Here is a 230,686-nt window from a genome sequence, read left to right on the forward strand (position 1 = left end):
ATAACCCTTACGCGGCCTTGTTAAGAGGGCATAAAAACTCTTCGGAGTCGCGTATGTCGGCACAGCTGGAGCTGAACCAAAACCTCGAATTTATAACCGATGGCTTAAAGTTCAGGGGGATATTTAACACCAACAGGTATTCATACTTTACATCGCAACTGGCTTACAATCCATTCTACTACAATGTGGGCAGTTATGATAAAGTTGCCAATCAGTATACTTTACAATGGCTTAACCCGCAGCCAACTGGTAATAACGTAGCTACCGAATACCTTAATTATTCGCGCAGTGAGCCGGAAGCCAATACATTCGTGTACCTGCAAACTGCTATAGACTACAATAAAACCATCGCTAAAGATCACACCATTAGCTCAACGGTGATCGGTACCATGCAGTCAACAGTTTATTCCAGCGCTAAAGATCCAAGGTTGGGCTATACTACCTTGCCTTATTCGTTGCCTTTCCGCAATTTGGGTTTGGCTGGTCGAGCTACATACTCATACAAAAACAAGTATTACGCCGAGTTCAACTTTGGCTATAACGGATCTGAAAGGTTCTCTAAAGAGCACCGTTACGGTTTCTTCCCAACCATCGGCTTATCATATGTGGTATCAAACGAAGATTTCTGGAAAACCGATTTCTTTATCAATCGTTTAAAGATACGTGCCAGCCACGGTTTGGTAGGTAACGATGCTATTGGTAACCAAAGGTTCTTCTACCTGTCGGATGTTAACCTGGCTACAGGGCCTAACTATTCGCAATTTGGTTTCAATAACCAGTACGAGCGTAAAGGGGTATACATCAACAGTTACGCCAATCCTAATATTACCTGGGAAACTTCAAGGCAAACCAACCTTGCCATGGAAGTTACGCTGATAAAAAACCTGAACATCATCGCCGAAATTTATAAGAACCACCGTTACGATATCCTGCGCGAGCGTAACATACCAACCAGCGAAGGTTTGGAGTCATCAGTTAGTACCAACTTAGGTGTGGTTGATTCAAAGGGACTTGATCTCTCTGCCGATTACAAGCAAAACTTTAGCAATGGCTTATGGGCATCGTTCCGTGGTAACTTTACTTATTCAACCAATAAATACACCTACATAGAAGAGCCTAACTATGCCGAATCATGGCGCCATTTCATCGGGCAGCCTATCAGCAGGGGATACGGTTACATAGCCGAACGTTTATTTGTTGACGACGAGGAAGCTAAAAACTCGCCAACTCAAATATTTGGAGGTAACGGCAAGCTACCCCAGGGAGGCGATATCAAATACCGCGATGTAAACCAGGATGGTAAGATCGATAACCTCGACCTGGTGTTTTTGGGCTATCCTCAAACGCCTGAAATTGTATACGGTTTTGGTTTTTCAACCGGTTATAAAGGCTTTGACCTTTCGGCTTTCTTCCAGGGGCAGTCAAGGGTATCGTTCTTTGTTGACCCAACAAGGGTAAGCCCGTTCATCCCAAGTCCCGATCCTTATATCTACGGTAACACACAGGTATTACAAGCATTTGCCGATAGTCACTGGAGCGAAGAAAACCAGGATCTATACGCACAATATCCACGTTTGGGTGTAAACAGTACTGTGATTGCCAATAACCTGCAACCAAGTTCGTGGTGGCTGCGCGATGCCAGTTTTATCAGGCTTAAATCGTTAGAAATTGGCTACACGCTGCCTGTAAACGTATCGAAAAGAATGAAGCTGACCAATTGCCGTATCTACTTCAACGGGCTTAACCTGTATACCTGGAGCCCTTTCAAATTGTGGGATCCGGAGCAGGCTGGTAACGGCTTCGCTTATCCTATACAAAAAGTATTCAATGTGGGCTTAAACGTGAATTTATAACCGATCAAAACAGACGACATGAAATTATATCATAAACTAATTTGCCTGACACTGCTTTGTTCCATGAGCGTATCATGTAAAAAATATCTGGACATAGTGCCTGATAACGTGGGCACACTTGATTATGCCTTCAGAAACCGTAACGAAGCCGAAAACTACCTGTTTGGCTGCTACTCAACCATGCAGCAACTGGCCGAAGTTACACGCAACGCCGGTTTTACCACTTCATCTGAAATTGTATACCCCATATTGCAGGCGCATTTCTTTGATGAATCGGGCTTTAACCTGATAAGGGGCGTGCAAAGCAGCGGTAACCCGATACTGAATTATTGGGGCGGCACTAACAACGGCTTATCCATGTATAAGGCTATTCGCCGGTGCAATATTATGCTCGAAAATATCGACAAGCCTATCGACCTTGGTGAACCCGAGAAAAAACGCTGGTTAGCCGAAGTGAAATTCCTGAAAGCATATTATCACTATTACCTCATCAGGATGTATGGCCCGGTGATATTAATAAAAGAGAACAACCCGGTAGATGTTGACATTGAAGCCACCAAACGTAAAAGGGCTACGCTCGATGAATCGTTCGCTTATGTGTTATCATTGATTAACGAGGCTATTCCTGACCTGCCGGCACGAATCGAGAATCGTACCACAGAGTTTGGCCGTATCACCAAATTTATGGCTATGTCGGTAAAAGCGGAGATGCTGATCACCCAGGCAAGTCCGTTATTTAATGGCAACCCCGACTATACCAATTTTAAAGATAAAGATGGACGGAGCCTTTTCCCGGCGACTTATGATGCGCAAAAATGGCGCATAGCTGCCGATGCCTGTAAAGAGGCTATTACCGAGTGCGAAGCGCAAAGCCTTAAACTATCAACACTTGTACCATCAAATGGTATTGGCAATGTATCTGATGAGTTAAAGAGCATCCTGAGTCTGCAAGCTATAGTTACCCAACGGTGGGAGGATAATCCCGAACTGATATGGGCCTTGAACTATGGTTTTGGTTACCAGGGATATACCATACCTAAGCTTACCAGTAAATCGGTAAGTATGGCTAATACCTATCCGTCAAACTGGGCAGTGCCTATTTCAACAACCGATTTATTTTATACTGATAAAGGGGTGCCGATCACTGAAGATAAAACCTGGGATTATGCTAACCGTTTTACACCGCAAATTGGCGACGACGCGCATAAGCATTACATAAAACAAGGTTATGAAACAGCTAAAACAAACTTCCATCGCGAGAAAAGGTATTATGCCGATTTAGGTTTTGACGGCGGGATATGGTTTGGCAATGGCATAGTTGACGAGGATAAAGCCTACTATGTACAATCGCGCAGCCAGTTTGCCATAGGCGGGCCCAAAAGCCTTAACTCAACCAACGTAACCGGTTACTGGCCTAAAAAGATAGCCAACTATCTGTCAACCATGGACGAAAATTTTACCGCGGTTGATTTTAAACTGCCATTGATACGTTTGGGAGGCTTATATCTTTTGTATGCCGAAGCACTTAACGAAGCCGATGGTCCATCGGCCGAAGCGTATGATTACATTGACAAAGTAAGAACACGCGCCGGTTTACAGGGATTGGTGGCCGCGTGGCAGGCGTATTCTAAAAATCCGTCGAAGCCGTCAACCAAAGAGGGTTTGCGCCAGATCATTCACCAGGAAAGAAGAATTGAACTGTGTTTTGAAGGCCAAAGCGGCTGGGATCTTCGCCGCTGGAAGGAGCTGCAAGATGTATTGAGCCGCCCGATGCAAGGCTGGAGCATTTACGAAGCTAACGCGGTTAACTACTATCGCCCGCAAACAGTGGTGATACCGGTATTCGGCTTGAGGGATTATCTGTGGCCGTTTAGCAGTACAGATGTAGTTGTAAACGAAAACCTCACTCAAAACCCTTACTGGTAGGAGTTTAAGAAAGTATCAAGGTTAAATATTTAATGAATAATATTAATATAAACGATATGAAAAGGATGAATAGCCGCAGAAGATTAACATTACTGATGTTAGCTCCGGTGCTTATAATAATGCTTTGGGCGTCCTGTAAAAAAAGCGAATCGCCTGTTGAGGTGGTGTCTGACGATACTACTAAGCCGGGTATTGTTACCGATGTAAAGGTGGAAAACCTGAATGGTTCGGCCAAAATAACATATAAGCTTCCCAACTCAAAAAACTTGCTATATATTTTGGCCCGCTATAATATTAACGATAACCGGGTTCGCGAATCAAAAACGAGTTATTATAAAGATACCATATTGGTTGATGGCTTTGCACGGGCACAGGAATATGAGGTTACGCTTTACGCGGTGAGCAGGGCCAATGTAATGTCTGATCCGGTTACGGTAAAGGTTGAGCCAAAAACGCCTAACTATATACTGATCAACGAGGGTCTTGATATAAAGCCTGATTTTGGCGGTGCAAACTTTTTTGGTTTCAACATCAATAAAGCGCCTATATCTGTCCACATGATTACCTTTAACAGTGCCACCAACGCTTACGAAGAGCAGGAGCCTGAGTACATCAGCGGCGATACGGTGGATGTTTCGGTACGTGGTTTTGATGCTACTGAGCACAAATTCGGCGTGTATACTACCGATAGGTTCGGCAACGCGTCTGAAATACGCTATGTAACCTTAACCCCATTATTTGAAACCCTGCTTGATAAAAGCAAGTTTTCGGTATATCATTTAGCCAGCGATGCTACCATTGGCTTCGGCTGGGACACGCGCTTCTTCTTTGATGGCAACCTTGGCGACCCGGGATGGCATACCGTGAGTTCACCTACCAAGCAATGTACATTCAGTTTGGGAGTAAATGCTAAAATTAGCCGTTTTGTATTGTGGAACAGGCTGCCGGATATGTACGGCTTTCAAAACCCACGGAAGATCACTATTTGGGGTACAGATAAAGATAATCCGCAGGATTCAACGCTGCCTATAAACTCGGCACCAGGTACCGTTGCAGGCGATTGGTTTAACATGGGCAACTTTGTTTACCCTAACCCGCCATCGGGCTTACCGGCCAACCAGGCTAACGCGGCCGATATCGCTTTTGCCGCGGCAGGTGTCAATTTTAAAATGCCCAGCGCAGCGCCGCCAACCAAATTCATCCGCTTTGAATGCACGCAAACATGGGGTGGTTTAGATTATATTAACGCCAAAGAGATTTCGCTTTACGGCAGTCCGTTGTAGGCATTGTATTGATATATTAAAAAATTAAAGAAATGAAAATCACATATAACGTTGCTGTTTTCTTTTTGATATGCTTTGTAATGTTTGGTTGCAAAAAGTACGATGATGACTATAAAAAGTATCTCGATAACAGGGAAGTAACTTATCCGGGTTTGGCAACCAACCTGCATTACAATACAGGTAATCTGCGCGTTCAACTGATATGGCGCCCGAGTCCGGATCCAAGTATTAAAAGATATGTAGTGATCTGGAACAATGGTGCCGATTCGTTGAATGTTGACGCTACCACTACAGATCCGGCCGATTCGATCACCGTAATAGTTCCCGGCTTAAAGGAGTATGTTTACAGCTTCAAGCTTAAGGCTTATGATGCCGAAGGCCGTGTATCTGTAGGGCAGGAGCTTAATAACGTAAGGGTATACGGCAGCGCCTTTACAGCCACCTTGTTAAACCGTGGTTATAAAGTAGCCGGGCCGTACACGGTAAATAACGACGGAACGATCAGCTTAAATTTTAATAAGCCCGATACCGGTAACGTATACACTACCATTAAGTATACCAACACCTTAAACCTTCCCGAAGAGAGGCGGCTGAACGTTAACCAAAGTTCAATAGTGATACCTAATTATAAAAAAGGTACAGCTGTACAATACAGATCGGCATATGTACCGTTGCAGGCTTCAATTGATACCTTTAATGTAGCTACTTATGAAGATTTTCCGGAGATCAAGATATATACGCCATTAGATAAATCGCTGTTTAAAACCTTTAACCTGCCTAATGATATAGGTTCGGCCTATGGTTGGGAGGTTTATTACTTATGGAACGGTAAAACAGACGAAAGCCAGGGACAAGGCTTCCATACCGGTAATGCGCCTGTGCCATTCTGGTATACATTTGATATGGGGCAAACCACCAGCTTAACCAAAATTCAAATATGGCAGCGCATGTCGGGCTTGTTCAATTACGGCAATGTAAAACGCTTTGAGATATGGGGCAGTAACAACCCCGATCCAAATGGCGATTACAATAACTGGACAATGCTTGGTTCTTTTACTTCTGTAAAACCATCGGACTTACCGGTGGGGCAAAACACCGATGCCGACAGGGATTATGCCGCCGCCGGCGAATCATTCTTATTTCCGGATAACGTGCCCGAAGTTAGATATATCAGGTTTAAGATACTCGAAACATGGGGCAATACCAATTATTATCACATGATGGAACTTTCGTTGTTTAAATAAATGATAGTATACAACAAATTATAATACGACACCCCGGCGCTGTACATTATCATGTATAGCGCCGGGGCGTTTAATACCTATATTTTTGTGCTTTTTTAATGGATTATTCTTATTAGGAAATTTGATAAAATAATCCATGTTTTATAGTATTATATCCATTGCCCGGGCAACGGTAAAATTCCACCTTTAAAAACCGATTAAAACCATTAATTTTTGAAATGAACGATACTAAAGAAACATTTAATAACACCTATATCATAGGCATTTCATTCATATCGGCCCTTGGCGGATACCTTTTTGGGTTCGACTTTGCCGTTATAGCAGGCGCGTTGCCTTTCCTGCGCACCGAGTTCGCGCTTACTTCGGTGATGGAGGGCTTTTTAACGGGATCGCTGGCGTTGGGTTGTATAGTTGGCTGTCTGCTGGCAGGCGGCGTGGCCGAAAAGTATGGCCGCAAACCCGGACTGATATTGGCCGCGGCTATTTTCGCGGTATCATCAGTTGGTATCGCTTTATCGCAGGGCCTTAACTACTTTTTGGTAATGCGCTTTGCGGCAGGTATCGGCGTGGGCATGGCATCCATGCTTTGCCCCATGTACATTGCCGAAGTATCGCCCGCGGCAGTGCGTGGTCGTAACGTGGCCATTAACCAGCTTACCGTAGTTTTGGGGATACTGTTCACCAACCTTATTAATTACTTCCTGGCAGATCTTGGCCCTGATGCATGGCGCTGGATGTTTGGTTTGGGTACCGTACCATCGCTTGTGTTTTTAATAGGGGTAATGTGGCTGCCCGAAAGCCCTCGCTGGTTGGTAAAGGCCGGTAAGGATGCAAAAGCGAAGATCGTGCTGAATAAAATTGGCTCACCAAAATTTGTTGACGATACCTTAACCGCTATAGAACGTTCACTTGCCGGTGCTAATAAACAATCCATTTGGGCGGTATTTGATAAAGCCGTAAGACCGGCGGTATTGGTAGGCGTTACGCTGGCAGTGTTCCAGCAGTTTTGCGGAAGTAATGTGTTGTTCAATTACGCTTCCACCATATTTAAATCTGCCGGATCGAGCCTGAACGAGCAACTGCTCGAAACCATTTCCATAGGAGGGGTGAACCTGATATTTACCTTATTGGCCATGTGGCAGGTTGATAAATTAGGCCGCCGCCCGTTGATGCTGATTGGCGCGTTGGGCTTATCTATCTCGTTTATAGTACTGGCCATATTGTTGCAAATGCATGCGCCGGTAATATTGATATCAACCTTTGTGTTGCTGGCTATCAGCGTTTATTCTTTTTCGCTGGCGCCAGTTACCTGGGTGCTTATTTCGGAGATCTTCCCTAACAAAGTACGTGGTACGGCATCAACCTTGGCTGTGGTATCATTATGGGGTGCCTTTTTTATACTGGTGTTCACCTTCCCTATACTGGCCGAAAAGATTGGTACTTACGGGCCTTTTTATCTCTACGCCGTCATCTGCTTTTTAGGCTTCCTTTTTGTGAAGTATAAAGTGAAGGAAACCAAAGGCCAAACGCTTGAAGGCCTGGAAGATAATTTAATAAGACATTAACAAGAACAGGCACGTGTGCTGCACCAACTGTTTTATCAGCTAATAAGAAAACAATAATTGTACATGAAAACATCTTACGTAAATGTTTGGGAAGAAAAGGTAACTATACCTACCTATGGCATTGGCAAACCCGATAAAAACCCAATGTTTTTTGAAAAACGGGTTTACCAGGGTAGCAGCGGCGTAGTGTACCCTAACCCGGTGATTGAAAAAATATACGACGAAAAGCAGGATAAAGAATACAACGGCCTGTTCCTCGAAAATGAATATTTGAAGATAATGATACTGCCCGAACTGGGCGGCCGTATACAAATGGCTTACGATAAGATAAAGGAGCGTCATTTTATATATTATAACCAGGTGATCAAACCGGCATTGGTAGGCTTAACCGGTCCGTGGATTTCGGGTGGTATCGAGTTTAACTGGCCGCAACACCATCGCCCAAGTACATTTGACCCTATCGACTTTAAAATAGAAGAAAATGCCGACGGCAGTAAAACCGTTTGGGTGAACGAAATTGAGCAGATGTTCCATACCAAAGGGATGGCAGGCTTCACCCTTTATCCCGATAGGGCTTATATTGAAATAAAGGCCAAGCTATTAAACCGTTCAAGCTTGCCGCAAACCTTTTTATGGTGGGCAAACCCTGCCGTAAAGGTGAATGATGATTACCAATCTGTATTCCCGCCGGATGTAAACGCGGTTTTTGACCACGGTAAGCGTGATGTATCTACCTTCCCGATTGCTATCGGTACGTATTATAAGGTTGATTACTCGCCTGGTACAGATATCTCCATGTATAAGAACATCCCGGTACCCACATCGTACATGGCCATCAATTCCGATTATGATTTTGTAGGCGGATATGAACACGATAGCCAGGGCGGGTTATTGCACGTGGCCAATCACCACGTATCGCCCGGTAAAAAACAGTGGACATGGGGCCACAGCGATTTTGGGCAGGCATGGGACAGGAACTTAACTGATGAAGATGGTCCGTATATTGAGCTGATGACCGGTATGTTCACCGATAACCAGCCCGATTTTACCTGGCTGATGCCGAACGAGGAAAAATCTTTCACGCAATACTTTTTACCTTACAAAGAACTTGGCGTAGTTAAAAACGCTACCAAGGATATTCTACTGACTATCAACAAATCAGGAGATAAGGCTGTACTGAAAGTTTATGTAACATCACCACAGGCCGACCTGAATATTAATCTTAGCCATAATGGTAAAACTTTGTTTACCGACAACGTAAGCATCGATCCACGTGAGGTTTATGTAAAAGAGATGGCTGTTGATGCTGCTATTGACGAAGACAAACTATTGCTGGTTATTTCGGCAGCGTCGGGTAAAGAATTGATCAGGTATGAGCCTGCAGCTAACCGTAAAAACGATATCCCAAAAGCGGCAAAACCGGCCGTTCATCCTGATGAGGTGGAGAACAATGAACAGTTGTTCCTGACCGGTCAGCATCTTGAACAATATCGCCACGCTACTTATAGCCCGGTGCCGTATTATCAAAAGGCATTGGAGCGCGATCCGAAAGATATTCGTAACAATAACGCCTTGGGTTTGTGGTATTTGCGCAGGGGGCAGTTCGCTAAAAGTGAAAGTTATTTCCGCAAAGCGATAGAAACCATTACACAACGCAACCCAAACCCTTATGATACCGAACCTTATTACAACCTTGGTTTATGCCTGAAATTTTCAGATCAGCCTGATGAAGCCTATAAATCATTTTACAAAGCCACCTGGGGCAATGGTTGGAAGGATAGCGGTTACTTTGCTGTAGCACAGATCGATCTTTCGCGCGGCGATTACGAACTGGCTTTGGGGCATATTTCATCGGCAATTGATAATAATGCCAACAATAGTAAAGCCTATGTATTAAAATCAGCTGCATACCGTAAACTGAATAATTATGAAGCGGCTATCGGTATATCAAGTCAATCGCTTGAGAGAGATGGTTTTAATCTGGGTGCCCTATACGAAAAATCATTAGCGTACAAAGCTTTAGATAAGTTTACCGAAAGTGATGAAGCGCTTAGTACGCTCATTAAACTATCAAGAGGCTTTGAGCAAAACTATATTGAATACGCTATAGATTATGCCGCCGCCGGCTTATATACCGAGGCTGTCAATTTGTTAAGCTATGCTATTAAACCTGCGGATACCAATCCATTAGTTTTCTATTACTTAGGGTATTTCAATTACCATTTGGGCAAACAGGATGTAGCGCTTAACTGGTTCAAAAAAGCCGCATCGGCAAACCCGTATCTGTGTTTCCCTAACCGTTTGGAGGAAGTAAAAGTGCTGCAATTGGCACTTGAACTAAACCCTACCGATGCCAAGGCCGCTTATTATTTAGGCAACCTGTTTTATGATAAACGACAATACGACGATGCCATTGCCAACTGGGAAATTTCGGCAAAACTGGATGATACTTTCCCTACGGTTTTGCGTAACCTGGGTATAGCGTATTTTAACAAGCTAAACAAAGCCGATAAAGCGCTGGAGTACTTCGAGAAGGCCTTTGCTTTAGATAAAACCGACGCGCGCATATTGATGGAATTAGATCAATTGTACAAACGCCTAAACCGTACCCCGGCACAACGCAGCGTATTTATTGAAGAAAATGTTGCCACGGTAAAGGAGCGTGACGATATGTACCTGGAACGTGTAGCTGTAATTAATTTTATGGGCGAATACGAAAAAGCTTTTGAATTGATCAGTAAACGCCAATTTCACCCGTGGGAGGGTGGTGAAGGTAAAGCATCGGGCCAATATGTTTATAGTTTGGTGCAGATGGCTAAACAATTCATCGGTTCCGGGCAGTATAATGAGGCTATTGACTTGCTGGATAAAGCGCAGTTTTACCCACATAATTTAGGTGAGGGCAAACTGTTCGGCACGCAGGAGAACGATATTTTCTATTGGTTAGGTTGCGCTTACGAAGGCTTAAAGGATACCGCCAAGGCTGATATCTATTTCCATAAGGCTACAGTCGGTTTAGATGAACCATCGGCAGCGATGTTCTATAACGATCAGCAACCTGATAAGATCTTTTACCAGGGCCTCGCATGGAAAAAATTGGGCGATGATGCTAAAGCAACGCAAATATTCAATAAGCTGGTAAACTATTGCGACCAACACCTTAACGATGATGTTAAGCTTGATTACTTCGCGGTATCATTACCCAACCTGCTGATCTTTGAGGATGATCTTAACGTGCGCAACCAAGCTCACTGCTATTTTATAAAAGCCTTGGGTAAGCTGGGCTTAGGCAATATCGCTGAAGCTAAAGACGCATTTTTACAAGTGCTTTCCATTGATGCCGAACACATGGGCGCTAAAACGCATTTGGATATGGCTATGAAACCGGCCGAAATTGTGCAGCAAACCGCATAATATTTAACCAAACTTTACACCTAACCAAAAAGGGCAGGGCGATCTTAAATGATCAGCCTGCCCTTTGTTTTTAAAACATTGCTATTTTTGCACATGCAAAATCAGGTAAATAACCCGCTTCATGGTAAAACGTTAGAGAGTATTCTCAATGCGCTCGTAGCTCATTTTGGCTGGAAGGAGCTGGGTGACCGCATCCGCATTAATTGCTTTAACGATAATCCGAGCATACAATCGAGCCTGAAATTTCTGCGTAAAACCGACTGGGCACGCAAAAAAGTGGAAGATCTCTACGTTGAACACTGCGCCGCTTAGTGCTTACGCTTGTTGTTCATTTTGGCTTTAGTGCCCGAACTGTAATTATATGTTTTTGAGTTAGCCGCTTTTTTCTCGTGGAAGGCAGCGCCTGTAACAGGTGCATCGGTTTTAGCCGGTTCTTTTTCTTCCTTCTTTTTGGTTTTTATTTCCTTTTCAATTACCAGTTCTTCGGGTAAATCAGCAACGGTTATTTTTTGACCGATAGATTGCTCTATCTTTTTAACATCGCTCAATTCCAAATCGGTAGTGAAAGTAAGGGCGAGGGTTTCATTCTCCACATCCGGGAAATGATTGGTAACACGGCTAATGTAAGTTTCTTTCTCCGCAGGTACATCAAAGTGTATCAGGAAGGGGATATCATCCAGGTCTAAATCACCGGCATTGTCGTTGCTTACCAGTAATATACGGGCGCTTTCATCGGCTTTAAAAGCTTCAATATCTTTATATCCTTTCAAATCAATAAACGGCGCGTTTAAAAACGCCACTGCTTCTTTTATTTTACGATGCAGATTGTTATAAATGGTTTCGGCAGTTGAGCGGCTGTTAACGAATACCACTACCTTGGTGAACACCTCGTCGTCTGTAATAAACAAATTGAGCAGGTTAAGCTTGGTACCGAAGTTCGGCACATGATATAGCAGCTGCGAAAAGGTTTGTATGCCCTGTTCTTCCAGCTCATCAACCTCCACAATAGCCGGACTGATCATAAACGGTTCTATCACCCTCTCCAGCCTGCTGTGCAGTACATCTGTAAATAGTAAACGCTGACATTTGGTTACGCTATTAGCCAGTTCGGCTAAAGGTAATTGCATGCCTTTTTTAATCATCTGGTCGCCCTCGTCAATAATAAAGAGTTCTATTTTATTGAGATTAAGGCCAAGTTTCAGGTAAATAGCCCGTGCACGGTCGGGAGTGGCAACAACAATATCGGCACCATCTGCAAGCTCATCCATTTGCCCTTCTATGCCTGGTGTAACGTACAGGCCAACTATTTTTATTGATTGGTTTTTGTTAAAGCGGTTAAACATTTCTAACACAGCCAATACCTGATCTTTATCAGGCACCAGTATCAATACTGATGGTACACCTTCGGGCGCGTGATTGAAACGGTTGAGGGTGCCCAAAACGTAAGCGGTTGTTTTGCCTGCACCTTCCGGAGCTATGGCAACAACATCCTGCCCGCCGTTTATCCGCGAGAGCGTTCTTAGCTGTATCTCTTTAGGGCTTGTATAGCCAGCTTCATTTACAGATCTTACCAGCTGTTTTTTCAGCTTTAACTTATCAAACCACACCATCAAAATTGTATTTTATTTATAAAAGGCAAAAATACCATTTTAACCGCGCATATTATAGCTGTTTGCTAAGGTTATGTGCAATGTATATTATTACGATGCTATTTCACCCTGGCCATCGGGAATTTAACCGACCGTGGCTGGCCTTTACTTGTGCCCGAAATTTCGGCGACAAGGCTGTCGCGGGTTATTTGGGTATAGGTTATTTTCTGCGGAAAATCATGTTCCGGGTTCTCAAAAATCATTTGTGTTGGTGTAATCGCCGTTGCTGCAAATTTAACCGGTAATCCGCCGTTTTGATTATTCACCGTTGGCACGTAATACAGTTTAGCGTTCCGTTGCTCCAAGCGGATAGTTTCTGTTGATAGGGTATCCGCCCCGCGTAAAAAATAACTCTTGCCTGTAAATGTGGAGTCGTTTACCTTTAACCATGTTTCAGATACAGTCCCGCGGGTAGTTTTATTTTGCCATTTGCCAATGAGCCATTCTGCCGGGCTAAGCTGATTTTGCTTTTTAGTTTGGGCCATTGCCGGTTTATAACCAACAAATATCACGAACATAAGCAGGCTGGAAATTTTTATATAATGAATGCTTCCTTTTGTAACAGTTATGTTCATAAATAGCAATTAGGATGGTAATACTAATATAATGCTTTAGTTTTATACATGCATGGGTTTAACCACATTCATTTAATTGTTAAAATACGTTAAAGCAGGTTACACCTTAATATATTTGTTTTGCTAAAGCTATATTAGCACACGTTTACGTTACTTCATTTGATGAGAGCTTTAAGACCACTACTGTTTGCCCTGATTTTTTCGGCATTACCATTTTGCACTTTACTTGCACAGGATACCGTTAGTTTAACCAATATTATTGCCAAAACAGGTAAGTATTATAATGATTACCCGGTTGAAAAGGTATACCTGCATTTTGATAAACCTTATTATGCCGTTAGTGATACCGTATGGTTTAAAGCCTATGTAACTATCGACGAAAACCAGTTTTCGGGCCTTAGTAAAATAGTACATATTGAAGTGCTCAACCAGGATGATAAGCTGATGCAAGCGGTTAACCTGCCGCTCAAGAACGGTGTGGCCAGTGGGAATGTAGTACTAAGTACCGATTTTTATAAAAAAGGCAACTACCGCTTTGTAGCGCATACCAACTACATGAACAACAGCGATGCCGGTTACTTCTTTAATAAAATTGTAGCGGTAGGTAACGCTATTGATAACCAGGTATCCACCAATATTAACCTGAAAAGTACGGTTGTAAATAAAGTAGCCAAAATAGACGCGGGTATATATTTTAAGGATGACCAGGGCAACCCGTTAAGCAACCGCAAGGTGAACTGGATGGTTGATTCCGATCCTGATGTGCTGGCGAAAGGGAAGGGTACTACCGATGCCAATGGAATGTTGCAGATCAATTTTACCAATACCAAAAACATTCCTTTAGATACCACGCACATTGCCACCACTATTGAAATGGCCGATAGGAAAGAGGTCCGCCATGTGTTCCCGTTGAAAACGGTAGCCAAATCACCGGTTATTCAGTTCTTTCCGGAGGGTGGCGATCTCATTAGCGGGCTTAACATTCGCGTAGCGTTTAAGGCTTTACGTGCCGATGGCTTGGGTATTGATGCCAAGGGAACCATTGTTGACAATACCGGTAAGGTAGTGGCCAATTTTAATACCACACATGCAGGTATGGGCTTTTTTGAGCTTAATGCCGAAGAAGATAAAACCTACAAAGCCAATGTGACTTTTAGCGACGGCAACGCCGCCGAGGTCGACCTACCGACTGCCTTGCGTTCGGGTATCAGTTTGGTTGTTGATAATAATGACCCTAATTTGCTTTTATTCAAGATCCAATCGTCTCCGGCTTATTTGGAGCGTAATAAGAATAAGATATTTTACGTAGTAGGCCAAACCCGCGGTATCATTAACTACGGCGCGCAAACCCGTTTAGAAAACCCGGTGTATAATGCCCGTGTGGCTAAAACCAAGTTCCCGGCGGGAGTATTGCAGTTAACGCTAATGTCGTCAACAGGCAGGCCTTTGAGCGAACGTTTGGTATATATCAATCATCCGGATAGCCTTAAACTATCCTTAAAAACGGATAAACCTACGTATACAAAACGCCAAAAAGTACACCTTACCGTTGCCGCCAACGAGGGTGGCAAACCTGTAGACGGCGAGTTTTCGTTAACGGTAGTTGATGAAAGCAAAGTGCCATACACCGAAGATAAAGAGATCACCATACAAACTTATCTGCTGCTAACATCAGATATTGCCGGGTATATTGAAAAACCCAATTATTACTTTAACGCTACCGACGATAAAAAAACAAAAGACCTTGATGTATTGATGATGACCCAGGGCTATCGCCGGTTTGAATACCGTGGTTTGCTGCGCGATAATAAACCCACCATCAACTTTTATCCCGAGCAGGGACTTGATATAACGGGTATTTTGCGTAGCGGTACAGGCATACCGGTTAATAAGGGTAATGTACGCCTGCTTATTCCCGACAAAAGTTATTCGGCCAATGCTATCACAGATGCCGAAGGACGTTTCAGGTTTGCTAATCTTAACTTTTCTGATTCAACCAAGGTTATCCTGAGCGCGCGTAACAATTATCAGTCGGCAAATATGGTGCTGTCTGTTGACGGGCAGTTCGGTATCCGTATCCCGATCAACATTTATGCTGCTGATGAGATGACGAATATTGATAGCACCATAACCCCATATTTAAAGAACAGTAAAGTACAATACAGTAATTCGCACACGCTTAAAGAGGTAACCATTACTCAAAAGAAAATTGTAAAGGTGATAAGTCACCGCGATTACCCGGGCTTATCTGGTTTAAGCGAGGCTGATCACATGATCAGGGGCGACCAATTGAGTGCCTGTCAAAACCTGTACGATTGCCTTAGAGGTATGGTAGTAGGTATGACGTTTGACCAGGATAAGTTTTACGTGAGCCGCTCATATAATCAAGGGCAACGTGTGCCTGCGCAGGTATTCCTGAGAGGGATGCCTATTGATGTTAATGATTTGCGCGGTATCGACCCTAAAGACGTAGAATCGATAGAGGTATTTGTGAAGGATGACCTGGGTACGGTTAACCGCGCTTACCAAAGTAATGGTGCCATCGTGATCAACACAAAAGAGAAACCTAAAGGACAAAAGATAAGCCTGGCGCAATTGCAGGAAATGCTGCCAAAAACAAACGAGATCACCTTTATGCCGCAAGGATTTGGCATTCAGCGCACTTTTTATTCGCCGCAATATTTGGTAGCCAAAACGCTGCAAAATACCGGTTTTGATGCCCGCAGTACCATCTTCTGGAAACCGGATGTTACCATTAATAAAACAGGTGTTGCCGCTTTCGATTTTTTTAATGCCGATAGCAAAGGCACCTACCGGGTAATTGTTGAAGGCCTTAGCAACGGCGGTAATATTGGCAGAAAAGTATACCGCTTTAAAGTAGAATAAATGACTTGCGGATACTGCCTTGTTTGTATTTCGTAATCATTGTAAATAGCATGTCATTGTTTAGCCCAACCTTAATCCGGTTGGGCTTCTTTATGCTTTTTGGTATAATAAGTGTTGTTAAAATAACACTCCGTTAACAGGGAGTATTTACCAGGAAACACAACAAAAACATGACAACAATTAATCAATCATTAACTTTTAAAATTGCCGGCGAGCGCGAGATCAATCGTGTTGGATACGGCGCTATGCAATTAACCGGTAATGGCGTATTCGGCGAAGTGGCCGACCGCGAGAATGCCAAAAAAGTACTACAGGAAGCTATAACATTGGGCGTGAACTTTATAGATACTGCCGATGCTTACGGCCCACATTTTAACGAAAGCTTAATAGCTGATGCTTTACACGCTTACAGAGCAGACTTACTAATTGCTACCAAAGGTGGTTTTGAACGTCCCGGCCCAAATCAATGGGTGCCAAATGGTAATCCCGAATTTATCAGCAAAAACATTGAAGGCAGTTTAGAGCGTTTAAAGGTTGACTCAATAGACCTTTGGCAACTACACCGCATTGACCCTAAAGTACCTGTTGAAGACACCCTTGCACCCGTACTTGAAGCCGTTAAGGCCGGTAAGATCAAACATTTTGGTTTATCAGAGGTAAGCATTGCCGAGGTTGAACGTGTACAGAAAACCATACCGGTTGTTTCAGTACAAAACCTGTATAACTTGGGTGAGCGTAAATGGGAAGACCTGATAGATTATACCAATGAAAATGGTATAACATTTATTCCGTGGTTCCCGCTGGCTTCAGGTCCGCAAAAATTGGCCGATAAAATTGAGGCTATTGCGCATAAGCATAATGCAACTACAGCACAAATTGCTTTGGCATGGCTATTAAAACGTTCACCTAATATTTTGCTTATACCGGGCACCAAATCAATAGGGCACCTGTATGAAAACACAAAGGCAGGTGAAATTGAGTTAACGCAGGAAGAATACGATCAACTGGATAAATAATTTTTCCTAACGGTACAGTTATTGTATTAAAAACAGGGATGAAGGTTAAGTACTTCATCCCTGTTTTTATTTTTTACCTATAGAACTAACGTTAAGAAAAATCAACAAAACGCGGGCAATCTGCAAGGAAGCTCCACAGCCGACAGGGCATTTTTTGATCAGAAAGAAGCCGTTAAACAAAAAGGAATAAGTAACGGCGGCGGGCAACGGTCCGACCAAACATCGAACAAGGATAATACTCGCAAACACGAAAACAAGAAACACTAACAGTGTTATCAATACAAAAAGCAGGCCTCATAAAAGCCTGCTTTTTTGTTGATGAAGAAGAAACGAATTACAATTGTGGTTCAAGACCTGTGGCTATGCCTATGCGGTTCCATGCGTTGATGGTTACAATGGCCATAATTACCTGGCCTAAATAAGCTTTATCAAACAAAGCGGCGGCAGCATTATAAGTAGCGTCTGATACCTTATTGGTAATTAAAGTTACCTCTTCGGTAAGGGCCAGTATTGCTCGTTCCTGCTCGTCGAAAAACGGTGTTTCTCTCCAGGCGTTCAACGCGTAGATCCTTTGTTCGGTTTCGCCGGCTTTACGGGCATCTTTGGTGTGCATATCAATACAGTATGAACACCCGTTTATTTGTGATGCACGAATCTTGATCAGTTCTTTGTGTGTTTTGGTTAACGCAGTGCTGTTAATGTAGGTTTCTAAAGCTATCAGTGCTTTGTATGCTTCAGGATCTGCTTGCGGAATTTTTACTCGGTTACTCATTGTCTTATTGTTTTTGATAAAACAAAGTTGGGCATTTAGGTGCCTCCAAAAAATGAATCGAGTTTAAGAAAATGCTAAACTTTCTTAGCTCTGAGCCTGCTCATGAACTGCGGAGTAAAGCCTAAATAGGAGGCCAGCATGTATTGGGGCACACGCTGTAAAAAAGCAGGAAACAGTTTTGAGAAGTGCCTGTAACGTTCCTCATCCGTCATGTTAAACATATAGCCAATGCGGCGTTGTGCTGCCACGAATGATTTTTGCATCATGATCCTGAAATAACTTTCAAGTAATGGAATTTCTCTGAAAAGTTCTTCGCGGTGTTTTTCACTCAGCAGCAAAACTTCTGACGCTTCAACGGTTTGTATAAATGTGGTTGATGGTTGCTTGTTCAGCAAACTATCCTGATCTGCTATCCACCAGTTCTCTATCCCGAATTGTATTACCTGCTCATTTAGCTTGGTATTTACAAAATATTGCCTGATACAACCTTTAAGCACAAAGTAATTGCCCTGGCATAATTTACCGGCTTCAAGCAGGTATTCTTTCTTTTTAAAGGATTTAAATTCAAGTTTACGGCAGAGCAGTTCCTGTTCATCTGTCGATAGTTTTACATACCGGCCAATATGATCTAACAGTTGCGGATACATTAATGCAAGCCTTTACGTTTTAAAAGCCCTCCGGTTGTATCGTCAATACTTTGTTGTACAATAAACGCGCGCGGGTCAATTTCAAGCACTATTTGTTTGATGGAAGGAATCTCTAAACGGGTGGCAACGGTAAATATAATATCGCGCGGATCATTAATCTGCCCGTCTTTACCGTAACCACTTTTACCCTGGTAAATGGTAACACCACGCCCCAGGTTTTCGGTAATGATCTTGCGGATCTCTTCGCTTTTGATAGATACCACCGTTATACCTGTATATTGCTCAATACCGTTTAATATAAAATCGATCATTTTAGAAGCTGCGAGGTAGGTGAGGATGGAGTACAAGGCGGATTCAACCCCAAGAAAGAAAGCTGCTGCCCCGAAGATCACCACGTTTAAGATCAAGATCACGTCGCTCACTTTAAGCAACTTCATACTTTTGCTTACCAGCAAAGCGGCTATCTCGGTACCATCAAGCACCGCGCCGCCACGGATGGCTAAACCAATACCCACGCCAATAAACAAACCACCGAATACTGCGGTAAGCAATTTATCCGAAGTAATATCGGGCACGTGCATAAAAGCCAGGCATAACGAAAGTCCGGCTATACCCAATGTACTCCTGATGGCGAAAGATCGTCCTAACTTATTATAGCCCAGTAACAAAAATGGCAGGTTGATTACGAAGATAAGTACAGATATAGGGATAGCGAAAATATCAGACAACAGCATAGAGATACCGGTTACCCCGCCATCAATAAAGTGACTTGATAACAGGAAGCCTTTTAAACCTACAACCGCGCATAAAATCCCAATAATAATTAGTACCGAATCCCGTAATATTGAAGTATTGTGTGCCATATTCCCAAATATAACCTATCTCGGCTAAAATGGCGAATTTTTAGGCCGCCAAATGTCTGCAAACTTGCCCGATAACGCCTATAAGTAGTTTACACACAGCAAGCTTGCTAATGATATTTTTATTATTTTTGCATGCAATTACAATTAACTATGAAACTTATGAAATACATTGTTTTACTATTGGTCGGTATGTTTTTTACCACGCTAAGCTTCGCGCAGGATGATATTACACCTGCTGCTCCCGGTGTTACTTATGGCAATAAAATTACCGCCGCGAAAGCTATTAAGGTAGCCGAATTAAACAAAAGCCTTAATGCCGATTCAGTTTACAAAGGAAAGGTTACCGGCAAGGTAGTAGAAGTATGTAAAAAGAAAGGTTGTTTCATGACACTTGCCCAGCCCAATGGCGAAACCATTATGGTGAGGTTTACTGATTACGCATATTTTATGCCGCAAAATATTGTAGGCAAAATAGTTGTAGTTGATGGCACGGCTAAATTAAAAACTATCCCGGTTGAGCGTTTACAACATTACGCTGCCGATGCAGGTAAAAGCAAAGAAGAGATAGCTAAAATAACCCAGCCTAAAAAAGATATCCAGATAATGGCCGATGGCGTTTTGGTGATGGACTAAAACAGATCATTTCCGCATAACAAAAAATGCCCTTGCAAATAGCAAGGGCATTTTTTGTTATATCCAGATTATAATGCTTATCGCACAACCATTTGCGCGGTATTACGGCTCAATTGCTCCAGCAGTATTTGTTTGCCCGCGGTAATCTCTTTTAAAGCATCTTCGCGGTAATGCCTTACGGTGTAAAGGGTAAGGCTGTCATTATATTTCACTTTAAAATTCTGCTTCAGGCTGCTTAGTAATTTGCTGAAACGCTCTTCATTAAAATCGATACAAGTAGTAAAGCTCAATGCCGAAGTTTGCATTACGTTGATCTTTACCTGGTTTTTAGCGAAGAGTTTGAAAATGTCGCTCAAATGATCTTCGGTAATAAAAGAATAATCATTGGCAGATATGGATAGCAATACCTGGTTTTGCTTAACAATGATCACCGGTTTTTCAAAAACGGTTTTGCCATCCTCCTTAATTACCGTACCCGGCGCCACAGGATCAATAAATGGCTTTACCAATAATGGGATATTAGCATTTTGCAGCGGCTTTATTGTTTTGGGGTGAATAACGGTTGCGCCGTAATAGGTCATTTCAATGGCCTCGTTGTAGCTTAGCTCATCAAACTTCACTGTGCCGTCAAACAGTTTTGGGTCGGCATTCAATACGCCCGGTACATCCTTCCATGTAGTTACCGATTCAGCCTTCAAACATGCCGCGAATATGGACGCGGTATAATCCGATCCTTCACGACCTAAAGTAGTTGTAAAGTTTTCAGAGGTACCACCTAAAAAGCCCTGCGCTACCACAACACCTTTTTGTAACAGGGCCGGAATATCTTTTTGTATGCTTTCGGTAGTTTTAACCCAGTCAACCACACCTTCGCGGTAAGTGTTATCGGTATGTATATAACCACGTACATCAAGCCATTGGCTTTTAATGCCTGTGTGGTTCAAATAAGCACTAACGATACGTGTAGATACCAGTTCGCCGATCGAAACCAGTTGATCATAAATAAAGTCGAAGTCGTCGTGCGGTTCGTCTTCAATCATCCAGTCTATCTCCACAAAGGTATTTTGTATCTCATCAAAAACCGGGTGCGATGCTTCAAACAATTGCGCTACAATATCAAAATGATAGGCCTTTATCTCATCGTAAATCTCGTGCACATCATCGGCCTGGCTAACGTACGCTTTAGTCAGTTTTTCGAGCGCGTTAGTGGTTTTACCCATGGCCGATACCACGATCAGCAGTTCATTGCCCGCGTAGCTGTTAACCACACGCGATAAATTTATTATTCCTTCGGCATCTTTAACTGATGCCCCTCCGAATTTAAAAACAAGCATTATTTATTTTTAACATATTGTGATACAACCGAATTAGGCTGCAATAATGATTTGATATCGCCGTAAGGCACCAGCAGCTCGGTTTGGCCGGCAGCATAAGGCTTTATCTCGTACTGATTGTAAAGAAACTTGATACCCAGCGGCGTAAGCGAAAAGTTATTGTTCAATGCGAATTTATTATCCTTAAAAAAGTAATCGTTAGCCAATGACGCCGTATCGCTTAGTTTTTCGTTTTTACGGAAAATCCCTTCAGCAATTTTGGTCAGCTTGTCGTTATAACCCGCAACTAAAATATCGCTCAGTGTAACGCTCTTATCCTTTTTAATATCCCAATTAATATAGCCGGTATATGAACCGCCGTGCGCGCCTCCCTGGTAAGTATAACCGCCAACTTCCAACGCTACCAGTGCCGAATCCTGGGCTATCAGTTTCGCGTGGCTGTCTAAAGTATAAAACATTTGCGTTCTCGGGTCATCCTTTTTAGCATCAAGGTAGCTTTTAATAAAGTGGGCCGCCATGCTTTTCAGGCTGGTATCCGGTTTTTCAGATAGCATGAACATGGTAAGCAGGTTGCGTTTAATACTATCGTTCAGCGCTTTTTTACCTGCAAATTCAGGATAGTTTAGCGTTACTACGGTACAGGCACTATCGGGCTTGTTACCGCAATCCGGCGCACGCTCTTTAAGCGTTTGGTACTGGTAGGTAAGGGTGTCTTTTAATATCCCATCTGTTTGCGTAGGCGTATTACCCCATTGGCACGATCCCAGCGCCAGCAGCGATACTATTGTAGCATAATTAATTAATTTCATAGGTATTGGTAGATTTTAATAATTAAGTAGTTGTTCTTTTGATAACGATGCATTGAGCCAACCTGCATCGATACCGGCATTGTACTTTTTGTAAAAATTTATAGCCGGATCATTCCAATCCAGCACCTGCCAGCTCATGCCGTTAAAGCCTAATTCAACGGCTTCCTGTATTAGTCGGTCAAATAATAGCTTGCCAATGTTGCGGCCGCGCATGGTTTCGGTAACCAGCAGGTCTTCTAAATACAACCTGTTGCCTTTCCATGTAGAAAAACGGATATAGTATAAAGCGAAGCCAACTATCAGCCCGTCTATTTGTGCAACAAACGCTTTCCAAACAGGTTTTGGCCCAAAGCCGGCTTCTTCAAACTCGGCCAGGGTTACAGTCACTTCTTCGGGGGCACGCTCATAAAGCGCCAGTTCGTTCACCAGTTCAAGCAGGCGAATACAATCTTCTTTAACGGCTACTCTTAAATGTACCTGCATGTTAATTATTTTTCCAGTGTTTAATTACGCGGCTGCCAAATATGGTACTGCCCAGGCGAACCATATTACTGCCTTGCTCAATAGCTATCTTGTAATCTGACGACATACCCATCGACAGGGTATCAAAGCTATCCTCCTTACGGAAGAAGCTCAGTTTTATACCATCGAAAAAGGTTTGCAGCTCATAATACTCTTCTTTTATCTGTTTTTCGTTATCGGTATTGGTAGCAATTCCCATCAATCCGCGTATGCGGATGTTGGTCAAGGCCGTAAACTCTTCGGAACGTAACAGCTCAATTGCTTCATCAAAACCCAAACCAAACTTGGTATCCTCATCGGCAATATATATCTGCAACAGGCAGTCGATCACACGCTTATTTTTAAGTGCATGTTTATCTATCTCTTGCAATAGTTTTATACTATCAACAGATTGTATCATGCTCACAAAAGGGGCAATGTATTTCACCTTGTTACTTTGCAGGTGACCAATCAGGTGCCATTCAATATCTTTAGGCAGTTGTTCGTACTTTTCAACCATCTCCTGCACGTTGTTTTCACCAAACAGGCGCTGCCCGGCATCGTACGCTTCCTGCAAGTCTTCAACAGGTTTTGTTTTGGATACAGCCAGTAGTTTTACTTTAATTGTGTCAGTTTCTTTTTTCAGGCTGATGATATTATCTGCAATGCTCATTTATACGTATTTTTGGCAAAATTAAACCGCTAAATTACAGAATGCGTAAATATATAAGCTTGTTTTTTTCTGCATTACTTTTTTTGTGTGCCTGTGGTGACAGTGATTCATCGGGAGTTATTGAAAAGGATAAAATGGTAAACCTGCTCGTTGATATCCATATTGTTGACGGCAGTATTTCAGAGCTGATACAAATGCCTGATACCCTGTATAAATATGGCACGGCTAAGTACCTTGATCTGTTTAAACGATACGATACCGATTCTGCCCAGTTCAATAAAAGCTTCAGATATTACAGCTCAAACCCTAAAGAGTTTGCTGTAATGTACGATACCATTGTTAACAGATTGAAAGTGCAAACGGATGTGCTTACCAAAAAGTTTGAAAAGCAAAGGGCTGCCGAACAAAAGAAAATGCTTGAAGAGCAAAAGAAATCAAATGCAAAAAAAGCCGGGCCAACATCCGTTCAATTGGATAGTATAAAGAAAGCCGATAGCACCAAAGCCGCGGCCTTAAAAGGTCGCCCCACCAGTATATTGCTGTTGAAAGAACGATTAAAAAAACTAAAGGCAGCCAAAGCCGCCAAAAAAATTAAAGACTCTACAAAGAAAAATGCTTTACCCCGATAACAGTGCAGATAAACTTGGGTTTACCGAGGTAAAGGAATTGATAAAAGCGCATTGCCTCAGTATTATGGGCCAGCAAATGGTTGATAAGATACAGGTAATGAACAATTACGATAACATCCGTAAATTCCTTAACCAGGCAAACGAGTTTAAAAATATATTGCAGAATGATGCCGCCTTGCCCATTCAGCATTTTTACGATATTAAATCGCTGGCCAACAAGGCCCGTATAGAAGGCGCTTTCCTTTCCGAAGAAGAATTTTACCAGGTACAAGCTTCGCTTACAACGGTATTTGCTGTAATTGCTTATTTCAATGAGCGCGAAGGGCAATACCCTAACCTCGAAGCCCTGTTTGAGCACTTGCCTATTGAAAAGGCGATACTGAAAAAGATAGACCAGGTAATTGATAACAAAGGTAAAATTCGCCCTAACGCGTCGCGCGATTTGTTAGATATTACTACAGGTATAGCCAAAGCTGAACAGGATGCCCGTAAAAAGATAGACCAGATATTTAAAAACGCCAGTGCCAATAACTGGACAGCCGATGGTTCACTAACCATTCGCGATGGCAGGTTGTGTATTCCTTTATTGGCCGAAAACAAACGTAAGTTAAAGGGTTTTGTGCACGACGAATCAGCATCGGGCCAAACCGTTTATCTGGAACCCGAAGAGGTGTTCACACTCAATAACCGCATCCGCGACTTGGAGTTTGAGCGCCGCCGCGAAATTGTGCGCATACTTACCGGTTTAACGGATGAGCTGCGCCCTTATGTGCCTTTGCTGCTGTCGTATCATGGCTTGCTTACCAAACTCGATTTTGTACGTGCAAAAGCGCTTTTTGCTATAGAAGTAGAAGGAGAGATGCCCGAGGTAGTGAACGATGCGCATATAAAACTGGTGAACGCGCGTCACCCTTTGCTGTATCTTAACTTTAAAAAAGAGCAAAAAACGGTAGTGCCGCTCAATGTACAAATTGACGACGGTACGCGGGTGGTAGTCGTATCCGGCCCGAACGCGGGTGGTAAATCCGTGTGTATGAAAACCGTTGGCCTGCTACAGATGATGGTACAGGCAGGTTTGCTTATCCCGGCATCTGAAACCAGTGTTGTTGGGGTATTTAAGCAGCTTTTTGTAGATATCGGAGATGATCAGTCTATTGAAAGCGATTTGAGTACTTACAGCGCGCATCTATCTAAAATGAAACATTTTGTAGAGAACGCTAACGGTAAAACGCTGATATTGATAGATGAGTTTGGTACAGGTACCGATCCACAATTTGGCGGCCCTATAGCAGAAGCCGTGCTGGAAGCCCTGAACCATAAAAAGGTACGCGGTATGATTACTACACACTACTCTAACCTTAAAATATTTGCCAGTAATACTGACGGTTTGGAAAACGCATCGATGTTGTTTAACAATGTGGAGATGAAACCGCTGTATATGCTGGAAGTGGGCAAGCCGGGTAGTTCGTACGCGTTTGAAATAGCGCAAAAGATCGGTCTGCCGCAAAACGTGCTTAACCTGGCTAAAAATAAGATCAGCGTAGGGCAAAAGAAGGTTGACACGTTATTGGTTGACCTGGAACGGGAGAAGAAAGAAATTTACGATACCCGCATCAAGCTTGAAAAACAACAGCGGCAGGTTACCAATCTGCTTGCCGAAAACGAGACTTTGAAAAGCTATCTCGAAGAAAATAAAAAAGCCCTGATGCGCGATGCCAAGCAACAGGCGCAAAGCATTATACTGAATGCCAATAAATTGGTGGAGAACACCATTGCCGAAATTAAAAGCAGTAATGCCGATAAGGAAACCACCCGTAACCTGCGTGAGAACCTCAATGTAGAACTAAAAAAGAATACGGTTAAAACTGAACCGGTTAAAGCCGCCGTGGTTGATGAAGAGTTGAAACCGGGCGACTGGGTAAAGCTGACCGATTCTGAAACTACGGGACAGGTTATTGAGCTGATAAAGGATAATGTGGTGATTGCCATTGGCGATCTGCGTACGGTGGCCAAGAAGAAAAGGGTGCAAAAGGTATCCCGATCATCGGTACCTAAGGATATCCGGAAGAGTTTGACATCGAATACCAACGACTACGCCAATTTTAGTCCGGAGATGGATGTGCGGGGCATGCGTACTGATGAAGCACTGCAATCAATAGAGAAAGTGCTCGATCGTGCCCTGATGATGAGTGTTAACAGCATCAAAATAATACACGGTAAGGGTGACGGTATTTTACGTAAAATGATCCGTGATTACCTGAAAAAGTATGACCAGGTTGGCCGTATGGAAGATGAGCATCCCGACAGGGGAGGAAACGGTATTACTTATGTGTATTTGAAATAGAATTTTTAAATAAGCTTATGATAAAGTTTCGGTTAAGTATTGTTTCGTTTGCTTTGGTGGTGTTTTTAAATGCCTGCCAGGCACAGCAGTTTAACCTGCTAAAGAGCAGCGATAAGCGGATACATTACACCGGCAGAGTAGCGCTAACAGATACAGCCGCGGTACTTTCATGGACAGGTAATTCGGCCACTATCAGTTTTAACGGCACAAGCGCTAAAGCTATTTTAAAGGATGAAACCGGAGAAAATAACTTCAATGTAATCATAGACAACAAAGTAACTGATGTAATACATCCCGACAAAGAACAGAAGGAGTACACACTTGCTTCAAACCTTAAGCCCGGCAAACATACGCTTCAGTTATTTAAGCGCACCGAATGGGCCATGGGCAAAACATGGTTTTACGGTTTTAAGCTCGATGGCGATAAGGTTTATACTACACCGCCTAAAAAACGTAAGATAGAGTTTTTCGGAAATTCAATTACCTGCGGTTATGCTGTTGAAGATTCAACCGGACAGGATAGGGGCACGGCACAATTTGAGAACGGTTATATCAGCTACGCAGCCATCACCGCGCGCCATTTTGATGCCGAATATTATTGCACCGCCAAAAGCGGGATAGGTATTACCATCAGCTGGTTCCCGCTGGTTATGCCCGAAATGTACGACAGATTAGATGCCACCAACCCTAACAGCAAATGGGATTTCAATAAGTACATACCCGATCTGGTAGTGATCAACCTACTCCAAAACGATTCATGGCTTACGCTGAATACCCAGCATCCCGAATACAAAAAAAGGTTCGGCGACAAAGCGCCAACACCTGAATTTATCATCAGTGCCTATCGCGATTTTGTAAAGTCGGTTAGAAGTAAATACCCCAAAGCACAGATCATCTGCGCATTGGGTAATATGGATGCCACCAAAACAGGCTCACCATGGCCGGGGTATATTGAAAAGGCTGTGGCAAGTTTAAATGATAAAGCGATATATATGCACTTCTTCCCCTACAAAAATACTTCCGGTCACCCTAACCCTAAAGAGCAGCAGGTAATGGCTGATGATTTGATCAGGTTTATTGATGAGAAGGTGAAGTGGTAGGGGATTTACACCTGACATTCTGAGGAACGAAGAATCTTCTTCGCTATGCTTGTCTGCGATATATGCTTCGTTCCTCAGCATGACAATGGAGAGGGAATGTGAGACACCGTCATTTTACCTCCAAAGTCAAAAAGGATTAAGTTTCTCAGAATAACAGGAACGTTCTTTTTACTTATTCACCATTATTCCCAACAGTCCCTTCCTGATAATCATCCTTATCATCAGCTTTAAAATTATTATTCTCCGGATGCTCATCAGATGGCTCGGTACGCGCGAAGTAGCCGTTGGAGTAACCCGCGTTTCTCGATGGATTATTTTTATCGTCGCCGGATGGCGTGTTGTTTATTTCGCCAAATTTATGACCTCCTGCACCTTCGCCCTCCATGCCCGGGGCATTGGAATCTTTCATTTCACCACCTAATATTCCTTTAAGATCTTTCTCTTCCATTGCATTTTCGTCTTCTACACGATAGGCGTTAGGCTTGGCTTCTGTATTGTCTTCGGCTGACTGATTTAGGTTATCGTTCAGCTCTTCATCTTTATATGCAGTCATGATTTCATTATAATTAGTGTATTAACTATAATGAAATTATCGTGCCAAGTATTTTTAAATTATTGACGCGCAATAAATACATCCACAAAAGCAGACATATTTAAAACCAAGAAAGAGGGGCTAATTACAATACCTTTTCGCGCAGTTCCTTAGCGATAGCCTCTGTTACACAAATAATATCTTCGGCAACGTGCGAGTTGTTGGTGATCACTTTATGGCTCTCACCTTTATATGGTAACAGGTATTCTTTATATGCCGGTACTACGTGGTTTACCCATTTGTAATGTACGTCATCGTTAGAGTAACCACGTTCGGTAAGGTCGCGCTTTAAACGGCGTTGCAGGGCAATATCTTCGTCCGCGTCAATAAATACCTTCATGTCCAACATGTCGGCAATTTTACGGAAGTGAAGGATAAACAAACCCTCCACTATAAGTATAGGGGCAGGTTTTATTTCCAGCGTTTTGGGTATCGCGTTGGGGTTATTAAAGGTGTATTCCTGTTTGTAAATAGGCTGATAGCTTACCAACTTTTCAATGTCCTCCTCGAAATGAGTATGGTCAATGGTATCGGGCAGGTCAAAGTTATATAACTTGTTTTCTTCGGCCGTCATGGTATGCGCTACCGGGAAATAGTAATCATCCTGCGATACCAAACACACTTCTTCATGTGTGAAGTGTTGTAAAAAGCATTTTAAAAAAAAGGTCTTGCCAGATCCGCTGCCACCGGCAATACCAATAATATAGGGTTTATTCATTCGGGCTACCGTAGCTGATGTTTACATGAAAACGTTTGTCAATGGCGCCTAATGATTCGGCCACATTTTTAGTCATCACAATAATTACGTCTTTTGTACTCTCGTTATCAGTAAAGCGGCCAACTACCTTAGCAAAGGTAGTGCGATTGGTCATCGGGTTAACAATTTTGATAACCGTACCAATAGGCGCTGTACGGTGCAAAACTAACTTTTTATTTGCATCTAAACCAGCTTCCTCCATCCAGGTGGCTACACCTTTTTCATTTTTTTCGTACAAACCAAAGCGGTTGCCGTTAATGCCGCGCGAAGCACTGTCAACAATATTAGGTGTGGTTGAGTCGCGCTGGGCAACAATACGGTCGTTATTGGTTGTATTAGCAGGCGCTTGCGTTGTGGTTGCCGGAGGAGTAACAGGCACAGTTGTAGCCGGTGTATTGGCCCGCACTTTAATTATCTGGCCCGGAGTAAGACTTGTAGATGTTAATTTGTTAATGGTAGTAATATCTTCAACATTGGTATTAAAACGCCTTGCTATAGCATACAAAGTTTCCCCTGCCGATACCTTGTAATCCTGAAACACGGGCACGTTAGCATCGGTATTGGTAGCAGGTTGCTGTTGTACAGGCTGCTGAACAACTGCCGGTTTTTCTGTTACAACAGGTGTAGGAGTTGTTTTGGTAGGAGTATTAACCGGTGCGCTTGTTGTAGTAGGGGCGGTAGTAACGGTTTGCTCTTCAAAAGGAAGATCGGTTGGTACTTTAATAATAGAGCCTATACGTAAAGGGGCATTGTTGTTAAATTTTATAATAACGCCGGGTTTGATATTATAACGGCGGCCAATAGAGTAATAATTATCTTTCGGATCGAGTTTATGCAATACTACTTTTTTTCCGTTTTGGTTTTCAACGCCAACAGAATCTAACAGGGGGGTAGCAAGAACAGGTACTGAAAGGGCAAAGAACGATATAAACAATAATGTTAGTTTAAATTTCATAATAAATTATTATACAGTAACTTATAATTCCAAAACTTGTAACTCAGTTTTGTTTTTAAGGCAGATCAACCAATTTTTATGTAATACAAACGCCTCGGGTTGTAGTTTTTGTATACCGGCGTTTAATAAATCTTGATAAACGATACCCGTATCATCCACAATAAACAACCATTGCGACAAAACATCTCCCGAAAGAGTGTGCAAAGATATAATTCTGAAATTATTATATTCAAGATAATGTATGTTACCATAAGGTTTAACAGGTAACAAATCTGTATTAATAAATTCAGCAGGTAATAGCTGCGGGGCTAATATATCAGTTTCAACACTTAAATCAATCACCGTATTAAACGCCCTCACCTGGCTACCTGTATGTATATCAGCCAATAGCAGTTTTTTCGGCAATATTGGGGTGTTATAAACTACAGGACCATTAGTGCTTAAATGGTTGAAAGCTAAAACATAATTGCTCCACAGCGTTTCGCCGGTTTCGGCATTTACGGCAATCAACGCTTTATGCGCCGGGCCGCTTTCCGATTGATAATTATGCAGCAGCAGCACACCATCATGCACGGTTTCAATACCGGTAAGCCATCTTTCGTCGGTAGTTAAATCTTTAAAATTAACCTTACCACTTTGCAGGTTTATTGATGTAAAGCTTACCTGTTTTTCGCTGTCGTTCCTTATTTCAAGTACAATAGTTTCGGTAATTCCGTCTATTTCAAGCCGCCATATTACACCGTTTAGTTTTTCGCTTATTTGTGGCTTTAGCATTACAATAGTTTAGTAAATGTTGACAAATATGGGCATTGTAAATTAAAAACAGTTGTTAGCTTTGAAAACATTGACACGGCAACGGTGTTAAAGAATCACAAGAAAATTTAAACTTTATGGACGCAAAAGAAATAAGCCTTGAAGAAGGCAAAGTAAGACCTGTAGTTGATCATTTGAACGATCTGCTTGCTAACTATCACATCCACTATCAAAAATTAAGAGGCTGCCACTGGAACGTTAAAGGCAATAACTTTTTCACCCTACACCTTAAATTTGAGGAATTATATACTGATGCCTTAACCACTATTGATGAACTGGCCGAGAGGGTTTTAACCCTTGGCAAACCACCATACAGCACTTTTGCCGACTATATAAAAACATCGAAATTAAAAGAAGTGAATAACATAGGTATGAAAGATACTGACATGGTACGCGCTATCATCGCTGATATGGCTACCCTGATTGAGCTGGAGCGTGAGTTGCTTGACGTAACTGCCGATGCGGGTGACGACGGTACCAATGATATGGTGAACAGGTTTATGCAATTCAAAGAAAAAACTACCTGGATGCTGCGTTCTTTCGTAAACGAAGATTAATAATCGATTGATAAAAAAGAAACCCTGCTTAGTCATTTAAGCAGGGTTTCTTTTTTTACGCCGGTTTGTTGAGTTCGTTATACCGGTAAAGTGCAACGTCACTAAACGAATAAGTATCGCTTGCCCAATGATCAATATGGTAAAACTTTTTGCTGATGTACGAATTAATCACTTTAGTTGGTTTATTCCAACCGCAATTATAAGCTGCCGCGATGAATCGCAGCTTTTCATCTGCGGATGCGGTATTTAAAATTGAATGTTTAAGTTCAATACATTTTAGCATAGCTACCAGGTATTTTATTTGCCACTCGGTATTGTTCAGCCTATCCACCCGGGCCATGCGGCTTTCGTAATCGGCCTTTACAGATAACTTGTCGAACCCCAGTTCTTTTACCCAAGGCAGGTCTTTATGTTTTAGCAGATATTGTTCTATTGATAAGGCGAATGTGGGTTTCATTTGCAACAAACCGATTGAAAAATCGGAATACACGGATCCGAAACGGCTGTACAAACTAATCAATGAACCGGTTTCAATGGCATTGTATAGTTTGTTGTAGCGCATTACCTCGGGGAATATTACGGCTTCCATCAAAACAGCGTCTTCTTTATATTGGCCGGCATACTTTTGCAATATGGGGCGCAGCTTTTCGGTATTACGCTCGGCTTTAATATAGGTGTATCCGAATAGTTCACGGTAATCTAAAGCAAAGCTTTGGCTACTGACGAACAGTAGCCAAAGCATGCAAATAGTACTACAGCTCTTTTTTGCAGATGTATACATTTTTCTTTTCTAAGCTTACCCAATAAAGCATTTGTTTGCCACCCTCTACCGCTATGGCCGGTTGCAGGGCATTGTTCTTGATCCGGGTACCGTCGGAAAAATAGAGGTCACCCTGATCAAACCATGCACCTGATGTAGCCTTGGCATTCAGGAATAACACGCCCGATCCGGTATGATCGTCGGGAGTGAAGGTGATCATCGGTTTGCCATTTACATAAACCGCATTTTTTGATGATGATGCTTCCTGCACGTAATTGGCATTGTTATCCAAATAAGTACTGCTTGATTCGGCATACTTGAATGGACCAACCGTGTTACCGTTCGATAGTACGATATATACATCATCGTTCATTACAAAATTATAGGCATCGGCCTCTGTTTTGGCATTGTATTGCGTTGCCGGAATTACTACACCGCCCAATTCACCATTAGGTGATACCAATATGTTTGAGCCCGCGCTGTTTATTTTACGCGATGTTTTTTCGGTAACAAAATAGTAGGCCATTTTATTTTGCTCCATTTTAACCAGTATGGCGTAAAACTTTTTGGCCTTTTTATTATGATACATAGAGCCTACGGTTAATACCTTGCCATAGCTTTTGCCATCTACCTCAAACACACCGGCAGATACATACGACGTAGCGTTGGTTTGTTCGTAATCCTGGTTAGCGATGGGGTTATCGTAGCTGCGCTTATAATCGTCTAACAAATGAACAGGGGCTTTATCAAAAGGGCCGCTTTTGGTGTTGTTATCGTACAGGTAAAACTTGCCATTATTACGGGTAACTACTTTTGCGTGCGAGCCATCAGCTTTAATGCTCAGGCTGATCTCGCCGTAAACGATGTATTCTGACTTTTCGAGGGTGAATAACGACTGACCGTATTTTGACGCTGCCGCTGATACCGGGGCAGCACCTCCGCCATCACCGTTTACGGCACCGCCTTCGCTGTTGTCGTTAGTTGAAGCATTGCTATCACTATTGTTTGATGATGAACCGCCGGTTACGGCTTTGCCTACAGCCGCTTCGGCTTTTTTTCGCAGTTTATTTAAAAATTGTGCTTCTGATGATTGTGCGCATACCAATAACGCGGCAGCACATAGTAAAGTAATGGGTTTCATTGTGATGATTCTTTTTTAAAGTTTGGTTTGGTGATTGACTGGATTATATTTTGGTGAACTCAACCCTGCGGTTTTGAGCTTTCCCGGTTTCTGTTTTATTGCTGGCTACAGGTACGGTGGCGCCTTTACCTGCTATTTTTAAACGCGCCTCGTCTATACCATAGGTGCTGACAAAGGTGTTCTTCACGCTTTCGGCACGGCTCAGGCTTAGCTTTTGGTTAGCAGCCGCGTTGCCGTCACTATCGGTATGGCCGGTAATGGTGATGTTTATGGTAGGATTATCTTTTAATACCTGTGCTATCTCTTGCAGCGTGCCGCTTGATTCTGGCTTAATGGTTGCCGCGTTTACATCGAATAAGATACCGGTAGTAGAAAAATGCCCCTCGTTGATCAGTTTATTACGAAGATCGGCCGCCCCCTGGGCTACCTTTATGTTGCCCACGTAAATGCCTAATTGTGAGTTAGTATAGTTACTGCTGCCTACTACAAAAAATAGTTGGTTAAGTATATCGCCGGCCGGGATAGCCTTTGGTACATCGATGATCTTGTCGCCGTTTACCCAAAGTCTTAGGCGTTCTTTTTGCCCCTGCACAGCCACATGGCTTACTTTGCCGTAAAAGCTTGAAAAATTCTCTAATGATTTTACCGGGCTGCGAAAATAGGAGGTTCGCCCCTTATCGCTCGTAAAACGTAATTGCGAAGTGCTGCTGTTGGTACTCGGGCTGATCTCAACCTCAAAAGATTTAGCGCCTTTTTGATCGCTCAACAACGAGTTATCGCCCACCGGCACTTTCCCCGTTGATATCATACCAAAACGAAACTCGGGGAAACCATATCCGTTCGATTTAAGATCGAGCACAAGGTCAAACTCCAGCGTAAAGTTATCGGTTGATGCCAGCTCTTTACCTGGCAGGTAAGTCGCCTGCTGATCCATACGCATCCAGTTGCCCTCAAAGCTGTTGAGCCTGGTAATGGCCCCGTTTCCGTTAGAGTTCCATCCGGCAGGTAATTCCCCGGCGGCATCCGTAGCAAAGTTGTCGCTGTAAATAACGGTTTGGCCCGGTACAAAATCGTATTTAGTGTACGATGTGAGGGCAGGAGCAGCTGGTGTTGTTGCTTCGGTATTGGCTTGCGGCGCTGCCTGTTGTGTTGGTTGCGGAGTTGTATTTTGAGCAGGTTGTTTGGTGGCAACTTTTGGTGTGTTTACCGGCTTGCCGTCAATAGCGTCGTTTACAGCCGCCTCGGCTTTTTTCTTCAGTTTATTAAAAAACTGGGCGTTTGATGCCTGCGAAATAGTAAGCATCAGCGCTGTGCAAAGTATCAGGTTGTATTTCATATTAATTGTTTAAGGCTTCGCAGCTTTGTGATTAATATGATGACGGATAAATTTTTCCGAACGTTACACCACCCGATAAAAAAATGTAAGTGACTATTAAATAGCCTGTTCCGAAGCGGTCGTTTCTTCGGTTACCACATTGGCTTCAGAAACGGCGTTGCGGTTACGGTGCATATTGCCCCAGTCGGACATGGCTGTCAGCATCGGTTTCATGCTGCGACCAAGATCGGTCAGCTCGTATTCAACCCTCGGCGGAACTTCCGGGTAAACAATGCGGCGGATCACTTCGGCCTGCTCTAATTCGCGCAATTGGGCAACCAGCATCCGCTCGGAAATATTGGGGATAATGTTTTTTAGATGGCTATAACGCATGGTACCGTGCGACAAATTGCACAATATCGCAGGTTTCCAGCGACCGCCTAAAACAGACAACGCGTACGACATGCCGCAGCTATCGATCATTTGCTTTTCGTTAAAAAAGTTGGTTGAAGCTTCTTTTCTCATTTCTTACTTTTTTGTTAGTACCTAACAATTTGAAGTGTACTTACAAATATAAGTACTACCACCTACTTTTGATCAAAATTTAAGAAAACAACCATGGAGCGTTTAAAAAATAAAGTAGCATTAATAACCGGCGGTGCACGTGGCATAGGCGCTGCAATTACTAAAAGACTGGCAGCCGAAGGCGCTAAAGTGGTGCTTACTTATTCAAAATCTGCCGAAAAAGCGGAGGCCATAGCGGCCGAAATTATCGCCAATGGCGGACAAGCATTGGCTATAGCCGCAGATAGTATAGATGCGCAGGCGGTAACCAACGCGGTTAACAAAACTGTAGCCGAATTTGGCGGTTTAGATATTTTAGTGAACAACGCTGGCATCTACATAGGTAAAGCTTTTGAAGAACATACGCTGGAAGATTACGATCAGATAATGGGTGTTAATGTTCGGGCCCTGTTCGTGGCAGCATCGGCAGCTGTAAAACACATCCCGGCAGGTGGGCGAATCATTAATATTGGCAGCAATATGGCCGAAAATGCCCTTGGCCCGCAAACCACCCTGTATACCATGAGCAAAGCGGCACTTAGTGGTTTTACCCGCGGACTGGCGAGGGACCTGGGTAAAAATAACATTACCGTTAACTTGGTACAACCCGGCCCGATAGACACTGATATGAACCCGGCACAAGGTGAACTGGCCGACTTTTTACGGAGCCGCATGGCACTTCCGGAATATGGTAAAGGCGAAGATGTAGCGGGCCTCGTAGCATTTTTAGCAAGCGAAGAGGGTAAATATATTACCGGTACGGCACTTACTATTGATGGCGGTTTGAACGCTTAACCCAAAAACTTACAGCATTATTACGGCAGGGACGGTGTTCTCTGCCGTTTTTGTTTATGGGTATTTATTACATTTGCTATCCAAGCTTACAGCAGCGGTTATCGTACCAATGGATATAGAACTACAGTTACAGCAAATATTACCCGCGGCCCGCATAAAAACCAGGCTGATCGATTTGTTATCGTACGCGGCAGATGCCGGTTTTTACAGCCTTACCCCCAAAGCCGTGGTTCAGCCTGTAACCGAAAGTGAAATTGTAGCGCTGTTTCAATTTTCTGCAAAGCATAATATTCCCATTGTTTTCAGGGCCGGGGGAACGAGTCTTTCAGGACAATCCATTACAGATGGTATTTTGGTTGATTTGAGCCAATATTGGGATGCTTTAAAAATTGAAGATAATGGCGCGCTTGTGCGTGTACAGCCCGGTATAACGGGGGGCATGGTAAATAATTATCTAAAAAAATATAAAAGAAAGATAGGCCCCGACCCAGCGAGTATCAACTCGGCAATGATGGGTGGTATATTATCAAACAATTCCAGCGGGATGTGCTGCGGGGTTAAACTCAACTCGTACCATACTGTAAAACACATCCGCTTTATACTGCCCGATGGCAAAACCTTCACTACAGAAAATCCATCCGATTATACCCGCTTTGAAACTGAATGTAATGGCTTATACCAGCTTTTAGCGCAAATGCGCGAGAGCTTGTTAGCTAATGCCGAACTAAAAGATAAGATTCGTAATAAGTACCGGATAAAGAATACGGTTGGCTATTCGGTAAACGCGCTGATAGATTTTGAGCACCCGATGGATATTTTGGCGCACCTGCTTGTAGGAGCCGAAGGCACGCTTGCCTTTATCGCCGAAACGGTAATGAATACTGTGCCCGATTACAGCTTTAAATCGGCTTCACTGTTATTCTTCCCTGATATTTATACCGCCTGCCAGGCATTGGTGCCGCTAAATGAAGCAGGGGCAAGAGCTGTAGAATTGATGGACAGGGCATCGTTACGTGCCATTGAAAATATGCCCAACCTGCCTGCTGCCGTGCGCGAAGCTGGCGAACATGCAGCTGCATTATTAGTTGAATTCCAGGAAGATAATTACGCTGATTTAGAGTTAAACGTAAATCAATTTTTACAGGCTGTACCGCAATTGGCCTTATTATATGCCCCTGTATTTACCACCGATGCTAAAGAGCAGGAGTACTTTTGGAAGGTGCGTAAAGGCCTGTTTCCATCAGTTGGCGCGGTGCGGGTGAGTGGTTCCACGGTGATACTGGAGGATGTGGCATTCCCGGTTGAAAAGCTGGGCGACGCGATTCTTGATCTGCATGCTTTATTTAAGCAATACGAATACAATAATGCCATCATCTTCGGCCATGCCCGCGATGGTAACATCCACTTTTTGATAACGCCGGAGTTTAATTCGCCCGAAGAAGTTGTTAGATATGACCGCTTTATGCAGGATGTGGTGGAGCTGGTAGTAAAAAAATACGATGGCGCCTTAAAGGCCGAACATGGCACCGGCCGTAACATGGCTCCCTTTGTTGAAACCGAATGGGGTGGCGACATATATAACCTGATGAAGCAGCTGAAGCAGGCGATCGACCCAAACAACCTGCTCAACCCGGGAGTAATTATTAATGAAGATAAAAACGTCCACATCAAGAATATAAAGCCCCTGCCAACGGTAGAGCATGAAGTAGATAAATGTATTGAATGCGGTTATTGCGAACATAAATGCCCCAGCCGAAACCTAACCACTACGCCACGTCGCCGAATTGTGATTCGACGTGAGTTAAAAAAGATGGAATTGAAGGGGGATAAGCTCAATCACAAGATCCTGCTCGATCAGTTTCAGTATGATGGTATGGATACCTGCGCAGTTGATGGTCTTTGCGCAACCGCTTGTCCGGTTGATATTAATACGGGTGAACTGATCAAAAGATTAAGGCGTGAAAACCATTCGCCGTTTGCTAATAAAGCAGCATTATTGGTAGCCAAAAACTTTGGCGCAATGGTTTGGGGAGCGAGGTTCGCTTTAAAATCGGGCTCTGTAATTAATAAGATATTTGGCAAAAAGGCAATGCAAGGTATCACGGGGGCAGTAAAGAAACTGATCCCGGCTATGCCTTTGTGGACAGATCAAATCATGCCACCGCCTGACTTATCGGCCCTGAAAACTATCAATAAATCATCTACAGGCGAAAAGATACTATACTATCCCAGCTGCATCTCACGTATGTTGGGCAGCAGTGCCGATGGTAAAAAAAACCTGATGGAAACCTTTATCAGCGTATCTGCAAAAGCGGGTATTACAGTTGAGGTACCAGGTAATGTTTTCGGAAGCTGCTGCAGCCAGATCTTCTCATCAAAAGGATACAATGATGCCAATAAGTACATGGCCAATGTGTTTATTGAACAAATGTGGCAAGCGAGCAATAACGGCGAGCTAACTATAGTGATCGATGTGAGTTCATGTGCTTATGCGATTAAAAGCATGCGTGCCCATCTTACCGAAGATAACAAAGTACGTTACGATAAGCTCAATATTTTAGACTGTGTTGATTACCTGCACGATGTAGTAATGCCAAAGCAGCAGGTAGTGAATAAAAGGCAATCGGTAGTGGTGCACCCGGTATGTTCCTTACATAAAATGCATACGCACGATAAATTTGTACAACTGGCTAATCATTACGCTGAAAAGGTAACTGTGCCGCTGCACGCGGGCTGTTGCGGCATGGCCGGCGACAGGGGCTTTTTAATTCCTGAACTAACAGCATCAGCCACTATGCCCGAAGCATTAGAAGTTAGCTGTAATAAATACGATGGCTATTATTCATCTACCAAAACCTGCGAAATGGCGATGTCGCACGCGGTAAATGAAAATTATGAGTCTATTTTATACTTGCTGGACGAATCAATTTAATACCAATTAAACCATCCGGATCTTACACAGTCAATAAGTAAAATACAAACAATGAAAAAATTACTTTTAATTATAGCATTTGTAGGTGGTTTAGGCACCCTTGCCAATGCACAAACTAAAGTGGAAAAAACTCCTGGTCAAAAAGCGCAACACTTAACCGCTAAGCTGCAAAAAGAGTTGAAGTTAAACGTCACACAAGCCAAGCAGGTGAATGCCATTTTACTTACCCAGGTCACTAAGGTTGATAGCGTAAAAGCCAATAAAACACAAGGCGATAAAAAGCAACATAAGGCAGCCCGCAAAGAAATTTTAGCCAATACAGATCAGCAAATCAGCGCCATACTTACCGCCGACCAAAAGAAAGCTTACATAGCGCTAAAAGCTGCCCAAAAAGAAAAGCACAAAGGCCATAAAGAAGCGGCCGAAAAAGAATAATTTAACCATGATTTAAAGGATTTTGTGGATTACCTTGATATATCTTAAAATCTAATGATTTGGTGAATTTGCTATTCAGGCTTAATCCCTAAAATCAAATCAAGGTAATCCACAAAATCCTTTAAATCATGGTTAAATCAACGTCGTATAGTTATACCCCAGCACATCATCCACATAAATACTCCCTACAACTTTCCACTCCAGCAGTTCATCAATAAATTCCGGGATTTCCAATCCGGATGCTTCGGCGGCGCGGGTATAATAATCAGCTTTTTCGGGGTGTGATGGTGAGCATGCGTTGAAGGTATAGCCAAATGCCTGTTCGTCTATAATTGCGTGGCTGATACCTATGCAATCGTCCAGATGAATAAGGTTTACAGGCGCTTTGCCATTCGGTATATTTTTTTTTCCGGCAAAGAAACGCCCCGGATCACGCCCCGGACCGATCAATCCGGCGAAGCGGATAATAGTACTCGTAAATTCAGCCTGGGCCCTTACCAAGTCTTCGGCCCGTAATAACACCTTGCCCGATTCTGTAACAGGGTTAGGCGCGGTAATTTCATCCACCTCCTGGTTATGATCGCCATAAACGCCGGAAGAACTAATAAGCACTACCTGCTGTACTTTATGCAGCACGGCCAATTCTATAATACGTTCTATTTTATGCACATAACTATCACCTTCACCAGAGCGTGTTTTAGGCGGAATTGCTATCCATAATATATCGCATTTAAAAAAATCGGCATCATCGGTAGCTTCATCAGCATTAACCTTGATCACGTAGGGGAGAATGCCTTTTGCCTTAAGTTCTTTTTGCTTTTGAGGAGAAGTTGTAGAACCTTTAACTGTTATGCCTTTTGCCACTAATGATTCGGCAAAACTTAAACCATACCATCCGCACCCCAAAATACTTACTGTTAACTTATCCGGCATCATATATTATAATAAGCCGCTAAAGTAATAACAATAGTATTTGCAGGGGTAATTGTAATGTATAAATAGTGTTTAAGCGGCCAATTGGCGTTCTATGCTTTGCAGCAGATCGGCTATATCAAATGGTTTTAATACAAAATCGTTGGGTGCGCCGGGCTCATGTAATATGTCGGGATTAAGTCCGTAACCGGAGATAAGAATGATAGGAATATCCTGTATCCGATTCACTGATTTAATCGCTTTACACAACATGCGGCCATCCATGCCTGACAGGCGAACGTCCATCAATATCAGGTCGGGTTCAAACTCGCCGATGGTTTCAAACACCTTTTCACCACGCCATACGGTTTTTACATCGTAGCCATAATAATCGAGCATCGCACTTACCGCTTCCAATATCAGGCGGTCATCATCCACTAACAATATTTTCTTGCTCATAACCATTTGTGTATAAACTATTAATAGCAAATAGTATTCCATATTTTTCGCTACGATTAATATATTTTATAAATAATTTATCAGCGGTGGTTTTTCAAACATATAAGGAGTAAAACAAATATTGCTAAAAGATATTAAATACTAATAATATTAGTATTTTTGATTGATATGAATGCGGAACGGATAACGGAAAAACTAAACATTTTGGCAGATGCGGCTAAATATGATGTATCATGTGCATCGAGCGGCAGTAAACGCAAAAATGAGAACAAGGGGCTGGGTAATGCCAGTAACGGTATTTGTCATTCATATACTGAAGATGGGCGATGCGTGTCGTTACTGAAAATATTGCTCACTAACCACTGCATATTTGATTGCGCCTACTGTGTATCGCGCAAGAGTAACGATATTAAACGTGCAGCATTTACAGTACAGGAAGTGGTAGACCTGACCATTAATTTCTACCGCCGTAATTATATTGAAGGATTATTTCTGAGTTCGGGCATTTTTAAAAATGCTGATTATACGATGGAACGGCTGGTGCAAATAGCCAAGAAGCTCCGTACCGAACATAATTTTAACGGCTATATCCATCTAAAATCAATCCCCGGCGCAAGCGACGAACTGATGCATGAAGCCGGTTTATATGCCGACAGGTTAAGTGTAAATCTGGAAATGCCTACCGAAGAAGGTTTAAAACTATTGGCACCGGATAAAAACCGGCAGGATATGATACAGCCTATGGATTTCCTGAAACGGGGCATTATTCAAAATACCGAAGAAAAGAAGCTGTTTAAAAAAGCGCCCATGTTTGCACCCGCCGGGCAAAGCACCCAGGTAATTATAGGCGCTACGCCCGAAAATGATCAACAGATTTTAGGTGCGGCAAATTACTTCTATAAAAATTTCAACCTGCGCAGGGTTTATTATTCGGGCTATGTGCCGGTATTGGCCGATAACCGTTTGCCCGCGTTAAATACTGCCGTGCCTATGGTGCGCGAAAACCGGCTTTACCAGGCCGATTGGCTGATGCGCTTTTACGGTTTTAAGGTGAACGAAATTGTAAGCAACACGCAACAGCATCTCGACTTAGACATCGACCCAAAACTGGGCTGGGCTATCCGTAATATGCAGGTATTTCCGGTTGATATTAATAAGGCCGATTTGCTGATGATATTACGCGTGCCGGGGATAGGGGTACAGTCAGCGCAAAAAATTGTGAGCGCCCGCAAGTTTGGTAAGCTTAACTGGGAGCAGATCAAAAAGATGGGCGTAACCATTAATCGTGCCCGCTATTTTATTACCTGCAACAGCAACAGTTTCGAGCGACGTGATCTTACCGGTAATAATATAAAGCAGTTCATTTTGGCCGAGTCGCATAGTAAATACCTTAAAAATAAACCCGATCAACTTAGCCTCTTTTAATTATGACAACCACGCTTTTATACGACGGCACTTTTGAAGGCCTGCTGACTGCCATTTTTGAAATATACGAGCGTAAGCTGATCTATGTAAAACTACAACAAGGCGAGTGGCATAATACCGCTTTGTTTAACGAGGTGCTGCCGGTAATAACGGATAGTACCCGGGCCAACAGGGTATTAAAAGCGCTGCATCAAAAACTATCATCGGATGGGTTGCAGCGTCTGTACATAGCGCACACCGCCGATATAAAAAATGAGGATGATATATTGGTGGGTTATATACGCCATGTTTTCGATACATCGCAAAACATTGAAGAGGATTATGGCAATAAGTATATGATGCGAGTTTCGGAGATAGTACGTATGATGCGCCGCGAAAAGCATAGAATGGAGGCATTCGTACGTTTTCAGAAATTGCAGGATGGCACTTTTTACGCCGCTATTGAGCCCGATTTTAATGTACTGCCATTATTACGCCGCCATTTTAAAAGCCGCTATGCCGATCAGAAATGGATGATATATGATACCAAACGTAACTATGCTCTGTATTACGATCTACATGATGCCGAATTTGTCTCCATCGATTTTACAGATAATACAAAGGCCGGTAATACAATAGCTGCCTATACCGAAGATGAAGAAGTTTATCAGCACTTATGGAAGAATTATTTTAAGAGTGTAAACATCGCATCACGCAAAAATACTAAGCTACATGTGCGCCATATACCCAAAAGGTATTGGAAGCATTTAACAGAAAAAATATAAATATTACATAATCAGGAATTTATACGACGGTATAAATTGGCCATTTGAACTGAAATTGTTTAAAAGTGCATTGTTAATAAAGCGTCTTGTTTGCGTTTAGATAAGTTTAAAGCATTAATAATCAGCAATAAATACATGTGGATGAATTTGTGTATAACCTGTTAATAAAAAACACAAAATAACACTTGACAAATGTTACCAGCCTCACTATCTTAGTATTATCAAGAACGACGTACTTTGACAGCCTTACAGAATAACAGAAATTGAATCGGGCGAGCCTTCGGGGGAGCTAAAGATCAAAGGAGTTATCTGAGTTACAATGAAAATGACAATAACGAAAGTATTTGAAAAAAGAAATGTAGCTAACGGGGTGTTGCAGAAAGCGTGGAGCTCTACGGGGCGAAAACGTTAAGAAGCGATGATGAGGAAGTAGCCGGGTGCTCGTGAGAGTAAGAGGCGAGGTCAGCATCGGTCATGGATACACAAAACTTGATGCTTTATGGAAGGCCACGGCCCGAGATAGAGTTTAAAACGGAAGTCAAATCGAACAGAGGAGGCTTCCGTTTTGCTTTTTATAGCATTTTTGAAGTAGAAATTTAGAACTGATAAAAAGTTCGAGTTTATATAATAAGAAACCCCGAATACATAAATATGTATTCGGGGTTTCTTATTGTTTGTATTTCGATATTAAGCTTTCTTAAACTTATCTGCCAGTAATTTCAGCATATCTTCATTAACCGGCTTAGCAGGCTCTTCTTTCTTTTTGTAAGGCTGCTGTGGCTGCTTATCATAAGGCTTTTTAAAATCTTTTTGTGCGCCCTCAGCTGGTTGCTGTGGTTTTGGAGCCGCAGGTTTAGCCGCTTGCCTCTCAGCATTTTTCTTTGCGCTCCAGCGTTTATGTATCTCTTCGAGTTTGCGTTTGGTATAAAGCGGGAAATCACCTTGCATCATCCAGGCAAAATAGCTTGGCTCAGTATTAAATACCTCTTCAACGCGTTTGCCTTTGTGCTTACCAAAATTGATCAGCTCTTCACCGGCTTCGTTATAAACCAAACGGCCTGCAAAATCAACAGGTTTGCTCAGGTTGGTAAACTTATGCAGGGCTTCTACATCACCAACAACCGGGATGCTTTTCACACCTTTTTTATCCTCAAACTCGGCATTTTCATAACGCTCAATCTGCGCAAGCAAAACCTCCATTGTAGCGCGGGTATCGGCTTCGGCACTGTGCGCGTTGATGATATCTTTATTACAATAAAACTGGTAAGCGGCTTTCAATGTACGCTGCTCCATCTGGTGAAATATATTCTGTACGTCAACAAAATGGCGACTGTCCAAATCAAAATCTACACCGGCGCGTAAAAACTCTTCCATCAGCATGGGTATATCAAACTTGTTCGAGTTATAACCGGCCAGGTCGCTGTCGTGTATGAAATCGGCTACGTCTTGTGCTATGGCTTTAAAAACAGGTTCGTTAACAATGTGCTCGTCGTAAATACCATGTACCAACGATGTTTCCAGTGGGATGGGCATTTCCGGGTTGGCACGCCAGGTCTTCACCTGTTCGCTACCATCAGGAAATAGCTTAATAACAGAAAGTTCCAATATGCGGTCGGCCCCAATATTGGTACCGGTTGATTCAATATCAAAAAATGCGAGCGGACGTTTTAAAATGAGTTTCATAAGTAAATATTGCTGCAAAGGTCGCAAAAGTATGCCAACTTTATACTATATAAATTTATTTGTGCAGGTTTCAAATTTGTTATAATTTAATACACGCTAAACTTTATTACGGGCACATGAAAAAAACTGTACTGTTTTCTTTTTTATTCTTTTCATTACTAAGTATTTGCAGGGCGCAGGACTTTAAATACGGTACTTTCTCGCATGATGATCTCGGCATGAAATCATACAAGAATGATACTTCCGCGCACGCTTTAGTACTTAACGAGTACGGTAACGCCTGGATAAGCAGTAACGACATGATAGCGCTTGAGATGGATTATCATGTAAAGATCAAGATCTTTGATAGCAAGGGCTTTAAAGAGGGGCAAATTGAATTGCCTTTTTATATTTGGGAAGACGGCGATACAGAAACTTATACCGATATAAAAGCCGTAACCTTTTATCATGACGAAAACGGAGATGTAAAACAGGCCGAGTTAAATCCTAAACAAGTTTATACTACCAAAGAGAACAAACACTGGGGCACTGTGAAATTTGCTATGCCCAATGTGCGTAATGGCAGCGTGATTGAATATAGTTATCACCTTAAATCGTTTTCGCTTAACAGGTTCAAGGAGTGGGCTTTCCAGTCGGATATTCCAAAATTAAGCTCTGAGTACCAGGTAAGTATACCTGCTATATATAACTATAATATTTCTTTGCGTGGAGTTTTAAAGCTACTTGAGGGCGACAAATATAAAGGCAAAGTGGATAAAGATTGTTTTTCTGTAGCGGGAACAAAATGCGATTGTTCTAAACTCATATTCGGCATGAAAGATATTCCTGCATTGGTGGAGGAAGATTACATGACATCGCCAAAAAACTACCTTTCTGCCATATATTTTGAACTGTCGGACTATATTAACCTGCGTACTGGTGCAAAAGTTAAGGTAAGCCAGGAATGGCAGGACGTTGACCGCCAACTTAAACTGGAAGATGCTTTTGGCGGACAGATGAAGAAAAAGAATGCGTTTAAAGATGTATTAGTTCCGGTACTTGCAGGCAAAACAGATGAGCTGGAAAAAGCCAAAGCAGTATACGCTTTTATTCAAAAAAGCTTTAAATGGAATCGGTTTATAGGTATTTACAGTGGCGATGGTGTACGCAAGGCCTTTGAAAAACACACAGGTAGTATAGCCGATATTAACCTGGCCCTCGTAGCCGCTTTAAGCTCGGCCGGCATCAATAGTGAAGCGGTGATACTATCAACCCGTGAGAATGGTGTTGTTAACCGTCTTTATCCTGTAATAACTGAATTTAATTACGTGGTAGCTAAAGCTAATATTGGTGACAAAAGCTATCTGCTCGACGCATCTGACCCAATGTTGTCATTTAGTCTGTTACCTATGAAATGCCTGAATGACCAGGGTAGGGTATTGAGTTTAGATAAACCATCGTACTGGACAGACCTTAACGCTAACCAAAATAAACGCAGCACTTACGCGCTTGATCTTACTTTACAGGAAAATGGTAAACTAAAGGGCTCTATCACTAATTACTCTTTCGGATACGATGCTTATGTAAAGCGCAGCGCTATCAAAAAATTTAATACCGTTGATGAGTATGTAGAAAATTTGGACGAAAGACAACCAAAGCTGAAGATATTGAATTCGGAAATAATCAATCTTGATGACTTTGATAAACCTTTGTCCGAAAAATATGAGGTAGAAATAGATGTATATGACAATCTTGATAATAACAAGTTTTTGTTCAATCCATTTATGCTGCATAAAATAACCGTTAACCCGTTCAAGCTTAATGAACGCACTTACCCGGTTGATTGGGGAATGCCTTCATCTGAACGGGTAATATTAACTGTGCACCTGCCCGAAAAATATAAAATTGAAAGCACCCCCGAGCTGGTATCGGTATCGTTACCTAATGATGGAGGCAAGTTTGTCACAAGCGTTGAGACGGGTAATAATCAGTTTACATTTTCACATGTTGTACAATTCAACAGAGGCCTCTACTCGTCGGCAGAATATCCGTATTTAAAGGAGTTATATAATAAGATCATCGTTTCGGAAAAGGCTGATATCGTTTTCAAGAAGAATTAATGAAAGTATTTGTAATTGCAGCATTATTGCTGATTGGGGGATTAAAGGGGATTGCACAGCCTTACATTGCAAGCGATATACCAAAAGCACTGTTGCCTTATGCAAGCGCGGTGGTGCGAAATAATGAGGTAAGTATTGAAGTAAAAGATCTTAATAACACTATTTACCATTTTAAAACCGCGGTAACCGTGCTTAATAAAAATGGCGACGGTATGGCCCATATTGTAGTGTGGCACAATAAGAGTAATTTGATAAGATATATTAAAGGTATGGTATACGATGAGTATGGTAAACCTGCCGGTAAAATATCCGAAAGTAGTTTTGAGGATGCAAATGCAGGTAACGATTTCTCGCTGTTTGAGGATTCAAGGGTGAAGCATTTTCGTCCGTCGGTTGTTAATTACCCTTACACTATTGAATATGAATTTGAAGTGCGTTCAAAACAATCGCTAAATTTTAACGACTGGCAGCCAACCGGTGAACCGGGCGTAGCCATAGAAAAAAGCAGTTTCAAATTTATTTGCAAGCCCGACTTTAATATCCGTTATAAGGAAACCAACCTGCCATCAGCCGTAAGTGTTGCTACTAACAAAGATGGGCTTAAAGTATATAGCTGGAACGCGGATAATATTAAGGCGTTTAAACCCGAGCCTTACAGTCCTAATGAAGAGGATTATCTTGGCACTGTGCATATAGCGCCCGAAAAATTTAGTTATGGCGGCCTTTATGGTACTTTCACCAATTGGAAGGAGCTTGGAAAATGGAGTTATGACAATCTTTTGCTTAACCGGGACGCGTTGCCAACTGCTACTATTGAACAGGTAAAAAAAATGGTTGCAGGTATAACCAATCCGAAAGAAAAAGCTAAGAAGATATATGAATACATGCAGCGCAAAACCCGTTACGTTAGTGTGCAGATAGGTATAGGCGGTTACCAACCTATGCTGGCTGCAGATGTTGACCGGCTTAATTATGGTGATTGCAAGGCATTAGTAAATTATACACAGGCTTTATATAAGGCCGTAGGGATTGAATCATATTATTGTATAGTTGAGGCCGGCGAAAGCAAAGTGAGTTTATTAACAGATTTTTCGAGTATGACACAAGCCAATCACGCTATTTTATGCTTGCCATTTAAAAACGATACAACATTTGTAGAATGTACCAGCCAAAAAATGCCTTTTGGGTTTTTAGGTGATTTTACTGATGATAGGGTAGTGCTGGCCTGTACACCAAACGGTGGCCAGCTCATGCATACAACCAGTTATTCGCCTCAAACTAATTTACAAACCCGTAAAGGTATATTCGCTATAAACCCCGAGGGCGAACTTAGCGGCAACATGGAAACGGTGTTTAAGGGTACGCAGTACGAAAACCGGGAATATATAATAGAAGAACAGCAAGCCGAACGAATTAAAAATCTGAAGAAGATATACGATATCAATAACTTCGAGATAGAAAGTCTTAAGCTTGATCAAAACAAGGCCATATTGCCTGTTACCACCGAAAGTATAAAGCTCAACGCCCGCGACTATGCCACAATAACAGGCAGCCAGTTTTACTTTTTACCCAATATAGCCAACCGAAGAACTTCTGTACCGCGAGAGGTGCGTAATCGCCAGAACAAGGTATACATCAATAGCGGTTACACTGATGATGACGAAATAACATACACCGTGCCGTCAGGTTATAAATTATCGAGCAAGCCATTAAATGTAAATGTAGATAAGCCGTTCGGTAAATTTACTTCGACAATTACCGTTAAGGATAATCAGATCACTTATAAACGCCACATACAGGTAATAAACGGCACTTATGATAAAGAGCAATATGCCGATCTGGTTAGTTTTTATCAAACTGTGGCCGATGCCGATAGTTACAATGCCATGTTGGTGAAAGATAAATAACAGGAACAAAGTACGATAATAAAAGAGGCCATCATTTAATTTGATGGCCTCTTTTGTATTACTCTAACAGGTAATCTTCCTCATCATCTGTTAAACTCAGGTGTATTACATCGTTACCGGCAATACCTTCGATAGAACCTTTAATATGTGAGGCGTTGAGCAGTACTTTTTCCAATTGCTTTTCCCGCGCTTTCCAAAGTCGTTCCATGGCATCGCGTTCTTTTTGTATGCTGAGGCGCATGCTCATAAACCCTTCGCGAATGGCTTTCCACTGTTCGCCAAACTCGTTGCTGGTAAGGTAATCGTACAGCAGGTGCATTTTATCACCCTTATTATCCTGCGATTTAACGAGGTTGTACAGCTTCAATATCCCATCGCGCAGTATGTATGATACCGCCTTTACCTCATCAAAAGAACATATCCACACGCCATCTTTTTCGCCGAAGCAATCCATCCCTTTGGGGTAGCATTGGGTAACAATTACGGCCACATCAACGCCTATACCGCGCATATCCTTTTTCAATTTCTCTATCCAATCCATCGAGAAATCTTTGGTGCGCTTGCTTTCATAAATAATACGTCCGCATTCCTGCCCAAACTGGTTACGTACTGTTTGCACACAATCTGCACCGCGCACGCCTTTGCCTACCTCTTCAATCACATCGAACGGAAAATTAACCCGCAGCAAGTCTTCCAATATCAGCTCCTGTACTTCGCCCTGTAACTGCATCGACCCTTGTTCTGATTTACGCTTCATCTCGTCAACCAGCTTTTTCTGGTCTTCCAGTTGCTTTTCAAGCTCTTTTTGCTTTAACTGATGCTCTACATCTTTCAGGTTAAAGCGTTCGGCCTCCTGCTTGCGGATTTGCTCGCTCAATTCGTTTCGCTGTTCCTGCAACTTGCGTTGCATGGCCAGTTCCATTTCTTCTTCTTTTTGTTTAAGCTGATGTTCGCGTTGTAAAAACTCCAGTTCTTTCTGGCGCGATAGCTTGAGCTTTTCCTCGGTATCCTTTACATTATTTTGCAGCAGTACTACCCGGTTCTCAAAATCGGTAGCTATCGATTTGCGCAGGTCTTCTTCCAGCTTTTGCTGCAATTCTTGCTTCTCGGTATTTAAACGTGCCTCAAACTGCTGTTGCTGCTGGCGCTGTTTGGCATTAAATTCTTCGTCTTTTTTACGATACTCATCTTCTTTTTGCCGGGTGTATTCCTGCATCTTAATGCGCAGTTCCTTCTTATACTCCTCAGCCATAACCTCTTCAATAGGGAACGCGTAACCGCAGCTCGGACAATTTACCTCAGTAGACATATCATTTTAACTTTGATTAAAGATATTCACAAATTTGAAAATGTAAACACCTTAAAATAACTAAATCGCCGGACGTAGCCTATACTACCATATTGTAAATCTCATACATTTGTTATATATGCAAAAGATACTGGTAGCCAACCGTGGCGAAATTGCTTTACGGGTAATGCGTTCGGCCCGCGAAATGGGGATCAAAACAGTGGCGGTATATTCCGCTGCCGACCGCGACGCCCTGCACGTACGCTATGCCGATGAAGCCGTATTTATCGGCGAAGCCCCGTCAAGCCAATCGTATTTGGTAGGCGATAAAATCATAGCCGCCTGTAAGCAAACGGGAGCGGAAGCCATACATCCGGGTTATGGTTTCGTGTCGGAGAATGCCGCTTTTGCAAGGCAGGTGCGCGATGCAGGCTTGATCCTCATCGGCCCATCGCCCGAAGCGATGGAAGTAATGGGCAACAAGCTATCCGCCAAAGCAGCTGCATTAAAATATAACATCCCCATGGTACCCGGTACCGAAGAAGCCATTACCGATGTTGCAGAAGCTAAACTGCGGGCTATTGAAGTGGGTTTCCCGATATTGATTAAAGCCGCGGCGGGCGGTGGCGGCAAGGGGATGCGTATTGTTGATAGCGCTGCCGATTTTGAAGAACAAATGCAATTGGCCGTATCCGAAGCTACATCGGCCTTTGGAGATGGTTCGGTATTTATTGAGCGTTATGTATCATCGCCAAAGCACATTGACATACAGGTTTTGGGCGATACACATGGCAATATCGTACATCTTTTCGAGCGGGATTGCTCGGTACAGCGCCGCCATCAAAAGGTGATAGAAGAAGCGCCATCATCCATACTTACAGCCGAAATACGCGCCCAAATGGGTAAATGCGCGGTAGATGTAGCCCGCTCGGTGAATTACACAGGGGCCGGTACCGTGGAGTTTATTATGGATGAGCAGCTAAACTTTTACTTTTTAGAGATGAATACCTGCTTACAGGTAGAGCATCCCGTAACGGAACTTATCACCGGTGTCGACCTGGTGAAAGAGCAAATACGAATTGCCAGGGGCGAAGCCATCAATTTCAAACAGGAAGATCTGGAAATTAACGGCCATGCGGTTGAACTGCGCGTTTACGCTGAAGACCCGGCCAATAGCTTCTTACCCGACATCGGCACACTACAAACCTACATAACACCGAAAGGCCCCGGCGTGCGTGTTGATGATGGCTTTGAGCAAGGCATGGAAATTCCTATTTACTACGACCCGATGATAGCTAAACTGATTACCTACGGTAAAGACAGGACAGAGGCCATTGGACGCATGGTGAGGGCGATTGAGGAGTACCAGATTACCGGCATTACAACCACGTTGGGTTTCGGCAGGTATGTAATGAAGCACGAAGCTTTCAGATCAGGGCATTTCGATACTCATTTTGTAAACAAGTATTTTAAGCCGGATGTATTACAGGATGATAATAAGGAGGAAGCCATAATAGCGACCTTGGTTATGGAAAAGCTGTTGAGCTCAAATAAAACCGCGAAAACCCAGACTGCTGTTGTTACTGAAACATCAAATTGGGTAAAAAACCGCAGGGGATTTTTATGATAACCTGCCGGATAATATTTGAAGCAAATTATCAATCAACGCTATTTGCCCGGGATTGAGTTTTAATTTGGCGGTATCAGCATCAAACCAATCGCCTTTATCTACCTCGGGTATCATTATTGTTTTGCCCGATCTTGGTGGCCATTCAAATGGGAAAGTATTGCTGATCACTTTACTTTCATCTACCTCACCTTCAACTGCAAAGGCATATATCTTTTTGCCGCTTTTTAGTTTTACAGGTTCGAGTGCTGTAAATTCACCATTGATGGCTTGGCCTGTTTCTTCAGTAAACTCACGCTCGGCGGCTGCTAAAATATCTTCGCCGTTTTCAAATTCCCCTTTGGGGATTGACCATACGCCCGCGTCCTTATTTTTAAAGAACGGCCCACCGGGATGCACTATAAAGAACTGCGGTTGATGATCTTTAATACGATACAATAAAATTCCGGCGCTTTGTTTGGGCATATATAAATATATAATGGTGATAGCAAAACCGAAATAATTATAATTAGTTTTAATGTATTATTCCTGTCACTTAACTATTACGCCATGACTGACCAAAGGTGGACCAAATTCAGTATTACAGCCGATTTTACAACCGACGTACGCACCATTTACAATGCCTGGACAACTCAGGCCGGCCTCGAACACTGGTTTTTACGAAAGGCCGAATTTTATGCCATCGCAGGCCGCACCCGCGAAGCCGACGAACATATAAAAAAAGAAGACTCTTACTTTTGGCAATGGCATGGCTACACGGATGATGTTAACGAAAAAGGAGAGATACTGGAAGCTAACGACAGTGATCTTATCAAATTTACCTTTACCAAAGGTAGTGTTGTAACCATTGACCTGCAGCGCCGCAATGGTTTAACCCTGCTCGAACTTACGCACGAGAATATCCCGATAGAGGAAGACCCGCTGAAGAACCTGTATGTGCAATGCCAGGTAGGGTGGACGTTCTACCTCGCTAACCTCAAATCCATTATCGCTGGTGGCCCCGATCTGCGAAACCGGCGTTACGATATCCCCAGCATATTTAAATAGATTTTTGGCTGACAATAAACTCCCCGTAATGTGTTAATTTTGCCGCATGTTTACAGGTATTATTGAAACTTTAGGCAGGGTGGTTGATCTGCAACGCGATCAAAGCAATCTGCATATCACGGTTGAATCAACTATAGCAGCCGAATTAAAGATAGACCAGTCGGTGGCGCATAATGGCGTATGCCTTACGGTAGTTGCCGTTGCCGATGGCATACACACCGTTACCGCCATTGAAGAAACCCTGAACAAGAGCAGCATCGGTCACCTTAAAATTGGCGACCCTGTAAACCTGGAACGCTGCATGCAAATGAATGCCCGTTTGGATGGCCATATTGTGCAGGGCCATGTTGACCAAACCGCCGTTTGTACTCACTTTAAAACACTCGACGGTAGTTGGGAGTATACTTTTGAGTACGACGCTTCATTAGGTAATGTAACTGTTGAAAAAGGTTCCATTTGTGTAAATGGCATTAGCCTTACGGTTGTTAACTCACACGCTAACAGCTTTTCGGTAGCCATTATTCCTTACACTTACGAGCATACCAACCTGCATAATGTACAGGAGGGATCTGTAGTTAACCTCGAATTTGACATCATAGGCAAATACGTAGCCCGTTTAATGCAACGTTAACGGGCCAGGCGTGTAACCCTGTCTTTAACAAATTCGGTATAGCTTTTTTGCTTTTCGGTGGGGTTGGCTTGCAGGTATAGCTTATAATATTTTAAGGCCGTTGTCCTATCTTTCAATTTATCATCGTATAACGAGGCAAGCGCGTAGTAGGTCATCGGTTTTTGATCGAACTGTAATGCTTTCTTGTAGGCGTTAACCGCGCTTTTAAGCCTGCCCGACTTATCGAAACTATCGGCCATCTCGCTGTAATAAGTATCAACGTTGGCAGATATGGCTTGTTTTATAGATTCCTGTAAACAGGCTATCGCCTTAGTTTGGTTTCCCAGTGCCTTGTAACTCACCGCTACATAATACCACGAAGCCTCGCTTTGAGTGTGGGTAGCATCTAACGCGCTAAACGTTTCAATACACTCATTGTACTTTTTGGTATTGTAGTAAGAGATAGCCAGCATGCTTATTACGTTGTAAGATACATCGCCGGTTTCGCGCAGTTTTTTGCATAGTTCAATGGTTTCGGGATACTTGTTTAGCTGGTATACTATCTTCGCTTTTCCCTGCAATAGCTGCATATCGGCAGAATCCGCTTCAAGCGCGGTACTGATCACCTTATCAGCCTGGGCAATTTGCTTTAGCCCGATATAGAATGTCGCCAGGTCAAAAGCTACGTCGGCCTCTGTCGGGTTGATGGTGTTAGCCTTTTGCAGATAATATATACATGAGCCAAAATCACCCGTATTTTGCGACAGAGTGGCCAGTTGCTTATACACTTTGAAATTGGTGCTATCCCTGCTAAGTATACTCTTATAATAGTTTAGCGCCTTAATATTGTTGCCACGGCGTATGTTAATGTTCCCTAAGTTGAACAGTACCGGTATGTTGGTTGAATCGGTAGCTAAAATGCGCAGGTAATAACTTTCGGCATCTGATAATTTGCCTGCCATTTGAAAGGTATAAGCCAAACTTGCCAATGCCTTTAAATCGGTAACAGGTTCAGCATAAGTTGTTTTCAAGTATTGTGCCGCTTCAGCAAAACGTTGGTTTTGATAATATTCCAGCAGTAGGGCATCATTAAGTTTGTCTGTTTGCTGCGCATATAGACCTGCAAAAATAAACAATGATAAGATGGTGAATAGGGTTGCTTTCATATCAACTAAGTTATTAGTTGATATTGATAATTCCAAATCTTGGCAGCATTATTGTTTTACAGGGGTACATCATAATTAAAATACTATGGATAAGTTAAAGAAATTTGCACTGATGGAGAAGATAGTCCATGAGTTGGAAGATTTAAAAAATAGTCAGCAAGCCATTATACAAAAACTCGCCAAAATAGAAGTAGATAATATTGACCTTGGCGATAAACGACTTGAAAAAGATTTGCCCGACATGCACCAGCGTGTAGCTGATAACCTGGACACCATCGCGGCAATCCTCGAAGATTTTGCCAATCAAACCAGCGATTACAGCAGCAGCAACAATATTGAAGCCCTGAAAGAACAGGAAGCGATCAACAATTTATAATGAGAAGCCCCGTATACCGGGGCTTTTTTGTTATACAATTTATGGCACACTTTTATAGCGGAACTACGCTTACAATAATCATTAACAATAGTTTATATCTTTTCACTTAATGTTTTTATAACATTATACTATTTGCATAAACTGTAGAAATAATTATTTTAGCCCAACATTTATTTAAAAAACACTATGAAAAAAATTACCTTAATCGCATTAGCTGCGGCTTCGTTGTTGATCTATTCCTGCAAACCTAAAGCGGGCAGTACAGAATCGGATAAAAAAGATAGCTTAGCCGCCGCCGAACAAACATCGCCAACAACGGCTGCACCTGCCGAGCAGGCAACCAACACACCAAAAACGTACACCGTTACATTTACACCGGATACAGCAACACTTGGTAAAAAGAAAGAAGCTGCGGTGAAAATTATACCGGTAAGTGCAACCGACCTGAGCGATCCGGATGGAAAATCGCAGGGAATTGAGCTGGTATTTAAACTTAGCCTTACCAATAAAGAAAAAATAGGAGGCAACTCAATCGGTATTAGTCCATCTGATTTCAGGTTGGTGTTAGATAACAACACTTCTATTTCACAAACCGACGGCGGTTATTTTTCGGCCCAGCCGGAATCTACCAAAGAATCGGAAAGTAACATTACCTACCGTATTCCGGCAAGTGCAAAACCAAAAGCATTAAACTTGTTCTACGACGAAACGCGCGCCTCAGTACAAGTAGAACTGAAGTAATATCCGTTAGATAAAAACAAGAAAAGCTCCATAATTATGGAGCTTTTCTTGTTTTTATTGTGAGCAATACTTTATGAATGATCCGGATATAATGCTTTAACTGCTTTTACGGAAGCGGATATGATATCTTTAAACACTTCTGTATCTACGTCATCAAGTTTTTTGATATAGATGCACCCTTTGGCTGCTTTGTATTTACCAAACCGGGCAAGCAACTCGTCTTTACCTTCAAAACCAACCATCATATATAAGGATATAGAAGGTTTCCGCGGCGCAAAACCCGTTAAAGGGGCATCACCCTCATGGCCACTGGCGTATTTGTAATGATAACTGCCGAAACCGATAATACTTGGTCCCCACATTTTGGCCTTAAATCCGGTTTGCTCCTCAAATATTTTCACTAAACGGAAACTATCCTTACGTTTTTGTTCATCGGCAACGTTATTGATAAAATCAGTTACGCTGACTTCTGTTTCGGTGGTTTTTTGCTTTGCCATAGTGCTTGTTCGTTACTTAAAACACAAGCACTAATATACTTTAGTATTAGCAATTATTCAATAGCCTTACCCTTCATCGCATGACTGATCGCCTGGTCCATCAAGCGCTCGGCAAAGGGACGGGTAAATTCATTGATCTCATCTATTTTTTTGTGGATCAGGTCCTTATCGCCACTGGTTAAAGCCGTTTTAAGCGCGGTAAGATATTCATGGGTTTTGGAGGCTTCTTCAATGGTAACTGCCTGGCCATGCTTTTGTATAAAACGCTCTACGGTGTAAATCATTTGCTCGCCTTCGGTACGGGCTTCTATCAGCATCCGCTGATTTACGTCGTCCTGCGCATGGGTAATGCTGTCCATCAACATTTGTTCAACCTGCTCATCTGTAATGCCATAAGTAGGCTTCACTTCAACTTCTTGTTTAACTCCCGAACGCAGTTCAATAGCCTGTACGGTAAGTATACCATCAGCATTCAGCAAAAAGTTAATATCCACTTTAGGGAAACCCGCGGGCATTGCCGGGATACCTTTCAGATCGAACTCGGCCAGTTTGCGGTTTTCTTTGATCAGGTCGCGTTCGCCCTGGTAAACGGCTATCTTCATGTTCACCTGTCCGTCGATAGAAGTTGTGTACTGACGGCCTGCCTTGGTAGGTACTTTGGCATTCCGCGGGATGATCACATCCATCAGGCCACCCATGGTTTCAATCCCTAACGAAAGCGGCGTAACATCCAGCAATAAAATATCACGACGGTTACCCGCCAGTATATCTGCCTGAATAGCGGCACCTAAAGCCACCACTTCATCAGGGTTAATATCGTTATGTACATCGCGACCAAAAAATTCAGAAACAATTTTCTTAACCAAACCTGTACGGGTTGATCCGCCAACCATAATTACTTCGTCAATCTGGCTTACATCCAGCTTGGCGTCTTTCAACGCGTTTTGGCAGCAGGTAATGGTTTGTTGTACTTTGGCGAGTATCAGGTTTTCAAACTCCTGCTTGTCTAAAGTGCACCATATCTCACCAATCTTTTCGTTAAACAAGCTTTGGTGACTAAACGATTTTTTGGCTTCTTCGGCCTTTAAACGCAATTGCTGTGATAGCTCGGCGTTGCCTGCAAATTCGGCCCTGTCTATGTTATTCTTTTCAATCCAGTAATCAACAATGGCACGGTCGAAATCGTCACCACCCAAAAAGGTATCGCCATTAGTTGATAACACTTCGAAGATGCCGTTCTGTATTTGCAGGATAGATACATCAAATGTACCGCCGCCCAAATCGTAAACAGCTATGGTTTTAGTTTCTTCCGGATTTAAACCGATACCATAAGCTAAGCTGGCGGCTGTAGGCTCATTCACAATACGCAATACATCCAAGCCGGCAAGTTTACCGGCATCACGCGTAGCCTGGCGCTGAGAATCGTTAAAGTAGGCCGGAACCGTGATCACCGCACGGTTAACCGGGGTTTTAAGCGCATGCTCTGCACGTTCTTTTAGTTCTTTTAATATCAGGCCCGAAAGCTCAATAGGGGTGTAGAATTTATCGCCAACCTTTATTTTCACGAGGCTTTCGGTGTTATCGTCGATAACCTTGTACGAGAAAAAATCTTTATAATTCGCTATATCATGGTACGAGCGGCCCAACAGGCGTTTTACAGAGAAAACGGTATTCTGCGGATCGGTAATTAAGTACTCCTTAGCTTCGTTACCCACAGTAATATCGCCGGTTTCGCCAAAATGCACTACAGATGGCACCAGCACGCCCTTGCCTGCATCATTAATTACATGCGGTTGTTTTTCGGGGTTAATAAATGCCACCAACGAGTTGGTAGTCCCCAAATCAATCCCTACAATAATTTCTTCTTTTTGTATTGAGCCTGTTGCCAGGTTAATAGAAACTTTAGCCATGATATATGTATAACGAATGGGCAAAGTTAGCAAGTTTTGGCAGGCGATATGTCTTTTGAATATCGAATTTGAATTTTACCCAAACCGCTCAATAATTTTGAATTTGTTTATTTACTTTCACAGGTAAAATGTTAAAGCTATCATATACCTGTTTGTTCAGCAAAAATGCACCTGGGGCACTGTTACTGACCTGCATTTTAATAAGCCTTTCGACACAAAGCCGGGCACAGCAATTTGGCGGCAATCCGCCTTCAGTAGAATGGAAACAGGTTGATAGTAAAGCTGCCCGCGTTATTTTCCCGGCCGGTATGGATAGTGTAGGGTTGAGAGTGGCCAACATCATCAATCAAATGGATAAGGTGATAGAACCAACCATTGGCAACAAACACAGGCAGGTAAGCATTTTATTGCAAAACCAAACCACTACCACAAACGGTTATGTGGGTTTGGCCCCGTTCCGTAGCGAATTTTATTTAACACCGCAGCAAAACAGCTTTGAACTGGGCAGCATCCACTGGCCCGAACTGCTTTCGATACACGAGTTCAGGCATGTGCAGCAGTATAACAACTTTAACGTTGGTCTGTCAAGGGTGCTGCGTATATTTTTTGGCGATGGCGGACAGGCGCTTGGCAATGAGTTAAGCGTGCCCAATTGGTTTTACGAGGGCGATGCCGTGTTCAACGAAACCCATGTAAGCAGCCAGGGCAGGGGGCGGTTACCTTACTTTTTCAACAGCTACCGTGCGTTGTGGCAAGCCGACAGAAACTACAGCTGGATGAAGCTGCGCAACGGATCGTACATTGATTATATACCCGACCATTACCCCATGGGTTACATGCTGGTAGCTTACGGTCGCGAAAAGTATGGTGCCGATTTTTGGCGTAAAGTAACTCACGATGCGGCCGCTTATAAAGGGCTTTTTTACCCGTTTCAAAAAGCGGTTAAAAGGTATTCGGGTGTTAGTTACGCGCAATTCCGGACGGATGCTTTAAATTATTTCAAACAGCAATTTCCGGCGCAAACTATTGCACCGTTGGCTAAAGGGCATTTTGTGGCCAACCAGGAGTTCCCGGTTTATGCGGATGATAGTACATTGATCTATCTGAAAAGCAGTTACGATCATATCCCGGCTTTTGTGATTAAAAAAGGAGAGCAGGAGAAAAAGATCACTTCACGCGGATTGGTAGCCGATGATTATTTTGATTACAGCAACGGCAAAATAGTTTATTCAGGCTATCGCCCGGATGCACGCTGGGGATACCGTAATTATAGCGAGATCAGGGTGCTTGATATTGCTACAGGGAAAGAAAAGAACATTACATCGCGCAGCAAATACTTTTCGCCCTCGTTTAGTGCCGATGGCAGCAAAATAGTGGCGGTTGATGTGGCAACTTCGGGCAAAAGTGAACTGCATATTGTAAATACAGCTGATGGCAAGCGTATTGCAAACATCCCCAACAGTAAAAACCTGTTCTACACTTACCCTAAGTTTTATAAAGAGAGCAGCATTATTACCGCCGTCCGCACTCCCGAAGGCAAAATGACCATAGCACAGGTAGATGTTAAAACCGGTGAAAGTAAATACCTCTTATCGCTTAGCTACCAGCCTATAGGTTACCTCACTATACGAGGCGATACCGTTTATTTTTCGGCTACAACGGGCAGCAATGATAACCTGTACGCGCTGAGCATCTCCGACCAAAAACTTTTCAGCGTTAAGCTACCGGGAGGCGATACTAACATCGGCCATTACCAGGCGGCCGTTTCTAACAACAAAATCACCTGGGTTCACTTTACCGTGAACGGTTTCCGCTTAAATGAAACGGATAAGGGAAACACTAAGCTTACCGAACTTGCAGATAAAGCCTTGCCCGTAGGTTTATCAAACTTCAATATCAGTGCTCTGCAAAAGGATAGCGCTACCAATTTGCTGGCTTCGGTAGCAGATAAGCCTTTGCCTGTTAAAAATTACAACAAGGCTTATAACCTGTTTAATTTCCATAGCCTGATCCCCGACATTAGCGACCCTAACTACCGAATCGCTTTACGGGGCGAGAACGTGCTGAATACTTTTCAATCCGAACTATCATTCAACTACAACAATAACGAAGGGTACAAGCAATTCGGTTTTGACGCGGTATACGGCGCTTTATACCCGTACATATCAGCCGGTGCCGATTATATTATCGACCGTCGCCGTTATTACAGGGGTAACAATGTGTACTGGACAGAAACCGACCTGCATGGCGGCTTACAAATACCTTTCAACTTTAGCGGAGGCAAGCAAATTACTGGTCTAAGTATTGGCAGTGATATTTACTTTACCAATACCAGTTACCGCAATGGCTATGGAAACCTTGATCGCAGATATGCTTATTTAAATAATTACATTAACTTTTCTACCCATATTCAGCAGGCGAGGAAGAATTTGTTCCCAAGATTTGGGCAGAGCTTTTCTTTCATTTATAAATCGGCCATTAACCTTAACGCTAACCAATTTTTAGCATTGGGCACATTCTACTTCCCGGGTTTGAGCGCCAATCATAACCTGATTGTTACCGCGGCACACCAGGAAAAGGGGCAGAACAACGTGATCGGTTTTTCTAACAACTTTGCTTTTTCGCGCGGTTACGAAGCCGAAAACCTTTACAAGATGAATAAGGTAGGAGTGAACTATCATTTCCCGATAGCCTATCCCGATGCCGGAGTGGCTAACACGGTGTACCTGTTGCGCTTAAGGGGCAACGTGTTTTATGAGTATACGCATGCATCTGACTTTTATGTAGATGGCAGCAAGTTTAAGGCTAATTTCCGCTCGGTTGGCGGCGCGGTATTTTTTGATACCAAGTTCTTTAACCAGGAATCTATCTCCTTCGGTATTCGCTACAGCCATTTATTGGATAGGGACTTGTTTGGCGGCAGCGGCAGTAATCGTATTGAGTTGGTATTGCCGGTAAGTATCTTTTAAAATACAAAAGCCATCATAAAATATTCGTTATGATGGCTTTTGTGTAGATCTACTTTATTTAAAACTTCAATTTATTCAGCAGACCTTTTAGTTTTAAATGTTTAACGATGCCCCTGATCTTACGTTCGTTTCTGCTGCCCGCGTCGAGCGCGTCAAATGCCAATCCGGCTGCGGTGGCGTATATGGCATGGTGAAAAGCGTCGATAGCAATAGCTTTGGGTTCTTCTTCATTAATAGGCGGGGCGGCTTTGTATTTAGGCAGTACAACCAGTGCTGTACCCCATATAGCTGCAAAATGTACCAGTGTTGCCGGCAATCCTTTTAAGCCGGTAAGTGATATTAAACCACGGGTAACACCCCAGGCAGTGCCATAAGCCCAGTGGATTTCCTGCGATACCTTTTCTTTTTGCTCTTCGCTAACAGGTTTTACATCTACCGTTTCTGATACTACTTTTACCGTGGCATCACTTGGTTCGCGTTTGGTTATTTTCATTTCTATTATTTGCGATAGGGTGATGGCTGCCGTACCGGCAAGTCCGGCTAATAAACCTTTGCCAATGGCGCTCCCTAATTCGCCAAGTACATTGTTTTGATGAATTTTCATATTCAATTTATAAGTTGATGTACCTGAATAACAATAGCTGTTAATTATTGATTTATATTTTTACTAAACATAAAACAGCAGCGGAATAATTTGCCATTGCAGAGACTTGTTTATTAAAGCTTCAGCAATTACCTTTGCCGCCAATATGTTTCGCAGCTTTATAGCCATAACTTTAATTACCGCATTGCTGATAAGCAACTTCACCAGGTTGTTTGTGTATGCGGGTTATGAGCTAAACAAAAAGTACATAGCTGCCACGCTGTGCGAAAACCGCGATAAACCTCAGATGCATTGTAATGGCCGCTGTTACCTGGCCAAAAAAATCAAACAAGCAGAAGAGAAAGAAAAAAGCCAGGAGCGCGAATCGCAAAAGAATCATTTTCAGGAAGCTTTTGTGAACACCGGCACCCGGTTCAATTTCACTGCAAAACTATTGCAGGAAATTAATTCGCCTTACCTATCCGTTGCACTTCCGCAGCATGCAGCTACTATCTTTCAGCCTCCGCGGGCTTAATCAGTTTCTCCCCATTATTTTTTGTTGATGCCGCATTAATTGCAGGCATTGCTATGTGTTGAAATTTACCATGCTGTGGTAATTCTCTGCACTCGTCTTTTATTATTCCTTATTAAAAAATCATGAAACTGAATAAATACATCTTATTGGTAATTACCGCTATTACATCTGTTATATATACCTCTTGCAGCAAAAGCAACGATGCCGAACCAACCGTAAGCGGTACGGGTAAAGTACAGCTGGAGTTTGAGAATTTGGTAGGCGAGGAGCCATTGGTATTAAATACCGAAACCTATAAAAATGCCCACGGCGATAGCTATAACATCACCACATTTAAATATTACGTAAGCAATATTTCGCTGGTAAAGGAAGATGGTTCATCTTACAAAGTACCTGAAAGCTACCTGTTAATGGACGCTTCAGAACCGCAAAGCCGTTTTCAAACTTTAGAGGGTATCCCTGCGGGCGATTATAAAGCCATTAATTTTACAATAGGTGTGGATAGCGCGCGCAACTTTGCAGGCGCGCAAACCAACGCATTAGATCCCGCCCATGGCATGTTTTGGGCATGGAGCAGCGGTTATATTTTTGTAAAGTTTGAGGGCACTTCGCCACAGTCGACAGCTAAAGGTAATACGTTAACTTTCCATATTGGCGGTGCAAAATCACCCACCAATACTATACGTACCGCTACCCAAACATTTGGCGGCAACTTGTTACGTGTACGTGATAACAGCAAGCCCGAAGTGCATTTTGCGGTTAACGCGGCCACTATGTTCACCGGTAAGGCCAATGTTGATTTTGCAGCTTTAAACTTCACTATGGGTGGGGTTAATTCGGTAATAGTGGCCGATAATTACGCGAGTAGTTTTATTACTGTAGAACATATTCATAATTAGGCCGATGAACAGTAAATCAACAGTTATCATTATACTGCTTGTTTTAATTGCTGTTATCGCCTGCCGAAAAGGAAGTAATGATGCACCACAGCCTGACGATGTCAGGTTTGTGGCGCCATCAAATTTTCCACAACCGGTTTACTCTTTTGAGAACAATGCCGTAACAAAAAACGGTTTTGAACTGGGGCGTAAACTCTTTTTCGACAGTGGTTTATCTATCGATGGTTCGGTATCATGCGGCAGTTGCCACCAACCTTTCGCGGCGTTTGCCAATCTTGATCATTCGGTTAGTCACGGTGTAGATAATTGCCTGGGCACACGCAATACGCCGCCGCTGTTTAACCTGGTTTGGCAACAGGAGTTTATGTGGGATGGCGGTGTGCGCAACATCGAGGTATCGCCGCTTAACGCCCTCACCAACCCTTGCGAAATGGCTAATACGCTAACCAATGTGGTTGATGTATTGAATAAAAGCAATCAATACCCGGCGCTGTTCAATAAGGCATTCGGTACATCTACAGTTACGTCGCAATTAATGTTCAGGGCATTAACTCAATTCATGTCGATGCTGGTTTCGGCTAATTCAAAGTACGATAAGCATATTCGTAAAGAAACAGGCGGCGACTTCAGCATAGATGAGGAAGCGGGTTACCAATTGTTCATTCAAAAATGTTCGGTTTGCCACAAGGAGCCTTTGTTTACCGATCTGTCGTACCGGTCTAATGGTCTTGATCTGTACAGTGAAGATCGTGGCCGCGACAGCATTACACAAAACGAGGCGGACAGAGGCAAGTTCCGTGTACCAACTTTAAGGAATATTGAAGTAACCATGCCATATATGCACGACGGCCGCTTTAATACGCTTAAAAGGGTGCTCGAACATTACAATTCGGGCGTAAAGAATAATCCGAACCTGGATGCCGAATTAAAGAAGAATGGCGTATCGGGCATCCCGCTTACCCAAACCGAACAAACACAGATCATCGCATTTTTAAAAACATTAACAGATAATGATTTCATACACGACAAAAGGTTTGCCGAGCAATAAATTTCGCTTTGCATTGCTGCTTTGCGCAAGCTTATTTTTAAACAGCATAACCGCAAAGGCCTGTGATATATGCGGTTGCTTTATGGGGATAACTCCTTATGATAACCAAAGCAGTATATCACTGATACACCGTTACCGCTCATTCAACGGTTACCTGGGGCAAAAGCACGCGTTTTTTCCGGCGGGTGCAAGTTTCTTTCCGGCAGGTGCTAACCGTAACGGGGTGATTACTAACCACGCGGGTAACCCAAGCGACTACGAAGTATACCGTGCTACCGAAATACGTGCCCGTTATTTTGCAGCCCGCAGGTTGGAGATCAACGCTATTGTGCCTTATGTATCTAATACAGAAAAATATAACGGCAATACCAGTACCCTTGCAGGTTTGGGCGACATTAATATTTACGCAGGCTATCATTTATTAAGAAAGCTGGACAGGAAGGTAATTAACCAGCGATTGATAGTAGGCTTGGGTATTAAATTGCCTACGGGTAAATACAATGCCGAAAACTTTGAGGGTATTAAATATAACACGCTTAGCCAAACCGGCACAGGCAGCACCGATGGCTTCGTGTATTTTAACTACATGGCCGGATACAAAAAAGCGGGTGTAAGCTTAAGTGGCACCTATAAAGTAAACGGCGAAAACGCCGACCGGGTAAGTATAGCCAACAGCACTACAGGTTACCTCAACCTGTTTTATAATGTAGGCATTACCAATACTGTAAAAATGGTGCCATCGGCGCAGCTGGCTTACGAATATTCGGGGGGTGAAAAATACCGTGGCGTACGTACCGGCGAACACGTAATGAACAACCTGATGAGTGGTGTAGGGGTGGATGTATTTGTGAAGAATATCACTTTCAACCTCGCCGTGCAAACTAAAGCCTGGGCCGCGGCCGATGATCATCCGCAGCCATCGGGCAGGGTGGTGATTGGTGTTACCTATAATTTTAACCAGTTGTATTATTTGCTGAATTAAGGCAGATAGCCAGCTTTCGATACATCATGAATAATACCTGAAGCCATGTACAAATAGTACATGGCTTCATTTTTAAACATTGATCTTTTTGACAAAAAAGTCAGCTTTTGACGGTTAAACATCTATATTTATATATCTTATCATATTAATTATAAATGAATACAGTTATAGATCAGCAGGATACGAAAAAAGAAAAGATACTTGAGGCCGCGCACAGCCGGTTTCTACACTACGGATATTCGAAAACTACGATGAATGAAATAGCCGGCGACCTTGCCATGTCAAAGGCTTTGTTGTACTATTATTTCCCGGATAAAAGCCAGTTATACGTGGAGGTAATGCGCAAACTGGCTAATGATTATATTTATTTGCTCGAAAAACGTTCAGGTACTTTTGTAAACTTGCAGGAGGCCTTCTTCTACCAGATCAATACCAAGCACAACTTTGTAGCCAGGAACTATAACTTCTTCGATTTTTTCAGGATCAACGAGCAGAACCTGCCCGACATGATTTGGGATATATTAGCGCTCATTCATAAAAAGGAAGTAGAAATGCTGATGCTCAGTTTACAACAGGAAACAGACAGCGGCTCTATAAAACTCACCAAACACCCCGAAAACCTGATAGAGCTATTGCTTGATGCCCTGCACGGGGTACGCATGTGCGCGTCTTCGCATAAAAAAGTGGCCTTTCCTGATAAGGAACACCTCGAAGATATTCATCAGAAAAGATTATTGCTTGCCGAAATATTTATTAAAGGCTTAAGATAATTTATCATCGCAATGTCAGTTATAGGTAATATAATTGTTGTTTAAACAACTAAAATATTTTTTTTGTATATTTGACCATCATATTTAAATAGTCAGTAATTATAATTCAACATATAATTACTTTAAAGATACTTCTTTTGGTTAGAGGTGATTGTTTTAGAGTGATTGGCTCAGGCCGGGGTGGTTCCCGGCCTGAATTTTTTATACCCATCTCAAATAACCGAAGTATCAATCTTAATATTTCCTTCCAGTATTTTATGAATAGGGCATTTATCGGCAATATCAACCAGGCGGTCAATCTGCTCCTGTTTTAATTCGCCCTTAAACTGTAGTTTACGTTCTATCAGCGTGCCATTGCCGGTTTTAAACATTTCCAGGTCAACGGTTATTTCATCAACCACCCACATTTTGCGTTCAATATACATGCGCAGCGTAATAGCGGTACAACTGCCCAGGCTGGCCAACAGTAACGAAAACGGATCCATGCCGGTATCGGTACCGCCTTTGTCAGCAGGCTCATCAACTAATATGGTATGGTTAAGGCCGCTAACTGTAGTTTGGTATTGCGTACGGCCCATAACGGCTTTTGAGGTAAGTATCGATTCTTTGAATTCGTCCATTTTGTAAACTGTTAATTACGCTCAACACATAGTAATTGCTTTTGTGTGATGAGCCCGGCTTTTGATCTATAAACTATCCAAAGAATAAATAAGCAACAAAAATGGCGGTAATTACACCGGCCAGATCGGCCAGTAAACCGGCAGGAATAGCATAGCGTGATTTTTTGATGCCCACAGTACCGAAGTACAAAGCGACAATGTAAAATGTGGTATCGGCAGAGCCGTTGAAAATACTGCCTAACTGCCCGGCAAACTTATCAACGCCGAAGTTTTTCATTACATCTATCATCATCGCTTTTGAACCCGAACCACTTAGGGGTTTCATGTAGGCTACAGGCATGGCATCTACAAACCTTGTATCAAAGCCAAACTGTACGCAAACCCAACGTAAGCCATCGTTCATGTAGTCAAGCGCACCGCAAGTTCGAAAAACGCTGATTGCAACCAGCATGGCTACTAAGTAAGGAATAATTTTTATTGACGTTTCAAATCCTCCCTTAGCACCTTCAATAAAGGTTTCAAATACATTTACTTTTTTGCGTACACCACCCAATATAAAAGCGATAGGAATACTGAACAGAATCAGGTTACTGGCAACCGATGATACCAGGCTGATTTGATCTTTACTTAAATAGTAATGAAAATATAAAACAAGCAATGTAATAAATGTGGTAACGCCACCGAGCCAGGCAATTATTACCCTATCAAACAAATTGATACGTTGTTTAATAGCCACAGCTATCATACCCGCCACTGTAGCCACGTATGTTGCAATAATGCAAGGAATAAGAATTTCGGCAGGATTGGTAGAACCCATTATAGCACGCTGGGCGATAATAGTAACAGGTAATATCTGCAAACCAGACGTATGTAGCACCAAAAACATGATCTGCGCGTTTGACGCAGTTTCTTTATCGGGATTAATTTCTTGCAGGCTTCCCATTGCTTTTAATCCCAGTGGAGTAGCTGCGTTGTCGAGTCCCAATAAGTTAGCCGAAAAGTTCATCATCATTTGCCCGGTAGCGGGGTGATTTTTAGGTACATCAGGAAATAAGCGTTGAAAAAATGGACCAACTATGCGTGAAAGAAAATTAATGGCACCAGCCTTTTCACCAATATTCATTATACCCAGCCAAAAAGCCATATTGCCCAACAGAGGCAAGGCGATATCCATCACCGATGCTTTTGACGAATTGAACATTCCCTCAACCATCTGCTGAAAAATAAGAGTATCGCCTAAAAAAATGAGTTTAATAAGCCCTACCACAAAGGCTATAACAAAAAACGCGATCCAGATGTAATTGAGGGCCATATTTGAGAGTTGTTCAGGATTTGAAGATAATTGTTTTTTACTGATAAATCATAATCATAACTTCAAAGTGCCTAAAGCACACGCGCATTAATTCAGGATAACATCATTTTTAATACCTACCTGCACGGCAATGCAAGGCAAATTCATAACTTAGCTTTATATATAATACTACTATGCCTAAAATAGAACTTTCACGTGTACATGGCGATTTCGGTTTTGAAGCACGTGACGAATACGGACACTCCGTAAACATGGATAGCAGCCCCGAAAGCGGCGGCGAAAATTTTGGTGTACGCCCTATGCAAATGCTTTTAATGGGTATTGGCGGTTGCTCGGCTATTGATGTGATCAGCATATTGAAGAAACAACGCCAGGATGTTAAAGACTATAAAATGGTTATCAATGGCAACCGTGAAGCGGGCAAAGAGCCTTCGTTATGGCAAAATGTTGATATCGAGTTTCATTTATATGGCGATATCGACGAGGACAAAGCCAAACGTGCCGCCGAATTATCTATAAATAAATACTGTTCGGTAGCGGCTACCTTAGAAAAAGCCGGTGCCGAAATTAAATGGCAGGTATTTATCCACCCGGCCGAATAATTCTTTACTACCAAAAAAAGAATTTCATCAATGAGCAATCATGTCCCTATACCTACGCTGTATTTGTTCCCGGTATTGGATGGATTGCTCATTGATCTTTTAAAATCATTAACCGACGAAGAATGGCGCAAACCTACCATCGCCAAATTATGGACGGTAAAGGACATCGCCGCCCACTTGCTCGACGGTAACCTGCGTGTAATATCATCGGCACATCACTACAGCGGCAAACCTCCGCAAAATATCAATTCGTACCGCGACCTCGTAAATTACCTTAACCACCTGAACGCTGTTTTTGTAGAAGCGATGGATAGGGTAAGTCCGCAACAGTTAATAAGCATGCTGGCTGATACCGGCGAACAGTATACAGCTTACTTTTCATCGCTTGATCCTTTCGCGCCCGCACAATACGCGGTGAGCTGGGCAGGAGAGGAGCAATCGGTTAACTGGTTCCATACAGCACGTGAGTATACCGAAAAGTGGCACCATCAGCAACAGATTCGCCATGCGGTAAATAAACCCGGCATTATTACTCCGGAACTATTTTACCCTTGCATGGATACCTTTATGCGCGGCATCCCGTACAATTACCGTGAGGTTGAGGCCGATGCCGGAACCACCGTAGCCATTACCATAAGTACCGAAGCAGGCGGAACATGGTATCTTCAAAAGGCAAGCAACAATTGGCAACTCATCAAACAAACTGCAACCACGCACGATGCATCGGTTACTATTGACCCGGATACTGCCTGGCAGTTCTTCACCAAAGGCATCACACCTGTAGCAGCGGAGGGGAAGGCCATAGTTACGGGAGATTTTTCGCTTACAAAAAACATCTTTAGTACGCTTTCGGTAATGGCTTAACTTCACGGTTCTGTGAAAAAGTGTAACCAAATCTCGCATAAATGATACAAACTGTATATTATTAAGTCCATAATTATGCATGCGTTTGACTATTGGATGCGTTTGTTCAAATTAATATTAACAATCTTGTAATTGCCATACTTACATGCTGCAATACAGTGCATTAATGTTAAATTATGTTAAACTGTAGGAGTTGGAGTTAACTGTAAACTCATCTATAGTAAAATTCAATTAGGGTTACGTGGCATTAATGTTGCCTTTGGCTGTATAGCTTTCACTATATACGAAAGCATATATCAAACATTAATAATATGAAACCAAATTTTAAAAAAGCCTCGTTAATGCTCACCGGCATTTTGATAGGTGGTAAACTTTTCGCGCAAACAGCCGATACAACAAATAATTCTTCAAACTATGTTCAGCCATTCTCGGGCGGCGGTTCTTTTCGTACATGGTCGATAGGTGTACACGGTGGTATGTTGTCACCTTATACTATTTTCGGCAACATGAATAACCAGGATTTTAAAAGTCCGCACGAGCAAATTGGCTATGGTGCTTATGTAAAAAAACAAATACTTCATTCATTCGGTATACAGGCCGATTTCTTCAGGGGTAAATTAGAAGGTGCCGTTGGTCAAACTAATCCATCAGGCAATACCCCTACAAGCTTTAAAACAGATCTTAACTGGTCGGCAGCATTGAGTGCTAACTTTACGTTAGCAAATATCAACTGGAGACACAAACAAGGCTTTATACAACCTTACCTGAGTTTAGGTGGTGGTGTATTAGCATACAGACCATCAGTAACCCTTGCCGATGGTACTACAGAAAGAGCAGGATCAGATCTTCGTGAGTTCTTCATCCCGGTAGGTGCCGGTTTTAAAATCAACCTGGGTTCGGCAGTTAACCTTGATTTAGGTTACCAGGTAAATTTTGTTAACGCCAACAATGTTGACGGTTACAAATACGGCCTTACTAACGATAAATTCTCTTACGCTCACGTAGGTTTAGAATTTGCCCTGGGTAAATCATCAAAACCACAATTAGCAACACATAACCCGGTAAACTCAATGCGTACCGAGTACCTGTGGGAAGCACAAAGGTTACAATCACAAGTTGACGCGCAGAAAGCAGAAAATCAAAAATTACGTTCTGATTTAGATGCTACCAACGCCAACCTGTCAAAACTGACTACCGATAGCGATGGCGACGGTGTGGTTGATGTAAACGATAAATGCCCTAACACACCAGCCGGCACCAAGGTTGATGGTTCAGGTTGCCAATTAGCTAAACCAGAAGTGAAGGTTTATGTAACTGAAGAAGACAAACGTGTAGTAAAAGAGGCTATCAAAAACCTGGAATTTGATTTAGGTAAAGCGACTATACGCCCTACATCATTCCCAAGTTTAGATAAAGTAGCTCAATTATTGGTTGACAAAAACTTTAGTCTGAAACTTGCAGGTCACACTGATAACACCGGTTCAGCAGATTTGAACTTAAGGTTATCAAAAGACCGTGCCGAATCAATTAAATCTTACTTAGTAAGCAAAGGTGCAAATGCATCACGTATAGAAGCTACAGGTTATGGTAAAACCCAACCGATAGCAACTAACAAAACAGCTGCCGGTCGTCAGCAAAACCGCCGTGTAGAGTTTACTCTATATTAATAGCCGAAACAGTTTAGATAAACAATCAGGAAACGATCTGCTCCATGCCGGGAGCGGATCGTTTCTGTTTTATGGGGTGGGAAGGCGACTTATATTAAATTTATTGTATCATCATTAACCATTTCAACGTCTTGTTATATTAGGATCGCAAAATTTGATCTTTCAACTTAACAACATGAACAATTTATTGAATATAGGTGCCGAAGCATTACGAAAAGCCGCATTAAACCAGGAGGCAAAGGATTTTTTATTAGGTAACGAATTGCTTTTCAAAACAGTTAAAAAAGCTGCCAACCGTTACATAGGCGGCGAAACCTTAGACGAAACCATTGCAAAAGTAATTGCGGAGAATAAAAATGGTTTTAAATGCTCCATGGAATACATGGGTGAAAATATAAAAACTGAAGTTGAGGCTAATGAAGCAACAATCGAATTTATTAGGATATGTCACCAAATTATCAATCAAAACCTGTTCAGTACGGTATCGCTCGATCTGTCGCATATAGGTTTAGGTATTTCACGCGATTTGTGCTTACATAATTTAAATCAAATATGCGAGGCAGCCGCGGCCGGAAATATTGAAGTAATTATTAGTGCCGAAAGTACCAACCAAACAGATAACATTATAAGCGTATATCAGCAAGCCGCAAAACAACACACCAATTTATCAATGACCTTACAAGCCTACTTATATCGGTCGGTTGATGATTTTGAAGCGTTGCTAAACATCCCAGGCAGAATAAGAATTGTTAAGGGGGCTTTTGAAACTGAAAAAGGCCTATCAATACCAAGAGGAGCGGAGTTAGATAAGGTTTATTTAGGATATGTTGACAGGTTACTGGCTGCCAAGCATAAATGTTCGATAGCTACACATCATCACGAAATTCAACAGGAAGCAAAAAAACTGATCAGCGCCTACCAGACAGATAAAAACCTGTACGAATTTGAGAGCCTTTACGGTATACAAACACCACAGTTAGGCGTATTAAAAAATGAAGGCCATCCCACTAAAATGTATTTTGTTTATGGGAAAGAATGGTATCTATATCTATGCAACCGCATTGCAGAATATCCTATGAATTTATTTCAGGCATTGGCAGATATTGTTGAATAACATGCCAACGGCTTTTCGTAAGAAGTTATCTCGCAATTTGAGATAGCTTCTTTTCGTTTATATACCAATGAGTTCGCTCTGCTCATTTGGCATAATTCAGGTTAATTGTTTTAGCAGCCATAAATATTGACAATATTATGACCAATTGTGCGTTTTAGCACGTGTAAACTCGTTTACCCATTGTTATTTTTGCCCAACGCATGAGACTTATCATCATATTCTTACTATCACTGTGCCAGCTATCGCTAAACGCGCATGATATTCACCATAAGGTTGCCAGCAGCCAAAGGGTAAGTCGCGTTCAGGCAAATAGCAAAAATAATAATGCTACCTACAACAGTGTTGGCAATTTAAGTGAGCAAAACGAATACGTTATCGATATTGAAGATGATGATAATAACGATAACGCTTCGCTCAGAAAATACCCGGTACCGGGTAAATCTCCTTTCGTATTTTTTCAATCGCTGCTCTTTTTAAGTGAAGATCAGTTTGTATATAACAACCCGTTATATCATAGCAAGTCATCAACCCCCACCTCATACAGGTATATTACCCTACGGTCTTTAAGAATCTGAGCATAATACTGCATCAGTTTTCACATGTTGTACGGTCATCGTACTACTTTTGTGTGTACACGCAATATCTTTTACAATTAGCAATCCGGGTTATCTGGTGCTGCAACTGATGCTTTTTTAACAATCCCCACTGGCCCGTAGCGGCCCGCTATCTAATCAAATTAATATTTTTTATAATACAATGAAGAGGAATGTAATGTTCGTTGCCTTGTGTGTTTTGTTATACAACATCACAGGCTGTGCGTCAAACCAAGAAGAAAAAACCGAAGAAACCAGTACGTACACTGCAACAAGTCCGTTAAAAATTGATACCTCTTTTACTAAAGAGTACGTGTCGCAGATAAAATCGGTACGCAATATTGAAGTGCGTGCGCAAGAAAAAGGTTATCTGCAAAAAATTTATGTAGACGAAGGTCAGGTTGTAAAAGCCGGTCAGCCGCTTTTCCGGATCATGCCGCAGGCTTTCGAGGCCGAGCTGCAAAAGGCCGAAGCCGAAACCCGCTCGGCACAAATAGAAGTACAAAATACCAAAACCCTGCTCGATAAAAATATCGTGTCAAAAAACGAATACCTGTTGGCCGAGGCTAAACTTGACCAGGCCAAAGCCGAAACCAAACTCGCTAAAATGCACCTGGCATTCACCGAGATAAAAGCGCCGTTTGATGGTATGATTGACCGTATTCCTTTAAAATTAGGAAGCCTGATAGATGAAGGCGAACTGCTTACCAGCCTTTCGGATAACAGCCAGATGTTCGCGTACTTCAACGTCTCCGAACCTGAATATTTGAACTACGAAACCAATGTTAAAGACCGTGGCGACAAAAAAGTAGGCCTGCTTTTGGCTAACGGCGAACCTTTTAAATATAAAGGCGATGTAGAAACCGTTGAAAGCGAATTTGATAACGAAACCGGAAATATCGCCTTCAGGGCACGATTCAATAACCCTGATAAACTGTTAAGAAACGGCGAAACCGGTAAGGTATTAATGACCGTTCCGCTTAAAAACGCGCTGATCATTCCGCAAAAGGCCACTTATGAGGTGCAGGATAAGATGTACGTATTTGTGGTTGATCATAACAGTGTAGTGAGATCGACCATGATTGAGATTGCCGCACGCATGCCAGATTTGTTCGTGGTGAGATCCGGTATTTCGGCCAATGACAAGATTTTGCTTGAAGGGGTACAAAAGGTACGTGATAATGATAAGATCAAGTATGAATTTAAGAAACCGCAGGAGGTTATCTCTCAGTTAAAGTTAAAAGCGGAATAATCATTCATTCTAATAAACACTAATTCAATGTTTAATAAATTTATTCAAAGGCCGGTCCTGTCGATTGTAATATCGCTCATGATCGTCTTTTTGGGTGTGCTGGCAATAACAACATTGCCTGTAACCCAGTTTCCATCCATTTCGCCGCCAAAGGTGAACGTAACAGCAGATTATCCGGGTGCGAATGGCGAGTTGATGATCAAAGCTGTAGTTATTCCGCTGGAAAGGGCCTTAAACGGTGTTCCGGGGATGAAGTACATGACATCAGATGCCGGTAACGATGGTGAAGCTTCTATACAGGTTATTTTTAACCTCGGTACCGATCCTAACCAGGCAGCGCTAAACGTACAAAACCGTGTGGCCTCCGTAGTAAACAAACTGCCGCCTTTGGTAGTGCGTGAGGGTGTAAAGATCACCCGTGAAGAATCGAACATGTTGATGTACGTGAACTTGTACAGTAAAGACCCGAACATGGATCAGAAGTTCCTGTACAACTTTGCGGATATCAATATCCTGTCGGAGTTAAAAAGGGTGAACGGTGTGGGTTTCGCGGATATTTTAGGTAACCGCGATTATGCCATGCGGATCTGGTTAAAACCCGATCGTATGCTGGCCTACAAGATCTCTGCTGATGAGGTGATGGAGGCATTAGCTTCGCAAAGTTTGGAGGCTTCTCCGGGCAAAACAGGTGAAAGTTCGGGTAAAAGATCACAGGCTTTCGAGTATGTGTTAAAATATTCGGGCAGGTTCACTACCAAAGAGCAATACGAGAACGTGGCTTTAAGGGCCAATGCCAATGGCGAAATACTGCGATTAAAGGATGTGGCCGATGTAGAATTTGGTAGCTCGATGTACGATATCTATTCAAACCTGAATGGTAAGGCATCTGCAGCGATAGTATTAAAACAATCGTACGGTAGTAACGCGAGCCAGGTTATTAAGGATGTAAAAGCGAAGATGGAAGAGATCAAGAAAAATTCTTTTCCAAAGGGGATTGACTATGAGATCAGCTACGACGTTTCTAAATTCCTGGATGCCTCTATAGAAAAGGTAATTCACACCCTGGTAGAAGCCTTTATATTGGTGGGCCTGGTGGTATTCCTTTTCCTGGGCGACTGGCGATCTACCATAATACCGGCAATGGCCGTGCCTGTATCCCTGATAGGTACATTCGTGTTCATGCAGTTCTTCGGTATTACGTTGAACCTGATTACCCTCTTCGCATTAGTACTCGCGATAGGTGTGGTAGTGGATGATGCTATTGTGGTAATTGAGGCGGTGCATGCCAAAATGGAAGAAGAGCATCTTTCTCCGTTAAAGGCAACGCAAAAAGCCATGCACGAAATTGCAGGGGCTATTATCGCTATTACCTTTTTAATGGCGGCGGTGTTTGTTCCGGTGGCGTTCATGTCGGGGCCGGTGGGTATTTTCTACAGGCAGTTCTCTATCACCATGGCAACAGCCATTGTGCTTTCGGGTATAGTAGCTTTAACGCTTACGCCTGCTTTGTGCGCCATGATATTGAAAAACACGCATGGTAAGCCGAAGAAGAAAACCCCTGTAAACCGCTTTTTAGATGGTTTCAACAATAAGTTCAATAAAACACAAGGTAAATACCAAAGTGTGCTTGGGCGTATTGTAAGCCGCAGAGCAGTAACGTTTATTACGCTCATCGCTTTCTGTGCCGGGATCTATGTGCTCAACAACACTGTTCCGTCGGGCTTTATCCCGAATGAGGATCAGGGGATGTTTTACGCTATTATTCAAACGCCTCCGGGTTCATCTTTAGAGCGTACCAATGATATTGCCGAAAAATTGCAAAAGATTGCAGAAAAGGTTGACGGTGTTCAATCAGTATCAGCATTGGCCGGTTACGAAATTCTTACGGAAGGTACGGGTTCAAACTCCGGAACATGTTTGATCAACCTTAAAGACTGGAGCGACCGTAAACATTCTGTTCAGGAAATTATTACGGAGCTTGAAGAGAAATCAAAAAACATTCCGGGAGCTAATATTGAATTCTTCCAGCCGCCGGCAGTACCGGGTTACGGTGCCGCGGGTGGTTTCGAGCTGCGTTTACTGGATAAATCGGGCTCGGGCGATTACAAGAAAATGGAAGCCGTGAATAACGATTTTGTGAAGGAACTAAATAAACGCAAGGAGCTTTCATCGGTATTCAGTTTCTACAGCGCCAGTTTCCCGCAGTTTATGCTCAAGGTAGATAACGATCTGGCGCAACAGAAAGGTATCACCATTGATAATGCCATGAATACGCTATCCACCTTAGTGGGTAGTAACTACGAGATCAGCTTTATCAAGTTCGGTATCAACTACAAGGTAATTGTACAGGCGGGGCCGCAATACCGCGCGCAACCCGATGATATTTTGAAGCTGTATGTGAAGAACAACCGCGACGAAATGGTGCCATATTCCGACTTTATGAAGCTGGAAAAAGTATACGGTTTGTCCGAAATTACGCGGCATAACATGTACAACTCATCCGAGATCAGCGGTTCATCCGCGCCGGGTTACAGTAGTGGTACAGCCATTAAGGTAATACAGGAAGTGGCTGATAAGACCCTGCCGAGAGGATTTGGTATTGGCTGGGCGGGTATCTCTGCCGATGAGGTTGCACAAGGTAACCAGGCCGTTTATATCTTCCTCATCTGTTTAGGGTTTGTTTACCTCATCCTTGCCGCGCAATACGAAAGCTTTATCCTGCCGCTATCGGTGATCCTGTCATTGCCCGCGGGTATTTTCGGTGCCTTTTTGTTATTAAAAATAACAGGCCTGGAAAATAACATTTACGCGCAGGTGGCCATGGTAATGCTCATTGGTTTGCTGGGTAAAAACGCGGTGCTGATAGTAGAGTTTGCCGTGCAAAGGCATGCCGCCGGTAAATCGGTACTGGAAGCCGCGATGGAAGGTTCAAAAGCAAGGTTCAGACCTATTTTGATGACATCGTTCGCGTTCATTGCCGGTTTGATACCACTGGTATTCGCATCCGGACCGGGTAAAGTTGGTAACCGAACTATTGGTACAGCCGCCGCCGGTGGTATGCTTTTAGGAACCATTTGCGGTGTATTTGTTATACCCGGTTTATACTACATATTCGGCCGTATTGCAGAACGACGCAAACTTGTGAAAGATGAAGATGAAAATCCTTTAACCGAAGAAATTGATAACAACAATGTATAAGTTAAATAGATATAAAGGTATTGCTGTGGCCGGTGTTTTCCTGGCCATAGCAAGCTGTAAGGTTCCGGCTATATCGCAACTGCCCGAAAGCAAGCCTTTGCCGGGAGCATACAACGCCAATAGTACCGATACCACCAATACAGGGGCAGTACAATGGCGCAGTTTTTTTACTGATAATAACCTGATCAGCCTGATAGATACCGCGCTGAAAAACAACCAAGAGTTGCTGACCACCTTGCAGGAAATACAAATTGCCAGGAACGATATAGGTTTAAGGCAGGGACAGTTATTACCAAAGGTTGGCTTAAGGGCAGGAGCAGGGCTTGAAAAAGCGGGTCGCTACACCAGCCAGGGTGCTGGTGATGCTTCTACTGATATTACACCGGGCAGAGAAGTGCCTGATCCGCTGCCGGATTATACCCTGGGCGCTTACGCCGATTGGGAGGTAGATATTTGGAAGAAACTGCGTAACGCTAAAAAAGCGGCAGTTACCCGGTACTTATCAAGTGTGGAAGGCAAAAACTTTGTGCTCACCAACCTGATAGCCGAAATTGCCAATGCTTATTATGAGCTGCAATCGTTAGATAGTCAGCTGGCTATTGTAAGGCAAAGTATTGCAGTGCAAAAGAACGCGCTGGAGATTGTGAAGGTACAAAAGGATGCAGCACGCGTAACCGAATTGGCGGTGCAGAAATTCCAGGCAGAAGTATTAAGCTCTGAAGGGCTGGAGTTTGAAACCTTGCAAAAGATCAGGGAAACAGAGAATGACTTAAACCTTCTTTTAGGCCGTTATCCGCAGGAAATAGTACGCACTAAAGATGCTTTCCTTAACTTGACACCGGCAACTGTGCATTCGGGTATCCCATCGCAACTATTGGCTAACCGCCCGGACGTTAAACAGGCCGAGCTTGATTTGGTAGCTGCTAAGCTGGATGTAAAAGTTGCCCGCGCCGAGTTTTACCCGTCGTTCAGTATATCGGCAGCATTAGGTTTTCAGGCTTTTAAACCGAGTTATTTGTTTAGGTATCCTGAATCACTGATCTATTCGCTGGCAGGTGATATTGCCGGTCCGCTGATTAACAAAGCGGCCATTAAAGCCGAGTTTAATAGCGCCAATGCAAGGCAGTTACAAGCTATGTATAACTATCAAAGGGTGATATTGAATGCCTATATCGAAGTAAATACACAGCTCTATGCAATCGACAACCTGGAGAAACGCTACAGCCTGAAATCGCAGGAAGCCGACGCGCTTACCAGGTCGGTAGATATTGCGAACGCGTTATTTAAATCGGCCCGTGCCGATTACTTTGAGGTATTGATGACCCAAAGGGACGCGTTGGCTACAAAGCTGGAATTGGTAGAAACCAAAAAAGCGCAGCTTACAGCGGTAACCAGTGTGTACCGCAATTTAGGCGGTGGCTGGAGATAAATAGTAATAAATACCCCTATTAATAATAAGAGGTTGCCCCTGAAAAGGCAGCCTTTTTCTGTTTTTACAAATGATGAAATTTGTATATAGTTCACATTAGCAGGTGCTTATGCGCTCAATGTTTATTTACAATGTTTAACTATCACGTAAATGCGCGCTCTTGAATCACGATTGATTTAACTAAAAAGATATTAAATATTTTTTTCATAGGGTTTATATAGTAATTACATAACTTATAAAACTTTACTGTATCACACCGTAATCATGACCAATAAAAAACCTTCTGTATCAATTATTTACAATGCGATTTATAGCACTGCCGGAAGTAGTTTTACGCTATTGGTTATTGGAATTTCAACGTGCATTTTACTGCTGGGTGTTACTACTGTTAAAGCCCAAACCGATGCCGATTTCAATTTTAAACCGGCAGCCCCAACAAATATTGCTGCTTATAAGGCAGATGAAGCATTGCGTTTAAAGAACGAATACGAAGCACTGCTTGGCGAAAATGAATCACTCAACCAGCAAATAGAGAAACTTAATGGTATAATTAAAGAGCAGGAGTTAGAAATTAAACTGATGTACCTGAGGGAGCAAATTGAATTAAAGCGTTTCGGTTTTTTTCAAGATGGAAAAGTACTTGAGCCTTATCAGGATTTGGCCGAGGTGAAAACTGATGGTGCCGGAAAGATCAATAAGATCATCATAACTGTTAACTATAACAGAAGTGCAGATGAAAAGATCAAGATTTTTTTGGCCGATACAACATTCATAAAAAACTATCCCGTTACCTACAGCTTTTTTGAAAGTGGCTTTTTAGAGTATCATGATGAATCTTCCAGTATTACGGCACTCTCCATAAAACCGGTTAAATTCCCTTTCCTTATAACCGCTAAAGGCACACTTGAACAACGTAAGCGATACAATGAAAGCCTGTTCTATTTTTTATTAGCCGCTGATAAAGAAATAAAACCGGGTATGCTCTCCAGTTATATGACGGTAGAAAAGCAACGTGTGCCATCAGGTAACGTGGAGGAAACTATTGCATTAAGAGAAAAATTTATAATTCAATTTAAGGCCTGGTATGATAAGCAAAAGAAAGATTAAATACACACTTTTCGCGTGGATAGCAGCGATGTTATTCACCTTAATGAACGTGCCGCAAGCCGTTGCGCAAAAGGCTGATAGCGCCAAGGCCCTTGTAGACGATATAATGGGCAAAATAGATCAGGAAAAGGATAGTAGCCTGGTATCGATGCCCGAATTAACGCATAATGCCCATAGCGATTCCATTTTGCTTGATCAATATGTTAGGGTGCGCGTTTACCACATGAAACATGAGATGAGCGCGTATCATTTACAATATATTACCAGCATCGCTATTTTCATAATGGTGATCGTTATTGTTGTGTTGGGGTTAATCCTGTCGTACAAGCAGTTTACGCTCACCGAGCGAATGATGACCAAATCGATAAAGATCCATAAACAAACTGTTGGTGAAACCGCCCAGCAACCCGGCTTTTCCGATTCTACTTTTGAAGTAAGCAAGGATGGACTCAAGATAAACACCGCTGTAATCGGCCTTATGATCTTGGTATTGTCGCTGGTGTTCTTTTTTCTGTACCTTAAATTTGTATACCCGATAGATATTCATCAGTGATAATTATAAAATAGCTGATTGTATTCAGGCATTCCCAATAAAAGCGATTGTTTCCGTATAAAATACAAAGCCGCCTTACAAGTAATTATAAGGCGGCTTTGTATTTATTATGGATGATCACCCCTGAAACTATTTCGCGATAGCCGCTGATCTGTCCATCCTGATTTTTAAATATTTGCGTATCGGGATATCCAAAAATATCATCACCACATAAGCTAAGCCGATCAGTAATATTGTACCAATAGCCATAACGTATATCATTTCGTTTAGGGTAGGTTTTAGCTTTTCTACATAGCTCATAAACAGCCATATAAAAGGGTAATGCACCATATAAAGCGGGTAGGAGATATCTCCCGAAAACTTACAAAGTTTTACCAGTTTTGGTGCTAAATATGCTCCTGCGCCAAGCGCGATCAGGAAAGGGAAATAAAATATGATAACAGCAGAATCAACTATAAAATTAAACTTATCATTAAAAGGAATAAGAAATGCAGCCAGCAACATAATGCTTATGGTTATAAACCCGATACGCGATTTAATGATCCAGTTTGAACGGTATACCAGTATGCCCGCAGTAAACGAGTAAAGTACCCGTATAGCTCCGCCCGAAATATTATCACCACCCCAGCCTACGCTCAGATTTTTTGATACAACGGCCTCGTAACACAAGGCTATCGCGGCAATAAATAATACAACCCAGGTAATCTTATTACGCATCCGCACCAATACTAACGCATATACCACGTTCGCTACATATTCCCAAAATAACGACCATGTAGGGGGATTGAGGTGAAACAGGTTAAAATAACGCTCATGCACAAGCGGATAAGGCACCATTAAACACGAAGCAACAAACATTAAAAAAGTCTTGTCGGAATAGGTATTGTAGAGGTTACTAAGCGGATCAAAAACAAAGGCAACCAAACCGATTATCGATCCAATAATTACCAATGGATGTAAACGGATCAATCGTAGTTTCAGAAAGGTAGCCAATCCGATACTTTTCAATTTTTGATCGTAAGCATAGGCAATTACAAAGCCCGACAGGCAAAAGAAAAAGTCGACCGCAAGGTAAGCATGGGCGATAAAGCTTTTGGTATAATCGGGTACGGCTATTTCCATAAAGTGGAAGATCACCACGGCTATGGCCGCTACTCCTCTCAGGCCATCTAAAATTTCGAAATGTTGTTTTGTTTTAAGAAGGGGAGATTGAATTGTTGTTTCGTGCATTGTTGTATAATTGGTTTTAAATAGCTGTACAGCAAGGCATGTCATATACAGCGCTCCAAAGATGCTTTTTAAAATTTAGTTTAATCAATCATAACGTATCATTATTTCGAGCATTTCTCTCAAATAGTTAAATGCAGCTGCTTAATCTTCAAATAAATAACCACTATAGGCCAGGCCTGTAGCCACACTTTTAAAGTTATCGCCCGAATTAAGGTTAACATGCGGGAACCTGGTTTTGAAAAGTTTTTGAATGCTGCCCACCATTGAAGTACCACCCGTTAAAAACAGGCTATCAATATTTTGTGGTTCGATATTGTTTTGCACCATAAACTCTTCCAGGCAATTCGCAATCCTGTCTACATCTTTTGCAATTACCTGCCCGTAATCTGTCAAAGATATTTCCTCATCAATAGCTATATCCATTTTATAGTAACTGAATTGGGCCGCTTCCGCGCTTGTGAGGGTGATCTTTGTTTTTTCGATAGATTGGAATACCGAATAACCCAGGTTGTTTTCAATAAGGGTGATCAGGTTCTTAAACAATCTGTCTTTACCCGAAAAATAATAGTAATCTTCAATGTCCTTTTGGATACGCAGTCCGTTGAAAAAGTTCATCCGTTCCCAGGAGCAGATGTTTGCGAACAGCGATTTCGGTACGGTCAATACCTTGCCGGGAGTGGCTTCGTATTGGGTATATTTACCAAAGTAGGGCGTTCCTTTCTCCCACATAAACGCGGAATCAAAACTGTCGCCGCCTACGTAAATCCCGCTGTTGGCCATCATATCATTCTTCCGGTCTTTACTGCCAACCTTTTCAGGATCGAGCACTAAATAAGTGAAATCGGTAGTACCTCCGCCCAAATCGGCAACCAGTACATTTTCTTTTTTCACCAAGCTCTTTTCATAAGCGAAGGCCGCGCCTATAGGTTCAAACTGAAAGCGAACAGCTGCAAAACCGGCAAGCTCGGCCGCTTTGCGTAAACGGGTTTGGGCCAGTGTGTCTTTTTGTACATCATTGTCGTCGAAAAAAACGGGGCGACCGATGATCGCTTTTTGGCAATCCTGACTAATCAATTTATCAGCACGGGTTTTCAGTTCCTTTAAAATGATAGCCACGAGGTCCGACGCGTTGTAGCGTTTATTATGGATACGGGTTTCGGTAAAGCTGCTTCTTGACAGTACTTGCTTAACCGATTTGATGAAGCGCCCTTTCATATCGTCGTTCAGATAAGCTGTTATCGCTTCTTCGCCTACAACATAACCCGCGCCTTGTTGATGATAGAAATAAATAAGCGACGGAATAATAATGGTGCTATGTATCTCTTTTGTGTCTTCATTATAAATAGCCAGGGCCGAATTGGTTGTTCCAAAATCAATTCCGTATAAAAAGTTATTCATAGCAGGGATTAAAACAGTAAAAAAATTAAAAGGGCGACGAAAATATGGAAAAATTGCCTGTGAACGAAACGATAATTAACTTTTAGCGAAAATTGCATCCACTTAATATTACTAAATATTATATTAGGAAGTATATTGCTAAATTTGCAGGAATGACAGACCTTAACGAGTATGAATGCGAAATGCTTGACACCCTGCTGGAAGCCTTCGGGATTCCGGACAGCCTGACGCGTTTACAATTACTTGAACTTTTTGATCAGGACGAGGCCGCGGCCTTTGCCATGGTTAAGGCGCTAACCAGGGAAGGGTTTATAGCCGAATCGGGCAAGCATGGCGATTATGAACTGCCTGAAAAACTCATTCTGAAACCCAAAGGTGAAAAATTTCTTAAAGAAGGCGGCTTCACCAAATGGTACCAGTTAGAGCAGCAAAAGGGTGTTGAGGTTGGCGGCACACTGGCCAAACTACAGCAGCAAAACATGAAGCTGCAAAACGAAAAACTATCCAATCAAACACAGATAGGTAACCTTGAAAAAATGGTTAATACATTAAAAGTACGCCAGTACATATTATGTATATTAATAGTTGTAGCGCTGATAGTTGGATACTTTATAGGTTCATTCAGTAAAGGCTAAAGCCAAAATACATGCTATATGCTGCTCATTAATAGCAATATATGTAATAAATAAGCATGAAAAAACCCTTGAGTTTGTTTATAGAATTTATTAAAGTGAAATAAATTCTATAATTTCTATAGATATTATAGTTTATATCATATATTTGCATCAGATAACACGTTCTTTATAGTACTTATCCAGAAAGACAGAGGGAAAGGCCCTATGATGTCTTAGCAACCTGTACATCCTAATACATGTAAAAGGTGCTAACTCCTGCTTCGCGATATGCGGAGATAGATAAGATGAAAAGATTTCCAGATACATAGCTGTCTCTTTTTGCCTCTCAGGATAAGTCAAATACCAGGAACATTAATTTGACATACAAAACAGCTATACAAGCATGAAAAAAATATACTTATTATCATTTATACTCCTACTAAGCTTTGGCGCTTACAGCCAGATACAGGAACCTGTTAAATGGGCTTACGCTGCTAAAAAAACGGGCAATAACGAGGCAGTAATATTTGTTAAGGCTACCATTGATAAAGGCTGGCACATTTACTCGCAAAACATTGCCGAAGGCGGGCCAACCAAAACAGAACTAAAGTTTGCCGCGTCGGAAGATATTTCGCTGTTAGGCAAACCATCCGAACCCAGACCCATTAAAAAGTTTGAAAAGTACTTTGGGGTGAACGTTGCCTATTTTGAAAAACAGGTAATATTTCAGCAAAAAATAAAGCTTAATAAAAACAACCCGGTAGTAAAAGGCACTATCACTTTTTTAGCGTGCAGCAACAAAGAGTGCCTGCCGCCCGAGGATATTGAATTTACCGTAGCGGTAAAATAATATACCCGTAATAATAAAAAATACTGCTATAATAATTATAGCTAAACCTTACACATATATCAATATACCACCGATTGATTTATAAATAGGAGGGAACAGTGCAATACCCGTGAAGCTGACCGATTAGGAAAGGCAGTGGGTTTAAATCTGATCCTGACAAACTGAAATTAAATTTATAAACAAATGAAGAACGGTATTTTTGATGATCAAACCGCATTGCGCTATTTAAACAGCTATTGCTTAGCAGTTTTACCCGGTTGCTGCTGTTGTAATTAAAGTTTTTACCTGTCTGTTAACCCGGATACCGCCTTGAAAAACAAGTCCGGCATCCTGGCTGTAAAGAGGTATTGCTTTATGCAATGGTGGTAATTTCATTCAGCTTGCTTTTCCGAACAGTCCAGGATGTTGGTCATCCATATTTAAACAATATATCAAACTAAATAAAAATAAATACTACTAATTCTATAGATAAACTTGTATTATTGATTTTTATTGTTACCTTTACGCCATCTAATTAACCCCACCATTAATTAGTTGATTTATAAAGAAGAAGGGAGAGGAAGTCTCGATGATCTTCTAGCAACTTTTCATTCAGTAATGAAATAAGTGCTTTACTTTTTTCCGAAGGGATGTTCCTCCGGAAATATAAATTAACTAGTGTTATGCAAAATTTGAATTATCTCTTTTTAGCCAAACAATCAAGCGCAACCACCGTGCGATGTTGTTGTATGTGCATGTAGTTCCCCGGGGTTTCTCCGCATAAAATTTATCGGAATTATTTACCGTGAGCTGTAGCTGTTTAGCTGCGGGTAAGGGACTGCTTATGCCTCAAATTTAAGCACACTACTTAATGTTCAATTAAGCAGTAAACAAAATTTAACAACTATAAATCACACAAAAAATGAACTTCAAAAATTATCTATCTAAAGCAAAATACCTTTCATTGGGATTGTTGCTAAGTGGTACAGCGTTAGCCGGCGATAAAAACCCGCCTGCAAAATTTATTAAAGAAGGTGTTTGGCGCGGTGTATTCACCGTAAGCGAATCGCAAGTGCCGTTCAACTTCGAGCTGAAAGGTAAAGATGCCGAGCATGCCGTATTTACCCTGTTAAACGGTTCACGCCGCGATAACTTCCACGTACAGCTGCTGGGTAAAGATTCGGTATTTATCAAAATGAATACTTATGACGCGGCCCTCGTTGCCAAAATAAACGATGACGGAACCCTAAGCGGCGAATATCGCAGCCTGGTGCCCAACTTCCGTGGTAACGCGTTGCCATTTACAGCTGAGCATGGTAAAACTTATCGCTTTGTTGAGCCTGGTAAAGATGTTGCTCCTACAGCAGATCTTACCGGTAAATGGGAGCTTAAATTATACAGCAAAGAGGCTGTGCCAGCTTCAATAGCCCTGTTAAAACAAAAAGGCAACAAACTTACCGGCGTGGTAATGACGGTGGTAGGCGATAGCCGCGAAATTGAAGGTACTATACAAGGCAACGAGTTCGCGCTATCGGGCTTTACCGGCCCAAGCCCTTTTATTATTAAAGGAAAAATAAACGATGACGGTACACTATCTGGCGAAGAAGGCTTCGGCATATACAAAAACCTGAAGTTTGACGCTACCAAAAACAACGATGTTGAACTCCCCGATCCTTATAAACTCACCTTTTTAAAAGAAGGCTACAAAAAGCTTGATTTTACCTTCCCCGATCTGAATGGCAAGCAGGTATCGTTAAGCGATAGTAAATACAAAGGCAAGGTAGTAATTGTTGAAATTATTGGTACCTGGTGCCCTAACTGTACAGACCAAACCGTGTTTTTATCGCCATGGTTCAACAAAAATAAAAAACGTGGTGTAGAGGCTATCGCTATCGGCTTTGAGCAAAAAGACAGCCTGGAGTATGCTAAATACACTTTAGGTAAACTGCGCGATAAGTACAATATCGGTTACGATATTCTGTTCGGTGGCCTGGCCGATAAAAAACTGGTAGCTCAAAAACTGCCTGCGATTAACAAGTTCATCGCTTTCCCTACCACAATAATTATTGACCGTAAGGGCGATGTACGTGAAATATACACTGGCTACACCGGCACGGTTACAGGCAAATATTTTGACGATTACGAAAAGAAATTCAACAAAGTACTGGATGCCTTAATAGCCGAACCGGCACCGGAAAGCGCGGCTAACACGCAGGATGCAGGTAATACAGTACAAGGTAAATAACAAACCGACCTCATATAAACAACCATTATGAAAACAATTAAATTTTTAAAAGGCACCGCGCTGCTGTCGGCAGGTTTACTGTTCAGCGGGGCTGTACTGGCCGGCGACAAGGAACCGGCTGCAAAAGTGATTAAGGAAGGTGTATGGCGGGGCGTATTTAACGTGAGCGAAACACAGGTACCTTTCAACTTTGAGTTTAAGGGGAAAGATCTGGAGCACGGCACTTTCACGTTGCTGAACGGTACCCGTCGTGATGATTTCCATGTGCAGCGCCTGGGTAAAGATTCGGTATTCATCAAAATGAATACTTATGATGCCGCCCTGGTAGCTAAAATTGAAGACAATGGTACCCTGAACGGTGAATACCGCAGCTTAGTACCCGGCAAACGCGGCAATGCCTTGCCTTTTACAGCCGAGTATGGTAAAAAATACCGCTTTGTTGAACCGGGTAAAGATGTTGCCCCGGCTGCCAATTTAAGCGGTAAATGGGAGCTTAAGTTTTACTCAAAAGAGCAGGTGCCTAACAAGGTAGCTATCCTTAAACAGAACGGTAACAAACTAACCGGCGTAATTATGCAGGTAACAGGCGATAGCCGCGAACTGGAAGGTACCGTGCAGGGAGATGAATTTGTGCTGTCGGGCTTTACCGGCCCAAGCCCTAAGATCTACAAAGGAAAGATCAATGCCGACGGTACTTTAAGCGGCGTAACCTCACAAGGTATTTATGATAATACCAAGTTTGATGGCGTAAAAGATGACAAAGCCGAACTGCCCGATCCCTACAAGCTTACCTATTTAAAAGAAGGCTACAAAAAGCTCGACTTTACTTTTCCTGACCTTACCGGCAAAGCGGTATCGTTAAGCGATGACAAGTACAAAGGCAAGGTAGTAATTATTGAAATTGTAGGTACCTGGTGCCCTAACTGTACAGATCAAACCGTATTTCTGTCGCCATGGTTCAATAAAAACCAAAAGCGTGGTGTTGAAGCCATTGCCATTGGTTTTGAGCAAAAGGATAGCTTGGCTTACGCCCAATACACTTTAGGCAAGCTGCGCGATAAATACAATATCAAATACGATATACTGTTTGGTGGCCTAGCCGATAAAAAACTGGTATCGCAAAAGCTTCCGGCCTTAAACAAGTTTGTGGCTTTCCCTACCACCATTATTATTGACCGTAAAGGTGATGTACGCGAAATATACACCGGCTACACCGGCACCGTAACAGGTAAATACTACAAAGACTACGAAAAGAAATTTAATACCCTGCTCGATCAGCTTTTGGCTGAAGAAGCGCCTTCAACCGCGGCTGTAAAAACAGATGAGCCTGCGCAAAAAGGCAAATAAATAATAAACTAAACCAACTCATTCCGGTGCGGGCTAAGGTTCGTGCCGGAAATTTTAACCACAAAAAAACAAACCACGATCATGAAATTCACATTAGCGCTTTCAGTTATTACAGTAGCATCATTAGCGGCATTTACAGGCCCTCTAACCATTCCGAAACCACACGCTAAAAAAGCCGACGTAGCCAAAGCGGCATCAAACTACACCGGTGTATCAAAACCGCAGGTATTTAAGGTTGATAACGAGGGCAGCAAGCTAACATGGCTGGCTAAAAAAGCGACGGGCGAGCACAGCGGAAATGTTAAGGTAAGCGACGGTAACTTTACTGTTGACAACAACACACTTAAGGCCGGTTCATTTGATATTGATACCCGCACCATTACCGATGTTGATATTACCGACGAAGCTTCAAACGCCAAACTGGTAGGTCACCTTAAAAGCGACGACTTTTTCAGCTCGGAGAAATTTCCGAAAGCGAACTTTGTGATCACATCGGCCACAAAAGCTACCGGCAACCAGTACAATGTAAAAGGCAAGCTTACCATTAAAGGCATTACCAACCAGGTTGAGTTTCCGGCTACCGTAGCGGTAAGCGGCAAAAAATTGACAGCAAACGCCAAAATCACTATCGACCGTACAAAATACGATATCAAATTCCGCTCGAAAAATTTCTTTGAAAATCTGGGCGATAAGGTGATATACGATGATTTTGACATTAACGTAGCCCTGGTAGCCAACGCTCAATAAGCGCGAAAAAAGAAAAAAGTTTTAGTAGGTGTAATCAATATAACTGTCCCTGTTCGGGGGCGGACAGGGCAGTTATTATCTTTTTTATCGCCCCTGATACTAACAGAACAGCAGTGTTAATAGCTTGATAGCTGCATGGATATGGTCATGAAAAAAAGCAACGTTATAATTGTACTTACAGGTTTAATTGCCTTATTGGTAACCCAGCAAAGCTTTGTTGGCGGTAGCGATGAGGTACAAACCAAAGAGCAGCTGGGTAGTAAACTGTTTTTCGATAATATTTTATCAAAAGACCGCACTATCAATTGCTCATCATGCCACAAGCCCGAATTTGCCTTTGCCGATACAGCAACATTCAGTAAAGGAATTGATAACAAACTTACCGCGCGTAACTCGCCGGGCCTCACCAATCTATCCGGCCGAACCCACTTTTTTTGGGATGGCCGTGCCGCCTCACTGGAGGAACAGGCCCTTGGGCCAATCACATCGCCTGATGAAATGGGCCTAACCATTGAAGAGGCGGTTAAACGACTTAACGACGATGAATTTTATGCAAACGCTTTTAAAAAAATATATAAAACAGCGCCGAATAAAGATAATTTGTTGAAAGCACTCGCGGCTTTTGAACGGACGCTTGAAACCAATAACAGCCCTTACGACCGTTATATTAACGGAGATGATAACGCGCTTTCGGCAGCGGCCGCGCGCGGCAGGTTGTTATTTATAGGCCGTGGTAATTGTAATAATTGCCACTCCGGAGAGGATTTTACGGCAGACAGGTTCAAGAGCATTGGCCTTTATAACGGTAAAAACCTTAACGACCAGGGCCGTTTCAAAATAACAAAGGACAGTACCGTACTCGGCGAATTTAAAATACCCGGTTTGCGCAACGTGGCTGTAACAGCGCCATACATGCACAACGGGCAATTTAAAACGTTACGCCAGGTGGTTGAGTATTACAACAACCCATCGGCAGTGGTAAGTGATGGCATTAACCGCGACCTGTCATTAGATAAGCCGCTGAATTTATCAACCCAGGATATTGACGATATAGTGGCCTTTTTAAAAGCGCTCACCGATGATCGTTTTGCCGGTAACATACCTAAAAACTGATCCTTTAATTAAATAATCCTTTACAGCATTTTATACTACGTGGTGCAGGCCGTTTTGGCCCGCAGGCAATCCCCTTGTGTTTAAACTAAACTCGACAACAATGAAAAAAATTATACAATTAGTACTATTGCTGAGCCTCTTTCTGGGGCAAAGCCTTTATGCCCAAAAGCGGGTAATAACGGGCGTGGTCACGTCGGCAGATGATAACCAGCCTGTGCCGGGCGTATCGGTACGCGTAAAAGGCCTTAACGAAGGCGCGGTTACCAAAAGCGACGGCTCTTATGAAATCAGCATCCGCAACGGTAAATACCTTGTTTTCTCTTTTGTAGGTTACGAAAACCAGGAAGAATTTGTTGATGGCAAAACCAAGATCAACGTAAGCCTTAAACCTTCAACCGGTTTATTGAATGAAGTGAGCATAGTAGGTTCGCACAATGCCAACCGTACGAAGCTAAACTCGGCCAACCCGGTAGATATCATCGATATTAAAGCCTTGCAGGAAACTACTCCGCAGGTGAGCGTTACCCAGTTATTGCAATATGTATCACCATCATTTCACTCCTCTGTATCAGGTGGTGGTGATGCGGCTTCGGCTACGTCAACAGCGCAACTGCGTGGTTTAGGGGTCGATCAGTTGCTGGTGCTCATCAACGGTAAACGCAGGCACAAAAGCTCCAACATCAGTTGGGGCGGTTTGGGTAACGGCGCTACCGGGTACGATCTGAACTCCATCCCGACAGGATCAATTGAACGTATCGAGATACTGCGTGACGGCGCGGCAGCTCAATATGGCTCGGACGCGATAGCGGGTGTGATCAACATCGTACTAAAGAAAAATACCGACCAATTATCACTTACCTCAACAGCCAGTACCCGGAGGCGCGGCGATGGTTTAACTACCCGTACCAGCAGCAACTACGGTGTTAAACTGGGCGAAAAAGGCGGTTATTTAAACGTAACCGGTGAATTTGCCACACAGGCGGTATCGTTGCCAACAGGTAATGATGATGCCGGTTTATACATTGGTCCGGCTTATGGCGGCGGTGCCAATACCCGTGGGTTCGACCAGATCTACACCAAAGAAATTGACGATGCCATTATCAAAAGCCGTGGCATTGATCGCCATTATTTTGATCAGCGTGGCAGTACCAATAAGGCTATCGATGGTTTGCTGTTCTTTAACGCCGGTGTACCGTTAAAGCAGGATGTTGAACTGTATGCCTTTGGTGGTATCAGTCACCGTAACTCACAGTTTACCGCGGTATACCGTTTACCGGGGTGGACAGAGCGTAATAACACCTTCATTTATCCTGACGGCTTTTTACCTGCCATGGATAATATCATCACTGATAAATCATTCGCGGTGGGGTTAAAAGCCAAAGTGAAAAACTGGAACGTTGATATATCAAACGTGTACGGTACCAATGGTTTCGGTAACGAGATCAGTAATTCACTTAATGCCAGCTATGGCCAGCGTACCCCACGTAAGTTTAACGCCGGTAGCTACAATGCAAGCCAAAACACCGGGAGTATAGATTTTAGCCGTTATTTTGATAAAGTACTTAAAGGTATCAACGTAGCCTTTGGTGGTCAGTACCGTGTAGAAACCTACCAGATAATAGCAGGAGAGGAGGCATCTTATGCCAAGGCAGATCTGCGGGCTATTTACGGGGTAGATACTACATCGGGCGGTATACCTTATACCACTTCACTGGGTTACACGCCGCTTAATGGTTTATCGCCGGGTTCGCAAATCCACGCGGGTTTCAGGCCATCTAACGAGGTTGATGTAAACAGGGCAATCTCTGCCGCTTATGCCGATGTGGAGTTGAACGTAACGTCAAAATGGTTATTATCAGGTGCGTTGAGGGTAGAGCATTATTCTGATTTTGGAAGTGTGTTCACCTACAAAGGCGCTACACGATACAGCTTTGCCGATTGGCTGGGTGTAAGGGGATCTATCAATACCGGTTTCCGCGCGCCCGATCTGGCACAGTTCTATTATACCGAAACTTCAACAACCTTTCAAAACGGTGTAGCTATTGACCAGGTAACGGCCAATAACGTAAACCCGGCTACCAAAGCGCTGGGCATACCAAGCTTAACACCTGAGCGGTCAAAAGGATACACTGCTGGTTTAACTTCATCGCCAATACCTAACGTGGAGTTTACGGTAGATGCTTACCAGATTGATATTAAGGATAGGGTAGGCAATACAGGTCGTTTTTCGGCTACGGATACCAACCTGCCGGCAGACGTAAGAGCTTTGTTTGTGCAAACCGGGACAGTACAGGCAAAGTTCTTTTACAACTCTTTTAGCACCACTACAAAAGGTATAGAGTTTACGGGCAGCTACAGGTTCTTGTTCGAGAATGGCGCTAACGCTACATTCCTGGCAGGCGGTAATTTCTTAGAAACCAAGCTGACCAAAGTAAACACCCCGAAAGGTTTGGAAGCGTATCGTTACATCATCTTTGATGAGTCGGAGAAAACAAGGGTGACCAGCAACATCCCGTCAAAAAAGATCACCTTGCAGGGTACTTACAACATCAACAAGTTCAACTTTTTACTGCGCACGGTATACTTTGGTTCGGTTACGCTGGCTACACAGCTGAATGCCACCTTCCCAAAACCCGATTATTACTATCAAACATTTAGCCCTATCTGGGTAACTGATATAGCCGCGGGTTATAAAATAACGCCAAACATACAGGCTACAGTAGGTGCCAACAACCTGTTTAATGTATTGGGCGATTATACCGTACCTGCGCCGGGCAGCAACATTACACGTAACCCGGGACCGGGCGCAACACAGGCAGGTACAACAACAGGTGTACAGCCATTTGTAAGATTTACAGCTAAGTTTTAATGTTAAAAAATAAAAAGATCATGAAAATATTCTATCATAAAACCACGCAGCTTATTTTTAACACAAAGCTATCGCGGTATCAATACTTACTATTCGCAGTTTTACTGGCTATTGGCTTCACTTCCTGCAAAAAGACCGACTATTTAGACACCGACAATGCCGACCGTCCTCCACTAAGCGCGAAGGTGAAACTGGTGAACGCGTTATCAATAACAGCCCCTGTAAACTTTTTAGATTTTACCCGGCAAATAAACGCCGCTACTGTAACCCATAACGTAGCTACCGATTACCTGGATACGCAATATGGCAAAGTACAGTACAATACTACCGAGGGTAGTAACACCAGCTACAAATCATCTTATGTATTTGGCGGCAGCGCCACCTTTGCTCAGGAAAATGATAAAGCATCATTCGCGGGGCCAAACGGACCGATAGCAAGTTATTACCATACCTTATTTACAGTGGCCAAACGCAAGCCGAGCAAAGCAAACCCCGGTAACAGAGACAGTCTGATATTGGTGTATGATGATTTGGAAGCGCCTGCGGCAGGCAAAGCCAAAGTAAGGTTCGCTAATTTTTCGCCCGATGCACCTGACTTGAGTTTTGGATTGGCAGGCGGCGCAGATGTATTCACCAATGTGGCTTATGGCAACTTTGCAGGTCAAACCGTTATCACTTACGATGCCAACGGCAAAGCACCTGCCACCATTGAAGGCTTAACCTGGAAAACATTAGGCCCGTTCAAAGAAATTGATGCCGCAAGCGCAAAAGATTTTACTATACGCAACGCGGCAACCAATACCGTTATCCCGGTAAACGGCTTAAGCAATATCAGCTTTGAGGCCGGTAAAATATATACCGTATTTATAAACGGTACAGTAAGTGGCTCAACCATCACTGCAACAGTGATTAGTCACGCTAAATAATATAAGTACGAATGGTGGTTATTTGTGCTTTAAGGAGCCAACCCGGTTTAGGCCGGGTGGCTTCTTTTTTTTTAACTTTTTTTCCGCCCAATACCTCACACTTTACAATGACAACTATAAAGCATCAGCCATTTACCAAATGGAAGCCTTATGAAAAGATAGCGTTACGCACATTTTTTATATACGCCGCCATTACAATTATTCCTTTAACAGTTTCTTTTTACAAGCAAGATTTTGATGCCGGGTTCTCGGTTAAAAATTACCCCTTCCGCTGGCTGGATGTGGTGAGCCAAAACAATCCATGGTTTTTTAGCAGCCAGGGCGGTAAAAATTACCTGGGTTGGGCAATTACCTTGCTGGCAAGTTTTGTGGCAGGCCTTGTATGGACTTTAATAGCCGCGCAAATAAACAAGAACAAAAATATACTGGAAGAAAACGGCGAAGCCGACAACAAACTCTATAACTGGTTCTTCATATTGGTGAGGTACCAGGTAGCCTTGCGGATGTCGTGGTTTGCCATTGCCAAGGTATTTCCGGTGCAGATGCCTTTCCCTACCATCAGCCAGTTAAATACCAACCTGGGCGATTTTACTCCCGGAAAATTGTATTGGTTAACAACGGGAGTATCGCCATTCTTTGAAGTATTCGCCGGGATATTTGAGCTGGTGGCAACTATCCTCATTTTATTCAGGCGTACTGCTACGCTTGGCGCGTTGATGATGATCGCTATTTTGCTGCCCATTTGGTTTGTAAATATAGGGTACGATGCCGGGGTAGAACTGGCCAGTTTACATTTACTATTGCTGTCGTTACTGTTATTAGCCAGGGATGCCGGTAAGTTTTACGATATCCTCATTAAACACCAGCAGGCGGCCATCAGTTATATAGCCGCTCCGGTTTTTAAGCAAGGCTGGCAACGTATAGCGCGTTTGGCATTAAAGGTTGCATTTATATTCCTGTTTTTGCTATACCGCGGATACCAATACGGGCAGCTTTATGCCAATGGCAAAACATTTAAACTGCCGTTAGACAATGGGATACAAAGCTTTGCCGGTTTTTATAATGTAGAAGAGTTTAGGCTCAACAACAAAGCTATTCCGTACTCGCCTACAGATACCCTGCGCTGGCAAAATGTGGTGTTCGAAAAATTTAATACCATCAGTATCCGGGTGGCAAAGCCATTTGTAGCCAACACCAAAAACAACATTCGCACTACCGAATATTATGGTAACATAGGCAGGTTATTTTATGGCTATGAGGCAGATACGATAAAGCACCGGTTCAATTTAGCTAACCGTGCAGATACATCGGCCAAAATAATACTCAACTATAGCCGCCCTAACGATTCTACCTTTATTGTAACCGGCATTAATGAGCATAAAGATTCGGTTTATGCCGTATTAACTAAAATAAACAAGAAATATCCGCTCGAACAGAAACGGAAAAGCAGTGCAGCTTCAGAGTAGTTTCACTGTAAAGCAAATCAGAACTCAATACTTTAATACTCTTATGTTTTGATAATATCAGGTTAATCTTCGGGATAATAGAGACATTAAAAAAATCCGGCAAAAGTTCAGTTGGAAATCACAACCTAATAACTGATTAAATAAAATACAATTATTTTTTATTTTCTTGTAACGTTTCTTAAGGTGCTACTGTCTTATAGGTATAAATTAAATAATTAAAAATTTCACATACCACCTTAAATATCAATATCATGAAAACTCTCAAATCAATTTTATTAGGCTTAGCCTTAATCATAGTAACCAACGTAGTTAAAGCTGATGACGTTGCAAAATTAACCAAAGATCACGCGGTATCTACTTACGTAGATGCACTTGCTCATGGCAAAATTGAGGGTCTTACCGAAGTGTTAGATAGCAACGCAAAATTTAGTATTATGCGTGGCAACAAAGTAATTTCATACGGCAAAAATGAAATGCTTAACTTCTACCAAACAACTGCTGATACAGAGCAAAATTGCACTGTAAATTCATCTACTGTAGAAAATAACGGTGAAGTAGCCATAGTAAAAATAGATATGCACTACAATGGTTTTACACGCAGCAACTTAGTTACTGTTGCCAATACAGGTGACGGCTGGAAAATAACTAACGTACACTCTGTATTTAAATAAGCTCCGGCTTCTTTATAACAACAAAAGTCTCTAAAAAGGGACTTTTGTTGTTATAAAGCATTTAATTGACCTTTACAGGTCGCTTTGTATTTATTAGCTTATTATAAATTTCCTATACCTTAACCGTAAAAATACTGTTCAAGTGTTTTCTCGTGTAATTCTCCTTTTTATAATTTATCACCACATTTTTCTGAAATTAAAAATTCTTTAAAAAATTTCTTATTTAGTAGACATCAATGGGGATTTTCTTAGTTGTAGATAAATAAATTTTAGATTTCGATAAAGACTAAAATCAAATCTGACCGTATAATTTAAAAATACAGGGATAAAGAAATAAAACTTTCTAAAGTACTTTACGTTTTACTATCGTTTTGGCAATCATCTGGAACGCCTAAATAGCCCTTATATAATTTAATACGTATGTTACTCGCCAAACAAATTTCTATTGTCTATTTTTTGAAGCTAATCAAATGGGATGTAATGGCCGTTTTTTTATATGCTTGTTTAGTTGGGGCAATGGATTACCTTACATTTTTTAAAGAACTCACTATACCACTGAGCGTATCTGCAATGATTGGTACACTTTTATCTTTGCTGTTGGCTTTTCGCACTTCTCAATCGTACGAACGTTGGTGGGAAGCGAGAGTGATATGGGGAGCTATAGTTAATGATAGTCGTACATTGATCAGGCAGTTGATACAATTTATTCCAAATGACAGTCAAAAAACAGATTACGTTAAACAATTTGCCATACGCCAATCCATTTGGTGCTATGCGCTGGCAGAGGGTTTAAGAAAGTGCCCGCCTACACAAAAGGTTGAACAATACATGCAACAATTGGGTGCTGATAGTGATAACCGACCTAATTTATTATTATCAAAACATGCGGAACAACTGGCCTTATTGAGTGATCAATATGATATTAATGCCAACAAACAGGTGCAGTTGGATAGTACTATCCAAAGATTAACTGATGCTATGGGCAGATGCGAACGTATTAAAAACACGGTATTTCCGCGTTCTTACAGTGTTTTAATTCATTTTTTAATATACGTACTTACCACTATTTTTCCTTTTGGTCTTGATGATCATCATTGGGCAATTGAAATTTGTTTAGCCACAATGGTGCCCGTTTTATTTATAGCAATTGAGCGTACTGCTATTTTAATGCAGGATCCTTTCGAAAACAAGCCAACCGATACACCAATGACTGCTCTTTCAAAAACAATTGAGCGCAATTTGATGGAGATGGCTCAAATGCCGGCACCGGAACAGGCAAGCCCTATTGCTACATTTTACCTTATGTAGGCCGGTGAAGTTTTATTATATTTTGTCGTAAACTTCCGGGTTCAGTATTTGTGGCATTTTACGTTTTTCAACGGCTGCAATTATATTTTCTGCTGCCATTATCGCCATCTTATCCCTTGTTTCAACCGTTGCGGAGCCTATATGTGGCAACACACAAACATTCATCATATTCAGTAAAGGATTATCCGGTGCCATCGGTTCCGGATTGGTAACATCGAGTCCGGCACCCCAAATTAACTGCTGTTGCAAAGCAGCTGTAAGGTCTGCCTCATCATGTAAGCCGCCACGTGCCGTATTTACAAAAATAGAAGAAGGCTTCATTCGCTTAAATGCCGCCATGTTAAAAATTCTTTTAGTTTCGGGAGATAATCCTGCATGAACCGATAAAACATCGCTCTGCTGTAACAGCGTTTCAAAAGATACATACCGTGCGCCGAGTATTTGTTCTGCCTCTTTGTTTGGCTTTCTGTTATGGTAAATGATGTCCATTTGGTAAACGGCCTTGCATTTTGCCGCCAAATCTGATCCTATCCTGCCCAAACCGAATACGCCCAGCGTTTTGCCGTAAAGCTCCCGCCCGAGATTGGCTGTTGGTTCATTAAATCCCCAATCACCTCGTTTAATGCTTTCATTCATGTAAAAGGCATTGCGCGATACAGCCAGCATCAGTAAAAAAGCGGTATCGGCTGTTGCCTGCGTCAATACATCGGGTGTATTGCTTACAGGTATACCAAAGCGGGTAGCTGCTTCCAAATCAACATTATCATGGCCAACGCTCAAAAGCGCTATACCTTTTAGGCGCCTGCACGTTTGCAAAAAATGAGCATCTATCACGTTAGGCCCCGAACTTAATAACACATCCTGATTGCGACACTGTTCAATTAACTCTTCCGGCGATAATTCGCGCTGCTCGGTATGTTGTTTTACCGTGCAACCGGCAGCCTTTAACAGTTCCAATCCTTTTTGCGGAATAACCCTTGTTATAAAAACATTCATTTTTCAAAATTACTTTTTTAGCGATTAAGCCTGTAAGCGGCAACTAAATTAGGTACTGTGGTACCCCAGTTGGCAAGACTAAACTTTATTAATTAAATTTCTTTTATTGTAACTAACTATTTATAAACTTTAGCACTTTAAATAAAATAGGCACAATCAACCTATAAAAACCAAACTGATTTATTTATACCATGAAATTGAGCAGCTACTATTAGCGTATGTTAAAAAAATTGAATAAGGTTTGGTTTAAGCTAATAGGTAACTCTTCGGATTTTTCTTTAGAAAGCAGGATTTTTCATTCCATTAGTATTGGCTTAATTGTATTGGCTGTTTTTTATGTACCCTACAATTTTTTTGCCGGGCTTTACGTGGCTTGTGTATCCAGCTTTTTGCTGAGTTTGTTTTTCTTATACGAGTATTATAATTCGCGCTTTAATAATAAACCGCATAGCACGGTTTTATTTGGAGTAATAGGGTTGGTTATTTTTTCGGTTAACTATTTTGCCAATTCGGGTATCAATGGTTCAACTGATATTATATGGCCTGCTTATTTGTTATTGGTATTCGCTATTTCGCCGTACCGGCAGCACCTTGCCTGGTTAATAGTTTATGTAATATGTTTTTGGGTTTTGCACCTGGTGGCCTATTACCATCCCGGCTTGGTAAAGCACCCGTTTGAGGCAGGCGAGGGGGAACTAATAGACAGGATAACGGCGTTCCCGTTGCCGGTGATCGCGATTTACATCGTTATTAAATACATCCGCAAAAATTACGACAAAGAACGTGTAGCCGTAGAAGAAAAAGCTAAGGCCATTGAAGAGCAAAACAGGCACATACTACTTCAAAAACAACAGCTCGAAAAAAGCGATACTGAAAAGAATAAACTCATGTCTATCATATCGCATGATATGCGCACGCCATTAATTAATATACAAGGTTACTTGCAGTTACTAAACGAAAATGAGTTGGAGGGCCCCACGCGTACAGTTATAGAGCAGGAATTACTTACGGCAACTAATAGCACAATGGATATGCTTACCAATTTGTTGCAATGGTCTAAATCGCAAATGGAAGGGCCTGTAGTAAGTTTGATGCAGGCAAACCTGCTTGACATATTGAAAAGCACATTAGATATGGGCAAAACGCAGGCAGCTAAAAAGGAAATCGCCTTAAATTACAAAATAAGCCCTGTGCTGGTGGTAATTGCAGATGTAAACATGCTGCAACTTGTAGTGCGTAACCTTATTAGCAATGCTGTTAAATTTACTCCTAATGGCGGCATTATTAATATCGATGCGCAATTAACTGAAAATGAGTGCAAGGTAATGGTAAGCGATAATGGCAAAGGGATAGAGCATAGCAAACAGGAAAAAATATTTTCAATTAACACCGAACCGGGTTTTGGTACAAATAATGAAAAAGGTGTTGGCCTGGGTTTACTATTGTGTAAAGAGTTTATTGAGCGCCAGGGCGGCAGAATAGGCTTTGAAAGTGTTTTTGGCCGGGGGTCTAATTTTTTTATTTTTATACCAAGAAATACCAGTATCTACTGATAGATAATATATTGGCTCATAATTGGTGGATATTTTTTCTAAGCAACTTCTGTCATCAGGCTATCGCTGGTACCGGTTCTGGCTGCAATCTCTATCGGAAATTTGATCATGATTGTTACCCCGATGCGATAATGGATATCAAATGTTCCTTTCAACTGGTCGGTTAGTCCTTTAATAAGGGTAACGCCCAGTGAATCTGCCTTAAATAAATTGAAACCTGCCGGCAGGCCTATGCCATTATCACGAACGCTCATTTCTATTTGCTTCCCAACTTGTTTAACGGACACCATGATCTCTCCGGTTCTGTCACCCGGAAACGCGTATTTCAGGGCATTGGTTACAGACTCATTTAGTATAATACCCAAAGGTATCGCCTGTGAAACATCCAGCAAGATATCATCAACATCGCAATTGATCACAACCTTATGTTTCCCTTTGTTAATGGAATCATCAAGGGATTGTATCAAATCGGTAATGTAGGATGCCAATGCTATCTCAGCAATCTTATCCGTATTGTACAGTGTATCATGAATAAGCGCTATGGCTTGAACCCGGTTCTGACTTTCCAGTATGGCTTCTTGTGCTTTTTTATTTTGCATATAGCCCGACTGCGATGCAAGCAGGCTCATAACAATTTGAAGATTGTTTTTAACCCTGTGATTTACTTCTTTCAGCAGCAGGTCCTTTTCATACAAAAGTTCATCTTTTTCGCCAATGAGCTGGTTCTTGTCATACACCAGGTGCTGAAGAGAAATATTCTGCTGATCGATCTCAGCTTTTTGCAGCATGAGCAGGGCGGTACTACGTTGTTTAAGACGGTAGCGGCTGTAAATTAACCCGGTAATGATCAATAACACGGCAGAGCCTGCAATGATCAGTCTTTGTATGAAATGATTACGTTTTAACTGATCGTCTTTTACCTGGCTTTGTTTAGTGAGGGCTTCTATATCGCTATTTTTCTTTTCGGTTTCATTTTCTATTTGTAATAATGAAATTTGGTAGGCTTTGGTTACATTATCAATAGAATCTTTTATCCGCTGCGCCACAAGGTAATGGTCAATGGCCGATTTAAAGTTTCCCTTCATCGAATCGAGCTTAAAATAGCGACTTTCCGCTGTTTTGATCCCTCCCTGAAAATTCATCTTATGTACAATTTCGGCATACAAATCTGAATAAAAAGAAGCAAGTTCACTCTGGCTGGTTTCTACATAATAATAGGAGAGGGAATTGTAGCCGCCCATAACTTCTTCGAAATTGTGTTTCGGCACTTTTGCCAATAATTCTTTTACTTCCTGCACGTAGGGTACTGCTTTTTTGAATTGTTTGGCATAAGTGAGGTTATTAAGGAAAACTGCCGCAACACTCAACTTATCCGGATCGGTATCGGAATAACTTTTAACCTCTTCGAGTAGCGCTAAAGCCTGGGCAAGCCTATTTGTGCGGGTATATTCGGTGGCCAGTGTAATAGCAACTGTAGCGATATAATCTTTATTATGATAATGCCGTGCTATTTTCAAGGCATTTAACGAATATGGTAGAGCCCGGTTATAATCCTGTATTTTTACATAAGTAACAGCCATGGTATGGTAAATGCTGCATAACAGCAGGGTGGTATCCTGCACCTCCTTCGCGGTTTTGATTGCTAACAGGTTATATTTTAAAGCATTAGGATAATCACTTAACTCCGTTGATGTTCTGCCGATGAGCCAATAAATTCCTTCTACTGTTCTACGGCTAACGGCATCGCCAATATTTAAAATTTCAAATAACAATTTAATGGCATCTGTTCTTTGCCCGGCCAAAAAAAGTAATTCCGCGTTAGTTGTTAGTGTATTGGCCAACCAGCGCAGGCTTCGTTCCTTTCTGAAAATGGCAATAGCCTTGTTATTGTAGTCCATGCGGGTACGAAGCCCCATTGGGTCAGAAACCTGGTAATGCTGGCCAATAATCAGATAGGATTTTGCTATACCATCCATATTGTTAACCTTTTTAGAAAAGGCAAGCGCCTGCTGTGCTATCTTAAAACCTCTTTCCGGGTCGGGTTTCTTGTTAAAACTCTCTGCTGAAAGCAACATAGCATTGAAAATGCCATCATTATAATTGAGCTGGCGGCTTAGTTTTACAGCCTGGTTTGCAAAAGAGAGCGCCGAGTCAATTTCTTTCTGTCCACCGCCCGATTTAAAAAGTATTAAGTGGCCCTGCGCCAGTTGGAGTTTAACCCTTGTGGTATCGTTTTTACTTGCTGCTAATTTTTGTTTTAAAACAGGTAATGGAAATTCGTCAAGATTACTGGTTTGTGCCAGCAACCGCGTTGCGGTAAGCAACACGACGAGGAACAGGTAAACTTTTTTCATTTTAAATTAGGGCTGTAGGTTAACGAACTACGTACGAGCCATCTAATTTACATTAAATTCTTATTAAATAATCGCCGTCATAATATAGCAATCCAAATCGTACATCAGGATGTATCCTTAAGCATCATTGCCGTGAGGACTATTGTTATGTTATATTGTACAAAACGGATTATGGAGACTGCCACTTGATATCATCTTAATTTGTCTAAAAAAACACATATAAGTTCCGCAACCTCTTTACCATATTCCTCCAATAAAAAGTGTCCGCCATCAAACAGGTGCAATTCAGCTGTTGGTAACGCGTTTTTATAAGCCAGTGCACCTGAACCCGGGAATATTTTATCATTCTTGCCCCATGTTATTAGCACAGGCGGCTGATGGGCGTGGAGATATTGCTGCCACTCGGGATATTTTGGAAAGTTGCTGCCATAGTTTTGGAAAAGGATCTTTTGTATCTGCTTTCTGCCGGGTTGCTCAAAGAACAGGTGGTCCATATAATAACTGTCGGGACTGATCAATTCGGGATGAAGTGTGCCGTGTGTATATTCTTCCTTGATCCCCTCCAGCGACATCATATAATCGATCACTGCTTCCAATGCTTTAAAATCGCCTGCTTCCGTTAACGCTCCAATTTTTTGTACATCGGGGCCAAGGCCTTCCATAAATATATTGGCGTTTTGAATGATGAGGCTTTTAACTAATTCAGGTCTTTTTTTGATGATCCTGAAACCAATAGGGCCGCCATAATCCTGCATATAAATATTAATGTCCCGAAGATTCAACGCATCGATAAATCCCTCCATCACCAGGGCAAGATGATCGAACGAATAATCAAAATCAGATGGGGCAGGGGCGCTGCTATATCCAAAACCGGGATAATCGGGCGCTATCAGGTGAAAATCGTTTGACAGCCATTCGATCAGGTTTCTGAACATGTGCGATGAAGAGGGGGAAACCATGTAACAATAACAGCGTTGGTTTTTGCGCATCGCCGGCCTCACGGTAAAATATCTCCACATTTTCAATTTCAACTTTTCGGTAGTAAGTCCGCTGAACAGGGGGAATATATGGTGTCTGCATAATTTCAGGTATAATTTTATCATTTGGTACACGGCTTTTGTTATAAGCAAAGCGTAAGCTACTCCATTTTTAAACTGGCGCAGCTTTTGGGCATCACAAAGCTAAGCGGTTAATCTTCTCCCGGTATTGATCTATCTATCACTTAAATTGTAATACTTATTGTTTTTATGATATACAGGGTGTGCAGAGAGCTATTGTGTTCTGGTATCTTGATAAATTAGTTTCAGCCGATTGTTATCAGTCCGGAAAATAAATACCTTTATCATGGAAAGATAAAAAAGTATTAAATTGCTGAACAGTCAAAAACAGATGGCGCAAAACCAGAGCGACAGCGTCTTGAAAAAGCAAAATTCGCAACACTGACCTAAAGGATGGCGCCGCTAAACAACTGGCTGTTAATAACAACTTTCGCCGCATGCAGGCGATGTCATTGATGTTATCAAAAGCTTTACCAGGATCAAAAACACATTGATGATTGCTATGCTTGGGCCGGGTACGTTACTTGGACGTAAGTTTTGATACAATAACAAGATAATTTTGAGCAGGATATTGATGGGTTAAACCTTGAGATGTAGCAGCTATCCCGCTGGGATTAATTGTAATGCCATTAAGTATGCCTTTTAAAATGGGCAAAAGAATATTATTAAACTGTATTGATATTGAAACCAATAATGGTTTTCATATAACGCTTAAATTAAATATTAAAATAGCTGAGGGTTTAACAAATAGCCTGTATAAACCGGTAAGGAAAATTTAACATGAGTAGTAAAATATTGATTGTTGAAGATGAATTTGTAGTAGCCAATGCCTTGCGTATGGTAATCAAGCAGGCAGGCTATACAGTTTGCGCTATTGTAACATCGGCGGAAGAAGCTGAACCCGCCATTCAAAAATATAAACCGGATATCGTGCTGCTGGATATCCATTTAAGCGGTAAACGAACCGGTATCGATCTGGCTCAAATACTTAAAGCGGACAATATCCCTTTTATTTACCTTTCAGCCAACTCAAGTCAAAAGATACTTGAAGAAGCGAAAGCTACCGAACCATACGGTTTTTTAGTTAAGCCTTTCCGCGAGAAAGATGTACTGGTAGCGCTGGATATAGCATCGTACCGTTGTAAGAACAGCCTGGAATCAAAACTGCGGCGGGAGCAATTTTTGCAGGACAAGTTGATCGATATCAGCAATGAGGTTACAGATCCGGTACAGGGCGTTTTAAAGATCACCCATTTACTGCAACCCTATGTGCCGAATGATCTGATTATATCAGGGCGCAAGCCTCTTCAAGGTGAAAACTGCACCGGCTTTGGATTTTTACGCACGGGGCTCGAAGAATATCAGGTGATAGGAAATGATGAGCTGATTGCAATTGCAGGCTTAACTCCGAGCTGTTTTTTCGAAAATGAAACGCTAAATAATAGTCCTAATTCCCTGGTTTATAATACCGGCATTTTCAACGATGTGGGTAAGCTAAATGAAATGCAGAAGAAATTATTCGAGCATTTCAAGATAGAATCTAATCTCATTTTTACAGTGTTGCTTAATAACGGCACAAGGGTCAACTATTTCTTTTACAGCCGTCAACGCGGCATTTATACCCAGGAGCATATCGCTTTATTAAATAGGCTGAAAATGCATCTGAAAGAAATTTCGGAAAAATTATTTGGTGAAAAAGCTAAACCGATGGTTCGGCCTCCGGCACAGGAAGTTCCGATCATTCTTCCGGCATCGCAGATTCCGGAATTTGATTGTATCGTAGGAAATCACCCTCTTTTAGTAGCCACACTTGACCTGGTAAAACAAGTAGCACCCTACAACTCTTCTGTTTTGATACTTGGCGAAAGCGGTACCGGAAAAGAGCGGATAGCGGAGTGTATCCACTTGCTTTCCGGGCGAAAACAGGCGCCGTTTATAACGGTAAACTGTGCCACAATTCCGGCAACTTTGGTAGAGTCGGAACTTTTTGGGCATGAAAAGGGCGCATTTACAGGCGCTACAGAAAAAAGAAAGGGTAAATTTGAACAGGCGGCAGGAGGGACCATATTTTTAGATGAGATTGGCGAATTGCCGCTGGATATGCAGGTAAAATTACTGCGTGTTTTGCAGGAAAAAGAGATTGCCTACGTTGGCGGCAACGTTACCAAAAAAATAGATGTGAGGATTGTAGCGGCAACCAACCGAAACCTTGAAAAAGAAATTGCTGCCGGGAATTTCCGGCTCGATTTGTATTACCGCTTGAATATATTTCCGATAACTTTACCGCCACTGCGGGAACGAAAGAGCGACATTAAGGCATTAGCCACATATTTCGCCAATAAATATTGTAACGAGTTCAACAAAAAATTTACCGGGATTTCACAGGTGATGCTATCAGAAATGCAAGCCTATAACTGGCCGGGCAATATTCGCGAACTGGAAAATGTGCTTGAACGTTCCGTTATTCTTAATGATGGCAGGGCTGAACTGAACCTAAAACAAAGCCTAACAGGTAACCCGGTTGAGGGCAATGTGCCGGTAAAGTTAACCACGTATGACGACGTAAAATATGTTCAACGGGAAACGGAACGGGATTATATTATTTCTATTCTGAAAAAAACCGAAGGCCGTATCCGGGGAACCAGTGGGGCAGCGGAATTATTGGATATCAAACCTACAACCTTGGAATCTAAAATAGCCAGGCTTGGCATCAGGCGAGACGATTTTATGCATTTATAAAGTAGTTCCAATATCAAATATCTGAACTAATTGGAGAATAAAACTGTTAACTCCGATATTTTCGGAGTCGTCGTAAAAAGAGTAACCTTTTGCTATAAAAGTAAATTTATAAATAGTTGATATTTAATATTTTATGAATAAATAATTGCGTTTTTTGTTTTTATGATCAGATGGCATGCTTTTGATATAGTCATATGCATGCATCCTACAGAAAAACAACGAACATCTACCTTCACCAGCCTTAATGGCGAGAAGATCTTTTTCAGGAACTGGGCAACGAGTACTAAGCCCAAAAGTATCATGGTTATTGTACATGGACTGAACTCACATAGCGCGTATTACCATAATTTCGCGCTTCAACTTAATGAAAACGGTCATGAAGTATATGCTTTAGACCTGCCAGGCAGGGGGCGGTCAGACGGTGAACGTTATTATATTTCCGATTATAAGCATATCGTAGCGGTAATTGATCAACTGATCGGCATTGCTCAAGCCGCACACCCAACTACCCCTGTCATCCTGTTTGGTCATAGCGCTGGTGGTGTTTTCGCTTCGGTTTACACCTTGTTCCACCAAGGTAAATTAAATGGTCTTATCTGCGAAAGTTTTGCATTTCAAATTCCTGCACCCGGTTTCGCGCTGGCTGCTATCAAACTGCTTGCCCATATTATTCCACATACCCGGCTAATCAAATTAAATAACAGTGATTTTTCGCGCGACGCGGCTTTCGTTTATAAATTGAATCATGATCCATTGTTGGAAAATGAAAAACAACCGGCTAAAACCATGCAGCAACTATTACTTGCAGGTGAGTTGTTAAAAAGGAAAATGCCGGATATAACATTACCGCTTTTCATACTGCATGGCACGGCAGACAAGGCCACTATGCCCAAAGGAAGCCGGTATTTTATGGAGCATGTATCTTCAGCAGATAAGCAACTTAAACTATACGAAGGTCATTATCATGATTTGCTAAACGATAAATACAACGAAATTATCGTCGGCGATATTCTAACCTGGCTTAACGAAAGGTTTTGAGAATAGGGCATCTGCCTGAAATTATAAAATACTCAACATACCTATATACATGAAAATACAATTTACTATCTGCTACCCGGTAAACTACTTTACTCTTCCCCCGGCAAGCGAATGCAACAAGGCTCATAAAGCCAATACTAATGATAAACTGAAAAATGTAGACCTTAATTAAACGGCGATGTTAAATTTAGAATGGTTCAGAACTTTTAAAGTAATTTACGAAGCAGGTACATTATCTGCCGCTGCACAGGCATTATTCATTTCGCAGCCAGGGGTGAGCCTGCATTTAAGCTCGCTTGAATCTTATACCGGATATCGCCTGTTCGACCGTGATACACGCAAAATGCTGGCTACAGAAAAAGGCACCATCCTCTATAATTTCATAATTGAGCACATGAATAAGCTCGAAGAAGCGGAAAATATATTTCACAGGAAGTGTAAGCTTGAAAAACCTACCGTTAGTATTGGTATGTCGATGGAGGTATTTCAGTATATGCTTGAATCTCATGTTTCAGCGTTACCGTTCAACCTGATCACCAGGTTTGGCGATCATCCTCAAATGTTGCAGGAACTGAACAATGGCACGTTAGACCTGATTCTCACACCGCAAAAAGGAACACAGCATAACCTCGATTATACGCCCTTTACCAAAGAACGAACCATCCTCATCTGCGGGGGGAAAACGGACACGAGAGAACTGGAGGAATTGCTTTTGCAGGATAATCGCAATGCGGTAAAAGAATGGCTGTCTACCCAAATATGGTACACTACAGCCGCTGATATGGGGCACCTGAAAAGATTTTGGTCTGCCTGTTTCAATGCCTTACCGGGTTTCCGCCCCAATTATGTGGTGCCTTATTATGGTTCTATATTACGATGCCTGTCAAATAACAGGGGTTTCGCGGTAGTTCCGGATTTTTTATGCAGGCAGGAAATCCTTGATAATGTGATCAAACTGGTTTGGGAAGGCAGCCCGCCTGTTGTGGATACCCTTTATTTTGGCAAAAGAAAATCTAATGCTTATCCCGAAGAGATCAAACAACTGGAAACCATTTTGTCAAAAAACTGGCCCGTATATGACGACAATGTTTTAGTCTGAAGATGTTATTATAGGCCAATAGTTAACAGGCTTTGAACCAGGCACTAACACACATATATATATAAGAACCCTTTGTGCTATATTACGGCAAAAGCTTACTTTGGTCAGGATCGAAGTCATAACGGTCGCAGCGATCTTCGTACCAACCCTGTACCAGTTGTTCCATGCTTTCCATGTACGCTTCGATGGCCGCTACGCCTTCAGCCTGTTTTTCGTCGTCGGTAAGGCGGGGTTGGGTAATATCAGGCTCTTCAATCAGCTGGTATTTTAGAAAAATGTTATCGAGGCGGTCTTTCCATCCGCTAATCTCTTTGCTATCAGCAGGAAAATATATAGTTATCATTTTGATGTTTTCTTTAAGTTTTCGAGTTCGGTCTTCAACCGAATGTTTTCGGCTTCCAGTTCGCTAATATGAACGCGTTGCGATGCATAAGCCTGATTGATCTCGTCGGTGGTATAACGCGGAGTGATGTGTTGCGGGCAGTTCCAGTCATACGCTATAATATCCAATACGAACATACGCTCGGGCCGGTGCTTGTAATCCGCAGGATCTATCCGCGCGAAAAGTTCAGGATCGTCTTGTAAGGTCAATACCCTGGCTTTGGCGTAAAGCTTTAACCGTGCCCGATGCGGATAGGAGATCATGATGATGGATACGTGAGAATCGGTTTCAATATTACCGGCCGTGATGTACTGCTTATTGCCGGAAAAATCAACAAACGCCAGTGTATGATCATCCAATATCTTCACAAAGCCCTCCGGCCCGCCACGATGCTGAATATATGGATAACCGTTTTCACCAATGCTGGCCATGTAAAAATGATCCTGATGTGCAATGAAAAGCTTTTCATTATCAGTTAACCCGTCTACTATATTTTGTTTTTCTACCTGCTCATAAATACGACGGCTGCCATATTGTACTTGCAATGCCTTGGCAGCGTCAGAAAACGCGAGTTCACTATAATTCATGACTGTAAATATTATATGCTTCAAATATACGGATGACTATACCCCTTAATATGGCATTTGCCGGTGCATTTGTGGTACTTTTCAACGATTCGTAGCTTTTAGTAAATTTTGGACCTTTGCCATTTTCGCAGAAGCATATAGTGCCTTTTATGCAATTCCGGGATGTTCCATATGCGGCGGGAAAGTGTAGCCATAATAAGTATCAGTAGTACCAGGAATACTATAGGAACAGCTTTGTTAGTGGCAAGCAACATAGTCATCAGCAGCGGACCAGTGCCATATCCGGCAAAAAGTATCCCGCTACCTATAGCTATTAGCCTGCCTGCATAAACGCCAGCCAGCGGTAGTTTGAGTATCCCGATGAACAAAGGCTGCGAGAAACAATAGCCGACAGACATGATGGCCAATAACCATTCGGCCATCCAGAGCGGCAGATTTGCAGTCATCACAAAAAGCCCGGCTATAGTTAAAATAAATCCGGAATAAAGAATTTTGATCACTTTACCATCAAGATGATAGCGGAACATCAGCATCGTTATTGTTAAACCAGGAAACCCGAAAATGAGCAATGGGGGAGCTATCTGAAATTCATCCAATTGGTATTGTGTACTGAAATAATAGATGATCCATACAAACACACCGGAGTGGAACACACCCGACAGATATACAAAGGTATAAATACCCCTGCCCGCCCAAATAATGTGCAAGCCTGATGTTGTTTTAACTATGGGTTGCTGCTGGTGCAGTGCTTGCTGATTCTTATTATTAATGAAAAGGTACGATAACCAAAGCAGCATGGCGATAATACCAATGCCCTGATATAAAAAACGCCAACCCAAAACATCGTTTAACCAGCCGCCGGTGCTCGGCGCAAAGGTCATGCCCGTTGCCAAAAAGAAAATGATCACCGCCAGGTTAGTGAACGACGCCCTTTTACCTACCGATCTTGTCGCGATGATAAGTGCAGCAGGCAGGAGAACGCCTGTCGCTAATCTGGTAAGTGCCCTGGTGAGCAGGAAAACCTCTGCGGATTGCACCGTACTCAGCAAAAACGATCCTATGCTCATTACCGCCAGCGAGAACGCGAACCATTTGCCGGGCTTTATGATAGCCGACGGAAAAAATGCCATTGCTGCAGCTGCTATGGAAAATGGAATAGCAAATGCCGGGATAGCCAGGCCCATCAGCGAAGAGTTAAATGTTATGGCATATCCCGGAATTAGCGGCGCGATAAGATAGAGGTGAAACATGAGCAATGTGCATGATGTACCCAGTATGATATTGAGGGCATACGGATAGTTTTGCACACGCGGCACATAAACCTAAGTTTCCAACGGGTAAATGTCCGGATGTTTGTTTGCTTCCTGCATCGCGATAAGGGAGTTCGGCTTTAAAGGATAATTTTGCTTGTTTTGTTACTTAGGGCACTTGCTGATCACTTATTTACCTGTCTTCCTGTCTAAAAAATCTCTGATAATTGCCGCGATTTCAATACCATGGCTTTCAAGGGCAAAGTGACCGGCATCGAACAAATGATATTCGAGGTTCTTTACATCTTTTTTGTAGGCCTCGGCACCAGCTATAGGAAAAATGTAGTCGTTTTTACCGTAAACAATCAGCATTTCAGGATTATGGTCCCGTAAATATTGCTGCCATTCAGGATATTTAGGCGGATTTGTGCGGTAATCGTAAAACATATCCAATTGTATTTGCCCGTTTTCCAGTCTTTCCAAATGGCGCAGATCGATCTCCCAGTTATCCGGACTGATCACGGAAGTATCACCAACACCATGGGTGTATTGCCATTTTAGCCCCTCAGGGTTATGAAAGGTTCGTAAGGTGTCTTCGGCTTGTTTGTCATTCCGGTCTTTCCAATAAGCCTTTATCGGGTCCCAAAAGGTTTCAAGCCCTTCTTCATAAGCGCAACCGTTTTGAACAATTAGCGTCTCAATCCTTTCCGGGTACTTTGAGGCAAGTCGCCAGCCAACAGGGGCGCCATAATCCATCAGGTAAAGGCTGTATTTAGCAATGTTCAGCTTAGCCAGCAGCTCTTCAATAATAGCCGCGTAATTATCAAATGTGTAGGCGAAATCTGCAATGGGAGGCTGCTCGCTTCTGCCATAACCCGGGTAGTCGGCGGCAATGAGGTGGTATTTATCAGACAGGTCCGCGATCAGGTTTCTGAACATGTGCGAAGATGCCGGGTAACCGTGCAAAAGTACCAGCGTAGGCGCGTCTTTCGGCCCCGCTTCACGGTAGAAAATATTACTTCCGTTGATGTCGATAAAATGATAGGTTGTTTGATTTTTCATGTTTTTTTAAATTATGCAGAGAAGAGATACAGCCTTGTTTTAGCAGGTGCTGTGTAATTATAGTTTAGTTATAAATAGAATGCTGCCCGGCTTTGGATTGATGCTCCTGTGGTAAAATTGCAGTAAACCAACCTTAAAAAGTGAGTGGGGTAGTAACATTTATTTCGCGCGATTCCAGCAGGGGGATTATTTTTCCTATCACTATTGCCTGAAAATGTTCAGAATTACGATGTTCGGCAGCGGCGGCTTCATCCCGGTATCCTTCAAACAACAGCAAAATGTTCTGATCGGTGTTATCCTGCTGTATTTTGTAGAACAGATTGCCCTCTTCAGCTTTGCTTGCCTTAACAACCTCGGGTAACCAGACGAGAACGTTTGTCAACTCGCCCGGTTTAACCTTCCATTTTGCTATAACGTGAATTGGTGAATTTTCCATTTGATATGGTTAAGCCTTTTATTTACTTGTTCCTTCCAGTATGGCCACAACTTTTTCACCAACGCCTGTTCCTGATGCAGGGTTTTGCCCGGTTACCAGGTTACCGTCTGTAATGCTGAAGGGTTGCCATGGATCAACCGTATGGTAAATTGCACCTTGTGCGGTCAGCGCTGTTTGCAGATCGAACGGCACATCTGCCTTTGCGTAGTTGTCTTCTTCCGCAGTGGTGAAGGAAGATATATTTTTACCGTTCACCAGGTATGAGCCATCGCTCAGCTTAACATTCAGCAGCGATACAGGTCCGTGGCATACAGCGCTTACAACAGCTCCGCGTTCGTAAGTTTCTTTAACTATTTTTTTGAGTAAAGGAGCCTCCGGTAAATCTACCATCGGTGCCAGTCCGCCGGGAACAAAGATGGCATCATAGGTACTTACGTCAACTGTTTCCAACTTAACTGCTTTTTGCATATCTGCCCAACCCTTGCCGGTAAGAAATTTAAGGTTACCCGGATCAGCGGCCAGGTTAAGCGCGTCCAGATAGGGGGTATCACCCGTTAAACTCGCGAAATCGATCTGATAGCCTGCTTTTTCCCATACTTCATAAGGGTGTGCAACCTCAGGCAAAAAGTTACCGGTCCTTCTGTTATGCGGACCTATTGCGTTAGCGTTGGATACGATGATCAGGATTTTATTTTTCATGACTTTTTGATTTAAATGGTAATGATGAGTTGCTTTTTCTTCGATTGTACAATTACCGATGTGGCTGATCAGCAAGCACTGCAACACGGAGCTATGCCACAACTAAAATGAAGTACATTTTATACGCATTCAGCTTTATCCGGCTATTAAGTATGATGAGGATTACAGTGCCGTATTCCTGGCTATTTATTTTACGACCGCTGCCTGAAGTATAAGGTCTGCTATTTTTTGAGGCTGGGCAAGCATGGCCACATGGCTGCTCGGAACCGATATGGTGGTAGAGCCTATCTTTTTTGCCGCCTGGCGCTCTATCTCCGGTGCAATGATGTGATCGTTCTCTGCCACCGCGAAATAACTTGGTTTATTTTTCCATGCTGGGTTGGTTACCTTTGTTTGAATACAACTAATGTGGAACCTGCCCTGGCCGGCGGCGATGAGGCGAGCTTCCTGTTCAGGAAGATCCTGAGCAAAATACTTGACCACCGCATCATCCTTTAAGCGGATAAAACCGTCGGCAATTATAGGGTCGGCAAGGCCGGGAACGGCCGGTATCTTTTTAACGTCATGTGCGTCTTTTTCAATATCTTCAATACTTTGGCCTTCATCAGGTGCATAAGCAGCAACATAAACTAAAGCGGCCACTTTTTCATTATTGCCCGCCTGGGTAATTACAACACCGCCATAGGAGTGCCCAACCAAAATTACTTTTCCGGTAACTTCAGCAATGGCCCTTTCTGTAAAGGCTACATCATCTTTTAAAGAAGTAAGCGGGTTTTGAACAGCAATTGTTTTATAACCTTTTTTTTGCAGTATCGGAATTACTTTGTTCCACGATGAGCCATCGGCAAACGCGCCATGGACCAGCACGATGGTCGGCTTTTCTGCATCATGTACAACACGGGCTTTCTCAATATCGTTTTTGGCTGAAAGCAATGACAGGCAAATGATAGAAGCGATGCCGGTAATTGAAACAGCGCTCGTAATGTTAGTTTTCATACGTATCGGTTTTAAATTTTAACAGTAGTGGTGACCGCCAAATCCGGGATACTCTGCATCCGTAAAGCGGCGTTTTGCTATGACAAATTTCGCGACAGGCATCATACAGCGTATATCAGCAGAATGATATGAGTTATCAAATCACTTATATGTATCATGCATGTAGAGAGTTAAGAAATCCATCGCAGGGTCATAGAATACCTCAAACGCGTCCGGCCTTATTGTATCTACTGTTGTTTAGCTATATAACTGAAAGAAGTCAAAAAATATCCTAAAAAGATTTTTTGACTTCTTTTTTTGATTTTACTGAACACTGTTCAGTATATTTGCCGCAGTAGATAATTACAATGGGAGTACCGGAAAGAAAAGAGCGCGAAAAAATGGAAATGAAGGAGCTGATCAAATCAGCTGCCTTAAAGTGTTTCCTGGAGGATGGCGTTGCTAAAACTTCTATCCGCAATATTGCCGACGAGATTGAATACAGCCCCGGTACTATCTACCTGTATTATAAAGACAAAGATGAGTTGCTATATGATGTGCAAAGCGATGCTTTCGGCAAGCTTTGGCAGGCATTTACAGAAAATGTAACAAGCAATAACACGGTAGAACGCCTGCAACAGCTTGGGAAAACTTATATCACCTTCGGCCTTCAAAACCCGGAATTGTACGATCTGATGTTTATCATCCGCGCGCCCATGAATGTTGACGAGGAGATACATAAAGCTAACGGAGGTAACTGTCTTGATTTTTTAAGCGAGTGCCTGGCAGCCTGCATAGCCGAAGGCTCACTTATTGTTACCGACCTGAATGCCGCCGTTTTGCAGATATGGGCTACAGCGCATGGTTTGGTGTCGCTTAATTTACGTTGCCGTTTAAAGGTGATGCAAACTAAAGAAGAGGAAGTTCCGGATACATTGCTGGCAACTATGGAAAATTATATCCGATCTGTAACAAAATAATATTTTTTTGCACTAATACTAAACACTGTTCATTTTTTAAACAATTATTAAAATATAATCGTCGGTTATTCGTCTACACAATAACACGTTGATTTAACGCATATTTTTTACTTCATTACTAAACACTGTTCATTATGTATACACTATTTATTAAGCGTTTGCTTTTGCTGGTCTTTATCGCCGGCATTTGGTATAGCGGGGCCAGGGCTCAAACCGCGCGACTCGACGGTTACATTGCCGATGCCTTTGACCGCAACGAGGGTTTAAAGGAACAACAGATAGATCTGAACAGGGCGCTTTACGCTTTAAAAGAAGCACAGGCCATGTACCTGCCCACGGTAAGTGTATTAGGCAGCTACACCAAATCATCAGGCGGGCGAACCATTGATGTACCGGTAGGTGATCTTATCAACCCTGTTTACGCCGCGCTCAATGAGCTTACTAACTCCAACAAGTATCCGCAGTTAGGCAATCAATCGTTCCTGCTTAACCCCAATAATTTTTACGATGCCAAAGTGCGTACCAGTCTGCCACTCATTAACGCCGAGATCTGGTATAACAAACAGATGAAACAGCAGCTCATCAATAGCCAACAGGCGGCGGTAAATGTTTATAAGAGAGCCCTGGTAAAAGATATAAAAACAGCTTATTACCGCTATTACCAGGCTTTGCAGGGTGTGGCCACTTATAACAGCGCCATGCTGCTCATCAAAGAGAATATCCGCGAAAACGAAAGCCTGCTGCGCAATGGTGTACGTAACGGAACCGCCCTGCTGCGTGCCCAAACAGAACAACAAAAAACCACGGCGGCATTGATACAGGCGCAACATGCGGTTACAAACGCGCGCTCATACTTTAACTTTTTACTCAACCGTCCGCTTAGCGATTCGATAATTGTTGATACTGATGCCCTTACCGCTGCACATGTTACAGCTGATACTACAGCAGGCACAGCAAAGCGCGAAGAACTGAGCCAACTGCGCACCTTGCAGCAGGTATATAAGCTTGATTATAAACTTCAAAAGTCGGGTTTCATCCCGAAGGTGAATACTTTTATCGATTTGGGTTCGCAGGGTTTTGATTTTAAGGTGAACGATAAAACCCGTTATTACCTGTGGGGCGTAAACCTGCAATGGGATATATTTACCGGAGGGCAGCGTAAGTACCGTGCCGCGCAATCACAAGCCAAAATACAGGCGGCAACCGCCCAGCTCGATCAAACTACACAGCAGCTGAATCTTCAGCTCGATCAGGCTTATAATAATTATCAATCGGCAAAGGCGGCTTACCAAAGTTCGGTCGCGCAGGTATCATTCGCGGGCAAATATTATACAGATCAGCTAAAAGCTTACCGTGCCGGGCAACTCCTGTACCTTGAACTGGTTGATGCGCAAAACCAGCTGACCAATGCCCGCCTCCAAATTGCCGATAGCCAGGCCGGCTTGCAAATCGCCCTCGCCGAACTGGAACGCGACCAGGCTACTTATCCTATTAACAACCTCAACTCAAAATAAAACGCTCATGAAAACTTTAAAATATACCGGTTTATTATTGTGCCTGCCGTTTTTACAGGCCTGCGGCCCAAAGCCCAAAGCAGTTACATCAAACATTAATAACGATACCATCCCCGTACAGGTGATGGCTTTGCAGCAGCAAAATGCAAGCGCGCCAATTACGGTATCGGGCAAGTTCACTACTGATGATGAAGTGATGCTCTCTTTTAAAACAGGAGGCATCATCAGCACCGTTAACGTAAGTGAGGGCGATGCTGTAAAAAGGGGGCAGTTGCTGGCGACCTTAAACCCAACCGATATTAATGCCCAGCTGCAACAGGCACAACTGGCCAACGAAAAGGCAGAACGCGATTACCAGCGTGTGCAAAACCTGTATAAGGACAGTGTAGCCACTTTAGAGCAATTGCAGAACGGTAAAACCGCCATGCAGCAGGCCCGTCAGCAATTGAATATGGCAGCCTTTAACCAGCAATACTCACAGATCCGTGCGCCTAAGGATGGTTATATCCTGAAGAAACTGGCCAATGTAAGGCAGCAGGTTACCGCGGGTACTGCTGTGCTGCAAACCAATGGCGCCGGTGCAGGTAAATGGATGCTGCGTGTAAGCATTAGCGACCATGAGTGGGCCATGCTGCAAGTGAATGATGAGGCAAGCATCGAAACCACCGCGTTGCCCGGCCAAACTTTGCAGGGCAAAGTAACCCGGCGTTCTGAAGGGGTAGATGCCGCTACCGGTACCTTCAGTGCTGATATTACGATTACGGCCAATAAACCACAAGCCATTGCGGCGGGTATGTTCGGCAAGGCTATCATCAGCGTAAAGCATGATAAAGTTAAAGGTAGCCAAACCTGGCAAATACCATACGAAGCCCTTTTAGATGGAGACGGCGCCAACGGCTATGTTTTTGTGACCGATGATAACAAAACTGCTCGTAAACTAAAAGTTAGCGTGGCCGGTATCGAAAAAAATACGGTTACCATTAGCGGTGGTCTGGCTGGCGCACGTTCGCTCATTATTTCGGGTTCGGCTTATTTAACTGATAACAGTCCCATTATTGTTCAACCATCTAAAACAGCTGCCAAATGAAAATATCTGAGTATGCTGTGAAGAACAGCCAGTTTACGCTGGTCATCTTTTTGATGATCATCGTATTGGGTATCACCACAATGCTGAACATGCCAAGGTCGGAAGACCCGGAGATGCATGCGCCCTCTTACCTCGTTATTGTGAATTACCCGGGTACGAGTCCGCGGGATATTGAGGACAGGGTGGTAACCCCGCTGGAAAAGGTGATTTCCGGATTGGATGATATTAAGCGGGTGCGTACCAGTATTTCGAATGGTGTAGCCGTAATCAGGGTAGAGTATAAATACAGCTCCAACATCGATTCAAAATACCAGGAGATAGTACGTGAGGTAAATAACAAGCGTGCCGAACTGCCTGCCGAAATAACCAATATTGATATCCAAAAGCAACAACCTTCGGATGTGAACGTGTTACAGGCCGCGCTGGTATCGGAGAATGCGCCGCGCAGCAAACTGCAATACTATGCAGAAAAACTACAGGATGAACTGGAAAAGGTATCGGCATTGAAACAGGTTAATATCTATGGCTTACCCGGCCAGCAGGTACGTGTTGAGCTGAACCTCGAAAAAATGTCGCAGATGCACCTGCCGGTAAGCGCGGTGGTAAATAGCCTGCACAGCGAAATGGCCAGCATTCCCGGTGGCAGTGTTGATGCATCTAAATTAACGTTCAACATAAAAACCAATGATTACAGTACGCTTGATGCCGTAAACAATACCATTGTGTATACCGCAGGCGGCAAAAACATAGCGCTTAAAGATATCGCCCGTGTATACTATGGCTACGGCGAAGAAAAGCACATTGCAAGGCTTAATGGCCACCGTTGCGTATTTGTAGTGGCTGCGCAAAAGGAGGGGGAAAACATTAACAATACCCAGGGACGGTACATAGAGGTGCTTACTGATTTTAAAAAGATACTGCCTACAAATATTGACCTGGTGCAAAATTTCGACCAGGCAGATAACGTGAACCGCAGGCTTACCGGCTTAAGCCACGATTTTATTATCGCTATTTTACTGGTAGCGGTTACTTTGCTGCCTTTGGGTATCCGTCCGGCGGTTATCGTGATGATCTCTATACCGCTTTCGCTGGCTATAGGTATTGTATTGCTGCAATTGTTCGGCTTTAACCTTAACCAGTTGAGTATTGTGGGTTTGGTGGTCGCGCTGGGGTTATTAGTGGATGACAGTATTGTGGTGGTAGAAAATATTGAGCGCTGGATGCTGGAAGGCCATTCGCGGATGGAGGCTACCCTGAAGGCTACCAAGCAGATCGGTATGGCGGTTGTTGGCTGTACCGTGATCCTGATCATCGCTTTTATGCCTTTGGTATTTTTACCCGAGGGCTCGGGCGATTTTATTCGCTGTTTACCGCTTGCCGTTATATTTTGTGTACTGGCCTCTATGGCGGTTTCGTTAACCATTATTCCTTTCTTATCAAGCCGTTTGCTAAAGAACCATACCGGCAACCCGGAAGGTAACCTGCTGATGCGCGGACTTAAAAGGATGATACATGGCAGCTATGCGCGTTTGTTGGATAAAGCGCTGCAAAGGCCTTTCATCACCATAGGTATTGCCTTAGTTATATTTGTGGCATCGCTGAAATTATTCGGGATGATTGGTTTCAGCTTGTTCCCGTCGTCTGAGAAACCACAGTTTCTGATCAATATTACTACCCCTAATCAATCTAACCTGCCTTACACCGATTCGATAACGCAGGCTATTGAAAGTCAGCTAAAGGAAGAGCCGCTAATTAAATATTATGCCACCAACGTAGGGCACGGTAACCCACGGATCTATTACAACGTGATCGCCGAAAATAACCGCAGTGATTTCGCACAGCTGTTTATTCAACTGAATGAAGATACCCGACCGGACGTTAAGTTGGCGCTTATTCAAAAATTACAGAACCGTTGGGCACATTATCCCGGCGCTAAGGTTGAAGTGAAGAATTTTGAACAGGGGCCGCCCGTTGTTGCCCCGGTAGAGGTGCGTCTGTTTGGTGAAAACCTCGACACCTTACGCGCGCTATCGTTCAAAATAGAAAAAATGCTGCACGCAACGCCCGGAACCATGTACATCAATAATCCGGTGAGCTTGCTCAAAAGCGATATCAGGGTGGCGGTTAATAAAGAAAAGGCACAGCAACTGGGCGTTTCATCGCTTGCTGTAGACCAGATTGCCCGCCTTGCTGTAACCGGGCTGGATATGGGCACCTACTATAATAACGACAATAAATATGGCTACGCTGTATTGCTGACCAGGATGAAAGAAGGCCGCCCCAACCTGGATGCCTTCAGTAACCTGTATGTGAACAACGCGGAGGGGAACGCTTTACCGCTAAACCAGATTGCTAACCTTAAACTTGAAGCATCGCCGGCGATAATCAACCACCAGGAAAAGAAACGGGTGGTATCTATACAAGCTAACGTGCAGAAGAACTACCTGGTAAGCCGGGTGCTTGAAGATGTGCAGCAAAAAATGGATAACATGAAGTTGCCCGTTGGTTACAGCTATGAAATGGGTGGCGAGGTTGAATCGCGCAATAACTCATTCGGTGGTTTCCTGAGCATTATTGTGGTTACCATATTTATGTTTGTTGCCGTATTGGTATTGCTGTTTAAAACATTCAAGAGCATGCTCATTATACTTTCGGTAATTCCGTTGGGGGTAGTGGGCGCGGCGGTAGCGCTTTGGGTAACCGGTAATTCGCTGTCATTTGTGGCAATTATCGGGTTGATCGCATTGGCGGGTATTGAGGTAAAGAATACCATTTTGCTGGTTGATTTTACCAACCAGTTAAGACGGCAGGGGAAAGGTCTTCAGGAAGCGATTCGTGAAGCAGGAGAGGTGCGTTTTTTACCTATTGTGCTTACCTCCTTAACAGCCATTGGTGGTTTGATCCCTATTGCTATCTCCACCAATCCGCTTATTTCGCCTTTAGCCATCGTGCTTATCGGCGGATTGATCAGCTCAACACTGTTATCGCGTATTGTAACGCCGATCGTTTATGAATTAATCCCTCCCGCGATAGAACCCGTAGAAACGGAATAAAATTAACAGACGAGAATAACAACACCAACCAATTGGTGATGTAGCGTTATAAAGTAAAGCAACAAAAGCCCGGCGTAATGTCGGGCTTTTGTTTTTCGTGTTGACGAAGTGATTAAAAGGTGCATCTGTTAAACATGTCTAACTTCCCTTGCAGATGTTGTCGCCCAGTCGTTAATTGACAACTTTATTTTATTGCCGCTTTCATTACAAAGCAATACTATCTATACCTTTTTGTAAAGCCGCATCTGCTTGCCCCGGATAGGCGACACCTTCAGCGCGGAAAACACTAAGATCGGTCATGCCTAAAAAGCCAAGCAAACCAGTCAGGTAACTGGAAACGAAATCCATGGCCTGGTAAGGTCCGCTTGAATACACAGCACCGGAGGCCATCGCCACGTAAACCTTTTTACCTTTGATCAACCCTTCCGCGCCCGTTTCGTCATATTTGAAAGTGACACCGGCCCGAGCGATGTGATCTATCCATGCCTTCAAAACCGAAGGTATACTAAAGTTCCACAGCGGTGCGCCGATGACCACAATGTCTGCCGCCCGAATCTCCGCGATAGCATCGTCGGAATGTTTAAGCGCTTTTTTGTTTTCGGCTGTATGGTTTTCGGCAGGTGTATAAAAAGCTGCCAGTGTGGCTTCTTCCAAATGAGGGAAGGGATTTTTGGTATGGTCGTGTACCTTAACGGTGCTGCCCGGATTAGCCGCCGTAATCTTCTCTACTATAGCGTTACCCAGTTTAGTGCTAAACGATTTTTCGCCATTAGGGCTGGAAATAATATGCAGTATCTTTTTCATTTTGTTTGTGTTTTTAACATTAGCAAAACTATCTGTACCAAGTATCAAAAAGATATGAGTTTCCCAAAGGATACCGGTATCGTTTGGGATACTGCTTATCTTCAGCGCATGAAAACGGATCTGACGAATGGCTTAGGGAGTAAACATCCCTGCGCCCATAATGCTTGTGCCGAAGGTGTTACCGGCATTAGGGATGCCCTGTATGTATTGAATGGCAAATGGAAACTGCCGTTGGTTTTCGCGCTCACCGAAGGCCCTATGCGCTTCAAGGATATCCAGCGATCGGTAGGTGATATTACGGCCAAGGTACTATCTAAAGAACTAAAGGAACTGGAGTTGAACGAATTTGTGGTGCGAACCGTGCTGCCTACCGTACCCGTGAGCGTAAGCTACGAACTGACGTCCTACAGCTGTTCACTGGAGAGTGTGCTTATGGCGTTGAAAGATTGGGGCATCCGGCACCGCCGACGGATAATAGCCAGCAGGAAAACAGGGCTGAGCGATTGAGTGTGGACATCAACTTTTATAATGACTCGCCATAGATACCAATACTTACAATACATGACTTTTCGCTGATACTCAAGTTGACCTACTATTCCTTAATTTTGTAACTACATGAAAAAAATTGGCTTTTTATCGTTTGGCCATTGGTCTAACCATCCTGCCTATAAAACCCGTACAGCAGGCGATACCTTGCTTCAATCCATTGATCTGGCTGTTGCAGCTGAGGAGATAGGTTTGGATGGTGCGTATTTCCGCGTTCATCATTTCGCGGCTCAGTTGGCTTCGCCATTCCCATTGCTTTCGGCAATAGGCGCTAAAACAAATAAAATCGAAATTGGAACCGGCGTGATCGATATGCGGTACGAAAATCCACTTTATATGGTGGAAGATGCCGGCGCTGCTGACCTGATATCAGGAGGGCGTTTACAATTGGGGATAAGCAGAGGTTCGCCAGAGCAGGTGATAGACGGCTGGCGTCATTTTGGTTATGAACCTGCAGAAGGGGAAAACGATGCTGATATGGGGCGAAAAAAAGCACTTGAGTTTTTGGCTCAACTAAATGGAGAGGGGTTCGCTGAACCTAACCCGTACCCGATGTTTCCGAATCCGCCGGGTTTGTTACGCCTGGAACCATACGCTGAAGGATTGCGGGAACGAGTTTGGTGGGGAGCTGCATCTAATGCAACGGCTGTTTGGGCCGCCGAAAATGGTATGAACCTGCAAAGTTCTACCTTGAAATTTGATGAAAGTGGTAAGCCGTTCCACGTACAGCAGGCCGAGCAGATCCGCCTGTACAAAGAAGCCTGGAAAAAAGCCGGACACGAACGCGAGCCAAGAGTTTCGGTAAGTCGTTCCATTTTTGCATTAGTAACAGAGCAAGACAGATATTACTTTGGCCAACAAGCTAAAGGAAGCGATAGCTTTGGTTACATAGAAGCTGATAAGCGGGCTGTATTTGGAAAAAGTTATGCAGCCGAACCGGATAAACTCATCGAAGAATTAGCGAAAGATGAAGCTATCCAAGAAGCAGATACAGTACTGTTGACCATACCCAATACATTAGGGGTTGATTACAATGTGCATGTACTGTCTTCAATCCTTGAACATGTGGCTCCAGGATTGGGCTGGCGTTAAAAGTTGATTCCGTTTATATAGAATATAAACGGAATCAATTATAGTAATGGCAAGTAAATGAAAATAAGATTTTTTATTATTTACCGTGATTAGGGAGTCTGCTTTTTAATTCTGATATCGGCATAGTAACAAAACGCCCAACCGGTGTTTTACCACGATATGCGATCACGCGCAATTGCGTAGCATCAATAGGCACAGTTAATATTCCTGTGTACTTTGGATAAAACCTGTCGGGATAGGAATTATCAAAACTATAATATAGATCAAGGCCCGGTACTTCCGAACTGAGCGTTACATTTATCGTGCTATCGGCATTTCTGCCTGCCTTAAAATCGGGCTCATACGCGCTGGGCGCATACTTAATTTCCGCTTCGTCAAAACGCGCGAAGTGCTTTTCAACCTTAGCGAAAAACGTGGTAAAGTTTTTCTTGGCAGGCGGCGACCATACACTTTCTGCCAGTGCAAATCCGCGTGGCCATGTCATATATTCGGCCTGGCGTATGTTGTACACCTGTTCTGTCCATAAATTGGCCTGCCCACCTTTTATCAGTTTGGCATCAACGCCGGCCGGTACTGGTTCAAATTCGTACGTTTTGCTCAGGCGTAGGCTGGCGTACACATGCGGCTCCATCACGCGGTCGCCCTGCATATAATCTATGTATACAAAAGTGGTAGGGCTCATTACTACTTCGTGTCCCAGTTTTGCCGCTTCAATACCACCCGCTATACCTCGCCAGCTCATCACGGCTGCATTAGGGCCTATGCCACCTTCGAGTATTTCATCCCAGCCCATAAACTTTTTGCCCTTTGATTCTACTATCTTCTCCAAACGTTTCTCAAAATAGCTTTGTACTTCTTCCTGCGATTTCAGGTTTTCTTTCTTCATCAGCTCCATTACCGCGTCGCTTTGTTCCCAAAAGTTTTTGGCACATTCATCGCCCCCTAAATGGATATACCCGAAAGGGAACAATTCGGCTATCTCACCAACCACCTTATCTAAAAACTGGTAGGTAAACTCGCCGGCAGGGTTCAAAGTATTGTCTACCAATGCAGGGTGACCGGGTTTTGACCAGTCCATTATTTTTTCACCCGAACGTACCGCGTATTTGTTTGCGCCGGGCGTGGCCGATAGTTCAGGATAAGCTGCCACTGCTGCCAGGCTATGGCCGGGTACATCCACTTCCGGCAAAATGTTCACAAATCTTTCCTGAGCATATTTGATCACTTCAAGAATATCGTCCTGAGTATAAAAGCCACCGTAATTGCGAGGTTCATCAGGCTTCGGCGGAATAAAATCTCCAAAAGTTCCTTCCCTTTTCGCGTTGAAAGCGCCCACGGTTGTTAGTTTGGGGAAGCTTTTTATTTCGATACGCCAGCCCTCATCATCTGTTAAGTGCCAGTGAAAAAGATTCAGCTTATACCTGGCCATATTATCAATATAGCTCATCACTTCTTTTTTAGTAAAGAAATGCCTCGAAACATCAAACATCAATCCTCGCCACGCAAAGCGCGGATAATCTATGATTTCCACCGCAGGGATAAGCCATTGTACGTTTTTGGCAACTTCTTTACCTTCAATCTCTTTTGGTAAAAGCTGAAATAAGGTTTGTAAACCGTAAAATAAACCGGCTTCGGTGTTCGCCTTTATGGTTACGCCCTTTAAGGTAGATGACAGGTAATATCCTTCGTCGCCAATAACCTTATCGGTAACCTTGTTCAGGATCAGTTTAATGGGTGCTGCCGGCGCGCTTACCTTAATATGCACCAATTTGCCGGTAGCGGTAGAGAATTTATTTTTGATGAGATCAAGTACCGGTGTCATTTTAGTGCTCAGTGGTGCTTGTACCGTTAGTTCCCGGGGTAAAACAAAAGCCCCGGTATGCGGGGTGATTTTTACAGGTTCGGGAATAATGGCTATGGCGCTATTTGTTTGCGCAAAAGCGACAGGTGCCAGCAGGCAGGCAAAAACCAGTAATGATAATTTCTTCATACGTTATGAGTGATTCAACCAAGGTAGCATTTTGGCATATATCCTGCAAACTTCATTGCCTTATGGCCTAAATAGAGGATGCCATTATTTCTTTTTTAAAAGTTTTCTATAGTAACCAAATTAATAAATTGGTATTAGAATGCAGTAAAAATGATATTGGCAGTTGGCGGTTTGGTGAGTAAGTTTGCAAAGCGAGAAGAAACGATATTTGTTTTCATTACACGAAAACTTATTCGGTAAAATTTCATTGTACTACAAGTAGTCCATTCAATAAGGAAAGTACTTAAAATCACCAACCATGAACCTATTTACAGATCCCTTGGTTACAGCGCTTTTGGCGACACCGGTGCCTACGCTTATCCTTGCTAATGATGCGCCGGATTTTACAGTGATTACCTACAACAAAGCATACGAAGAAGCTACCTATATAAAAAACAGGAGCATCAGGGGGATGAGTTATTGGGCTGCCTTTGATCCTGAAAAAGCCGGGAGTTACGGGCCAACTTTGCTTATCGAAGCCTTTCATGAAGCCATTTATGCTGGGAATACTGTGCAGATGAAACCGCTGCATTACAATATTCCGTCGGCCATTGTCAGTGTCGGTGAGTTGTGCTGGTGGGATATCAAAATAGTACCTATCGTTTACAATGGCGAAGTCACCTATTTACTGCTGAATGTATATAACATTACCGATAAGGTAGTGCACCAGGATGCTATTGAAAAAGCCATAATTAAAGAACTTACTTTGGCAGAAGACCTTGCCAGCTCAAATGTTAAACTGCATACCGCGGTTGAAAAACTGGCTCTTGTTAATTATGAGTTGAGCCTTACAAAAAGTCAGCTGGAGGAACTGAACCAACACCTGGAGAACCGCGTGTTTGAACGCTCCAAAAAATTATTTGAAAGCGAAGCCAAGCAAAGGCAGTTGATTGATAATGCCCCTGTAGCGATAGCCGTACTAAGAGGGCCCAATCATATAGTAGAAATGGCGAACAAAAAGATTGTGGAGTATTGGGGCAAAACGAACGGCGTGGTCAATAAACCTTTATCAGTTGCCCTGCCCGAGTTGGAAGGACAGCCGTTTATCAACATCCTTGATTCGGTACGTGAATCGGGTGTGCCATACATCAACCCAGAACTATGCGCTTTCCTGAATTTTAACGGCGTGTACCAGCCACGTTATTACGACATGATCTATCAGCCTGTACAATATACGCCGGGCTTAACAGATAGTATTTTTATAGTGGCGGTTGATATTACCGATCATGTTAATGCCAGGAAGAAGTTAGAACAATCCGAATCTATGCTTCGGCTGGCCATTGAGGCCGCCAATATTGGTACATGGTCAGTCTCCACTGAAGAAAAGATCCTGAAATATAACCCTATCCTCGCCCGCATAGTAGGATGGGAGCATGAACGGAGCATGACCTACGAAGAAGCCATTGGCCAGGTAACAGATGAATACCGCGATACCATTATAAAAGTTATTGAACAAGCCATAGCTGATGGCAGCGACTACGAATTTACTTACACCCAAAAAAGATTTAACGATGGCCGCATCATCCGCCTGAAAGCAAAAGGCCGGGTTTTATCAGGCGGAACTGATGGAGAAAGGTTGTTTTCAGGAGTTGTTATCGAAATAAAGGAAGATCAATAATGATATACTTGCGGGTGTTAAATTCAGTTTAATTGATTCAAAAGCCATAACTTCAATTAAGATATTGCCCTATCCCTTATAGATTGTACATAATCAGATAGAAGGAAATCTCAAAACCTTCAACCAGTTGAACTTTTTTCCGGTGACAGGCGGCGACCTTTGTGCTATGGAAAACATCAAAAACATGGAAGAAACCATGCTCACCTACACAAGTGCATGGAACGAAACAGAACGCGAAGCCATAATGGCAAAGATCAAAGCATGCTGGGCTCCGGAGGGTACTTATACCGATAAACTTACGGATACCATCATCGGTCAGGACGCGATCATTGACCTGATCATTAGCTCTTACGGGCAGATGGGGCCAAGAACGTTCAAGGTATTAAGTCAGCCAGAAACACATCACCGTAGCGGTCGCTTTAGCTGGCTGGCCATCCGCCCGGAGGGCTATCCTGTTCAGGGTATGGATTATTTTGAATTTGACGAGCAGAACCGCATCACCCGAATAGTCGGCTTTTTTTAACCCATAATTTTATAGTAATGATCTCATTTCCGGATATTGAAGAGGGTAAAGGCCCCGTGCTGATGCTGAACATGTTAAAATTTAGAGACAGACAGCTGTATTTTGAAGAGTATATCCCTGCCTTTAACAAGGTTGTAAGCCAATTAGGGATAGAAGGCGTTAAGGTAGCTTTGGTAACAGAAGTGCTGGGCAATATCATAGCCACCGAAGGCGAAGTTTGGGATGCCATTGTTATGGTAGAATACCCCAATGCCGAAACATTTAAAACCATAGCCATGAGTGCCGCTTATCATGACATAGCCGAACCATTACGTGTGGCCGCGTTAGATGAGCTGAAGTTGTTCATGACCCGCAAGACAGACTTTTAATTATTATCTTGGTGCATGTCTGAACTGATCTTGTCAAATTTCGCGATGCATATTGCGCTTGCTCCTGAAGAACAGGAGCAGGCGCTTGCTTTACTACAGCATAAAACAATTGCCAAACGTACCTTTTTGCTGCAACCGGGCGATATTGATAAGAACATCTATTTCGTAGTGAAGGGTTGCCTGCGGATGTTCCATACGGATAAGAATGGGCAGGAGAACACCATTTGCTTTTATCCCGAAAATTGGTGGGCTTGCGATATCGTAAGCTTTTTCAAGGTAAAACCGGCAATGAACAGCATCCAGGCATTGGAAGATACGGCGGTGTACTACTTTACCCTGCCGCGGCTGGAAGAGCTTTTCTTAAAGGTGCCTAAATTTGAACGCTTTTTTCGCATCCTTACTCAAAACGGCTTTGAGATGTACCAAAGGCGTATCATTTCCAATTTATCAAAAACTGCCGAAGAACGCTACCTGCTATTTCGTAAACACTACCCCGGCCTTGAGCAGCGGATAGCTCAAAAGCATATAGCCGGTTACCTGGGTATTACTCCTGCTTTTTTAAGCATGATGCGAAAAGATAAAAATCTGTAGGTTTCTTGTCTTGCCGATTTCGCGGCCGTAGATTACAACACAACAAGCGTAGATTTGGTTATTAATGCTTTTGCTTTGTTGCAGACTTTTGATTCATAAAATTTAATTTATGAAAATCATCGTAACAGGTTCATTGGGGCACATCAGTAAACCGCTCACACAGGAGTTACTTCAAAAAGGCCATGCGGTAACCGTTATCAGCAGCAATGCTGAAAAACAACACGCTATTGAAGAATTAGGAGCTGCAGCAGCTATTGGTTCTGTAGAGAACGCGGATTTTTTGGCACAAGTCTTTTCCAGTGCAGACGCTGTGTATACCATGGTGCCGCCGGTAAGTTACCTGGATCCCGGCCTCGATCCGGTGAAACATTTCAGCCGTATTGGCAATAATTATGCATCGGCTATAACGCAAGCAGGCGTTGGCAAAGTAGTAAACCTGAGTAGCTGGGGAGCGCATAGGGATAATGGCACCGGCGGAATTGTTGGCACATATTACCTGGAGCAGGTAATGAACGGGCTGCCGGGCGGGATAAGCGTTAGCCACATTCGTCCGGCTTCTTTCTACTACAATCTTTTCAACTTTATACCGGCTATCAAATATACCGGCAAAATAGCCGCCAATTATGGTGGGGATGACCGCACCGTACTTGTGGCACCTGTTGACATTGCTGCGGCAGTAGCCGAAGAACTGGAAAATACTACAGCAGGCCGACGTATACGTTATGTAGCAAGTGATGAACTGACCTGTAATGAAGTCGCCCGTATTTTAGGCGAAGCTATCGGCAAACCGGATCTTCAGTGGGATTTAATTTCTGATGAACAGGCACAGCAAACCCTGGAGGCAGCGGGTTTACCTGCAAGTTCAGCAGCCTTATTAGTTGAACTACAGGCGGGGCATCATAAAGGCCTGATTGCGGAAGATTATTATAAGCACCGGCCTGCATTAGGTAAAGTAAAATTAACGGATTTTGCTGCCGATTTTGCAAAGGCCTTTCAAAAACAGGTATCTTAGTATATGACAGATCACCGGCCTGAACATATTAAAACCATTGCGGAGTTTCACCGGTTTCGGGGTTTGCCCGGCCCAGTGCATCCTTTAGTTAGTGTGGTACGCTTTGAAGATATGCGGCAGGCAACAAATAATCCGCAAAGCTGGGTGCTCGATTTTTATGCCATCGCGCTGAAAAAGAATTTTCACGCGAAGCTTAAATACGGCCAGCAGGTATATGATTTCGATGAAGGTATCATGACCTTTATGGCACCGGGACAGAAGATCGGTATAGAATCTGACGCGGACGAACTTGCGGAACATTCAGGTTGGTTGCTGATCTTCCATCCTGATTTTTTGTGGAACACGCCTATGGCCAAAACCATCAGGCAATATGAATACTTTGACTATTCCGTTAACGAAGCGCTTTTCCTTTCTGAACAGGAAGAAACAATACTTAATGGTATTATGCTGAACATACAAATGGAATATGTACGGGGTATCGACCAGTTCACGCAAAATATTATTATAGGCCAGTTAGAAGTTTTGCTGGCTTACGCGCAGCGTTTTTATCAACGTCAGTTTATTACACGCAAAATAAGCAGCCATGATGTGCTTACACGTTTGGAAGATGTTCTGAGTAAATCTTTTCTTAATTTAAGCGATGAGGGGCTGCCAACTGTGTTGTCTGTTGCCGAGGGGCTTCATGTTTCCCCCAATTATCTGAGCAGCTTATTGAAAACACTAACCGGTAAAAGCACGCAGCAGCATATACACGATAAACTGATTGGCCTGGCTAAGGAAATGTTGTCAACCACCGGTATGTCTGTAAGTGAAGTGGCTTATGCGCTGGGCTTTGATTATCCGCAATCATTCAGTAAATTATTCAAGAGCAAAACCAAGCTTTCCCCGGCAGAGTTCAGGCAGTCTTTCAATTAACCAAAGCAACTAATCACCATCTTTTCATTTTGGTTACAAATGTCCTTGATTTGGTTATGACGGCCATGTATTGATTGCTCAAATTTGCTTTGTTCATTTATTAATTATCATTCTAATGGAAAATCAAATTGAGTCATCAACAAATAACCAGCTTATTGCGCTGGTAACCGGTGCCAACCAGGGTGTGGGCTTTCAAATAGCAAAAGAGCTTGCAGCTAACGGGTACATTGTATATGTAGGATCACGTAACCTAAGCAATGGCGAAAAAGCCGCTGCTGAAATTGGTACTAACGCGCATGCCATCCAATTGGATGTTACCCAGCAGGCAACCATTAGCTCTGCGGTAGAACGTATTGAGAAAGAAGCCGGCCGCCTGGATCTGCTGGTAAATAATGCTGGTATTTCACATGCCGGTAAACCGGGCCGCACTGTGGAGGAAGTAATGGAATCGGGCAGAGCCGTCAATGTATCTTTAGACGAGGTGCGCACTGTGTGGGAAACCAACGTGTTCGGCGTTATTGCCGTTACGCAGGCAGCCTTGCCTTTGCTGCGAAAATCATCGGCAGCCCGTATTGTCAATGTATCCAGCGGACTGGGCTCACTTACCTGGGTCTCTGACCCTGAGTGCTGGGCAAGAGAACACTTTGGTATTGTTTACGCTGCCTCAAAAACGGCCCTTAACGCGGTTACCCTGGCCTTTGCTTTGGAGCTGGAGAAGGAAAACATCAAGGTTAATGCAACCAGTCCGGGTTATACGGCTACGGCACTGAACAATTTTCAGGGTACAGATAGCCTCGAAGTTGGATCGCGCGAACCTGTTCGCGTAGCGCTGGAAACCGATGGCTCTACAGGTGGCTTTACCGGTCCGGACGGACCGCTGCCTTGGTAAGCAGGCAGTTTTAACCGAAAATAGTTGTAATGTAATTTATAACCGGCGGCATAATGGTCGCCGGTTATACTTATTATCTTTAAAAAATGAAAAACGAGTCTTCAAAAATAAGTAAGGTAGAAACTATCACAGAGATCCACCGCATGCTGGGTGTTCCCGGCCCCGGTCACCCGTTGATCAGTTTGCTGGATGCATCGCAACTAATCAATCTGTGCAGACTGCCAACCAGTTATATTATTGGTTTCTACAAAATCACCTTCGTTACCAAATTAGGCGGAAAATTCCGATATGGCCAGGGTTATTACGATTTTGATGAAGGCAGCTTGCTGTTTACAGCACCCAATCAGGTGGTAGGCCATATAGGCTCTTACCAGGATAACGAAGGCATGTCGCTGTTCATCCACCCGGATTTTTTGCAGGGGTATCCATTGGCCGCGAAGATCAAACAGTTCGGTTTTTTCTCGTATGCTGCAAATGAGGCGTTGCACCTCTCCGAGCAGGAAAGGGCAAGCATGCTGGCTATTTACAACATCATCCGCGAGGAACTTAACAGCCGCATAGATGATTTTAGCCACGAAGTGATCATCGCCCAGATAGAATTGCTGCTAAGTTATGCCAAACGTTTTTACAAGCGCCAGTTTCTTACAAGGCAGGTGGTTAATAATGAGCTGCTTCAACAAGTGGAAGAGTTGTTGAATACTTATTTTAATGAAGAGAAGCCGGTTGGCAACGGTATACCTACCGTTCAATACCTGGCAGAACGATTGAATTATACCCCTAATTATTTAAGTGATATGCTGCGTTCGCTTACCGGTTTAAACGCCCAGCAGCACATCCATCAAATACTGATAGAAAGATCGAAAGAATTGCTGTCTACCACAACTCTCACCATTAGCGAAGTGGCCTATCAATTAGGTTTTGAGCATCCGCAATCTTTCAGCAGGCTGTTCAAAATGAAAACAAGGACATCTCCCGTACAATTCAGGTCAGCTTTTAATTGATCAGTTAAGCTGATTTAAGAATAAGCCTGGCCTTTTAAACAGAACCGGGTACTTCCTAAATGGTATTGCTACTCTTATTCGTTATACTAGCAATACGGAAATCATCACATTAATAATTTTAAATTAACGTATCCATCTAATGAACATTTTGATGGCCAAAATAATAGCGACAGGCACGTAAGTTCAGATACTACGAATCATTCACTATGCTCGATAACTTTTCCGACTGATTTTAACAAATATTGGAGATATATTAAAAAACGAAAAAGCCCTTAAATTTGATATTAAGGGCTTTTTCAATTTAGAAAATTCTTTTTGGCGGAGAGTTAGGATTATAGACCTTAACTCTTGTATGCTGAACCAGTAATTTACATTTTAAAAAGTCTTTTACTCTACGAATAGCGCAATAGCAAATGACTCTAATTGTTAATTCTAATATAGAAAACCAATTATTGATTAAAGTCTTTTTTATGCTCCTTAAGGTGATTTTCTATTTCCGCTTGGCATTCAGGTGATATCAACTCTGATTTTTTTCATCAAGGTTGGTTTTTAGAAACTGCCGCCAGTAGTAGGGGAAAAGATATATTCTGTAATTCCGTGACGCCATTAGGCAGGTTTCAAAATAAAAAAAGACGCTGGAGGTATAACTGATTTGAAATTCTCCAAAAAGGTTGATTTCGGTGCGGTGGGCGGTATTGGCTATCAATCTAAAATAGGATTAGGAATAGATGCGCGGTACTATTATGGTATACAAAAAGTATCTGAAACACCATCCGCAAGCCTTGGCGACTTTAAAAACAATACTATACAGGCCAGTATCTTTTACATTTTCTAATTTAGATGTTTTTTTCTTTTTTTATCCCGGTTCGTTCAACCGGGATTTACTTTTTTTGGTTATGATTGAAATATTAAAAACCATAGGGTGTTAACCTGTATACTTCATGATGATAGCACAATTATCAGATACGCTCAAGGACATTTTACATTCAAGTCGTTTTAAATGATGGAGAATTTTACCTGTAAGGAATATTAAACTTGATCGTCGTACCTAAACCTAAATCACTGTTCAAATTAATCTCACCACCCTGCTGACGGATCAGTTCACGGCATAGGTACAAGCCAAGACCCGTACCGGGCTGCTGACACCCAGCCTGGTAATAAGGAGAAAATAACTTTAACTGCATGTTTTTTGCAATTCCGGCACCGGTATCACTTACCTCCACATCAAGCAGTTGTCCTTCGTTTTGAGGTAATAATTTGGCATGGATATTCACACCGCCCGTTTTCGTGTACTTGATAGCGTTACTTAACAAGTTAAGTAAAACTTGTTTGAGGCGAAAACTATCCCCGTTGACGGTTGTGTCTGCGTTCGCAGCTAATTGCAGCGTAATGTTCAGCCCTTTGTTTTCTGCCATAAAACGCATGGCTTCTACCGCTTCTGTGATAGCCTCAGTTGGGTTGAAAGGTCCGCTTTTTCGGGTTTCGGCATAGCCCTGCTCAAGTTTGCTGGCATCCAGTACATTATTTACGGTTTCCAATACCAATCCGGAAGCAAGATTGATAGCGCTAACTTTTTGTTCCTGTTGTGGCGAGAGCGGCGACTTTTTCAGGGTAAATACAGCGCCGTTGATCGCCATTAGCTTGTTACGGATCTCATGACTCATAATAGCCAGGATCTCTGATTTTTGTACCGCCAGTTTAATAGCACGGCTGCTTTCTACACGTAAGCGCCGTTCTGCCCAGCCGGCTCTGCGTACATAAAGCAATAATAAAATGATAAAGATGAGCACGGCCACCAATGCAACACCGGTGAAAGTATTGAGGTCACGTGTGGCAGAAGCATAGGCTTTTAAAGTGGCTTCCCTGCTGCGCTCATAGGCAATGTGATCAATGTCTTGTAACTGCCGGGTGATCTGGCGGAGTTGCGTCAGCAGATTCAGGTTGGCCAAAACCAAAGCCTGGCCCGATACGGCCATACGGCCGTACTCGGAACTAAGCCGGGCAAGCAGCCGTTTGGCATCATTGCCGGTGAGGCCGGGTTTGATGCTGTTCTGCTGGCGAACGGTGACAACTTTGACAGACTGCGTGGCGCGAAGTGCCTCTCTCAGCCTGTGCAATATACCAGACTTATTGGTTTCTTTACGCGTAGATACGATCGTATCTACCCTGAATTTAGGTATCTCCCTTAAATCTTTCTGATCAACAGGCCGGTGGATACTTTCAAACGTAGTTATGCGCAGAAGGGAATCAAAGTTTTTGCGAAGGCTGAACAGTTGTTGCGATAATTTCAGTTTCTCCTGTAAACCTTTTTCAAGTTGACTGCGACTCTCTGGTAATAACGTATCTCCGCCTTTTTGATAATGAACAAGGATCGCTGTCATCCCCCGGAAGATCGTGTCCAGACGATGCTGATAAGCAGTCAGGTCAGTTGGTTTACCATCAGCACTGGCTTTTTGAAAACTATTTTCTGCCAGATCAAGCTCTACCAGCAAGGCGCTGATATCTTGCTGATAAGAAGGGGCCTCCAATTGTTCACTTAGTTTATCCAGCTTAACACTGATGCTATTACGCAATATGAAAGATCCTGCCGTCACTATTAAAGTGAACGACAGGAATATGATAAACATCCGGTTGAGGATGCCGGTAAAATTGCCTGATTTTGTTGTCATGGATCGTTCGACCTAAAACGCAGGTACAGGTTAAAAGTTTTACACCTCCTGCTGTTGCAGTTTTTCTATCTTTTCCCGGGTTTTGTCAATGTCCTTGTTCAGGTCTTTTATCTTTTCCTGGTCTTTCTCCACCTTTTCGGTTGCATCCTCCGCGTCATTGGTTTCATTGGCTGCCTTCTTAGCTGCTTTAGCAGCCTTGCGGGTATCTCCACCGTCGCCGCCTACTGCGGATGCAGCTTGTTTACGGCTTTTCTCCTGTGCTTTGTTAGAGTCCTCCGCAGCTTCCTCCGCTGCCTTTTGTTCATCAGGTAAACGGTTCTGAACTTTGGTTAGTTCCGCTTGCAAGTCATTCAACTTTTCATTTAGCTTACGTACTTGTTTATTGATTTTGGCAGTATCCCTTTTGGTTGAATCGTTCTGATCTGCAGCCGAGCATACAGTATGTAAACCGAACATCAGGGCAATAAATAGTATCTTTTTCATGGTCGTTCATTTTAATTTTGATCAAATGAACACTTTGAGAAGGATGTTGACAAAGCGGTTCGACTGAAACTGTACGCGAACCGACGAAAAGCCGTTGCGATCCGTTAAAGCCAATCGCGAAATGCTGCGCGGAATGCGTCCCTGTACTGCTCGGTTACGGGGATAATTGTATTGCCGAACCGGACAGTGAGGTGCTGAATGGTTTCTATTTTGTCGAGATTAACAATAAAAGAACGGTGAATTCTCATGAACCGATGACCTGCCAGGCGCTCTTCCATCGCTTTGAGTGTAGACAGCGCAGTGATCACCTTATCACCTGTAAATACCTTTACATAGTCTTTAAAACTTTCGAGGTAACTGATATCACTGATATTTACCCGTACCAGGTCATGCTCCACTTTTAGAAATAAGTAATCTGCAGCGGGTTCTGTTTTAGGTGTAACCATCAGGCCACGTGCTTTCGCGGCTGCACGGTAAAAGTCTTCGTAAGCAAATGGCTTAACGAGATAGTCTACCGCATCTACCTTATAACCGTCAACCGCGTATTCCCTGGAACCGCTGATCAGGATTACACGGGGGGCCGGCAGACCGGGGGCAGCCTTTAAGGTACCGGCAAAAGTTACGCCATCTATACCGGGTAAATTAATATCAAGTACCAGCAAATCAATAGCTTCGTGCTCCAGTTTGTAGAGCGCAGCGGGCGCGTTATTATAGCTGCCAGCCAGCCGTAGGAAGGGTGTTTGATCAACCATCTCGCAGACATAGGCGTTCACTTCAGGATCGTCGTCTATCACCAGGCAATTAAGCACTTGTTCCATATCAGCTAATGTAAATAATCCCCCTAAGTTTTCCGAAACTTAAGGGGATTAATTTGAATCGCCGAAGGCTATTACAAAATAGTAACATTAAATGTAAAGGTGGCCTGCGCGCTTTTATTGTTTGCTGTGGTGTATACGAAGGCTTGCTTTAGTATAAATTTATCACCGGCCTTCACGTGTCCTGGATATTGGCCCAAAGTAAAATTAAAGTTCTTCTCATCGTATTCAGACCAAACCGTTGCACCCGTGCCCCAGCTGATCACGTTACCGGAGGCATCAAACCAATGACCAAATCCGTTAGCTGTGGTGGTGGCATTCAGTTTTCCGTTGCTTTCAATAGCATAAAATTTAATGCCCGACCCCATCAGGCTGGTCAGTTGATCAGGTTGCAACAAAAACGCACTGATCAGTTTTGAAACATCAACACTTACCTGCGCCGAGGCATAGTTAATATTATCGTGGGTTATAGATACATCATAAGAGAAAGATACATCTTTAGGCGATGCAGCCGTTCCCGGATTTACGTAGCCTAAAAGGTTGGTATTGGCAAACTTTATCTTGTAGGGCCATTGCTCATCGTTGCTGTTATTATCGTCCCAGGCATGTCGCGAATAGGTTTTAGGTGCTCCCGTGACCACAAACCACAAACGGTCGGAGTTAGCCGGTACCGCAAAAGTTGCTTTACCCTCTTTTGCACTGAACATGCTGCTGTATACCCGGGTTCCGTCTTTCATCAATGCCACAAAACCATATCGCCAACCAGCGTTGGAAGCATTGGTGACCTGATTAAACCCGGCAGCATTCACCATACCCGCAAAATCAGCAGTTACTGTCGCGCTTCCGTCGGGTACATTGAGTGGGAGCACATTAAACCCGGTTGTTTGCGGGCAAAAACTGTAATCGGGCTGAAACCATCCGTCGTTCAGCGCGGTCATCTTATAATCCATTTTCCCTATATATGATTTGCCATAGCTTCTCAAAACATCCAAGTCCCAGGTAACTACTTTGCTGGCCTGATCGTAAACTTCATCATTAAATTTCTCGTTATCAATTCCTGTTAATCTTTGGTAGGCCTGGATCGGATCTTCGGGCTTAACCGATTGCCGCCATATTTTGGCGACGATATCTATACCGTGTTTCTGCGCCCAAAAGGTATTGAGGATATAACTGGCATAACGATAATCTTCATGAATAACATGTTTATTGTAGTTCTTGAAATATCCTGCAAATTGCCAGTTAGTAAATATTTCTGCCGGATAAGCCTGGTAGGCCTGCCATTGCGCGGTTTGTTCCCAATACCCGTTGCCGCCGGAAGCATCCGTTCCGTATCCATATCTGAAACCATGTGTCAAACCCAGGTCGCATGACACCTGGTATTGAAAGCTATGGCCTATCTCATGAGCGATGACCGAACTTACGGGCTGGCAGGTTGACGGACTCACCCATAACGCGCCAATGGTATCATCGTATCCCGCGCCTGTTGCCAGCCAGGTATCCTGATGGTAAAGAAATATCATCATTTTGTATTTACCCAGGTTGGAAGTTCCGCTGCTGATGTCGGCAAATTTGAGCTTATTCACGTTCAGGTCGTAAAAGATTTCCGCTTTACTTAAAAGGTCTTCAATGTCTACCCTGTAGGCATCGGGTACTGTACTTGCAGAGGGGAGGTCTTTTCCGTATTCTTTAGACCAAAAGAGAATAAAGTGATCTGATTGTTTTGAACGAGCATAGCAGAACTTGCTGGTGTCCGAATCCCAGTTCATATTCTGCATCTCTTTCGGTTTATATATTTTAAGTGACTCAGGTTCGGGCTTTACAACGGGTGTTTCGGGATTGTTTGGTTTGGTGGCTTGTTTTTTGCAGCCGTTAACGGACACTAATACTGTTAGAAACAATATACAGAAAAGTGCTTTTACAGTTGCAGTGATAGAGAGTTTGTACATATTTATTTGGTTTATAATTGTTCAGGAATTTGATAGAGCAGATTAAACGCGTACACCAAAGCCATACTATCTTCGGTTATTGCTTTTTAAGGCCGCTTAAATACCAAAGCAATTTTCTTAAATAATTGATTATTACTTTTTACGGAAATTATCTGCTATGCATTAGTTATTACCCTTTTATAGGTTTAGGTACTAATTGGGTAATTAAAAATGGTATCTGCTGCATACGGAATTGTATGCGCAAAAAAGTGGTTAAACAGGGGCGTAATTGCCATTTGTGTGTTTTATCATTTACAATGCTGTACGCAATTGTGCAAATGGTACAAAGCTAAATCCCGCCAACCGGCATACATACCGCTACCGAAGATCGTTTACGATAACTTAGTTTTTTTAAAGGGATGATATTGATTGCATTGCTGCCTTCTGTTATGTGCAAAAATTGATTCGGTGTGATGTTTTTAAAACGTTGCAGCGTTTGGCTACCGGCCCATTTTATCTCTATTTCAGTTATCATAGATGCTTTACCAATGCCGATTTCCTGCCGCAATGGTAATGAGCCGAAACTGCCACCCGAATTAACATCTTTATAAACTGTTCTGTTTATTCCGTTTTCGGTAAATGATATTTTTATATGACTGCCAATGGCCGCTTTGTTTGCTTTTACACCTTCGAGCTTCATACTTATCCAATTATTACCGTATCCGGGGTTTTCATATAATGAACTGGTGTACGAATCGCCTCTGAACGCGCCGCCCATTTCAATAAAAATATCCTGTACGCCGATGTTCCTGAAATCGGCAAATGCCACACCATGGCCTTTTTGCAGGTTACCGGTTCGAGAGGAAAGGGTAACGTCGGCAAATCTTTTTCCGTCGATATTTTTAAATAACTTATTGGGCACCAGCGAGCCGAAGTCTGGGTTCCCCGTACCAAAATACATATCAGGAAAACCGTCATTGTCAATGTCGCCAAAATTTGATCCCATGCTGTACACAACCTTATCAAGACCTGTCTCTTTCGTTACATCGGTGAAAGTACCATTGTGTTCGTTTCTGTATAAAAAAATATTTCCGGCTCCCGCAACAGTTTTGCCCAATGCTTCGGCTGCTGCGTAATAACCCAATGCTTTATCAAATTGATAATCGCCAATGAGCAGATCGGGCCAGCCATCATTATTATAATCGTAAAACCAGGTTATAAAAGTCCGGTTGGTGTTTTTGTCAATACCTGATGCAACAGTCACATCTTCAAAAACAGGGACGTTACCTGCTTTACCGCTATTTTTTAACAGGTATTTTTTACCGTTGAGGGTAGATATAAAGAGATCATTCCACCCATCATTGTTATAGTCGGCAGATGTAACCCCTTTTACAAAAGCGGTGATATCACAATGGGCTTCTTTAGCCACATTTGTAAAAGTGCCGTCGTGGTTATTGATGTATAACATAGATACATGCGTACCACCTGCATCCATTCTGCCCGAATTTTCTGTGCCAATGAATACGTCGAGCCAGCCATCATTATTCAGGTCGGCCCATACGGCTGCTTGCGTAGGATGAAAAAATAGCAGGCCGCTGGGTATAGTAACATCGGTAAAAGATCCGTCGCCATTGTTACGTAATAACGAAGCCGGTTGGTTACCAAATCCCTGAACACTCCAGGCACCCCGCAAAACAAAAATATCCGGGTTACCATCATTATTATAGTCTGTTTGTTGGATGTTTAACCCACCGGTCAGTCCAGTTAATCCACTTTTCTTGGTTTGGTCGCTAAATGTGCCATTTTTGTTATTTTCATAATAATGCATGGGATCATCAATTCCCAACCCCGATGTAACAATATCCAGGTAGCCGTCATTATTAAAATCATCGGTAATTGTACCACCTGCACGTCCGTTTATATTAATTCCAACGTCGGCAGCCACATCAGTAAAGGATTTTATTTTAAAACCGGTATCTGTAGCTAACCCGGGGATCAAGTATTCGGCGGGTACATTCGGATACCGGCCAAGCGACATGTAAGCGATATTAAGCAACCAGCGCGATTCAAGATCATCCGGGTTTTTGCGGAGTATGCCCTCGTAAATTGCTATTGCTTTTGACGAACCTGTTTGGAGTTGATGTATCCCGCCATCTTTAATGGGGAATATGCAAGATGAGCCGTTGTGCACACGCCTGCAATTACCGCGTTCGCCCAAACCGCATGTAAGCTAAGGCCATCGACGGCATGAATTTGTTATAATATAAGCTTTGTTGGTCTTTGATCAGACCCTCGTAGATGGCTACGGATTGTTCTTCATTACCCGTTTTAAGTAAAAGTGAGGCTTTTTCTGCAAGCAGTTCAAAATTATGCTCATTCCCCGGTGTATCAATCATGCTGTTGCATTGGCTTAACTTAGTTTCGGGGCTAAATATGTTCGATACGTTATAATTCTTTTTGGTAAGATCATGCAGTATGCTGATCATCTGTTGATGCGATGATTGCTGACATGAAAACACTACAGAAATAATGAATAATAGAATACCGGTATATAAAAATTTCTTTCAGGCATGGTTTATTAACAAATGTTCAGGCAACTCACAGCCTTCGTTCACAATTGAATATTCAAATTTATATTTCTGAAAATCAGTGTTTTAATAATTTTTTATCAATAGGTGATATTATTTATGCAAATCAGCGCTTTTTCAGGATAGGGGAGTAAACAAGAAGTAATTAGTTAACATTCCATAGTTTTAGGCATACTTATGCAACCCTGCAACTTGAATTTGGAACGGATGTATATTCAGTTTCAAAAATGCTCGGCCTTAAACGTATTAAAACTACCTTGGTTTACGAAAGGATTGTTGATCTAAAGAAAAATCAAACTGTAAACAAAATCAAGGTGAATATTAGCAGCCTGAAACGATTACTAAAACCAGTTCTTTATTTTCACTTTGTTATGATGGCGTAAATATCGGCTGTTGATATACTGAATAGTTTTACTCAAAGGTTCAAGATGACTTTATATAAAAGTCCACTTCGAGATCTCTAATTATACCTGCAGTCTCCATAAATTGGAGTAGCGGTCAGAAAAAAGAAAAGTCCTTTAAACCTTGGTGTAAAAGGTGGATAGATTTTGTGCAGATTTATTAATTTAGGGCACCTCTTATATGATCTGCCCAAAATGACACTATTCCATTTTAACTTTAACCTGATTAAATCTTCGCCAATCAAAATCTCAGCATGCCTGGTAATTGGTGTATTGCTTTGTTTTGTTAACCCGGCGAAAAGCCAGGATCTTGCCCAGCAGGATGAGATTTTTTGGCACACCAATGCCGGTAACGGAATAACCTGGAGCATCTTAAATGAGAAGCGATTACCCCACGACGATAATATGGAGATGTCGGGTTTGCTGGTATCGGGAATTGTGAAATATAAAGTTGATCAGGCTAAACAAGTACAAATTATAAGAGATGTGATCTTTCCGCAGCTGCGGAAATACAGCAAATCCAATGAGTCGATGTACAGGGCTTATTTGCGGTCTGAATACAGCGACGATATATTGCCGGTGATCACCCTTGAAAAAAAGAAATTGGAAACCGGTGTATTGGATTCGGTATGTATTAATGGTAAAATCGCGTTTTATTTTAAAGCAAGGGATGGGGTTAGGGTAGTAAGATCTTTCTTCCCATCTATGGATAAGCGGTGTTTTGTAGAGAAATGGACGCTGATCAATACCAGTTCAGACTCACAAACGCTGGAGATTGGCGTTACAGAACTGAATCAGGAAGAAGCAGGCTGGCATGGCCGCTATCACAGAAAGATAACTACCGATGCACAGCGCGAGGTTACTATTGCGCCCGGTAAAAAATACGAATTTGGTATTTACTTCACGGCCACATTAAACGATGAGCCGGAGCCGGCAAGGTCTTTCACCGACATAGAGCATAACCGGGATTTATTTTTAGACAGTGTTTCCAACAACCTCGTTTTAAAATCACCTGATGATGTAATAAATACCTTGTTTTATTTTTCAAAGATCAGGGCGGCAGAGAGTATTTTCAAGTCGCGGCTTGGCTTGATTCATTCACCGGGCGGTGGCAATTACTACGTAGGTATCTGGGCTAATGATCAGGCTGAATATAGCGGCCCGTTTTTTCCTTATCTCGGTTATCAGAAAAGTATACAGGCAGCCATGAATGCCTACCGGATATTCCAACAAAATATACCTAAAGACGGGAGTAAAATATGGGCCTCATTTGAATTAGATGTAACCTTCCCCTTTGGAGCAAATGACCGTGGCGACGCTGCGATGATTGCTTACGGAGCAACCCATTATTTATTGGCGCAGGGTGATAGGGCAAAAGCTGAGGAAATATGGCCACTGATTAACTGGTGTTTGGAATACACTAAAAAACGGGTTACTCCCGACGGAATTGTAGCTTCAGAAAGTGATGAACTGGAGGGGCGGTTTCAAACGGGCTCGGCCAATCTGTCAACATCATCACTGTATTACGGCGCATTAGTTCAGGCCGGGCGGTTAGCCAAAGCAATGGCTAAGCCGACTTCTTTAGTTGCCGATTACGAAGCTCGTGCAAAAAAACTATCGCAGGCTATCGAAAAATATTTCGGTGCAAAAATGGATGGGCTCGATACCTACAAATATTATAAGGAAAATACTACGTTAAGAAGCTGGATATGCCTCCCTTTGGTAGTAGGTTTAAATGAACGAAAAAATGGCACCCTGGATGCCTTGTTTAATAAATTATGGTCGGCGAATGGTGTACTTACCGAATTAAACCTCAATGAAAGTGACGCGAAGGTGTTTTGGGACCGGGGGACGCTTTACGCGTTTAGAGGTGCTTTTAAGGCGGGAGCGGCTGATAGAGCTTTGGAGCGGCTTGCCTCGTATTCAACTACCCGTTTAACCGGCTTCCGTGTACCCTATGTGGTGGAAGCCTGGCCCGAGAACGGGATGGCTCACCTCTCTGCCGAAAGCGCTTTGTATTGCCGCGTGTTTACTGAGGGCTTGTTAGGTATTGAACCTACAAGTTTCAATACTTTTCTTTTGCGCCCCAATTTGCCAGCGAAGTGGACTCATTTAGAATTAAATAACATCCGCGCCTTTAATGCTAATGTAAACATTAGCTTAAAACGTCAAAAAGATAAACTCAGATTGAGGGTTCTTCAGGATGGAAAAAGTATTGTTGACCAATTAATTAAGAACGATACCCAGGTAGCGGTAAAGATTAAATAGGTATTCACCATTCGGGCGGTAATTTAGTAGGGCATTGTTTCGTTGAAATTTTGGTTTATAAAAGTTTTGCAACAAAAAAATTACAAAAAGTTTCAGATTACATTTTAATTTTTTAGATTGCTAAACCAATTTAATAACCAACAATCCATGACTCCCAAGGATTATCAGTTGAACGATCTGTTGCGTAATGTTGCAGTTTTTAAAAACGAGCAAGATTACCGTCGGTTATTTAATGCGCTTTTTCCGTGCCTTAAGGGGTTTGCATTTACCCTGCTGAAATCGGAAGATCTGGCGGAAGAAGTAGCCAGCGACGTGATGATCACCATTTGGCGTAAAAAGGAGTTGTTAACCGAGGTGCAAAATATAAAGGTATACGCCTTTGTTATCGCCAAAAATCTGTCGTTAAATGTGTTAAAACAGCAGGCTCGTCATAAACTGATCAGTCTGGATGATATTGACGTTAACCTGGCCATGTTTGAGCGCTCGCCCGAAGAAATTTTGATGTACACCGAGCTTAAAGAAAAAATAAAGGAAGTAACCGAAGGCTTGCCTGCCAAGTGTAAGCTGGTTTTTAAACTGGTGCGCGAGGATGGCTTTTCGTACAAGGAGGCCGGCGAGATCCTGAATATCTCTGTAAAAACGGTAGACGCGCATTTGGTAGCCGCTGTACGCAAAATAACAGCCGCTTTAAAGCAGGAATTTAACCTGTCAAAATATTAATCAAATTTATTTTCAGGCGGAATAGGGAATAGGGTGAATTTTTTTGTCCTTGTTGTAGTTACCCAATTATAACAGCCTGTATGTACGAAGAACGAATCACTTTATTACTCACCCGTAAAATTGCCGGCGAAGCCACTGCCGACGAATTAAGGGAATTAAATGATCTTCTTCATAAGCATCATGACGCTGTTTACTACGAAGAATTTTTAAAGGAACTATGGCATCCATCGGCCGATACTGCACAACAAGCCGATAAAATTAATTCGCAATACGAAAAGCATATTGCCCGGTTTAAAGACGAATTAGACTTTACCTCACCCGAAAATGATGGTTTAATATCTCCGCCGGATAGGGGCAGCCTAAGGCTCAAATTAGTGCTGCTTATTTTGCCGCTTTTGTTAGTAATAGGTTTAATGCTGCAAAAGGTTTACCGGGCACCGTCAAATAAAGCTTTTACAACCATTATGGCAGGTAAAGGCATGCGTAAACAGTTTCAGCTGCCCGATGGTACCAGGGTTTGGCTAAATTCCGAAAGCCAGTTATCGTACGAAGGGGACATGCTGAATAAGGAAACCCGTACCGTTAAACTTGTCGGAGAAGCCTATTTTGATGTTACCCATAATAAACAGCACCCCTTTATTGTAAATACCGACAAAATATCTATCAAAGTATTAGGTACAGCTTTTAACGTGGAGGCTTACCCTAATGCCGAAAAATCAACAACAACGCTTATTCGTGGTTCTATCGAACTTTCGGTAAATAATGTAAACTACTCCAAAATAAAATTAAAACCTTCAGAGAAATTTGACCTTATTGAACAGAAGGTTCCGGCCAAGCAAGCCGCGGCCGATCCTGATCCTGTGCGTAACCTCACCATCAGGCTGGGCAATATTACGCCATTACAGGTAGGCGATGAACAATATACTACCGAAACATCGTGGAAAGAGAACAGGCTGATCATTCAGGATGAGACTTTTGAAGAACTGGTACCAAGGCTTGAAAAGTGGTATGGTATTCAAATTAAGGTAAGCGATAGCAAAGTGCTTGCTTACAGGTTTACCGGTGTATTTACCAATGAAAAGCTTGGCGAAGCCTTAAAAGCAATGCAAACAATCAAACAGTTTAACTTTAAAATAGATAACAATGACGTAACCATTTACTGAAAAAAGAAAAGACAGGAATGCTTCCAACATCCCTGCCTTTCATCTTCATGAGCAGTATAACTGCTAAATCCAATTTTTAACCGTAAAATCCAAAATTATGAAAAAAACGGAACTATTAAAAAAAGTTCTATTTGCTGTCCTATGCCCCAATAAATTCGTCTTAATGTTGAAGTGGACCCTATTCTTAACCTTTGCAATTTGCATTAAGGTGTCAGCAAACAGTTACTCTCAAAAACTGAAAATCAGTGTAGATTTAAAGAACGCGTCGCTTAAAGAGGTGTTTTCTGTATTGGAGAAAAAGGGGAGTATCCGCATTTTATACAGTGAACAGGATATTCCTAAAAAGCAGATCACGCTAAAAGCCGATAGCATAGCAGTAATTGAGGTGCTTGAAAAAGCGATAGCAAATTCAAACCTTAAAATTAACGTTCAGGAAAACGGACTTATTACCGTAGCTCCTTTACTTGTTGCCGCCCCCATAGTGGTAAAAGGGGTAATATCCGACTCGCAGGGCCCGCTACCCGGGGTGAGTATCACCGTAAAAGGAACCAAGGAGGCAACGGTGAGTGATATTAACGGTAAGTTTTCTATCACGGTAGAAAGTAATGCCGTGCTGGTATTCACCAGCGTGGGTTATGATACGCAGGAAATACCGGTAGATGGTAAAACCGCGCTAACCGTAACCCTGCTGTCATCTAACAAAAACCTGAACGAAGTGGTGGTGATTGGTTATGGTACAGCCAGAAAGGTATCGCTAACCGGCGCTGTAGATCGTGTATCGGGCTCGCAGGCTGTTGATGGTCGCCCTGTTACAGGTGCTATACAGGCGCTTCAGGGCGAATCGCCTAACTTAACCATTCAGCAAAAAGGCTGGAATCCCGGTGGCGGCTCGTTCAATATCAACATACGTGGTACGGGTACTACCGGTAACAACGATCCGCTGATTGTAATAGACGGTATTATAGGTGGCGATATCAATACCCTCAACCCAAGCGATATTGATAATATATCTGTACTGAAAGATGCCGGTTCGGCAGCCATATATGGTTCACGTTCGGCCAACGGCGTTATATTGGTTACCACTAAAAAGGGTAAGCTGGGCACTAAACCTACCGTTACTTACAATGGTATTTATGGTACGCAGGTACCTCATTTTACCTTTCACCCGGTAAGCGCTTATGATAACGCCCTTGATAAGAATTTATCACTGGCTAATTCGGGCAAGCCTGCTCAGTATTCAGATGATCAGCTTGCCGCTATAAAAGCCAAAGGCGACGGCGATTGGCGACTGGAAACCATTATGCACAACGCGCCGCAAAACAACCAGAATGTGAGTATCAGCGGTGGTTCGCCAACCAGTACCTACTTAATGTCGTTCGGTTATTTTGATCAGCGCAGCTATTTTGAAAAAAGCGAGCTGAACGGCACTTATGGTTTGCGCCGTTTTAACTTCCGCCTTAATCAAACGGCAACACTGGGTAAATTCAGTACCGGGTGGAATCTTACCTACGCCAAAATACAATTTAACGAACCGTTTAATGATGTGGTAGGCGATGTGATACGTGCACCTTTAACCGATAGCTTTCAGGATGCGCAGGGGCGTTATGTTACAGGTTTCGTAACATCAAACCCGCTTGCGTTGCTGCGCCAGGGTGGGTACAGGTATACCAATAACGATGAAATAAACGGAGCCTTTAACGTAGGTTATTCTATAACGCCTGATTTAAAGATCCGCGCGGTATTTGGTGGTACGGTAAAGGCCGGTTCGCAATTGCAGCGGCAGGTAGATCTGAAGTATTTCCCTACGGGCGAATCAAACTCAAGCAGGCAAACAGCCAATTATAATGCTAAATCGCTTGCTACCAATACCAACCTCATAGCCGAATATACCAAAACCATAGGTAATCATTATATCAATGTTTTGGCTGGTGTGGCTAATGAGTCTTTTACATCTGAAGGTAATGGTGTGCGTAAATCACTGACCGATTCACTTTTAGGTGTGCCTACAAGCGGAACCATCATCGATCCGGGTAACCCGAACGATGGCTCGTACAACTCGCTGAGCAATACTAACGAAAGCAGCCTTAACTCGTATTTTGGCCGTGTTTCCTACTCATTCTCCAATAAATATTTTATCGACGGAACTTTCAGGGCTGATGCCTCATCAAACTTTCCGAAAAATAAACGCTGGGGATATTTCCCATCTATAGGTGGTTCGTGGCGCTTAACTGAAGAAAACTTTATGCGCCATTTTAAGGATAAGGTTGGCGATATCCGCATACGAGCAAACTATGGTATACTGGGCAGCCAAAACGTTAACCCATACCAGTTTGTATCTTCATATAATACCAATGCCAACGTTTATACCTTTAACAATGTAGCAACAGCCGGTTCCACTCAAAATTTGGCCAATCGCGATCTTACATGGGAGAAAGCTGCGACCTTTGATATTGGCGCTGATGGTATTTTCTTTAACGGAAAGCTAACTGTAGGGCTCGATTACTTTAACAAAGTAACACGCGATATATTGGCATCGAGGCAGGATGTGCCTACCATTTTTGGTTCAGGCTTCCCGTCTTACAATGTTTCAAAGGTGCAAAACCGCGGTTGGGAGGCTAAAATTACCTATTCAACCCGTGGCGCTTATTCGCAAAACATTACGTTTAGTATTGCTGATGCAAAAAGCAAGTTGCTGGCTTTCAGTTTTGGTCAAACCGAAAACGTGTTTCAACGTGAAGAGTTTGAGTTTGTGCGCAGGGTAGGCTACCCGATCACTGTTTACCAGGGTTACAAAACCAATGGCTTATATCAAACACAGGCCGAGGTTGACAGCTACCCAAGGTTTGCAAATTACACAACAGGCCTTGGCCCCGGCGATTGGAAATTTGTTGACAAGAATGGCGATGGAAAAATTGACGCGCAGGATAAATTTGTGCTTGGCGACCCGTTCCCCCGATACAACTTTGGCTTTAATTACAACGCGAACTATAAAGGCTTTGACATTACCATATTTATACAAGGTGTGCTTAAGCGTGATGCCTTTATACGTGGCGAGCTGATAGAGCCATATCACTTTAGCAATTACGGCGGAACGATATATGACAGTTCAAGCGATTTCTGGACACCGCAAAATACCGATGCCAAATATCCGCGCCTGGCCGAAAACGGAACGGTTTCAAACAACAATAACTACCGTACCGGTTCAGATATGTACTTGTTTAATGCCGCTTATGGCAGGCTTAAAAATTTGCAGGTAGGCTATAGCTTCCCTAAAAAATGGCTGTCAAAAGCAGGTTTACAACGGGCTCGCGTATATTTCACAGCGCAAAACATAATTACTGTTTCACCATTAAAGTTTACCGATCCGGAAGGGACCGAATTTGGCAACAACCTGGATAATACCGTGGGTGCCAATAGCCCAAGGGGATATCCTGTGCCGGTTTTTTACGGTATGGGCTTAGACTTAACTTTTTAACAATTAATTATCAATCATTATGCGTTTAAGATATTTAAATAAAACAACCATCATCATATTAGTTACGGCCGCATTGTTTGGCTGTAAAAAATTAGACGTGAGCAGGAAAGATGTGTACACCGATGATAACTTTTGGCAGGTAAATGCCAATGCTTTTAATGCCCTGTCTACCTGTTACAGCCAGCAGATCAGCGGTGGCTATGGAGGCTCAAGCAGCGCGTCGCAGGCGTATTTTTATAATGAAGCACTTTCAGATAACGCGTTTTGCCCGCTGGATGTGAACGTGGGTACGCCTACACAAATATCAAGCGGCAGCGATGCCAACTTTAACCCCGGCATTAACCGTGTTAAGTATGAGTGGGCAAGCTATTACACCAATATCAGGTCGTGTAACTTGTTTTTAGAGAATGTAGACAAGAACACCACTCTTGGTACCGCGTTAATAACCCGCATGAAAGCCGAGGCCCGTTACCTGCGTGCCCACGCGTATTTCAGGCTGACCAACTTTTTTGGAGACGTGCCTTTGATTACCAAAGTGCAAACACCTGAAGAAGCAAAAGTAACCCCCAAAACGCCAAAAGCTGAGGTGGTAACTTTTATACTAACTGAACTGGACGCTGCCGCTGCCGATCTGCCAAAAAAGGAAGACTTTGCTGCCGCGGATAAAGGTCGTATCACCAAAGGCGCTGCCAAGGCCATGAAGGCAAGGGTATTATTATACAATGCCCGCTGGGCAGAGTGCTCGGCAGTTTGCGAGGATTTAATGAACAACCAATCCGTCAACGGTAATTATTCGTTACAGGCCTCTTTTCCTGATATATTTTCGGCAACCAATAAATATAATTCTGAGATCATATCAGATCTTGGTTACCAGCCGAAAGATCGCAGGTGGACCGACTGGGCCGATTTTGGACCGTTTTATACCGGGCCAAATGCTACCGCCGCTACAAACAACAACCTGGTGCCAACGCAGGACCTGGTAGAGAGCTTTCTTACTTTAGATGGTAAGAACATATTTGAAGCCGGTTCAGGGTATGATGTTGATAATGCCCCGTATGCCAACCGCGACCCGCGTTTGGGTTATACCGTAGTATATGATAAATATGTTTGGGTAAACAACCTGGGCAACTCGCAAATTATTTATATTAAACCGGGCACAGCGCCCGATGCTTCTAATAAAAAGAATGAAGCAGGCCCTACAGCTACCACTTCGGGTTATTACTGGCGCAAATATTTTGACCCTACTGCCGATAACGGCACCTTCAACTACGGCGAAAACATCATTATACAAAGATGGGCCGAAGTATTATTGATGGAGGCTGAAGCGAAAGCCATGCAGGGCCAAATGGACGCGACCGTTTGGGATAATACCATTAAAAAATTACGTGAGCGTGCAGGGTTCACCAAAAGTGTTGCCTTAAATTATCCGGGTAATACCACCATGACTATGATTGACCAGGTGAGAAACGAAAGAAGGAGCGAGCTGGCATTCGAATCGTTACGTTACGACGATATTAAACGTTGGAAAATTGCCGAAACCGTGCTGAACCATCCGCCGGGCAACGAGGTACGTGGCGCTAAGTTCGCGGCCGGTAATACCGCGTTTTTGAAACTGGTAGTGCGCACTTTTAATCCTGCCAAGCATTACTTGTGGCCTATACCAACAGAGAGTTTACAAACCGACCCAAATCTTACCCAAAACCCCGGCTGGTAATAAAGGATAACCGTTAAAAGTTACTTATTATTATCCGCTCGTGATGAAGATAAAGTGAGCTGTTTAGCTCACTTTATCTTACTTTATCAAATCATCTTCTGAAATTACCTACTATGAAAAAAGGCGCAATATTTACCGTTTTGTTTTTATTGGCATTAACTGTGCATGCACAAAAGCCGTTGGTGGATTATGTAAATCCGCTATTGGGCACGGCTACATTATGGGATGCCAAGGATGCCGGGTTTACACCTACACGCCGGGTTTGGGGAGCCGAAGTTTTTCCGGGTTCGTCAGTACCGAACGCTATGGTGCAGTTGAGCCCGGTAACTAAATTTCACAGCGGCTCGGGCTACCAGTATGAAGATACCGTTATCTATGGGTTTATCCATACCAGCAAAGGGCACTGGAACTTATGTAATGTGCCCTTAATGCCTGCCAATGGCGCGTTCACTGCCGATGATTATAAATCGGCCTATAGCCACAAAAATGAATCGGCCCATCCCGGTTATTACCAGGTTTACCTTGAACGTTATCATATTAATGCCGAGTTGACCTCTACACTACGTTGTGCCTTTCATAAGTATACATTTAAACAAAACAAGGGTAAAAAGCTTATCGCTGATCTGGCAATGGCTAACGAGCGTGTAAGGGCATGGGATATTAAACAGGAGGGGGCAAACGTATTTACAGGTTTTCAGCAAGGCGGCGAGAAGATCTATTTTTATGCCGTTGCCAACCATCAGATAAAAAGTATCGATTCGATTAAGCAGGAGACGAAGGTTGTACCGGTGCTTAGTTTTGTTGATGCTGATAAGCCACTCGAACTTCAAATTGGCTTCTCCTACGTAAGTGTAAAAAATGCGAAAGCAAATCTCGAAAAAGAGATGTTGGGTAAAAATTTTGCCCAGGTGCGTAAAGAAGCGAGTGCGGCATGGACTGATCTGCTCAGCAAAATCACCGTGAGCGGCGGTACCGAAAGGCAAAAAGGTATATTTTACTCCTGCCTGTACCGCTCGTTTTTATGGCCCGCCTTGCGTAGCGACGCCAACGGCGATTTTACCGACATGAGCGGCAAGGTGGTTAACAAAGGCTTTAATTATTATACCGAGCCATCTTTATGGGATGATTACCGCAATAAGTTAGTCCTTTTAGGTTTGCTTTCACCAAAGGTGACCAATGACGTTATCAAATCGCTGATTGATAAGGGCGAGAAAAAGGGTTTTATGCCTACCTATTTCCATGGCGATCACGCGTCGGCTTTTATTGCCGGGTCGTATTTAAGGGGCTTGAAAGATTATGACGTAAAAAGCGCCTATAATTTATTGCTGAGAAATGCCACCGTAGAGGGCGGAACCAGGCCCTTCATCACCGAATTTAATACCAAAGGCTACATCGCCGAACTTGATGTGCCCAATCCGGTTACCAATACCGTAACTAAAGCCGCGGTGACCAAAACTTTAGAATATGCTTATGATGATTACGCGGTAGCCCTTTTGGCCAAAGCGCTGAACGATACGGCCAATTATACAATGCTGATGAGCAAAACCGGCAATTATAAAAACGTGTTCGACCCATCAACAGGTTTTATGCGTGGCCGTTTGGCAAATGGTGATTGGGTAAAGAACTTTAAACCCGATTATCCTTATTTTGAATACATGTACCGGGAGGCGAACGCCTGGCAATCATCGTTCTTCGCTCCGCATGATCCTAATGGTTTAATAGGCCTTTATCCCAATAAAGCTGCCTTTGAGCAAAAGCTCGATTCATTGTTCTCGGTACCATGGAAAGGTTACGAGGCCGAAAATATATCAGGCTTTATTGGCCAGTACTGCCATGGTAACCAACCCGATCATAGCTTTCCGTTCATGTATTATTTTGTGAATAAACAGCAGAAATCGCAGGTGGTGCTGGATAGCATCATGAACCATTTTTACGATATGGGTAAAGAAAAGCTGGCCTATGCCGGTATGGATGACGCGGGTGAAATGTCGTCGTGGTATGTTTTTAATGCTATGGGTTTCTATCCTTTCTCACCCGCCGACCCCAAATACATTGTTTCGGTACCCCTTTTTAACCGGATAGATATTAAGCTGCCGTCAACAAATACCACTTTTTCTATAACTAAAAAAGGCGCAGGGAATAAGATCAGCAGCATTAAAAGCGGCAGCAAAACCGTAAATGATTACTTTGTTGCCGACGAAGATTTGAAAAATGGAAAACAGTTAATTATAGAAACCCAATAATTTTTTCGATATAAAGTTGGTCGTGCTACCTTCAAAAATAAAATCTCTTGTAATGTAATGCACAGCGTCAAGCCCATGCAAAATCAAATTATTGTAAGTGCAATTGTTTTAAACCACGAATGCCCCAAGCGCATTTTGAGAATGACGAAAATTAAAAAAGCCCTTAAATATCATATTTAAGGGTCTTTTTGATTTAGAACACCCTCGACAGGCCGGATTATAAGGCCATAGAAGCCATTATAAAGCAACATAAGCGCAGTGTCAGATACCTGATCATATTAGATCACGACCGTTTTAGCCGGAATTTGCCGGAGGCGCTGATGAAGATCGATCAGTTGGAAAGCAAGTTTGGTTTAAAAGTAGTAGCAACTAATGAGTCGTTGAATATTGATCCGTCAGATCCATCCGTTTTTATGCAACGCGCATTTAAGTACCTTGTAGCTAATCAAGAGTTATTTTAAATAATACGTAGGACGCGTATGGGTATTCGTCAAGCTCAAGGGTCGGGGCAATTTGTCAATCATGCTCCTTATGGTTACGAGAATGCGAAAGAAAGTGGTTACGACGGTTCATATTGTGTTAGATAAATGTTAATGTTGTTGTGATGGCTTTGCAGGTGCGCCGGCCATTTTAACCGGTCTGATTAATGTGGAAAAAGTAAGTGAGCCCATTTTCCATTTACCATCTTCTTTAAGATAAACCTCTGTTACCATAAAAGCATGAACCACTTCGTTGCCGCCAACTACAGCCAGCAGGTCGATATCATTTAAAAGTATGGCCGTATTACCAAAAATATTTACCGATGCGCCATATACTTCCGCTTTCTTATACCAGATAAAACCACCTTTGATCGTGTTAAGCTCCTGATCTTTGCCCCAGCTTCCACCCATATGAACAAAAACGCATTTTTCGGTAAACAGATCTTTGAGCTCATCTACCTTTTTATCTGTCATCCATGCCCACTTCGTTTTAGAGAGGTAGAGTAATTCCTGTTCTTCCTTTGTCGGAGTTTTGGGCACGCTCGGCAGATTGGCCTGTGCCTGGCATAATTTTATGCCTGAGGTTAGCAAGATCAAAGCAAAGAATAATTTTTTCATGTGTCTCATTTTTTAGTTTGTCAATTGGAGTTAATTACCGCTTTTCGGTTTTATTTTATAAAGATAGGTGGAGCCGTTAGCTTCACCCATCTCTTGATTACTTACGTCCCAGTAGTTTTTGTGCATCGGCGGAGTAACGATGACCTTGAACCTCGATATCATCCAATGCACCTTTTATAATATTCAGGTCAGCATCAGTAAGCGCTATATCTGCACCACCAAGATTTTCTTCCAAACGATGAAGCTTAGTCGTGCCAGGAATAGGGACTATCCATGGTTGCTGTGCCAGCAACCATGCCAAGGCGATTTGAGCTGGAGTTACATTTTTATCATTGGCAATTTGCGTGATCTTATGGACCAAGACTTGATTCGCCTTACGGTTTTCTTCTGAAAAACGAGGTACGGTATTGCGAAAATCCGTTTTATCAAAGTTTGTATTTCCGTTGATTGCCCCTGTTAAAAAACCCTTACCCAGTGGACTGAACGGAACGAAACCAATGCCAAGTTCTTCAAGCAAGGGCAGGATTTCTTCTTCAGGTTCCCTCCACCATAATGAATATTCACTTTGCAAAGCAGTAACTGGCTGTACGGCGTGTGCCTGGCGGATTGATTCAACACCAGCCTCAGAAAGGCCGAAGTGCTTTACTTTACCCTCGGTGATCAAATCTTTTACTGTTCCGGCCACATCTTCCATAGGTATGTTGGGGTCGACACGATGCTGGTATAGCAAATCGATGCGATCTGTCCGCAAGCGCTTTAAAGCAAACTCCGTTACTTCCCGGATACGCTCCGGCCGGCTGTCAGTACCCAAACCCGGCTTGCCTTCTTTAAAACCAAATTTAGTTGCAATGACCAGTTTGTCGCGGTATGGTGCTAAAGCTTCTCCTAATAATTCTTCATTCTCAAATGGCCCGTAAGCTTCCGCCGTATCAAAAAAGGTTACACCGCGTTCTACCGCAGCATGTAATAATTTGACAGCTTCTTTATGATCTGTAGCGGGACCGTAGCCGAAACTTAAACCCATACATCCAAAGCCAAGGGCTGAAACTTCTAAACCGCTGTTTCCTAATTTTCTTGTTTTCATTTTGGTAGATTGTTTAATATTTAATCTTTCAGTTCACGCTCGCCCAACCATTTTACCATTTTGGGATCACGATGATTAAAGAACAGACTGGCGTTAGTATCAAGCGTTTTGATCTTTTCCATTTCATCTGCGGTTAATTTAAAATCAAGGCTGTTGAGATTTTCGGCCATACGTTCTTTTTTAACCGATTTCGGAATAGCAACAACGCCTCTTTGGGTAAGCCAACGAAGGATCACCTGGGCAATTGATTTATCGTATTTTTTACCGATGTCCTTCAAAAGCTCATTCTTGAAAATATCATTCTTGCCTTCCGCAAAAGGTCCCCAGCTCTCTATTTGTACATGGTTGTCGATCATGAACTGCTGGGTATCGATCTGCTGGTGAAACGGGTGCGTTTCAACCTGGTTAATAGCCGGTACGATTTCGTTATGGATGATCAGGTCGATCAGTCTGTCGGGTTGAAAGTTACTTACACCGATTGCTCTTACTTTGCCTTCTTTATACAACTCTTCCATGGCGCGCCATTCGCCGTAAACATCACCGTAAGGCTGATGGATCAGATAAAGATCGAGATAATCGAGCTGAAGCTTTTTAAGCGATTTTTCGAATGACTTTTTAGCTTCCTGGTAACCGTTGGATTTTATAAACAATTTGGTCGTTATAAAAAGTTCTTCTCGTGCCACACCGCTTACTTTAATCGCATTGCCAACAGCCTGTTCATTCACATACGACTCGGCGGTATCGATTAAACGATAGCCGGTTTCTATAGCATCAATAACACTTCTTTCACATTCCGCCAGATCTGTTACCTGGAAAACGCCGAATCCCAGGATTGGCATTTCGACGCCATTATTCAATTTTACTGTTTGCATAATTTTTTCTTTTCTAAATCAATACAAAGGTCATACCCCATATCTAAAAAAATAGGATATAAATTACGGGGATGTCTACCATTATCACTGATTAATGCAGGTTGCCCGAGGTAACAGCTTTTTCGATCAGATCCAATTTTGCTTTTTTAGGATCGGGTTTACCCACAGCTGTTCCTTCTGATTGAAATTCAATCAACTCATTCCGGTTGGGGTCATAAACAGGCCATTTTGGACTGTTTCCGCCATTGGGGTTCCCTATTTTTGCAAAATTTGTCCAGTAGGGTATTCATGGTTTTGGCAACCTCTTTGTCTTTCGGCGCTATAGTCGCGCCATTCCTGCTAACCAAGTTATCAAATCCGTAAGCGATCTATGAAGCATGCGCTGCGCCATAACGCATCCACTGCTCAGCACTGTTAGATCTGATCATTAGCGGCATTTTGGGTGCCCGGCCTGCCTTGTAAGCACTTTCGGTAGTCTCCGTAACCAGCTTGCCGTCAAGTATAGGGCCGGAATAGATTGATGCTCCACCCTGACCATCAGTTTCCTGCGCGCCATCAACGATCTCTGATACGCTTAACGAGCGCAATTTTTCTAATGCGGCTGCATCCGTTCCCTGGATGTGATGCTTTTTTGCAAAGTTGATACCTATTGCTTCTGCAGGCACAGGATAATAAGTATCAGAGTTTTCCTTATTAATGGGCCGGCCTGTTAATACCCCGTCTCGGCCACCCCCCGGATTCTACAATTGCTTTTTGAAACAGGCCTCTTGCCGCAGGGATAGTTAAGAGCGACTGAACTGATACTCCTCCGGCGGATTCACCGAATATCGTAACATTTTTAGGGTCGCCTCCGAATGCATCAATGTTTTGTTTGATCCATTTAAGTGCTGCGATTTGATCCATATAAGCATAATTGCCTTTGGATTCCTCCGGATGCTCTTTACTCAAAGCAGGGAATGCGAAGAAGCCAAGCCGCCCCAAGCGGTAATTGATAGTTACCAGCAATACACATTTATCGGTAAAGGATGCGCCATTAAAATCGCCTTGATTTCCGCTGCCTGCAACAAAGCCACCGCCATGTATTCAGACCATTACCGCAAGCTTTGCGCCGGCTTTCGCACTTGACGGTTTCCAGACATTCAGGAAAAGACGATCTTCAGAAGAGGTTTTTGAGATCTCCGTGTCGTCACGCGGCCAGCCCATTTGGGCGCAATCCGCTCCATATGTAGTGGCTTTGCGTTCGCCTTGCCAGGCTGGAAATGGTTGCGGGGCACGCCAGCGTAAAGGGTCGGCAGGGGCAGCCGCAAAAGAATGACTTTAAAACTGGAAACTTTTCCTTCTGTTATACCTTTTAACGTACCTGAAGCAATCTAAACCAAAGGCCCGGATGTTGGACTTGTATTATTTTGCGCCCGGGCAGAAAAGGCAATCAGGAAAGTAAACCCTAATAAAATTCTATTCATGGTGATCGGTTTTATAACGTGAAAGTGTTTGATGGGTTTCAAACACCGGTTCGAGAGACTAAACCTATACAAAATTGTAACCTTTTATAGGTGTTGATATGATACATATTACGGATGTTTCTACCATTATCACTGATTTTGAGTGATTGAACATCATCGCGTTAATAATTACTGTAAATTCGGATATAAAGAAATAGCTATGGAAATGATGCGCCGCTTTGATTCAATTTACGATTACAACGTGTTTAATAATAATGAAACGAAACACCCATTGGTTACTGTAGTCGATCTATCCAAGGCTGACCCAAGAAGTTTATCCAAAATGTATTTTGGCTTTTACATCGTTTTTCTAAAAGAGGTAAAATGCGGAGACCTGGTATACGGCCGTGATACCTATGATTACCAGGAGGGTACTTTAGTATTCCTTGCGCCGGGACAAGTAGCGGGATCTAACGATAATGAAGATGTTTATCAACCTAAGGGCCACGCGCTCGCATTTCACGCCAACCTTGTACATGGAACATTACTGGGCAAACGTATTCATGAATATACCTTTTTCGGTTATCAGTCCAACGAGGCTCTTCATCTCTCTGAACGGGAACGAAGCCTAGTTTTGGATTGTTTTTCAAAAATAGATTATGAACTGGAGCGTGGCGTTGATAAGCATAGCAAAAGGCTGATCGTTTCCAATATTGAATTGTTCCTGGATTACAGCGTACGGTTTTACGAGCGCCAGTTCCTGACCCGCGAAAATGTACACCAAGGTTTATTGGAACGTTTTGAAAACCTGTTAAACGAATATTTTGAATCAGATAAACCGGAAATCATAGGTCTTCCCCAAGTCACCTGGTGCGCAGAACAGTTAAATCTATCTCCAAACTATTTCGGTGACTTGATAAAGAAAGAAACTGGCCACACAGCCCAGGATTATATACAGGCCAAATTGATTGATGTAGCCAAAGAAAAGATCTTTGATGGGAATAAAACGATCAATCAGATCGCCGGCGAATTAGGATTTAAGTATCCGCAACATTTCGCAAGGGTTTTTAAAAAACGGGTTGGCCAAAGCCCCGTGGAATACAGATCAATGAATTGATAGCTATCAAACAATTGATTAGTTATCTGCTTATTAAAGGAGCCGCTAATTTATATCAACATATAAATCTATGATCAATATTAATGTAAACGGAAAAGCCCATCAAATAGATGCCGACCCCAATATGCCGCTGCTTTGGGTGATCAGGGATATTATCGGGCTTACAGGAACGAAGTTTGGCTGTGGAGTAGCACAATGCGGAGCTTGTACTGTGCATTTGAATGGCGATGCCGTTCGATCCTGTGTAACTAAGGTAAGCCGCGCCGAAGGCCAGAAAGTGGTAACCATCGAAGGGCTCTCGCAGCATAATGATCATCCGGCGCAACTGGCCTGGAACAAGGAGAATGTACCGCAGTGTGGTTATTGTCATTCCGGCCAGATCATGTCGGCGGCTGTATTACTACGTGAAAACCCACACCCGAACGACACAGAGATTGATTCGGCCATGGCGGGAAATATCTGCCGTTGCGGCACTTACCAGCGCATTCGTAAGGCGATTCATTTAGCTGCTGAATTGCAGAGAAAGGAAAGTACAAGCAAATGAAAGAACAGGTAAATAGTAACCGGAATTATAAAAGTTCTCTAAGAGCATTTACTGTGATCGGCGTGATCTCGATCATGATCGGTATTATGGCGTTTACGATGACCAATTCCAGTGAATCGAAGAAATTGGCTGTGCCAATTATCAAGAAAGACAGCATTGCATCGGTTAAGGCTTTTAAACAAGTTTATACGGTATTAATGAGCTCACGTTGTATGAATTGCCACCCATCCGGGGATATTCCATTACAGGGCGACGATAGCCACTTGCATACCATGTCACCGCGAAGGGGTATCGATGGCAAGGGTGTTTATGCGATGAAATGCTCCAACTGTCATCAGCCCACCAATACTCCCGGGCTGCATACTCCGCCGGGCAACCCTAACTGGCATTTACCACCGGCTGATATGAAAATGATTTTTCAGGGAAGAACTCCCCGTCAGTTAGCACAGCAGTTGGTTGATCCTAAACGTAACGGGCATAAGGATATGAAAAAGCTGATCGCACATGCGGATGATGGCCTGGTGTTATCGGGCTGGAATCCGGGTGAAGGCCGCACGTTACCACCGATGAGCCATGCGGCGTTCAAAAAAGCGTGGTTGACCTGGTTAAACACTGGCGCTTATGCGCCGAAGAAGTAATCCTAAACGCTATCAATATGTCAGTACAGGAGAAACAAAATTTATCAAGAAGAGGCTTTCTTAAAATAGCTGGTATCAGTGGTACCGCCCTTTGTTTGGGATTATATATGTCTGCAGAGGCTGAGGCAAAAGTGGTTAATCCAGCACAAGTACCCGCAGAGGGAGATATCGAGTTGGCCGTCTGGATCATCATTAATACAGATGGTAAGGTGACGCTGATTTGCCACCGCGCTGAAATGGGACAAGGAGTGTATCATTCAATAGCCCAGATCATTGCGGAGGAACTGGAGGTGGATCTTTACGGAGTAGATATTCAATTGACGCAAGGCGATGAAAAAAAATATGGCAGCCAGCTGACCGGTGGTAGTTCCACCATTAGAGGTAGTTATAAAAACTTATTAAAACTCAGTGCGACCGCCCGGGAAGTCTTGATCATGGCAGCTACTGCACGTTGGACTGTACCTGTTACGGAGTGTTATGCTGAATTAGGCCATGTAATCCACAAACCATCCGGCAAGAAATTCCATTATGGTGAGCTGGTAGCCGAAGCAGCTAAACTAACCGCCCCAAAAGATGTTAAACTTAAAGCCCGCGCCGACTATAAACTCATCGGCAAGCCATCGCAGCGCCGGGATTCACCTTTGAAAACTAATGGCGAGGCTATTTTCGGCATTGATAAAAGAATTCCTGGCTTGCAATTCGCTGCCGTAGAGCGCAATCCCCGGTTACGTGGCAAAGTTAAAAGCTTTGATGCTTCAGCTGCTTTAAAAGTACCGGGTGTAACACGCGTTTTTAAAGTCGTGATGGGTATATGGGATACTGATCGCGAAGGCGTGGCCGTAGTGGCTAACTCTACCTGGGCGGCTATGCAGGGGAAAAAGGCCTTGAAAGTAGACTGGGATGACAACGGTTTTGAGCACGTTAGTTCACCGGAGATATTTAAACATCAGCGTGAATTATTGCAAACCAGCGAAGGATTGTCAGTGAAAACACAAGGTGATCCTAACGGCATCATTAGTTCGGCAAAAGATAAACTGGATGTATTTTATGAAACTCCTTACCAGTCACATAGCTGTATGGAGCCTGTCAACTGTATTGCGCATTGGCAAGGTGATAAGGTAGAGATATGGGGGCCGGTGCAAGCGCCAAACTGGATACAGGATTATATCAGCAAAAAAATGGGGTTAGCCCGAGAAAAAGTAATTGTTAACATGACCTTTTTGGGCGGCGGGTTTGGACGTAAAGCGATGCCGGATTATCCGCATGAAGCCTGTGTGATCTCTAAAGAGATGGGGGCTCCGGTGCAAGTAGTATGGTCACGGGAAGATGATGCTACGCAAGGGCCGTACCGTCCGGGTATTTCCTATCGCGGTGAAGGTGTAGTTGAAAACGGCACGATCAGCGCAATCAAATTTCGCATGGCCGGCCAAAATAATGATCATTGGCGCAGTGGCGATAGTGGCCGGCCAAACCGCAGCACAACCGAAGGCTTTTTAGCATCTTATTTCGCAAGTATCAAAAATATCAGTTTTGCAGATGTGCCTTTCAAAACACCTGTACCAACCAGCTTCTGGCGTTCGGTATATGCCTCCACCAATGGCTTCGCTTACGAAAGCTTTATGGATGAGCTGGCTCATAAAGCCATGAAAGATCCGCTGGATTTTAGGCGGGAATACCTGAAGGATGAGCGGAGCCAAAAGCTGATTGATAAAATGGAAGAAGTATCCGGCTGGAAAAGCAAAACAAAGAACCAGGGGTATGGCGTAGCGATCACGGAATGTTTTAGCAGCACTGTGGGCCATATCGTTAAAGTATCTAAGAAAAACGCAGGCGGCATACATATCGACAAAGTTTGGGTAGTAGTGGATTGCGGCTGGTATGTAAATCCTGATATTATTAAAGCCCAAGTGGAAGGAAGTGTAGTAATGGCGCTGGGAGCGGCAACTATTCACGAGATTACATTTAAAGATGGCAGGGTAGAACAAAGTAACTTCTATGATTATAAAATGCCGCGTATCAATGATATCCCACCAACAGAGGTTTATATCATGGAAAATGATGCCAATGCCGGTGGAATGGGGGAGCCTGGTTTGCCCGCGTTTGCGCCTGCGTTAACAAATGCCATTTTTGACCTGACAGGCAAACGTATTAGGAAACTACCATTTAGTTTGAATATGGTTTAAATAACTCGAATTGTTTCGATAGCGGCTATTAATTACGATGAAGGAAATCATAGACATTGTATCAGCCTATGAAAAGGCCACAAAGGCTAACATTAAAACTGCTTTGGCCACAGTTGTCTTGGTTGAAGGTTCTACTTACCGTAGAGCCGGAGCTCGGATGTTGATCACCGAAGACGGGCAATTAACAGGCGCAATCAGCGGAGGGTGTTTGGAAGGCGATGCTTTGCGTAAAGCCCGGATGGTCATTCTTCAGCAGGAACCATTATTGGTTACTTATGATACGATGGATGATGATGATGCTAAGCTCGGCGTTGGTCTCGGCTGTAATGGAATCATTCATATTTTAATAGAGCCCATTAACGACAGTCAAACCAATCCAATTACATTATTGAAAGCAATAATTGAATCACGTGGCTACTCGGTTTTTGTAACACTGTTTAATATCGAGAATCGTAAAGCACCGCAACCCGGCTCATGCTTATGCCTCGCAGATGACCGATTGATAGTAAATGGCTCAGCTACGTTACCTTATAAAAGTGAGCTGCTGGAAGATATCAATAATGTACTGGATACAAAGCGGTCAGCTATTACGGCTTATGAAGGTTACACTGCATTTATTGAAAGTTTAAAGCCATTAATTTCATTGATTATTGTCGGGGCCGGAAATGACGCGATTCCATTAACCAAAATTGCATCAGTGTTAGGCTGGAATATAACCGTAGTTGATGGCAGGCCGAACTATGTTACAGCTGAGCGGTTTACATCAGCTGACACCTTATTGATATCAAAGCCAGAGAAAGTTTTAGAAAGTATTGAAGTGAATGAGTGGACTGCATTTGTGCTGATGACGCATAACTACAATTATGAGTTCGTTCTTTTAAAAGAACTGCTGCCATTACATCCATCTTATATTGGATTATTAGGGCCGAAAAAGAAAATGGAACGCATTTTGGACGAGCTTGAAGAAAGCGGAACAACTATCACCGAGCGAAATCTCGAAACAATACATGGCCCCGTTGGCTTGGACATAGGTTCAGAAACTGCTGAAGAAATCGGGTTATCTATTGTAGCTGAAATCAAAGCGGTGTTTTCTGAAAGAAACGGATACTCATTGAAATTTAAAACATCGGTTATTCACAGTGCTAAATGACAGAAGTTATCATACTTGCGGCGGGTGAATCAAGCCGCTTAGGCTTTCCCAAACAAACGCTTTTATATAGAGGCAAAACTTTGCTTGAACTGGCTGTAGAAGCAGGAATTAAATCAAAATGCTCTGAAGTAATGGTTGTACTTGGCGCAAGCGCAAAGACCATTGAAATGGGAATTCAGCATTATGGAGTAAATATTTTGGTTAATCCGAATTGGACAGATGGTATGGCATCATCAATAATTTGGGGACTAAACTCCTTTAAAGATAAAACGGGGATTGATAATGCAGTGATTATGTTGTGCGACCAGCCATTTGTTTCATCTTTCATCATTGATAAATTGATTGATAAACATCAGGAAACCAATAAAAAGATCATTGCATGTGAGTACGACAAAACTATTGGCGTACCGGCGTTGTTTGATCGTTCGGTTTTCCCTGAGCTTCTGTTACTGAAGGGACAGGAAGGAGCAAAAAAGATCTTAGCTAAATATCCTGACGATGTTGCTACAATACCGTTTGAAACTGGGAGTGTCGATATAGATACGATTTCAGACTACCAAGCTTTTCTCAATACATTTAAGTAAAAAATTGTTGTCTTTAATTATCTCGCCTTCCATCCAGATCTACCTGCTAGGGTCTAATGATCAAGCACAAAATTGGGAAAAATAACAGGAAAGTCAGATGTTTTATACGATGCTTTTTAGTCAAAAAATACATTTGGTGAGTCATTTTTCCGATCAAAAACGCTCCCAAAGACGCTTATGAATTTTGGGATTCAATACGAGTTTTGATATTTACCTACAAATCCCCCAAACAAAAACCCTCTAATTAGCAAAATTAGAGGGTTTTTGTTTTTTAAAAGTTAGGTTCGATATCAACGCATGTAATTAAAAAATCCCTGTAAATATTTTATTTACAGGGATTTATATTATCAGCGGAGAGTTAGGGATTCGAACCCCAGGACCTGTTACAGTCAACAGTTTTCAAGACTGCCGCAATCGACCACTCTGCCAACTCTCCGGGGACAAAAGTACAAATCCGGGCGGAATTGGCAAATTTGAATTTCACTTCTTTGCTCAGGAACCGGCTTTTTACAATCACTACGGCATTTAATTGCAACAATATTAATGTGTTATAAAATATATTATTTTTGAAAAATAATATAAAAACCTGCAAAAAGCCGTTTAAACAGGCATTTTAAATACTGTATAATTAGATTTTGAAGGGACAATTATTGAAAAAATATGCCTGTGATAGTCAATGTATAAGCGATTATCTACAAAAGTTATTTAAAAATATGTAATTATTGCATACCATAAACGTTAGAGAGAACACTATCTTTACCGCCGATATGGGACTGCCGCTTAGGATCACTTATAATAATAACGATATTAAATTTACCTTGTTAACCGAAAAACCATCTACAGGCGTTGGCGATCTCGAAATACTGATCGATGGCAATACGCACAGATTGCGTAGGTTTGGTAATGATTGGGCTGAGGCGGGGGAGACTACGCTGTTAGATTCGGGGTTGGTAAAGGCGATTGGTAAAGCGATAGCTTTAAGATACCGACTATGATTTTCATCATATTTAATGTAAATTAGCAAGTATATAATTAAAAAAATGGCCAAGGTTTTTATAGGCGGCTTTCCGCTTGATGCTAACGAACTGCAAATTGTTCAACTGGTTAGCTTACATGGACAGGTTGATACCATTAAAATAGTACGCGATAAAAAGACGCGTATCTGCAAAGGCTATGCTTTCCTTGAAATGAAGGATAAGGCTGCCGCCGACGCGGTTATTGATGCGCTTGATGGTACCATGATGGGAGACAGGGTATTAAGCGTAGCTATTGCACCTGATGTCCCCCCTGCAAAACCTTCCCGTCCGTCAAATAACGGCTCATTCCGGAAGCCTTTTAATAAATCTGCTGCTCCGTATGGCAATAGTTCTTCAACTGGTGATCGCCCGAGGCGTCCGCGTAAATAAATATCATTTTTTATACTATTAATATCAGTTTGTTATACCCTTAAATATTAACCGGCGGTTTCAGAGCGTACCAGCTTTCCAGCTTGTTTATCAATTCATCTATTCGTACCGGCTTGCTTATATAATCGTTCATCCCGGCTTCAATACATTCTTCGCGATGGCCGGTTAACGTGTTCGCCGTTAAAGCTATGATTATTGGTTGTTTAATATGATCATACAACCTGATATGCTGTGTAGCTTCTAAACCATCCATTACCGGCATTTGCATATCCATCAACACGAGGTCGTAATCGTTTTCAATTACTTCTTTTATTGCCTGCGCACCATCTTCCACTACAGCGGCTTCGTAACCCATCTTCATCAGCATGTGCATAATCACCTTTTGATTGATCTTGTTATCTTCGGCAATCAAGATCTTCATTGGGCATTTAATACCCAAATCAGCAGGTATTTTAGGCTGGGTGGTACGTGTAGTATTAGACGTCTGCGGCTCAACTTGTAAGCTGCTTAATATATATTTGCTTAAAGCATGTTGTTTGATAGGCTTAGTGAGTATATGGCTGAATAGTTTAGAATTTTCGCCCCTGCGTTCGTCGCCAATTGAACTGAGCAAAATGATAGGGATATGCGGCAACTTATTTTTGATGAGGCGTGCAAGTTCCATACCATCCATGTTAGGCATTTGCGCATCGGTAATAATAAGGTCGAACCGGGCATCGGCATCCAGTAAATATAAAGCTTCCTGACCTGATGATACGGTTATAGGCTCCAGTTTCCAGTTGCGTAACTGAATGTTCAGTATGTTACGGTTGGTTAGGTTATCATCCACCACCAATACACGTTTACCTTCGTGCTCGCTCATATCATACTGCACGTAGGGCTGCAATTCTTTTGTGCCTGCACTTGTGATAATGGTAAAAGAAAATACCGAGCCTGCGCCTGCCGTACTGCTGACACTTATCTGTCCGTCCATTAGGTTTACCAGTTTTTCTGATATAACCAATCCTAAACCTGTACCGCCATATTTACGGGTGGTTGATGAGTCAACCTGGCTAAATGCCTTAAATAAACGTTCACGTTTCTCTTCAGGGATCCCAATACCTGTATCGCGCACTTCAAATTGAATCTTGAGCGCATCCTTATCAGTGCTATCCAGCGTTTTTACCTGCACAATAACTTCACCCTGAAAAGTGAATTTTATCGCATTGCCCACTAGGTTGGTGAGCACTTGCTGCAAGCGTACCTTATCACCGATGATCTGCTGTGGCACATCTTCATCAATAACATAAGCTATCTCAATGCCGCTGTTTGCCACCTTAGTGCTGAATATATCCAATACCTCTTCGATACAACTGCGCAGGTGCAGATCTTCCTGCTCCAACTCCATACTACCGGCTTCAATCTTCGAAAAATCGAGGATGTTATTGATCACCGTAAGCAAACTTTCACCGCAATTGGTAATGGTTTCGGTATACATACGCTGCTGATCGGTGAGCGCCGTTTCGGCCAGTAGGGTAGACATGCCGATAACGCCGTTCATCGGCGTACGGATCTCATGGCTCATGGTAGCTAAAAACACGCTTTTGGCTTGATTAGCCTCTTCAGCTTCCCTGCGCGAATGATCGAGCTGCTGGTTAGATAGCATTAACTCACGATTGAGTTTTTCCAGTTTTTCCTGGTTTTCTTTTCTTTCTTCGGCAAGGGCTACTTCCTGTTGCAGCTCCGTCATTTGAATAGTTTGTATTATCTGCCGTTCGCTTGCACGGTTAAACTGGTAAGCCCATAAGCCGCAAACAAAAAATATAACCGTAGTTAATAATATGTGTATTACAAAGGTTTGAAAATCGAAATAATTGAGCTGGGTAAAGTAGATGTCCTTAACACCTGAATTTTGCAGGTAGCTGAATAAAGCGTGATGCAGGCCAACCACCAAAAGTATAGGTAATTGAAGTTTCCAGTTTTGATAAGTAATAAGGATCGCGCTGCCTATAAATGCAAAAAAATGCATTTCAAACATGCCATGCATCTGGTAAATGAACTGAGCCATAAAAACACCCATAACAGCACTCAATACATACTGATACAGGGTTGATTTCGGCAGCAAAAACTTTACGCCATAATAAGCTATTAAACACAATGTGCTTATACTGATGGCAATTGTCCAGGTATCGTAAAAGCCGGCAATTACAAGGCCTAATATAAAATAGCCCGCCAAAAAGTAATCCATCAGCGTGTCTGATCGTTTTTTTACTTCGGCTTTTAATAAGTTACCGTACACACTATGCTCGGCAGTAGGGGTATGCTCTAACATATTCTTTTATTGACGACAATTTGGCAAACTACAGCCGTAAGCCGTAACCGCCAAAGGGTTGAATTTTACAGGTTGGGCATTATTTAATAAAGCGCTTAATGCCATACGCGCGTATTCTGTTTTGGTATCACTACAATACCGGCTGCTATTGTAATTTCCCCGGTAATAAAGGTTATGCTTATTATTTAATATTGCTGCCTGGGGTGTTGAGTATACACCACAAGCTACGGCTAATGCGGGATCTACAAAAACGGGAACATCCAGATCGAACTTCTTTTTTACTTCGGCAGGGGTGTAGTATTTATCAGTCATTAAAATCACGGCAAAGTTGGTTTGGTTACCATATTGCTTTACCAGTGTTTTAAAATGTTTGATATTGAATTTTGAGCAGGGGCAGTCGGGATTGAAGAAGTGCAGGAACAGCGGCTTTTTATTATCAAAGCTAAGCGCGTTACTTACATTGATATGCTTGCCATTATTTACGTGAAGATAATTTGCAGGGATAGGAGTGGGCAAATTATACACGTAATCGTTATACCAAAATATACCAGCTATGGCGCCCGATATTACTAAAAGCAATGAAACGGCTAATATTTTCCTTACACGGGTACTAATTGTCAACACTTAAATTATGAATAGGGGGTAATATGGGTGTATTACGTACAATCATATATATAAGTTTACAAACAAAGTATTATTTTGACTTATTACAACCTTTCTGTTTAAGATTATCTTGTCACTAAAATCATTTACAAATCAAGCTATGTGCGTATAACTAATGGTTAATCGCAGCAATGCAAACAACTTGAAAACCTGACTTATATTTATTTGGTGGCTACAATGAATAAGCGTGGAAATGCAATAATACGGCTCCGCTTTTTAACTGCGGATAGGCGTCGGCAACGGCGCTTTCGTAATCGGCTAAAAATCCCTTTTGCTCTGTTTTATCTAAAGCATCAAGATAAGGCCTTAAGCCTGTCCCTTTAAACCACTCAACTATGGAGTGCGCTCCGCCTTCAAGCAAATGAAAGTAAGTGGTTCGCCATATATCAATATTTGATACCTGGCTATGCAATAGTTCATAATACCATTGGGGCGATTGCCTTGCTATACGGTTAGTGGCGTCAGTCAACTTTTCAACCCACGGACCGGATGCAGCAACTTCGCGCATCAGGCGATGTGCGGGCTCATCAAAATTATCGGGCATTTGCACCGCCAGGCTACCGCCGGGTGTAAGTTTATTTAACAAGGACGGGAAAAGCAAATCATGATCGGGCACCCATTGCAATGATGCATTAGCCAAAATAACATAAAAACGATCATTTGTTTCCGAATGGTTTATATCTGCTATTTCGAAATTTACGTCAGGAAAACGCTTACGGGCAGCGGCTATCATATCCGCCGAACTATCTATACCTGTAACATCTGCATCCGGGTATTTCGCTTTTAAAAGCGCGGTAGAATTACCCGGGCCACAACCAATGTCAGCTGCTGTTTTTATTGTTGTATTTGGTATACGGTTAAGCAGATCATAAATGGGGCGATTGCGTTCTGCCTCGAATTTGGTGTATTGCGTGGCAGACCATGTATCGATTTTTGAAGATGATGTCATAGAGATGAGGTATTATAGACATAAAACCTGCAAATTTTACAAATATTGCCTATGAATATTGTGTTTTAAATCTGTGCAGTAAATGACTTTTATTATATTCAGCAAATGAAAAACCTTGCCTGTCTTTGCCTCTTAATTGCATTTTTTTCTGTTGGTTGTAGTAATGCTATAACATATCACAATACAAGCATCACAACGAATGGCAGCAAAGCTAAGAAACGCATTCTCGCTGTAAATGCCGATCAATTCACGACCGCGGCATATAAAGATATTCATTATCGTTTGCTTAGCCCGGCAAATACCATATCAGCCGCAAAATATCCTTTAGTTTTAGTTCTACATGGTTCCGGCGCCATTGGTACTGATAACCAGGCACAATTAACTTTATTAGCAAAGTACTGGGCGCAGCCTAACATACAACAAAAATATCCTGCATATATTTTAGTACCTCAATTTCCTGTCCGGTCGTCTAACTATACGAATGATGTTACACGTAATACACTGGTTTCTGAGCCTGATAATTGCCTTAACAGCGCTTTGGAACTTATTGATTCTTTGAAAAAAGCATTACCCATAAATCCTGATAAAATTTATATAATGGGCTTTTCTATGGGCGCTTCATCCACAGTCAATGCCATTGGCATTCGGCCGGATCTTTTTGCCGCGGGTATCTCAGTGTCGGGCATCCCCGATTTTAACCATATTAATGAACTTAAAAACATCCCACTTTGGGTGATACATGGTAATGCTGATACCGAAAATCCAGGCAGAACAGATTCATTTCTTTACCATCAACTAAAGGCAGCCCGTGGCAAACTGAAATATACAATAATTGAGGGTTTAGCACATGAAGTATGGCCCCGCCTATATACCGGTGAGGCCATGCCTAAATGGCTTTGGAGTAAACAAAGAAATCTGAATTAACTTTAAAACGCCTCGTTCAACCCAAGGAATAGCCCTTTTGAGCCATACTTACCAAAGGCGTAATCAATACAAAGGTTGGTGCGAGTGGCTTTGTTAAACAATACACGTAAGCCCGCGCCACCGCCCGGCTGCCATTGATTGAATATCTTTGTACCCAAATCGTCGTTAGCCGTTTGGATGTTAAAGAAAGTAACCCCGCTAATAAACTTATTTTTCATGATCGGGAAACGGTATTCCATCTCCGAATAGAAATACTGGGTACCCTTAAAATAAGTCACCGTATACCCGCGGCCGCTCCTGAAAGCCGGATCGCGACCGGTTCCCGGTAATTCCAAATAGGGTAACGCGCCGCTTAACAAGTACGATCCCCAATTCCAAAAGGCGATAACGTGTTCGGGATTACGTTCCGATAAACTCCAGTATTTTCTAAAATCGGTAGTTAGTTGCACCGCGTTCTTTGAGCTACCTATCCACGTTTGGTTAACACGAATACCGGCATCGGCATAAATACCCTTGTAAGCACGGTTTTGGTTATCGCGGGTAGTATATTGAGCGTTAAATAAAAATCCGTTCGACATGTAGTTATCCCTATCAAATCCATTACGGTCGCTGTAAATATTGTATGGCGTTAATTGCCCCGCGGGTGTTTTACGATCTTCAATCTTCTGCCTGATATCGAAGGATACACCGGCTCCCAGGAATACACTTTTATGCACCTGCTTGTAAACCTTCTCGCGCAGGTTATAATACATGGAGTGCAGTACATAAGGCTTTCTCGATGGATTGCTTAATACCTGGTCCTCCTCGCTTCCGGTAGAGCCGCGGCCAATACCGATACCAAAATCGGGCGTAAGCGTTTTGGCAGCTACCAAACTTCCCTGAAAGTTCCAGCGGTTGCCTGGCGTATATACGTTATGGCTCAGATAAAAATAGATGATACCTTTAGTGGTGATGGAAGCCGAGGTTGCCGCAACCGACATCAATGTATTAGGCTCACTACCCAATACACGGCCCGCTACTGCCTTAATACCTATTTGAAAGCCGATACTTGGGTTGGATGCTACGTTTGGCATCACCGTAATACCCGATTTCTTTTTAAGCGTGTCCGCTTCTTTACCCGGATGAAAAATATCACGGATAGCATCGGCAATATCATATTGCTTATTGATGTTGTCTGCCGGTTTTGCTATTTTTTTAGCATTGGCATCCAGCGAGTCGGCCTTTACTGAATCAACGGGAGATATCTGCGCGTAAGCACTGCTGTATATCACCGTAAAAACAGTGATGATAGTGATCTTCAACAACAAGGCAAAGCTTTTGCCGCCTTTAAAATAACCGGTATGTAAACGATAATGGCTCAAACCTGAAATATTTAATGTGTAAAGTAGCAACCTTAGCTACAAGTGTTTAAACTTCAAAAGCCCTGAAATGTTTTTGAACTATACGTGTTGCTCTCGCTAATCTGAGTTTTGATAAATTATAATCGTTATTTGTTATGGTTTGATGTATTGCAAAATATTGTATTTTAGGGCATGCACCACATCCTCATCCAATACACCTGCCTGCTTATCATTATCCTGTTTTTGGTAATGCTGGCGCAAAAAATGAAGATCGCTTATCCTATTGTACTGGTACTCGCGGGCTTGCCTTTAGGTTTTGTGCCTTTTTTAAAAGGGATTGATATTAAACCCGAACTCATCTTTGTAATATTTCTGCCGCCGCTGCTGTACGAATCGGCATGGAATACCTCGTGGAAAGAGTTTTGGAAATGGCGGCGGGTAATATCCAGCTTCGCGTTCCCGGTGGTTATTATTACCTCGTGCGTGGTGGCATTCGTATCCTGGGCGGTTATACCGGGTTTTACTTTGGCCACAGGTTTTCTTTTAGGCGGCATCGTGTCTCCGCCGGATGCGGTATCGGCCAGTGCTATACTCAAAAATGTAAAAGTGCCTAAGCGCTTTGTAGCTATAGTAGAAGGGGAGAGCCTGTTAAATGACGCTTCGAGTTTGGTAGTATTCCGCTTTGCCTTGGCGGCTATATTAACCGGTCATTTTGTTTTTGGGGAGGCTGCTTTGAGTTTTGTATTGGTGATAGTGATGGGCATTGCCTGCGGATTGGCAGTGGCCCTGATATTTTATGCCATACAGCGATGGCTGCCAACATCAGCAAATATGGATGTAATATTGGGTTTAATTACGCCTTATGCCATGTATATGGTGGCAGAAGAATTTCATTTTTCGGGTGTATTAGCGGTAGTTTCGGGTGGGTTATTCCTATCCGCAAGGCGGCAAACCTATTTAAGTCACCGAAGCCGCTTACAGGGTATCAACGTGTGGGAAGCCGTAGCTTTTGTACTCAATGGTTTTGTATTTATACTGATAGGCTTGGAGTTTCCGGTGCTGATTAAAAACCTTGGTCCCGATGGTTTGCCTATCGCCATAAAATACAGTTTGATTATTACCGGCGTACTCATCTTTACACGCTTTGCCAGCACATACGGCGCTATTGTAGTCACTATAATTATGGCAAACTTTATTACCGTTGCCGATCGCAACCCGGGCTGGCGCGCGCCTATTTTATTGGGGTGGACAGGTATGCGAGGTGTGGTTTCATTAGCTGCTGCGTTGAGCATCCCGGTGGTTATTAAAACCGGCGAAGCCTTCCCTAACCGGGATATGATATTGTTTATCACCTTTGCCGTGATACTTGTTACACTGGTTTTACAGGGCTTAACACTGCCGGCTTTAGTGAAATGGGTAAATATGCCCGATCCTGATTATACCGTTTCATTCGGGCAGCAACAGCAAATGGTACGCAAAAAGTTATCGCATGTGGCACTGCAATTATTACAAAACGAATATGCCGATCAATTGGAACATAACGATTTGTTAGTATCTCTGAAGATAAGACTGGAGGCCGACCGAGAGATACTCAAAGACTGGGAAAACGACAACAACCAGGAACGTGTTGACAGCTTTTATAAAGATTACCGTTTGGTAATGGCCCGGGTAATGAGCGAACAACGCAAGTTTTTACTCACCCTCAACAAAAAAGAAAACATTAACGACGAAATAATACATCAGCAGCTCGATCTGCTTGATTTGGAAGAAGAGAAACTTCGCCAGCATTTCAGTCATTTTGAAGATTAATTGTTTATTGCCGTATATCTGCTATATTTGAACCATAGCATATTTTACATGAAGCTGTACCCAAACAACAATATCGTTAATACCACCGCGCTACCTCCGCCAGTAGTAGTTTATAGCTCAATTTAGGGTTATAAATAAACTGGTTCATACAATCATACTGGCCCCAAACCAGTGTGGTGATTGTTTATTTATATCCCTCTCCATCCAACAATTATTTATTTACATCCATTTGTGCACCTGCATAAGCATGTTGTGCAATTACTAATTGCTATAAAATGAAAAAGGCATATATTAAACTTCATATCGCGTTATTACTCGCCGGGTTTACCGGTATATTCGGAAGATTGATCACATTAAACGAAGGACTATTAAGCTGGTACCGCCTGCTTATTTCGGCCATCGGCATGTTTTTGTTTTTAGTTGTTATAGGGCGAATGTCGGCAGTCAACAATAAAGGGAAACTGCATATTGCTGGAGCCGGGGCACTGCTCGGTTTTCATTGGTTATTCTTTTATGGCAGTATTAAATACACCAATATCTCTGTTGGGGTAGTGTGTTTTGCGCCTACCAGTTTCTTTAACGCGGTAATGGCGCCGCTCATTAATAAAAAGAAGTTTTCGGCCGCCGAACTTTTATTAAGCAGCCTCACGCTTTTTGGTATCAGCCTCATATTTGGGTTAGATGCAGGTTACCGCAACGGTATCATTCTCGGAATCATCTCTTCAACATTCGGCGCTTTGTACACCATATATAATGAGCGACTTGTACAAAAGTTCACCAGTGAAATGATCATTTTGTACCAAATGTTTGGCGGACTGGCGGCACTTACATTGGTAATGCCCTTGTTTTTAACGATCTCACCGGCAAAATCATTGCTACCTTCAATTACCGATTTGGTTGGTTGCTGGTGCTCTCCCTGCTATGTACACTGTTATTGTATTTTCTAATTACGGGAGCTTTAAGGCATATATCATCCTTTACAGTGAGTTTAACTTTTAATCTCGAACCCTTGTATACCATATTGGTGGCCATACTGATCTATAAAGAGAACAAAGTGTTATCAACAGGTTTTTATGCCGGGCTTATGCTGATCGTAATTTCGGTGATACTGCAAATGTACCGCGTGGCATTTCGACTTAAAGCGATGCCGACCACTGTTAATTAAACCGAATAATCTCAAAGAGCCGGACAAATTGCCCGGCTCTTTTGGGGTTTAGTATTATGATACTAAAGCCTTGAATGGGTTAAAACCTTTACTTTATATGCCGTTAGTAGCAATAACGATAGTGAAATAAAGGCTGAAATATATTGCCTTTCAAACAGATATGTAAAAAGCAATACCGCAAAGAACAATAACAGGCTGATTTGGAAGATAGAGCCTAAGTAATTCTTTTCGCACTTTTTAAGGGCGGCTTCGGGTTGATTGTAACGCATGCTGATGATGGCGCCTTTGAGCATAACCAGCGCGGCAAGCAGTGTATATGAGAATATTTTGGGGAAGAAATGCCAGATGAGTAAATTATACAGAATTATATATATACCAATAAAAATATAGATCATTAACGCTGCTGCCAGTATACTTTTCACTTTTTCCATGTCACTTTTTTTGTTTGACAACTATTAGGGGATTTACCCCCACAACATAGTCATTCTTTTATCTTTTGCATAATAAAAACGTTGATATATATTACACCGCAACAGTGATGCCGTAAAAAACATATAACCACGAAAAATTTGCTTTAACCGATTAAATTTTTTACCCTTGAAGCATAATTTATTGTTTATACAAACGAAAAATTCGCTATAAATGATACACTTCAAGAGCGTTTAATGATAGCCAATATCCGTTAAACCTTTAGCATAATTATTATCAGGCCGTTAATTTATAAACCTTACAATGCACAAAAGCTTATGAAAAAACTGTTATTGCTTGTCACAGTTATGTTGTGCGTACTATCAGCTACCGCGCAAAAATTGGGCGTACAATATGATCCCACTATTCAAGTCACCAAAAACCTCCAGTATTTCAGGCCGAAAGGAAATTTATTTGTGGGCGATTGCATGCCATTTGAACATAAGGGGACTTATTATTTCTACTGGTTGTTAGATTCGGCCCACCATGCGAGCCTGAATGGCTTGGGTGGTCATCAGTGGGGGCTAAGCACATCAACCGATCTGAAAACCTGGAAACAGTACCCCATTGTATTGGGTATTGATGAGCCCTGGGAGAAATCGATCTGTACAGGTTCAATAGTGTATTATAAAAATAAGTTTTATGCCTTTTACGCTACACGCCTGATCAATGCCGAAGGTAATGTAAATGAGCAGTTGAGTTATGCCATTAGTAAGGATGGTATACATTTCGATAAGCAAAAACCTAATCCCTTTTATACATCGGCACCGGGTTACAGCAAACGTGATTTCAGGGACCCGAAAGTTTTTGTGGATGAAAAAACAGGGGAGTTCCACCTGTTTGTATCCAGTTGGCAGGAAAATTCGGTATTGCAGCACGCGGGCGGAGCGTTGGTACACCTCACCTCAAAAGACCTTAAAAATTGGAAAGTACTCGACCCGATCCTGACCGGGCAGCCATCGGTACCTGAATGTCCTGATTATTTTGAGTGGAATGGCTGGCACTACCTGGTTTACAGCGATAACAGTGATACCTATTACGTAAAATCAAAAAGCCCTTACGGACCATGGGAAGAGCCACGCTACCAGGCACTGAATGAATCATGGGCAAACGTAGTAAAAACGGCTGCATTTAAAGATAATCGCCGCATAGCGGCAGCCTGGGTACCATCGCGAAGGGACAATAAAGACAACAACGGGGAGATATTTGGCGGCAACGCTATTTTCAGGGAAGTTACTCAACAGGCCGACGGCACACTGGATACCAAGTTCCCTGCCGAAATGATACCCGCCAGCGGTGCCGCTATGGATGCAAAAATTGTCACTAAACTTTTTGCTACGCTTACCGATACTGATAACTTAACTATTGATGCCCCCAATGGCGTTGGCTCGGCATTCATAAACAACATACCTGCCAGATGCCGCATCACTATGGAAATTGAACCAGGTAACTCGTTCGACGAATATGGTTTCTACCTGCGCTCGGACGACCGGGCAGATGGGGGATACCGCGTTAACTTTTCAGCCAATAACAGGATAGTATCATTAGGCAATACTGAAATAAAAGCGGTTGCCGGTTTAGATAAAGTCATTAAGATAGACCTGATACTAAACGATGATATTATTGATATCTGTATTGATAATAAGCGTTGTATAGTTAACCGCACGGTTGAGCAAAAAGGCTCGTTTATGTGGTTTTATGCCAAACATGGCAATGTGAAGTTTAGGTCGGTGAAAGTTAGCCCGTTAGAATAAACCTTTATAAAATATAAAAACTCCCTTTGCTACACCCTTTTAAGGTTTCGCAAAGTGGAGTTTTTCTATTAACTACCCCAGTTATTTATCGGCTTAGGCCTGATTTAAAATGTTTAATACTTAGTGTCTTTTGCTGATTACCAAAAGCAAAGGTCGCCAGCTCATCATCTTCTTTGAATATGCGTGTGCCGCTCACGTTAATAAGTATATTAGTAGGGTCGGCATCCTTTTCGGTAATACGCAGGCAATCAGTCCAGTTAGTTATCCCTTCGGCGGTTTTGGTACCCGATATAATAGTTAACGATTTATAGTTTATTCCCCTTGCTATGCCTTTGGTTACAAAAAATGCGCTGAACTTGTTGCCATTGCCCGAGATAAAAGAACCTACACCATTAGCCACATCTGTTCTTCCATCTATCTCATAATCAATATCAATGGTAAGATCCTCATTTTTTTGGTTATAGAATTTGTAAGTATAATTACCACGCCATTTGCCTATTTTAACAAAATTTGAGTTATCGAAAAAGCAGTTACTATCATTTGTATAATATGAACCTTCAAGATTTGGCGGGGTTGTACCTTCGTTAATTACCATACCAAAGCTGCGCAAACTATCAATGGTATGCTTTGGTATAATGTTCAGAATTTCTTTTGTAAATTCTTCTGCCGGTTCATCGGGCTTAGGATCGGCTTTTTTGTCTTTTTTACACCCGGACAATAGCATCGGGACAAGGCAAACAGCTATGACTGTTTTAGTAAGTAAGTTTAAAATTTTCATGGTGTTTTATTTAATAGCGTAATTGTTTATAGCTCAAATTTGAGCTTTTAAACAGCGCAGGTAAATAACCCATTGGGTGATTTTGTTGCCTTATTGTTAAGTGATTTAGCGCTTTCAGTTGTATAATAACTTATAACATGGCATCCCACAATTAAATGCTAAAAATTGAATGGTCAGTAAGATAATAGTTGTATTAGATCAATCCCTGCTGGCGGGCTTTCAGTATAGCCTCGGAACGGCATACTACGTGTAGCTTTTTGTAGATGTGCTTAACATGTGTGCGTACGGTTTCGTAACTGATAAAGGCCTTATCGGCAATGCCGCGATAGTTATAGCCTTCAATCATAAAGGAGAGGATCTCTTTTTCGCGGTCACTCAAATCATAGTCAGCGGTTGTGGGCTCTACCAATATTACGTTTTGCCGTACAAAAAACTGAAATACCTTTTGCGCTATAGCTGCCGACATAGGGCCGCCGCCACTATAAACCTCCTGCAAGGAACGTATAATTTTTTCGGGCGAATCGGTTTTTAGTATATAACCTGATGCCCCGGCACATAGTGCGTTGAAAATCTTCTCGTTATCGTTAAAAACCGTTTGGATCAGTACCTTAATATGCGGAAAGCGTTCTTTGATGATCTTGGTTGCTTCAATGCCAGTTCGGCCGGGCATTTCAATATCCATCAGTACCACATCGGGCCGGTTAAATTCTATATCGGCTTCAACCTGGTTCACGTTAGTAAATGTGCCGGTGCAAATTAAATCGGTTGTGGCATTTATAATAGTTTGTAAAGCCTCGCGGATAAGCTTGTTGTCTTCAAATATGGCAACCTTTATTTTCATTGTATGTGACACCTCCAAATATTATTTATTTGCACCCTCCGTACAATACCTCATCAGGTGATTTTGCATTGAAGTCTTACCTTGGTACCGTTGCCAATTTCGCTGTTTATCTTCAAATCCGCCCTTATCTCGTTTGCCCTGGCTGCCATATTATTTAATCCATTGCCTTTGTTTATTAAAGCAGGTGCAAAGCCTTTACCATTATCTTCAATAAATACGCTTAAATTTCTGTTTACCACTGATATATCAATTTTAAGTAAAGTACATTCACTGTATTTCACAGCGTTGTTTATGGCTTCTTTGCAAATAAGATAAATGTTCTTGCGTTTTTCCATTGGCAACTTCAACGTGGCTAATGGATTATTAGCTGTAAAGTCCAGCTTTATACCTTTTACAGAAGTAAGCTGTGCTGCAAACTCTTTCAATCGTTCGGCAATGGTGTAGGCATTATCCTGTACCGGGTTTACGGCCCAAACAATATCATTCAGTTTGGCCACCATTTCACCGGCATTATCTTTAATAATATCCAGCGAGTTATTAACCGATTCATGTTCCTGGTTTTTGATCTGCTCTTTAGTAATATAACTATACATGGATATCCCACTCAGGGTAGCGCCCACTTCATCGTGCAGGTCCTGGCTTATTTTGCTGCGCATATTGGCCAATTTAAGGCGCTGTTTAGTATAATACCGATACGCGATAAAAGCGATACCCAACAACAGGAACATCAGCAATAAAATATACAAACGTGTATTGGCAAGGTTTTTCTTATTATCAGCTTCGGCAAGTTCCAGGTTGAAGATGGTTTTCTCGTTACGTAAGCTTGTGAGCAGTATGGTTTGTATCTGCGTGTTGTTGCGTTCGTATACTGCTGTTTGTATGGCTGTTTTAAGTTCAAGTGTTTTTAATAGTAAAGCCTGTTCATTATATCTGCGGTATATCTTGATAGCTATCTCTAAGAACATGGACGAATAAAAGTCGTTCAATTGCGGGTACTCCTTCATCAGCGCGAAACCCGTGGCAAGATGTTTTAACGCGGCGGCTTTGTTTCCTGTACGTTCTGCACATTCGGCTAAACCACTATAGCTGTTCAGTTCTACATCAAAATCATCGCTTTTAATGGATAACAGGCGGGTAAGCTCAAAATATTTAAGCGCACTATCGGTTTTTTGCTTCAGCAGATAAGCACTGGCCAAATTAAGGTTTGCAGTAGCAGTTCCTCTTTCCGATTTTATCTCTTCAGCTTTCCTTAAGGATAGTCGCGCATAGAAAACGGCACTATCTGGCATTTTTAACTTTTCGTAAGCTTCGGCCAGATTGCCAAAAATATGGTGCGGTTTCGATAGCTCGATGTAAGGCCGACTGTATGGCGGCTGACGGGTATAACGTAATCCCTTTTTGTAATATTTAACCGCTTCGGGCAAACGGTTATTATTCATGTAGAATAATCCGATGAAATTGCAGGCATCTGATATCAGCAGACTATCCTTCAATACACCCGCTATATTTTCGGCTTTAAATGCTTCCTGTAAACCTAACTCATGCAGGTTGTTATAATAATAAACTTCGGCTTGTCGCGAGGTGAGAAAATAAGAGAACAGTGAGGGTTTACGGTAGCTTACCTTGGCATATATTTTATTTAACCATAGCTGCGCCGAATCGTAATGATCGGTGTTCATGTATTCATCAGCTCGGTTAAAGGCATTTAAGATGAAGATGCTATCTGCATTGCCGTTTTTTTTAGCCGGGGTGCCTGTTTGCCAACCCGATGCAATAAGCGGGATTAATAAAACAATAAAAAGCAGCCGTTGCATCATATACGCTAAAGATATATAATACAATTGATGATGTTAAATTTTGAACATCACAGCATTACATCCATTCCAATAAAGTTGTATTAAATCCTAAACCGGCAGCTTTTTCCAGGAAATGTTCTTTGATTTCATCAGGAATAGTAGTTTCCCTGGATAGTATCCACAAATGATCCATACTATTACCTGCTACCAACGCGTATTGATAACCGGCATCCACATCGAGTATGTTATAGTTGAGATAAATGGGTAAATGATAAGCTACTTTAAGGCGCCCTTTATTGTGGGCCCCGGCTAACTTCATTTTCCCTGTAGCTTCAACAGGTTTATTCTTTTCAAAGTTGTAGGCACGGGTAACTACATTTATGGTACCGTCGGCGTTTAAGGTATAGTTTTCGGTAACGTCTTTTAAGTTTCTTTCAATATGATTGGGCAGGCGGGCTATTTCGTGCCATAGGCCAAGGTATTTATTTTTATCAAAGGGTTGTACTATGGCGTTACCTGGTATTTTATTTTTCGGCCAAAATGCATAAATAAGTCCTGCAGTGCCTACCCCGGCTGCAAGTGCTATGAGCCATTTATCTTTCTTCATAAATTTAATAAGGTGTAGTGGTTTTGCTTGTTATAAAGATAACAGAATTAGCCTTTTGAGTTATACGCTACATGCTTGAAATTATTGCAGGCGAGAGAAATATTAGCAGAAGATTTAAAAATAGAAAGCCCCTTGCACTCGCTGCCGGGGCCTTCCAACCTAAACCTTATCACATAAGCAGGCAGGATGCCTGCGTTGATACAAATGTAATAACAGAAAGCATATACCGTATATATTTTAATAAATTCTAATGCTATTTTAATACGATAATGACAGGCCGAAAACAAAAGCCTCAAAATGTGATTTATACGAGGATTTATCCGAACATTTGAAGCTATATTCAGCTAATTGTATTACGGCATAAACAGATCAATTACCGATTTTTAACAATTAATAATTGGCTGACATCTATTAAAAACAAATATTAAATGGAAATTATAACCCACGAAATAAACAATACCAAAATAGCCGAAGTAACCTCAAGCGATATGATCATTAAAAAAACCGACGATGGTTTAGACTTACTCGGCAACTTATACTACCAAGGCTTCGATAAGATCATTGTTCATGAAAGCAACATTACCCCTGATTTTTTCGACCTGAAAACAGGCATTGCAGGCGAGATACTGCAAAAGTTTTCGAACTACCGCGTTCGTTTATCCATAGTAGGCGATTTTGCCAAATACCCGGGCAAAAGCATAAGAGACTTTATTTTTGAGACCAACAAAGGCGCCCATATCAACTTTGTGCCTTCGGTTGCCGAGGCATTAAGTAAATTTTCAAAATAAGCAACAGTGTTTTATATTAATCAAGGCAACACAACCCGGTATAAACGAAGATGATCTCCTTCAGTTGTTGTGATATTTTCCTGGTATATAAAGCCGCATTTTTCTAATAGGGACTGTGAACGGATGTTAGCATCGGTAGTAGTAGCGAAAATACTATTGAGCGCGAATTTTTTCCGCAACGTGCCAAGCACGGCTGTGCAACTTTCATAGGCCAGCCCCTTGCCTGCAAACTCGGGCAAAAAAGCGAAACCTATATCGGGCAGCTCAAGGTAATCACGTTTAAAAAGACCGCACATGCCAATGGGTTTGTTCCCTTCTTTTAGCATTACCAGCCATGGCCCGTAACCATATTTATCGTAATAATTGGCAAGTACGTTATTAATGTAATTTACGGCATCCTGCAAAGTATTAATGTTACGCTCGCCAATGAACTGTTTCCAGGTAGGGGTATTTAGCAATTCAAAAATAAAAGCGGCATCATCAACCGTGAAGCGGCGCAATATCAGGTTGGGCGTTTCAAGCATTCGGCTAAACTAATAAACGGGGTATCAAAAAAACTCACCGAAATGCCACAATATCCCCGATGGATCGTGTAAGAAACATTCCTTGCCCCACTGCTCGGTACGGATAGGAGATAGCCTTACACCGACGTATTTATCGGTTAATTTTAATGCGGAAAGTTCAGCGAAATAACTGTCAACGCTATTCACCTCTAAAAATATCATGGTATTATCCACCCAATCCTGCACGTAAGCGTTTTGCAGGTAAAAAGCGATTTCCTCGGTTTTAAAAACGGATAGCTGCGGCGACAAAACGACTTCCTGAAAACCCAGGTCGCGGTAAAAGCTCCGGGATAATTCAAAATCCTTTGCACCGATAAATGGTCTGATCGATTTAGTTTTATGTTCCATGGTGTTACTAATATAGGGCAAATTGTTTAAGTATAGTCCATTTGCCGCCATCCTTTTGTTCTATCAGGCTAATGGCATCAAAGTTAAGCTGCACAGGCAGTTCATATTGAATTATCTGTTCAAAAATTTCATCAGTACAGGTTGAGTTTCGGGGATGCATCAATGTAATATGCGGGTGTTGCTGATAGGGATCGGCATATATACCTTTTAAAACAACTTTTCTCAAATTATAAAATTCATCATTACGTTCTATCGCCGGTATCAATACACCTTTACCATCGGCAAATCGTACAGGCGACTCAAACTTAATAATCAATGGCTTATGAATATTAACAGGCCTGATATTCTGAATCACTTTATCAAGCAAACCTATTTCGTTTTCCCTGCACAGCGTAACGTGAGCGGCAATAAGATCATGTTGTGCCGGGTTAAACTTTGCCCTGATCAACTCAATAGTCTCTTTTCCTTCGGTGATAAATAATGTCAGCTGTCTTCTTGTTTCGCGCATTATAAAAATGCTTTTCTGAAAGGTTAATATACAGGTCTATTTAGCTAATTTCCGGAAAATTAACCCATCTGCCAATAAGTAAATTTGAACATCATAGTTCGGCCAATATTGTTAAAGTAAGCGGCCAATTAAATCAATTTTATGAAAAAACAGAAAGTTGTATTATTTGCAGGGATCTCATTCGCAATAACCTTATTTGCATTTAAATATGATATGCTCGGTACTGCTAAAGATAAGCACTTTACACAGCTGATATCTACGGCCGATAGTACTGCTGTAAAGCCCATCTATTATCCTGCAAAAGTATGGATGGTTGCCGACAACAACAATTATAACAATAACAACAGCGATTACAGTAATTTGCGGAAAGCCGAAGGCAATAACATCGCTATTTTTTGGAGTAAGAATTATGGCGATAACCCCGCCGCAAATCCAGACTCGATCAGGTTTGATCCAAAATCCGCAATGCTTGAGCTGGACAGGTTTTATACTTGCTATCGCGATACATTGAAGTTTGTGCAGAAAGGAAAATCGTTAACGGATAAGTATAAAATGCTAACCTACGTTATCCCGAATAGTCATGGTGGTACAGCATTCGGTGGCGGGGTAGAAGATAAGATAGGTATTCTGTGGACGCCCTCTACCCGCATAGCATCCGCGCCTTATGGGGCTTTGGCTCATGAGCTTGGTCACTCATTTCAGTACATGGTACATGCGGATGGGCATTGGGGTTTTACATCGGCACCGAAGGGTAGCAGGGGGCAAAGCATCTTTGAAATGACCTCACAATATATGCTGTTCCAGGTTTACCCAAGTTGGATGACGTTTGAAAATTACCACTTAAAAAGCTTTATGCGCCAAACTCACCTGGCTTTTCTGCACGAAGATAATCAATACCATTCGCCTTATGTATTAGAATATTGGTCGGGTAAACACGGGCGCGATTTTATAGGAAAATTATGGCGTGAAGCAATTAAAGGAGAAGACGCGGTAACTACCTATAAAAGGTTGACCGGCTTAAACCAGTCGAAATTTAATGATGAAATTTTTGATGCCGCCCGCAGGTTCATCACCTGGGATATGCCGCGTATTGAGCAGGCAGCTAAAGTCTACGCAAATCAGCATATTGCTATTTTAAATGATATTAGCGATGGCTGGTACCGCATAGCGGAGAGTAATTGTCCACAGAACTATGGTTACAATGGTATCAAGCTGGATGTACCAGCAGCCGGAACCAAAGTTAAACTTGATTTTAAGGGCATAGCCGGTGCGGAAGGCTTCAGGGCGATTAACACCGATAAAGCCGGTTGGCGGTATGGTTTTTTGGCAGTAAAACAAGATGGCTCGCGGGTTTATGGCAAAACATATTCTAAAGTTAATGCTACTGAAAGCTTTACTATACCTAAAAACACCGCCCACTTATGGCTGGTTGTAAGCGGCGCGCCAACGGAGCATTGGGAACATTTAACAGATGGCAAGGCACAAAACGACGAACAATGGCCTTATCAAATTAAGCTGACAGGTACCGCAATTGATAAAGCTTTTATAAAGTAATAGAAACAGATTCGCTTCCAATACAGGCTATCAATCCTCTTTCAGTTTCAGAAAATGAGCCGGCACGTTGTCTGTTAACCAAACCTTATTTGCCGATAAATAAAATACATAACCTTGATTGTGCATCTCGCCGGCAAGTACTTCAAATACCTTGGGTTTACCATGCCTGCTTCCTACCTGAACGGCCGTTGTAATATCCATGCTCAAATGCACATGTTGCCTCTCGCGCTTGATCAGCCCATCTTGTAAAATGGACTGAACCGATTGCGCGCCCGTACCGTGAAACAAAATATCAGGAGGTATTTGCGGCTCATAACCCAGTTCAACTTCAATAGAATGCCCCTGGCTGGCACGTATCTTTCGTCCATTTTCGTCAAAAGCGAAACGTTTCTTGGCATTGGTTTCTACAACGTGTTTTAGTATTTCAGGGGTCAATTTATTTCCGTGAGCATTGGCCTTTGTTAATAGGTCATCTACACTTACCCAGCCTTGTTCATCAAGTTCAATACCTATCAGTAGCGGTTGGTGGCGCAACACCAGGCTTAAAAATTTGCTTATACCGGTAATCTCTTTATCGCTTATCATACCCAAATTAAAGCATTTGTTTAGCACTTATACTCAATAAGCTGATATTGTTTATATTTAGCTACCAAACATTCAAACATGACCACCCTAAAAACCACCACATTATGCGCGTTATGCTTATTGCTTGCTAAAATAAGCTTTTCGCAAGAACAACCGGATACCGCCGTTTTCGCTAAAATAAAAGCAGCAGAGCTAAGCAGTTCACAAATTCCGCAAATAGCACATTACCTTACCGATGTTTCGGGACCAAGGCTGACCAACTCTGCGGGCTATCGCCGCGCGGCCGATTGGGCTATAGCCACATTTAAAAAATGGGGCTTAACAAATTCAAAGCTTGAACCATGGGGCGAGTTTGGCAAACAGTGGGATTTAGAAGATTTCAGCCTGATGATGCGCTTACCCTACGCCACGCCGTTGAGGGCGTATGCTTGTCCGTGGAGTGCTAATACCGATGGGGTACTAAAGGGCAGTGTGGTATTGATAGCGCCGCAACAAGCTATGGATACTACTTATTTAATAAGCCATGCTGCCGAGTTTAAAGGCAAATTTATACTGATAACCGGCAGGCCATTGCAAACTCAGGATAACTTTAATCCAAGCGCGACCCGCCTGGCCGATACCTCCCTAGCTAATTTGAAGGACAATTACATGGTAAAACGTTCGGAAATTGAGCAGGAACTTGGGCAATTGAAATTGATACAGCAGTTTGATTTGATCTTAAAACGATCAGGGGCCTTGGCGGTGCTCTCTGCAGGCAGGCGAAGCGCTAATGGATCTGTATTTGTACAGGCTGCATATGGTTATAAACTTACCGATGCACAAACTTTGCCGCAGGTAAATATGGCTTTGGAAGACGCGCAACGCATCAAACGGTTGATACAATCGGGGCAAGCGGTTGAATTGTCGCTTAATATTCAAGGTAAGTTTTCTACCGCGGATACCAAGGGCTACAATGTTGTTGCCGAAATTCCGGGCAGCGACCCTAAATTGAAATCGCAGGTGGTAATGCTTGGCGGGCACCTCGATTCGTGGCAGGCTGCTACCGGGGCTGCCGATAATGCGGCGGGTTGTATTGTAATGATGGAAGCCGTGCGCCTGCTCGATTCGCTTGGCCTAAAACCTAAACGAACCATTCGCATAGCACTGTGGGGCGGTGAAGAGCAAGGACTTTATGGCTCGTACGGCTATGTTAAAAATCATTTAATTGACGCTCTTAAGATGACTCCTAAGCCCGAACAAGCCAAAATATCAGCCTATTTTAACCTTGATAATGGTTCGGGCAAGATCCGGGGAATTTATACCCAGGGAAATACCGCTTTGCAGCCCATTTTTACCGAATGGTTAAAACCATTTCATGATTTGGGCGCTGCCACGGTAACAACCAGCAGTACAGGCTCTACCGATCATGTTTCGTTCGATTGGGCAGGTATCCCTGCTTTTCAATTTGTACAAGACCCGCTTGATTATGAAACCCGTGTACACCATAGCAACCTGGACGATTATGACCACTTAATAATGGACGACCTGAAACAGGCCGCCATTATTGTAGCATCTTTCGTATATCAAACAAGTATCCGCCCCGAGTTGCTTCCGCGAAAGCCATTCAAAAAAGAAGTTTTCGTTTTCGACGGTTTGTAGCAGAATGCAGAGTTAATTTTTCACCCTGCTTTGTTCACTTTCAGCACCGTTGGCATCATGCTGTCGCTGGCCCGAAATTGCTTTACCAAACCGGTAACTAAGTGAAAGTACAAAGTTGCGTGTATCGCTCAGGTTTTGCCAATTGGCCGATGTGCGGTTAAGGTTATTGATTACGCCTGTATTTTTAAACGTGTAAAAAATATCGTTCACCGTAAATTTAACCGTAGTAGCTGCAGATAGCTTTTTAGATACACCGGTGTTTACACGCCCTCTGCTGCCAATAACAAATTGCCCGCTGGTGATCTTGCTTTGGTATCCGCCTTCGGCTTGCAGCTGCCAATCTTTCTTCAGCTTAAATGTAAGCGCGGTACGGGCGAAAAAATAAGTACCGCGGGTATCTAATAATCCGGTATAAAAATCGCTCACCGAATGGATGTTGGATACACGGCTATAGAAAAAGATATTCAGCCATTTGGCGGGGTCAAAGGTAGCATCAAAAGAAAGCGTGATCACCGTGTATTTACCAATGTTACCCGGGCGGCTGTAATATATACCGTCAACAATTTCAATGGTTTCGTTTACATCATCGCGTGTTTTACTATAGCTTAAAGTAGTGTTAAATTTTTCTTTGTAAGAGTGTATCAGCTCAATATTATCAGTAAACGATGGCTTTAAAAAAGGGTTGCCGGTGTAGTAAGTAAACCTATCCAATGGAGAAAGAAATGGGTTCAAATCCTGGTAATAGGGTCGATTGATACGCCTGCCATAATTTAACCGCAACTGGTTAATATTACCTGTATCCAGCTTGTATTGAATATAGAGAGTAGGGAACAGGTTGGTATAATTACGTTTAAAGGTGGAGTCCGGCTTTTGTACGTTGCCAAGCTGGTGCCCGTCGGAGATCGTGTTTTCTAATCTTAAACCAGCCTGAAATGACAAGCGCTTATAATCTTTTGTGGCATTTAAATAAGCCGCGTTAATATTTTCCCGGTAAATAAAATGATTGGTTTTGTCATAGTCAGGTTGCGTAATCTCGTTCTTCGTCAAAAAATAATCGGCTACATTATCGGTATGTGTATAGGCCGTTTTTAACCCGGCAGATAATTTAATACCATTGCTCAAAGGATGATCATAATCTGCCTTGGCGGTGTAGATATTGATATGCGCGGGCAACATCCCGGTTAACTGATCGATATTGGTAGCCGTGCCACCCGGCAAATAAGTACTGTTGGCAAACAACTGATCTGTTTTGGTATAATAGTTCAGGTAATCAATATCGGCAGTGAACTCGCGACCGGTTTGGTCATATTTATGACGATAATTAAGGTTGATGCCGCCATTTTTAAATACGTCGCGTTCGGTATTTTGAGCGATAATAGTAGAATCGGGCCTGTTCTGCGCATCAGAGAAGTTACTTGTAACCGGCGAAGTTGTGCGGTGCGGATTGTATATGCCATTCACGTTAATGCCAAGCGTGCTTTTATCTGATAAGTAGTAATCAACACCCAACCTAACCGTATAATTGTTACCTGTATTACGCAGAAAAGAATTTTGTAAAAAGTTGGTAGTTACTACACCGTTACCATCTTCAAAATGGCGGTTGATATCAAGATCATTAAAAGTATTAGCATGGTTATAACCAAGGTTTCCGGTAACGTTTAACTTGTTGTTCCGGTAATTAAAGTTGAGGCTATTGTTTGTACGGGCATATTTTCCCTGAGTGTACGCGAGGTTAATGCCACCGTTAAATCCTCTTACTTTGTTTTTCTTTGTTTTAATATTGATAACACCACCGCTGCCTGCCGCATCATACTTGGCCGGTGGGTTAGGCATTAATTCGAGTTGGTCAATAGCCGCCGCGCTCAACGAGCGAAGATAATTTTCCAGGTCCGCGCCCGAAAGATAAGTTGGTTTATCATCAATAAAAATAGTTACACCTTTGCTCTTCAAGCTTATAGCACCATTTTGATCAACTATTACTCCCGGCGCTTTCTCAAGCACATCTAATGCGGTGCCGCCCGCGTTGCTTATCATAGCCTCGGGGTTAACAAGGGTACGGTCTATCTTTTGTTGTACAAAAGGCCGGGTGGCGTTAATGCTAACTTGCTGCAGCGTGTTGCTGTTTATCCTTAAACTAACCGACTCTAAAACCCTATTAGCGCTCAGCTCAAAACTCGCGCTCCTATAATTTTGATAACCCACCATGCTTGCCGATAAACGGTAATTTGCTTTTTTCAGGTTGATAAAAATGTAAATACCAGTGGTATCGGTAAACGTTGTTTTAATGAGTGTTGAATCTTTACCATTGAGCAGGTATACTGTAACGCCGTCAAGAGAATGCCCGTTCGCGTCAGTCACTTTGCCAGAAAGTTTCAGTGTATCTTGCGCAAAAGCTAAAGTTGAGGCAATAGTTATCCAGGCAGCTATTAAAGCCGCTATTTTTAGTTTCATGATGTTTGGGTGATTAAAGGTTAAATGTCTGTTTAGCGTATATCGGACAATAGTTGTCCCGTTCTCGTTTTTTAACGTGAATTAATTTGTTATTTGATGCTTTTGGTTTGTACTTACAGCGTTGTGGTTGTAGTTACCTTAGTGCTGGTATCGTAGTTATAGTAAACTATGCTACGTTTCTCGAACGATCTTATATAATTATTTTTAAAGCGCTTAAATGTTTCATCCGGTAATTTCTCGCCGTTAATAACCAAATCGTATTCCGTTAATTTATACGATTGTACCTTGGCGGCTAAACCTTCGCTGATAATAGCTTTGAGTACTTGCCTGGTTATATCGGGTTCCTGCTCGTCGTTATTCTTCATTAAAACGGGGACAGCATTGGTTGAAGGATTCTCTGCCGATAATGTTCTGTCATAACCCGTTTTGCGCGACCTGTAGTTGTTGGTGTAAGCTTGATAGCGCTTTGCCGAATCTAAATTATACAAGGTATACTGGTTTTGGTAAGAGAGTTTAGTATTTACAGGGCCTAACTTTTGCTTCACACTGCTTAATGGCGATAAACCACCTTGCAAGCTTTTAAGTGAATCGGCCAGCGCGGTTTGGGCGGCTAAATTATTCAATGATAGCGGATCACCTGTTTCATCCGGCTTATTTACGCGTTTTTGTGTAGTATCTTTAACTTTACTTGTTACGGTTTCAATAACCGACATTCTCGATTCAGTAATTATCGTCGTCGTTTTTTTCACGGCAGTATCAATATCCTTTTTTTGTAATATAGCTTGGCTTACACGAGCCACCGTTTTAGATGTTTTGGTAACGAAATGTTCAATATTATCCTTTTGGGTAAAAGCTGTCGTCAGCAAAACAGCGGTTACCAAACAAACGGCCAGCAACGATCTTTCCATCATATTGAGCGACGGATTTCGGCTACTAAGCAAACGCTGAACCCGGCCTTTAAGATGCTGCTTATTACCGTTGAGTGCCATAGCGAAAGCAGGGGCCGAAAGCTGATATTCCTGGCTGGCCACCAAAGCTTTAATATAATTTACTTTGTTACCGGTGTACTCAACGGCGATATCGTCGCAGCAATTTTCACGTTCGGCCTTTATCAGTGCCGCTATCCACAATACGGCCGGGTTAAAAAAGAACAGCAACTCTACAATACTCAATAACACATTGGTTAAATAATCGCGACGGCAAATATGGGCCAGTTCATGTACCAATATAGCCTCAATATCGGCAGGGGACAGGGCAGTTATCAAACCCACAGGTATTAATATCAACGGTTTTAAGTGCCCAACAACCATAGGCACACGTGCAATTCCGGATTCGGCAATGGTAATTATCTGCCTAATGCCCATTTGTCCGGCCAGTTCTGTTACACGGTGCTGCCAGCTATTGTCTATAGAAAATATTTGCCGTCTGCGTAAATGGTAGATCACCTGCAAGCCGGTCAACAATTGCAGGCTTCGCGCCAACACGATCAGAAACCATATGAGTACTATTATGTTGGAGTAGCTACTCAAAAAACTTAAAATATTCCGGTATTCACTTGGTTCAGTAACTACCGAAGGGTAGGATGGAAGGGCGTTATGAATAACTAACGAATTTTTACCGATTATCGCCAGTGAAGATTGCGCCGCCTTCAGTTCCTGCGCAAACGTAAAAGCTACCGTAACCGTGAACAGCAACAATGCGGCAATCAGAAGGTTATATCGTTTCGAGGCACTCGCCTTACGGGTGCCTATCACAATTAATCCTGTTACTACGGCAAGCAGCATGCCCTGCCATAGAGAATGGATCAGCGTATTACCCAATGCTTTAATCAGGTAATCGGGCAGTATATTTACCAATGAAAACGCCATAACCGGTTAGTTTTAAATGTAATTATTCTTCAAACTTTTTAAGCAGATCTTTTATCTCATCCAGCTCTGCCTGCGATGTTTTTTTATTGCCAAGCAGCTGCATCACCAGTTTACTTGCAGATCCTTTATACATTGAATCGACAAACTTATCCAGCAAGTGCGATTTGGTTTCCTGTTCTTCCTGCACCACACTATATATATGTTTCATCTGGCTTTCGTCACGTTTCAGGATCCCCTTATCGGCCATGATCTGCATTAGTTTCAAGGTTGTGGTGTAATTAACATCCTTTTGTTTAACCAACTCATCATTCACCGCGCGAACTGTTGATGGTCCGTGTTCCCACAATACCTGTAATATTTCCAGTTCAGATTTTGTGGGTTCTATCGGTTTATTTTGTGCTTCCATAATTATCTCAAACCAAAGGTAGGAAAACTTTCGTACCAAACAAATAAAAGGTAATAAATTTTTCGTAGGTTGAGTAAAGTATATATTATCCGATCATAAACCCAATGGGATAGAAACCAAAACAATTTCATTTTCAACACAATAAATCAACTGCAACTTATCACATATCGTCATCGCCCGGTAAAAAGCATTTGTAATTTTATTTTTTTCACAAATAAACATCTGATGTTTATACATACATCGTATGTTTGTATTGTAATTGATTGCAACATGGCAAAAGAGAAATTATCAGAAATGGTGGCCGAAAGAATAAAGAAGGATATCGCCGCCAAAAAATATAAAACGGGAGAGAAGATCCCTGCCGAGCCTGAACTGATGGAGGCATACCAGGTTGGGCGTTCATCCGTTCGTGAAGCCATCAAAAGTTTGGCTATGGCAGGGGTACTGCGAGTACAGCAGGGTAACGGAACCTTCGTTAACGAACAAGCCACCGCTCAACCATTAGATCAACGCCTGCATAATGCCGATTTTGATGAAATTAACGCCGTGCGTATGCTACTGGAAACAGAGCTTGTAAAATTGGCGGTTGACCATCATACCCAGGCCGATCTGGATGCCATGCATCAACACCTTACCGATCGCAGGCATGCCATTGAAACAGAAAATAAACAAGCCTGCACCAATGCCGATATCGCTTTCCATACCGCTATAGCGACTGCCTCACGTAACAAAGTCCTTGCCGATCTGTACGATTACTTTACACTGAGCATCAGGTCTTTATTTTCAAAAAGGGAGCAGCAGGGTATCGCGCATTTTGCCATGAGCCATTATTTACACGATGCCCTTTTTGATGCCATTCGTGGTAAAAAGAAGAAAGAGGCATTAAAGATCATCCAACAAATTTTATCCAACAACTATTAATTATATGAGTATTTTAGTTTTCACCCTCCTGTTAATTCTTGGCGCTTACCTGGCCGGGCTGGTGGGTTCACTTACAGGTTTGGGCGGGGGAGTAGTTATCATTCCGTTATTAACTTTAGTTTTCAATGTAGATATCCGTTATGCCATTGGCGCGGCCTTGCTGGCATCCATAGCTAATTCATCGGGCGCGGCAAGCGCTTATGTAAAAGAGGGCATCACAAATGTACGCCTCGGTATGTTTTTAGAGATCGCTACTACCGTAGGCGCGGTTGTAGGCGCTTTACTTGCCGTTTATACGCCTACCAATACCATCGCTATACTTTTCGGTGTTATCCTGTTGTTCTCGGCAGCCATGACGATTCGCAAAAAGAACCAGGACGCCTTAACCGAAGGCAGCCACGCGGCAGAAGTATTAAAGCTGAACAATTCTTATCCAACCAAAGATGGCGAGGTTGCCTACAAGCTAAAAAACGTAGGCGCTGGTTTTTCTATCATGACCGTCGCCGGGGTATTTTCAGGTTTGCTGGGGATAGGTTCGGGCGCGTTGAAGGTACTGGCGATGGATTCTACTATGCACATTCCCTTTAAAGTGAGTACAACCACCAGTAACTTTATGATAGGCGTAACTGCCGCTGCAAGCGCGGTGGTATACCTGCAACGTGGTTATATGGATGCCGGTATTGCTTTCCCTGTTGTGCTGGGCGTATTGGGCGGGGCATTTACAGGTGCAAAATTACTTAGCCGGATTAATGTAAAGGTGTTAAAATACATTTTTTGCGTAGCGATATGTTTTGTAGCGGCAGAGATGATTTACAATGGCTATAACCATAAATTTTAAGCAGATGAAAAAGAATACGATACTTCAAAATAAACTGGCAGATCACGACATAGAACGTTTCATTGGTTTGCAATTACGTGTAGGTGTGTTATTATCCAGCTTTATTGTGCTGATGGGCGGCTTGTTATACCTGTACCAGTTAGGTGGTGTACCCATGCCATCTTACCATACCTTTGCGGGAGAGAAGACAGGCATAACATCTTTCACCTCCGTGCTTCATGGAGCAGTCAGCTTAGATGCCCGTGCCATTATACAATTAGGCGTGGTGATTTTGGTGGCTACGCCGGTGTTCCGTATAGCGCTTTCGCTGGTAGGGTTTCTGCTGGATGGCGACAAAATGTATACCCTCATCACGCTGGTTGTTTTAGCTATTATGCTGTTCAGTGTATTTGGCGGATTAAAAATTTAATTATCATCATCATGAAAAAAACAATCAACAGCATAGCAAGGCTCTTCAGTATGGCAGCACTATGTTTTATCTTCTTACTAAGCAGTACCCGGCCAGCTTCGGCACAGGCTCCCATTAAAAACATTGTGCTGGTACACGGCGCCTTTGTTGATGGTTCCGGCTGGAAACCGGTTTATGATATCCTCATTAAAAAGGGCTACAATGTGCGTATAGTACAGCATCCGCTAACATCTTTTGATGGCGATGTAGAGGCCGTTAAACGAGTGATAGCAATGATGGATGGTCCGGTTATTTTGGTAGGCCACAGCTATGGTGGCGCGGTAATTACTGCCGCCGGTAATGATCCGCAGGTTAAAGGTTTGGTTTATATTGCCGCCCACGCGCCTGATAAAGGCGAAAATGAGGCTGCCAATGGCAAGCTATATCCGCCCGCCTACAAATCCCTTCAAAAAACAGCAGACGGATATGACTATATAGCACCTGATAGTTTTCATGCTGATTTCGCAGCCGATCTGCCAAAAAATATAGCTGATTTTACAGGCCGCGCCCAGGTATTAACCAAAGATGAAATATTTCACGCGGTAATTACCGAAGCCGCCTGGCGAACAAAACCAAGCTGGTATATGGTAGCCCAGGCCGATCGTATTATTAACCCCGACTTGGAACGCATGTACGCTAAACGGGCGGCAAGTTATACAGTAGAAATTCCGGGTGGCAGCCACTCTGTATATACATCACGGCCAAAAGAAGTAGCCGCTTTAATTATAAAAGCCACCGAAGGTGCATTTGCTCTGAATAAAAATTAATACTTTATTATTGGGGGAGAATGCTCATAAGATTTTGCTTATGAGCATTTTTTATAAATGGCGATAAAGTTTGTTGAGTGCACTGTTTTTGAATTTAGCAGCTATAGGCTTATATTACAAGCTAATTTGTACTACACACAAACACAGCCATAGATGCACTATATTTTATTACAATTTCTGATCCTGCTTTCTGCAACCTTTTTATTGATCATGCTGGCCAAAAAGCTAAAAATAGCCTATCCGCTGTTTTTGGTGATCGCCGGTTTGGTGGTAAGTTATATTCCGGGCATGCCGGTTATCGCCATGGATCCTGACCTGATCTTCCTGATATTTTTGCCTCCTTTGCTATATGAGGCCGCGTGGTATACCTCATGGAACGACTTCTGGAAATGGAAACGCCCTATCAGCCTGCTGGCATTTGGTTTGGTTATTTTTACTTCAACCATAGTAGCCTTTGTATCATCGGCAGTAATACCGGGCTTTACATTATCGATGGGCTTTTTATTGGGTGGTATCATTTCTCCACCTGATGCTATTGCCGCTACTTCGGTTTTAAAGTATGTGAAGATCCCCAAACGCATCTCCATTATTTTAGAGGGCGAAAGCCTGGTGAACGATGCATCCAGCTTAATTGTATTCAGGTTTGCTTTGGCCGCGGTTTTAACCGGCAGCTTTTCTGTAAACGAAGCCGCTACCAATTTTTTTACGGTTACGTTGATGGGCATTGTTATAGGCCTTGCTATAGCTCATATTGTTTACCTGATTCACCGGTTTTTACCTACCACTTCAAATATTGATGCCGCGTTTACGCTGGTATCGCCCTATTTTATGTACCTGGTTGCCGAGCATTTTCATTTTTCGGGCGTGATGGCGGTAGTGAGCGGTGGTTTGTTTTTATCATATCGTTCACACGAGGTATTTCAGGATGGACAGAGCCGTTTACAAACCATAAATGTATGGTCGACTGTTATTGTTATTTTAAACGGACTGGTGTTTATTTTAATAGGGTTGGAGCTGCCAGTAATTGTTAAAGGGCTCGATGGGTATTCATTGGGCGAAGCTTGGCAGTATGGCCTCATCATCAGCGTGGTAATTATCACTATCCGGATGTTGTGGATATACCCAAGTACATTCATTCCCCGCTGGTTATTTAAAAGCATACGCGCCTCCGAGCCAAATCCGGGCTGGAAAGGATCATTCGTCATTGGCTGGGCAGGTATGCGCGGTGTAGTATCGTTGGCGGCGGCTTTATCATTGCCTCTACTGGCAGATGATGGTAAAGCATTTCCACACCGTAACCTTATCATCTTTATCACTTTTGTGGTGATACTGGTTACGCTTGTTTTTCAGGGTTTAACTTTGCCCTTTATTGTAAAGGCCTTAAAAATAAAAGAAATTGATCCTGTTGTACCGGCAGATCAGCAGGACCTGGGCATCCGGTTAAGGTTGGTTAATCAATCAGTAAAACGTTTGGAGGAACACTATCCGAAAGAAATAGCAAAAAGCGAGTTGCTGCAAAACCTGAAGGAAGAATTACAGAACAATGTTACCATTATTACGCAGCGTTTGGAATCGTTAGATTGTGATCAATCACAACTTAGCGAAGTGAAAATGTATAACATGGTCCTAAAAGATCTATATGCTATACAGCGCCGCGAACTATATCATATCCGCAAGGAAAAGGCCTTTAGCGACGAAGCAATACGCAAGCAGGAAATGCAGATAGACCTTGCCGAAGTAAAGGTCAGCTCGCAAAACGACTAAAGATTAGTTTATAAAATTAAAGGCCTGCAATTTCTGCAGGCCTTTAATTTTATAGTTGCTTCAGTTAGTTCAAACTTAGTCTTTGGCTACTTCAATAAACTTGCCTGTGCTGTCAAATAGTAAATCTTTACCTGCTACTTCTGCTTCGTAATTTACTTCGCCGCCTGTTTTGGTAATTTTGGCAGCTTCTTTAATGCTTTTGCCTTTATAGTTGTCTTTTACATAAGCCAGTACCGGTGCAGGCAAAGCCGCTGTTTTTATCTCAACTTCCGATTCAAGCATTTTGCCATCGGCAGTAAATACTGCTGATGTTTCTTGTTTTTGACTTACGAAACCTGCTTCGTAATTGCCTTTTTCCATTTCCCATTTTACTTTGGTAACGGTAGGGTAGGTTTTCATAAAGGTTGCTTTTACAGGTGCCGGTACTTTTGAGGCCGGTACTGATTGCGCATTGGCTGCTGCATTAAAAGCTACTGCCACTATGGCAACTGCTAATGTTTTTCCGAATGTTTTCATAAATGATTTTTTTAGTAAACTTAACAGCCAATTTTGGATAAATCCTGTAGGTCAGTGAGTAGGCTTTTAAAAAATCACTTTGAAGGTATGTTGTTCATCAGTAAAATCATATTGCAATTTAAAGCCGCAATTTTCGCACACTTGTTTACAAAGCGCTAAGCCCAGTCCTGTACCCTCTGATTCGGCTGATTTTTGAAAGCGTTTTGATAGGAGCTTCATATCCAACGCGGAAGGTTTACCGGTATTATTGATGCTGGCATATGCCTGTGTAAGGGTAACATGCACATGGCCTTTCCGATGATTGTGTCTGATCGCGTTACCGATCAGGTTATTGAACAATACTTCTACCAAAAAACGGCTTGCCTTAATACTATGCTCTGTAAGGTCGGCTGTTACCGAGATCTCCAAGCCTGAAAAAAGTTCATCAAACTGATGCAATAAACCGTCAATAAGTTCTTTTAGATCGATCACTTGCTCATCGGCGATGAGCCTGTTTTCAATTTTGGTTAACAACAACATCGATTTATTGAGCCTGGTTAACCGGGTTACTGTATCGTAAAGATCTTTTAATAATACACTTTGATTTTGGGTAAATTCATCAGTTTGCAGCAGCGAATCCAGCTTTGAATTAATGATAGCTACAGGGGTCATCATTTCATGCGCCGCGTTTTCGGTAAATGTTTTTAACTGAATATAGTCATCTACCGCACGTGCCGACATGGTGCTTACCGCTTTGTTAAGATCATTAAATTCATCAATTTCAGATGTGGCATGATCAAGGATAGTTTGATTGCTCGGGCTAAACACTTTTAATTGGTTAAGCACAGTATAAAAGGGCTGCCAAAGCTTAGTAAGTATCATACGGTTAAATACCTGCAATACAACAAGTAAAACAATGATCACTCCTGCCGTAATCATGAAAATCACCCTGATCAGATCTTCCGTTTCAACAGTTGATTGAACAACACGGATCTGGTAACGCTGGCTATTTAAAACTACCGAACTGATGAGGCCACGGGCGGGTTCCATCGCGTTTTCATCAGGGTCTTTGTATTGCGTATCTATAAAACGGCGCTTTACGGGTGATTTTACCGGGGTAAGATAAATAAACTGGTGATTGGAAGGGTACACTACCGGCAACTCATGGTTCAGTTTAACATGCTCAAATATTTCCTGTTCTTCTACCTCCAGGTCACGGTCTACCTGGCTGGTAAGTATCCCGCTGATCACGTAATAATAAATAACGCCCAAAACAAGCATCACAACAATGGTGAGCATAGTAGTTGCGCGGTTATAGCGGGTAAAAAGTTTCATTATTGATCAATAAATTTATACCCTATGCCGTATGCGGCGCTGATGTAATCTTTACCGCCTGCCTCCGTCATTTTTTTACGCAGGTTTTTAATGTGCGAATAAATAAAGTCGAAATTATCGGCAATATCAATTTCATCGCCCCAAAGATGCTCAGCGATAGCATTTTTAGAAACCACTTTGTTTTTATTGGCTAAAAAGTAAAGCAGCAGGTCGTACTCCTTACGGGTTAACTTGATAGCCTGTTTATTAATCTTTACCTCTTTAGAAAATATATCGATATTGATTTCATTAAAGATGAGCGAGTTGCTTCCGTCGAAGCTTTTACGGCGCACTATTGCCGCCACCCTTGCTTTTAACTCTGATAAATGAAAGGGCTTGGTAAGATAATCATCAGCCCCCAGATCGAGGCCATTCAAGCGGTCATCCAAGGAGTTTTTAGCAGAAATAATTAATACGCCATCTGCATGGCGCCCCTCCTTAAGGGCCTTTAATATTTCGAGGCCGCTGCCATCGGGCAGGGTAATATCCAGCACAATACAATCGTAACGGTACAGGTTTATCTTGGCTATCGCGGTATTATAATCAGAGGCCGATTCGCACACGTTGCCATCGCCGGTAAAGTACGACTCTATACTTTCCCGTAACCCTGCCTGATCTTCTATGACTAAAATTTTCACGGTTTTTTATCCAAACGTACCAGTTAATGTTGTAGAAAAACTGGAGAATTAAAGACTAATTTACTACTTAAACTTTAATTAACGCAGGATGAATAATGTGAATGCCCAATTCAATACTTACAGCCTCAATTGTGCGGAAACCTTGATACCAAAATTTTTAGGGTTTACATCAGGTGCCGGAGCATGATCACGGTAGGTGATGCGATGAATAAAATCGACACGTAAAAATTTAAAGATATTTTCTACTCCGTAACCGGTTTCAATATATGGTTTGCTGCCCAGTCCGCTTAAAGATATACTCGGATTTTGGTTGATGTTGTAGCGGTTTGCACTTGAAAGATCGCCGTAAAGCACATTGGCGGTACCTACTAAACGCCATTTCAACTTAGCAATAAATGGAATTTCATTAAGCAATAAGCCTTCAAAATGCTGTGTATAACTTAAGTTGGCGTATTTATCACTGGCAAATTCAAAAAAGTGCATCAGGTTAAATGCATTCGGGTTATACAAAGCAGTTTCGTTACCCAAATGATTTTCCAGTAGAGGGAACGGAACCGTAGATGGAATATATCCTGCAGAAAAAGAATACTTGCCACGCCCAAACCTGCCGGTTTTTAAAGTTTGAATAACGTTAACACTAAATTTCTGGTAATTAATATCGCTGCCTAAAAAGTTTTTAAAGCCAAGCGTATACCTGAATGTAAATACCGGCGCGGTGGCCTTGCTTTTTACGCTTAAAGGCCTGTTCACCGTTTCAGAGATCAGTGGCTGCGAACCCGGCGACCATTTGGTTTCTAACTGCAATTCTGATACCACCATCTTTTGGCTTACATTCGGATTATTGTCCTGAAATCGAAATGCAAACAGGGGATCTAACGACCAATTTGATAACGTCACCTTTTCGGTAAAACCTTTGAACAGATCGCGGGAGATGTAGGCTGTAATTAAATCCTGGTCAAAAGGCTTTCGTTTAGCTACCGGCCCAAAGCGTGTAAGCGCGGCAAACAGATTATTACGTTGATATAAATAACTATCGCTCAACAGGGCTACCTGGTTCAAATCGTGCGAATAGCTGATACCGGCCTCGGTCCAGTGCTTTCGTGAAAGGATGTAATCTACACTTGCCCCAAATTTTATTTCTTTATCCTTCATCCCATAAGCAACATAGCCGCCCAGTATCCATTTTTTATCAAAGCTCGAATTAGTGCGGAAACCTAAACGGAAGCGCGGGCCTTCAACATTATTTACGCTGAAAGTATTGAGGAAGGGGCCATAGCTGATCTTCCCGGCGCGGTAGTACCCGTTGATGAGCAGATCGGCCACTATAAGATAATTTTTTACAGTGGGTAATGATTTAACCGTATCAATTAAATGATAAACCGATTTCTCCGCCGCGGTGATCGAATCGGGGCGGTTAGTATCCCAAAAGTGTTCATCAACTGCCTGCGCGTCATCGGCAACAGAAATACTTTTCTTAAAAAAATCGCTCCCGTAAGTTTTTCCTGTGGTTATATCTGTATTTGTGGTATAAAGTTTGGCCAAAAAGCCGGTGCTGTTTTTTGTCAGCTGATCAACCTCTACCAATATGCGTGTTTTATTAGGTAACAAAGGGCCTTTGCCATTGCCGCCCATTTGCTGTTCTATTTTTATTTGGTTGATAAAGTTTAAATTGGAGGCGGGCTGAACTGTGGCTTTAATGCGGTATAACGCGTAAGTATCTTTCACCACCCATATAGTACCGGTAAAAGCTAAATCCTGCGGGCGTTTGGGCTTAAAGGAGATCTGAAAACATTTCACATCGCCAACCATGGCATCCCTATTGTCCAGCTCATAATCGTACCAACCTTTCCAGCTATCGGTAATAGGCGAAACAAAATCTTTACCGGCAGCGCTTACAAAGTTCTTATAAAAGTTGTATTGCTGAAAGGTACTGCCGGTAAGCTGTGCCAGCAAGGTACCATCTTCAAAGCCTATGCCTTTGGTACGGGTATGTATTATATCCTCTTTTTTAGCCTCCGGCGATTTGCGGTAATAATAGTTGGAAATGGTTTCTGATAAGAACAATGGCAATACAGGCACATGATCAGCATCAGTAACATTCAGGCTATCGGCCAGGCTTAAAGCCTGACCAATAAACTTTTTACGGAGCAGTTTATCACTCAAATGGCTCGCGTCAAGTTCAATCCTGTTATAACTTTTATATTGATATGATTGTAAATTAGCCGGATCATTAGTTGCTTTATGTTTTACTATCTCCCTTAAAATTGCCCATGCCGGGTTAATATATCCCTTCGGTCCAACCCTTACTTCCTGCAAGGTTTGTGCAGACGGTTGAAGACGGATGGTTAAATTTTGAGTGGCTTTATCACTTACATAAACCGACTTTTCGCGATAGCCAACACAAGTAATAGTAACAGAATCTTTTGTACGGGTAAAAGTTAAGTGAAAAGAACCGTCAAAATCGCTGCGTGTGCCTGTGGTAGTACCCTTAACCGAAATGGTAGCGTATGATACAGGCTCAAAAGTTGCCGCGTCGACAATTTTGCCCGACAGGGCTATTTTTTGCGACCAGGCATTAGTTGCACCGATGAAGAAAAGAGTAGATATAATTAATAACCTTAACAGGTATCTCATAAAATTCAATGTTGATGAACGACAACAAGTTCGTTGCAGATTCTGGATACATTCTGGTGAATGCCTGCTCTTTTCTGGTAGAAAGAATGTCGTTAAATAAAGCTTAGCCTTAAAAATACATCTTTTTGCGTGTGTAGCGCTACAATTATGATTTTTATTGCCTGCTGAAAAAAAATAAAGACACAAATAAATATTGTTTCATTAATTGATGTATCCCCGCAAGTCGGAAAGTTTTGAAAAGCCTGTTCATATTACCCTGTTAAACGGTTTATGTAACAAAAAGGTAACATCAAACTAAAATTCAGCATAAATCCAGAATTGGCCGCTAATTTTCCGATTTGAAACACATGAAATATATTATAATAACTGCCTCTTTTATTTTTTTAATGTTTAACGCCCTTGCTCAAACTACCATTAACGGTAAAATAACGGGCAAGGTAATTGATTCGGCCACAAAGGCTCCCGTTGATTTTGCTACCATCAGTGTATTTAAAGCAGATTCTAAAAATCCGGTTAATGGCATCAGTACCGATAGCAAAGGTAATTTTAGCCTATCTGGCATCCCGGCCGGAGAATATCGTGTTACCGTTGATTTTATTGGTTACCGCGAGAAGGTATTCAATAAAGTGACCATTAGCAGCAGTACCACCACTGTACCGCTCGGTACCATATTATTAACCTCGGCAACAACGCAGCTAAACGCGGTTAATGTTACAGCGAAGGTGCCCATTGTAGAAAATAAGATTGATAAAGTAGTATACAATGCAGCTAATGACCTCACAGCGCAAGGCGGTGTAGCCCTCGACGTACTTAAGAAGGTACCCATGGTAAGCGTTGATATTGATGGCAATGTTGAATTACAGGGCAGTTCGGGAATCAGGTTTCTTATCAATGGCAAACCTTCCACCATATTTGGCGCCAGCCTTGCCGATGCGCTGCAATCTATCCCGGCCAGCCAGATCAGTACTATTGAGGTAATCACCAGTCCCGGCGCTAAATACGATGCGCAGGGTACGGGCGGTATCATTAATATTGTACTTAAAGACAACAAATTTCAGGGCGTTAACGGCAGTGTTAACCTTTCCGCAGGTATCCGTTTGGAGAATGGCTCTATAAACCTGAACGCCCGTAGAGGAAATTTTGGCGTAGGTGTGTTTTTTAGTGGAAATACACAGCTAAATACAACAGCAAAAAACACAACCAACCGCACCGCTTATAATAATGCCCGCGATACCGCCACAAACCTTTTTCAATCGGGCAGTAATCCATTTACGCGCAATAGTTACAAAACGGGTATCAACCTCAATTGGAGCGTAACCCCTAAAGATGAACTGACTGCCACCTTTGGATATAACGATTTTCGTAACCATGGCACCGGCTTCACTTCGCAAAATCAAAGTGTAATGGCAGGAGGGGATGTATCATCTGCCATTTCAAGCACGCGCACATCGGCAAGCAGGTTTGGTGAAAAAGCGGTAGATTTTAGCCTTGGGTATAAAAAGACATTTAAAAGAGAAGGACAACAGCTGGATTTCCTTTACCTGTCCAGCTTTGGTACAAATATAGCCGACGCGTCGCAACAAACAGATTACCTCACGGGAGCATACCCATCGGCCGGATTAAGAAGTAACAACCCTGGTAAAGACCGCCAAACGGAAATTACATTAGATTATGCCCAGCCTTTAAGCAAATCGTTCACGTTAGAAACCGGCGCGAAAACCTTTATGGGTAACTTAACCAGTAACGTTTTTACCGATACATTACAAAATGGCGCTTATGTAGTTAACCCAAGCCAAACCTACAGCTTCAATTATAAACGGAATATATATGCAGGTTACGCGTCTTTATCCTTCGCGTTGTTTAAAGATTTTTTTACAGGTAAAGCAGGGCTGCGTTACGAGCGCACGCATACCACCGGTACTTTCAGTGGCGCAGGCATACCCGATTATAATACTTTTGCCCCGGCCTTTACGCTTCAACATAAGCTGGACGATTCGCAATCGGTTAAATTTTCTTACAGTTACCGTATAGAAAGACCCGATTATGGCGATCTTAACCCATTCTACAATATCAGCGATCCGCATAATATAAGCACGGGCAATCCTCTGCTTAAGCCCGAAATATCAAAAAACTTTGAATTGGGTTACAGCAAAAACTTTAACAATGGCGGCAATATTTATTTGGCAGCTTTTTATCGCAACAGCCCCGATAATATACAGGCGCTATCAACCTATTATGATGTGCTGAATGTTAACGGTACCGATTATACAGCAGTTTCTTTAACCCAACGTTTCAATCTTGGGTCGCAAAAAAACATCGGCGCAAGTATTTTCGGTTCGGTACCGGTTACGGGCAAATTAAATCTGCGTACAAACATTCAATTAGGCCAAAGACAAAGCAGCAACGTTGGCTTAGCTACGGTTAACGCGTTTGCGTACCGGGTTAACCTTAACGCTACGTACCAGTTTCCGCACGATTTGGTGGCAGAAGTGTTCGGTAACTACAATTCGCAGCAAAAGAATATTCAAAGCATAAGGCCGGCATTTTTCAATTATAACCTGGCTATCCGTAAACAGTTCTTAAACAAAAATGCCAGCATCGGGTTAACAACAGCCAACCCATTCGCGTATTATATTACACAACGGCAAACCCTTTTCGGCTCAAACTTCAATCAAACCAATGTGCGATTAATACCGTCGCAATCATTCGGTGTTACTTTGACCTATAAATTTGGTAAACTAAAATTTGATAAGGAGAAGGACACTACACCGCAACTTCCGGATATGGGGCAGTAAGGAAATCAATCTTTTAAACAATGACGTTTTAAACAAAGTAAATTGACGCTATAAACAAAGTCTTGTTAGGTGGGCAACGGTAATTTTGTCTTATAAAATTTAAAGAAATGATTTTAAAAGACAATTATAATGGCAACCTTCAACGGGCTATCCATTCCGGCTTTAACGCGCAATCAACTACGCATGATGTAATTAAAGGAATTGACCTCAGCGGCAAAACCATTATTGTTACAGGGGGCTATGCGGGCATTGGCTTGGAAACAGTTAAAACTTTTGTTAACGCAGGCGCAAAAGTAATTGTACCTGCCCGCGATGTAAACAAAGCCGTGGCCAATTTAAAAGGCGTAAAAAATGTGACCATTGAAAAGATGGACCTGATGGATCCGCGATCTGTTAATTATTTTGCCGAGAAATTTTTAACCGCAAATGATAAATTACATATACTGGTTAACAATGCCGGTATTATGTGGGTACCCTTACAGCGAGATAACAGGGGGTATGAATCACAATTGGCAACCAATCACCTTGGTCATTTTCAACTGACAGCTAAACTTTGGCCTGCGTTAAAAAAAGCCAATGGAGCACGTGTAATCAATGTTTCTTCATTCGGGCATCAAATAGCTCCATTTAACTTTGAAGATCCTAATTTTTTAAACCGCGAATACGAAACCCTGCAAGGTTACGGGCAATCAAAAACAGCCAATAATTTATTCACGGTGGAGCTGGACCATCGCGGTAAAGAATTTGGTGTGCGTGCTTTTTCGCTTCACCCGGGTTCGGTGAACGGTACCGATCTTGGCCGAGTGGCTCCTATGGCCTTATTTCAGCAAATGGGTACGCACGACGAAAACGGCGATATTAAACCCGAAGTAGCAGCCACGCTCAAAACTGTGGAACAAGGCGCGGCCACCACGGTTTGGTGCGCAACCAACCAGCAATTAGATGGCATAGGAGGAGTGTATTGCGAGAACGCTGATGTAGCTGAACTTGACGAAGGCGATATAGCGCATGATTATAGCGCCCCATCAACATTGCGGGGTGTAAAACCGTATTCGGTAAATGCGGAACATGCCATTAAATTATGGAAACTAAGTGAAGAAATGACCGGCATACTATTCCCCGCAAATTAATCTACTGATAATAGATAGTACAAGCCGGATAAACCGTTCGGCTTGTTTATTTATACGCTTATATTTGAGTTAATGGAATTTGAAACTAAATATATCACGCCCGATATCAAACTATCGGAATATAACGGAAAGTTATTTAAAACAGAGACCATGTTTGAGCACCATCTTTTGGTTTGGTTTATTTCGGGCGAAACCAAGATCATTCAGGCTGATGCAACATACACCTTTACAGCAGGCGACATATTTCTTATTCCGCGTAACCAATTGGCTACCATTATTAATTATCCTAAAGTTGGCCTACCTCATAAAGCAGTGGCCATGCACCTTACCAAAGAAAGATTAAAAGACTTTTATTCGAGGCACCCGACTAATGTTAAAAAGCAGCAACTGCAAACTATACAACGGTTTAACAAACATCCCTTACTGGAAAGTTGCCTTGCTTCATTGATCCCTTATTTTGAACTGGGCGACAAATTGCCTGCGCAAATAGCTGCCATTAAAATTGAAGAGGCTATAAGTATACTACGATCAATTGATAGCGAAGCGGATAGCTGGCTGGGTAATTTTGATGAGCCGGGTAAGATCAGCTTACCCGATTTTATGGAACGGCATTACATGTTTAATATGAAGCTGGATAAGTTTGGTTATCTCACCGGTCGTAGCCTGGCAACCTTCAGGCGCGATTTTCAAAAAACCTACAACGTAACGCCGCAACGATGGCTTACCGAAAAGCGTTTAAAACTGGCACATTATGAAATAGCCGAAAAGCACCGAAAACCAAATGATGTTTACCTGGAAGTAGGCTTTGAAAACCTGTCGCATTTTTCGCACGCGTTTAAAAAGCTATTCGGTTATCCGCCTAACGAGATACTGGTTGGATGAATAACGCAGCCCGCTAACAAAACAAATATTTTAGTGATGTAAGGCTTTATGGGCAAGGCAGCTTACCACTTTTTCGTAAAAATAAGCTACTTCAAACGGCATTTCAATATAATCGGTAAAGCCATAATCGGTACTGAATTTTTGAATAGAAGAGGAGCAACCTGCAACAATTACCGGGAGATCTTCACCGGCAGCCCTTATTTCGTTTAGTAAGGATTTGCATTCGGTTCCGTTCATATAGTAATCGAGCACTACTAAATCGGCCTTCACATAGTGGATATAACTTGCAAGCCCTACCGGGTACCCATTAAAAGGGTGGACCTCAAAGCCTTCGATCTTGAAGATCAGATTAAGGACATCCAAAACATCCTTATCGGTTTGGTGGATAATTAATACAGGCATATCAATATATTTCAGGTTAAATCGGGGAAAGCGGAGGCTGATGCATTAAAGGTATACAACTTTTTAGAATAATCAAAATAAATTTATAATTTAATTAATTAACTCATAAAATAGCAACTACCTGATACAAAAGCACTAAGCTTTAGCAGACATACATAACAAAGCACCGGTATTTACCACAGCAAATACCCCGAATTAATCACATTAAAATATCGATCTGGTATACAGAAAAAATTATATTACGTCCGCTGATTACCTATGAGAAGAGGCAAAACATGAGCATATTTTTAACACAGACAAGCCATCTGTGCCCTGAAATTTAAATAACAAAAGATAACAGCGAATCAGCACGTAAAATAGAGTAGGGGAGTGATACCCTATTATTGTAGGAATAGTTATTCAGTGAAAGTCCCCCTTTTACTTAAGCAACTTTTTGATGACCAACCAGGGTACTAAAATCAACCTCCAAAATTTCTGCAATATGAAAAAGGCGATCGACAGTGATGCGGGTGTAGTTTAATTCTATCTTGCTGTAAGCATTTTGCGATATGCCGAGTTTGTAAGCGATATATTCCTGGGTGTAATTGCGGTGCAGGCGCATACTTTTTATATTTCCGGCTACAGCGTTCAATTGATTTAAAATGGTCCTTTTCATGATTGACTGATTATTTATACGATATACGCAGCGAATATTAATACGGATTGTGGAGATATAAACTAAATACAAATCATTATAATTGCTTAATTTAGAAGCATTTTATAAAAATCGATTGTCATGGAAATATAATTCTTGAAAAAAGTGCAGAAAAAATTTGCAGAACACCTCACTTAGTGTTACTTTTACACTAAGTAAATAAAATAGTCTTCTCATAATTTAGGTTTATAATTGGTTAGTAAGGCTTCTGCCCATCAGAAGTCTTACTTTTTTTTAAAACCAATTCTTGAATTAAATCATCATATAATTTTTGAGAACATCGGGTTTTGCAAAAATGCTAATCTAACTTGCATATCTCATTCCGTACAACAAACAACTTGTTTATAATTGCGTTAGCTAAAGCGGGTTAATCATTTAATCTAAAAACCGATCAAAAATTGAAAATCAAAATATTAGCTGTCATTACTATTTTATTCAGCCTGACAGCCAACGCGCAAAAAACCAAACCGGATACTGTTAAAACCGGCATTTACATCACCAGCATACACAACATCAATTTTAAGGATAAAGAGTACACCATAAATCTTTGGTTGTGGATGAAGTACAAGAATAAAGATTTTGATTTTGAGCATAACCTTGAAGTCCCTCTCGCCAAAACGGTAGACAAAGCATTTTCAACTGTTGATACTACCAATGGGCAAATCTACCTGATGATGAAGCTGCAATGCGTAATGAAGGACACCTGGGCCATTGATAATTTCCCCTTTGATAAACAAACATTGCGTTTTTCGATAGAAAATTCACAGTTTGATTCGGATGCACTTGTATTTGTTCCGGATACATTGGGCAAACATTTCGACCCACGTTTTACGCTACGCGGGTGGACAATTGACAGCATCAAAGTAAGTAATGATATAAAAGTTTACGAAACCGGTTTTGGCGACGAATCGTTAACTAAACCACATACCGAGTATAGCAGTTTTAAAACAAAGCTGGTTATACACCGTGATGCGATGGGCTTGTTCTGGAAGATGTTTTTAGGCATGTATGTAGCTTTTTTGATTGCCTATATGTGTTTTTATATTCATGCAGATAGCATTGATTCACGCTTCGGTTTGAGTGTGGGTTCGCTGTTTGCCGTTATTGGTAATAAATACATTATTGATGCATCATTGCCCGATTCAACTACTTTTACTTTAGTAGATACGCTGCACGGCATTACCTTACTGTTTATTCTGGCAGTAATTATTTGCACCGCTTACACACTAAAGTTTATTAAGGAAGACAAGCTAAAACAATCGCGCCGCTTCGATTTTTTAGCAGCGCAAGTACTGCTGTTTACTTATATTATTCTGAATGTTTATTTTATTTACACGGCCACCCGGGTTTGATCATTTAAATGATCAATCTCACTACCTGACATAGGGTTGTCATTAGGCCACAATACATTTGCTTTAGCAAAATAAACTAATGCATAACATGGCTACTGAGACAAATAAAGGGATGGTGGTTTTTCAGCCAAAATCAAGGAAAGACTGGCGAAAATGGCTGATAAAGAACAGCCAAACGGCGAAAGAAATATGCCTGGTTATATCGCACAAACGCATTACCACCGGCATACATTATGCAGAAGCTGTGGAAGAAGCCCTGTGTTTTGGGTGGGTTGATTCATTAACCAACAACCGTGATGAGGGTAGTTTTTATCAGCGTTTTTCGCCGCGTAAGCCTAAAAGCAACTGGAGCGAGATCAATATAGAAAGAGTAGAAAGAATGATCCGCGAAGGATTAATGACGGAACAAGGTCAAAAAATGATTGATATAGCAAAGCAAAATGATACGTTTAAACCACGCGTGGTGGTAAAAATACAGGTATAACAAAATGCGAAAAGATAAATTTTTAAGCTTATGTTTAGCCAATTTTAAACCCAACCTATATGTCAAACCAATCGCGCCGTTCATTTATCAAACAAACGGCACTTGTCGCCGGTGCTGCCGGTATGCCGCAACTTATGCTTGCCAATAATAAAACAACAGCTGCCTCTACCGATATGAAAATACTCTTTCAGGGTGATTCAATTACCGATGGCAACCGCACACGCGACAACGATTGGAACCATGTTATGGGCCATGGCTATGCTTATCTAATATCGAGCAGGTTATGGTACGAGTACCCCGAAAAAAAATATCATTTTTTCAATCGCGGTATAAGCGGCAACAGGGTGACAAATTTGGCCGCCCGGTGGCAAACGGATACACTTGACATAAAGCCTGATATATTAAGCATATTAATAGGGGTGAACGATGCCAATGGTTACATGACTGGAGATACTACTTGCACTACAGAAAATTACGAAGCCGGCTACAGTGCACTTTTAAAACAAACCAAAGCGGCTTTACCCGCCGTTAAACTGGTAATTTGCGAACCGTTTATATTACCCGTTGGCAGAATTAAAGATGATTGGGCGAAATGGAGTGAAGATATAGCGAAAAGACAGGCGATAGCTAAAAAACTGGCTGTTGAATTTGATGCTGTTTTTGTAGGTTTTCAAAAGACTTTTAACAACGCGCTTAGCAAAGCCCCCGCCGATTATTGGATATGGGATGGGGTGCATCCAATGCCTGCCGGTCATGAGTTAATGGCCCGCGAGTGGCTTAAAGCAGTGAAAGGGAAACTGCTTTAATTTACAACTACAATCAATTAAATATCAATACCATATAAAAATAGAAGAGAGCAAATAAGCTCTCTTCTATTTTTTAAAAAGCTATTTTTATCTAAAATGCGACCTCAGCATCCAGGCCATTTCCTCGTGGGTTTCCAGCAAGCCTGTAATATAATCGCTGGTACCGGCATCATGATATTTTTCGGCGAAAGGGGTAATATTTCCGCGCAAAAATTCGATGATGCTTTCATGGTCTTCCAGCAGTTCTTTTAAAAAGCCCAGGCTATCATTCTTGCGGTCGCTTTGCTCAGTTAAATGGGTAAGCTGTAATAGTTGTGCTAATGTACCCGGTGCGTAATGACCTATTTTACGCATACGTTCGGCAACGCTATCCATTAATTCGTCAAGCTGTTCATACTGGCTTTCGAAAAATAAGTGCATCGAATGAAAGTCGGGCCCTTCAATGTTCCAGTGCGCGTTTCTTGTTTTGGTGTAAAGTACAAACTCATCGGCAAGTAATTTGCCTAATTGTTCTGCAACAGCTTGTCTGTTAGCTTCGCTGATACCGATATTGGTTTTCATGATATTGTGATTTATGTTATACGAATAAAGATAACAACTTGCAGTTGTATTATAAATGATGGCAGTGTCTGAATATCGTTTTTATTTGATCATTTAATTATTCATATAATTAACATTATGTTAAGTAATATCATTTTTTAATAGAGGCTGTTACCAAACAGCCCCTATTAATTATTTAGAGCTTAAAGCTTCTATTTGTTTTTGAGTTTTAGTTGCATTAGCAGCATCTTTTGTACCTAAGTAGTAAGATTTAAGATTGGTCAATGCCTCAATTGATTTTGGATTCAGCTCAACTGCTTTTAACATATATGGTTTTGCTTCTGTAAACAAAGCCGCAGCCTTAGCTGAAGCTGCTTCATATTCTTTTTGTTTATTGGCAGGAACCGCGTTTGCAGCATTGTATGCATCAATAGCCGGGTTAATTTTTACATAACCCAGGTTTAAAGCAGCATCCGCGTAATTCGGATCAACTTCTAAAGCTTTAATGTACATGCTTGATGCTAACGCGTAGTTTTCAGTTTTTTTCTTTAAAGCTTCTGCCTTTTTAACCGGATCTTTTGTTTTTGCCTGTTTTTCAGCAACATCACCAATTTTCGCGTAAGTAATACCTGCGTAATAGTATAATGATTTGTTTTTAGGGTCATTAGCTATCGCGCTTTGTATTTTTGCAATAGCATCTTCCTGTTTACCTGTTACCAGGCTGATCTCAATTTCGCGTGAACGCAACTGTGTGTTGGTTGGATATTTCGCTACACCGTCAGACACCGCTTTTAGAGCTGCAGTAGTATCTTTAGCAGTTAAATATAATGTAGAAAGCTCGAAATAAATATCAGAATTTTTGCTGTATGCTGTAGTTAACAGTTTATTGTAATTAGTTATTGCAAGAGGCAAAAATTTAGGGTCTTTTGGTGAAGCATTTGCAGCTGAAAGACCTGTGTAGTAAATAGCGTTTGTATCTTCAGGCAAGATTTCACGGAAGCTATTGAATGACGCATAAGCCAAATCATATTTGCCGCTTTGATATTCATTAACCCCTTTATTTAATTGATATTGCGCCAGTGTTTTTGATGCAATTTCAATAACGTCTTTGTTCTCCCCTTTTGTATCTGTTTCTTTTGCTTTTTTGTAAGCTTCATCAGCAGTAGTGTAAAGCGGTAATGAGGTAGTTGCTACCGAATCTGCAATTGCATATGCAGCATATACAGCAGCTTTAACAGCATAAGTTTGCGGCAAAGTAGCGGTTTTTTCATTTGCTGCGGCTTTGTCAATTGACTCTCTTGCATTTTTTAAACTTGCATTGGCAAGTTGAGGTGTTGTGCCACGTAGATTTTCAAATTTTGCATATTCATCTCTGGCTTTGGTAAGTTCGTTTTTTTGAGCAAACGTTGTTGCCGATACTAAGCCTAACAGGCCTGCCATCAAAAATTTTAGCTTCATAGTGTTAAATGGTTAACTGTTTGATTTTGCTATTTATCTTATTTAGTTGTTTCGTGTTTCCTGTTTGGGTATAAATATGTTGCAGAATCTGCAATGATTTTATATCGTTAGGCGAAATTTCATTTGCTTTTTCAAGCCATTTAGCCGCGTAATATAAGTTTTTAAGTACGTCATCTTCCGCTTTATCGGTAACGCTTTTACGGTAGTATAACAACCCCAGGTTAAAAACCGGGTCGAACGCAGTACTGTTTAAGTCAACCGCTTTCAGATAATAATCTTCGGCCTTGTCATACTGGTTAAGATGATCGTAACAATTTGCAGCAACAAATAATATATCCGGATTGTTTTTATTATCAGCAAGCAAATTGCCCAATAATGGTTCTAACGCTTTATAGTCCTTTTTGTTGTTATAAATATTGGCTTCGTCAAGTATCAGAAACTTATCGCCGGGCATTAAGGCCCTCCCCTTTTTTATGATCTCCAGCGCCTTAACCGTGTCCCCTATCGCTATATTGATATTGGCGGCATTCTGAATATACTCGGCTTTCATGCTGTCGGCTGCTACCAGGTTATTATAAAACCTCGCGGCATCTTGCAATTTTCCCAGTTTGTTATTTGAATAAGCTATGTAAGCATTAATAGGCTTATATGCGGGTGCATATTGCTGCGCCATCCTGAAATAAGTATCGGCATTCAAAAAGTCCGATTTATTCATATAACCAAAACCTCTGCGGATGCAGTAATTAGCAATACATTGACGTGCGAAAGCCAATTTTTCAGGGTGATTTCGAATCCTGCGATTGGCAGATATTTTCTCTACAATGTCAACCGTTTTCGGGAAAAAATCGGCAGGTTGATTTAGTTGATTAAGTGTATCAACATTCAGAATAGTGCTGTAAACCAAAGACTGGTATACTCTTTTTTCGAGATTGGCCGAATCTTTCTTGGTAACAACAAGGCTGTCGATAGACTTTTTTGCTGCGGCAAGATACTTCAGATCTTTTTTCTCTTTATAAAAACCAAGGTAATTCACCACTACCTTTAGCGGTTCGGATTGGCCGAACGCTAAAGAAGTGGTGAACAATGGTAGTAAAACCAGTAATATGAATTTACGGCACTGCATTAAATTACTTATTCGTTATCGCTTTCAGGTGTCGCGGCTGCATCAGCTTCCGGCTCGGCACCAGGTGTGCTTTCCGGATTTTCCACGCCTTCAACGCCTTCTGTTTCTTCTTCGTCAGCCTCGTGGTCAACTTTAGTTACCGAAGCAATTTCGTCATTACCTTTCAGTGTGATCAAGCGTACACCTTGCGTTGCACGGCCCATAACCCTTAGCTCACTAATAGCTATACGGATAATTACGCCCGATTTGTTGATGATCATCAAATCTTCCTGATCGGTAACACCTTTAATGGCCACAAGGTTTCCGGTTTTTTCGGTAATGCTAAGTGTTTTTACGCCCTTACCACCACGGTTAGTAACCCTGTAATCTTCAATATCGGTACGTTTACCATATCCTTTTTCTGATACTACCAATACCGTAGTGTCAGGGTTATCGATACTGATCATACCTACAACCTCGTCGTTATCGCTATCTAAAGTAATACCACGTACGCCGGTAGCGGTACGTCCCATTGGCCTAACGGTTGATTCGTTGAAGCGTATTGCACGGCCCGATTGAAGCGCCATTACAATTTCGCTGCTGCCACTGGTCAGGTTCGCCTCTAATAACGAGTCACCCTCGTTAATGTTGATAGCATTGATACCATTAGCACGCGGACGAGAGTACGCCTCAAGTGAGGTTTTCTTGATAGTACCTTTACGGGTACACATAATTATATAATTATTTTCAAGATACTCCTGGTCTTTCAGGCTGGTAAGCTTAATGTAAGCTTTAATCTTTTCTTCCTTAGGTATGTTGATGATATTCTGGATAGCACGGCCTTTAGAAGTACGTGTACCCTCCGGAATTTCAAATACCCTTAACCAGAAACAACGGCCGGCTTCGGTAAAGAACAGCATGTAGTTGTGGTTTGATGCCACCAGTAAATGTTCGATAAAGTCTTCATCGCGGCTATTGCTGCCGATAGATCCTTTACCGCCTCTGCCCTGCCTGCGATACTCCGTTAATGGCGTACGTTTAATATAACCTTCACGTGAGATGGTTATTACAACGTCTTCATCTTCAATGAAATCTTCAGTTTGCATTTCTGCCGATGAGTGTACCATTTCGGTTTTGCGCTCATCACCGTATTTCTCTTTTATCTCCAGCATTTCGTCCTTGATGATTTGCATGCGCAAACCTTCGTCGGCCAAAATAGATTTCAAGTATTCAATTTGCTTCATTAAAGCAGCATATTCATCTTTGATCTTATCGCGCTCCAGTCCGGTTAAACGGCGAAGGGTCATGTCAAGTATGGCACGTGCCTGAATATCGCTCAATCCAAATTGGGTCATTAAACCCTCACGTGCTTCATCAGGAGTTGATGACGCGCGGATCAGTTTAATTACCTCATCCAAATGATCAAGCGCGATAAGCAAACCTTCTAAAATATGGGCGCGCTTTTCAGCCTCAGCCAGTTCATATTTAGTACGTCTGATAACTACCTCGTGCCTGTGCTCAACAAAGTGATAGATAAGATCTTTCAAGTTAAGCAACATCGGCCTGCCATGTACCAGCGCAATATTATTTACGCTGAACGATGTTTGCAGCGATGTATACTTATACAGGTTGTTAAGTACGATGGCTGCGTTGGCATCACGTTTTATTTCGTAAACCACGCGAATACCTTCACGGTTCGATTCATCCCTGATGGCAGATATACCTTCAAGTTTTTTCTCGTTAACCAGTTCGGCAGTACGCTCAATCATTACCGCTTTGTTTACCTGGTAAGGTATTTCGGTTACGATGATACGTTCACGATCGTTATTATAAGTTTCAATTTCAGCTCTCGACCTTATCACGATACGGCCACGGCCGGTTTCAAAAGCCTGGCGTGCGCCTTCGTATCCGTAGATGATACCACCGGTAGGAAAATCCGGGCCTTTGATGTATTGCATCAGCTCACCCACTTCAGCATCGCGGTTGTCAATATAAGCTAAAGTAGCATCTACAACTTCGCTCAGGTTGTGCGGCGGCATATTGGTAGCCATACCTACGGCAATACCTGATGCACCGTTAACTAATAAGTTAGGCACTTTTGCCGGTAAAACTGTTGGCTCCTCTAAAGAGTCGTCAAAGTTTAACTGGTAATCAATAGTATCTTTATTGATATCGGCCAGCATTTCTTCGGCAATCTTTTCAAGCCTTGCTTCGGTATACCTCATCGCTGCCGGTTGGTCACCATCAATAGAACCATAGTTACCCTGTCCTTCAACAAACGGGTATCTTAAGCTCCAATCCTGTGCCATACGTACCATGGCATCGTAAACAGACGTATCGCCGTGCGGGTGATACTTACCCAGTACCTCGCCCACAATACGGGCCGATTTTTTATATGGTTTGTTGTTGCTTAAACCCAGATCGAGCATACCGTAAAGTACGCGTCTGTGTACCGGTTTTAAACCGTCGCGAACATCGGGCAGCGCCCTTGATACAATAACAGACATTGAATAATCAATGTATGCTGATCGCATTTCCTCATCAATATTTATCGAAATTATCCGGTCTTCTTTGTGTGGGTTGTCGTTTTCTGTTTCGTCAGCCATTTTTTGTTTTTATGTAGAATCTTCTCGTTTGTCGCCGGTTTAAAAAATGAATTTTAAGCGACCTGCGAAGTTAAGAATTTATATGATTTATAGTATAAATGTTAGTAATAATATGGTGTGTTAAAAGCTTTACAGCATACCAAAATACAACATACTAATACGTAGTACATTGCACTGTTTATTTTACCTTTTTCCAGTATGATTCTACCGTATTGCCATTGGGTAAAATGCCCTTAAAAGTAAGCGTATCGTTTATAATGGTATAAGTATAAGTAATGGTTTTGCCAAGCGTAGCCGATTTTTGGGCGCAAAAAGTTTGCGTTTCCAGGCAGGTATCGGCATTAAGGCTGTAATCGCCAGATTCATAAGTGTATGGCTTTTCGCCTTTCTCCAGCACAATCGCTTCGAAATGTTTTTTATCGTATTTACGCTGCAAGGTATAATCTGCCGACGCGGCATTTCTTTTGCCGTTGAAGGTTTCACCGCAATACTGCCACAAGCCTTTTAAGTTAGGGCTGTTGAACGATGATAATAATGCGACTACCAAAAAAGCGGCTAAGATCTTTTTCATTATGCAACCCAGTTAATTCCTTTTTTTAATAAAGATAAGGTGCGCTCTTCTTCGCTACCAAGCTGTGGCTGATAGTTGTACACCCATTTAGCCGTAGGCGGCAAGCTCATCAGTATCGACTCGATGCGGCCATTGGTTTCCAGGCCGAACTTGGTACCGGCATCATAAACAAGGTTAAACTCGGTATACCTGCTTCGGCGCTGGTACTGCCATAGCTGCTCATTATCGCCAAAAGGTGTGTTGCGGTTACGGTTAACCAGTTCGGTATAAATTGGCGCGAACGAACGGCCAAGCGCTTTAGAAAATTCAAATATTTCTTCCCAGCTAATATCATCAGTAGCTGCAAGCCTGTCGTAAAATATGCCGCCTATGCCGCGGGTTTCGTTGCGGTGTTTTATATAAAAGTAATCATCGGCCCATAATTTAAACCGATGATAAAAGTCGCTGTTGTAAGTATCGCATACTGATTTAAGATGGGTATGAAAATAGCTGGCATCCGCATCGATAACATAATGCGGAGTAAGGTCTATCCCACCGCCAAACCATCTTACCGGCGGGTGACCGTCAGTAGCGGGCATTTCAAAGTACCTTATGTTCATGTGGATGATAGGCACCCATGGATGATTAGGGTGAATAACGATAGATACGCCCGTAGCGAAGAAGTTATCATCTTCTACCTTCAAAGCTCTCTTAACGCTATCGGGTAGCTGCCCATGCACGGCTGAAAAATTCACGCCACCTTTTTCAAGGATGTTGCCGTTTTGGATAACGCGGGTAATGCCGCCCCCGCCCCCATCACGTTCCCATAATTCCTGCTCAAAAGTCGCTTTGCCATCTAACGCTTCAAGCGCCTGGCATATTTCGTTCTGGATATCCCGGTAGTCTGCCGCTATTTGTTCTTTGCTAATCATTGCTGCAAAAATGCACAAAAAACCCCGCTTTATGAAGCAGGTGTAATCACATCCTCTTCCACATAGTTGAGGTCTTTACCAAAACTTTCTTTTAACTGGCTTAGCGAGAACAGCGACAAGATAGTTAATATCCCCATCATGATATAGCCGCTTTTAACCATACCATAGTGCGCTACAAACACGTTAAACAATAAATTAATGGGGATCAATAAGCCACGTACAAAGTTGGGGACAGTGGTGGTTACGGTAGACCTGATATTGGTACCAAACTGCTCGGAAGCTATGGTTACAAAAGTAGCCCAGTACCCTACCGAAATACCCATAAAGAAACAGATCCACACAAATTGGGATGGGGCGATACCTTTGGCTGTTAAATAAACCACTACGCTCACCACCGATAACAGCTGAAACAACAGCATGGTCAACCTGCGCGAGCGTGTTAACTGCGAAAGCACACCCGCGAAAATATCGCCAATGGCAATACCCACATAAGTATACATTATGCCTGCACCGGCACTAAGCGCTTCGGTTGCGCCAAGCTCTTTACCAAATTCCGGCGACAAGGTAACCAACACGCCTACTATATACCATAACGGGGCGCCTATCAGTATGCAATAAATATATTTAAGTAGTCTTTTACGATTGGTGAACAGCATAAAGAAGTTGCCTTTTGACACGCTCTTTTCTTCCATGCTTTTGAACATGCCCGACTCAAATGTGCCTACACGCAGCAACAGTAAAAGAAAGCCCAACACACCACCTACAAGATATGCCGGTCGCCAGCCCAGTTCGCTAACCTGCTTGGCCGCTACAGCGCCAAACAAGCCTACAGCAGCAACAATCATAGTGCCGTAGCCGCGCTTTTCCTTACTCATAGTTTCGCTTACCAGAGTAATACCGGCACCCAACTCGCCGGCCAGGCCAATACCTGCTATAAACCTTACAAGGGCATAGGTATTTACATCATGCACATAACTATTAACTATATTGGCTATAGAGTATAGCAAAATAGAGCCGAACAACACCTTGATACGGCCAAATTTGTCGCCGATAATGCCCCACACTATACCGCCCAGCAGCAAGCCAAACATTTGAATATTGATGATGAATTGCCCTTGCAGCTTAATTTGATCAGGATCGGTAACGCCGATATCCTTTAAGCTGGCTACACGAACAATGGAGAAGATCAGCAGGTCATATATATCAACAAAGTAACCTAAGGCGGCCACCAGCACTAAAAAAATAACATTACGCTGCGACGCCTTTGAAGCGGAAATAACGGTCATAATAATTGGTAATTCTATTTGTGGCGCTAAACATAAATATTTTTTCACAAAAAAAGTCCCTGTAGTTATTACAGGGACTTCCAATTCTTTATCAGACGTAGTATTTTTATATCTTCTTAACTTTTACAGCTTGCAATCCTTTTCTGCCATCTTCAACGTCATACTCAACACTATCATTATCTTTAATAGCGTTTACACCGCCTTCTACATCTTTAAAGTGCACAAAAAGGTCTTTTCCGTCGTCGGTTATGATAAAACCGTAGCCTTTTTGTGTGTTAAACCATTTTACTTTTCCAGTTTTCATAATAAATATTATCGTATTAAAAAATTCTTGTTTAAATATTCAATTGCTTATACCAAACTGTATTATAAAACGGTTGATAATCAGAACAGAATGAATGAAACTATCTTTTCAAATATATAAAAATAATAATCCAAATAAAATTATTTATTTGGCTGCGGTGTTAAGCGCAAATAAGGTTTAACCTGGGTAAAACCTTTAGGAAATTTGGCAGGGATATCTTCTGTCTTAATCGCAGGCACTACTACCACGTCCTCGCCTTCTTTCCAGTCGGCAGGTGTGGCTACGCTGTAATTGGCGGTTAGCTGCAATGAATCTATCACCCGTAATATTTCCTGAAAATTCCTTCCGGTTGATGCAGGGTAAGTAATGATCAGTTTAATAGTTTTATCGGGCGCTATGATGAACAATGACCTTACTGTTGCGGTTAATGATGCATTCGGGTGGATCATATCGTAAGCCTCGGCTATTTCGCGGTGCTCATCAGCTATGATCGGGAAGTTCACTTCCACATTCTGGGTTTCGTTAATGTCCTGTATCCAGCCTTTGTGCGATTCTACTCCGTCAACGCTCAGGGCAACTACCTTTACATCGCGTTTATCAAACTCATCTTTTAATGATGCCGTGCGGCCAAGCTCGGTAGTACATACCGGCGTATAATCAGCAGGGTGCGAGAACAGCACTCCCCAGCTGTCGCCTAAAAATTCGTAGAAATCGATTTCGCCTAATGATGTTTGCGCCGTAAAGTTGGGCGCTTTGTCTCCTAATCGTAAACTCATGGTGATGCGGTATTAATTTGGTTATGTTTTATACAGACTAAGGTAGCGGGATTGTTTTAAAAATCAAGGCTTCATTATCACTTATTTATAAGCGATACAAATAAGTGATACAGTATTGACAAAGCGGCCATAAACTAAAAAAGGCCGTTCACTTTGCAGTGAACAGCCTTTTTGTTATAATTTTTTACGCTAACTGATTACTCAGCAGCAGCTTCTTCTTCAGTAGCTTCTTCTTTTTTTGCTTTTGGAGCAGCTTTTTTAGCCTTTGGAGCTTCTTCAGCGGCTACAGCTTCAACTTTAGCAGGTGCTGCATCTTCAGCAACTGTTGCAGTTTTGAAAGGAATAACTGATACGTATGAACGGTTATCTGCTTTCTTTTTGAAAATAACTTCGCCATCAACTAAAGCGAATAAGGTATGATCTTTACCGATACCTACGTTAAGACCCGGATTGTGCGGGGTGCCACGTTGGCGAACGATGATGTTACCTGCGATTGCTGGCTGACCACCAAAAATTTTGATACCTAAACGTTTGCTATGCGACTCACGACCGTTTCTTGAGCTACCGGCCCCTTTTTTATGTGCCATTTCTTATATCTTTATGAAAGAGTGAAACTCCTTCGGATTAAACATTAATTATAAGGTAATACCTGTGATCTCTATTTTGGTGAATTGCTGGCGGTGACCATTTTTCTTTTTGTAACCTTTTCTTCTTTTCTTTTTGAAAACGATCACTTTATCACCTTTTACATGAGACACGATCTTAGCTGAAACTTTAGCGCCTTTCAAATCAGAACCTAATTTGAAGCTGCCTTCGTTTTCTGCTAACAATACCTGGTCAAATTCAATACTAGCGCCTTCATCTCCCTGTAAGCGGTGTACAAAGATCTGCTGGTCTTTAGCAACTTTAAATTGCTGTCCGGCTATACTTACTATTGCGTACATTGTTGTTAATAAATTATGTTTTTAAATTTTTTCGAGGTGCAAATATAGGCATTAATTATACAATAAGCAATACCGTGTTATTTTTTATGTTTTATCTCCGCGTCGTTCAAAATGCGTTGAATTTCTTTGATCAAACGCTGGTTGGCGTCTTTTAATGTTTCGGGCCCATCAAAATCAGCCGAGTAAAGTACCGTTTTACTTTTACGATCATAATTGTACTGTATCTTATAATGCGGCGCGTTTTTATCCGGGCTGCTATGATTTTTTTCTACAGCCGGAAAGTTCCAGAAACCAAGGTCGGCCGCCTTGCGGTGCAAGTATAACAGTTCATCTTTATTTAAACGAAGATGTTTTTTGATCAGCGAATCGCGCGCGTCAACATATTGATAATCGCCGGTTGCTGAATTATACTTGTTAAGCAGGCTATCACCGGTACCGTATTCAAACACTATCGATTTAAACTCCGAAAATTTATAGGGCGCATTACCCACCATCATGGTATAATAATATAAACAGTAAGCTATAAACGGCACAGCTACACTTAGAATCAGAAATATCTTTTTAGAACGAGAACTTGACATTATTTAATTATTGAATTATTTCTATTTGATTAACGATCATCGGTACGAGGCAGGGAAAATTTAATTATCGATCTCTCCCTCCCATTTACTTACTACCGCGGTTGCCATGGCATTACCCAATACATTGGTAGCCGAGCGGCCCATATCCAGTAAAGGGTCAATACCAATCAATAGCGCTAAACCGGCTTCCGGGATATTGAACATGGATATTGTACCTGCAATTACCACTAACGAAGCACGCGGAACCCCCGCTATACCTTTACTGGTAAGCATCAGTATCAACAGCATTGATAATTGATGCTCGAAAGAAAGATGGATATTATATGATTGCGCAAGGAATAAAGAAGCGAAGGTCATGTACATCATAGAGCCATCCAGGTTGAACGAATAGCCCAGCGGCAATACAAAACTTACAATTTTATTATTGCAGCCAAAGCGTTCCAATTCCATTAAAACACGTGGATAAGCTGCCTCGCTGGTTGAGGTACTGAACGCCACTAACATGGCATCCTTAATATTGTTCACCAGTGTAAATACGCGGTTCTTCAATACAAAATACCCGGCCAGTATAATCACCAACCATAGTATTAGTAAAGAAAAATAGAACTCGCTGATAAATATGGCATAAGTGGAAAGTATGCCTAAACCCTGCTTGGCAATAACCGCCGTAATAGCACCGAATACCGCTAAAGGAGCTACCTTCATTACATAGCCGGTAATTTTAAGGATAACGTGGGCTATAGCATCCATCGCTTTGATCACTATTTCGCCTTTAGGGCCAATAGCCGCCGTAGCGACACCAAAGAACAGAGAGAATACCACAATTTGCAGGATCTCGTTATTGGCCATAGCCTCAATAAAACTTTTCGGGAATACGTGGCCAATAAAATCGCGCAGGGAAAGGGCCGTTTTTTGGATGCCTGTACCTATATGGCTATCGGGCAACGGCAGGTGCATGGCCTTACCCGGTTCAAAAAAGTTAACCAGTACCATACCCAGCAATAGCGAAACCAGCGTCGCGCTTAAAAACCAAAGCAGTGTTTTACCACCTATACGGCCTACAGCCTTAATGTCGCCCACTTTGGCTACACCAACCACAAGCGTTGTGAATACCAGCGGCGCAACTATCATTTTTATCAGACGCAAAAAGATGTCGCTTAGTATATTAAAGCCTACCAGTTTATCATCCCGAAGGGTATCATTCTTTTTACGGATTGAGGATAGTTCAGCGCGTTGCAGCTTCAGATCTTTATAAACCGCTGTGGTAGTATCAGTTGCAGCGGCTATTTTAACATCGATGGTTTTGATACCGGCTTCGGCTTTTGACAGCTCCTTATTAATATCATTAATAACAAGGCTATTGTAAGCATAGCCTACAATTACACCTAAAACGAGTGCGATAAATATGTAAAGGGTCAGTTTGCTTTTGCGCATGTACGTTATTTGGAAAGGTACAAAACTACAAAATGCAAACTGATTATTTCGTTGTGGTCAAACTTAAACCTTTTCTACCTTAACAGCAGTGCCATAAGCCAATACTTCGGTTACCCCCTGCATTACTTCATTGGCATCGTACCGCATATTAATTACCGCGTTCGCGCCGTGCTGGTGGGCGTGCTGCATCATCAGGTCGTACGCTTCCTGGCGGGCTTGTTCGCACAGATCGGTATATACGCTGTTACGGCCGCCTACCAAAGTTTGCAGTCCGCCCAGGAAATTGCCGCCTACCCCGCGCGATCTTACAGTTATGCCGCGTATTACGCCTAAATGTTCGGTTACTTTATAACCCTCTAAGTGTGTGCTTGTTGTTACTAACATATTGATAAATGATTTATAGTACTCAAACATAAGTGTTGTAAGCTTAGTTTTGTAAGTGTTTACAATTTATTAATTTGCCACAGCTATAACAATACATGAGCGTAACAACCTACGGTTTACAGCAAATAAAGAAAGAGATACAGCACCTGCCGCAAGAGCAGGTAGCCGAGCTTTGCCTGCGCCTTGCCCGTTATAAAAAGGAAAATAAAGAACTGCTGGCCTACCTGCTTTTTGAAGCGCATGACGAAGCCGCTTTTATTGAAAAGGTAAAGGCCGAAGTTGGCTTTATGTTTAGCCAGTTACCCGTGCAAAGCTATTTCGCGGCTAAGGGACTGCGTAAAATATTAAGGCTGATCAGTAAGTACGTAAAATTTACCGCGTCGAAAACGGCCGAAATAGAACTGCTGATCAGTTTTGGCAACAGCTATTTGCAGTATACCGACAGGAAGACATCGTACAAACCCCTGCGCCTTATTTTATCGCGGCAGCTGGATAAAATAAGAACCGGTATCAACAAACTTCACGAAGATTTGCAGTATGATTATAGCCAGGATTACGAGCTTTTACTGACAGAAGCAGACAAAAAACTATCGTGGATAAATAAGAATGATTACTTGTTGTAACATATTTATAAATTTGGCATCTAACCTCAAAACAATTAACTGCAAGTGACCGAAAAAGAAGCAGCTTTTAAGAAAATATTTGAAGCTAATTCAAAAAAGATATTTCACCTGTGCTATGGCTACACGGGTGATGACGACGCGGCGAACGATTTGTTGCAGGAAACTTTTTTGAAGGTGTGGCAAAATCTCGATAAGTTCAGGAATCAGGCCATGATATCAACCTGGATATATCGTATAGCGGTAAATACCTGCTTAACTTACTTACGGTCGGAAAAGCGACAAGCCAAAGATGAACTTACACCGCAGATAGCGGAAACCAAAAGAGAAGAATTCTCGGAAAAGAACGAGCAGGTAGCCCTGCTGTACAAGTGTATTTCAAAACTGGAAGAATCGGAAAGAATTATCATAACTATGGTACTTGATGAGGTACCGTATCCCGAAATTGCTGATATATCAGGTATATCTGAAGGTAATTTAAGGGTAAAGATTCATCGTATTAAACAAAGGTTAACAGAGTTATATAACCAGTATGAAAGACTTTGATCAATTAGTGTCGGTTTGGCAAGGACAGCCAAAGCGGGATCAGCTTTCGGTAGACGAGGCGCTGAAGCAGGTGAAGAAAGGAATGGGAAGCCTTAATAAGAAATTATTGCGCGGTATAACCAGTATGATGGTTGGTTTTATATCGGTATTTTTGACTATGCTTTTCCTGGCATTTGAATCATGGGTTACCTATTTAGGTATAGGCATTATGCTAAGTACCATGTTGCTATATGTTTTAGTTATGGTGCGCGATTACAGGCTGATCACTAAACAGGATGTAACTACCAACCCTACAGAATATTTACAGAGCCTAAAAGAATACCAGCACCGCCGTGCCGATATGTACGGCTGGTTATACTACTTATATGTGTTGTTGCTGAGCATCGGCCTTTCACTGTACTTTTTTGAAGTACTGCAAAGTTCAAGCCCTACGTTTAAATACTCGGCTTATGGTATTACAGCCGCGTGGTTGCTGTTCTGTACCTTTTATTTAAGAGGCCGCATTTTAAAGAACGAGCAGGAGAAGCTGAATTTAATGATAGACAGGCTGGTGAGGTTGCAAGGTCAGTTTGAATAATATTGATGTACCCCGTAATTACATTAGTAAAAGCAAGCCCGGCTGATGCCGAAACACTGCTCAACCTGAGCCGGAAAACTTTTTTTGACGCGTTCGCCCATCAAAACGATGCGATAAATATGGAGATATACGCTGCCAAAGCGTTTACGTTGACCAAGATCAAAGAAGAACTTAACAACCCCGACTCCGCGTTTTATTTCGCTTATCTTACCGATCATATTGTGGGTTACCTTAAGTTGAACACCGGTGATGCCCAAACTGAATTTAAGGAGGATACCGCGCTCGAAATAGAACGCATTTATGTATTGCAAGATCATCACGGCAAAAACATAGGCTCACAGCTCATTGATTTCGCTATTGAAACCGCTACAGAAAAGCGGTTCAAATATGTATGGCTCGGCGTTTGGGAAATGAACATTAAGGCCATCCGTTTTTATCAGCGCCATGGCTTTGAAGGTTTCAGCACCCATCGTTTTATGCTTGGCGATGAAGAACAAACAGATCTGCTGATGAAACGCGCGCTGACACAATATCCCAACTAAAATCCCTTCATCACCCTTTTAGAAAAGGGTTGAAATTTCTTGTACCTATTTCCATACCTGCTGCACGGCATACGGTTTTATCGCCAAATTTAAAATTGATATTATCCATAGCCTGGTATAAACGAATCCGTTCTTCGTTATCTTCAAACAGATTGATCTGGTAACTGCCTGTAGTAAGATTGCTCAACCGCACGCCTATCAGCCTGATGGGCCGGTGCTGATCCCAGGATTTGCTGAGCAGGTTTTTAATACCGGGTATTAATATATGTTCGGCAGCGGTAAGGGCAATTTTCTCCTGCTGGGTATGGGTTTCAAAATTGGCATACCGTATTTTAATAGCCAGGCACGATGCCAGCTTATTTTCGCGGCGCAGTTTTGAGGATAATTCCTCCGTCATGCTCACCAAAATAGTTTCGAGCGTACGGCGGTCTTTTACATCGGTACCGAAGGTGTGCTCTGTAGAGATGGATTTACGATCGGAATGCGGCACCAGTTCGCTATGATCTATCCCACGGGCCTTCTCCCAAATGAATAATCCGGCTTTGCCGAAAACAGTTTGCAAAAAGCGCAGGTCTACACGTTGCAAGTCGCCAATTTTTTCGATACCGTATTCATATAATTTTTGACAAGTTTTTTCGCCCAGCATAGGTATTTTGCGAATTGGCAAGGGCGCTAAAAAAGCCATTTCCTTTCCGTGAGGAATTTGCAATTGCCCGTTAGGTTTGGCCTGATTGGTAGCCATTTTAGCAACCACCTTACTTGAGGCCATCCCGAAGGATATGGGCAGCCCGGTGTCTTTAATAATCTTTTGCCTGAGATCAGATGCTATCTTATAGCTATCGTGAAAGCGGTCCATGCCCGAAAGATCAAGGTAAAACTCATCAACCGAAGTTTTTTGATACAGCGGAACGGCGTCGTGAATGATCTGTGTAACCTCATGCGATGCCTCTGAATATCGGCCATGACTGCCGGAGATCAAAATAGCATCGGGGCATAATTTGAGCGCCTGACGGGTAGGCATGGCCGAATGTACACCAAACTTGCGCGTTTCATAACTGCACGAGGCCACCACTCCCCTGTCGGCAGATCCGCCTATAATAACAGGCTTACCTATCAACGAGGGATTGAACTTTCGTTCGACAGAAACGAAGAAAGAATCAAGGTCGATATGTACAATATGGCGTTTGGTATCCATGTCACAAATATCAAAATAAAACTTTAAAATACTAAAATAATTAGCAATTTTGTTTTCTCAAAACCGCAATAATTATGATGGGATATGCCGACTACTACCTTTTACTTTCGCCGCCCGAAGAGGTAAAACAACAAATAAGCAGGTATAAAAAAGCGTCGATAAATAAGATAGGCGCTTTTGAGAGCATGAACTCCCCTGCCCATATCAGCATTGTAAAAACTGAAAGGCAGAAAGCATTTATTGTAGAACCGGCTTTTGAGCGCATGGAAAAACGCCTGAACACCATGCCGCCAATAGTATTGCATATTAACGGTTTCAACTATTTTAAACACGGCGACAAGGCCATGAGCATTTATGCCGATATAAGGCAGACCGATTCGGTAAAGAAATGGTTCCGGTTGTTGTTTAGCTGCATTAATGTAAAGCACGCTTCGTTCACGCCGCATATTACCATAGCAAGAAACATACACGTGAGCGACTTTTATACCCTGTGGCCGCACTTTGAAAAAGCGAAATATGTGGAACCTTTTTGGATAAAAGAACTGCTGGTACTGAAAAGAGAGACGTTTACGCACGAACCAAAGTGGAGCAGGTATAAGACAATCAGCTTTAAAAACGAGTTTGCAGCACTTGCCGAAAAAATTTAATATCTGTAATAAAGCAGGTTAACACTCATTTAACACTGCTTTGCGTTATTTGTACACCGAAAACAAAATCTTTCCTATATTTGCGGTGGGTAAGTCTTTTACGACCAGCTCCTCTTGAACTCCCCCAGGGTGGGAACGCAGCAAGGGTAGAGAGTTGTAGCGGTGCGATAGAAGTAGCTTACCCATTTTTATTTTTTTAGTAACCAGACCTCGTTACTATCGCTTACCAAATCATTAATATGGTAAATGCTCTACAAATGTTAACTCAACAAACCAGCATAAAATGAAATTTTTTATTGATACAGCAAATCTTGCACAAATTAAAGAAGCACACGAATTAGGCGTTTTAGATGGCGTTACCACCAACCCTACCCTGATGGCCAAAGAAGGCATCACCGGTCAGGATAATGTGATTGCCCATTACAAAGCCATTTGCGAAATTACCGATGGTGATGTAAGCGCCGAAGTAATTGCTACTACTTATGACGAGATCATTGTTGAAGGTGAAGCTTTGGCTAAACTGCACGAGCGTATCGTAGTAAAAGTACCTATGATTAAAGATGGCGTTCGCGCTATTAAATACTTTACTTCAAAAGGTATCAAAACCAACTGTACCTTGGTGTTCTCTGCCGGTCAGGCTTTATTGGCTGCTAAAGCAGGCGCTACTTATGTATCTCCGTTCATTGGCCGTTTAGATGATATTTCAACCGATGGTTTGCAATTGATTGAAGATATCCGTTTGATCTATGATAACTACGGTTACGAAACTCAAATCCTGGCTGCTTCGGTTCGTCATGCTATGCACATTATCAATTGCGCTAAATTAGGTTCTGATGTAATTACCGGTCCGTTAAGCGCTATCACTGCTTTATTGAAACACCCTTTAACTGATAATGGCTTAGCCCAGTTTTTGGCAGATCATGCTAAAGCGGCAGGTAAATAATATTGCAATAACGTTATAAAACTTATAACGCCTTATTAGTTCTAAAATAATTAATTTGTCATTCTGAATAAACGGGTAACATTACCTGCTATTCAGGATGACATTTTTATTTAATATATGCTCGATATACTCATTATAGGTGGTGGCCCCATAGGTTTAGCTTGCGGGCTTGCCGCTCAAAAAGCCAGTTTAAGTTTTCTGATAGTTGAAAAAGGTTGCCTTGTAAATTCGATATACAATTACCCTTATACCATGACGTTCTTCTCCACATCCGAACGTTTGGAAATTGGCGGCATCCCTTTTGTCACCATCAACAATAAACCCAACCGTGCCGAAGCATTAGAGTATTATCGAAGGGTGACGCTATCCAATAACCTACCCATCAATTTATTTGAGGAGGTAACCGAAGTAAAACGGGATGGCGACCATTACAACATCAACACCTGCAAAGCAAGCTATCAAGCCAAACGGGTGATACTATCTACCGGTTTTTATGATGTCGCGGTTAACCTCGATATTCCGGGTGAAGATTTGCCGAAGGTGAAGCATTATTATAAAGATCCGCACTATTATGCCATGCAAAAGGTGATCGTTGTGGGATCAAGCAACTCGGCTATTGATGTGGCTTTAGAAACTTATCGTAAAGGCGCTGAAGTAACTTTGGTAATCCGCGGAAGTGAGGTAAGCAGCCGTGTAAAATATTGGGTAAGGCCCGATATTATTAACCGTATTGAGGAAGGCAGCATCAAGGCCTACTTCAACGCTGAATTGGCCGAAGTACGCGAATTTGAGGCAGATATCCGTACCCCCGAAGGACTTATTACCATTCCGAATGATTTTGTAATGGCTATGACGGGTTACAAACCTAATTTTAACTTTCTGAATAAGCTGGGTATTAACTTATCAGCAGATAAATTCATCCCCGAATACAATCCGGATACAATGGAAACCAACCTGCCGGGCATGTATCTCGCAGGTGTGGTTTGCGGCGGCTTGGATACGCATCTTTGGTTTATTGAAAATTCGCGCATCCATGCGGAAATGATCATTAAAGATATATTAAGTAAACAGCAGGCTTAATAAAGGCCGTTATGCCTCCTGGTGATGCAATACGATAGATAAAGTATTTTGCACCTGCACAAAATGTCGTTGCTGGTGAGCAATTAAAAAACGAAAGGCATCCTCTGTTTTTATCCTGATCAGTTTATTGAGGCTGGTAGGTATCCTGATCGCGTTAAGGTCATAATTTGCCGCCCGATCTAACAATTGCAGCAATTGCTGCTGCCCTTTAATATAATTACCGATCACTTCATCGGCATTGGTATTCAATGGCGCATGCCATTTGGCCGCTTTATATTTTTTAGTAATGCTACCCTCAGTATCGGGCAGCATCATTTTCACAAAGTAATTGCCCAGCAAGCCGGGCTTAAATACTTCGCTTTTGTTAAATGGTGATATGGTTGATTGGCTCAGGGCTTTTTCTATGGCAGGCAGATAATAATTATTATAAGTATTCAGGTGCTCAACAATTTGTAAAACACTCCAACTGTGTTCGTTTGGTTTTATATTGAGCGAGGTGTAATGATCGCGGATAAGTACCTCAAAAGTTTGCAGGTTTTGCGTAACCGTGATACTAAGCTCTTTTAATAATTGCGCCTTGTTTAATTTCATCTCTTATTTTTATGCAAATAACCGGGTTTGGCAATTAATAAAAGTTGATGTATACCATCATTTTACAGCTTTTTATTGTTGAGCATCTTACTCAATGTTGCCTTATCAACCCCAATATACGAGGCGATATATTTATCGGGGATCAAATTAAAAACATGCGGGCTACGCTTAAACAGCACTTCCAATTTTTCGGAAGCGCTGAAGATGCTTAGTTCCTTTTGGCGCTCCAACACAGCAGCTAACACATTACTAAGCATAATACGCAGCCACTTTTCAAACTCGGGGTGCTTTTCAGTAAGCGAAATGAAATCTTTATAATGTATCCGCAACAAGCGGCTTTGGGTGAGGCTTTCAAAAGTCAAAGTTGATGGCCTTTGCAGCAGGAAACTATCTACCACACCCGTGAAAGAAACCGGGTAACTGAAAATGGTAGTCGCCTCTTTACCGCCATGCGTACAAAAGCAACGCTGAATGCCTTTGGTTACTATGTACAAATAGCGTTCGGTATCGCCTTCGGCGGATAATACTTGCTTGCGCTTAACATCTATTGCCGACCACTTTGGCAGCATTTCTTCAAAAAAATCATTGCCCAAAACAGGTACCGCGTTAAATACCTGTTTTATGGTTGCAATTTCTTCCGGACCGGGCCTGTTATTGAGCACTTTCAAGCTGATGTAATAAAACGTTATTATAATGTTATTTGTGCACTTTTTTCTTGCATAAATAAAAATTAATGCGATACTTTGCACAAAATTTAAAAACGTAAAAATAATATCAAAAAAATGAACCAGCAAAGCTTATATAAGCCCGTTTCAAGAGCAGTTTTTGCTCCTGTTACCGCTGCTTTGGTTTCAGTTATTTTTATATGCTCTCCGTCACGACGACGATTGTACATCCCCCGGGTTTAATCTGCATATTCTACAAAACCCAACCCTGAGCTTACTATACCCAAGCTCTACCAAACACACCACCATTTAATTAAGGCCATTAAAAGCCAATTAATTTACGGTAATCTTTCTATTTTAATGACTATACAAGATTTTGACATAATAGTTGCTTCAGGCCAGCACGTTGATTACGCTCCGCAAATTTGCGATGAAATGGCCGAATCAGCCAAAGCCCGTGGCACCGGTATTGCACAACGCTCGCCGGAGTATGTCGCCAATAAAATGCTGGAAGGCAAAGCGGTTATCGCTTTACATAAAAATGGCACCTGGGCCGGTTTCTGCTATATTGAAACCTGGAGCCACGGCCAGTTCGTGGCCAATTCGGGCCTTATTGTAAACCCGGAGTTTCGTAAAGTAGGTTTGGCGAAAGCAATCAAGCATAAAGTGTTCGAGCTATCGCGTAAAACTTATCCCGATGCTAAGATATTTGGCTTAACTACAGGTTTGGCGGTAATGAAGATCAACTCTGAACTGGGTTATGAACCCGTTACCTACTCTGAACTTACGCAGGACGAAGATTTTTGGAAAGGCTGTAAAAGCTGCGTTAACTACGATATACTTATGAGCAAGGGCCGTAAGAACTGCATGTGCACCGCCATGCTGTTCGACCCGGAAGAGAAGCGTAAGGAATATGAGAACAAAATGAAAAAGATAACCCACAAGGCTACCTTACTTGAGCGTATTGAAAACGCGTTGAGAGGCCCGGGTAAATTATTGACACTATTTGCAAAAGCTTAACATTAAGCTGATTGATTAAACATAATATGAAGAAAAAAGTAGTACTGGCTTACAGCGGCGGCCTCGATACATCATTTTGCTGTATCTATTTAACACGCGACCTTGGTTTAGAGGTGCACTCGGTAATTGTAAACACCGGCGGTTTCAGCGAAGAAGAACTTAAAGGTGTTGAAGAACGCGCTTTTAAAATGGGCGTAACCTCACACCACGTGGTTGACGAAACCAAGAACTTTTATGATACCTGCGTGCGCTACCTTATATATGGTAACGTGTTAAAGAACAATACTTACCCGCTTTCGGTAAGTGCCGAACGTGTTAGCCAGGCTACAGCTATTGCCAACTATGCTCACCAAATTGGTGCCGAGTACGTTGCCCACGGCAGCACAGGCGCCGGTAACGACCAGGTGCGTTTCGATATGATATTTAACATATTGGCACCTAACGTACAGATACTTACCCCTATCCGCGATCTTAAACTGAGCCGCGAAGAGGAAATTGAGTACCTGAAGAAACATGGTGTTGAAATGAACTTTGAAAAAGCGAAGTATTCTATTAACAAAGGTATTTGGGGTACATCGGTAGGCGGTAAAGAAACGCTTACTTCAAACCTGGGCCTACCTGAAGAAGCATGGCCTACACAAGTAACCGAATCGGCTGTAAGGGATATCGAACTTACTTTTGAAAAAGGCGAACTGGTGGCTATCGACAACGAAAAATATGACCACCCAACTAAAGCCATTCAGGCTTTGCAGGCTATCGCGCAGCCTTATGGCATTGGTCGTGACATTCACGTGGGTGATACTATTATAGGTATAAAAGGCCGTGTAGGCTTTGAAGCCGCCGCGCCAATGGTGATTATTAAAGCGCACCACACATTAGAGAAACACGTGCTTACCAAATGGCAATTAACCTGGAAAGACCAACTATCATCTTTCTACGGCAACTGGTTGCACGAAGGGCAATTCCACGATCCTATTATGCGCAACATGGAGGCATTTTTGAGTGATACCCAAGCCAATGTAAGCGGTAAAGTATTTGTTCAGTTACACCCATACAGGTTCCAGGTGGTAGGTATCGAATCGGATCACGACCTGATGTCGAACAAATTTGGCAGCTATGGTGAAATGAATAATGCCTGGAGCGGTGAAGATGTTAAAGGATTTTCAAAAATATTTGGCAATCAGGTAATGATCTATCATAAAGTAAACAGCCCTCAATAATGAGCGAAATCGTCTTTTCAAAAAGTGATTGTATAACGCATTATACCTGGGGCGATGACTGCCACGGATGG

At 42.4% G+C, this 230,686-nt stretch carries 208 protein-coding genes, 1 tRNA gene, 1 other RNA gene, 2 pseudogenes and 2 riboswitches (2 of these 214 cut by a window edge); of the genes and pseudogenes, 118 read left to right on the top strand and 94 right to left on the bottom strand.

Annotated elements, in window-relative coordinates; translation table 11 throughout:
• The 7 genes from ABD894_RS00370 to ABD894_RS00400 form a co-directional block, all read left to right on the top strand.
• On the top strand, positions 1 to 1,853 hold the 3' portion of the coding sequence (locus tag ABD894_RS00370) for a SusC/RagA family TonB-linked outer membrane protein (protein ID WP_345208984.1). It extends 1,396 nt beyond the left edge of the window; the window shows 1,853 of its 3,249 coding nt (coding positions 1,397–3,249); the start codon falls outside the window, past its left edge; its stop codon occupies positions 1,851 to 1,853.
• 18 nt (positions 1,854 to 1,871) lie between these two features.
• On the top strand, positions 1,872 to 3,779 hold the full coding sequence (locus ABD894_RS00375; protein ID WP_345208985.1) for a RagB/SusD family nutrient uptake outer membrane protein: 1,908 nt from the start codon (positions 1,872 to 1,874) through the stop codon (positions 3,777 to 3,779).
• Between the two features lie 56 nt (positions 3,780 to 3,835).
• On the top strand, positions 3,836 to 5,062 hold the full coding sequence (locus ABD894_RS00380) for a DUF4959 domain-containing protein (protein WP_345208986.1): 1,227 nt from the start codon (positions 3,836 to 3,838) through the stop codon (positions 5,060 to 5,062).
• A 32-nt stretch (positions 5,063 to 5,094) separates the two neighbouring features.
• A complete protein-coding gene (locus ABD894_RS00385) occupies positions 5,095 to 6,306 on the top strand; it encodes a DUF4998 domain-containing protein (RefSeq protein WP_345208987.1) in 1,212 nt (403 codons plus the stop codon).
• A gap of 218 nt (positions 6,307 to 6,524) precedes the next feature.
• Positions 6,525 to 7,871, top strand: a complete 1,347-nt coding sequence (locus tag ABD894_RS00390; RefSeq protein ID WP_345208988.1) for a sugar porter family MFS transporter — start codon at positions 6,525 to 6,527, stop codon at positions 7,869 to 7,871.
• Between the two features lie 63 nt (positions 7,872 to 7,934).
• A complete protein-coding gene (locus ABD894_RS00395; RefSeq protein ID WP_345208989.1) occupies positions 7,935 to 11,285 on the top strand; it encodes a tetratricopeptide repeat protein in 3,351 nt (1,116 codons plus the stop codon).
• Positions 11,286 to 11,378: 93 nt separating this feature from the next.
• Positions 11,379 to 11,597: a VF530 family protein gene (locus ABD894_RS00400; RefSeq protein ID WP_345208990.1), complete on the top strand. Its 219-nt coding sequence runs from the start codon at positions 11,379 to 11,381 to the stop codon at positions 11,595 to 11,597.
• On the opposite strand, the gene ABD894_RS00405 is transcribed toward ABD894_RS00400, so the two are convergent.
• Together ABD894_RS00405 and ABD894_RS00410 are read right to left on the bottom strand one after the other, a co-directional pair.
• The gene (locus ABD894_RS00405) at positions 11,594 to 12,895 is read right to left on the bottom strand and encodes a DEAD/DEAH box helicase (RefSeq protein ID WP_345208991.1); all 1,302 of its coding nucleotides are present in this window, start codon (positions 12,893 to 12,895) and stop codon (positions 11,594 to 11,596) included. The two genes, ABD894_RS00400 and ABD894_RS00405, sit on opposite strands and share 4 nt — an antisense overlap.
• A gap of 98 nt (positions 12,896 to 12,993) precedes the next feature.
• Positions 12,994 to 13,509, bottom strand: coding sequence for a DUF6265 family protein (locus tag ABD894_RS00410; protein WP_345208992.1), 516 nt, complete (start codon positions 13,507 to 13,509; stop codon positions 12,994 to 12,996).
• Between the two features lie 162 nt (positions 13,510 to 13,671).
• Here ABD894_RS00410 and ABD894_RS00415 point away from each other — a divergent pair, with 162 nt between their 5' ends.
• Together ABD894_RS00415 and ABD894_RS00420 are read left to right on the top strand one after the other, a co-directional pair.
• The gene (locus tag ABD894_RS00415; RefSeq protein WP_345208993.1) at positions 13,672 to 16,395 is read left to right on the top strand and encodes an Ig-like domain-containing protein; all 2,724 of its coding nucleotides are present in this window, start codon (positions 13,672 to 13,674) and stop codon (positions 16,393 to 16,395) included.
• A gap of 170 nt (positions 16,396 to 16,565) precedes the next feature.
• Entirely contained in the window at positions 16,566 to 17,411 is an 846-nt protein-coding gene (locus ABD894_RS00420) for an aldo/keto reductase (RefSeq protein ID WP_345208994.1), read from the top strand.
• Positions 17,412 to 17,745: 334 nt separating this feature from the next.
• On the opposite strand, the gene ABD894_RS00425 is transcribed toward ABD894_RS00420, so the two are convergent.
• The 3 genes from ABD894_RS00425 to ABD894_RS00435 all read right to left on the bottom strand — a co-directional run bounded on the left by ABD894_RS00425 (position 17,746) and on the right by ABD894_RS00435 (position 19,693).
• On the bottom strand, positions 17,746 to 18,183 hold the full coding sequence (locus ABD894_RS00425) for a carboxymuconolactone decarboxylase family protein (protein WP_345208995.1): 438 nt from the start codon (positions 18,181 to 18,183) through the stop codon (positions 17,746 to 17,748).
• Positions 18,184 to 18,257: 74 nt separating this feature from the next.
• A complete protein-coding gene (locus ABD894_RS00430; RefSeq protein ID WP_345208996.1) occupies positions 18,258 to 18,830 on the bottom strand; it encodes a Crp/Fnr family transcriptional regulator in 573 nt (190 codons plus the stop codon).
• Positions 18,830 to 19,693, bottom strand: a complete 864-nt coding sequence (locus tag ABD894_RS00435; RefSeq protein WP_345208997.1) for a YitT family protein — start codon at positions 19,691 to 19,693, stop codon at positions 18,830 to 18,832. Before ABD894_RS00435 ends, ABD894_RS00430 begins: the two co-directional genes overlap by 1 nt.
• A 159-nt stretch (positions 19,694 to 19,852) precedes the next feature.
• Here ABD894_RS00435 and ABD894_RS00440 point away from each other — a divergent pair, with 159 nt between their 5' ends.
• On the top strand, positions 19,853 to 20,326 hold the full coding sequence (locus ABD894_RS00440; RefSeq protein ID WP_345208998.1) for a DUF4920 domain-containing protein: 474 nt from the start codon (positions 19,853 to 19,855) through the stop codon (positions 20,324 to 20,326).
• A gap of 77 nt (positions 20,327 to 20,403) precedes the next feature.
• Here the strand turns inward: ABD894_RS00440 and ABD894_RS00445 are convergent, their stop codons facing one another.
• The 4 genes from ABD894_RS00445 to ABD894_RS00460 are packed head-to-tail and all read right to left on the bottom strand — an operon-like array spanning position 20,404 to position 23,643.
• The gene (locus ABD894_RS00445) at positions 20,404 to 21,660 is read right to left on the bottom strand and encodes an aspartate kinase (protein WP_345208999.1); all 1,257 of its coding nucleotides are present in this window, start codon (positions 21,658 to 21,660) and stop codon (positions 20,404 to 20,406) included.
• Positions 21,660 to 22,469 (bottom strand): DUF3298 and DUF4163 domain-containing protein, encoded by an 810-nt coding sequence (locus tag ABD894_RS00450; RefSeq protein ID WP_345209000.1) that lies wholly within the window; start codon positions 22,467 to 22,469, stop codon positions 21,660 to 21,662. The genes ABD894_RS00445 and ABD894_RS00450 overlap by 1 nt, the downstream gene beginning before the upstream one ends.
• A gap of 15 nt (positions 22,470 to 22,484) precedes the next feature.
• Positions 22,485 to 22,952, bottom strand: coding sequence for a GNAT family N-acetyltransferase (locus ABD894_RS00455; protein WP_345209001.1), 468 nt, complete (start codon positions 22,950 to 22,952; stop codon positions 22,485 to 22,487).
• A gap of 1 nt (position 22,953) precedes the next feature.
• Entirely contained in the window at positions 22,954 to 23,643 is a 690-nt protein-coding gene (locus ABD894_RS00460) for a YggS family pyridoxal phosphate-dependent enzyme (RefSeq protein ID WP_345209002.1), read from the bottom strand.
• A 41-nt stretch (positions 23,644 to 23,684) separates the two neighbouring features.
• On the opposite strand from ABD894_RS00460, the gene ABD894_RS00465 reads away from it, so the two are divergent.
• Genes ABD894_RS00465 through ABD894_RS00475 form a run of 3 tightly spaced genes read left to right on the top strand, consistent with a single transcriptional unit; the run spans position 23,685 to position 27,716 of the window.
• Complete coding sequence (locus ABD894_RS00465) at positions 23,685 to 24,272, top strand: DUF4296 domain-containing protein (RefSeq protein WP_345209003.1); 588 nt, start codon at positions 23,685 to 23,687, stop codon at positions 24,270 to 24,272.
• Positions 24,256 to 26,616 (top strand): endonuclease MutS2, encoded by a 2,361-nt coding sequence (locus ABD894_RS00470; RefSeq protein ID WP_345209004.1) that lies wholly within the window; start codon positions 24,256 to 24,258, stop codon positions 26,614 to 26,616. The genes ABD894_RS00465 and ABD894_RS00470 overlap by 17 nt, the downstream gene beginning before the upstream one ends.
• Before the next feature lie 17 nt (positions 26,617 to 26,633).
• Positions 26,634 to 27,716, top strand: a complete 1,083-nt coding sequence (locus ABD894_RS00475; protein ID WP_345209005.1) for an SGNH/GDSL hydrolase family protein — start codon at positions 26,634 to 26,636, stop codon at positions 27,714 to 27,716.
• 172 nt (positions 27,717 to 27,888) lie between these two features.
• Here ABD894_RS00475 and ABD894_RS00480 read toward each other — a convergent pair whose 3' ends face one another.
• The 4 genes from ABD894_RS00480 to ABD894_RS00495 all read right to left on the bottom strand — a co-directional run bounded on the left by ABD894_RS00480 (position 27,889) and on the right by ABD894_RS00495 (position 30,794).
• Positions 27,889 to 28,269, bottom strand: a complete 381-nt coding sequence (locus ABD894_RS00480) for a hypothetical protein (protein WP_345209006.1) — start codon at positions 28,267 to 28,269, stop codon at positions 27,889 to 27,891.
• A gap of 124 nt (positions 28,270 to 28,393) precedes the next feature.
• Positions 28,394 to 29,026: a uridine kinase family protein gene (locus ABD894_RS00485; protein WP_345209007.1), complete on the bottom strand. Its 633-nt coding sequence runs from the start codon at positions 29,024 to 29,026 to the stop codon at positions 28,394 to 28,396.
• The gene (locus ABD894_RS00490; RefSeq protein WP_345209008.1) at positions 29,019 to 30,020 is read right to left on the bottom strand and encodes a LysM peptidoglycan-binding domain-containing protein; all 1,002 of its coding nucleotides are present in this window, start codon (positions 30,018 to 30,020) and stop codon (positions 29,019 to 29,021) included. The genes ABD894_RS00485 and ABD894_RS00490 overlap by 8 nt, the downstream gene beginning before the upstream one ends.
• A 21-nt stretch (positions 30,021 to 30,041) precedes the next feature.
• Complete coding sequence (locus tag ABD894_RS00495; protein WP_345209009.1) at positions 30,042 to 30,794, bottom strand: DUF4905 domain-containing protein; 753 nt, start codon at positions 30,792 to 30,794, stop codon at positions 30,042 to 30,044.
• Between the two features lie 116 nt (positions 30,795 to 30,910).
• On the opposite strand from ABD894_RS00495, the gene ABD894_RS00500 reads away from it, so the two are divergent.
• Complete coding sequence (locus tag ABD894_RS00500; protein ID WP_345209010.1) at positions 30,911 to 31,390, top strand: Dps family protein; 480 nt, start codon at positions 30,911 to 30,913, stop codon at positions 31,388 to 31,390.
• A 55-nt stretch (positions 31,391 to 31,445) separates the two neighbouring features.
• On the opposite strand, the gene ABD894_RS00505 is transcribed toward ABD894_RS00500, so the two are convergent.
• From ABD894_RS00505 to ABD894_RS00520, 4 genes are all read right to left on the bottom strand, one after another.
• On the bottom strand, positions 31,446 to 32,171 hold the full coding sequence (locus tag ABD894_RS00505; protein ID WP_345209011.1) for a hypothetical protein: 726 nt from the start codon (positions 32,169 to 32,171) through the stop codon (positions 31,446 to 31,448).
• Entirely contained in the window at positions 32,143 to 33,291 is a 1,149-nt protein-coding gene (locus ABD894_RS00510; protein ID WP_345209012.1) for a hypothetical protein, read from the bottom strand. The genes ABD894_RS00505 and ABD894_RS00510 overlap by 29 nt, the downstream gene beginning before the upstream one ends.
• A 43-nt stretch (positions 33,292 to 33,334) precedes the next feature.
• Positions 33,335 to 34,627, bottom strand: a complete 1,293-nt coding sequence (locus tag ABD894_RS00515) for an OmpA family protein (RefSeq protein ID WP_345209013.1) — start codon at positions 34,625 to 34,627, stop codon at positions 33,335 to 33,337.
• Positions 34,628 to 34,723: 96 nt separating this feature from the next.
• Complete coding sequence (locus ABD894_RS00520) at positions 34,724 to 35,131, bottom strand: winged helix-turn-helix transcriptional regulator (RefSeq protein ID WP_345209014.1); 408 nt, start codon at positions 35,129 to 35,131, stop codon at positions 34,724 to 34,726.
• Between the two features lie 93 nt (positions 35,132 to 35,224).
• Here ABD894_RS00520 and ABD894_RS00525 point away from each other — a divergent pair, with 93 nt between their 5' ends.
• The 3 genes from ABD894_RS00525 to ABD894_RS00535 all read left to right on the top strand — a co-directional run bounded on the left by ABD894_RS00525 (position 35,225) and on the right by ABD894_RS00535 (position 39,332).
• On the top strand, positions 35,225 to 35,965 hold the full coding sequence (locus ABD894_RS00525; RefSeq protein WP_345209015.1) for an SDR family NAD(P)-dependent oxidoreductase: 741 nt from the start codon (positions 35,225 to 35,227) through the stop codon (positions 35,963 to 35,965).
• 109 nt (positions 35,966 to 36,074) lie between these two features.
• Complete coding sequence (locus ABD894_RS00530; RefSeq protein WP_345209016.1) at positions 36,075 to 38,897, top strand: FAD-binding and (Fe-S)-binding domain-containing protein; 2,823 nt, start codon at positions 36,075 to 36,077, stop codon at positions 38,895 to 38,897.
• Between the two features lie 51 nt (positions 38,898 to 38,948).
• Complete coding sequence (locus ABD894_RS00535) at positions 38,949 to 39,332, top strand: hypothetical protein (RefSeq protein ID WP_345209017.1); 384 nt, start codon at positions 38,949 to 38,951, stop codon at positions 39,330 to 39,332.
• 132 nt (positions 39,333 to 39,464) lie between these two features.
• Here the strand turns inward: ABD894_RS00535 and ABD894_RS00540 are convergent, their stop codons facing one another.
• Entirely contained in the window at positions 39,465 to 40,268 is an 804-nt protein-coding gene (locus tag ABD894_RS00540; protein ID WP_345209018.1) for an SDR family oxidoreductase, read from the bottom strand.
• Positions 40,269 to 40,337: 69 nt separating this feature from the next.
• A complete protein-coding gene (locus tag ABD894_RS00545; protein WP_345209019.1) occupies positions 40,338 to 40,703 on the bottom strand; it encodes a response regulator in 366 nt (121 codons plus the stop codon).
• Between the two features lie 168 nt (positions 40,704 to 40,871).
• Between ABD894_RS00545 and ABD894_RS00550 the strand changes: the two genes are divergently transcribed.
• Both ABD894_RS00550 and ABD894_RS00555 read left to right on the top strand, forming a co-directional pair.
• The gene (locus ABD894_RS00550; RefSeq protein WP_345209020.1) at positions 40,872 to 42,128 is read left to right on the top strand and encodes a putative DNA modification/repair radical SAM protein; all 1,257 of its coding nucleotides are present in this window, start codon (positions 40,872 to 40,874) and stop codon (positions 42,126 to 42,128) included.
• Positions 42,129 to 42,130: 2 nt separating this feature from the next.
• The gene (locus ABD894_RS00555) at positions 42,131 to 42,892 is read left to right on the top strand and encodes a TIGR03915 family putative DNA repair protein (RefSeq protein WP_345209021.1); all 762 of its coding nucleotides are present in this window, start codon (positions 42,131 to 42,133) and stop codon (positions 42,890 to 42,892) included.
• Between the two features lie 687 nt (positions 42,893 to 43,579).
• Here ABD894_RS00555 and ABD894_RS00560 read toward each other — a convergent pair.
• Positions 43,580 to 44,575 (bottom strand): exonuclease domain-containing protein, encoded by a 996-nt coding sequence (locus ABD894_RS00560; RefSeq protein WP_345209022.1) that lies wholly within the window; start codon positions 44,573 to 44,575, stop codon positions 43,580 to 43,582.
• A 116-nt stretch (positions 44,576 to 44,691) separates the two neighbouring features.
• Between ABD894_RS00560 and ABD894_RS00565 the strand changes: the two genes are divergently transcribed.
• Positions 44,692 to 46,674 carry a DUF3857 domain-containing protein gene (locus ABD894_RS00565; RefSeq protein WP_345209023.1) on the top strand — a complete coding sequence of 661 codons (1,983 nt, stop codon included), beginning with the start codon at positions 44,692 to 44,694 and terminating at the stop codon, positions 46,672 to 46,674.
• Positions 46,674 to 48,581 carry a DUF3857 domain-containing protein gene (locus ABD894_RS00570; protein WP_345209024.1) on the top strand — a complete coding sequence of 636 codons (1,908 nt, stop codon included), beginning with the start codon at positions 46,674 to 46,676 and terminating at the stop codon, positions 48,579 to 48,581. Before ABD894_RS00565 ends, ABD894_RS00570 begins: the two co-directional genes overlap by 1 nt.
• Positions 48,582 to 48,639: 58 nt before the next feature.
• Here ABD894_RS00570 and ABD894_RS00575 read toward each other — a convergent pair whose 3' ends face one another.
• Positions 48,640 to 49,890, bottom strand: coding sequence for a DUF2130 domain-containing protein (locus tag ABD894_RS00575; protein WP_345209025.1), 1,251 nt, complete (start codon positions 49,888 to 49,890; stop codon positions 48,640 to 48,642).
• 118 nt (positions 49,891 to 50,008) lie between these two features.
• Here ABD894_RS00575 and accC point away from each other — a divergent pair, with 118 nt between their 5' ends.
• Complete coding sequence (accC, locus tag ABD894_RS00580) at positions 50,009 to 51,496, top strand: acetyl-CoA carboxylase biotin carboxylase subunit (RefSeq protein WP_345209026.1); 1,488 nt, start codon at positions 50,009 to 50,011, stop codon at positions 51,494 to 51,496.
• Here the strand turns inward: accC and ABD894_RS00585 are convergent.
• Entirely contained in the window at positions 51,491 to 51,961 is a 471-nt protein-coding gene (locus tag ABD894_RS00585) for an NUDIX hydrolase (protein WP_345209027.1), read from the bottom strand. The two genes, accC and ABD894_RS00585, sit on opposite strands and share 6 nt — an antisense overlap.
• 84 nt (positions 51,962 to 52,045) lie before the next feature.
• Between ABD894_RS00585 and ABD894_RS00590 the strand changes: the two genes are divergently transcribed.
• Positions 52,046 to 52,543, top strand: a complete 498-nt coding sequence (locus ABD894_RS00590; RefSeq protein ID WP_345209028.1) for an SRPBCC family protein — start codon at positions 52,046 to 52,048, stop codon at positions 52,541 to 52,543.
• A 46-nt stretch (positions 52,544 to 52,589) separates the two neighbouring features.
• Positions 52,590 to 53,174 (top strand): riboflavin synthase, encoded by a 585-nt coding sequence (locus ABD894_RS00595; RefSeq protein ID WP_345209029.1) that lies wholly within the window; start codon positions 52,590 to 52,592, stop codon positions 53,172 to 53,174.
• On the opposite strand, the gene ABD894_RS00600 is transcribed toward ABD894_RS00595, so the two are convergent.
• Positions 53,171 to 54,319, bottom strand: coding sequence for a tetratricopeptide repeat protein (locus tag ABD894_RS00600; RefSeq protein WP_345209030.1), 1,149 nt, complete (start codon positions 54,317 to 54,319; stop codon positions 53,171 to 53,173). The genes ABD894_RS00595 and ABD894_RS00600 overlap by 4 nt on opposite strands.
• Before the next feature lie 85 nt (positions 54,320 to 54,404).
• On the opposite strand from ABD894_RS00600, the gene ABD894_RS00605 reads away from it, so the two are divergent.
• Positions 54,405 to 54,695 (top strand): hypothetical protein, encoded by a 291-nt coding sequence (locus ABD894_RS00605; RefSeq protein ID WP_345209031.1) that lies wholly within the window; start codon positions 54,405 to 54,407, stop codon positions 54,693 to 54,695.
• Between the two features lie 186 nt (positions 54,696 to 54,881).
• Positions 54,882 to 55,436, top strand: a complete 555-nt coding sequence (locus ABD894_RS00610; RefSeq protein ID WP_345209032.1) for a hypothetical protein — start codon at positions 54,882 to 54,884, stop codon at positions 55,434 to 55,436.
• Between the two features lie 71 nt (positions 55,437 to 55,507).
• Here the strand turns inward: ABD894_RS00610 and ABD894_RS00615 are convergent, their stop codons facing one another.
• Both ABD894_RS00615 and hscA read right to left on the bottom strand, forming a co-directional pair.
• A complete protein-coding gene (locus ABD894_RS00615) occupies positions 55,508 to 55,933 on the bottom strand; it encodes a DUF1801 domain-containing protein (RefSeq protein WP_345209033.1) in 426 nt (141 codons plus the stop codon).
• A 53-nt stretch (positions 55,934 to 55,986) separates the two neighbouring features.
• On the bottom strand, positions 55,987 to 57,843 hold the full coding sequence (gene hscA, locus ABD894_RS00620) for a Fe-S protein assembly chaperone HscA (RefSeq protein WP_345209034.1): 1,857 nt from the start codon (positions 57,841 to 57,843) through the stop codon (positions 55,987 to 55,989).
• 128 nt (positions 57,844 to 57,971) lie between these two features.
• On the opposite strand from hscA, the gene ABD894_RS00625 reads away from it, so the two are divergent.
• On the top strand, positions 57,972 to 60,812 hold the full coding sequence (locus tag ABD894_RS00625) for a TolB family protein (RefSeq protein WP_345209035.1): 2,841 nt from the start codon (positions 57,972 to 57,974) through the stop codon (positions 60,810 to 60,812).
• Positions 60,813 to 60,870: 58 nt separating this feature from the next.
• Here ABD894_RS00625 and ABD894_RS00630 read toward each other — a convergent pair whose 3' ends face one another.
• The gene (locus ABD894_RS00630; RefSeq protein ID WP_345209036.1) at positions 60,871 to 61,416 is read right to left on the bottom strand and encodes a hypothetical protein; all 546 of its coding nucleotides are present in this window, start codon (positions 61,414 to 61,416) and stop codon (positions 60,871 to 60,873) included.
• 145 nt (positions 61,417 to 61,561) lie between these two features.
• Here ABD894_RS00630 and ABD894_RS00635 point away from each other — a divergent pair, with 145 nt between their 5' ends.
• From ABD894_RS00635 to ABD894_RS00655, 5 genes are all read left to right on the top strand, one after another.
• A complete protein-coding gene (locus ABD894_RS00635) occupies positions 61,562 to 61,930 on the top strand; it encodes a hypothetical protein (RefSeq protein WP_345209037.1) in 369 nt (122 codons plus the stop codon).
• A gap of 122 nt (positions 61,931 to 62,052) precedes the next feature.
• Positions 62,053 to 62,829, top strand: a complete 777-nt coding sequence (locus ABD894_RS00640) for an MbnP family protein (protein WP_345209038.1) — start codon at positions 62,053 to 62,055, stop codon at positions 62,827 to 62,829.
• A 4-nt stretch (positions 62,830 to 62,833) separates the two neighbouring features.
• Positions 62,834 to 63,877: a cytochrome-c peroxidase gene (locus tag ABD894_RS00645; RefSeq protein ID WP_345209039.1), complete on the top strand. Its 1,044-nt coding sequence runs from the start codon at positions 62,834 to 62,836 to the stop codon at positions 63,875 to 63,877.
• A gap of 82 nt (positions 63,878 to 63,959) precedes the next feature.
• On the top strand, positions 63,960 to 64,859 hold the full coding sequence (locus tag ABD894_RS00650; RefSeq protein ID WP_345209040.1) for a hypothetical protein: 900 nt from the start codon (positions 63,960 to 63,962) through the stop codon (positions 64,857 to 64,859).
• 155 nt (positions 64,860 to 65,014) lie between these two features.
• Positions 65,015 to 65,629 carry a TetR/AcrR family transcriptional regulator gene (locus tag ABD894_RS00655; protein ID WP_345209041.1) on the top strand — a complete coding sequence of 205 codons (615 nt, stop codon included), beginning with the start codon at positions 65,015 to 65,017 and terminating at the stop codon, positions 65,627 to 65,629.
• Between the two features lie 212 nt (positions 65,630 to 65,841).
• On the opposite strand, the gene ABD894_RS00660 is transcribed toward ABD894_RS00655, so the two are convergent.
• Together ABD894_RS00660 and ABD894_RS00665 are read right to left on the bottom strand one after the other, a co-directional pair.
• Positions 65,842 to 66,249, bottom strand: coding sequence for an OsmC family protein (locus ABD894_RS00660; protein WP_345209042.1), 408 nt, complete (start codon positions 66,247 to 66,249; stop codon positions 65,842 to 65,844).
• Positions 66,250 to 66,322: 73 nt separating this feature from the next.
• Positions 66,323 to 67,561 carry a nucleoside recognition domain-containing protein gene (locus tag ABD894_RS00665; RefSeq protein ID WP_345209043.1) on the bottom strand — a complete coding sequence of 413 codons (1,239 nt, stop codon included), beginning with the start codon at positions 67,559 to 67,561 and terminating at the stop codon, positions 66,323 to 66,325.
• Positions 67,562 to 67,734: 173 nt separating this feature from the next.
• Between ABD894_RS00665 and ABD894_RS00670 the strand changes: the two genes are divergently transcribed.
• The 10 genes from ABD894_RS00670 to ABD894_RS00715 all read left to right on the top strand — a co-directional run bounded on the left by ABD894_RS00670 (position 67,735) and on the right by ABD894_RS00715 (position 79,940).
• Complete coding sequence (locus ABD894_RS00670) at positions 67,735 to 68,163, top strand: OsmC family protein (protein WP_345209044.1); 429 nt, start codon at positions 67,735 to 67,737, stop codon at positions 68,161 to 68,163.
• A 30-nt stretch (positions 68,164 to 68,193) separates the two neighbouring features.
• Complete coding sequence (locus ABD894_RS00675) at positions 68,194 to 69,027, top strand: maleylpyruvate isomerase N-terminal domain-containing protein (protein ID WP_345209045.1); 834 nt, start codon at positions 68,194 to 68,196, stop codon at positions 69,025 to 69,027.
• A 311-nt stretch (positions 69,028 to 69,338) separates the two neighbouring features.
• Complete coding sequence (locus tag ABD894_RS00680) at positions 69,339 to 70,694, top strand: OmpA family protein (protein ID WP_345209046.1); 1,356 nt, start codon at positions 69,339 to 69,341, stop codon at positions 70,692 to 70,694.
• 175 nt (positions 70,695 to 70,869) lie between these two features.
• Positions 70,870 to 71,808 carry a proline dehydrogenase family protein gene (locus tag ABD894_RS00685; protein WP_345209047.1) on the top strand — a complete coding sequence of 313 codons (939 nt, stop codon included), beginning with the start codon at positions 70,870 to 70,872 and terminating at the stop codon, positions 71,806 to 71,808.
• A gap of 200 nt (positions 71,809 to 72,008) precedes the next feature.
• A complete protein-coding gene (locus ABD894_RS00690) occupies positions 72,009 to 72,383 on the top strand; it encodes a hypothetical protein (RefSeq protein WP_345209048.1) in 375 nt (124 codons plus the stop codon).
• Between the two features lie 181 nt (positions 72,384 to 72,564).
• Entirely contained in the window at positions 72,565 to 73,653 is a 1,089-nt protein-coding gene (locus ABD894_RS00695; RefSeq protein ID WP_345209049.1) for an efflux RND transporter periplasmic adaptor subunit, read from the top strand.
• 27 nt (positions 73,654 to 73,680) lie between these two features.
• Positions 73,681 to 76,851, top strand: a complete 3,171-nt coding sequence (locus ABD894_RS00700; RefSeq protein WP_345209050.1) for an efflux RND transporter permease subunit — start codon at positions 73,681 to 73,683, stop codon at positions 76,849 to 76,851.
• A complete protein-coding gene (locus ABD894_RS00705) occupies positions 76,844 to 78,280 on the top strand; it encodes a TolC family protein (protein ID WP_345209051.1) in 1,437 nt (478 codons plus the stop codon). The genes ABD894_RS00700 and ABD894_RS00705 overlap by 8 nt, the downstream gene beginning before the upstream one ends.
• A gap of 264 nt (positions 78,281 to 78,544) precedes the next feature.
• The gene (locus ABD894_RS00710) at positions 78,545 to 79,387 is read left to right on the top strand and encodes a hypothetical protein (protein WP_345209052.1); all 843 of its coding nucleotides are present in this window, start codon (positions 78,545 to 78,547) and stop codon (positions 79,385 to 79,387) included.
• Complete coding sequence (locus ABD894_RS00715) at positions 79,365 to 79,940, top strand: hypothetical protein (protein WP_345209053.1); 576 nt, start codon at positions 79,365 to 79,367, stop codon at positions 79,938 to 79,940. Before ABD894_RS00710 ends, ABD894_RS00715 begins: the two co-directional genes overlap by 23 nt.
• A 129-nt stretch (positions 79,941 to 80,069) precedes the next feature.
• Here ABD894_RS00715 and ABD894_RS00720 read toward each other — a convergent pair whose 3' ends face one another.
• Together ABD894_RS00720 and ABD894_RS00725 are read right to left on the bottom strand one after the other, a co-directional pair.
• Positions 80,070 to 81,170 (bottom strand): acyltransferase family protein, encoded by a 1,101-nt coding sequence (locus ABD894_RS00720; protein ID WP_345209054.1) that lies wholly within the window; start codon positions 81,168 to 81,170, stop codon positions 80,070 to 80,072.
• A 141-nt stretch (positions 81,171 to 81,311) separates the two neighbouring features.
• Positions 81,312 to 82,568, bottom strand: a complete 1,257-nt coding sequence (locus ABD894_RS00725) for an Hsp70 family protein (RefSeq protein WP_345209055.1) — start codon at positions 82,566 to 82,568, stop codon at positions 81,312 to 81,314.
• Between the two features lie 152 nt (positions 82,569 to 82,720).
• On the opposite strand from ABD894_RS00725, the gene ABD894_RS00730 reads away from it, so the two are divergent.
• From ABD894_RS00730 to ABD894_RS00780, 11 genes are all read left to right on the top strand, one after another.
• Positions 82,721 to 83,203 (top strand): hypothetical protein, encoded by a 483-nt coding sequence (locus ABD894_RS00730; RefSeq protein ID WP_345209056.1) that lies wholly within the window; start codon positions 82,721 to 82,723, stop codon positions 83,201 to 83,203.
• 172 nt (positions 83,204 to 83,375) lie between these two features.
• Positions 83,376 to 83,489: riboswitch (SAM riboswitch) on the top strand.
• Positions 83,490 to 83,585: 96 nt separating this feature from the next.
• Entirely contained in the window at positions 83,586 to 84,032 is a 447-nt protein-coding gene (locus ABD894_RS00735; RefSeq protein ID WP_345209057.1) for a protein-disulfide reductase DsbD N-terminal domain-containing protein, read from the top strand.
• A gap of 536 nt (positions 84,033 to 84,568) precedes the next feature.
• Positions 84,569 to 84,684, top strand: a riboswitch (SAM riboswitch).
• 249 nt (positions 84,685 to 84,933) lie between these two features.
• Positions 84,934 to 86,256: a peroxiredoxin family protein gene (locus ABD894_RS00740; RefSeq protein ID WP_345209058.1), complete on the top strand. Its 1,323-nt coding sequence runs from the start codon at positions 84,934 to 84,936 to the stop codon at positions 86,254 to 86,256.
• A gap of 27 nt (positions 86,257 to 86,283) precedes the next feature.
• The gene (locus ABD894_RS00745) at positions 86,284 to 87,603 is read left to right on the top strand and encodes a peroxiredoxin family protein (protein WP_345209059.1); all 1,320 of its coding nucleotides are present in this window, start codon (positions 86,284 to 86,286) and stop codon (positions 87,601 to 87,603) included.
• Positions 87,604 to 87,684: 81 nt separating this feature from the next.
• On the top strand, positions 87,685 to 88,350 hold the full coding sequence (locus ABD894_RS00750; protein WP_345209060.1) for a YceI family protein: 666 nt from the start codon (positions 87,685 to 87,687) through the stop codon (positions 88,348 to 88,350).
• A gap of 147 nt (positions 88,351 to 88,497) precedes the next feature.
• Complete coding sequence (locus tag ABD894_RS00755; protein WP_345209061.1) at positions 88,498 to 89,463, top strand: cytochrome-c peroxidase; 966 nt, start codon at positions 88,498 to 88,500, stop codon at positions 89,461 to 89,463.
• A 100-nt stretch (positions 89,464 to 89,563) separates the two neighbouring features.
• A complete protein-coding gene (locus tag ABD894_RS00760) occupies positions 89,564 to 92,332 on the top strand; it encodes a TonB-dependent receptor (RefSeq protein ID WP_345209062.1) in 2,769 nt (922 codons plus the stop codon).
• A gap of 20 nt (positions 92,333 to 92,352) precedes the next feature.
• Positions 92,353 to 93,258, top strand: a complete 906-nt coding sequence (locus ABD894_RS00765; RefSeq protein WP_345209063.1) for a hypothetical protein — start codon at positions 92,353 to 92,355, stop codon at positions 93,256 to 93,258.
• A 107-nt stretch (positions 93,259 to 93,365) separates the two neighbouring features.
• Positions 93,366 to 94,724, top strand: coding sequence for a hypothetical protein (locus ABD894_RS00770; protein ID WP_345209064.1), 1,359 nt, complete (start codon positions 93,366 to 93,368; stop codon positions 94,722 to 94,724).
• Positions 94,725 to 94,975: 251 nt separating this feature from the next.
• Positions 94,976 to 95,395 (top strand): nuclear transport factor 2 family protein, encoded by a 420-nt coding sequence (locus tag ABD894_RS00775; protein WP_345209065.1) that lies wholly within the window; start codon positions 94,976 to 94,978, stop codon positions 95,393 to 95,395.
• A gap of 420 nt (positions 95,396 to 95,815) precedes the next feature.
• Positions 95,816 to 96,703: a bestrophin family protein gene (locus ABD894_RS00780; protein ID WP_345209066.1), complete on the top strand. Its 888-nt coding sequence runs from the start codon at positions 95,816 to 95,818 to the stop codon at positions 96,701 to 96,703.
• Between the two features lie 15 nt (positions 96,704 to 96,718).
• On the opposite strand, the gene ABD894_RS00785 is transcribed toward ABD894_RS00780, so the two are convergent.
• Entirely contained in the window at positions 96,719 to 97,699 is a 981-nt protein-coding gene (locus tag ABD894_RS00785) for a 2-hydroxyacid dehydrogenase (protein WP_345209067.1), read from the bottom strand.
• A gap of 218 nt (positions 97,700 to 97,917) precedes the next feature.
• Here ABD894_RS00785 and ABD894_RS00790 point away from each other — a divergent pair, with 218 nt between their 5' ends.
• Complete coding sequence (locus tag ABD894_RS00790; RefSeq protein ID WP_345209068.1) at positions 97,918 to 99,252, top strand: sensor histidine kinase; 1,335 nt, start codon at positions 97,918 to 97,920, stop codon at positions 99,250 to 99,252.
• Positions 99,253 to 99,290: 38 nt separating this feature from the next.
• On the opposite strand, the gene ABD894_RS00795 is transcribed toward ABD894_RS00790, so the two are convergent.
• Together ABD894_RS00795 and ABD894_RS00800 are read right to left on the bottom strand one after the other, a co-directional pair.
• Positions 99,291 to 101,606, bottom strand: coding sequence for a histidine kinase dimerization/phosphoacceptor domain -containing protein (locus tag ABD894_RS00795; protein ID WP_345209069.1), 2,316 nt, complete (start codon positions 101,604 to 101,606; stop codon positions 99,291 to 99,293).
• A 191-nt stretch (positions 101,607 to 101,797) separates the two neighbouring features.
• Entirely contained in the window at positions 101,798 to 102,709 is a 912-nt protein-coding gene (locus ABD894_RS00800; RefSeq protein WP_345209070.1) for an alpha/beta fold hydrolase, read from the bottom strand.
• 735 nt (positions 102,710 to 103,444) lie between these two features.
• Here ABD894_RS00800 and ABD894_RS00805 point away from each other — a divergent pair.
• The 4 genes from ABD894_RS00805 to ABD894_RS00820 all read left to right on the top strand — a co-directional run bounded on the left by ABD894_RS00805 (position 103,445) and on the right by ABD894_RS00820 (position 107,540).
• Positions 103,445 to 105,403: a sigma 54-interacting transcriptional regulator gene (locus ABD894_RS00805; RefSeq protein WP_345209071.1), complete on the top strand. Its 1,959-nt coding sequence runs from the start codon at positions 103,445 to 103,447 to the stop codon at positions 105,401 to 105,403.
• 198 nt (positions 105,404 to 105,601) lie between these two features.
• Complete coding sequence (locus ABD894_RS00810; protein ID WP_345209072.1) at positions 105,602 to 106,441, top strand: alpha/beta hydrolase; 840 nt, start codon at positions 105,602 to 105,604, stop codon at positions 106,439 to 106,441.
• A 49-nt stretch (positions 106,442 to 106,490) separates the two neighbouring features.
• Positions 106,491 to 106,613 (top strand): hypothetical protein, encoded by a 123-nt coding sequence (locus tag ABD894_RS00815; protein ID WP_345209073.1) that lies wholly within the window; start codon positions 106,491 to 106,493, stop codon positions 106,611 to 106,613.
• A 6-nt stretch (positions 106,614 to 106,619) separates the two neighbouring features.
• Positions 106,620 to 107,540, top strand: coding sequence for a LysR family transcriptional regulator (locus ABD894_RS00820; RefSeq protein ID WP_345209074.1), 921 nt, complete (start codon positions 106,620 to 106,622; stop codon positions 107,538 to 107,540).
• A gap of 82 nt (positions 107,541 to 107,622) precedes the next feature.
• On the opposite strand, the gene ABD894_RS00825 is transcribed toward ABD894_RS00820, so the two are convergent.
• The 7 genes from ABD894_RS00825 to ABD894_RS00855 form a co-directional block, all read right to left on the bottom strand.
• Complete coding sequence (locus ABD894_RS00825) at positions 107,623 to 107,883, bottom strand: hypothetical protein (protein WP_345209075.1); 261 nt, start codon at positions 107,881 to 107,883, stop codon at positions 107,623 to 107,625.
• Entirely contained in the window at positions 107,880 to 108,509 is a 630-nt protein-coding gene (locus ABD894_RS00830; protein ID WP_345209076.1) for a pyridoxamine 5'-phosphate oxidase family protein, read from the bottom strand. Before ABD894_RS00830 ends, ABD894_RS00825 begins: the two co-directional genes overlap by 4 nt.
• Positions 108,510 to 108,607: 98 nt before the next feature.
• On the bottom strand, positions 108,608 to 109,759 hold the full coding sequence (locus ABD894_RS00835; RefSeq protein WP_345209077.1) for an MFS transporter: 1,152 nt from the start codon (positions 109,757 to 109,759) through the stop codon (positions 108,608 to 108,610).
• A gap of 189 nt (positions 109,760 to 109,948) precedes the next feature.
• Positions 109,949 to 110,821 (bottom strand): alpha/beta fold hydrolase, encoded by an 873-nt coding sequence (locus ABD894_RS00840; RefSeq protein ID WP_345209078.1) that lies wholly within the window; start codon positions 110,819 to 110,821, stop codon positions 109,949 to 109,951.
• 133 nt (positions 110,822 to 110,954) lie between these two features.
• Positions 110,955 to 111,257 (bottom strand): putative quinol monooxygenase, encoded by a 303-nt coding sequence (locus ABD894_RS00845; RefSeq protein WP_345209079.1) that lies wholly within the window; start codon positions 111,255 to 111,257, stop codon positions 110,955 to 110,957.
• An 18-nt stretch (positions 111,258 to 111,275) separates the two neighbouring features.
• Entirely contained in the window at positions 111,276 to 111,956 is a 681-nt protein-coding gene (locus tag ABD894_RS00850) for a type 1 glutamine amidotransferase domain-containing protein (protein WP_345209080.1), read from the bottom strand.
• A 186-nt stretch (positions 111,957 to 112,142) separates the two neighbouring features.
• Complete coding sequence (locus ABD894_RS00855) at positions 112,143 to 112,952, bottom strand: alpha/beta fold hydrolase (RefSeq protein WP_345209081.1); 810 nt, start codon at positions 112,950 to 112,952, stop codon at positions 112,143 to 112,145.
• Positions 112,953 to 113,299: 347 nt separating this feature from the next.
• Here ABD894_RS00855 and ABD894_RS00860 point away from each other — a divergent pair, with 347 nt between their 5' ends.
• The 4 genes from ABD894_RS00860 to ABD894_RS00875 all read left to right on the top strand — a co-directional run bounded on the left by ABD894_RS00860 (position 113,300) and on the right by ABD894_RS00875 (position 119,565).
• On the top strand, positions 113,300 to 113,911 hold the full coding sequence (locus ABD894_RS00860) for a TetR/AcrR family transcriptional regulator (protein WP_345209082.1): 612 nt from the start codon (positions 113,300 to 113,302) through the stop codon (positions 113,909 to 113,911).
• A gap of 134 nt (positions 113,912 to 114,045) precedes the next feature.
• The gene (locus ABD894_RS00865; RefSeq protein ID WP_345209083.1) at positions 114,046 to 115,425 is read left to right on the top strand and encodes a TolC family protein; all 1,380 of its coding nucleotides are present in this window, start codon (positions 114,046 to 114,048) and stop codon (positions 115,423 to 115,425) included.
• 7 nt (positions 115,426 to 115,432) lie between these two features.
• Entirely contained in the window at positions 115,433 to 116,512 is a 1,080-nt protein-coding gene (locus ABD894_RS00870) for an efflux RND transporter periplasmic adaptor subunit (protein ID WP_345209084.1), read from the top strand.
• Positions 116,509 to 119,565 carry an efflux RND transporter permease subunit gene (locus tag ABD894_RS00875; protein WP_345209085.1) on the top strand — a complete coding sequence of 1,019 codons (3,057 nt, stop codon included), beginning with the start codon at positions 116,509 to 116,511 and terminating at the stop codon, positions 119,563 to 119,565. Before ABD894_RS00870 ends, ABD894_RS00875 begins: the two co-directional genes overlap by 4 nt.
• Before the next feature lie 204 nt (positions 119,566 to 119,769).
• Here the strand turns inward: ABD894_RS00875 and ABD894_RS00880 are convergent, their stop codons facing one another.
• Entirely contained in the window at positions 119,770 to 120,369 is a 600-nt protein-coding gene (locus tag ABD894_RS00880; RefSeq protein WP_345209086.1) for an FMN-dependent NADH-azoreductase, read from the bottom strand.
• Positions 120,370 to 120,423: 54 nt separating this feature from the next.
• Here ABD894_RS00880 and ABD894_RS00885 point away from each other — a divergent pair, with 54 nt between their 5' ends.
• Both ABD894_RS00885 and ABD894_RS00890 read left to right on the top strand, forming a co-directional pair.
• Positions 120,424 to 120,876, top strand: a complete 453-nt coding sequence (locus ABD894_RS00885) for a winged helix-turn-helix transcriptional regulator (protein ID WP_345209087.1) — start codon at positions 120,424 to 120,426, stop codon at positions 120,874 to 120,876.
• A gap of 108 nt (positions 120,877 to 120,984) precedes the next feature.
• On the top strand, positions 120,985 to 122,007 hold the full coding sequence (locus tag ABD894_RS00890; protein ID WP_345209088.1) for an LLM class flavin-dependent oxidoreductase: 1,023 nt from the start codon (positions 120,985 to 120,987) through the stop codon (positions 122,005 to 122,007).
• Positions 122,008 to 122,083: 76 nt separating this feature from the next.
• Here the strand turns inward: ABD894_RS00890 and ABD894_RS00895 are convergent, their stop codons facing one another.
• Complete coding sequence (locus ABD894_RS00895) at positions 122,084 to 123,997, bottom strand: beta-N-acetylhexosaminidase (RefSeq protein WP_345209089.1); 1,914 nt, start codon at positions 123,995 to 123,997, stop codon at positions 122,084 to 122,086.
• A 298-nt stretch (positions 123,998 to 124,295) separates the two neighbouring features.
• Between ABD894_RS00895 and ABD894_RS00900 the strand changes: the two genes are divergently transcribed.
• The 9 genes from ABD894_RS00900 (at position 124,296) to ABD894_RS00940 (ending at position 131,788) form a co-directional block, all read left to right on the top strand.
• The gene (locus ABD894_RS00900; RefSeq protein ID WP_345209090.1) at positions 124,296 to 125,654 is read left to right on the top strand and encodes a PAS domain S-box protein; all 1,359 of its coding nucleotides are present in this window, start codon (positions 124,296 to 124,298) and stop codon (positions 125,652 to 125,654) included.
• A gap of 166 nt (positions 125,655 to 125,820) precedes the next feature.
• A complete protein-coding gene (locus ABD894_RS00905; RefSeq protein ID WP_345209091.1) occupies positions 125,821 to 126,177 on the top strand; it encodes an isomerase in 357 nt (118 codons plus the stop codon).
• A 17-nt stretch (positions 126,178 to 126,194) separates the two neighbouring features.
• On the top strand, positions 126,195 to 126,545 hold the full coding sequence (locus ABD894_RS00910) for a BTB/POZ domain-containing protein (protein WP_345209092.1): 351 nt from the start codon (positions 126,195 to 126,197) through the stop codon (positions 126,543 to 126,545).
• 15 nt (positions 126,546 to 126,560) lie between these two features.
• Positions 126,561 to 127,136: a Crp/Fnr family transcriptional regulator gene (locus ABD894_RS00915; RefSeq protein WP_345209093.1), complete on the top strand. Its 576-nt coding sequence runs from the start codon at positions 126,561 to 126,563 to the stop codon at positions 127,134 to 127,136.
• Positions 127,137 to 127,245: 109 nt separating this feature from the next.
• Complete coding sequence (locus tag ABD894_RS00920; RefSeq protein WP_345209094.1) at positions 127,246 to 128,148, top strand: NmrA family NAD(P)-binding protein; 903 nt, start codon at positions 127,246 to 127,248, stop codon at positions 128,146 to 128,148.
• A 3-nt stretch (positions 128,149 to 128,151) separates the two neighbouring features.
• Positions 128,152 to 129,063: a helix-turn-helix domain-containing protein gene (locus ABD894_RS00925; protein WP_345209095.1), complete on the top strand. Its 912-nt coding sequence runs from the start codon at positions 128,152 to 128,154 to the stop codon at positions 129,061 to 129,063.
• 115 nt (positions 129,064 to 129,178) lie between these two features.
• Positions 129,179 to 129,952: an SDR family NAD(P)-dependent oxidoreductase gene (locus ABD894_RS00930; protein WP_345209096.1), complete on the top strand. Its 774-nt coding sequence runs from the start codon at positions 129,179 to 129,181 to the stop codon at positions 129,950 to 129,952.
• An 86-nt stretch (positions 129,953 to 130,038) separates the two neighbouring features.
• The gene (locus ABD894_RS00935) at positions 130,039 to 130,953 is read left to right on the top strand and encodes a helix-turn-helix domain-containing protein (RefSeq protein WP_345209097.1); all 915 of its coding nucleotides are present in this window, start codon (positions 130,039 to 130,041) and stop codon (positions 130,951 to 130,953) included.
• Between the two features lie 652 nt (positions 130,954 to 131,605).
• Positions 131,606 to 131,788 (top strand): hypothetical protein, encoded by a 183-nt coding sequence (locus ABD894_RS00940; protein WP_345209098.1) that lies wholly within the window; start codon positions 131,606 to 131,608, stop codon positions 131,786 to 131,788.
• A 178-nt stretch (positions 131,789 to 131,966) separates the two neighbouring features.
• Here the strand turns inward: ABD894_RS00940 and ABD894_RS00945 are convergent, their stop codons facing one another.
• The 6 genes from ABD894_RS00945 to ABD894_RS00970 all read right to left on the bottom strand — a co-directional run bounded on the left by ABD894_RS00945 (position 131,967) and on the right by ABD894_RS00970 (position 139,331).
• Positions 131,967 to 133,622 (bottom strand): sensor histidine kinase, encoded by a 1,656-nt coding sequence (locus ABD894_RS00945; RefSeq protein ID WP_345209099.1) that lies wholly within the window; start codon positions 133,620 to 133,622, stop codon positions 131,967 to 131,969.
• A gap of 39 nt (positions 133,623 to 133,661) precedes the next feature.
• Positions 133,662 to 134,105, bottom strand: a complete 444-nt coding sequence (locus ABD894_RS00950) for a hypothetical protein (protein WP_345209100.1) — start codon at positions 134,103 to 134,105, stop codon at positions 133,662 to 133,664.
• Between the two features lie 104 nt (positions 134,106 to 134,209).
• Positions 134,210 to 134,923, bottom strand: coding sequence for a LytR/AlgR family response regulator transcription factor (locus ABD894_RS00955; protein WP_345209101.1), 714 nt, complete (start codon positions 134,921 to 134,923; stop codon positions 134,210 to 134,212).
• A 71-nt stretch (positions 134,924 to 134,994) separates the two neighbouring features.
• On the bottom strand, positions 134,995 to 136,866 hold the full coding sequence (locus ABD894_RS00960; RefSeq protein WP_345209102.1) for a DUF4859 domain-containing protein: 1,872 nt from the start codon (positions 136,864 to 136,866) through the stop codon (positions 134,995 to 134,997).
• Positions 136,867 to 137,194: 328 nt separating this feature from the next.
• Positions 137,195 to 139,063 (bottom strand): FG-GAP-like repeat-containing protein, encoded by a 1,869-nt coding sequence (locus tag ABD894_RS00965; protein ID WP_345209103.1) that lies wholly within the window; start codon positions 139,061 to 139,063, stop codon positions 137,195 to 137,197.
• A complete protein-coding gene (locus ABD894_RS00970) occupies positions 139,047 to 139,331 on the bottom strand; it encodes a hypothetical protein (RefSeq protein WP_345209104.1) in 285 nt (94 codons plus the stop codon). Before ABD894_RS00970 ends, ABD894_RS00965 begins: the two co-directional genes overlap by 17 nt.
• 698 nt (positions 139,332 to 140,029) lie before the next feature.
• On the opposite strand from ABD894_RS00970, the gene ABD894_RS00975 reads away from it, so the two are divergent.
• The 7 genes and pseudogenes from ABD894_RS00975 to ABD894_RS28115 form a co-directional block, all read left to right on the top strand.
• Positions 140,030 to 142,102, top strand: coding sequence for a six-hairpin glycosidase-like protein (locus ABD894_RS00975; protein ID WP_345209105.1), 2,073 nt, complete (start codon positions 140,030 to 140,032; stop codon positions 142,100 to 142,102).
• Positions 142,103 to 142,249: 147 nt separating this feature from the next.
• Complete coding sequence (locus tag ABD894_RS00980; protein ID WP_345209106.1) at positions 142,250 to 142,822, top strand: RNA polymerase sigma factor; 573 nt, start codon at positions 142,250 to 142,252, stop codon at positions 142,820 to 142,822.
• A gap of 80 nt (positions 142,823 to 142,902) precedes the next feature.
• Positions 142,903 to 143,985: a FecR family protein gene (locus ABD894_RS00985; RefSeq protein ID WP_345209107.1), complete on the top strand. Its 1,083-nt coding sequence runs from the start codon at positions 142,903 to 142,905 to the stop codon at positions 143,983 to 143,985.
• Positions 143,986 to 144,193: 208 nt separating this feature from the next.
• The gene (locus tag ABD894_RS00990; RefSeq protein ID WP_345209108.1) at positions 144,194 to 147,460 is read left to right on the top strand and encodes a SusC/RagA family TonB-linked outer membrane protein; all 3,267 of its coding nucleotides are present in this window, start codon (positions 144,194 to 144,196) and stop codon (positions 147,458 to 147,460) included.
• A gap of 19 nt (positions 147,461 to 147,479) precedes the next feature.
• Entirely contained in the window at positions 147,480 to 149,174 is a 1,695-nt protein-coding gene (locus tag ABD894_RS00995; protein ID WP_345209109.1) for a RagB/SusD family nutrient uptake outer membrane protein, read from the top strand.
• A gap of 113 nt (positions 149,175 to 149,287) precedes the next feature.
• Positions 149,288 to 151,417 carry a GH92 family glycosyl hydrolase gene (locus ABD894_RS01000; RefSeq protein ID WP_345209110.1) on the top strand — a complete coding sequence of 710 codons (2,130 nt, stop codon included), beginning with the start codon at positions 149,288 to 149,290 and terminating at the stop codon, positions 151,415 to 151,417.
• A gap of 212 nt (positions 151,418 to 151,629) precedes the next feature.
• Positions 151,630 to 151,878 (top strand): annotated as a pseudogene (locus ABD894_RS28115) (hypothetical protein); the annotation flags it as partial.
• A gap of 129 nt (positions 151,879 to 152,007) precedes the next feature.
• On the opposite strand, the gene ABD894_RS01005 reads toward ABD894_RS28115, so the two are convergent.
• From ABD894_RS01005 to ABD894_RS01025, 6 genes and pseudogenes are all read right to left on the bottom strand, one after another.
• Positions 152,008 to 152,514 (bottom strand): nuclear transport factor 2 family protein, encoded by a 507-nt coding sequence (locus ABD894_RS01005; RefSeq protein WP_345209111.1) that lies wholly within the window; start codon positions 152,512 to 152,514, stop codon positions 152,008 to 152,010.
• Positions 152,515 to 152,611: 97 nt separating this feature from the next.
• Entirely contained in the window at positions 152,612 to 153,598 is a 987-nt protein-coding gene (locus tag ABD894_RS01010) for an aldo/keto reductase (protein ID WP_345209112.1), read from the bottom strand.
• Positions 153,599 to 153,618: 20 nt separating this feature from the next.
• Positions 153,619 to 154,470 (bottom strand): aldo/keto reductase, encoded by an 852-nt coding sequence (locus tag ABD894_RS01015; protein ID WP_345209113.1) that lies wholly within the window; start codon positions 154,468 to 154,470, stop codon positions 153,619 to 153,621.
• Positions 154,471 to 154,561: 91 nt separating this feature from the next.
• Positions 154,562 to 154,756, bottom strand: coding sequence for a carboxylesterase family protein (locus ABD894_RS28120; protein ID WP_425562918.1), 195 nt, complete (start codon positions 154,754 to 154,756; stop codon positions 154,562 to 154,564).
• Positions 154,757 to 154,838: 82 nt separating this feature from the next.
• Positions 154,839 to 155,135 carry a hypothetical protein gene (locus tag ABD894_RS01020; protein ID WP_345209114.1) on the bottom strand — a complete coding sequence of 99 codons (297 nt, stop codon included), beginning with the start codon at positions 155,133 to 155,135 and terminating at the stop codon, positions 154,839 to 154,841.
• Positions 155,136 to 155,163: 28 nt separating this feature from the next.
• Positions 155,164 to 155,718, bottom strand: a pseudogene (locus ABD894_RS01025) (carboxylesterase family protein); the annotation flags it as partial.
• Between the two features lie 414 nt (positions 155,719 to 156,132).
• Between ABD894_RS01025 and ABD894_RS01030 the strand changes: the two are divergent.
• The 6 genes from ABD894_RS01030 to ABD894_RS01055 all read left to right on the top strand — a co-directional run bounded on the left by ABD894_RS01030 (position 156,133) and on the right by ABD894_RS01055 (position 162,128).
• Positions 156,133 to 157,029, top strand: coding sequence for a helix-turn-helix domain-containing protein (locus ABD894_RS01030; protein WP_345209115.1), 897 nt, complete (start codon positions 156,133 to 156,135; stop codon positions 157,027 to 157,029).
• 70 nt (positions 157,030 to 157,099) lie between these two features.
• Complete coding sequence (locus tag ABD894_RS01035) at positions 157,100 to 157,573, top strand: (2Fe-2S)-binding protein (RefSeq protein WP_345209116.1); 474 nt, start codon at positions 157,100 to 157,102, stop codon at positions 157,571 to 157,573.
• Positions 157,570 to 158,211: a hypothetical protein gene (locus tag ABD894_RS01040; protein ID WP_345209117.1), complete on the top strand. Its 642-nt coding sequence runs from the start codon at positions 157,570 to 157,572 to the stop codon at positions 158,209 to 158,211. Before ABD894_RS01035 ends, ABD894_RS01040 begins: the two co-directional genes overlap by 4 nt.
• Before the next feature lie 107 nt (positions 158,212 to 158,318).
• Positions 158,319 to 160,394 (top strand): xanthine dehydrogenase family protein molybdopterin-binding subunit, encoded by a 2,076-nt coding sequence (locus tag ABD894_RS01045; RefSeq protein WP_345209118.1) that lies wholly within the window; start codon positions 158,319 to 158,321, stop codon positions 160,392 to 160,394.
• 37 nt (positions 160,395 to 160,431) lie between these two features.
• Entirely contained in the window at positions 160,432 to 161,544 is a 1,113-nt protein-coding gene (locus ABD894_RS01050; RefSeq protein ID WP_345209119.1) for an XdhC family protein, read from the top strand.
• Positions 161,541 to 162,128, top strand: a complete 588-nt coding sequence (locus tag ABD894_RS01055) for a nucleotidyltransferase family protein (protein WP_345209120.1) — start codon at positions 161,541 to 161,543, stop codon at positions 162,126 to 162,128. The genes ABD894_RS01050 and ABD894_RS01055 overlap by 4 nt, the downstream gene beginning before the upstream one ends.
• A gap of 351 nt (positions 162,129 to 162,479) precedes the next feature.
• Here the strand turns inward: ABD894_RS01055 and ABD894_RS01060 are convergent.
• Positions 162,480 to 162,564 (bottom strand) — tRNA-Ser (locus ABD894_RS01060).
• A gap of 286 nt (positions 162,565 to 162,850) precedes the next feature.
• Here ABD894_RS01060 and ABD894_RS01065 point away from each other — a divergent pair.
• Together ABD894_RS01065 and ABD894_RS01070 are read left to right on the top strand one after the other, a co-directional pair.
• Entirely contained in the window at positions 162,851 to 163,123 is a 273-nt protein-coding gene (locus ABD894_RS01065; RefSeq protein ID WP_345209121.1) for a hypothetical protein, read from the top strand.
• Positions 163,124 to 163,168: 45 nt separating this feature from the next.
• Positions 163,169 to 163,534 (top strand): RNA recognition motif domain-containing protein, encoded by a 366-nt coding sequence (locus ABD894_RS01070; protein WP_345209122.1) that lies wholly within the window; start codon positions 163,169 to 163,171, stop codon positions 163,532 to 163,534.
• Between the two features lie 40 nt (positions 163,535 to 163,574).
• On the opposite strand, the gene ABD894_RS01075 is transcribed toward ABD894_RS01070, so the two are convergent.
• The 3 genes from ABD894_RS01075 to tam all read right to left on the bottom strand — a co-directional run bounded on the left by ABD894_RS01075 (position 163,575) and on the right by tam (position 167,457).
• Positions 163,575 to 165,845, bottom strand: a complete 2,271-nt coding sequence (locus ABD894_RS01075; protein WP_345209123.1) for a response regulator — start codon at positions 165,843 to 165,845, stop codon at positions 163,575 to 163,577.
• A 6-nt stretch (positions 165,846 to 165,851) separates the two neighbouring features.
• The gene (locus ABD894_RS01080) at positions 165,852 to 166,466 is read right to left on the bottom strand and encodes a DUF6436 domain-containing protein (protein ID WP_345209124.1); all 615 of its coding nucleotides are present in this window, start codon (positions 166,464 to 166,466) and stop codon (positions 165,852 to 165,854) included.
• A 214-nt stretch (positions 166,467 to 166,680) separates the two neighbouring features.
• Complete coding sequence (gene tam, locus ABD894_RS01085) at positions 166,681 to 167,457, bottom strand: trans-aconitate 2-methyltransferase (protein ID WP_345209125.1); 777 nt, start codon at positions 167,455 to 167,457, stop codon at positions 166,681 to 166,683.
• Positions 167,458 to 167,562: 105 nt separating this feature from the next.
• On the opposite strand from tam, the gene ABD894_RS01090 reads away from it, so the two are divergent.
• A complete protein-coding gene (locus tag ABD894_RS01090; RefSeq protein WP_345209126.1) occupies positions 167,563 to 168,381 on the top strand; it encodes a carboxylesterase family protein in 819 nt (272 codons plus the stop codon).
• A gap of 2 nt (positions 168,382 to 168,383) precedes the next feature.
• Here the strand turns inward: ABD894_RS01090 and ABD894_RS01095 are convergent, their stop codons facing one another.
• Positions 168,384 to 169,742: a BamA/TamA family outer membrane protein gene (locus ABD894_RS01095; RefSeq protein WP_345209127.1), complete on the bottom strand. Its 1,359-nt coding sequence runs from the start codon at positions 169,740 to 169,742 to the stop codon at positions 168,384 to 168,386.
• 171 nt (positions 169,743 to 169,913) lie between these two features.
• On the opposite strand from ABD894_RS01095, the gene ABD894_RS01100 reads away from it, so the two are divergent.
• The 3 genes from ABD894_RS01100 (at position 169,914) to ABD894_RS01110 (ending at position 172,695) form a co-directional block, all read left to right on the top strand.
• Positions 169,914 to 171,530 carry a Na+/H+ antiporter gene (locus ABD894_RS01100; RefSeq protein ID WP_345209128.1) on the top strand — a complete coding sequence of 539 codons (1,617 nt, stop codon included), beginning with the start codon at positions 169,914 to 169,916 and terminating at the stop codon, positions 171,528 to 171,530.
• Positions 171,531 to 171,805: 275 nt separating this feature from the next.
• Complete coding sequence (locus ABD894_RS01105; RefSeq protein WP_345209129.1) at positions 171,806 to 172,477, top strand: DMT family transporter; 672 nt, start codon at positions 171,806 to 171,808, stop codon at positions 172,475 to 172,477.
• Entirely contained in the window at positions 172,438 to 172,695 is a 258-nt protein-coding gene (locus tag ABD894_RS01110; protein WP_345209130.1) for an EamA family transporter, read from the top strand. Before ABD894_RS01105 ends, ABD894_RS01110 begins: the two co-directional genes overlap by 40 nt.
• Before the next feature lie 62 nt (positions 172,696 to 172,757).
• Here ABD894_RS01110 and ABD894_RS01115 read toward each other — a convergent pair whose 3' ends face one another.
• The gene (locus ABD894_RS01115; RefSeq protein ID WP_345209131.1) at positions 172,758 to 173,126 is read right to left on the bottom strand and encodes a hypothetical protein; all 369 of its coding nucleotides are present in this window, start codon (positions 173,124 to 173,126) and stop codon (positions 172,758 to 172,760) included.
• Between the two features lie 315 nt (positions 173,127 to 173,441).
• On the opposite strand from ABD894_RS01115, the gene ABD894_RS01120 reads away from it, so the two are divergent.
• On the top strand, positions 173,442 to 174,917 hold the full coding sequence (locus tag ABD894_RS01120; RefSeq protein WP_345209132.1) for a family 43 glycosylhydrolase: 1,476 nt from the start codon (positions 173,442 to 173,444) through the stop codon (positions 174,915 to 174,917).
• A gap of 85 nt (positions 174,918 to 175,002) precedes the next feature.
• Here ABD894_RS01120 and ABD894_RS01125 read toward each other — a convergent pair whose 3' ends face one another.
• The 4 genes from ABD894_RS01125 to ABD894_RS01140 all read right to left on the bottom strand — a co-directional run bounded on the left by ABD894_RS01125 (position 175,003) and on the right by ABD894_RS01140 (position 178,939).
• A complete protein-coding gene (locus ABD894_RS01125; protein ID WP_345209133.1) occupies positions 175,003 to 175,695 on the bottom strand; it encodes a hypothetical protein in 693 nt (230 codons plus the stop codon).
• Positions 175,696 to 175,888: 193 nt separating this feature from the next.
• Positions 175,889 to 176,536, bottom strand: coding sequence for a response regulator (locus tag ABD894_RS01130; RefSeq protein ID WP_345209134.1), 648 nt, complete (start codon positions 176,534 to 176,536; stop codon positions 175,889 to 175,891).
• Between the two features lie 53 nt (positions 176,537 to 176,589).
• The gene (locus ABD894_RS01135) at positions 176,590 to 178,353 is read right to left on the bottom strand and encodes a tetratricopeptide repeat-containing sensor histidine kinase (RefSeq protein ID WP_345209135.1); all 1,764 of its coding nucleotides are present in this window, start codon (positions 178,351 to 178,353) and stop codon (positions 176,590 to 176,592) included.
• 55 nt (positions 178,354 to 178,408) lie between these two features.
• Positions 178,409 to 178,939, bottom strand: coding sequence for a lipocalin family protein (locus ABD894_RS01140; RefSeq protein ID WP_345209136.1), 531 nt, complete (start codon positions 178,937 to 178,939; stop codon positions 178,409 to 178,411).
• A gap of 428 nt (positions 178,940 to 179,367) precedes the next feature.
• Here ABD894_RS01140 and ABD894_RS01145 point away from each other — a divergent pair, with 428 nt between their 5' ends.
• A complete protein-coding gene (locus ABD894_RS01145) occupies positions 179,368 to 179,727 on the top strand; it encodes a DUF4180 domain-containing protein (protein WP_345209137.1) in 360 nt (119 codons plus the stop codon).
• 20 nt (positions 179,728 to 179,747) lie between these two features.
• Here ABD894_RS01145 and ABD894_RS01150 read toward each other — a convergent pair whose 3' ends face one another.
• From ABD894_RS01150 to ABD894_RS01160, 3 genes are read right to left on the bottom strand one after another with little or no spacing between them, the layout of a single operon-like run.
• Positions 179,748 to 180,251, bottom strand: a complete 504-nt coding sequence (locus ABD894_RS01150; protein ID WP_345209138.1) for a GNAT family N-acetyltransferase — start codon at positions 180,249 to 180,251, stop codon at positions 179,748 to 179,750.
• A gap of 24 nt (positions 180,252 to 180,275) precedes the next feature.
• On the bottom strand, positions 180,276 to 180,638 hold the full coding sequence (locus ABD894_RS01155) for a VOC family protein (RefSeq protein ID WP_345209139.1): 363 nt from the start codon (positions 180,636 to 180,638) through the stop codon (positions 180,276 to 180,278).
• A gap of 7 nt (positions 180,639 to 180,645) precedes the next feature.
• Positions 180,646 to 181,146: a 2'-5' RNA ligase family protein gene (locus ABD894_RS01160; RefSeq protein ID WP_345209140.1), complete on the bottom strand. Its 501-nt coding sequence runs from the start codon at positions 181,144 to 181,146 to the stop codon at positions 180,646 to 180,648.
• A 141-nt stretch (positions 181,147 to 181,287) separates the two neighbouring features.
• Here ABD894_RS01160 and ABD894_RS01165 point away from each other — a divergent pair, with 141 nt between their 5' ends.
• Positions 181,288 to 182,700, top strand: a complete 1,413-nt coding sequence (locus tag ABD894_RS01165) for a DUF6055 domain-containing protein (RefSeq protein ID WP_345209141.1) — start codon at positions 181,288 to 181,290, stop codon at positions 182,698 to 182,700.
• 30 nt (positions 182,701 to 182,730) lie between these two features.
• Here ABD894_RS01165 and ABD894_RS01170 read toward each other — a convergent pair whose 3' ends face one another.
• Entirely contained in the window at positions 182,731 to 183,285 is a 555-nt protein-coding gene (locus ABD894_RS01170) for an RNA 2'-phosphotransferase (RefSeq protein WP_345209142.1), read from the bottom strand.
• A 78-nt stretch (positions 183,286 to 183,363) separates the two neighbouring features.
• On the opposite strand from ABD894_RS01170, the gene ABD894_RS01175 reads away from it, so the two are divergent.
• Positions 183,364 to 184,923, top strand: a complete 1,560-nt coding sequence (locus ABD894_RS01175) for a M20/M25/M40 family metallo-hydrolase (RefSeq protein WP_345209143.1) — start codon at positions 183,364 to 183,366, stop codon at positions 184,921 to 184,923.
• Between the two features lie 12 nt (positions 184,924 to 184,935).
• Here ABD894_RS01175 and ABD894_RS01180 read toward each other — a convergent pair whose 3' ends face one another.
• The 3 genes from ABD894_RS01180 to ABD894_RS01190 form a co-directional block, all read right to left on the bottom strand.
• The gene (locus ABD894_RS01180) at positions 184,936 to 187,374 is read right to left on the bottom strand and encodes a TonB-dependent receptor domain-containing protein (protein WP_345209144.1); all 2,439 of its coding nucleotides are present in this window, start codon (positions 187,372 to 187,374) and stop codon (positions 184,936 to 184,938) included.
• A 113-nt stretch (positions 187,375 to 187,487) separates the two neighbouring features.
• Positions 187,488 to 189,242, bottom strand: a complete 1,755-nt coding sequence (locus ABD894_RS01185; protein WP_345209145.1) for a M56 family metallopeptidase — start codon at positions 189,240 to 189,242, stop codon at positions 187,488 to 187,490.
• A gap of 22 nt (positions 189,243 to 189,264) precedes the next feature.
• Entirely contained in the window at positions 189,265 to 189,648 is a 384-nt protein-coding gene (locus ABD894_RS01190) for a BlaI/MecI/CopY family transcriptional regulator (RefSeq protein ID WP_345209146.1), read from the bottom strand.
• Between the two features lie 270 nt (positions 189,649 to 189,918).
• On the opposite strand from ABD894_RS01190, the gene ABD894_RS01195 reads away from it, so the two are divergent.
• The 5 genes from ABD894_RS01195 (at position 189,919) to ABD894_RS01215 (ending at position 194,386) form a co-directional block, all read left to right on the top strand.
• Entirely contained in the window at positions 189,919 to 190,569 is a 651-nt protein-coding gene (locus ABD894_RS01195; RefSeq protein ID WP_345209147.1) for a FadR/GntR family transcriptional regulator, read from the top strand.
• A gap of 4 nt (positions 190,570 to 190,573) precedes the next feature.
• Positions 190,574 to 191,407 (top strand): sulfite exporter TauE/SafE family protein, encoded by an 834-nt coding sequence (locus tag ABD894_RS01200; RefSeq protein WP_345209148.1) that lies wholly within the window; start codon positions 190,574 to 190,576, stop codon positions 191,405 to 191,407.
• Positions 191,408 to 191,411: 4 nt separating this feature from the next.
• Positions 191,412 to 191,816 (top strand): DUF1634 domain-containing protein, encoded by a 405-nt coding sequence (locus tag ABD894_RS01205; RefSeq protein WP_345209149.1) that lies wholly within the window; start codon positions 191,412 to 191,414, stop codon positions 191,814 to 191,816.
• 11 nt (positions 191,817 to 191,827) lie between these two features.
• Positions 191,828 to 192,622, top strand: a complete 795-nt coding sequence (locus ABD894_RS01210; protein ID WP_345209150.1) for an alpha/beta hydrolase — start codon at positions 191,828 to 191,830, stop codon at positions 192,620 to 192,622.
• A 153-nt stretch (positions 192,623 to 192,775) separates the two neighbouring features.
• Positions 192,776 to 194,386: a Na+/H+ antiporter gene (locus ABD894_RS01215; RefSeq protein ID WP_345209151.1), complete on the top strand. Its 1,611-nt coding sequence runs from the start codon at positions 192,776 to 192,778 to the stop codon at positions 194,384 to 194,386.
• 75 nt (positions 194,387 to 194,461) lie between these two features.
• Here ABD894_RS01215 and ABD894_RS01220 read toward each other — a convergent pair whose 3' ends face one another.
• The 4 genes from ABD894_RS01220 to ABD894_RS01235 form a co-directional block, all read right to left on the bottom strand.
• Positions 194,462 to 194,902 (bottom strand): PepSY-like domain-containing protein, encoded by a 441-nt coding sequence (locus ABD894_RS01220; protein ID WP_345209152.1) that lies wholly within the window; start codon positions 194,900 to 194,902, stop codon positions 194,462 to 194,464.
• Between the two features lie 66 nt (positions 194,903 to 194,968).
• A complete protein-coding gene (locus tag ABD894_RS01225; RefSeq protein WP_345209153.1) occupies positions 194,969 to 196,216 on the bottom strand; it encodes a sensor histidine kinase in 1,248 nt (415 codons plus the stop codon).
• Positions 196,216 to 196,893, bottom strand: coding sequence for a response regulator transcription factor (locus ABD894_RS01230; RefSeq protein WP_345209154.1), 678 nt, complete (start codon positions 196,891 to 196,893; stop codon positions 196,216 to 196,218). Before ABD894_RS01230 ends, ABD894_RS01225 begins: the two co-directional genes overlap by 1 nt.
• A 117-nt stretch (positions 196,894 to 197,010) precedes the next feature.
• Positions 197,011 to 199,527: a DUF5686 and carboxypeptidase-like regulatory domain-containing protein gene (locus ABD894_RS01235; RefSeq protein ID WP_345209155.1), complete on the bottom strand. Its 2,517-nt coding sequence runs from the start codon at positions 199,525 to 199,527 to the stop codon at positions 197,011 to 197,013.
• Between the two features lie 347 nt (positions 199,528 to 199,874).
• Between ABD894_RS01235 and ABD894_RS01240 the strand changes: the two genes are divergently transcribed.
• From ABD894_RS01240 to ABD894_RS01250, 3 genes are all read left to right on the top strand, one after another.
• Positions 199,875 to 202,322 (top strand): TonB-dependent receptor, encoded by a 2,448-nt coding sequence (locus ABD894_RS01240; RefSeq protein WP_345209156.1) that lies wholly within the window; start codon positions 199,875 to 199,877, stop codon positions 202,320 to 202,322.
• 107 nt (positions 202,323 to 202,429) lie between these two features.
• A complete protein-coding gene (locus ABD894_RS01245; RefSeq protein ID WP_345209157.1) occupies positions 202,430 to 203,452 on the top strand; it encodes an SDR family NAD(P)-dependent oxidoreductase in 1,023 nt (340 codons plus the stop codon).
• A 72-nt stretch (positions 203,453 to 203,524) separates the two neighbouring features.
• Positions 203,525 to 204,334, top strand: coding sequence for a helix-turn-helix domain-containing protein (locus ABD894_RS01250; protein WP_345209158.1), 810 nt, complete (start codon positions 203,525 to 203,527; stop codon positions 204,332 to 204,334).
• A 30-nt stretch (positions 204,335 to 204,364) separates the two neighbouring features.
• Here ABD894_RS01250 and ABD894_RS01255 read toward each other — a convergent pair whose 3' ends face one another.
• Together ABD894_RS01255 and ABD894_RS01260 are read right to left on the bottom strand one after the other, a co-directional pair.
• Positions 204,365 to 204,736: a DNA-binding transcriptional response regulator gene (locus ABD894_RS01255; RefSeq protein ID WP_345209159.1), complete on the bottom strand. Its 372-nt coding sequence runs from the start codon at positions 204,734 to 204,736 to the stop codon at positions 204,365 to 204,367.
• A gap of 421 nt (positions 204,737 to 205,157) precedes the next feature.
• Positions 205,158 to 205,391, bottom strand: a complete 234-nt coding sequence (locus ABD894_RS01260; protein WP_345209160.1) for a helix-turn-helix domain-containing protein — start codon at positions 205,389 to 205,391, stop codon at positions 205,158 to 205,160.
• Positions 205,392 to 205,828: 437 nt separating this feature from the next.
• Between ABD894_RS01260 and ABD894_RS01265 the strand changes: the two genes are divergently transcribed.
• The 3 genes from ABD894_RS01265 to ABD894_RS01275 all read left to right on the top strand — a co-directional run bounded on the left by ABD894_RS01265 (position 205,829) and on the right by ABD894_RS01275 (position 208,072).
• A complete protein-coding gene (locus tag ABD894_RS01265) occupies positions 205,829 to 206,782 on the top strand; it encodes a ligand-gated ion channel (protein ID WP_345209161.1) in 954 nt (317 codons plus the stop codon).
• Between the two features lie 88 nt (positions 206,783 to 206,870).
• Complete coding sequence (locus ABD894_RS01270; protein ID WP_345209162.1) at positions 206,871 to 207,266, top strand: YdeI/OmpD-associated family protein; 396 nt, start codon at positions 206,871 to 206,873, stop codon at positions 207,264 to 207,266.
• 59 nt (positions 207,267 to 207,325) lie between these two features.
• A complete protein-coding gene (locus ABD894_RS01275) occupies positions 207,326 to 208,072 on the top strand; it encodes an SGNH/GDSL hydrolase family protein (RefSeq protein WP_345209163.1) in 747 nt (248 codons plus the stop codon).
• Between the two features lie 87 nt (positions 208,073 to 208,159).
• On the opposite strand, the gene ABD894_RS01280 is transcribed toward ABD894_RS01275, so the two are convergent.
• The 14 genes from ABD894_RS01280 to ABD894_RS01345 all read right to left on the bottom strand — a co-directional run bounded on the left by ABD894_RS01280 (position 208,160) and on the right by ABD894_RS01345 (position 220,969).
• On the bottom strand, positions 208,160 to 208,633 hold the full coding sequence (locus ABD894_RS01280) for a Dps family protein (protein WP_345209164.1): 474 nt from the start codon (positions 208,631 to 208,633) through the stop codon (positions 208,160 to 208,162).
• Between the two features lie 171 nt (positions 208,634 to 208,804).
• Positions 208,805 to 210,070, bottom strand: a complete 1,266-nt coding sequence (locus tag ABD894_RS01285) for a tetratricopeptide repeat protein (RefSeq protein ID WP_345209165.1) — start codon at positions 210,068 to 210,070, stop codon at positions 208,805 to 208,807.
• A gap of 4 nt (positions 210,071 to 210,074) precedes the next feature.
• Positions 210,075 to 211,193, bottom strand: a complete 1,119-nt coding sequence (locus ABD894_RS01290) for a tetratricopeptide repeat protein (protein ID WP_345209166.1) — start codon at positions 211,191 to 211,193, stop codon at positions 210,075 to 210,077.
• Positions 211,194 to 211,201: 8 nt separating this feature from the next.
• Positions 211,202 to 213,778, bottom strand: a complete 2,577-nt coding sequence (gyrA, locus tag ABD894_RS01295; RefSeq protein ID WP_345209167.1) for a DNA gyrase subunit A — start codon at positions 213,776 to 213,778, stop codon at positions 211,202 to 211,204.
• A 178-nt stretch (positions 213,779 to 213,956) separates the two neighbouring features.
• Positions 213,957 to 214,349, bottom strand: a complete 393-nt coding sequence (locus ABD894_RS01300) for a hypothetical protein (RefSeq protein WP_345209168.1) — start codon at positions 214,347 to 214,349, stop codon at positions 213,957 to 213,959.
• Positions 214,349 to 215,260: an oxygen-dependent coproporphyrinogen oxidase gene (gene hemF, locus ABD894_RS01305; RefSeq protein WP_345209169.1), complete on the bottom strand. Its 912-nt coding sequence runs from the start codon at positions 215,258 to 215,260 to the stop codon at positions 214,349 to 214,351. Before hemF ends, ABD894_RS01300 begins: the two co-directional genes overlap by 1 nt.
• A 29-nt stretch (positions 215,261 to 215,289) precedes the next feature.
• Entirely contained in the window at positions 215,290 to 216,546 is a 1,257-nt protein-coding gene (locus ABD894_RS01310; RefSeq protein WP_345209170.1) for an MFS transporter, read from the bottom strand.
• Between the two features lie 106 nt (positions 216,547 to 216,652).
• On the bottom strand, positions 216,653 to 216,850 hold the full coding sequence (locus tag ABD894_RS01315; RefSeq protein WP_345209171.1) for a cold-shock protein: 198 nt from the start codon (positions 216,848 to 216,850) through the stop codon (positions 216,653 to 216,655).
• 140 nt (positions 216,851 to 216,990) lie between these two features.
• Positions 216,991 to 217,626, bottom strand: coding sequence for a peroxiredoxin (locus tag ABD894_RS01320; RefSeq protein ID WP_345209172.1), 636 nt, complete (start codon positions 217,624 to 217,626; stop codon positions 216,991 to 216,993).
• Between the two features lie 197 nt (positions 217,627 to 217,823).
• Complete coding sequence (gene rpmA, locus ABD894_RS01325; RefSeq protein WP_345209173.1) at positions 217,824 to 218,213, bottom strand: 50S ribosomal protein L27; 390 nt, start codon at positions 218,211 to 218,213, stop codon at positions 217,824 to 217,826.
• 48 nt (positions 218,214 to 218,261) lie between these two features.
• Entirely contained in the window at positions 218,262 to 218,570 is a 309-nt protein-coding gene (gene rplU, locus ABD894_RS01330) for a 50S ribosomal protein L21 (protein ID WP_345209174.1), read from the bottom strand.
• A gap of 77 nt (positions 218,571 to 218,647) precedes the next feature.
• Positions 218,648 to 219,151, bottom strand: coding sequence for a hypothetical protein (locus ABD894_RS01335; protein ID WP_345209175.1), 504 nt, complete (start codon positions 219,149 to 219,151; stop codon positions 218,648 to 218,650).
• Between the two features lie 60 nt (positions 219,152 to 219,211).
• Positions 219,212 to 220,585, bottom strand: coding sequence for a dicarboxylate/amino acid:cation symporter (locus ABD894_RS01340; protein ID WP_345209176.1), 1,374 nt, complete (start codon positions 220,583 to 220,585; stop codon positions 219,212 to 219,214).
• Positions 220,586 to 220,648: 63 nt separating this feature from the next.
• Positions 220,649 to 220,969, bottom strand: a complete 321-nt coding sequence (locus ABD894_RS01345) for a YbjQ family protein (RefSeq protein WP_345209177.1) — start codon at positions 220,967 to 220,969, stop codon at positions 220,649 to 220,651.
• Positions 220,970 to 221,064: 95 nt separating this feature from the next.
• Here ABD894_RS01345 and ABD894_RS01350 point away from each other — a divergent pair, with 95 nt between their 5' ends.
• The 4 genes from ABD894_RS01350 to ABD894_RS01365 are packed head-to-tail and all read left to right on the top strand — an operon-like array spanning position 221,065 to position 223,254.
• Positions 221,065 to 221,592: a hypothetical protein gene (locus ABD894_RS01350; protein WP_345209178.1), complete on the top strand. Its 528-nt coding sequence runs from the start codon at positions 221,065 to 221,067 to the stop codon at positions 221,590 to 221,592.
• A 45-nt stretch (positions 221,593 to 221,637) separates the two neighbouring features.
• Positions 221,638 to 222,135: an RNA polymerase sigma factor gene (locus tag ABD894_RS01355; protein ID WP_345209179.1), complete on the top strand. Its 498-nt coding sequence runs from the start codon at positions 221,638 to 221,640 to the stop codon at positions 222,133 to 222,135.
• Complete coding sequence (locus ABD894_RS01360) at positions 222,122 to 222,712, top strand: hypothetical protein (protein WP_345209180.1); 591 nt, start codon at positions 222,122 to 222,124, stop codon at positions 222,710 to 222,712. Before ABD894_RS01355 ends, ABD894_RS01360 begins: the two co-directional genes overlap by 14 nt.
• Positions 222,713 to 222,717: 5 nt before the next feature.
• On the top strand, positions 222,718 to 223,254 hold the full coding sequence (locus ABD894_RS01365) for a GNAT family N-acetyltransferase (RefSeq protein ID WP_345209181.1): 537 nt from the start codon (positions 222,718 to 222,720) through the stop codon (positions 223,252 to 223,254).
• A 10-nt stretch (positions 223,255 to 223,264) separates the two neighbouring features.
• Here the strand turns inward: ABD894_RS01365 and dinB are convergent, their stop codons facing one another.
• A complete protein-coding gene (gene dinB, locus ABD894_RS01370) occupies positions 223,265 to 224,449 on the bottom strand; it encodes a DNA polymerase IV (protein ID WP_345209182.1) in 1,185 nt (394 codons plus the stop codon).
• Between the two features lie 74 nt (positions 224,450 to 224,523).
• Between dinB and ABD894_RS01375 the strand changes: the two genes are divergently transcribed.
• From ABD894_RS01375 to ABD894_RS01390, 4 genes are all read left to right on the top strand, one after another.
• Positions 224,524 to 225,096: a 2'-5' RNA ligase family protein gene (locus tag ABD894_RS01375; protein WP_345209183.1), complete on the top strand. Its 573-nt coding sequence runs from the start codon at positions 224,524 to 224,526 to the stop codon at positions 225,094 to 225,096.
• 87 nt (positions 225,097 to 225,183) lie between these two features.
• An RNA gene (gene ffs, locus ABD894_RS01380) (signal recognition particle sRNA small type) lies at positions 225,184 to 225,282 on the top strand.
• 97 nt (positions 225,283 to 225,379) lie between these two features.
• Positions 225,380 to 226,039 (top strand): fructose-6-phosphate aldolase, encoded by a 660-nt coding sequence (gene fsa, locus ABD894_RS01385; protein ID WP_345209184.1) that lies wholly within the window; start codon positions 225,380 to 225,382, stop codon positions 226,037 to 226,039.
• A gap of 117 nt (positions 226,040 to 226,156) precedes the next feature.
• Positions 226,157 to 227,119 carry a YpdA family putative bacillithiol disulfide reductase gene (locus tag ABD894_RS01390; RefSeq protein WP_345209185.1) on the top strand — a complete coding sequence of 321 codons (963 nt, stop codon included), beginning with the start codon at positions 226,157 to 226,159 and terminating at the stop codon, positions 227,117 to 227,119.
• 9 nt (positions 227,120 to 227,128) lie between these two features.
• Here ABD894_RS01390 and ABD894_RS01395 read toward each other — a convergent pair whose 3' ends face one another.
• Positions 227,129 to 227,710 carry a DinB family protein gene (locus ABD894_RS01395; protein WP_345209186.1) on the bottom strand — a complete coding sequence of 194 codons (582 nt, stop codon included), beginning with the start codon at positions 227,708 to 227,710 and terminating at the stop codon, positions 227,129 to 227,131.
• Positions 227,711 to 227,772: 62 nt separating this feature from the next.
• The gene (locus ABD894_RS01400; RefSeq protein WP_345209588.1) at positions 227,773 to 228,372 is read right to left on the bottom strand and encodes a Crp/Fnr family transcriptional regulator; all 600 of its coding nucleotides are present in this window, start codon (positions 228,370 to 228,372) and stop codon (positions 227,773 to 227,775) included.
• A gap of 363 nt (positions 228,373 to 228,735) precedes the next feature.
• Between ABD894_RS01400 and ABD894_RS01405 the strand changes: the two genes are divergently transcribed.
• The 3 genes in view from ABD894_RS01405 to ABD894_RS01415 are tightly spaced (at most 26 nt apart) and all read left to right on the top strand, a layout consistent with a single transcriptional unit that may run on beyond the window.
• On the top strand, positions 228,736 to 229,395 hold the full coding sequence (locus ABD894_RS01405; RefSeq protein WP_345209187.1) for a GNAT family N-acetyltransferase: 660 nt from the start codon (positions 228,736 to 228,738) through the stop codon (positions 229,393 to 229,395).
• A gap of 26 nt (positions 229,396 to 229,421) precedes the next feature.
• Positions 229,422 to 230,615, top strand: coding sequence for an argininosuccinate synthase (argG, locus tag ABD894_RS01410; protein WP_345209188.1), 1,194 nt, complete (start codon positions 229,422 to 229,424; stop codon positions 230,613 to 230,615).
• Positions 230,615 to 230,686 carry the 5' end (the start) of a cupin domain-containing protein gene (locus ABD894_RS01415; RefSeq protein WP_345209189.1) on the top strand. The gene runs 279 nt beyond the window's last position, so the window shows 72 of its 351 coding nt (coding positions 1–72); it begins with the start codon at positions 230,615 to 230,617; the stop codon falls past the right edge of the window. The genes argG and ABD894_RS01415 overlap by 1 nt, the downstream gene beginning before the upstream one ends.

Origin of the sequence: Mucilaginibacter gynuensis (genome assembly GCF_039541195.1) — a bacterium.
Taxonomy (GTDB): Bacteria; Bacteroidota; Bacteroidia; order Sphingobacteriales; family Sphingobacteriaceae; genus Mucilaginibacter; species Mucilaginibacter gynuensis.

What these genes read in the sequence shown, in the direction of transcription:
- ABD894_RS00375 (WP_345208985.1), top strand. Translation starts at nt 1,872, where the DNA reads ATGAAATTATATCATAAACTAATTTGCCTGACACTGCTTTGTTCCATG.
- ABD894_RS00380 (WP_345208986.1), top strand. Translation starts at nt 3,836, where the DNA reads ATGAAAAGGATGAATAGCCGCAGAAGATTAACATTACTGATGTTAGCT.
- ABD894_RS00385 (WP_345208987.1), top strand. Translation starts at nt 5,095, where the DNA reads ATGAAAATCACATATAACGTTGCTGTTTTCTTTTTGATATGCTTTGTA.
- ABD894_RS00390 (WP_345208988.1), top strand. Translation starts at nt 6,525, where the DNA reads ATGAACGATACTAAAGAAACATTTAATAACACCTATATCATAGGCATT.
- ABD894_RS00395 (WP_345208989.1), top strand. Translation starts at nt 7,935, where the DNA reads ATGAAAACATCTTACGTAAATGTTTGGGAAGAAAAGGTAACTATACCT.
- ABD894_RS00400 (WP_345208990.1), top strand. Translation starts at nt 11,379, where the DNA reads ATGCAAAATCAGGTAAATAACCCGCTTCATGGTAAAACGTTAGAGAGT.
- ABD894_RS00405 (WP_345208991.1), bottom strand. Translation starts at nt 12,895, where the DNA reads ATGGTGTGGTTTGATAAGTTAAAGCTGAAAAAACAGCTGGTAAGATCT.
- ABD894_RS00410 (WP_345208992.1), bottom strand. Translation starts at nt 13,509, where the DNA reads ATGAACATAACTGTTACAAAAGGAAGCATTCATTATATAAAAATTTCC.
- ABD894_RS00415 (WP_345208993.1), top strand. Translation starts at nt 13,672, where the DNA reads ATGAGAGCTTTAAGACCACTACTGTTTGCCCTGATTTTTTCGGCATTA.
- ABD894_RS00420 (WP_345208994.1), top strand. Translation starts at nt 16,566, where the DNA reads ATGACAACAATTAATCAATCATTAACTTTTAAAATTGCCGGCGAGCGC.
- ABD894_RS00425 (WP_345208995.1), bottom strand. Translation starts at nt 18,183, where the DNA reads ATGAGTAACCGAGTAAAAATTCCGCAAGCAGATCCTGAAGCATACAAA.
- ABD894_RS00430 (WP_345208996.1), bottom strand. Translation starts at nt 18,830, where the DNA reads ATGTATCCGCAACTGTTAGATCATATTGGCCGGTATGTAAAACTATCG.
- ABD894_RS00435 (WP_345208997.1), bottom strand. Translation starts at nt 19,693, where the DNA reads ATGGCACACAATACTTCAATATTACGGGATTCGGTACTAATTATTATT.
- ABD894_RS00440 (WP_345208998.1), top strand. Translation starts at nt 19,853, where the DNA reads ATGAAATACATTGTTTTACTATTGGTCGGTATGTTTTTTACCACGCTA.
- ABD894_RS00445 (WP_345208999.1), bottom strand. Translation starts at nt 21,660, where the DNA reads ATGCTTGTTTTTAAATTCGGAGGGGCATCAGTTAAAGATGCCGAAGGA.
- ABD894_RS00450 (WP_345209000.1), bottom strand. Translation starts at nt 22,469, where the DNA reads ATGAAATTAATTAATTATGCTACAATAGTATCGCTGCTGGCGCTGGGA.
- ABD894_RS00455 (WP_345209001.1), bottom strand. Translation starts at nt 22,952, where the DNA reads ATGCAGGTACATTTAAGAGTAGCCGTTAAAGAAGATTGTATTCGCCTG.
- ABD894_RS00460 (WP_345209002.1), bottom strand. Translation starts at nt 23,643, where the DNA reads ATGAGCATTGCAGATAATATCATCAGCCTGAAAAAAGAAACTGACACA.
- ABD894_RS00465 (WP_345209003.1), top strand. Translation starts at nt 23,685, where the DNA reads ATGCGTAAATATATAAGCTTGTTTTTTTCTGCATTACTTTTTTTGTGT.
- ABD894_RS00470 (WP_345209004.1), top strand. Translation starts at nt 24,256, where the DNA reads ATGCTTTACCCCGATAACAGTGCAGATAAACTTGGGTTTACCGAGGTA.
- ABD894_RS00475 (WP_345209005.1), top strand. Translation starts at nt 26,634, where the DNA reads ATGATAAAGTTTCGGTTAAGTATTGTTTCGTTTGCTTTGGTGGTGTTT.
- ABD894_RS00480 (WP_345209006.1), bottom strand. Translation starts at nt 28,269, where the DNA reads ATGACTGCATATAAAGATGAAGAGCTGAACGATAACCTAAATCAGTCA.
- ABD894_RS00485 (WP_345209007.1), bottom strand. Translation starts at nt 29,026, where the DNA reads ATGAATAAACCCTATATTATTGGTATTGCCGGTGGCAGCGGATCTGGC.
- ABD894_RS00490 (WP_345209008.1), bottom strand. Translation starts at nt 30,020, where the DNA reads ATGAAATTTAAACTAACATTATTGTTTATATCGTTCTTTGCCCTTTCA.
- ABD894_RS00495 (WP_345209009.1), bottom strand. Translation starts at nt 30,794, where the DNA reads ATGCTAAAGCCACAAATAAGCGAAAAACTAAACGGTGTAATATGGCGG.
- ABD894_RS00500 (WP_345209010.1), top strand. Translation starts at nt 30,911, where the DNA reads ATGGACGCAAAAGAAATAAGCCTTGAAGAAGGCAAAGTAAGACCTGTA.
- ABD894_RS00505 (WP_345209011.1), bottom strand. Translation starts at nt 32,171, where the DNA reads ATGTATACATCTGCAAAAAAGAGCTGTAGTACTATTTGCATGCTTTGG.
- ABD894_RS00510 (WP_345209012.1), bottom strand. Translation starts at nt 33,291, where the DNA reads ATGAAACCCATTACTTTACTATGTGCTGCCGCGTTATTGGTATGCGCA.
- ABD894_RS00515 (WP_345209013.1), bottom strand. Translation starts at nt 34,627, where the DNA reads ATGAAATACAACCTGATACTTTGCACAGCGCTGATGCTTACTATTTCG.
- ABD894_RS00520 (WP_345209014.1), bottom strand. Translation starts at nt 35,131, where the DNA reads ATGAGAAAAGAAGCTTCAACCAACTTTTTTAACGAAAAGCAAATGATC.
- ABD894_RS00525 (WP_345209015.1), top strand. Translation starts at nt 35,225, where the DNA reads ATGGAGCGTTTAAAAAATAAAGTAGCATTAATAACCGGCGGTGCACGT.
- ABD894_RS00530 (WP_345209016.1), top strand. Translation starts at nt 36,075, where the DNA reads ATGGATATAGAACTACAGTTACAGCAAATATTACCCGCGGCCCGCATA.
- ABD894_RS00535 (WP_345209017.1), top strand. Translation starts at nt 38,949, where the DNA reads ATGAAAAAATTACTTTTAATTATAGCATTTGTAGGTGGTTTAGGCACC.
- ABD894_RS00540 (WP_345209018.1), bottom strand. Translation starts at nt 40,268, where the DNA reads ATGATGCCGGATAAGTTAACAGTAAGTATTTTGGGGTGCGGATGGTAT.
- ABD894_RS00545 (WP_345209019.1), bottom strand. Translation starts at nt 40,703, where the DNA reads ATGAGCAAGAAAATATTGTTAGTGGATGATGACCGCCTGATATTGGAA.
- ABD894_RS00550 (WP_345209020.1), top strand. Translation starts at nt 40,872, where the DNA reads ATGAATGCGGAACGGATAACGGAAAAACTAAACATTTTGGCAGATGCG.
- ABD894_RS00555 (WP_345209021.1), top strand. Translation starts at nt 42,131, where the DNA reads ATGACAACCACGCTTTTATACGACGGCACTTTTGAAGGCCTGCTGACT.
- ABD894_RS00560 (WP_345209022.1), bottom strand. Translation starts at nt 44,575, where the DNA reads ATGAAACTCATTTTAAAACGTCCGCTCGCATTTTTTGATATTGAATCA.
- ABD894_RS00565 (WP_345209023.1), top strand. Translation starts at nt 44,692, where the DNA reads ATGAAAAAAACTGTACTGTTTTCTTTTTTATTCTTTTCATTACTAAGT.
- ABD894_RS00570 (WP_345209024.1), top strand. Translation starts at nt 46,674, where the DNA reads ATGAAAGTATTTGTAATTGCAGCATTATTGCTGATTGGGGGATTAAAG.
- ABD894_RS00575 (WP_345209025.1), bottom strand. Translation starts at nt 49,890, where the DNA reads ATGTCTACTGAGGTAAATTGTCCGAGCTGCGGTTACGCGTTCCCTATT.
- accC (WP_345209026.1), top strand. Translation starts at nt 50,009, where the DNA reads ATGCAAAAGATACTGGTAGCCAACCGTGGCGAAATTGCTTTACGGGTA.
- ABD894_RS00585 (WP_345209027.1), bottom strand. Translation starts at nt 51,961, where the DNA reads ATGCCCAAACAAAGCGCCGGAATTTTATTGTATCGTATTAAAGATCAT.
- ABD894_RS00590 (WP_345209028.1), top strand. Translation starts at nt 52,046, where the DNA reads ATGACTGACCAAAGGTGGACCAAATTCAGTATTACAGCCGATTTTACA.
- ABD894_RS00595 (WP_345209029.1), top strand. Translation starts at nt 52,590, where the DNA reads ATGTTTACAGGTATTATTGAAACTTTAGGCAGGGTGGTTGATCTGCAA.
- ABD894_RS00600 (WP_345209030.1), bottom strand. Translation starts at nt 54,319, where the DNA reads ATGAAAGCAACCCTATTCACCATCTTATCATTGTTTATTTTTGCAGGT.
- ABD894_RS00605 (WP_345209031.1), top strand. Translation starts at nt 54,405, where the DNA reads ATGGATAAGTTAAAGAAATTTGCACTGATGGAGAAGATAGTCCATGAG.
- ABD894_RS00610 (WP_345209032.1), top strand. Translation starts at nt 54,882, where the DNA reads ATGAAAAAAATTACCTTAATCGCATTAGCTGCGGCTTCGTTGTTGATC.
- ABD894_RS00615 (WP_345209033.1), bottom strand. Translation starts at nt 55,933, where the DNA reads ATGGCAAAGCAAAAAACCACCGAAACAGAAGTCAGCGTAACTGATTTT.
- hscA (WP_345209034.1), bottom strand. Translation starts at nt 57,843, where the DNA reads ATGGCTAAAGTTTCTATTAACCTGGCAACAGGCTCAATACAAAAAGAA.
- ABD894_RS00625 (WP_345209035.1), top strand. Translation starts at nt 57,972, where the DNA reads ATGTTAAAGCTATCATATACCTGTTTGTTCAGCAAAAATGCACCTGGG.
- ABD894_RS00630 (WP_345209036.1), bottom strand. Translation starts at nt 61,416, where the DNA reads ATGAAAATTCATCAAAACAATGTACTTGGCGAATTAGGGAGCGCCATT.
- ABD894_RS00635 (WP_345209037.1), top strand. Translation starts at nt 61,562, where the DNA reads ATGTTTCGCAGCTTTATAGCCATAACTTTAATTACCGCATTGCTGATA.
- ABD894_RS00640 (WP_345209038.1), top strand. Translation starts at nt 62,053, where the DNA reads ATGAAACTGAATAAATACATCTTATTGGTAATTACCGCTATTACATCT.
- ABD894_RS00645 (WP_345209039.1), top strand. Translation starts at nt 62,834, where the DNA reads ATGAACAGTAAATCAACAGTTATCATTATACTGCTTGTTTTAATTGCT.
- ABD894_RS00650 (WP_345209040.1), top strand. Translation starts at nt 63,960, where the DNA reads ATGGGGATAACTCCTTATGATAACCAAAGCAGTATATCACTGATACAC.
- ABD894_RS00655 (WP_345209041.1), top strand. Translation starts at nt 65,015, where the DNA reads ATGAATACAGTTATAGATCAGCAGGATACGAAAAAAGAAAAGATACTT.
- ABD894_RS00660 (WP_345209042.1), bottom strand. Translation starts at nt 66,249, where the DNA reads ATGGACGAATTCAAAGAATCGATACTTACCTCAAAAGCCGTTATGGGC.
- ABD894_RS00665 (WP_345209043.1), bottom strand. Translation starts at nt 67,561, where the DNA reads ATGGCCCTCAATTACATCTGGATCGCGTTTTTTGTTATAGCCTTTGTG.
- ABD894_RS00670 (WP_345209044.1), top strand. Translation starts at nt 67,735, where the DNA reads ATGCCTAAAATAGAACTTTCACGTGTACATGGCGATTTCGGTTTTGAA.
- ABD894_RS00675 (WP_345209045.1), top strand. Translation starts at nt 68,194, where the DNA reads ATGAGCAATCATGTCCCTATACCTACGCTGTATTTGTTCCCGGTATTG.
- ABD894_RS00680 (WP_345209046.1), top strand. Translation starts at nt 69,339, where the DNA reads ATGAAACCAAATTTTAAAAAAGCCTCGTTAATGCTCACCGGCATTTTG.
- ABD894_RS00685 (WP_345209047.1), top strand. Translation starts at nt 70,870, where the DNA reads ATGAACAATTTATTGAATATAGGTGCCGAAGCATTACGAAAAGCCGCA.
- ABD894_RS00690 (WP_345209048.1), top strand. Translation starts at nt 72,009, where the DNA reads ATGAGACTTATCATCATATTCTTACTATCACTGTGCCAGCTATCGCTA.
- ABD894_RS00695 (WP_345209049.1), top strand. Translation starts at nt 72,565, where the DNA reads ATGAAGAGGAATGTAATGTTCGTTGCCTTGTGTGTTTTGTTATACAAC.
- ABD894_RS00700 (WP_345209050.1), top strand. Translation starts at nt 73,681, where the DNA reads ATGTTTAATAAATTTATTCAAAGGCCGGTCCTGTCGATTGTAATATCG.
- ABD894_RS00705 (WP_345209051.1), top strand. Translation starts at nt 76,844, where the DNA reads ATGTATAAGTTAAATAGATATAAAGGTATTGCTGTGGCCGGTGTTTTC.
- ABD894_RS00710 (WP_345209052.1), top strand. Translation starts at nt 78,545, where the DNA reads ATGACCAATAAAAAACCTTCTGTATCAATTATTTACAATGCGATTTAT.
- ABD894_RS00715 (WP_345209053.1), top strand. Translation starts at nt 79,365, where the DNA reads ATGATAAGCAAAAGAAAGATTAAATACACACTTTTCGCGTGGATAGCA.
- ABD894_RS00720 (WP_345209054.1), bottom strand. Translation starts at nt 81,170, where the DNA reads ATGCACGAAACAACAATTCAATCTCCCCTTCTTAAAACAAAACAACAT.
- ABD894_RS00725 (WP_345209055.1), bottom strand. Translation starts at nt 82,568, where the DNA reads ATGAATAACTTTTTATACGGAATTGATTTTGGAACAACCAATTCGGCC.
- ABD894_RS00730 (WP_345209056.1), top strand. Translation starts at nt 82,721, where the DNA reads ATGACAGACCTTAACGAGTATGAATGCGAAATGCTTGACACCCTGCTG.
- ABD894_RS00735 (WP_345209057.1), top strand. Translation starts at nt 83,586, where the DNA reads ATGAAAAAAATATACTTATTATCATTTATACTCCTACTAAGCTTTGGC.
- ABD894_RS00740 (WP_345209058.1), top strand. Translation starts at nt 84,934, where the DNA reads ATGAACTTCAAAAATTATCTATCTAAAGCAAAATACCTTTCATTGGGA.
- ABD894_RS00745 (WP_345209059.1), top strand. Translation starts at nt 86,284, where the DNA reads ATGAAAACAATTAAATTTTTAAAAGGCACCGCGCTGCTGTCGGCAGGT.
- ABD894_RS00750 (WP_345209060.1), top strand. Translation starts at nt 87,685, where the DNA reads ATGAAATTCACATTAGCGCTTTCAGTTATTACAGTAGCATCATTAGCG.
- ABD894_RS00755 (WP_345209061.1), top strand. Translation starts at nt 88,498, where the DNA reads ATGAAAAAAAGCAACGTTATAATTGTACTTACAGGTTTAATTGCCTTA.
- ABD894_RS00760 (WP_345209062.1), top strand. Translation starts at nt 89,564, where the DNA reads ATGAAAAAAATTATACAATTAGTACTATTGCTGAGCCTCTTTCTGGGG.
- ABD894_RS00765 (WP_345209063.1), top strand. Translation starts at nt 92,353, where the DNA reads ATGAAAATATTCTATCATAAAACCACGCAGCTTATTTTTAACACAAAG.
- ABD894_RS00770 (WP_345209064.1), top strand. Translation starts at nt 93,366, where the DNA reads ATGACAACTATAAAGCATCAGCCATTTACCAAATGGAAGCCTTATGAA.
- ABD894_RS00775 (WP_345209065.1), top strand. Translation starts at nt 94,976, where the DNA reads ATGAAAACTCTCAAATCAATTTTATTAGGCTTAGCCTTAATCATAGTA.
- ABD894_RS00780 (WP_345209066.1), top strand. Translation starts at nt 95,816, where the DNA reads ATGTTACTCGCCAAACAAATTTCTATTGTCTATTTTTTGAAGCTAATC.
- ABD894_RS00785 (WP_345209067.1), bottom strand. Translation starts at nt 97,699, where the DNA reads ATGAATGTTTTTATAACAAGGGTTATTCCGCAAAAAGGATTGGAACTG.
- ABD894_RS00790 (WP_345209068.1), top strand. Translation starts at nt 97,918, where the DNA reads ATGTTAAAAAAATTGAATAAGGTTTGGTTTAAGCTAATAGGTAACTCT.
- ABD894_RS00795 (WP_345209069.1), bottom strand. Translation starts at nt 101,606, where the DNA reads ATGAAAAAAGTTTACCTGTTCCTCGTCGTGTTGCTTACCGCAACGCGG.
- ABD894_RS00800 (WP_345209070.1), bottom strand. Translation starts at nt 102,709, where the DNA reads ATGATAAAATTATACCTGAAATTATGCAGACACCATATATTCCCCCTG.
- ABD894_RS00805 (WP_345209071.1), top strand. Translation starts at nt 103,445, where the DNA reads ATGAGTAGTAAAATATTGATTGTTGAAGATGAATTTGTAGTAGCCAAT.
- ABD894_RS00810 (WP_345209072.1), top strand. Translation starts at nt 105,602, where the DNA reads ATGCATCCTACAGAAAAACAACGAACATCTACCTTCACCAGCCTTAAT.
- ABD894_RS00815 (WP_345209073.1), top strand. Translation starts at nt 106,491, where the DNA reads ATGAAAATACAATTTACTATCTGCTACCCGGTAAACTACTTTACTCTT.
- ABD894_RS00820 (WP_345209074.1), top strand. Translation starts at nt 106,620, where the DNA reads ATGTTAAATTTAGAATGGTTCAGAACTTTTAAAGTAATTTACGAAGCA.
- ABD894_RS00825 (WP_345209075.1), bottom strand. Translation starts at nt 107,883, where the DNA reads ATGATAACTATATATTTTCCTGCTGATAGCAAAGAGATTAGCGGATGG.
- ABD894_RS00830 (WP_345209076.1), bottom strand. Translation starts at nt 108,509, where the DNA reads ATGAATTATAGTGAACTCGCGTTTTCTGACGCTGCCAAGGCATTGCAA.
- ABD894_RS00835 (WP_345209077.1), bottom strand. Translation starts at nt 109,759, where the DNA reads ATGTTTCACCTCTATCTTATCGCGCCGCTAATTCCGGGATATGCCATA.
- ABD894_RS00840 (WP_345209078.1), bottom strand. Translation starts at nt 110,821, where the DNA reads ATGAAAAATCAAACAACCTATCATTTTATCGACATCAACGGAAGTAAT.
- ABD894_RS00845 (WP_345209079.1), bottom strand. Translation starts at nt 111,257, where the DNA reads ATGGAAAATTCACCAATTCACGTTATAGCAAAATGGAAGGTTAAACCG.
- ABD894_RS00850 (WP_345209080.1), bottom strand. Translation starts at nt 111,956, where the DNA reads ATGAAAAATAAAATCCTGATCATCGTATCCAACGCTAACGCAATAGGT.
- ABD894_RS00855 (WP_345209081.1), bottom strand. Translation starts at nt 112,952, where the DNA reads ATGAAAACTAACATTACGAGCGCTGTTTCAATTACCGGCATCGCTTCT.
- ABD894_RS00860 (WP_345209082.1), top strand. Translation starts at nt 113,300, where the DNA reads ATGGGAGTACCGGAAAGAAAAGAGCGCGAAAAAATGGAAATGAAGGAG.
- ABD894_RS00865 (WP_345209083.1), top strand. Translation starts at nt 114,046, where the DNA reads ATGTATACACTATTTATTAAGCGTTTGCTTTTGCTGGTCTTTATCGCC.
- ABD894_RS00870 (WP_345209084.1), top strand. Translation starts at nt 115,433, where the DNA reads ATGAAAACTTTAAAATATACCGGTTTATTATTGTGCCTGCCGTTTTTA.
- ABD894_RS00875 (WP_345209085.1), top strand. Translation starts at nt 116,509, where the DNA reads ATGAAAATATCTGAGTATGCTGTGAAGAACAGCCAGTTTACGCTGGTC.
- ABD894_RS00880 (WP_345209086.1), bottom strand. Translation starts at nt 120,369, where the DNA reads ATGAAAAAGATACTGCATATTATTTCCAGCCCTAATGGCGAAAAATCG.
- ABD894_RS00885 (WP_345209087.1), top strand. Translation starts at nt 120,424, where the DNA reads ATGAGTTTCCCAAAGGATACCGGTATCGTTTGGGATACTGCTTATCTT.
- ABD894_RS00890 (WP_345209088.1), top strand. Translation starts at nt 120,985, where the DNA reads ATGAAAAAAATTGGCTTTTTATCGTTTGGCCATTGGTCTAACCATCCT.
- ABD894_RS00895 (WP_345209089.1), bottom strand. Translation starts at nt 123,997, where the DNA reads ATGAAGAAATTATCATTACTGGTTTTTGCCTGCCTGCTGGCACCTGTC.
- ABD894_RS00900 (WP_345209090.1), top strand. Translation starts at nt 124,296, where the DNA reads ATGAACCTATTTACAGATCCCTTGGTTACAGCGCTTTTGGCGACACCG.
- ABD894_RS00905 (WP_345209091.1), top strand. Translation starts at nt 125,821, where the DNA reads ATGGAAAACATCAAAAACATGGAAGAAACCATGCTCACCTACACAAGT.
- ABD894_RS00910 (WP_345209092.1), top strand. Translation starts at nt 126,195, where the DNA reads ATGATCTCATTTCCGGATATTGAAGAGGGTAAAGGCCCCGTGCTGATG.
- ABD894_RS00915 (WP_345209093.1), top strand. Translation starts at nt 126,561, where the DNA reads ATGTCTGAACTGATCTTGTCAAATTTCGCGATGCATATTGCGCTTGCT.
- ABD894_RS00920 (WP_345209094.1), top strand. Translation starts at nt 127,246, where the DNA reads ATGAAAATCATCGTAACAGGTTCATTGGGGCACATCAGTAAACCGCTC.
- ABD894_RS00925 (WP_345209095.1), top strand. Translation starts at nt 128,152, where the DNA reads ATGACAGATCACCGGCCTGAACATATTAAAACCATTGCGGAGTTTCAC.
- ABD894_RS00930 (WP_345209096.1), top strand. Translation starts at nt 129,179, where the DNA reads ATGGAAAATCAAATTGAGTCATCAACAAATAACCAGCTTATTGCGCTG.
- ABD894_RS00935 (WP_345209097.1), top strand. Translation starts at nt 130,039, where the DNA reads ATGAAAAACGAGTCTTCAAAAATAAGTAAGGTAGAAACTATCACAGAG.
- ABD894_RS00945 (WP_345209099.1), bottom strand. Translation starts at nt 133,622, where the DNA reads ATGACAACAAAATCAGGCAATTTTACCGGCATCCTCAACCGGATGTTT.
- ABD894_RS00950 (WP_345209100.1), bottom strand. Translation starts at nt 134,105, where the DNA reads ATGAAAAAGATACTATTTATTGCCCTGATGTTCGGTTTACATACTGTA.
- ABD894_RS00955 (WP_345209101.1), bottom strand. Translation starts at nt 134,923, where the DNA reads ATGGAACAAGTGCTTAATTGCCTGGTGATAGACGACGATCCTGAAGTG.
- ABD894_RS00960 (WP_345209102.1), bottom strand. Translation starts at nt 136,866, where the DNA reads ATGTACAAACTCTCTATCACTGCAACTGTAAAAGCACTTTTCTGTATA.
- ABD894_RS00970 (WP_345209104.1), bottom strand. Translation starts at nt 139,331, where the DNA reads ATGATCAGCATACTGCATGATCTTACCAAAAAGAATTATAACGTATCG.
- ABD894_RS00975 (WP_345209105.1), top strand. Translation starts at nt 140,030, where the DNA reads ATGACACTATTCCATTTTAACTTTAACCTGATTAAATCTTCGCCAATC.
- ABD894_RS00980 (WP_345209106.1), top strand. Translation starts at nt 142,250, where the DNA reads ATGACTCCCAAGGATTATCAGTTGAACGATCTGTTGCGTAATGTTGCA.
- ABD894_RS00985 (WP_345209107.1), top strand. Translation starts at nt 142,903, where the DNA reads ATGTACGAAGAACGAATCACTTTATTACTCACCCGTAAAATTGCCGGC.
- ABD894_RS00995 (WP_345209109.1), top strand. Translation starts at nt 147,480, where the DNA reads ATGCGTTTAAGATATTTAAATAAAACAACCATCATCATATTAGTTACG.
- ABD894_RS01000 (WP_345209110.1), top strand. Translation starts at nt 149,288, where the DNA reads ATGAAAAAAGGCGCAATATTTACCGTTTTGTTTTTATTGGCATTAACT.
- ABD894_RS01005 (WP_345209111.1), bottom strand. Translation starts at nt 152,514, where the DNA reads ATGAAAAAATTATTCTTTGCTTTGATCTTGCTAACCTCAGGCATAAAA.
- ABD894_RS01010 (WP_345209112.1), bottom strand. Translation starts at nt 153,598, where the DNA reads ATGAAAACAAGAAAATTAGGAAACAGCGGTTTAGAAGTTTCAGCCCTT.
- ABD894_RS01015 (WP_345209113.1), bottom strand. Translation starts at nt 154,470, where the DNA reads ATGCAAACAGTAAAATTGAATAATGGCGTCGAAATGCCAATCCTGGGA.
- ABD894_RS01030 (WP_345209115.1), top strand. Translation starts at nt 156,133, where the DNA reads ATGGAAATGATGCGCCGCTTTGATTCAATTTACGATTACAACGTGTTT.
- ABD894_RS01035 (WP_345209116.1), top strand. Translation starts at nt 157,100, where the DNA reads ATGATCAATATTAATGTAAACGGAAAAGCCCATCAAATAGATGCCGAC.
- ABD894_RS01040 (WP_345209117.1), top strand. Translation starts at nt 157,570, where the DNA reads ATGAAAGAACAGGTAAATAGTAACCGGAATTATAAAAGTTCTCTAAGA.
- ABD894_RS01045 (WP_345209118.1), top strand. Translation starts at nt 158,319, where the DNA reads ATGTCTGCAGAGGCTGAGGCAAAAGTGGTTAATCCAGCACAAGTACCC.
- ABD894_RS01050 (WP_345209119.1), top strand. Translation starts at nt 160,432, where the DNA reads ATGAAGGAAATCATAGACATTGTATCAGCCTATGAAAAGGCCACAAAG.
- ABD894_RS01055 (WP_345209120.1), top strand. Translation starts at nt 161,541, where the DNA reads ATGACAGAAGTTATCATACTTGCGGCGGGTGAATCAAGCCGCTTAGGC.
- ABD894_RS01070 (WP_345209122.1), top strand. Translation starts at nt 163,169, where the DNA reads ATGGCCAAGGTTTTTATAGGCGGCTTTCCGCTTGATGCTAACGAACTG.
- ABD894_RS01075 (WP_345209123.1), bottom strand. Translation starts at nt 165,845, where the DNA reads ATGTTAGAGCATACCCCTACTGCCGAGCATAGTGTGTACGGTAACTTA.
- tam (WP_345209125.1), bottom strand. Translation starts at nt 167,457, where the DNA reads ATGACATCATCTTCAAAAATCGATACATGGTCTGCCACGCAATACACC.
- ABD894_RS01090 (WP_345209126.1), top strand. Translation starts at nt 167,563, where the DNA reads ATGAAAAACCTTGCCTGTCTTTGCCTCTTAATTGCATTTTTTTCTGTT.
- ABD894_RS01100 (WP_345209128.1), top strand. Translation starts at nt 169,914, where the DNA reads ATGCACCACATCCTCATCCAATACACCTGCCTGCTTATCATTATCCTG.
- ABD894_RS01105 (WP_345209129.1), top strand. Translation starts at nt 171,806, where the DNA reads ATGAAAAAGGCATATATTAAACTTCATATCGCGTTATTACTCGCCGGG.
- ABD894_RS01115 (WP_345209131.1), bottom strand. Translation starts at nt 173,126, where the DNA reads ATGGAAAAAGTGAAAAGTATACTGGCAGCAGCGTTAATGATCTATATT.
- ABD894_RS01120 (WP_345209132.1), top strand. Translation starts at nt 173,442, where the DNA reads ATGAAAAAACTGTTATTGCTTGTCACAGTTATGTTGTGCGTACTATCA.
- ABD894_RS01125 (WP_345209133.1), bottom strand. Translation starts at nt 175,695, where the DNA reads ATGAAAATTTTAAACTTACTTACTAAAACAGTCATAGCTGTTTGCCTT.
- ABD894_RS01130 (WP_345209134.1), bottom strand. Translation starts at nt 176,536, where the DNA reads ATGAAAATAAAGGTTGCCATATTTGAAGACAACAAGCTTATCCGCGAG.
- ABD894_RS01135 (WP_345209135.1), bottom strand. Translation starts at nt 178,353, where the DNA reads ATGATGCAACGGCTGCTTTTTATTGTTTTATTAATCCCGCTTATTGCA.
- ABD894_RS01140 (WP_345209136.1), bottom strand. Translation starts at nt 178,939, where the DNA reads ATGAAGAAAGATAAATGGCTCATAGCACTTGCAGCCGGGGTAGGCACT.
- ABD894_RS01145 (WP_345209137.1), top strand. Translation starts at nt 179,368, where the DNA reads ATGGAAATTATAACCCACGAAATAAACAATACCAAAATAGCCGAAGTA.
- ABD894_RS01150 (WP_345209138.1), bottom strand. Translation starts at nt 180,251, where the DNA reads ATGCTTGAAACGCCCAACCTGATATTGCGCCGCTTCACGGTTGATGAT.
- ABD894_RS01155 (WP_345209139.1), bottom strand. Translation starts at nt 180,638, where the DNA reads ATGGAACATAAAACTAAATCGATCAGACCATTTATCGGTGCAAAGGAT.
- ABD894_RS01160 (WP_345209140.1), bottom strand. Translation starts at nt 181,146, where the DNA reads ATGCGCGAAACAAGAAGACAGCTGACATTATTTATCACCGAAGGAAAA.
- ABD894_RS01165 (WP_345209141.1), top strand. Translation starts at nt 181,288, where the DNA reads ATGAAAAAACAGAAAGTTGTATTATTTGCAGGGATCTCATTCGCAATA.
- ABD894_RS01170 (WP_345209142.1), bottom strand. Translation starts at nt 183,285, where the DNA reads ATGATAAGCGATAAAGAGATTACCGGTATAAGCAAATTTTTAAGCCTG.
- ABD894_RS01175 (WP_345209143.1), top strand. Translation starts at nt 183,364, where the DNA reads ATGACCACCCTAAAAACCACCACATTATGCGCGTTATGCTTATTGCTT.
- ABD894_RS01180 (WP_345209144.1), bottom strand. Translation starts at nt 187,374, where the DNA reads ATGAAACTAAAAATAGCGGCTTTAATAGCTGCCTGGATAACTATTGCC.
- ABD894_RS01185 (WP_345209145.1), bottom strand. Translation starts at nt 189,242, where the DNA reads ATGGCGTTTTCATTGGTAAATATACTGCCCGATTACCTGATTAAAGCA.
- ABD894_RS01190 (WP_345209146.1), bottom strand. Translation starts at nt 189,648, where the DNA reads ATGGAAGCACAAAATAAACCGATAGAACCCACAAAATCTGAACTGGAA.
- ABD894_RS01195 (WP_345209147.1), top strand. Translation starts at nt 189,919, where the DNA reads ATGGCAAAAGAGAAATTATCAGAAATGGTGGCCGAAAGAATAAAGAAG.
- ABD894_RS01200 (WP_345209148.1), top strand. Translation starts at nt 190,574, where the DNA reads ATGAGTATTTTAGTTTTCACCCTCCTGTTAATTCTTGGCGCTTACCTG.
- ABD894_RS01205 (WP_345209149.1), top strand. Translation starts at nt 191,412, where the DNA reads ATGAAAAAGAATACGATACTTCAAAATAAACTGGCAGATCACGACATA.
- ABD894_RS01210 (WP_345209150.1), top strand. Translation starts at nt 191,828, where the DNA reads ATGAAAAAAACAATCAACAGCATAGCAAGGCTCTTCAGTATGGCAGCA.
- ABD894_RS01215 (WP_345209151.1), top strand. Translation starts at nt 192,776, where the DNA reads ATGCACTATATTTTATTACAATTTCTGATCCTGCTTTCTGCAACCTTT.
- ABD894_RS01220 (WP_345209152.1), bottom strand. Translation starts at nt 194,902, where the DNA reads ATGAAAACATTCGGAAAAACATTAGCAGTTGCCATAGTGGCAGTAGCT.
- ABD894_RS01225 (WP_345209153.1), bottom strand. Translation starts at nt 196,216, where the DNA reads ATGAAACTTTTTACCCGCTATAACCGCGCAACTACTATGCTCACCATT.
- ABD894_RS01235 (WP_345209155.1), bottom strand. Translation starts at nt 199,527, where the DNA reads ATGAGATACCTGTTAAGGTTATTAATTATATCTACTCTTTTCTTCATC.
- ABD894_RS01240 (WP_345209156.1), top strand. Translation starts at nt 199,875, where the DNA reads ATGAAATATATTATAATAACTGCCTCTTTTATTTTTTTAATGTTTAAC.
- ABD894_RS01245 (WP_345209157.1), top strand. Translation starts at nt 202,430, where the DNA reads ATGATTTTAAAAGACAATTATAATGGCAACCTTCAACGGGCTATCCAT.
- ABD894_RS01250 (WP_345209158.1), top strand. Translation starts at nt 203,525, where the DNA reads ATGGAATTTGAAACTAAATATATCACGCCCGATATCAAACTATCGGAA.
- ABD894_RS01255 (WP_345209159.1), bottom strand. Translation starts at nt 204,736, where the DNA reads ATGCCTGTATTAATTATCCACCAAACCGATAAGGATGTTTTGGATGTC.
- ABD894_RS01260 (WP_345209160.1), bottom strand. Translation starts at nt 205,391, where the DNA reads ATGAAAAGGACCATTTTAAATCAATTGAACGCTGTAGCCGGAAATATA.
- ABD894_RS01270 (WP_345209162.1), top strand. Translation starts at nt 206,871, where the DNA reads ATGGCTACTGAGACAAATAAAGGGATGGTGGTTTTTCAGCCAAAATCA.
- ABD894_RS01275 (WP_345209163.1), top strand. Translation starts at nt 207,326, where the DNA reads ATGTCAAACCAATCGCGCCGTTCATTTATCAAACAAACGGCACTTGTC.
- ABD894_RS01280 (WP_345209164.1), bottom strand. Translation starts at nt 208,633, where the DNA reads ATGAAAACCAATATCGGTATCAGCGAAGCTAACAGACAAGCTGTTGCA.
- ABD894_RS01285 (WP_345209165.1), bottom strand. Translation starts at nt 210,070, where the DNA reads ATGAAGCTAAAATTTTTGATGGCAGGCCTGTTAGGCTTAGTATCGGCA.
- ABD894_RS01290 (WP_345209166.1), bottom strand. Translation starts at nt 211,193, where the DNA reads ATGCAGTGCCGTAAATTCATATTACTGGTTTTACTACCATTGTTCACC.
- gyrA (WP_345209167.1), bottom strand. Translation starts at nt 213,778, where the DNA reads ATGGCTGACGAAACAGAAAACGACAACCCACACAAAGAAGACCGGATA.
- ABD894_RS01300 (WP_345209168.1), bottom strand. Translation starts at nt 214,349, where the DNA reads ATGAAAAAGATCTTAGCCGCTTTTTTGGTAGTCGCATTATTATCATCG.
- hemF (WP_345209169.1), bottom strand. Translation starts at nt 215,260, where the DNA reads ATGATTAGCAAAGAACAAATAGCGGCAGACTACCGGGATATCCAGAAC.
- ABD894_RS01310 (WP_345209170.1), bottom strand. Translation starts at nt 216,546, where the DNA reads ATGACCGTTATTTCCGCTTCAAAGGCGTCGCAGCGTAATGTTATTTTT.
- ABD894_RS01315 (WP_345209171.1), bottom strand. Translation starts at nt 216,850, where the DNA reads ATGAAAACTGGAAAAGTAAAATGGTTTAACACACAAAAAGGCTACGGT.
- ABD894_RS01320 (WP_345209172.1), bottom strand. Translation starts at nt 217,626, where the DNA reads ATGAGTTTACGATTAGGAGACAAAGCGCCCAACTTTACGGCGCAAACA.
- rpmA (WP_345209173.1), bottom strand. Translation starts at nt 218,213, where the DNA reads ATGGCACATAAAAAAGGGGCCGGTAGCTCAAGAAACGGTCGTGAGTCG.
- rplU (WP_345209174.1), bottom strand. Translation starts at nt 218,570, where the DNA reads ATGTACGCAATAGTAAGTATAGCCGGACAGCAATTTAAAGTTGCTAAA.
- ABD894_RS01335 (WP_345209175.1), bottom strand. Translation starts at nt 219,151, where the DNA reads ATGTCAAGTTCTCGTTCTAAAAAGATATTTCTGATTCTAAGTGTAGCT.
- ABD894_RS01340 (WP_345209176.1), bottom strand. Translation starts at nt 220,585, where the DNA reads ATGCGCAAAAGCAAACTGACCCTTTACATATTTATCGCACTCGTTTTA.
- ABD894_RS01345 (WP_345209177.1), bottom strand. Translation starts at nt 220,969, where the DNA reads ATGTTAGTAACAACAAGCACACACTTAGAGGGTTATAAAGTAACCGAA.
- ABD894_RS01350 (WP_345209178.1), top strand. Translation starts at nt 221,065, where the DNA reads ATGAGCGTAACAACCTACGGTTTACAGCAAATAAAGAAAGAGATACAG.
- ABD894_RS01360 (WP_345209180.1), top strand. Translation starts at nt 222,122, where the DNA reads ATGAAAGACTTTGATCAATTAGTGTCGGTTTGGCAAGGACAGCCAAAG.
- ABD894_RS01365 (WP_345209181.1), top strand. Translation starts at nt 222,718, where the DNA reads ATGTACCCCGTAATTACATTAGTAAAAGCAAGCCCGGCTGATGCCGAA.
- dinB (WP_345209182.1), bottom strand. Translation starts at nt 224,449, where the DNA reads ATGGATACCAAACGCCATATTGTACATATCGACCTTGATTCTTTCTTC.
- ABD894_RS01375 (WP_345209183.1), top strand. Translation starts at nt 224,524, where the DNA reads ATGATGGGATATGCCGACTACTACCTTTTACTTTCGCCGCCCGAAGAG.
- fsa (WP_345209184.1), top strand. Translation starts at nt 225,380, where the DNA reads ATGAAATTTTTTATTGATACAGCAAATCTTGCACAAATTAAAGAAGCA.
- ABD894_RS01390 (WP_345209185.1), top strand. Translation starts at nt 226,157, where the DNA reads ATGCTCGATATACTCATTATAGGTGGTGGCCCCATAGGTTTAGCTTGC.
- ABD894_RS01395 (WP_345209186.1), bottom strand. Translation starts at nt 227,710, where the DNA reads ATGAAATTAAACAAGGCGCAATTATTAAAAGAGCTTAGTATCACGGTT.
- ABD894_RS01405 (WP_345209187.1), top strand. Translation starts at nt 228,736, where the DNA reads ATGACTATACAAGATTTTGACATAATAGTTGCTTCAGGCCAGCACGTT.
- argG (WP_345209188.1), top strand. Translation starts at nt 229,422, where the DNA reads ATGAAGAAAAAAGTAGTACTGGCTTACAGCGGCGGCCTCGATACATCA.